The organism is Enterococcus sp. AZ140 (assembly GCF_051714405.1).
Classification (GTDB): domain Bacteria; phylum Bacillota; class Bacilli; order Lactobacillales; family Enterococcaceae; genus Enterococcus_B; species Enterococcus_B pernyi.
On record NZ_JBIORU010000001.1, the window covers coordinates 2,368,942 to 2,599,627 of the forward strand.

At 38.5% G+C, this 230,686-nt stretch carries 198 protein-coding genes, 2 tRNA genes, 2 pseudogenes, 1 riboswitch and 2 other annotated features (2 of these 205 running past the window's edge); of the genes and pseudogenes, 37 read left to right on the forward strand and 165 right to left on the reverse strand.

Going from position 1 to position 230,686, the window contains the following annotated elements:
• The 9 genes from IGJ39_RS10875 to IGJ39_RS10915 form a co-directional block, all read right to left on the reverse strand.
• A protein-coding gene (locus IGJ39_RS10875; protein WP_019722469.1) for a DUF871 domain-containing protein crosses the window boundary here: on the reverse strand, positions 1-1,075 show its 5' portion. Its footprint begins 14 nt before the window's first position; 1,075 of the gene's 1,089 nt are visible here — the first part of the coding sequence; its start codon is at positions 1,073-1,075; its stop codon lies beyond the left edge, outside the window.
• Between the two features lie 24 nt (positions 1,076-1,099).
• Entirely contained in the window at positions 1,100-2,434 is a 1,335-nt protein-coding gene (locus IGJ39_RS10880; protein ID WP_438764679.1) for a PTS sugar transporter subunit IIC, read from the reverse strand.
• Positions 2,435-2,711: 277 nt separating this feature from the next.
• Entirely contained in the window at positions 2,712-3,413 is a 702-nt protein-coding gene (locus IGJ39_RS10885; RefSeq protein WP_010734698.1) for a GntR family transcriptional regulator, read from the reverse strand.
• 289 nt (positions 3,414-3,702) lie between these two features.
• Entirely contained in the window at positions 3,703-5,148 is a 1,446-nt protein-coding gene (locus tag IGJ39_RS10890) for a glycoside hydrolase family 1 protein (RefSeq protein ID WP_104775898.1), read from the reverse strand.
• A 16-nt stretch (positions 5,149-5,164) separates the two neighbouring features.
• Complete coding sequence (locus IGJ39_RS10895; RefSeq protein ID WP_065096503.1) at positions 5,165-7,036, reverse strand: beta-glucoside-specific PTS transporter subunit IIABC; 1,872 nt, start codon at positions 7,034-7,036, stop codon at positions 5,165-5,167.
• A gap of 118 nt (positions 7,037-7,154) precedes the next feature.
• Entirely contained in the window at positions 7,155-8,003 is an 849-nt protein-coding gene (gene licT / locus IGJ39_RS10900) for a BglG family transcription antiterminator LicT (protein WP_065096502.1), read from the reverse strand.
• Between the two features lie 356 nt (positions 8,004-8,359).
• Positions 8,360-9,073, reverse strand: a complete 714-nt coding sequence (locus tag IGJ39_RS10905; protein ID WP_019722475.1) for a class A sortase — start codon at positions 9,071-9,073, stop codon at positions 8,360-8,362.
• A gap of 28 nt (positions 9,074-9,101) precedes the next feature.
• Positions 9,102-9,434 (reverse strand): nucleotide pyrophosphohydrolase, encoded by a 333-nt coding sequence (locus IGJ39_RS10910; RefSeq protein WP_010734693.1) that lies wholly within the window; start codon positions 9,432-9,434, stop codon positions 9,102-9,104.
• A gap of 301 nt (positions 9,435-9,735) precedes the next feature.
• On the reverse strand, positions 9,736-10,929 hold the full coding sequence (locus IGJ39_RS10915) for an MFS transporter (RefSeq protein WP_019722476.1): 1,194 nt from the start codon (positions 10,927-10,929) through the stop codon (positions 9,736-9,738).
• Positions 10,930-11,169: 240 nt separating this feature from the next.
• Between IGJ39_RS10915 and IGJ39_RS10920 the strand changes: the two genes are divergently transcribed.
• Positions 11,170-11,859, forward strand: a complete 690-nt coding sequence (locus IGJ39_RS10920; protein ID WP_019722477.1) for an N-acetylmannosamine-6-phosphate 2-epimerase — start codon at positions 11,170-11,172, stop codon at positions 11,857-11,859.
• Between the two features lie 303 nt (positions 11,860-12,162).
• On the opposite strand, the gene IGJ39_RS10925 is transcribed toward IGJ39_RS10920, so the two are convergent.
• From IGJ39_RS10925 to IGJ39_RS10950, 6 genes are all read right to left on the reverse strand, one after another.
• Complete coding sequence (locus tag IGJ39_RS10925; protein WP_019722478.1) at positions 12,163-12,999, reverse strand: PHP domain-containing protein; 837 nt, start codon at positions 12,997-12,999, stop codon at positions 12,163-12,165.
• 42 nt (positions 13,000-13,041) lie between these two features.
• On the reverse strand, positions 13,042-13,932 hold the full coding sequence (locus tag IGJ39_RS10930; RefSeq protein ID WP_019722479.1) for a PhnE/PtxC family ABC transporter permease: 891 nt from the start codon (positions 13,930-13,932) through the stop codon (positions 13,042-13,044).
• 1 nt (position 13,933) lies between these two features.
• Positions 13,934-14,731, reverse strand: a complete 798-nt coding sequence (locus tag IGJ39_RS10935; protein ID WP_019722480.1) for an ABC transporter permease subunit — start codon at positions 14,729-14,731, stop codon at positions 13,934-13,936.
• An 11-nt stretch (positions 14,732-14,742) separates the two neighbouring features.
• Positions 14,743-15,495, reverse strand: a complete 753-nt coding sequence (phnC, locus tag IGJ39_RS10940; RefSeq protein ID WP_019722481.1) for a phosphonate ABC transporter ATP-binding protein — start codon at positions 15,493-15,495, stop codon at positions 14,743-14,745.
• Between the two features lie 12 nt (positions 15,496-15,507).
• Positions 15,508-16,536, reverse strand: a complete 1,029-nt coding sequence (locus tag IGJ39_RS10945; RefSeq protein WP_029593942.1) for a phosphate/phosphite/phosphonate ABC transporter substrate-binding protein — start codon at positions 16,534-16,536, stop codon at positions 15,508-15,510.
• A gap of 349 nt (positions 16,537-16,885) precedes the next feature.
• Positions 16,886-17,770, reverse strand: a complete 885-nt coding sequence (locus tag IGJ39_RS10950) for a diacylglycerol/lipid kinase family protein (protein WP_195339347.1) — start codon at positions 17,768-17,770, stop codon at positions 16,886-16,888.
• Positions 17,771-18,332: 562 nt separating this feature from the next.
• On the opposite strand from IGJ39_RS10950, the gene IGJ39_RS10955 reads away from it, so the two are divergent.
• Positions 18,333-19,526: an ATP-binding protein gene (locus IGJ39_RS10955; protein ID WP_019724496.1), complete on the forward strand. Its 1,194-nt coding sequence runs from the start codon at positions 18,333-18,335 to the stop codon at positions 19,524-19,526.
• A 182-nt stretch (positions 19,527-19,708) separates the two neighbouring features.
• On the opposite strand, the gene IGJ39_RS10960 is transcribed toward IGJ39_RS10955, so the two are convergent.
• The 9 genes from IGJ39_RS10960 to IGJ39_RS11000 all read right to left on the reverse strand — a co-directional run bounded on the left by IGJ39_RS10960 (position 19,709) and on the right by IGJ39_RS11000 (position 36,471).
• Entirely contained in the window at positions 19,709-21,205 is a 1,497-nt protein-coding gene (locus IGJ39_RS10960; RefSeq protein ID WP_438764685.1) for a peptidoglycan DD-metalloendopeptidase family protein, read from the reverse strand.
• A 473-nt stretch (positions 21,206-21,678) separates the two neighbouring features.
• The gene (locus IGJ39_RS10965; RefSeq protein ID WP_438764687.1) at positions 21,679-27,357 is read right to left on the reverse strand and encodes an isopeptide-forming domain-containing fimbrial protein; all 5,679 of its coding nucleotides are present in this window, start codon (positions 27,355-27,357) and stop codon (positions 21,679-21,681) included.
• An 875-nt stretch (positions 27,358-28,232) separates the two neighbouring features.
• On the reverse strand, positions 28,233-29,951 hold the full coding sequence (locus tag IGJ39_RS10970) for a phospho-sugar mutase (protein WP_438764689.1): 1,719 nt from the start codon (positions 29,949-29,951) through the stop codon (positions 28,233-28,235).
• Positions 29,948-31,015 (reverse strand): BtaManbiosPhlase, encoded by a 1,068-nt coding sequence (locus tag IGJ39_RS10975; protein WP_438764691.1) that lies wholly within the window; start codon positions 31,013-31,015, stop codon positions 29,948-29,950. The genes IGJ39_RS10970 and IGJ39_RS10975 overlap by 4 nt, the downstream gene beginning before the upstream one ends.
• A gap of 12 nt (positions 31,016-31,027) precedes the next feature.
• Positions 31,028-31,933 (reverse strand): DUF1861 family protein, encoded by a 906-nt coding sequence (locus IGJ39_RS10980; protein ID WP_438764693.1) that lies wholly within the window; start codon positions 31,931-31,933, stop codon positions 31,028-31,030.
• A gap of 2 nt (positions 31,934-31,935) precedes the next feature.
• Positions 31,936-33,441 (reverse strand): alpha-amylase family glycosyl hydrolase, encoded by a 1,506-nt coding sequence (locus IGJ39_RS10985; RefSeq protein ID WP_438764695.1) that lies wholly within the window; start codon positions 33,439-33,441, stop codon positions 31,936-31,938.
• A gap of 12 nt (positions 33,442-33,453) precedes the next feature.
• Positions 33,454-34,290 carry a carbohydrate ABC transporter permease gene (locus tag IGJ39_RS10990; protein WP_065097085.1) on the reverse strand — a complete coding sequence of 279 codons (837 nt, stop codon included), beginning with the start codon at positions 34,288-34,290 and terminating at the stop codon, positions 33,454-33,456.
• Positions 34,277-35,152, reverse strand: coding sequence for a carbohydrate ABC transporter permease (locus IGJ39_RS10995; protein WP_065097084.1), 876 nt, complete (start codon positions 35,150-35,152; stop codon positions 34,277-34,279). The genes IGJ39_RS10990 and IGJ39_RS10995 overlap by 14 nt, the downstream gene beginning before the upstream one ends.
• A complete protein-coding gene (locus tag IGJ39_RS11000; protein ID WP_438764698.1) occupies positions 35,152-36,471 on the reverse strand; it encodes an ABC transporter substrate-binding protein in 1,320 nt (439 codons plus the stop codon). Before IGJ39_RS11000 ends, IGJ39_RS10995 begins: the two co-directional genes overlap by 1 nt.
• 182 nt (positions 36,472-36,653) lie before the next feature.
• On the opposite strand from IGJ39_RS11000, the gene IGJ39_RS11005 reads away from it, so the two are divergent.
• Entirely contained in the window at positions 36,654-37,646 is a 993-nt protein-coding gene (locus IGJ39_RS11005) for a LacI family DNA-binding transcriptional regulator (protein ID WP_438764700.1), read from the forward strand.
• Between the two features lie 110 nt (positions 37,647-37,756).
• Here the strand turns inward: IGJ39_RS11005 and IGJ39_RS11010 are convergent, their stop codons facing one another.
• From IGJ39_RS11010 to IGJ39_RS11045, 8 genes are all read right to left on the reverse strand, one after another.
• Complete coding sequence (locus IGJ39_RS11010) at positions 37,757-40,018, reverse strand: DGQHR domain-containing protein (RefSeq protein ID WP_065097081.1); 2,262 nt, start codon at positions 40,016-40,018, stop codon at positions 37,757-37,759.
• A gap of 2 nt (positions 40,019-40,020) precedes the next feature.
• Positions 40,021-40,848 (reverse strand): DNA adenine methylase, encoded by an 828-nt coding sequence (locus IGJ39_RS11015; protein ID WP_065097080.1) that lies wholly within the window; start codon positions 40,846-40,848, stop codon positions 40,021-40,023.
• 335 nt (positions 40,849-41,183) lie between these two features.
• A complete protein-coding gene (locus tag IGJ39_RS11020) occupies positions 41,184-41,966 on the reverse strand; it encodes an ABC transporter ATP-binding protein (RefSeq protein WP_438764703.1) in 783 nt (260 codons plus the stop codon).
• 13 nt (positions 41,967-41,979) lie between these two features.
• Positions 41,980-42,504, reverse strand: a complete 525-nt coding sequence (locus IGJ39_RS11025) for an ATP:cob(I)alamin adenosyltransferase (RefSeq protein ID WP_065097078.1) — start codon at positions 42,502-42,504, stop codon at positions 41,980-41,982.
• A gap of 12 nt (positions 42,505-42,516) precedes the next feature.
• Positions 42,517-43,515, reverse strand: coding sequence for a FecCD family ABC transporter permease (locus tag IGJ39_RS11030; protein WP_065097091.1), 999 nt, complete (start codon positions 43,513-43,515; stop codon positions 42,517-42,519).
• Entirely contained in the window at positions 43,508-44,476 is a 969-nt protein-coding gene (locus IGJ39_RS11035) for an ABC transporter substrate-binding protein (protein ID WP_438765036.1), read from the reverse strand. Before IGJ39_RS11035 ends, IGJ39_RS11030 begins: the two co-directional genes overlap by 8 nt.
• 189 nt (positions 44,477-44,665) lie before the next feature.
• Positions 44,666-44,826: riboswitch (cobalamin riboswitch) on the reverse strand.
• 441 nt (positions 44,827-45,267) lie between these two features.
• Complete coding sequence (locus IGJ39_RS11040; RefSeq protein ID WP_086335062.1) at positions 45,268-46,161, reverse strand: hypothetical protein; 894 nt, start codon at positions 46,159-46,161, stop codon at positions 45,268-45,270.
• On the reverse strand, positions 46,158-47,720 hold the full coding sequence (locus IGJ39_RS11045) for a hypothetical protein (RefSeq protein ID WP_438764706.1): 1,563 nt from the start codon (positions 47,718-47,720) through the stop codon (positions 46,158-46,160). The genes IGJ39_RS11040 and IGJ39_RS11045 overlap by 4 nt, the downstream gene beginning before the upstream one ends.
• A 461-nt stretch (positions 47,721-48,181) precedes the next feature.
• Here IGJ39_RS11045 and IGJ39_RS11050 point away from each other — a divergent pair, with 461 nt between their 5' ends.
• Positions 48,182-48,817 carry a VanZ family protein gene (locus IGJ39_RS11050; RefSeq protein WP_438764708.1) on the forward strand — a complete coding sequence of 212 codons (636 nt, stop codon included), beginning with the start codon at positions 48,182-48,184 and terminating at the stop codon, positions 48,815-48,817.
• A gap of 94 nt (positions 48,818-48,911) precedes the next feature.
• On the opposite strand, the gene IGJ39_RS11055 is transcribed toward IGJ39_RS11050, so the two are convergent.
• The 23 genes from IGJ39_RS11055 to IGJ39_RS11165 form a co-directional block, all read right to left on the reverse strand.
• Positions 48,912-50,324, reverse strand: a complete 1,413-nt coding sequence (locus IGJ39_RS11055; protein ID WP_438764710.1) for a family 1 glycosylhydrolase — start codon at positions 50,322-50,324, stop codon at positions 48,912-48,914.
• 11 nt (positions 50,325-50,335) lie between these two features.
• The gene (locus IGJ39_RS11060) at positions 50,336-52,171 is read right to left on the reverse strand and encodes a beta-glucoside-specific PTS transporter subunit IIABC (protein ID WP_438764712.1); all 1,836 of its coding nucleotides are present in this window, start codon (positions 52,169-52,171) and stop codon (positions 50,336-50,338) included.
• Positions 52,161-53,012 carry a PRD domain-containing protein gene (locus tag IGJ39_RS11065; RefSeq protein WP_438764714.1) on the reverse strand — a complete coding sequence of 284 codons (852 nt, stop codon included), beginning with the start codon at positions 53,010-53,012 and terminating at the stop codon, positions 52,161-52,163. The genes IGJ39_RS11060 and IGJ39_RS11065 overlap by 11 nt, the downstream gene beginning before the upstream one ends.
• Before the next feature lie 616 nt (positions 53,013-53,628).
• Positions 53,629-54,249: a bis(5'-nucleosyl)-tetraphosphatase (symmetrical) YqeK gene (gene yqeK / locus IGJ39_RS11070; RefSeq protein WP_438764716.1), complete on the reverse strand. Its 621-nt coding sequence runs from the start codon at positions 54,247-54,249 to the stop codon at positions 53,629-53,631.
• A gap of 347 nt (positions 54,250-54,596) precedes the next feature.
• Complete coding sequence (locus IGJ39_RS11075; RefSeq protein WP_438764718.1) at positions 54,597-55,004, reverse strand: hypothetical protein; 408 nt, start codon at positions 55,002-55,004, stop codon at positions 54,597-54,599.
• Positions 55,005-55,244: 240 nt separating this feature from the next.
• On the reverse strand, positions 55,245-55,556 hold the full coding sequence (locus IGJ39_RS11080) for a hypothetical protein (protein ID WP_019723443.1): 312 nt from the start codon (positions 55,554-55,556) through the stop codon (positions 55,245-55,247).
• Positions 55,557-55,581: 25 nt separating this feature from the next.
• Entirely contained in the window at positions 55,582-56,991 is a 1,410-nt protein-coding gene (locus IGJ39_RS11085) for an EndoU domain-containing protein (protein WP_438764720.1), read from the reverse strand.
• Between the two features lie 1,728 nt (positions 56,992-58,719).
• Positions 58,720-59,592, reverse strand: coding sequence for a hypothetical protein (locus tag IGJ39_RS11090; protein WP_335883018.1), 873 nt, complete (start codon positions 59,590-59,592; stop codon positions 58,720-58,722).
• A 279-nt stretch (positions 59,593-59,871) separates the two neighbouring features.
• Positions 59,872-60,798, reverse strand: coding sequence for a hypothetical protein (locus IGJ39_RS11095; RefSeq protein WP_438764723.1), 927 nt, complete (start codon positions 60,796-60,798; stop codon positions 59,872-59,874).
• An 11-nt stretch (positions 60,799-60,809) separates the two neighbouring features.
• Entirely contained in the window at positions 60,810-61,427 is a 618-nt protein-coding gene (locus IGJ39_RS11100) for a hypothetical protein (protein WP_335883020.1), read from the reverse strand.
• Positions 61,417-61,908 carry a hypothetical protein gene (locus IGJ39_RS11105; RefSeq protein ID WP_335883021.1) on the reverse strand — a complete coding sequence of 164 codons (492 nt, stop codon included), beginning with the start codon at positions 61,906-61,908 and terminating at the stop codon, positions 61,417-61,419. The genes IGJ39_RS11100 and IGJ39_RS11105 overlap by 11 nt, the downstream gene beginning before the upstream one ends.
• A 152-nt stretch (positions 61,909-62,060) precedes the next feature.
• Positions 62,061-63,452 (reverse strand): Fe-S cluster assembly protein SufB, encoded by a 1,392-nt coding sequence (gene sufB / locus IGJ39_RS11110; protein ID WP_019723680.1) that lies wholly within the window; start codon positions 63,450-63,452, stop codon positions 62,061-62,063.
• A gap of 4 nt (positions 63,453-63,456) precedes the next feature.
• Positions 63,457-63,927 carry a Fe-S cluster assembly sulfur transfer protein SufU gene (gene sufU / locus IGJ39_RS11115; RefSeq protein ID WP_438764725.1) on the reverse strand — a complete coding sequence of 157 codons (471 nt, stop codon included), beginning with the start codon at positions 63,925-63,927 and terminating at the stop codon, positions 63,457-63,459.
• Positions 63,914-65,149 (reverse strand): cysteine desulfurase, encoded by a 1,236-nt coding sequence (locus IGJ39_RS11120; RefSeq protein WP_438764727.1) that lies wholly within the window; start codon positions 65,147-65,149, stop codon positions 63,914-63,916. The genes sufU and IGJ39_RS11120 overlap by 14 nt, the downstream gene beginning before the upstream one ends.
• On the reverse strand, positions 65,146-66,435 hold the full coding sequence (sufD, locus tag IGJ39_RS11125) for a Fe-S cluster assembly protein SufD (protein ID WP_438764729.1): 1,290 nt from the start codon (positions 66,433-66,435) through the stop codon (positions 65,146-65,148). Before sufD ends, IGJ39_RS11120 begins: the two co-directional genes overlap by 4 nt.
• Before the next feature lie 14 nt (positions 66,436-66,449).
• Entirely contained in the window at positions 66,450-67,223 is a 774-nt protein-coding gene (sufC, locus tag IGJ39_RS11130) for a Fe-S cluster assembly ATPase SufC (protein WP_019724376.1), read from the reverse strand.
• A 213-nt stretch (positions 67,224-67,436) separates the two neighbouring features.
• Positions 67,437-68,285, reverse strand: coding sequence for a MetQ/NlpA family ABC transporter substrate-binding protein (locus IGJ39_RS11135; protein ID WP_438764731.1), 849 nt, complete (start codon positions 68,283-68,285; stop codon positions 67,437-67,439).
• Between the two features lie 23 nt (positions 68,286-68,308).
• Positions 68,309-68,995, reverse strand: a complete 687-nt coding sequence (locus IGJ39_RS11140) for a methionine ABC transporter permease (protein WP_010734634.1) — start codon at positions 68,993-68,995, stop codon at positions 68,309-68,311.
• Positions 68,988-70,022, reverse strand: coding sequence for a methionine ABC transporter ATP-binding protein (locus IGJ39_RS11145; protein WP_019723782.1), 1,035 nt, complete (start codon positions 70,020-70,022; stop codon positions 68,988-68,990). The genes IGJ39_RS11140 and IGJ39_RS11145 overlap by 8 nt, the downstream gene beginning before the upstream one ends.
• Positions 70,023-70,089: 67 nt before the next feature.
• Positions 70,090-70,339 (reverse strand) — a binding site (T-box leader).
• 67 nt (positions 70,340-70,406) lie between these two features.
• Entirely contained in the window at positions 70,407-70,745 is a 339-nt protein-coding gene (locus IGJ39_RS11150; RefSeq protein WP_010734632.1) for a glycine cleavage system protein H, read from the reverse strand.
• A gap of 1 nt (position 70,746) precedes the next feature.
• Positions 70,747-71,103, reverse strand: a complete 357-nt coding sequence (locus IGJ39_RS11155) for an arsenate reductase family protein (protein WP_010734631.1) — start codon at positions 71,101-71,103, stop codon at positions 70,747-70,749.
• Between the two features lie 6 nt (positions 71,104-71,109).
• A complete protein-coding gene (locus IGJ39_RS11160) occupies positions 71,110-72,297 on the reverse strand; it encodes an FtsW/RodA/SpoVE family cell cycle protein (RefSeq protein ID WP_010734630.1) in 1,188 nt (395 codons plus the stop codon).
• Positions 72,298-72,484: 187 nt separating this feature from the next.
• The gene (locus tag IGJ39_RS11165) at positions 72,485-73,306 is read right to left on the reverse strand and encodes a LysR family transcriptional regulator (protein ID WP_438764734.1); all 822 of its coding nucleotides are present in this window, start codon (positions 73,304-73,306) and stop codon (positions 72,485-72,487) included.
• Between the two features lie 290 nt (positions 73,307-73,596).
• Here IGJ39_RS11165 and IGJ39_RS11170 point away from each other — a divergent pair, with 290 nt between their 5' ends.
• Both IGJ39_RS11170 and IGJ39_RS11175 read left to right on the forward strand, forming a co-directional pair.
• Positions 73,597-74,565, forward strand: coding sequence for a TDT family transporter (locus IGJ39_RS11170; RefSeq protein WP_019723785.1), 969 nt, complete (start codon positions 73,597-73,599; stop codon positions 74,563-74,565).
• Between the two features lie 121 nt (positions 74,566-74,686).
• Positions 74,687-75,730, forward strand: a complete 1,044-nt coding sequence (locus IGJ39_RS11175; protein ID WP_438764736.1) for a YeiH family protein — start codon at positions 74,687-74,689, stop codon at positions 75,728-75,730.
• Positions 75,731-75,817: 87 nt separating this feature from the next.
• Here IGJ39_RS11175 and IGJ39_RS11180 read toward each other — a convergent pair whose 3' ends face one another.
• Positions 75,818-76,282 (reverse strand): methylated-DNA--[protein]-cysteine S-methyltransferase, encoded by a 465-nt coding sequence (locus tag IGJ39_RS11180; protein ID WP_010734626.1) that lies wholly within the window; start codon positions 76,280-76,282, stop codon positions 75,818-75,820.
• A 205-nt stretch (positions 76,283-76,487) separates the two neighbouring features.
• Here IGJ39_RS11180 and IGJ39_RS11185 point away from each other — a divergent pair, with 205 nt between their 5' ends.
• Complete coding sequence (locus tag IGJ39_RS11185; protein ID WP_034686848.1) at positions 76,488-77,441, forward strand: glycosyltransferase family 2 protein; 954 nt, start codon at positions 76,488-76,490, stop codon at positions 77,439-77,441.
• A 910-nt stretch (positions 77,442-78,351) separates the two neighbouring features.
• Here IGJ39_RS11185 and IGJ39_RS11190 read toward each other — a convergent pair.
• From IGJ39_RS11190 to IGJ39_RS11220, 7 genes are all read right to left on the reverse strand, one after another.
• Entirely contained in the window at positions 78,352-78,894 is a 543-nt protein-coding gene (locus IGJ39_RS11190; RefSeq protein WP_438764738.1) for a hypothetical protein, read from the reverse strand.
• Between the two features lie 125 nt (positions 78,895-79,019).
• The gene (locus IGJ39_RS11195; RefSeq protein WP_438764740.1) at positions 79,020-80,015 is read right to left on the reverse strand and encodes a hypothetical protein; all 996 of its coding nucleotides are present in this window, start codon (positions 80,013-80,015) and stop codon (positions 79,020-79,022) included.
• Between the two features lie 666 nt (positions 80,016-80,681).
• Positions 80,682-82,082, reverse strand: coding sequence for a glycoside hydrolase family 43 protein (locus IGJ39_RS11200; protein WP_438764742.1), 1,401 nt, complete (start codon positions 82,080-82,082; stop codon positions 80,682-80,684).
• A 30-nt stretch (positions 82,083-82,112) separates the two neighbouring features.
• A complete protein-coding gene (locus tag IGJ39_RS11205) occupies positions 82,113-83,906 on the reverse strand; it encodes a glycoside hydrolase family 2 protein (protein WP_438764744.1) in 1,794 nt (597 codons plus the stop codon).
• Between the two features lie 20 nt (positions 83,907-83,926).
• Complete coding sequence (locus IGJ39_RS11210) at positions 83,927-84,760, reverse strand: carbohydrate ABC transporter permease (RefSeq protein ID WP_104871666.1); 834 nt, start codon at positions 84,758-84,760, stop codon at positions 83,927-83,929.
• 11 nt (positions 84,761-84,771) lie between these two features.
• Positions 84,772-85,647 carry a carbohydrate ABC transporter permease gene (locus tag IGJ39_RS11215; protein ID WP_108144236.1) on the reverse strand — a complete coding sequence of 292 codons (876 nt, stop codon included), beginning with the start codon at positions 85,645-85,647 and terminating at the stop codon, positions 84,772-84,774.
• Between the two features lie 158 nt (positions 85,648-85,805).
• Positions 85,806-87,047, reverse strand: coding sequence for an ABC transporter substrate-binding protein (locus IGJ39_RS11220; RefSeq protein ID WP_438764747.1), 1,242 nt, complete (start codon positions 87,045-87,047; stop codon positions 85,806-85,808).
• Positions 87,048-87,292: 245 nt separating this feature from the next.
• Here IGJ39_RS11220 and IGJ39_RS11225 point away from each other — a divergent pair, with 245 nt between their 5' ends.
• Positions 87,293-88,201 (forward strand): ArsR/SmtB family transcription factor, encoded by a 909-nt coding sequence (locus IGJ39_RS11225; RefSeq protein ID WP_010734611.1) that lies wholly within the window; start codon positions 87,293-87,295, stop codon positions 88,199-88,201.
• 579 nt (positions 88,202-88,780) lie between these two features.
• Here IGJ39_RS11225 and IGJ39_RS11230 read toward each other — a convergent pair.
• From IGJ39_RS11230 to IGJ39_RS11250, 5 genes are all read right to left on the reverse strand, one after another.
• Positions 88,781-89,941, reverse strand: coding sequence for a MalY/PatB family protein (locus IGJ39_RS11230; protein WP_438764749.1), 1,161 nt, complete (start codon positions 89,939-89,941; stop codon positions 88,781-88,783).
• Between the two features lie 19 nt (positions 89,942-89,960).
• Entirely contained in the window at positions 89,961-91,529 is a 1,569-nt protein-coding gene (malX, locus tag IGJ39_RS11235) for a maltose/glucose-specific PTS transporter subunit IIBC (protein ID WP_066025789.1), read from the reverse strand.
• A gap of 90 nt (positions 91,530-91,619) precedes the next feature.
• Positions 91,620-92,411 carry a MurR/RpiR family transcriptional regulator gene (locus IGJ39_RS11240; RefSeq protein WP_438764751.1) on the reverse strand — a complete coding sequence of 264 codons (792 nt, stop codon included), beginning with the start codon at positions 92,409-92,411 and terminating at the stop codon, positions 91,620-91,622.
• A 152-nt stretch (positions 92,412-92,563) separates the two neighbouring features.
• The gene (locus IGJ39_RS11245; RefSeq protein ID WP_438764753.1) at positions 92,564-93,274 is read right to left on the reverse strand and encodes a glucosamine-6-phosphate deaminase; all 711 of its coding nucleotides are present in this window, start codon (positions 93,272-93,274) and stop codon (positions 92,564-92,566) included.
• A 456-nt stretch (positions 93,275-93,730) separates the two neighbouring features.
• Positions 93,731-93,803, reverse strand: a tRNA-Thr gene (locus IGJ39_RS11250).
• Between the two features lie 120 nt (positions 93,804-93,923).
• Here IGJ39_RS11250 and IGJ39_RS11255 point away from each other — a divergent pair.
• Positions 93,924-94,166 (forward strand): hypothetical protein, encoded by a 243-nt coding sequence (locus IGJ39_RS11255; protein WP_019723878.1) that lies wholly within the window; start codon positions 93,924-93,926, stop codon positions 94,164-94,166.
• Between the two features lie 202 nt (positions 94,167-94,368).
• Here the strand turns inward: IGJ39_RS11255 and tnpA are convergent, their stop codons facing one another.
• The 8 genes from tnpA to IGJ39_RS11295 form a co-directional block, all read right to left on the reverse strand.
• Positions 94,369-94,824, reverse strand: coding sequence for an IS200/IS605 family transposase (gene tnpA / locus IGJ39_RS11260; protein WP_100917284.1), 456 nt, complete (start codon positions 94,822-94,824; stop codon positions 94,369-94,371).
• Positions 94,825-95,028: 204 nt separating this feature from the next.
• A complete protein-coding gene (upp, locus tag IGJ39_RS11265) occupies positions 95,029-95,658 on the reverse strand; it encodes a uracil phosphoribosyltransferase (RefSeq protein ID WP_010736621.1) in 630 nt (209 codons plus the stop codon).
• A gap of 216 nt (positions 95,659-95,874) precedes the next feature.
• Positions 95,875-96,816, reverse strand: coding sequence for an alpha/beta hydrolase (locus IGJ39_RS11270; protein ID WP_108144246.1), 942 nt, complete (start codon positions 96,814-96,816; stop codon positions 95,875-95,877).
• Between the two features lie 215 nt (positions 96,817-97,031).
• Positions 97,032-98,276 carry a serine hydroxymethyltransferase gene (glyA, locus tag IGJ39_RS11275; RefSeq protein WP_066025793.1) on the reverse strand — a complete coding sequence of 415 codons (1,245 nt, stop codon included), beginning with the start codon at positions 98,274-98,276 and terminating at the stop codon, positions 97,032-97,034.
• Positions 98,277-98,465: 189 nt separating this feature from the next.
• On the reverse strand, positions 98,466-99,491 hold the full coding sequence (locus tag IGJ39_RS11280) for an L-threonylcarbamoyladenylate synthase (RefSeq protein WP_438764756.1): 1,026 nt from the start codon (positions 99,489-99,491) through the stop codon (positions 98,466-98,468).
• 192 nt (positions 99,492-99,683) lie between these two features.
• Positions 99,684-100,520, reverse strand: a complete 837-nt coding sequence (gene prmC, locus IGJ39_RS11285; RefSeq protein ID WP_438764758.1) for a peptide chain release factor N(5)-glutamine methyltransferase — start codon at positions 100,518-100,520, stop codon at positions 99,684-99,686.
• Positions 100,513-101,586 (reverse strand): peptide chain release factor 1, encoded by a 1,074-nt coding sequence (prfA, locus tag IGJ39_RS11290; RefSeq protein ID WP_065097036.1) that lies wholly within the window; start codon positions 101,584-101,586, stop codon positions 100,513-100,515. The genes prmC and prfA overlap by 8 nt, the downstream gene beginning before the upstream one ends.
• 2 nt (positions 101,587-101,588) lie before the next feature.
• Positions 101,589-102,173, reverse strand: coding sequence for a thymidine kinase (locus IGJ39_RS11295; protein WP_010736627.1), 585 nt, complete (start codon positions 102,171-102,173; stop codon positions 101,589-101,591).
• Positions 102,174-102,351: 178 nt separating this feature from the next.
• Here IGJ39_RS11295 and IGJ39_RS11300 point away from each other — a divergent pair, with 178 nt between their 5' ends.
• Entirely contained in the window at positions 102,352-102,951 is a 600-nt protein-coding gene (locus IGJ39_RS11300) for a class I SAM-dependent methyltransferase (RefSeq protein ID WP_438764761.1), read from the forward strand.
• A gap of 123 nt (positions 102,952-103,074) precedes the next feature.
• On the opposite strand, the gene IGJ39_RS11305 is transcribed toward IGJ39_RS11300, so the two are convergent.
• The 4 genes from IGJ39_RS11305 to IGJ39_RS11320 form a co-directional block, all read right to left on the reverse strand.
• Positions 103,075-104,040 carry a peptidylprolyl isomerase gene (locus IGJ39_RS11305; protein WP_065097033.1) on the reverse strand — a complete coding sequence of 322 codons (966 nt, stop codon included), beginning with the start codon at positions 104,038-104,040 and terminating at the stop codon, positions 103,075-103,077.
• Positions 104,041-104,276: 236 nt separating this feature from the next.
• Entirely contained in the window at positions 104,277-104,846 is a 570-nt protein-coding gene (lepB, locus tag IGJ39_RS11310) for a signal peptidase I (protein WP_010736630.1), read from the reverse strand.
• Positions 104,847-105,052: 206 nt separating this feature from the next.
• Positions 105,053-105,832 carry a DUF6681 family protein gene (locus IGJ39_RS11315; RefSeq protein WP_086335124.1) on the reverse strand — a complete coding sequence of 260 codons (780 nt, stop codon included), beginning with the start codon at positions 105,830-105,832 and terminating at the stop codon, positions 105,053-105,055.
• A complete protein-coding gene (locus IGJ39_RS11320; RefSeq protein WP_065097032.1) occupies positions 105,829-106,302 on the reverse strand; it encodes a hypothetical protein in 474 nt (157 codons plus the stop codon). The genes IGJ39_RS11315 and IGJ39_RS11320 overlap by 4 nt, the downstream gene beginning before the upstream one ends.
• Positions 106,303-106,662: 360 nt before the next feature.
• Between IGJ39_RS11320 and IGJ39_RS11325 the strand changes: the two genes are divergently transcribed.
• From IGJ39_RS11325 to IGJ39_RS11335, 3 genes are all read left to right on the forward strand, one after another.
• Positions 106,663-108,063 (forward strand): TrkH family potassium uptake protein, encoded by a 1,401-nt coding sequence (locus IGJ39_RS11325; protein WP_065097031.1) that lies wholly within the window; start codon positions 106,663-106,665, stop codon positions 108,061-108,063.
• A gap of 199 nt (positions 108,064-108,262) precedes the next feature.
• Entirely contained in the window at positions 108,263-109,615 is a 1,353-nt protein-coding gene (locus tag IGJ39_RS11330; RefSeq protein ID WP_104775819.1) for a Mur ligase family protein, read from the forward strand.
• Positions 109,608-110,309 (forward strand): type 1 glutamine amidotransferase, encoded by a 702-nt coding sequence (locus IGJ39_RS11335; protein WP_142433790.1) that lies wholly within the window; start codon positions 109,608-109,610, stop codon positions 110,307-110,309. Before IGJ39_RS11330 ends, IGJ39_RS11335 begins: the two co-directional genes overlap by 8 nt.
• 86 nt (positions 110,310-110,395) lie before the next feature.
• Here IGJ39_RS11335 and IGJ39_RS11340 read toward each other — a convergent pair whose 3' ends face one another.
• From IGJ39_RS11340 to IGJ39_RS11455, 24 genes are all read right to left on the reverse strand, one after another.
• The gene (locus IGJ39_RS11340; protein ID WP_062806204.1) at positions 110,396-111,547 is read right to left on the reverse strand and encodes a mannitol-1-phosphate 5-dehydrogenase; all 1,152 of its coding nucleotides are present in this window, start codon (positions 111,545-111,547) and stop codon (positions 110,396-110,398) included.
• 13 nt (positions 111,548-111,560) lie between these two features.
• Positions 111,561-111,998: a PTS sugar transporter subunit IIA gene (locus tag IGJ39_RS11345; protein WP_019723779.1), complete on the reverse strand. Its 438-nt coding sequence runs from the start codon at positions 111,996-111,998 to the stop codon at positions 111,561-111,563.
• 12 nt (positions 111,999-112,010) lie between these two features.
• The gene (locus IGJ39_RS11350) at positions 112,011-113,783 is read right to left on the reverse strand and encodes a PTS mannitol-specific transporter subunit IIBC (RefSeq protein WP_065097028.1); all 1,773 of its coding nucleotides are present in this window, start codon (positions 113,781-113,783) and stop codon (positions 112,011-112,013) included.
• A 256-nt stretch (positions 113,784-114,039) separates the two neighbouring features.
• Positions 114,040-115,053, reverse strand: a complete 1,014-nt coding sequence (locus IGJ39_RS11355; RefSeq protein ID WP_438764765.1) for a hypothetical protein — start codon at positions 115,051-115,053, stop codon at positions 114,040-114,042.
• Between the two features lie 60 nt (positions 115,054-115,113).
• Entirely contained in the window at positions 115,114-115,641 is a 528-nt protein-coding gene (locus tag IGJ39_RS11360) for a hypothetical protein (RefSeq protein ID WP_438764767.1), read from the reverse strand.
• The gene (locus tag IGJ39_RS11365) at positions 115,638-117,563 is read right to left on the reverse strand and encodes a peptidoglycan amidohydrolase family protein (protein ID WP_438764769.1); all 1,926 of its coding nucleotides are present in this window, start codon (positions 117,561-117,563) and stop codon (positions 115,638-115,640) included. Before IGJ39_RS11365 ends, IGJ39_RS11360 begins: the two co-directional genes overlap by 4 nt.
• Positions 117,560-119,962 carry a VirB4-like conjugal transfer ATPase, CD1110 family gene (locus IGJ39_RS11370; RefSeq protein ID WP_438765038.1) on the reverse strand — a complete coding sequence of 801 codons (2,403 nt, stop codon included), beginning with the start codon at positions 119,960-119,962 and terminating at the stop codon, positions 117,560-117,562. The genes IGJ39_RS11365 and IGJ39_RS11370 overlap by 4 nt, the downstream gene beginning before the upstream one ends.
• Positions 119,946-120,329, reverse strand: coding sequence for a PrgI family protein (locus IGJ39_RS11375; RefSeq protein WP_161642999.1), 384 nt, complete (start codon positions 120,327-120,329; stop codon positions 119,946-119,948). The genes IGJ39_RS11370 and IGJ39_RS11375 overlap by 17 nt, the downstream gene beginning before the upstream one ends.
• 21 nt (positions 120,330-120,350) lie before the next feature.
• Entirely contained in the window at positions 120,351-121,184 is an 834-nt protein-coding gene (locus IGJ39_RS11380) for a hypothetical protein (RefSeq protein WP_010736644.1), read from the reverse strand.
• Between the two features lie 13 nt (positions 121,185-121,197).
• Positions 121,198-121,401, reverse strand: coding sequence for a hypothetical protein (locus tag IGJ39_RS11385; RefSeq protein WP_065097021.1), 204 nt, complete (start codon positions 121,399-121,401; stop codon positions 121,198-121,200).
• Between the two features lie 10 nt (positions 121,402-121,411).
• Positions 121,412-123,049, reverse strand: a complete 1,638-nt coding sequence (locus IGJ39_RS11390; protein WP_438764772.1) for an immunoglobulin-like domain-containing protein — start codon at positions 123,047-123,049, stop codon at positions 121,412-121,414.
• Positions 123,042-126,164, reverse strand: coding sequence for a SpaA isopeptide-forming pilin-related protein (locus IGJ39_RS11395; protein WP_410300936.1), 3,123 nt, complete (start codon positions 126,162-126,164; stop codon positions 123,042-123,044). Before IGJ39_RS11395 ends, IGJ39_RS11390 begins: the two co-directional genes overlap by 8 nt.
• Positions 126,165-126,380: 216 nt before the next feature.
• A complete protein-coding gene (locus IGJ39_RS11400) occupies positions 126,381-126,824 on the reverse strand; it encodes a PTS sugar transporter subunit IIA (protein WP_438764774.1) in 444 nt (147 codons plus the stop codon).
• Positions 126,825-126,837: 13 nt separating this feature from the next.
• Positions 126,838-128,868 (reverse strand): BglG family transcription antiterminator, encoded by a 2,031-nt coding sequence (locus tag IGJ39_RS11405; protein WP_438764776.1) that lies wholly within the window; start codon positions 128,866-128,868, stop codon positions 126,838-126,840.
• Position 128,869: 1 nt separating this feature from the next.
• The gene (locus IGJ39_RS11410) at positions 128,870-130,477 is read right to left on the reverse strand and encodes a PTS transporter subunit EIIC (protein WP_438765040.1); all 1,608 of its coding nucleotides are present in this window, start codon (positions 130,475-130,477) and stop codon (positions 128,870-128,872) included.
• Positions 130,478-130,721: 244 nt separating this feature from the next.
• Positions 130,722-131,609, reverse strand: coding sequence for a ribose/proton symporter RbsU (gene rbsU, locus IGJ39_RS11415; protein ID WP_010736651.1), 888 nt, complete (start codon positions 131,607-131,609; stop codon positions 130,722-130,724).
• Between the two features lie 17 nt (positions 131,610-131,626).
• Positions 131,627-132,022 (reverse strand): D-ribose pyranase, encoded by a 396-nt coding sequence (gene rbsD / locus IGJ39_RS11420; protein WP_010736652.1) that lies wholly within the window; start codon positions 132,020-132,022, stop codon positions 131,627-131,629.
• Between the two features lie 22 nt (positions 132,023-132,044).
• Positions 132,045-132,953, reverse strand: a complete 909-nt coding sequence (rbsK, locus tag IGJ39_RS11425) for a ribokinase (protein ID WP_410300934.1) — start codon at positions 132,951-132,953, stop codon at positions 132,045-132,047.
• Positions 132,954-133,362: 409 nt separating this feature from the next.
• Positions 133,363-134,316 (reverse strand): mannose-6-phosphate isomerase, class I, encoded by a 954-nt coding sequence (gene manA, locus IGJ39_RS11430; protein WP_066026541.1) that lies wholly within the window; start codon positions 134,314-134,316, stop codon positions 133,363-133,365.
• A gap of 45 nt (positions 134,317-134,361) precedes the next feature.
• Positions 134,362-135,381, reverse strand: a complete 1,020-nt coding sequence (locus tag IGJ39_RS11435; protein ID WP_065095914.1) for a serine hydrolase domain-containing protein — start codon at positions 135,379-135,381, stop codon at positions 134,362-134,364.
• A 194-nt stretch (positions 135,382-135,575) separates the two neighbouring features.
• The gene (locus IGJ39_RS11440; protein ID WP_019724004.1) at positions 135,576-136,430 is read right to left on the reverse strand and encodes a VOC family protein; all 855 of its coding nucleotides are present in this window, start codon (positions 136,428-136,430) and stop codon (positions 135,576-135,578) included.
• Between the two features lie 244 nt (positions 136,431-136,674).
• Entirely contained in the window at positions 136,675-138,552 is a 1,878-nt protein-coding gene (locus IGJ39_RS11445; RefSeq protein ID WP_065095915.1) for an ABC transporter ATP-binding protein, read from the reverse strand.
• Positions 138,549-140,276 (reverse strand): ABC transporter ATP-binding protein, encoded by a 1,728-nt coding sequence (locus IGJ39_RS11450; RefSeq protein WP_065095916.1) that lies wholly within the window; start codon positions 140,274-140,276, stop codon positions 138,549-138,551. Before IGJ39_RS11450 ends, IGJ39_RS11445 begins: the two co-directional genes overlap by 4 nt.
• Positions 140,277-140,291: 15 nt before the next feature.
• Positions 140,292-140,936, reverse strand: a complete 645-nt coding sequence (locus IGJ39_RS11455; protein ID WP_010736659.1) for a TetR/AcrR family transcriptional regulator — start codon at positions 140,934-140,936, stop codon at positions 140,292-140,294.
• A gap of 193 nt (positions 140,937-141,129) precedes the next feature.
• Here IGJ39_RS11455 and IGJ39_RS11460 point away from each other — a divergent pair, with 193 nt between their 5' ends.
• Together IGJ39_RS11460 and IGJ39_RS11465 are read left to right on the forward strand one after the other, a co-directional pair.
• Positions 141,130-141,438 carry a rhodanese-like domain-containing protein gene (locus IGJ39_RS11460; protein ID WP_438764781.1) on the forward strand — a complete coding sequence of 103 codons (309 nt, stop codon included), beginning with the start codon at positions 141,130-141,132 and terminating at the stop codon, positions 141,436-141,438.
• Between the two features lie 117 nt (positions 141,439-141,555).
• Positions 141,556-142,176 carry an NAD(P)H-dependent oxidoreductase gene (locus IGJ39_RS11465; RefSeq protein ID WP_034686954.1) on the forward strand — a complete coding sequence of 207 codons (621 nt, stop codon included), beginning with the start codon at positions 141,556-141,558 and terminating at the stop codon, positions 142,174-142,176.
• A 132-nt stretch (positions 142,177-142,308) separates the two neighbouring features.
• On the opposite strand, the gene IGJ39_RS11470 is transcribed toward IGJ39_RS11465, so the two are convergent.
• Entirely contained in the window at positions 142,309-142,605 is a 297-nt protein-coding gene (locus tag IGJ39_RS11470) for a bacteriocin immunity protein (protein ID WP_438764783.1), read from the reverse strand.
• A 175-nt stretch (positions 142,606-142,780) separates the two neighbouring features.
• Between IGJ39_RS11470 and IGJ39_RS11475 the strand changes: the two genes are divergently transcribed.
• Positions 142,781-142,948, forward strand: a complete 168-nt coding sequence (locus tag IGJ39_RS11475; RefSeq protein WP_438764785.1) for a hypothetical protein — start codon at positions 142,781-142,783, stop codon at positions 142,946-142,948.
• Between the two features lie 15 nt (positions 142,949-142,963).
• On the opposite strand, the gene IGJ39_RS11480 is transcribed toward IGJ39_RS11475, so the two are convergent.
• Positions 142,964-143,125: a hypothetical protein gene (locus IGJ39_RS11480; RefSeq protein ID WP_019724465.1), complete on the reverse strand. Its 162-nt coding sequence runs from the start codon at positions 143,123-143,125 to the stop codon at positions 142,964-142,966.
• Between the two features lie 11 nt (positions 143,126-143,136).
• Positions 143,137-144,156 (reverse strand): lactonase family protein, encoded by a 1,020-nt coding sequence (locus IGJ39_RS11485; protein WP_438764787.1) that lies wholly within the window; start codon positions 144,154-144,156, stop codon positions 143,137-143,139.
• Between the two features lie 136 nt (positions 144,157-144,292).
• Here IGJ39_RS11485 and IGJ39_RS11490 point away from each other — a divergent pair, with 136 nt between their 5' ends.
• Together IGJ39_RS11490 and IGJ39_RS11495 are read left to right on the forward strand one after the other, a co-directional pair.
• Positions 144,293-144,655, forward strand: a complete 363-nt coding sequence (locus IGJ39_RS11490; protein WP_023520301.1) for a PTS glucitol/sorbitol transporter subunit IIA — start codon at positions 144,293-144,295, stop codon at positions 144,653-144,655.
• Complete coding sequence (locus IGJ39_RS11495) at positions 144,655-145,812, forward strand: AI-2E family transporter (protein ID WP_065095918.1); 1,158 nt, start codon at positions 144,655-144,657, stop codon at positions 145,810-145,812. Before IGJ39_RS11490 ends, IGJ39_RS11495 begins: the two co-directional genes overlap by 1 nt.
• A 59-nt stretch (positions 145,813-145,871) precedes the next feature.
• Here the strand turns inward: IGJ39_RS11495 and IGJ39_RS11500 are convergent, their stop codons facing one another.
• The 9 genes from IGJ39_RS11500 to arfA form a co-directional block, all read right to left on the reverse strand.
• Entirely contained in the window at positions 145,872-146,303 is a 432-nt protein-coding gene (locus tag IGJ39_RS11500; protein ID WP_019723602.1) for a hypothetical protein, read from the reverse strand.
• Between the two features lie 95 nt (positions 146,304-146,398).
• Complete coding sequence (locus IGJ39_RS11505) at positions 146,399-148,255, reverse strand: LTA synthase family protein (protein ID WP_019723601.1); 1,857 nt, start codon at positions 148,253-148,255, stop codon at positions 146,399-146,401.
• 265 nt (positions 148,256-148,520) lie between these two features.
• On the reverse strand, positions 148,521-149,486 hold the full coding sequence (locus IGJ39_RS11510; protein WP_019723600.1) for a glycoside hydrolase family 43 protein: 966 nt from the start codon (positions 149,484-149,486) through the stop codon (positions 148,521-148,523).
• Positions 149,483-151,015 (reverse strand): alpha-N-arabinofuranosidase, encoded by a 1,533-nt coding sequence (locus IGJ39_RS11515; protein ID WP_019723599.1) that lies wholly within the window; start codon positions 151,013-151,015, stop codon positions 149,483-149,485. Before IGJ39_RS11515 ends, IGJ39_RS11510 begins: the two co-directional genes overlap by 4 nt.
• On the reverse strand, positions 151,012-151,587 hold the full coding sequence (locus tag IGJ39_RS11520; RefSeq protein WP_019723598.1) for a DUF624 domain-containing protein: 576 nt from the start codon (positions 151,585-151,587) through the stop codon (positions 151,012-151,014). Before IGJ39_RS11520 ends, IGJ39_RS11515 begins: the two co-directional genes overlap by 4 nt.
• A gap of 4 nt (positions 151,588-151,591) precedes the next feature.
• Positions 151,592-152,455 carry a carbohydrate ABC transporter permease gene (locus IGJ39_RS11525; RefSeq protein WP_019723597.1) on the reverse strand — a complete coding sequence of 288 codons (864 nt, stop codon included), beginning with the start codon at positions 152,453-152,455 and terminating at the stop codon, positions 151,592-151,594.
• A 14-nt stretch (positions 152,456-152,469) separates the two neighbouring features.
• Positions 152,470-153,366: a carbohydrate ABC transporter permease gene (locus IGJ39_RS11530; RefSeq protein WP_010736673.1), complete on the reverse strand. Its 897-nt coding sequence runs from the start codon at positions 153,364-153,366 to the stop codon at positions 152,470-152,472.
• Positions 153,367-153,580: 214 nt separating this feature from the next.
• Positions 153,581-154,852 (reverse strand): ABC transporter substrate-binding protein, encoded by a 1,272-nt coding sequence (locus IGJ39_RS11535; RefSeq protein ID WP_066026453.1) that lies wholly within the window; start codon positions 154,850-154,852, stop codon positions 153,581-153,583.
• Positions 154,853-154,865: 13 nt separating this feature from the next.
• Positions 154,866-156,371 carry an arabinosylfuranosidase ArfA gene (gene arfA, locus IGJ39_RS11540; RefSeq protein ID WP_195339014.1) on the reverse strand — a complete coding sequence of 502 codons (1,506 nt, stop codon included), beginning with the start codon at positions 156,369-156,371 and terminating at the stop codon, positions 154,866-154,868.
• Positions 156,372-156,574: 203 nt separating this feature from the next.
• On the opposite strand from arfA, the gene IGJ39_RS11545 reads away from it, so the two are divergent.
• Both IGJ39_RS11545 and IGJ39_RS11550 read left to right on the forward strand, forming a co-directional pair.
• Complete coding sequence (locus tag IGJ39_RS11545) at positions 156,575-157,465, forward strand: ArsR/SmtB family transcription factor (RefSeq protein WP_019723205.1); 891 nt, start codon at positions 156,575-156,577, stop codon at positions 157,463-157,465.
• Positions 157,466-157,641: 176 nt separating this feature from the next.
• Entirely contained in the window at positions 157,642-157,980 is a 339-nt protein-coding gene (locus IGJ39_RS11550) for a RidA family protein (protein ID WP_019723204.1), read from the forward strand.
• Positions 157,981-158,250: 270 nt separating this feature from the next.
• Here the strand turns inward: IGJ39_RS11550 and nadE are convergent, their stop codons facing one another.
• The 3 genes from nadE to IGJ39_RS11565 form a co-directional block, all read right to left on the reverse strand.
• Entirely contained in the window at positions 158,251-159,078 is an 828-nt protein-coding gene (gene nadE, locus IGJ39_RS11555; protein WP_019723203.1) for an ammonia-dependent NAD(+) synthetase, read from the reverse strand.
• Between the two features lie 12 nt (positions 159,079-159,090).
• Positions 159,091-160,563 (reverse strand): nicotinate phosphoribosyltransferase, encoded by a 1,473-nt coding sequence (locus IGJ39_RS11560; protein ID WP_010736679.1) that lies wholly within the window; start codon positions 160,561-160,563, stop codon positions 159,091-159,093.
• A gap of 703 nt (positions 160,564-161,266) precedes the next feature.
• Positions 161,267-161,626 (reverse strand): DUF1827 family protein, encoded by a 360-nt coding sequence (locus IGJ39_RS11565; protein ID WP_019723202.1) that lies wholly within the window; start codon positions 161,624-161,626, stop codon positions 161,267-161,269.
• A gap of 191 nt (positions 161,627-161,817) precedes the next feature.
• Between IGJ39_RS11565 and IGJ39_RS11570 the strand changes: the two genes are divergently transcribed.
• Positions 161,818-162,570 carry a MerR family transcriptional regulator gene (locus tag IGJ39_RS11570; RefSeq protein ID WP_019723201.1) on the forward strand — a complete coding sequence of 251 codons (753 nt, stop codon included), beginning with the start codon at positions 161,818-161,820 and terminating at the stop codon, positions 162,568-162,570.
• A gap of 43 nt (positions 162,571-162,613) precedes the next feature.
• Here the strand turns inward: IGJ39_RS11570 and IGJ39_RS11575 are convergent, their stop codons facing one another.
• The 5 genes from IGJ39_RS11575 to groES form a co-directional block, all read right to left on the reverse strand.
• Entirely contained in the window at positions 162,614-163,537 is a 924-nt protein-coding gene (locus IGJ39_RS11575) for a LacI family DNA-binding transcriptional regulator (RefSeq protein WP_019723200.1), read from the reverse strand.
• Between the two features lie 16 nt (positions 163,538-163,553).
• On the reverse strand, positions 163,554-163,826 hold the full coding sequence (locus IGJ39_RS11580) for a hypothetical protein (RefSeq protein WP_010736683.1): 273 nt from the start codon (positions 163,824-163,826) through the stop codon (positions 163,554-163,556).
• 72 nt (positions 163,827-163,898) lie between these two features.
• The gene (locus tag IGJ39_RS11585) at positions 163,899-165,305 is read right to left on the reverse strand and encodes a PTS sugar transporter subunit IIC (RefSeq protein ID WP_019723199.1); all 1,407 of its coding nucleotides are present in this window, start codon (positions 165,303-165,305) and stop codon (positions 163,899-163,901) included.
• 329 nt (positions 165,306-165,634) lie between these two features.
• Entirely contained in the window at positions 165,635-167,260 is a 1,626-nt protein-coding gene (gene groL / locus IGJ39_RS11590) for a chaperonin GroEL (RefSeq protein WP_010736685.1), read from the reverse strand.
• Positions 167,261-167,296: 36 nt separating this feature from the next.
• Positions 167,297-167,581, reverse strand: a complete 285-nt coding sequence (gene groES / locus IGJ39_RS11595; protein WP_019723198.1) for a co-chaperone GroES — start codon at positions 167,579-167,581, stop codon at positions 167,297-167,299.
• An 821-nt stretch (positions 167,582-168,402) separates the two neighbouring features.
• Here groES and IGJ39_RS11600 point away from each other — a divergent pair.
• On the forward strand, positions 168,403-169,065 hold the full coding sequence (locus tag IGJ39_RS11600; protein ID WP_019723595.1) for a CPBP family intramembrane glutamic endopeptidase: 663 nt from the start codon (positions 168,403-168,405) through the stop codon (positions 169,063-169,065).
• Between the two features lie 245 nt (positions 169,066-169,310).
• Positions 169,311-170,606, forward strand: a complete 1,296-nt coding sequence (locus IGJ39_RS11605; RefSeq protein WP_438764378.1) for an ISL3 family transposase — start codon at positions 169,311-169,313, stop codon at positions 170,604-170,606.
• 153 nt (positions 170,607-170,759) lie between these two features.
• Here the strand turns inward: IGJ39_RS11605 and IGJ39_RS11610 are convergent, their stop codons facing one another.
• The 9 genes from IGJ39_RS11610 to IGJ39_RS11650 form a co-directional block, all read right to left on the reverse strand.
• Positions 170,760-171,569 (reverse strand): MBL fold metallo-hydrolase, encoded by an 810-nt coding sequence (locus IGJ39_RS11610; RefSeq protein ID WP_010736688.1) that lies wholly within the window; start codon positions 171,567-171,569, stop codon positions 170,760-170,762.
• 54 nt (positions 171,570-171,623) lie between these two features.
• Positions 171,624-172,496 carry a two-component system regulatory protein YycI gene (locus IGJ39_RS11615; RefSeq protein WP_010736689.1) on the reverse strand — a complete coding sequence of 291 codons (873 nt, stop codon included), beginning with the start codon at positions 172,494-172,496 and terminating at the stop codon, positions 171,624-171,626.
• Positions 172,497-172,498: 2 nt separating this feature from the next.
• Complete coding sequence (locus IGJ39_RS11620) at positions 172,499-173,806, reverse strand: YycH family regulatory protein (RefSeq protein WP_019723594.1); 1,308 nt, start codon at positions 173,804-173,806, stop codon at positions 172,499-172,501.
• Positions 173,803-175,644, reverse strand: coding sequence for a cell wall metabolism sensor histidine kinase WalK (walK, locus tag IGJ39_RS11625; protein ID WP_010736691.1), 1,842 nt, complete (start codon positions 175,642-175,644; stop codon positions 173,803-173,805). Before walK ends, IGJ39_RS11620 begins: the two co-directional genes overlap by 4 nt.
• Before the next feature lie 4 nt (positions 175,645-175,648).
• Positions 175,649-176,353: a response regulator YycF gene (gene yycF / locus IGJ39_RS11630; RefSeq protein WP_019723593.1), complete on the reverse strand. Its 705-nt coding sequence runs from the start codon at positions 176,351-176,353 to the stop codon at positions 175,649-175,651.
• Positions 176,354-176,653: 300 nt separating this feature from the next.
• The gene (locus IGJ39_RS11635) at positions 176,654-177,661 is read right to left on the reverse strand and encodes a DUF1002 domain-containing protein (protein WP_019723592.1); all 1,008 of its coding nucleotides are present in this window, start codon (positions 177,659-177,661) and stop codon (positions 176,654-176,656) included.
• 250 nt (positions 177,662-177,911) lie between these two features.
• Positions 177,912-178,982, reverse strand: a complete 1,071-nt coding sequence (locus tag IGJ39_RS11640; protein WP_019723591.1) for a baeRF3 domain-containing protein — start codon at positions 178,980-178,982, stop codon at positions 177,912-177,914.
• A gap of 362 nt (positions 178,983-179,344) precedes the next feature.
• Entirely contained in the window at positions 179,345-180,202 is an 858-nt protein-coding gene (locus IGJ39_RS11645; RefSeq protein WP_010736695.1) for a DegV family protein, read from the reverse strand.
• Positions 180,192-180,767 carry a DUF1836 domain-containing protein gene (locus tag IGJ39_RS11650; protein ID WP_010736696.1) on the reverse strand — a complete coding sequence of 192 codons (576 nt, stop codon included), beginning with the start codon at positions 180,765-180,767 and terminating at the stop codon, positions 180,192-180,194. The genes IGJ39_RS11645 and IGJ39_RS11650 overlap by 11 nt, the downstream gene beginning before the upstream one ends.
• 382 nt (positions 180,768-181,149) lie before the next feature.
• Between IGJ39_RS11650 and IGJ39_RS11655 the strand changes: the two genes are divergently transcribed.
• Positions 181,150-181,222, forward strand: a tRNA-Lys gene (locus IGJ39_RS11655).
• Between the two features lie 181 nt (positions 181,223-181,403).
• On the opposite strand, the gene IGJ39_RS11660 is transcribed toward IGJ39_RS11655, so the two are convergent.
• Positions 181,404-182,597, reverse strand: a complete 1,194-nt coding sequence (locus IGJ39_RS11660) for an MFS transporter (RefSeq protein ID WP_019723086.1) — start codon at positions 182,595-182,597, stop codon at positions 181,404-181,406.
• A gap of 528 nt (positions 182,598-183,125) precedes the next feature.
• Here IGJ39_RS11660 and IGJ39_RS11665 point away from each other — a divergent pair.
• Positions 183,126-183,350 (forward strand): hypothetical protein, encoded by a 225-nt coding sequence (locus IGJ39_RS11665; protein WP_019723088.1) that lies wholly within the window; start codon positions 183,126-183,128, stop codon positions 183,348-183,350.
• A gap of 41 nt (positions 183,351-183,391) precedes the next feature.
• Here the strand turns inward: IGJ39_RS11665 and IGJ39_RS11670 are convergent.
• The 5 genes and pseudogenes from IGJ39_RS11670 to IGJ39_RS11690 all read right to left on the reverse strand — a co-directional run.
• Positions 183,392-183,758: pseudogene (locus IGJ39_RS11670) on the reverse strand (HAD hydrolase family protein); the annotation flags it as partial.
• A 54-nt stretch (positions 183,759-183,812) separates the two neighbouring features.
• Positions 183,813-185,543, reverse strand: a complete 1,731-nt coding sequence (locus IGJ39_RS11675; RefSeq protein WP_010734322.1) for an ABC transporter permease/substrate binding protein — start codon at positions 185,541-185,543, stop codon at positions 183,813-183,815.
• Positions 185,536-186,729 (reverse strand): quaternary amine ABC transporter ATP-binding protein, encoded by a 1,194-nt coding sequence (locus IGJ39_RS11680; protein WP_019723090.1) that lies wholly within the window; start codon positions 186,727-186,729, stop codon positions 185,536-185,538. Before IGJ39_RS11680 ends, IGJ39_RS11675 begins: the two co-directional genes overlap by 8 nt.
• Before the next feature lie 196 nt (positions 186,730-186,925).
• Complete coding sequence (locus IGJ39_RS11685) at positions 186,926-187,561, reverse strand: GntR family transcriptional regulator (RefSeq protein WP_010734320.1); 636 nt, start codon at positions 187,559-187,561, stop codon at positions 186,926-186,928.
• A gap of 235 nt (positions 187,562-187,796) precedes the next feature.
• Positions 187,797-188,615 (reverse strand): GH25 family lysozyme, encoded by an 819-nt coding sequence (locus tag IGJ39_RS11690; protein ID WP_019723091.1) that lies wholly within the window; start codon positions 188,613-188,615, stop codon positions 187,797-187,799.
• 649 nt (positions 188,616-189,264) lie between these two features.
• Here IGJ39_RS11690 and nrdH point away from each other — a divergent pair.
• The 3 genes from nrdH to nrdF all read left to right on the forward strand — a co-directional run bounded on the left by nrdH (position 189,265) and on the right by nrdF (position 192,846).
• Positions 189,265-189,489 carry a glutaredoxin-like protein NrdH gene (gene nrdH, locus IGJ39_RS11695; protein ID WP_019723093.1) on the forward strand — a complete coding sequence of 75 codons (225 nt, stop codon included), beginning with the start codon at positions 189,265-189,267 and terminating at the stop codon, positions 189,487-189,489.
• 181 nt (positions 189,490-189,670) lie between these two features.
• On the forward strand, positions 189,671-191,830 hold the full coding sequence (gene nrdE / locus IGJ39_RS11700) for a class 1b ribonucleoside-diphosphate reductase subunit alpha (protein ID WP_019723094.1): 2,160 nt from the start codon (positions 189,671-189,673) through the stop codon (positions 191,828-191,830).
• A 50-nt stretch (positions 191,831-191,880) separates the two neighbouring features.
• Positions 191,881-192,846 carry a class 1b ribonucleoside-diphosphate reductase subunit beta gene (gene nrdF / locus IGJ39_RS11705; RefSeq protein WP_010734316.1) on the forward strand — a complete coding sequence of 322 codons (966 nt, stop codon included), beginning with the start codon at positions 191,881-191,883 and terminating at the stop codon, positions 192,844-192,846.
• A gap of 75 nt (positions 192,847-192,921) precedes the next feature.
• Here nrdF and IGJ39_RS11710 read toward each other — a convergent pair whose 3' ends face one another.
• The 3 genes from IGJ39_RS11710 to IGJ39_RS11720 are packed head-to-tail and all read right to left on the reverse strand — an operon-like array spanning position 192,922 to position 196,444.
• Positions 192,922-193,956 carry an NAD(P)H-dependent amine dehydrogenase family protein gene (locus tag IGJ39_RS11710; RefSeq protein WP_195339017.1) on the reverse strand — a complete coding sequence of 345 codons (1,035 nt, stop codon included), beginning with the start codon at positions 193,954-193,956 and terminating at the stop codon, positions 192,922-192,924.
• 28 nt (positions 193,957-193,984) lie between these two features.
• On the reverse strand, positions 193,985-195,085 hold the full coding sequence (ald, locus tag IGJ39_RS11715) for an alanine dehydrogenase (protein ID WP_019724174.1): 1,101 nt from the start codon (positions 195,083-195,085) through the stop codon (positions 193,985-193,987).
• 18 nt (positions 195,086-195,103) lie between these two features.
• On the reverse strand, positions 195,104-196,444 hold the full coding sequence (locus tag IGJ39_RS11720) for an aminotransferase class III-fold pyridoxal phosphate-dependent enzyme (protein ID WP_019724175.1): 1,341 nt from the start codon (positions 196,442-196,444) through the stop codon (positions 195,104-195,106).
• 285 nt (positions 196,445-196,729) lie between these two features.
• Between IGJ39_RS11720 and IGJ39_RS11725 the strand changes: the two genes are divergently transcribed.
• Together IGJ39_RS11725 and IGJ39_RS11730 are read left to right on the forward strand one after the other, a co-directional pair.
• The gene (locus IGJ39_RS11725; RefSeq protein WP_438764797.1) at positions 196,730-197,758 is read left to right on the forward strand and encodes an AEC family transporter; all 1,029 of its coding nucleotides are present in this window, start codon (positions 196,730-196,732) and stop codon (positions 197,756-197,758) included.
• A 39-nt stretch (positions 197,759-197,797) separates the two neighbouring features.
• Positions 197,798-198,805: an NAD(P)-dependent oxidoreductase gene (locus IGJ39_RS11730; RefSeq protein ID WP_195273320.1), complete on the forward strand. Its 1,008-nt coding sequence runs from the start codon at positions 197,798-197,800 to the stop codon at positions 198,803-198,805.
• 321 nt (positions 198,806-199,126) lie between these two features.
• Here the strand turns inward: IGJ39_RS11730 and IGJ39_RS11735 are convergent, their stop codons facing one another.
• Positions 199,127-199,759: an NAD(P)H-binding protein gene (locus tag IGJ39_RS11735; protein ID WP_019722282.1), complete on the reverse strand. Its 633-nt coding sequence runs from the start codon at positions 199,757-199,759 to the stop codon at positions 199,127-199,129.
• A 172-nt stretch (positions 199,760-199,931) separates the two neighbouring features.
• On the opposite strand from IGJ39_RS11735, the gene IGJ39_RS11740 reads away from it, so the two are divergent.
• Positions 199,932-200,840: a cation transporter gene (locus tag IGJ39_RS11740; RefSeq protein ID WP_019722283.1), complete on the forward strand. Its 909-nt coding sequence runs from the start codon at positions 199,932-199,934 to the stop codon at positions 200,838-200,840.
• 110 nt (positions 200,841-200,950) lie between these two features.
• Here IGJ39_RS11740 and IGJ39_RS11745 read toward each other — a convergent pair whose 3' ends face one another.
• The 4 genes from IGJ39_RS11745 to IGJ39_RS11760 form a co-directional block, all read right to left on the reverse strand.
• Positions 200,951-203,968 carry a polysaccharide lyase 8 family protein gene (locus IGJ39_RS11745; protein ID WP_019722284.1) on the reverse strand — a complete coding sequence of 1,006 codons (3,018 nt, stop codon included), beginning with the start codon at positions 203,966-203,968 and terminating at the stop codon, positions 200,951-200,953.
• Between the two features lie 137 nt (positions 203,969-204,105).
• Positions 204,106-204,906, reverse strand: a complete 801-nt coding sequence (locus tag IGJ39_RS11750) for a PTS system mannose/fructose/sorbose family transporter subunit IID (RefSeq protein WP_029593929.1) — start codon at positions 204,904-204,906, stop codon at positions 204,106-204,108.
• Complete coding sequence (locus tag IGJ39_RS11755) at positions 204,899-205,696, reverse strand: PTS mannose/fructose/sorbose/N-acetylgalactosamine transporter subunit IIC (RefSeq protein WP_010734299.1); 798 nt, start codon at positions 205,694-205,696, stop codon at positions 204,899-204,901. Before IGJ39_RS11755 ends, IGJ39_RS11750 begins: the two co-directional genes overlap by 8 nt.
• 17 nt (positions 205,697-205,713) lie before the next feature.
• On the reverse strand, positions 205,714-206,637 hold the full coding sequence (locus IGJ39_RS11760) for a PTS mannose/fructose/sorbose transporter subunit IIAB (protein ID WP_019722286.1): 924 nt from the start codon (positions 206,635-206,637) through the stop codon (positions 205,714-205,716).
• A 217-nt stretch (positions 206,638-206,854) separates the two neighbouring features.
• Between IGJ39_RS11760 and IGJ39_RS11765 the strand changes: the two genes are divergently transcribed.
• The 3 genes from IGJ39_RS11765 (at position 206,855) to IGJ39_RS11775 (ending at position 210,792) form a co-directional block, all read left to right on the forward strand.
• Positions 206,855-207,562: a GntR family transcriptional regulator gene (locus IGJ39_RS11765; protein ID WP_029593931.1), complete on the forward strand. Its 708-nt coding sequence runs from the start codon at positions 206,855-206,857 to the stop codon at positions 207,560-207,562.
• Between the two features lie 266 nt (positions 207,563-207,828).
• The gene (locus IGJ39_RS11770) at positions 207,829-208,992 is read left to right on the forward strand and encodes a glycoside hydrolase family 88 protein (protein WP_019722288.1); all 1,164 of its coding nucleotides are present in this window, start codon (positions 207,829-207,831) and stop codon (positions 208,990-208,992) included.
• A gap of 12 nt (positions 208,993-209,004) precedes the next feature.
• On the forward strand, positions 209,005-210,792 hold the full coding sequence (locus IGJ39_RS11775; RefSeq protein WP_019722289.1) for a glycoside hydrolase family 35 protein: 1,788 nt from the start codon (positions 209,005-209,007) through the stop codon (positions 210,790-210,792).
• Between the two features lie 63 nt (positions 210,793-210,855).
• Here IGJ39_RS11775 and IGJ39_RS11780 read toward each other — a convergent pair whose 3' ends face one another.
• The 9 genes from IGJ39_RS11780 to IGJ39_RS11820 form a co-directional block, all read right to left on the reverse strand.
• Entirely contained in the window at positions 210,856-211,992 is a 1,137-nt protein-coding gene (locus IGJ39_RS11780; protein ID WP_019722290.1) for an AI-2E family transporter, read from the reverse strand.
• Positions 211,993-212,099: 107 nt separating this feature from the next.
• Positions 212,100-212,813 carry an MgtC/SapB family protein gene (locus IGJ39_RS11785; protein ID WP_019722291.1) on the reverse strand — a complete coding sequence of 238 codons (714 nt, stop codon included), beginning with the start codon at positions 212,811-212,813 and terminating at the stop codon, positions 212,100-212,102.
• Positions 212,814-212,953: 140 nt separating this feature from the next.
• On the reverse strand, positions 212,954-213,655 hold the full coding sequence (gene nagB, locus IGJ39_RS11790; RefSeq protein ID WP_019722292.1) for a glucosamine-6-phosphate deaminase: 702 nt from the start codon (positions 213,653-213,655) through the stop codon (positions 212,954-212,956).
• Between the two features lie 192 nt (positions 213,656-213,847).
• Positions 213,848-214,366: a hypothetical protein gene (locus IGJ39_RS11795; RefSeq protein WP_019722293.1), complete on the reverse strand. Its 519-nt coding sequence runs from the start codon at positions 214,364-214,366 to the stop codon at positions 213,848-213,850.
• A 212-nt stretch (positions 214,367-214,578) separates the two neighbouring features.
• Positions 214,579-215,778: an MFS transporter gene (locus tag IGJ39_RS11800; protein ID WP_019722294.1), complete on the reverse strand. Its 1,200-nt coding sequence runs from the start codon at positions 215,776-215,778 to the stop codon at positions 214,579-214,581.
• Positions 215,779-215,858: 80 nt separating this feature from the next.
• Positions 215,859-216,536, reverse strand: coding sequence for a TVP38/TMEM64 family protein (locus tag IGJ39_RS11805; RefSeq protein ID WP_019722295.1), 678 nt, complete (start codon positions 216,534-216,536; stop codon positions 215,859-215,861).
• Positions 216,537-217,151: 615 nt separating this feature from the next.
• A complete protein-coding gene (locus IGJ39_RS11810) occupies positions 217,152-217,502 on the reverse strand; it encodes a hypothetical protein (protein ID WP_019722297.1) in 351 nt (116 codons plus the stop codon).
• A 123-nt stretch (positions 217,503-217,625) separates the two neighbouring features.
• Complete coding sequence (locus IGJ39_RS11815) at positions 217,626-217,820, reverse strand: hypothetical protein (RefSeq protein WP_019722298.1); 195 nt, start codon at positions 217,818-217,820, stop codon at positions 217,626-217,628.
• A 240-nt stretch (positions 217,821-218,060) separates the two neighbouring features.
• A complete protein-coding gene (locus IGJ39_RS11820; protein ID WP_019722299.1) occupies positions 218,061-218,684 on the reverse strand; it encodes an AlbA family DNA-binding domain-containing protein in 624 nt (207 codons plus the stop codon).
• 634 nt (positions 218,685-219,318) lie between these two features.
• Between IGJ39_RS11820 and IGJ39_RS11825 the strand changes: the two genes are divergently transcribed.
• A complete protein-coding gene (locus IGJ39_RS11825) occupies positions 219,319-219,576 on the forward strand; it encodes a hypothetical protein (protein WP_019722300.1) in 258 nt (85 codons plus the stop codon).
• 1 nt (position 219,577) lies between these two features.
• Here IGJ39_RS11825 and IGJ39_RS11830 read toward each other — a convergent pair.
• From IGJ39_RS11830 to rplK, 5 genes and pseudogenes are all read right to left on the reverse strand, one after another.
• Positions 219,578-221,060: pseudogene (locus IGJ39_RS11830) on the reverse strand (IS1182 family transposase).
• Positions 221,061-221,467: 407 nt separating this feature from the next.
• Complete coding sequence (gene rplL / locus IGJ39_RS11835; RefSeq protein ID WP_010734285.1) at positions 221,468-221,836, reverse strand: 50S ribosomal protein L7/L12; 369 nt, start codon at positions 221,834-221,836, stop codon at positions 221,468-221,470.
• A 58-nt stretch (positions 221,837-221,894) separates the two neighbouring features.
• Positions 221,895-222,398, reverse strand: coding sequence for a 50S ribosomal protein L10 (rplJ, locus tag IGJ39_RS11840; RefSeq protein ID WP_010734284.1), 504 nt, complete (start codon positions 222,396-222,398; stop codon positions 221,895-221,897).
• 170 nt (positions 222,399-222,568) lie between these two features.
• Positions 222,569-222,694: a sequence feature (ribosomal protein L10 leader region), on the reverse strand.
• Between the two features lie 79 nt (positions 222,695-222,773).
• Entirely contained in the window at positions 222,774-223,463 is a 690-nt protein-coding gene (rplA, locus tag IGJ39_RS11845) for a 50S ribosomal protein L1 (RefSeq protein ID WP_010734283.1), read from the reverse strand.
• A 101-nt stretch (positions 223,464-223,564) separates the two neighbouring features.
• Positions 223,565-223,987: a 50S ribosomal protein L11 gene (rplK, locus tag IGJ39_RS11850; protein ID WP_010734282.1), complete on the reverse strand. Its 423-nt coding sequence runs from the start codon at positions 223,985-223,987 to the stop codon at positions 223,565-223,567.
• Positions 223,988-224,307: 320 nt separating this feature from the next.
• Between rplK and sdaAB the strand changes: the two genes are divergently transcribed.
• Positions 224,308-224,976 (forward strand): L-serine ammonia-lyase, iron-sulfur-dependent subunit beta, encoded by a 669-nt coding sequence (sdaAB, locus tag IGJ39_RS11855; RefSeq protein ID WP_010734281.1) that lies wholly within the window; start codon positions 224,308-224,310, stop codon positions 224,974-224,976.
• Between the two features lie 15 nt (positions 224,977-224,991).
• The gene (gene sdaAA / locus IGJ39_RS11860) at positions 224,992-225,864 is read left to right on the forward strand and encodes an L-serine ammonia-lyase, iron-sulfur-dependent, subunit alpha (protein ID WP_195273325.1); all 873 of its coding nucleotides are present in this window, start codon (positions 224,992-224,994) and stop codon (positions 225,862-225,864) included.
• A gap of 114 nt (positions 225,865-225,978) precedes the next feature.
• On the opposite strand, the gene IGJ39_RS11865 is transcribed toward sdaAA, so the two are convergent.
• From IGJ39_RS11865 to IGJ39_RS11880, 4 genes are all read right to left on the reverse strand, one after another.
• A complete protein-coding gene (locus tag IGJ39_RS11865; RefSeq protein ID WP_195273326.1) occupies positions 225,979-227,289 on the reverse strand; it encodes an amidohydrolase in 1,311 nt (436 codons plus the stop codon).
• Positions 227,286-229,010, reverse strand: a complete 1,725-nt coding sequence (locus tag IGJ39_RS11870) for an adenine deaminase C-terminal domain-containing protein (protein WP_438764805.1) — start codon at positions 229,008-229,010, stop codon at positions 227,286-227,288. Before IGJ39_RS11870 ends, IGJ39_RS11865 begins: the two co-directional genes overlap by 4 nt.
• 109 nt (positions 229,011-229,119) lie before the next feature.
• Complete coding sequence (locus IGJ39_RS11875; protein WP_438764807.1) at positions 229,120-230,181, reverse strand: ABC transporter substrate-binding protein; 1,062 nt, start codon at positions 230,179-230,181, stop codon at positions 229,120-229,122.
• Positions 230,182-230,203: 22 nt separating this feature from the next.
• A protein-coding gene (locus IGJ39_RS11880) for an ABC transporter ATP-binding protein (protein ID WP_104775730.1) crosses the window boundary here: on the reverse strand, positions 230,204-230,686 show its final stretch. Its footprint extends 558 nt past the window's final position; only the last 483 of its 1,041 coding nucleotides appear in the window; the start codon falls outside the window, past its right edge — the gene reads right to left on this strand; the stop codon is at positions 230,204-230,206.

Here is a 230,686-nt window from a genome sequence, read left to right on the forward strand (position 1 = left end):
ATTTGAATTTTGACCAAGGGTGGATGAAGGATAGTAGCAGTTGTTCATCCGCAACAATGGCACCTACTTTATTTTTTCTTGGATCTTGATGTGGCGTTAATACGATCTGTAACTCATTCTTATATTTCCCAAAGCGATCATTTCCAACGACGACATCTCCCACTTGAAACATCTCTTCATTGTCATGAGGAGGATTAGCATCTGCTTGATACGTTTTTCTTACTTCTGTTGAACGGATCACTTGCGACGTGATATCTCCTCTGCGAACATGTTGCTCGTTCAAAACAATTCCTCGTTCGACGTCACTGGTCTGGGGAAGAAAATCAATAGCGAAAACAGTCTGATACCGATCGACTGCTCCTAACGCTTGCAACTCTTCTTCTGAAGCATACGCATTGCCGATAATGACATCATCGATAAGATTAGTCGCAAATAAATGTTTAGCCGCTGGAACGACACCTAACTGTCGATGCATTTCCAATGTTGGTAAGCCATCGTTCACATCCCAAGGACCGATTGTTCCCGTTTGAGAGGTAATAAAAGCGGCAGTACGGATGCCTTGACGTTTAAACCGGCGACTGCATGTTTCAAAAAATTCATAAGGAAGTCCAGTACCTGCTTGAGGATAAAAATTATGACACCCGTATAAAAAAGGAGTATTCGCTTGATGGCTCAAAATATTTTCTAAATAGGCCACATCATTACTCATATTCAATTCAATTGCTAACTGGTAAGGATTGTAAGTCAGTAGTGCTTCTTTTCTACCATCAAAGCCTAAATCTAAACGAATCCCATCTGCACCTAGTTCATGAAAGAAACTCATGTCATCATATGAAATATTCAACTGTTCGAAAATCGATGGTGCGACATCTAAAATCGTTTCAAAGCCAAGTGATGCAGCATATTCGATCAATTGTTGAAATTTCTGTTTGACTTGTTCTGTTTCCTCAGTCACTTCTAACATGCTCATAAAAATTCGAGTAAATCCATATTTATGTGCCATTTCGAGATAGGCACGATCTTCTTGCGGATTGCTGTGATCAGGATAAAGAGAGATTCCTAGTGAACGTTTCATATTAACGCCTGCTTTCTTTTCTATTTACTCGTTCGTGATACCATCGGTGATCTGGACAGAGGCTTGTTCTGCTTGTTCTGCTTCTTTTTCCTGTGCCAGCTGTTGTTTCTCAAATACTTTGAAGAATGGATAATAGATCGCCAAAGTGATAAAGAAGTTGAACACGACTAAGACACCCGCAGCGACACTCCAATTGGTACTCATCCAAGCCGCAAATGGCGCTGGTATCGCGAAAGGCAACCGTGCGACCATCATTGGCACTAAACCACTTACCGTAAGGACATAAGAAATCGTTGTCGTTACTAAGGGTGCGACAATAAATGGGATGCCTAATACTGGGTTCATGACGATCGGTGCCCCAAAAATCATTGGTTCATTGATATTGAATAAACCGGGAAGGATCGATAGACGTCCTAAGCTTTTCAGATACTTGGATTTGGAAAACATGAACAGTACGACTAATGCAAGGGTCGTACCTGCCCCACCGATCCAGACAAACCATTGTAAAAATTGTTCTGTAAAGATATTTGGCATATCATGTGCATTGGTTCCTGCATTGAATGCGTCGATATTTTCAGCAATCGAGATATCCCAAAACGGACGAATCACCGGTCCCATGATAGCTGGTCCATGAATCCCTAATACCCAGAAGAAACAAATCAAGAAAACTGTAAGTAGTCCACCAAATAAACTATTCCCTGCTAACACGCCTTTAAGTGGCATCAACAATTGACTCAAGAAACCATTCAAGTCAAAGCCAAGCAAATGACGGATGACCCAAAAGAAAATCAAGATCACTGCTCCTGGGATCAATGCAACAAATGAATTCGTCACTTCTGGTGGTACACCATCTGGCATTTTTATCGTGATTTTCTTTTCAATAAAGAAACGATAGATCTCTACAGTCAAAATCGCTGTTACGATTGCCCCAAATAAAGAACCTGAACCAAGATTTGCAATATTGATATAGCGTCCAGCGGTTATCCCTTCAAGATCTTCCAACACTTGAGTTGGTGGCGCAGCTACGATCAGAAAGGACATCAAAGCTAAAATACCAGCAGTTAATGAATCTAAACGATAGCTCTTTGCTAATGAAGAGGCAATCCCAAATGTGGCATATAAAGCTAAGATCCCCACTGTATATCGAAATGGGATATCTAAAATTGCCCGATATGGTTCAATGACTGCTGCGACCGACGCAATCGGGATGTTCAATAATATCGTAAAAAATGAACCAACGATCGTTAATGGCATTGTCGCAATGATTCCTTTTCGAATCGCTGTCATGTGACGCTGTGTACCAATCCGATTCGCAACAGGCATGATTTTTTGTTCGATCAACCCTACAAATTTATCCATTTGTTACTCCCCCTTATTTAAACATTATAATGTTTAAATAAAAGATAACATATTAATGATATAATGTAAACATTTTCATTATAATATATGATTATTCTGACAAAAAGAGACTGAGACAACCAGCCTCTCCCACCTCCTGAAACCGACAAACGGCGGGAACAGAAGTAACCTCTTCGAGAAATAAGGCGCCATCCACAAAAATTTGAAGAACAATTTTCATGGATGACGCCTTATTTCTCGAGGCTACACACTTCTGCCCCGACCTCATTGCGATTGTCTATGTTTCGTAGTTGATATGATAAGGATGTAGATCCGTATGATAAATTGCCTCTGAATACTCGACCACTTCTCGATCTTCCGTCGTTGATCGACGTACACGCTTGATTCCGATTTCTGAAGTCGTCTTTAATAGTGCTTTTTCTTCATCTGTTAAAAACGTGGCAGAAAAGTCATCTGAAAAAGAGTCGATAATGTGATTATTCTGTGTGAGCAATCGGTACAAAGATTCTTTATCAAATTCTTTTTGTTTCATTTTATTCATGTCTTTTGGTAAATAGTGAACAAAATAGATATATGGTTGGTCATTTAAATAGTACAAACGCTTGAAGCATACCGCAGCTGAACCAAACATCGAATATAATGGATGATCTTTTTTGATACTGATTTTTTCTAAACCAATCGTTTCTTTGCGAACCTCATATTGGGAATCTTTTAAGATCTGAGTAAAACTTTCGGCTTTAGATAAACGATTGTAAGGACGATTGCTTAATACTGTCGTTCCCCGACCACTTTTCTTTTCGACATATTCATCTGTAGCTAATAACTCGATGGCTTTTCGCACAGTGATTTTACTCACTTGGAACAATTCTTCTAACTCATTTTCAGTTGGTAACATACTCCCCACCGGATACTTTCCTGAAAAAATATCCTCTTTGATCTTGTCTGCTACTTCTAAATATAATACACGCGTTCTTTTCATAGCTTCACCTTTCACCTTTATGTTAGTAAAAGAATAACATAAATAAACAAAAAAAAGAATAGAAATATTGATAATTGGTCTACCTATGTACAAATAATAAGCTTAGACATAACAAAACGTCTAAGCTTATTACCCTACTTTTTTCGTACCTTTGTTATATCCTTGTTTTAATAACATAATTGCCGATTATAAAAACAAGGAGAATTTTATCAGAAATTTCAAACAATCATTAAATTTGTAAGGACTTTTGTGGTGAAAGGCCTTTCTATAAAAATGGCCCAGTCGTTATTTATCCTAATTCTTCACCGTTCGTTTTAATGACTGCCTTGTACCAGTCAAAAGATTTTTTCTTGGTACGTGCTAACGTCCCATTTCCTTCATCATCAAGGTCGACATAAATAAATCCATAGCGTTTACTCATTTCCCCTGTAGATGCACTAACTAAATCGATACAGCCCCATGGTGTGTAGCCCATCAAATCGACCCCATCAGCAACTGCCTCAGCCATTGCTTCGATATGACGACGCAAGTAATCGATACGATAATCATCATTGATTGAGCCATCTTCTTCCACTTTATCGATCGCACCCAAGCCATTTTCAACAATAAACAGTGGTTTTTCATAGCGGTTATATAATTCATTCAACGCCACGCGCAATCCTTCTGGGTCGATTTGCCAGCCCCACTCACTTGCTTCAAGGAATGGATTCTTCACGCCGCCTAGTAGGTTTCCATTCGATGTATCGGCATCTGGATTGGTTTCATCGATAGCTGATGACATATAGTAACTAAACCCGATATAATCCACTGGATACTCTTTTAATAATTGGAAATCTTCTTCTGTTTGTTCTAGTTTTGCGGCGTCAACTCCATATTTCTTATACGTACGTGCTGTATAGGCTGGATATTCGCCACGAACTTGCACATCTGTACAGAAGAAGTTGAACTCTTGATTTTGGATCAATGTAGCCACTTGATTGATCGGATTTGCATCAATACTATAGGTCGTTGCATAAATGATCATACAGCCTACTTGGATATCCGAACGCAACTCATGTGCGATCTTCACCGCTTTACTGCTAGCGACAAACTGATTATGCCATGCTTGGAAAATATTTTGGTAGTCACTTGCGCCATTGCTTTTGACCAATCCTTGACTCAATGCTGGGAAATGGAAAGCTGAATTGATTTCATTGAATGTCATCCAATATTTCACTTTGCTGCTGTAACGTTCTAACACGGTGCGAGCAAAACGTTCATAAAACTCAATCAACTGACGATTTTTCCAACCACCGTATTCTTTTGCTAAATGTAATGGCATTTCATAATGAGAAATCGTAATGACTGGCTCGATATCATAGCTCAAGCACGTATCGATCAGTTCATCATAAAAAGCTAAGCCCGCTTCATTTGGTGTTTGCTCATCACCTTGAGGGAAAATTCGTGTCCAAGCAATGGAGAAACGATAACTTTTAAAGCCCATTTCTGCAAATAAAGCAATATCTTCTTTGAAGTGATCGTAATGTTCGATTCCACGATGATTCGGATAAAGGTATTTCTCCTCATCGATCGTCCAATCAAATTCTTCACTCCCGATGATTGCAAAACGTTGTTTACCACCAGGCATTGCATCGGCGACAGATAAGCCTTTCCCATCGCGGTCGAAAGCACCTTCTAATTGATTGGCGGCTGTTGCGCCACCCCATAAAAAGTCTTTTTTGAATCGTGCTGTCATGTTTGTTTTCCTCCTTTTATTTTACAATTGCCAGAAAATCTTCATTAGCAATAATTTCTTGTTGATCAAGTTCTAACACATCTGCAAAGTGATCGGTATTCGTTACGACCACAGGGGTGATCACGCTATAGCCTGCTGCTTTTATTTTCTCAATATCAAAGCGGACAAGCAAGTCCCCTGCTTTTACTTTGTCTCCTTGTTTGACAAATGTTGCAAATCCTTCACCATTCAATTCGACAGTATCCATCCCGATATGCATCAAAATCTCTACACCATCTGTGGTTGTCAAACCTACTGCATGACCTGTTGGGAAAATCGTCGTGATTTCGCCATCTGCCGGAGCAACTAATTCCCCCTTCTCAGGATCGATCGCAATCCCTTTTCCCATTGCCCCAGAAGAGAAGACTTTATCTGGTACTTCTGTCAGTGGTAAGACTTTTCCAGTCAATGGACTTTTCAAATTGTGACGTGCTGTGCTGATCGTATCCCCTGTGGTTGTTTCTGTTGCTTCTAATTTTTCATCTTGAACTTCTTCATCAAAACCAATCAAGTAAGTACCGACAAACCCAAGAACAAAAGCAACTGCTGTACCGATGATCGCCATAGTTACACTTGATTCAAGCGCTGGATCGGTACTAATAAATGTTGGGATGGTCAGTAAACTGATCAAACCACTAGAGAATGCTTTTACGCCAGCAAACCCGATGATTCCTCCACCGATCCCACCGGAAATGCAGGCAACGATAAATGGTTTTTTCAAAGGTAAAGTCACACCGTAAACAGTCGGTTCAGTGATTCCAAAGAACGAAGTGATCATTGAAGAGATCCCTAATGAGCGTAATTTTGAATCTTTCGTACGTAAAGCCACACCTAATGCTGCACCACCTTGTGCCAAAATTGCTGGTAAAAGCATTGGCATCAAAACATCAAAGCCATATTGTTCGATATTCAAGAAGATGATTGGCACAAAGCCCCAGTGCATCCCAAACATCACTAATACTTGCCACATGCTACCCATGATGACCCCAGCAACTAATGGACTAAAGCTATAAATCGAATTGAACAACCCACCTAAGGCATTACCGATAACGGTTCCAATTGGCCCTAATACTAAGAAAGTCAAAGGCACCATGACCAACAAGACGATCATTGGCACAAAAATCATTTGTAAAAATTGTGGAATAACTTTCTTCACAAGTGGCTCAAACTTACTTTGTACCCAAACCGCTAAGATGATTGGAATAACAGAAGAAGTATAGCCTGATTGAGATAAGATCACTGGAAGACCAAAGAAATCAACTGCAACACCTGATCCTGCTAATTGCGTGATTGTTGGATAAACTAATGCCATCGCGATTGCTACGGACAAAAATTGATTGGTCTTGAATTTCTTTGCGGCTGTAAAGGCCAACATCACTGGTAGGAAAGTAAAGACTCCATCTGCTGCTGCAAACAAGATTTGGTAAGTACCACTATCTGCTGCCAACCAACCGAGAACTGTCGCCAGTGATAAGAAACCTTTCAATATCCCAGCAGCTGCCATAGCACCTAAGAACGGGGTGAAAATACTTGAAATAATATCGATCAAGCGATTCAAAGGATTTTTACTTGTATCCTCACTTTCTGAACTTGCCCCTTCGCCCAAGCCTTGTTCATCCACAATTGCTTGATAGACATCAGACACATTACTGCCGATCACGACTTGGTATTGTCCGCCACTTTGAACGACTTGGATGACATCTGGATCATTTTTTAATTTCTGTGTGTCGGCAAGCGATTCATCTTTCAATTTGAAACGTAATCTTGTCGCACAATGTACTAAACTATTGACATTTTTTTCTCCACCTACGGCTTCCCAGACTCTCCGTCCTACTGCTTGATTATCCATATTCTTTCCTTCTTTCTTTTTGATAAAAATAAAAAACCTAGATTGAAAAAACGGTCACGTGATAAGACGTGTCCATATTTTCAATCTAGGTTTTGCCTGCTTGATCCAGTAACAATCCTTATGATTGGGTTTGTTTTTCAGTTACTACACGTTGGATGTGGATCGTCAGGTAGATTTGCTCTCCTGGCCCCATCTCTTTTTGTTGCGTTTGTACAAGATACTCATTGATCCGTTCCACACAGCGAAACGCTTTTGGATATTTTCCTTGGACAAGTTCATAAAGAAATTCATCTTTCTCGTCCGAAGTTTCATCTTTTAAGTATCGTTGTGTGAAAAATTGTAAATGTGTGATGATCCGTTGATAATTCAAGGAATCTTCGTCAAAGGCGATGCCGAAAAATTTACTGATGATACTTAGGATATCTCGCACCATTTTCGTTGCCGCCATCGTTACTTGCATGTCGCCATTTCCTTGTTCACTATTGACGAAATGAAAGGCTATGAAGCCTGCTTCGTCCGCTGGTAAGGTCACCCCAAGCTTTTCTTCAACAAGTTGAAGGGCTTGTTTGGCTGCTCGATATTCTTTAGGATAAAACTTTTTTGTTTCGAATAATAAAGGATTCGGTAATTCGATGTTTTCCTTTGCTCGACTGATCGCATAATGGATATGATCGGTCAGTGTCAAATAGATGTTTGGCGATAATTGGATGTTTAGTTGTTCTTCGGCGAGATCCACGATCTGCTTCACCAGCTCGACCTCTTCTAATGGGACATCTGCCATCAATTGTTGGAACTGATGCGTAGTAAAAGAATCTTTTAGCACAAATTCTTTTTGGATCGATTCTTCAGAGATCGTATCGCCTGATTTTTTTTGAAAAGCAAGACCTTTTCCCATGCAGATGATTTCTTCGCCTAATTCATTTTTTGAAATGACGACATTATTATTCAAGACTTTTTCTATGACCATCTACATCGACCTCCCAACTAAAAAATAAAAAAACCTAGAATCCGCCCGTAATTACTAGCTGAATTCTGGTTTTGCCTGCCGAACAGTAACAATCCATCGATTAACTATGTTTACTATACCACTATTACGTTTGTTATGCAACCCTTTTCATAGTATTTATTTTTTGAAAAAGAGAATAACTTTTAGCATCTTATAACACTGAATCCAATATACATGCGATTAGAATACCGAAAAAAGGATAAAAATGAACGAGTCATTTCTATCCTTTTTTCTCTATTGTAATGTTGCTGATCAGAATATGAAAAGTTTTGTTCTATCATACTACTCATATCAGGACGGCTTTTTCACAACCTCTTCTAAAACGTTCTCGTTGGCATGTCAAAGGCGTTTTTCATTTCTTGGGTGGCTTCTTTCATTGGTGTGATACTTTCGAGTTCTCCTTGGACGACTAGGCGTGTAATGGCATCCATATCACCACAAGTGATCAAAGTAATCAATTCTTTTCCTTCTTCGATGTTCAATAATTCTGTTGCTGAAGGGTCGACTTTTTCTTTGAATGTCGCTTTGTACGTGTAGACGTTTTCCAAATCGACGATATAGATTTTATCCCCTAAGTTTAGATTTTCTAACGGAGTAAAAAGTAATTCCGGATTGTTGGCACGATGACTTGCTAAGGCATAGTTGCCTTTCCCCATTTCTTGATCTGGGTCTAACGTTCCGGCACCGTACAATAAGTTTGCATTATCTAACCCTCTAAAAATCGGCAAATTGATCGAGACGGATGGGACGGCGATACTTCCAATGACTGGTAGATCTGGTCGATTCAATTGGGCTCTTAACACCGCTTCTGAACTCATTGATTCAACTGAATCAAAGTCAAAGTTTGCCTCTTTTTGATTATTTTTGACAATATCATCACGAGTCACATTAGAAATAGCGTACGCATCTCCTGTATTTTTAACAAAAAAATCTTTGATCTGTTCATTAAAGATCAAGGCTAATCCTACTAATAATAGTAGAAACAATAGGAAATTGACCAGCCACTTTTTGACTCTTCCTTTTTTTTTCATGTATCTTCCACCTTCCACGCTTATCTTCCTATGATAATTCTGTATATTTTTCTTTGTTGTTTTTACTTTTTTCTACTGGGTATTTCTGATTGTTTTTTTCTAATTTTTCTTCAATGATCGTATCGATATCTAAATTTAGATTGTCGGCCATCATATAAGAGTATATCAACACATCTGCTAGTTCTTCTTTGATTCGTTCAAGCTGAGTGGTGGTGACTTCTTCTGGTTGCTTCCATTGGAATAACTCTAATAATTCTGAGGCTTCTAAAGAAATCGAAATTGCTAAATCTTTTTCATTATGAAATTGCCGCCAATTGCGATCATCTCTAAATTGATTGATTTTTTCCATGCTTTTTTCCATTGATCTTCTCCTAATTTTAAATCAAGTTACATTAATCATACCATGTTTAGCGAAAAAATAGTTTAGACTTATTTTAATAATCTGTTCTATTTTTCAGAAAAAAGAAATATCTTATCGCCGGTTTTAAATCAAGGAAAAGGTTCATTTACGTCTCATCCACGCTAAGTTCGCCGTTTGGATTGGTTGGTCGGTGCTTTATGTAAAACTGGGGCTGTGACATTCGTCTTCTCCTACTTAGAACAAACGCTTCTGTCACAGCCTCGATTTAATCATATGTTAGAATATCGCTTTGATCCATTTACTATTGTTGTAAACTTGTTTTCAGATCTCTTACTCCTGATAAAGTCATCAAGACGAGTAAACTGATTAAATAAATTCCACTCAGAAATAGAATAACAGCCGTCAAACTATAATGGTCCATTAGAAAGCCGATCACGATCGATGAAAAACCGCCTACTGCTCGTCCTAGGTTCATGATAAAGTTATTCGCCGTGGCACGGATCTCTGTTGGATACAAACTACTGATGATCGCTCCGTAACCACCATACATTCCGTTGATGAAGTAACCTACGACTACTGCTGCTGCAACTAAACTCCATTGACTGTGTGCAAGTACGAGTAAAAAGACAGACAAAGAGGAACAAATCAGAAACAAGCCAAATGCGAGGGTTGGACCAACTTTATCCATGATGATCCCAAACGTCATCATCCCTAATGACATCCCCAAAATCGTGCTGATCATCCATAAAGAGGAACCCGAAACTGATAGACCTAATTGTGCTTGCATGATTGAAGGCAACCAATTCATCAAGCCGAAATAACCAGCAATCTGTACAGTAACCATCAGACTAAGACCTGTCGTTTGCCATGCCATGTGTTTCGTTTGGAACAAATGACTAAGCTTTGTCTTTTTCCCAGTTTCTTTTGTTTCTTCAAATGCCTCTGGTTCTTTTAGCCCTCTTCGAATAAACAAAACCATCAAGACCGGCAAGACACCGATGACATAAAGCATTTTCCAGCCAAACAAAGGAATGATCACTGCTGCTAAGATGGCGGCCAAAGCTGCACCAACTTGTGCGCCGATTGCAGCGACAGAAGATGCACGACCAATTTGTTTCTTTGAAAAGCTTTCAGAAATCAAAGACATACATGCACCGTATTCCCCGCCAGCGCCGATTCCTGCGATAAAACGAAACAGATAAACAAGATAAATATTCGAAGCAAAATACATGAGTAAAGAAGCAATCGAGAACAAAATGACGGTTTGTGAAAACACTTTGACTCGCCCATATTTATCCGCCATCAATCCAAAAAAAATACCTCCAACGAGCATCCCTAAATTAGTGATCGTTGCAATCAACCCTGCTTGCGTTCCACTAATATTAAAAGTTGCGATCATTGAAGATAATGAAAAAGCTAAAAACATAATATCCATATTTTCTAAAGCAATACCCGCCGATGTTGATAATAATACCTTTCGTTGATACTTCGTCATTTTTCTTCCCCTTTTCTTTAAATCACCCTAAATTGTTAAAATCATATCCAAAATCCAAGAAAAAATCAAGAACTTTTTCAGTATATGCGAAAAAATTTTGATCCTTCTTTTGTAAAAGAATGATTTTTCCAATGGAAGGTGCTGTGAATAAAGCCCTTTCTCTTTACACTCATGAAAGCGGATGCTATATTTCTTGGTAGAAATGGCTTACTATTGTTTTCAGATTGGAGTTTTTGACAAATGGACAAACAAGAATTTTTAGAACAGATCAGTCATGGATTGATTGTTTCTTGCCAAGCATTACCTGGCGAAGTTTTTTATTCAGAAGAAGGTGGCTTGATGCCTTATTTTGCACTAGCTGCAAAGAAAGCTGGCGCAGTCGGTATTCGGGCAAATTCAGTCAGAGATATTTTAGAGATCAAAGAAAAAGTTGATTTACCGATGATCGGTATCATCAAACGGGATTATCCACCTGAAAAACCGTTTATCACTGCAACGATGAAAGAAGTGGATGAATTAGTCGCCACTGGCGTAGAAGTGATTGCACTTGATTGTACCCTGCGTAAACGACACGATGGCTTATCGATCAACGCATTCATTGAACAAATCAAAACGAAATATCCTCATCAATTATTCATGGCAGATATTGCGACCTTTGAAGAAGGAATCAATGCTTATAAAGCCGGGATTGATTTTGTCGGGACGACATTAAGCGGCTATACCGAAGAAAGTGAAGAAACAGAAGGGCCTGATGTGCAGTTGATCAAACGCCTTCTTGAAGCAGATGTGTGCGTGATTGCAGAAGGAAAGATCCACACGCCCCAACAAGCCAAGGAAATCCAAGCGTTAGGTGTAGCTGGTATCGTGGTTGGCGGCGCCATTACCCGCCCACAAGAGATCACGCAACGATTTGTTGCTGCGTTAGATTGACAACACTTGAAAACAAAAAACCACTGTCTTGAAGTAACGGTTCACACTGATCAGGGAATGGGACATTCGTTCACCTCCCCCACCTATAACCGAATAAACGGCGGGAATAGAAGTACCCTCTTATTATTAAAGTGCCCCTTCTTGAACTCCGTTTATTCCATTCTAGACAATAATGGCGTACTAGATACTTTTTACCTACACAAAAAACGGTCTTCCAAAACATGCAAGGATGATCGCACAAATGGAAAGACCGTTTTTTCAGCCGGGGGGCTAAATAAAATATAGGATAAAAAAGAAAAAAATTTAGTTGGCTTTCATATGTGCATCGAGTAATAACTCGTCAGGAAATTCACGAACATTAGCCATGGCACACTCACCAAAATAATCTGGTCCGTTCTTCCCTTTAAAATCAGATCCTCCAAAACAGTGGATATTGAAACGATCAACTAATTCCTGTACTTTTCGTTGATCTTTCAAACTATGTTCTGGATGATATTTTTCGATACCATCAATACCAAACGAAGCCAGCTCAGGGATCAACTCGAAACTGTCGAGCTTTCCTGGGTGGGCAACGACGGCCATCCCGCCGCCGAGCTTGATTGCTTGGATCACTTCGTAGACATCGATCATTTCTGCCTCTTCTTGACCAAAATCATTATATTTGAATAATTTACGGTAAAGATGTCCATCAATCGATGTATCGTAGCCTGCTTTGATCAACGCAGACATGATGTGTTGTTTGTAAAGAGCGGTCGCCTGTTTCGCAAACTGTCTTACTTGCTCTTCTTTGATACGAAATCCTTCAGTTTGGATACGTCTCAACTGACGTAAGGTATTTCTTGTTCGCGCCGCACGCAACGGTTCACACAACTGTTCGATATACTGATAATTCAGTAAATTATACCCCAAGATATGTACCTGTTGCCGGCGTTTGAAATCATAAGCGGTCACTTCGATGCCTTCAATAAAATTGATTGGGGAAGGAGCGAAGACCTGTCTTATGTGAGCTAATCCCGCCGAGGTATCTTGATCTACGACGGACAGGATATTCATGTGATGCTTCAATGCTAATTTGAGTAGTTCTTCTGGTGAACTGCTACCATCTGAAAAGTAACTATGGACATGCAAATCTGCTTTCACTCGACGTTCTCCTCTCCTTTTTTCCAGTCAATTTCATCTCAATCAAGCGTGAATGATATATTTTTTTCGTAGTCTGATCGCCACGACTTCTAAGATCGCAACTACTGCTAAAATCATATACACTAATACGCCGATCTCATGAAAATCAAAATAAAAACTACTTGTCATCGCAAGTTGGAACCCTAAACCACCCGCTCCTGCGGCGGCACCTACGGCAATCGCATTGGTAAAGTTGATCTCAAAACGGATAAACAACCAAGAAAGCAAAGCGGTCATACAAGAAGGTAAAATTGCTTGGAACACCACCTGCCACCAACTTGCCCCACACGCACGCAATGCTTCGATCACACCAGAGTCGATTTCTTCAATACTCTCAGAAAAGACTTTCGTTAGATAAGCAATCGTATGGAAAGACATCCCAATGATTGCCGCATTGGCGCCTAAACCGATCAAAATCGAGAAAATCATGACCCATAAGATCGTCGGCACCGCCCGAATGAAGGACATCACTGTTCGGATCGCGTTTGATAGGCCTGAATGGCTGATATTTCTTGCTGTGAACAAGGCCATAAAGAAGGCTGTCACACCTCCAAGCAATGTGGTGATCACCGCTAAACCTACCGTCATACCTAGAGCTTGAAGCAATGTCTCAAAAGAAAAACGTCCAGAGAGTCTTGGCTGGAGAAAAATCCGTTGCAAGTCTGTAAAAAATTGTCTCGTCGCATCCAGCAATACGACATCTCCGTAATCCATCGTGAACAAGGTGTAAATCGATACACTGGTCAGTAAAATAAACAAGACCCAAGGGACGATCCGATAGGTTTTCCACACGCGAATACGGATTTTCTTTTTAGCATTTCTTCTGATTTTTGTCGGTTGGGCTAAGACGGTTTCTGTCACCGCTAATTCAAGTTCACTTTGTCGTTGGACCATATCAATGAATCATCCTCCTAATTTTATTGGACGAAAGTTCCAGTGCGATCACGATGATGACGATCGTCAAGATGACCATTCCTGCCATATCGTAACGAAATTTCTTATAATAGAGGTCAAACAGAAAACCGATCCCCGTTCCGGTCAATATGCCGACTAATGTTGCATCACGGATGTTGTTTTCGATCATGAACAAGATCCAACTGATCAGCTGACCAAAGACCATCGGTAAGACGCCTTGAAAAATGATCGCAAAGTAAGAAGCACCAGTCGCCGTCATCGCTTCTGTGATACTTCCTGCCACTTCATCGATCGTTTCCATAAACGAGCGCGTCAAGTAACCGTACGTTGTAAAAGTGATGGCTAAATAGCCAGTAAATTCATTTTGTTTGAAACTCAACAGTAGGACCATTGCCCAAACCACGATCGGGATATTTCTAAAAAAACTAGCAAAGACCCGCGCCACTGTTTTTGTTCCCTTGTTCAGACCAGTTGTCTCTGAACCAATGATTGCCGTGATCAATGAAAATACTGTGGCAGTCATCGTTGCTGTGATCGACAACAAAACCGTCTCAAGTAATTTAGATAAGATCAATGGCAAGGATTGGATCGAATTTTCCGTTGGGATAAAATTGGTGAACAACCAAACAAAACTCTGGGGAATCGCCGCAACAGCTGCACCAAATTGAAAGCCAACAAATTGTGAAAAGGCAACGTACACGACAACAAAGCTAAAGAGTGTCACAAATAAAAACTGCTTCTTTTTACGAAAGAGATCTTGATTCAGTGTTTTATCCATCCAAGCCCTCCCTATACTAACAATTCATCAGACTGATAAATCTGATTGATTTGATTTGTTGTCAGTTCATCTGGGTTCCCAGAGAACACGACATTGCCACTGTTTACGCCGATGATCCGATCGGAATAATCGATCGCAACCTCTACTTGGTGAAGATTCACTAGACAAGCAATATCTAATTCTTTCGTCACTTGCCGTAAGTAATCCATAACGACTTTCGAAGATTTGGGGTCTAAGGATGCAATCGGTTCGTCACATAAGATCAACGCAGGACGTTGCATCAACGCTCGAGCAATCCCGACACGTTGTTTTTGTCCACCACTCAATTCATCACAACGTGTATAAGCAAACTCTGATAATCCGACTTTTTCTAACAAATCGAAGGCTTCCTGTTTTTCCTCTTCATTGTAGACACCAATCGAGCCTTTCACGGCAGACTTGTATCCAAGTCTACCGTGAAGGACATTCTCAACAGCTGTGAGGCGACTGACTAAATTATAATGCTGGAAAATCATACCGATTCTTCTTCTTTTTAAGCGCAAAGACTTCTTCTTTAGACGTTGCATGTCCTCATCTTCAAAGAAGACAGCCCCTTCATTGGCAGAAATCAACTGATTGATACAACGTAGAATCGTGGATTTTCCTGCGCCAGATGGTCCGATGATCGAAACAAATTCTCCTTTTTCTAGTTGAAAGGAAATGTCCTTTAACGCTTGTTTCCCGTTACTATAGGTTTTTGAAATCGAGTCTACTTGTAATAGCATGGCTCGTCCTTTCTACTTCGAGCGAAGTGGGTCATAGAAACTATCAGTGACTTCTACAAATTGTTCATCGGCTTCTTTCTGATATAGACCCACAGATTCTGAGTCTTTTGGTGAAAAGATCGCTTCATTATTCGTCACTTCTTCACTCATCATGGCTTGAGTGATTTTATCGACTGTTTCTTCATCCAGATTATCTCTGTTGACAACAAATGGTCCATTTAACACTGGAATCGAATGGATCACACGCACTTTTTCGCCTCTGACTGTATCAAATGGTGCCTCTGCATCGGCTTTTACTTGGTAAACGACACCAGCTTTGTTTTCTTCCCCCTCCACGACATCAAAATATTGAGCCATGTTCATAAATGCTGCTGCATCCGCATCTCCCTTAAGCAAGTTGACGGCAGAGCCTTGATGAGAACCTCCGAAAAGTACTTTGTTGAAGAAATCGCCATCGATGATCAATTCATCCGAACTACCAAGTCCAAACTGATCAACGATTGCTTGACTTGGTACTCTAAACCCAGAAGTCGAAGAATTAGAGACAAAGGAAAACGTTTTGCCTTCGATCGGTGCCAACGTATAGCCATCACCCTCTTGATATTCTGCTGTATCTTCTTCATTGACGACAATAAAACTGTAATAAACAGCATCTTCCAGAGTGCCACTTGCACCCGAATTTGTTAAAATCGCTTGAACATTTTCGTTTTTTCTATTTGCTTCAATATAACCATCAGGCCCCATATACGCCAAATCTACTTGTCCGTTGGCAATGGATTCGATCACGATATTATAGTCCGTACTTATGACGATTTCGACATCTCTGCCTGTTGCTTCTGATACGATCGATTGGATTTCATTTCTTGATTGTTCAAATTCACTTGCTGATTCATTGGGATAAAAAGCAATCTTGATTGGCTCAGAAGAATGTTGACTTTCGCCATCCGCTTGAGCATTAGAATTACACCCAGCTAATAAAAATAAGCCGGTCATGAAAAACATCGCACTAATAAGTTTCAATCGTCTTTTATTCCAAAACATGTGTGGTAAGCTCCCTTGTTTTTTATTTGGTACATCTTTCATTTTATGGACTCAATGTAAATTTCTAATGGACTTCGCGATAGGAGTAGATGAAGATTGTAAATCATTTGTAAAACAAGGATTCTTTTCTTTGATCAACCAACACCTTGGTACATCCGCGTCTTTTTTTGAAATAAATGAAAACCATAAAAAATCCTCTTAACAAATTCATCCAATGTTTACAAAAAAACGCAAAAAATAAAGGGTGACTCGGTTGATTTGTTTCCTCACCGAGTCACCCTTTTCTATTTTTATCTTTCATATTCGTGATTTTAGGCAGTTGGTCTAGTTGATTTTACTTAAGTTGATTCTAACAATAAACGGATAGATGAGACGGTAATACTTCGATCGTTACTGGAAGTTTTGTTCCTTCATCTCCATCGATATTTGTTGCCAGTTCTTCTTCGTCCACTAAAGAAATCACTAGTTTTTCTGCGGTCTGATACGCAAGATTCTCTGTTGTCGCATCGACCCCTTTGATCAAATCAGGCACTGCTTTTAAGGTATCAAAAAATGAGCGGTCTTTTAAATATACAAAATGAAGCTTGCCATCATTGATTTCTGCCTCTGGTAAGAGTGTCTCAAAACCACCAACCGAGTTCGTCAAACCGATCAACAGTGTACTACTTTCGATTTCTTCCTCTACGCCATCAGCTTCCACCCGGAACGTATAGGATTGGGTATTCGTCAGTTGTTTGAAGCCAGAAATAAAATAAGCCATCTTTCCTAGTTTGGTTTTCTTTTCAGGATCAACGTCATTGATCGCTTCTGGAATCGTTCCAATGGCAACGACGTTCATAAAGTATTGATCATTGATTTTCCCGATATCTAACGGTTTCGTGTGTTCGATCGAGAATTGTTGGATGGCTTCCTCTGGATCAATCGGTATATTCAACGCTCGTGCTAGATCATTGACCGTTCCTAAAGGGAAGAAGCCAAAATTTGGTCGTTCCTCTTGCTCTGCGAGACCGCTGATTGCCTCATTGACTGTTCCATCACCGCCCATCGCAAAGACACTATCGACTTTTTCCAACGCCCCTTCACGAGCAAAATTTGTTGCATCGCCACTTTTTTCAGTGTGCAAGACTTGGACTTCCTCAAAAATGGTACGCAATTTATTTTCTGCCATTTCTTCATATTCTTTTGCTTTTTCTCCTCCAGAACTAGGGTTAACGATCAACAACGCTTTTTTCATACGATTTCTTCCTTTCTAGTTTGTTCTTTCTCTTACGATAACATAAAACAAGAAAATTCTAAGGAATGATGCTATGGGGATAGCACGAACAAAAACTATTCCAGAAATGTAACAAAATTTTTAAAACTGCATGGAATTATTTACTATTATAGGAATATCTCCTACTTTAAGTATGTCACATGAATTCTCCACTATTTTCTCTCTATTAAAATGATTCTCCTCATTTACCTCTCCTCCATAAAAAAAGCCTAAAAAAGCAGAAAAAGCTCTACTTTTTTAGGCGTCATTGCCGTATTTGTCTGCACACATCGTTGTGTGCTTCTTTTCACCAGTGTAATCGCTTCTCTCAAGTTTGTCAAAATAAATCTTGCTCTATAATAACGAAAAACAATGAAAAATCTATTGTATCATGTACATAAATTTGAAGTTAACTTCTAACTTACGATAAAAAAACATTTTTTTGAAGTTAACTTCAAATTTATTGAAAATAATGATTTTTTTGAAGTTAACTTCAAATATGGTATACTTACACCAACAATAGGATATTGGAGGAGGGATAACTTTGTTTCAACGACCTGATTATTTAAATCAATTGATTGATTTACAGAACACTGATTTCATCAAAATCATTACTGGCGTTAGACGGTCTGGTAAATCTGTGTTACTTATGCTCTACCAACGCTATTTATTGGAACAGGATGTGGAACCAAATCATATTATTTATATCAATTTTGAATCATTCAATTATCAAGTAGTCACAGATGCAGAGAAGTTTAGGGACGTGTTAGCACCATTGATTCCTCAAGATGAAGAAAAAGTATATTTTTTATTCGATGAGATCCAGCTTGTCGATGGATGGCAACGTGTCGTTAATGGCATAAAAACTAGCTTTAATTGTGAGTTAGTCATCACTGGTTCAAATGCGAATATGTTATCTGGAGAACTTGCTACATTACTTAGTGGCCGTTACATCGAGATTCCTATATATCCCTTATCCTTCGATGAGTTTTTAACTGTTAAGGACATTGCAAAAGACTCTCGGTTTGTTGATCAAGCTTATCAAGAATATGAAAAATACGGAGGTTTCCCCAGTGTAGTCTTGGCAGATGAAAGAATCAAAGATACGATTTTATCAGGGATCTTTGATACGATCGTCCTGAACGATGTTGCCTTGCGTGCCGGTGTAAAAGATGCAACAGTGTTAAAAGCACTGATTCGTTTTTTATCAGACAATGTTGGACAACTCGTCAATGCGTCAAGAATTGCGAACACATTAAAAAGTGAAGGAATCACAACAAGCACGCATACCATCAATCGCTACTTAGATCTATTAGAACATGGTTATCTCTTTTATCGCGCGCAACAGTATGATATTAGAGGCCGAGAATATTTAAGAACGAATGGAAAATATTTCATTATCGATTCTGGACTTCGCAGAAACGCGGTAGGAAGAAAAGACGGTAATTATAGTAATCGTCTAGAAAATATTGTTTACGTCGAGTTGCTAAGACGAGGTTATTTAGTAGATGTTGGCCGTCTGGACAATCAGGAAATCGATTTTGTTGCAAAAAAACTAGATGAAACACTCTATATCCAAGTGACTTATGAGCTTCCCAACAATAATCGTGAAACTGACAATTTACTTCATATCAAAGATAATCATAAAAAGATAGTGATTACCGGTAAATATTATGAAATAAATCAAGTAGATGGTATTCCCATTAAATACATCGTGGATTGGTTACTTGATAAATAAATGCTTTTCAAGTAAGTGATAACTGGTTCAATCCGATTCTCACCTACTCTTATCCTGTAACTGTATATTTGAAACTAAAAAGAAAAACATATTAAAATCTGTACACTAGAACATCCGATTGGATGCTTCTAGGTACAGATTTTAATATGTTTATTCAGCTATTCTTTGTCTCGATAGGAAGCTTACTCTGCAAACAAAACAGTTGCTGGATCAATCAATTGCGCTTGAGATAAGCTGTTGTCACGACTGATCTCAAAATGCAGATGACTGCCTGTACTATTTCCGGTAGAACCGACAAACCCAATGATTTGTCCTTGTTCAACTTCATCGCCAACTTTCACGATGTATTCTTGTTGGTGAGCATAAAGTGCTGTCGTACCATCTTCATGTTCAATTGCTACATAGTTCCCCCATGAAGGATGGAATTCTGCTTTGATCACAGTACCTGCTTTACTAGCATAGATTGGCTCCCCTTGAGGTGCTGCAAAATCTAATCCACGGTGGAATTCACCGCCACGAGGACCAAATGGGCTAGAAATCGTATAATTTCTTAATGGCACGATATATCCTTCTTTGTTCACTTCAGGTCCGGCAACTTCTTTGTCATATTGTTCTAAATCATAAGTTTCGATCAGACCATTCAGTTTTTCGTTATATCTTGTATCCGTTGCGTAACGACCTGTTAAAAATTCAGTTGCTTCTTTATAAGTTTCTGCGTTAGATTTCCATGCACCTGAATAGAACTCGCTATTTCCAGTCAAGCCTTCAGTCATTAATTTAGCATAGTCTTCAAGACTTTCTTCATAGTTGGCATATTTTCTGAATGTAGCTTGGATCGTATATAATGTACCATCACTAGCATCTTCTTGTGTGGCAAATGTCACGCCATTGCCCTCGTGTGTACCTTTGATCCCAAAAAGATTGTAGTTAGGTGATTGTGCCAACTGGCTTTGTCCACTAGCTGATTCTAAAATCGCTTGGGCGATCATCACTGATGCGTATAAGTCATTTTCTTGCCCGATTTTTCGAGAAGATTCACCGATTTTGCGAATGAAACTTTCAACTGATTCATCTTTTTCAAAATGGATCGATCCTTCATCCGTTTCTTGACTTGATGGTACAAGATCTTGGATCGGTGTTGTTGCAGAAGGTTGACGTACCTCTTGAGCAACTGGTGCCGCAGGTGCAGGCGTTGGTGCCACAGGTGCAGCAGGTGTTGTCACTGGAGGTGTTGGCTGACTTGGCTGTGGTGTAGGTTGTGTTTCTCCAGTAGAACCGCCAGTTGATGGTGGCGTTGGTTTTTGTGGCTGACTCGGCTCTGTCGGCTTCGTCGGTTCTGTTGGTTCTGTTGGTTTTGTTGGTTTTGTCGGCTCCGTTGGTTTTGTTTCCTCCGGTGTACTAGGTTCTGTCGGTTCTGAAGTATCAGGTGTGGTTGGTTCACTTGAATCACCAGTAGACGGTGGCGTTGATTCTTCTGTACCATCTGTTGTTGTATCTGTTGTGTTATCTTCACCTGTTGTATCAGACGAATCCGTCGTTGTTTCTGTTCGCGCTTCCGCTGTTACTGGTTGATCCGCAGAAAAAACTTGTTCATCTGCTAATACTTGTAAAGGCGTAGTTAGTAACATTTGTGAAAGAAATACAAATGAAACTAATTTATACGTAGACTTTTTTTTCAATTTTCTTACATCCTTTTCTTTAGTTATTTTTAAGATACATGTTAGTTATGAATTTTTTGTTAAAAAAATAATAATTTTTATAAAGTAATAACAATTATTTATCTCATATTTATGCTTCGATCCACTACTAATAACAAACGTTAAGTGAAAATATCTAGTGAACACTGAGATAATACGACAAACTTTTACTTTATTATAGTCCATTTTAACAGGAATAAGAAGGATTAAGCAGTCCATATTTTTTCATATTTTAGTGCAAATTTTGAACTTGACATTACTATTTCACCCTTTTTTAACAGAGTAGCATCGAACAATCTATAAAAAATAGTCCTCCAAATATTGCTATTCACTTATTTGGAGGACGGTTTCTGCTAAATTTGCTATCGAAAAAAGATAGAGTAACCAATCATCTGAATTAAGGTTGCTACAAATTAAAGACAGTTCAGTTATTCAGTTTTTTACGTTCTGACGAATCATTGTTTTCTTTTCTTGACTGCCACGACCATTACGATTACTACGAGGATACCACCTAGAGCAATCAGCGTATAAGAGATTTCTTCGCCTGTTTTAGGAAGAAATGACTTTCTTGCTTCCTTTTCCTTTGGAGCAGGTTTTCTAGGCTCTGGTCGGTTAGGCACTTCTTTTCCTGGTACAACTGGTACGTCTGGCTTATTCGGTTGATCTGGGTCTTCAGGAACCACTGGTACTTCCGGTTTATCGGGTGGTGTCACATGGTCATCCACTGTAGCAATATTCAAGATTTCTTTTCCTGATACAGCTTCTTCATTCACTTTCACTTTAAAAATGATCGAGCGGACTTTTGTATCATTGATTTTGCCATATTCGGCAGTGATCGTACCATCTTTGTAAGTTAAATTTGTCGGCTGTGGTTCGTCGCCTTCACTTGTCAAGCTACCTTCAATATACGTCAGACCTTTCGGTAACTTGTCGGTGACAGTCACTTGATTCAACACACCGTTTTCTACCGTATTGTGGAAACTGATACGGTACTCGATTGTTTCACCGATTTTTACTGTTTTCTGATTAACAGTTTTCTCACTTACCAGTTTACCATCTGGAACTTTTGGTTGATCTGGGTCTTCAGGAACCACTGGTACTTCTGGTTCGTCTGGCGGTGTCACATGATCATCCACTGTAGCAATGTTCATGATTTCTTTTCCTGATACGGCGTCTTTGTTCACTTTCACTTTAAAGATGATTGAGCGAGATTTTGTATCATTGATCTTGCCATATTCGGCAGTGATCGTACCATCTTTGTAGGTTAAACTTGTTGGTTCCGGTTGGTCTCCCTCGCTTGTCAGACTACCTTCGACATAGGTTAAGCCTTTAGGCAAGTTATCCGTCACTGTCACTTGGTTCAAGACACCATTCGTCACTTTATTGCGGAAAGTAATTCGGTATTCGAGTTCCTCACCGACTTTTGTTTTTTGCTTATTGACCGTTTTTGTACTTTCTAATTTTCCCGGTGTTTCTTCTGGGATCACGGGTACTTCTGGTTCATCTGGCGGATTGATATGATCATCGATGGTGGCTTTATTGACGATCGTTTCGCCGACTGTTGCTTCTTCGTTGACTTTCACTTTAAAGATAATTGAACGCACTTTTGTATCATTGATCTTGCCATATTCGGCAGTGATCGTACCATCTTTGTAGGTTAGACTTGTTGGTTCCGGTTGGTCTCCCTCGCTTGTCAGACTACCTTCGACATAGGTTAAGCCTTTAGGCAAGTTATCCGTCACTGTCACTTGGTTCAAGACACCATTCGTCACTTTATTGCGGAAAGTAATTCGGTATTCGAGTTCCTCACCGACTTTTGTTTTTTGCTTATTGACCGTTTTTGTACTTTCTAATGTTCCTGGTGTTTCTTCTGGGATCACGGGTACTTCTGGTTCGTCTGGCGGATTGATATGGTCATCGATGTTCGCTTTATTGACGATCGTTTCGCCGACTTTTGCTTCTTCGTTGACTTTGACTTTAAAGACAATCGAGCGTAATTTTGTGTCGCTGATCTTACCATATTCAGCGGTGATCGTACCATCTTTGTAGTCTAAACTTGTCGGTTGTGGGTCGTCGCCTTCGCTTTTCAGACTACCTTCCACATACGTCAAGCCTTTAGGCAAGTTATCCGTTACTGTCACTTGGTTCAAGACACCATTCGTCACTTTATTACGGAACGTGATACGGTATTCAATTTCTTCCCCAAGTTTTGGTGATTGATGATTCACTGTTTTCGTTGTTTCCAGTTCGCCCGGTGTTTCTTCTGGAGTTACTGGAATTTCTGGTTCATCTGGCGGATTGATATGATCATCGATGGTTGCTTTATTGACAATCGTTTCTCCGACTTTTGCTTCTTCGTTGACTTTGACTTTAAAGATGATCGAACGGACTTTTGTATCATTGATCTTGCCATATTCAGCGGTGATCGTACCGTCGTTGTAGTCTAAACTTGTCGGTTGGGGATCGTCACCTTCACTAGTTAAACTATCTTCTACATACGTCAAGCCCTTAGGCAAGTTGTCGGTGACCGTTACTTTTTTCAAGACACCATTTTGGATCTTGTTACGGAACGTGATCCGGTATTCGATTTCATCACCGATTCTTGGTGATTGATGATTCACTGTTTTTGTACTTTCTAATACTCCTGGTGTTTCTTCTGGTGTCACTGGTGTTTCCGGTTCATCTGGCGGATTCGTCCCATCATCGATGGTCGCTTTATTGACAATCGTTTCGCCGACCTTCGCTTCTTCATTGACTTTCACTTTAAACACGATCGTGCGAGTTTTCGTATCACTGATCTTGCCATATTCAGCGGTGATCGTATCGTCTTTGTAACTTAGATTGGTCGGTTGGGGATCATCCCCTTCGCTGCTCAAACTACCTTCCACATAGGTCAAACCTTTTGGCAAGGTATCTTTGATCGTTACTTGTTTCAAGACACCATTTGTGATCTTATTGCGGAAAGTGATACGATATTCGATCTCGTCTCCTAGTTTCGGTGATTGATCATTCACCGATTTATTGCTTTCCAATACTCCTGGTGTTTCTTCAGGTGTCACTGGCGTTTCCGGTTCATCTGGCGGATTCGTGCCATCATCAATGGTCGCTTTATTGACGATCGTTTCGCCAACTTTCGCTTCTTCATTGACTTTCACTTTAAAGACGATCGTGCGAGTTTTCGTATCGCTGATCTTGCCATATTCGGCCGTGATCGTGCCATCTTGAGCAATCAAAGTTGTCGGTTGTGGATCGTCCCCTTCGCTGCTCAGACTACCTTCCACATAGGTCAAACCTTTTGGCAAATTATCTGTTACTGTCACTTTGTTTAAAACGCCATTAGTGACTTTATTGCGGAAAGTGATACGATATTCAATTTCCTCACCAAGTTTTGGTGATTGGTGATTCACTGTTTTTGTACTTTCTAATTCTCCAGGTGTTTCAACAGGCGTCACAGGGACTTCGGGTTCAATCGGTGGGTTCACGCCATCGTCGACGATGGCTTGATTGATGATGGCTTGTCCTGCAACAGCGTCTTCATTGACACGGACTTTAAAAGAAATAGATCGTGTGGCTGTATCAGTGATTTTTGGATATACAGCAGTTACTTTTCCATTCACTACAGTCATTGACGTTGGTTTAGGATCATTGCCACTACTTGCGATACTATTTTCGACATACGTCAAGCCTTTAGGCAAGCTATCCGTGATCGTCACTTGATTCAGTACACCATTTTCTACCGTATTGTTAAAGTTGATCGTATAGTCGATTTCCTCACCGATTTTAGGCGATTGGTTATTGACCGTTTTCGTGCTTTCAATCTTTCCTGCTAACTCTTCTTTTTCTACTTTTACTTCAACCACATTCGATTGATTTTCAAGTGCTGTGTTAGTTGCTACATCTGTCCCTTGAACAGTTGCACGATTGGGGATCAATTGCTCGGCTATGGCTGTACCATTGATTTTCGCTTGGAATTCATACACTGTTTCAGCCGTCGTTCCTTTATAACTGCCTCCTGTTGTAGCATTTGCACCTTCACCGACACGAACCGTCATCGTCCGGTTAGCTGCTGTGTATTCTGCTTGATCATCGCCAGAAGCATCAGTTTTTTTCCCAGCATTGGGGCCACTCACGACTGATAAAGAGCCAGGAACATAATCCAAACGGCTATCTAAAACATCCTTAGACAACGTATTCACGGCTTCTGAATTTTCTTTTGTATTTTTCACATGCACCCGATAGGTGACTGTCTCTCCGATCTTGTACGTCTCTTTAGGATTCACGATTTCTTTATTGATCTCTAGCTCAGGAATCTCAGCATTCACAGAGAAACCGACAGCATTCGTGGAGAAGTCATCCCCCACACTAGTCGTTCGGAAACTGATTTGATTTTGGCCATTTTTGATCAGTCCTTCGGGTATAGAAAGACGATCGATATCGATATCTAAAAAGTTCGGATGTCCTGGATTGAATTGACCGGGATACTTGTCAACCATATGCTTATCATTATCCGACACTGTGGCATTCATGACATTTCCTACTGGATTGATTGTGTTGATGATATTGATATAGTCACCTGCGCTGTTTTTGATTTGCGCATTGTCACCAGTAAAAAATTTATCCCCTTGTACAGTGAACCAGGTGACAATAGGGTCTAGTTTTCCTTGTTTGGCTGTAATAAAGTCTTTCATGACAAACTCATTATTGGTATTCGCTTTATTTCCTCTAGCACCGTAGTATACATTGAATGCTCGAGAATGTTTTGCTTGATCTTTTGTTACGACGAATAGACTCCAACCACTGAAATTGTAGTATTGAGATTTCTGGTTTAGGGCTTTTGTCATAGGGATATCAGCTAAGGTATAGCCACCAGTTCCACTGCCATCGCCTTGAATAATCGATGTGACATCTGCATAATTCGAAAAGCCTGTATTGTTATAGCCAAAGTATTGTCCAGGATCAGTTTTATCTTGGTCAATTCGATGATAATACTGTGGGGCAACTCTTTGTGATGTGCCATTTGGCGTAGTAAATTTGACTGGGGCACTGATTTCTTCATCCGAAAGATTGGTGCCAAATGCAGGGCCTTTATAACGAGAAGAACTCCAAAATAACCCCGCCCAAGCAATCTCTTTCGCACCATCTAGATCAATATATGCGCGACTAGAATTATAAGTTGTCGGGTCGCCATCTACATCAGCAAATTCTAAAACAAAGTTATTGATCGCATAGCCACTGCTAGGCGCTTTAGTATTCAAAAAAATATTAGCCCGATACTCTTTTTCATCAAGTATTTTTAGATTAGTATTTCCTGTAGAAAAAAGCTCGCCTTTGTGCACGCTATTATAGATTGGTTTATCAAAGCCTCGTCCTGGTGTTGGCGCAATTCTAGGGCCTTGAGGCATAGCTGCCTGAGGTAATCCAGGATCGAGGTCCTCTGCTTCTTCACTTGTTGACTGTGATTCTTCTGTTTGTGTTTCTTCTGTTTGCACAGTCGATTCTCTTTCTGCCGTTGTTTCTTTGGTTGGCTCTTTGATTGGTTGACTGGGTATCGATGATTCTTGTTGTGCGGTAGATTCTTGTATAGGTGATGAGGTAGTGCTAGTTGGTGCAAGTTCTTTTTTGGGAAAGTTGAGCTTGAGCTCACCTAATTTGTTTTCTGATTCTTTGATCACAACTGCTAATTGATCCACGGATCGATTCGTTTGTTCCCCGGTGATGGAAAGTTTTCTTGTTTCATTTGGTTGAAGGGTAGCAATTCGTAATTGGGTTCCTTCTGCTTTTTCCATCTTTTCAAACGAAACGATTGGATCGGTTGATTCGACTAACTTCTGATTATTTTTTAGTGTTTGCTCATCAAATTTAACAGGTGTATCGTTTTCATTTTTTTGATGGATGATCAACTGATTGATGGGTGCCTCACTTTTGTTCGTCACTTCATACGTCACATCCACTAATTGCTGGTTCTCCGTATTCGCTTCAGCATCTGCTTTGATCGATAAACTTTGAGAGTCGAATACATTCTCATTCGGTGGTGCCACCCCTTCTGCAAACACACTCGTAACAGGCAACAGATTCGCTACCAACAACATAACAACAGCTAAATAATTGAATGGAACTCTATACACTTTTTTCATTTTTAAAATAACCTCCTTCACCTCACTATATAATCGTTGTTTCAATAACACAAAGAAAACGGGTTGGCAGATGAGTGTTTTCTCATATATAAAATTACACGACTTATATATACGCCTATAATACGAGTATTTTAGTGAAAAAAAGAAAAAAATCAATAACTAAGATGCTATTTTATTGTCTAAAAAAGGAAATTTCTTCCTATATATATGTATAAAAAAATTAGTAATAAAACTGCCTATTAAGCGAATCATTTCCCGTTGATACCAATTTTTTTTAGTAAAAGAAAGTGTGCAATGATTTACGTCAGGAAAGAAAAAGTCAGAAATTCCAAAATATAAAATGATTGAAAATGCCTATTTTAAAGGTAGAATGTTGTAATCCCTCCTATTTAACCACCCGAATCTGCAATTCATCTACCTCATAACGTTATGAATAAAACGATAGATTGTTATGTCAATCAAAACTAAGAATTAGATGCGCGTTGCTTTTAGACAAATCGAATCATCTGTCTAGCTGAAGTTATTATATACGTTATTAATAATATAATTATCCACAAACCGCCCCCATCTGTATTACTATTCAAAAAATTGTTTATATCATTGAATACAAAAGATAAAAAAACAAATATATACATATTTATTTCGGATTTATAATAACAAACAAAAAAAAGAAAAGGCAATAAATGTCTAGTCATTAGATAACATTTTATAATCAATAAGAAAACTTTTCCCTTCTCTAATTATCCATTAATTTTATATATGTTAGGTTTCTATACTAACAACGTTATGTTTAAATATTTTAAGTCACTTAATTCTTTCTACAAAAAACCAAGCAACTCTTCCGTTCAGAAGTCTAGCTTGGCTTTTCGTATTGTTTATAAATGATCCAATAGTTCCTGAAATCCCTTCTGCAAGCGAAGCAATTTCGCTTGTGCAGAAGGTTGAGATTTATCCTTCACTGAATAATAAATCTTAAACTTCGGTTCTGTACCTGATGGTCGTAGACAGAACCATGAACCATCTGTGAATATATACTTCAAGACATTGGAAGTGGGTAGGTCAATCGTAGATGATTGTTGATTTGGCGTCGTTCTTAGTGAAGTAGCGTAATCTTCTGTACAGGAAAGGACAAACTCTCCTAAATGCGAAAATGATTGTTCTCTCAGACGATCCAGTCGTTGGTTCATTTGGATGATTCCATCTTTCCCAGAAAAAATCTGCGTTTCCAAATGTTCTTCATAGTAGCCGTATTCTTCATAAAGTTCATGTAAGCGATCAATCAAATCCTGCCCTGATAAATGGCGATCTAACGTAGCTTCCGCTAATAATACCGCCGCTTGGATCGCATCTTTGTCTCTAACAAAAGGGGCAATCAGATAGCCATAACTTTCTTCGTACCCAAACAAAAAATCTTTCCCTTTTCGTTCTTCTGCTTGTTGGATTTGTTCCCCGATAAATTTGAACCCAGTCAACGTATTTCTTGTTTCGATCCCATGTGCTTGAGCAATTCTTGTACCTAGTTCCGATGTGACGATTGTTTTCGCTATAAAGTAATTTGTCAGCGCTTGTTGGGTTTGTTGTTTGCTTCGAATCAAGTAGTCCAGCAATAGGGCGCCGATTTGATTCCCTGTAAGAAATACTGGTTCTCCGTTTTTCAAAACCACGACACCTAAACGATCTGCATCTGGGTCCGTTGCTAATATCAACTGTGCCTCCTGTTTCTTTGCTTCTGTTAATGCCAGCGCAAAAGCGTCTTTATCTTCTGGATTAGGTGAAGCTACTGTTGAAAAATCTGGATCAGGCAACGCTTGCTCTTTTATGACGTGGAAATTAGCAAATCCTAGTTGCTCAAATGCTTTTTGCATAAGAATATTTCCAGCTCCATGTAACGGCGTATAGATCATGTTAAGCTGTGAGCCAAAGCGTCGGATGTTTTCTTTATTTTGAATGACTGCCGTCAACTGTTCTAAATAAAGAGTGTCGACTTCTTCGCCAAAAAGATGAATCAGCTGAGCCTCTCTATAAACAGACAACGCGTCTGCTTCAATCGACAACTCATTTGGTCCATGCGCTAAAAGTTCTGTCAGTCTCTCTGCTGTTTCTAAAGTGATCTGCCCACCGTCTGGTCCATAAACTTTAAATCCGTTGTATTCTTTTGGATTGTGACTAGCCGTGATCATCACTCCGGCACACGCTTGATAATGGCGAACAAGAAACGACAATTGCGGTGTTGGACGTAAACAGTCGGATAAATAAACCTTGACTCCTTGACTGGCTAATACTCGCGCCGTCCATTCAGCGAATTCTTTTGAGCAATGCCGGTTATCAAATGCGATCACTACGCCTTGTTGGCTGGCATTTTTTTCACGAATATAAGTAGCTAAACCAAAAGCAACTCGTTTGATCGTATAACTGTTCAGCCGATTCGTACCGACTCCGAGTTCCCCGCGCATCCCACCTGTGCCAAAGGACAAATACTGATAAAAGCGATCTTCGATTTCTTGTGGGTCAGAAAGAGCCGTTAATTGCTCTTTCATCATTTCTTCTAAAGATATTTCATTTAGCCATTCTTGATATTTTTGTTGCCAGCTCATGGGCGTTCTTCTTTCATTTGATCTAAAATTTCATTGATCGAAAGGGTACAGCCAGCCATTGATGTATCCGCTACACCGTAATACATCGTCAACTGATCCCCATCAAGTAATCCCCCACAGCCAAAGACAACATCCCCAAAGAAACCATTCTTTTCATAATCCGCTTCTGGCTCCATGATTGGCTGATGACTGCGCGCGATCACTTTGGTTGGATCTTCTAAATCTAAAAGTGCGGCACCCATACAATAGCGATGTTCTGCGGTCGCGCCATGATAGATGATCAACCAACCTTGATCCGTTTTGATAGGCACTAGCCCGCCACCAATCCGACCGCTATCCCATGTATTTTCTCGAACACCTAACAAATGATGGTGATTTCCCCAACTCACTAAATCTGGCGAAGAAGCAAGCCAAATATCATAATTTCCGATACTTTTTAGCGATGGTCGATGCAACGCGTAGTACTTCCCATTGATTTGTTCTGGAAAAATCAACACATCTTTATTTTCTGGCGCAAATATGTTGCCTAGATCTTCATAGGACTTGAAATCCTTCGTTGAAACTAAAGAATCACAAACACCCATCGGTGAGACAGAACTAAAATTGACGTAGTAGGTATCGCCAATTTGCGTACAACGCGCATCTTCTATGCCGTACGTTTGGTATTCATTAAACGGATACAAAAACGCATCTTCGTCAATCGTAAAATGATGTCCGTCTTTACTTCGAGCAATCCGAATATAAGACAAAGAAGTCAAATATTCAAAGCGATCTAATTGATCTTTTTTACGGATCATTCGTGGATCTTCAAAATCATAACTTTCATCCTCACGATCAAAAGATAAGATTTCCATCGTTTGCGTGGCTGGATCATAAACTGGCGCTTTGATCACCTTTGGATCTTCTGAGATCGGTCGCTCTGCGATTCTCAATAAGAGTAAGACTTCCCCTTGATAGTACGCAACTCCCCCATTAAACGCACCAATCACTTCATATCCGTCGTGTAACGGTTTGATATCTTCTGGTGTAATCAATGGATTTTCATTAAAACGGTCTATTTTCATCTTTATTTACCTCTACTTAAATGGATTTTCGATTTTTAATTTTTGTGCGCCTGCATCACTGATCCCGGCATATAAAACACCATGCTCAGAAGACAGGTCCAAGCCTCCGCTAAAGACCACATCCACAAGATCCGGTCGTTTCGTCGGCCCTTTAGCAAAATCTTTTCTTTCCGCAAGGATGCGCACATCCTTCATTGCATGGTTTCTGCGATCAAATGAAAAACGCATCGCATAATAATGGCGATCACCTTGCTCATCAAAATTCGCAATATGACCTAAAACCCAAATCACTCCATCAATCTCAAAAATTTCATTGGCGCCGCCCCATTCTTCCTCAGAAAATTGGTTTGCTAATAATGGCGCTTCCTCGATTTTTTGGATCGATAAATCAGCCAAATGATCGATCACACAAGCGCCAATCTTACCACGACCGCCTTTTTCTCCTTGTGGACGTGTCATGAGCAAGATTTCACCAGTGGACAATTGCTTCAACCGTAAGTCTTTCATTCCCCATGGACCTTCAAATAAGTGGTGGGCAGTTGCTGCATCTTCTAAGTGATAAAAAATAGTCCGCCATTGTGCCTGACCTTCTGGCAAGAAAACAACCTCCACACCACCTAAAATCACTTGCCCATCAATCACCGTATAAAAAGGGTCTTGTAGCGGCAATTCGATGCCATCAGAAATCTTTGCCCATGTATTTTTAGCTGTTTCTCTAAACAAGTGAACAGTTGAATCCTCGCTCTCTCTAGCTTCTACACGCCCAGCTAGCACCACTTCTCCTGCTAACTCAAATGGAGCGGTAATGTTGTAGACATCCTTCGTCCCCACACCAGTAAATGTCAAAAATTCCGCTTTTTTCATTTGCTCAGGTTTACTTTTTCGATAATCTTCAATTAAGTTTTTTATTTCGATCATTGCTATTCCTTTCCAATCCAACAGCTTTTTGGTGGTACTCGTACCCATTGACGATCCTCGCTCCGCACACCTTTGCCAAAAATCGTTTGAACTTTTTCTGAGATATTCTGTTTTACAGACGAATCACTAAAATTCAACACCACAGATAAATGCTCAACTTGATAACGGATACAGTCATTTTCCAACTGAATATTCGTTACTACTTGAAACGGCCCCTCCGCTTTACGCAACCGAATCAATTCTTGATAGACAGAAGAAATCAATTCTCCTTCTGGATTTATCGGGCTCGTCCCGATCCATCCAGGTCGTTGACTTTCTCCCCAAGGAATCATCCCCCGGGAACGGTCGCGATTCACTTCATTGGCGGCCGAAAGTGCCTGTCGTGTTTCCACAAAGAGGCAATGTTCATGGTATTTATTCTTCGCTTGGATGTCGCGAATCTCTGAAAGATGAGTCGGATAAAAATCACTTACCCCTTGCTCTTCTCCTTGAAATAAGAAAGGCACACCACGATTGATCAACATAAAGACAGACAACAATTCATACGTCCCACGATCTTCTTGTGCCAACCGGTTCCACGAACGACTCATATCGTGACTATTAAAGAATAAGGTTGGAAGATGTTTACGTGCATTCATCTCTTGAAATTCGTGGGTCAACATCGTTAGATCCAACGTTTCAATACTTCCTAAATTAAAGTTGAACGCCGTATCGAATCCTGCTTCTTCCACATAACTTGAAATCAGCGATAACTGATCCGAACTGATCTCAGCCACTGTAAAAATATTCGAATCGACTGTTTTGAGCCATTGATTCATTTCTTTAAGAACTGGCATCACTCCAGGCTGATTGACATCATAAAGATGCACCTGTTTCCCCTCTTCATCCCTAGGATTATCTGTAAAAGTATCACTCACCGTTAGATTATTGATCACATCAAAACGAAACCCATCCACACCCATGTCCAGCCAAAAAGACAAGACATCATAGATCGCCTGCTTCACTTCAGGATTCTGCCAGTTCAGATCCGCCTGTTCTTCTGCAAAACTGTGATAATAATACTGATTGGTTCGGTGATCCAGCTTCCAAGCACTGCCACCAAAAAAGCTTTCCCAATTATTCGACTGGTCTCGCCAAATATACCAATCACGTTTTGCACTCGCTTGGCTCGCACTGGATTCAATAAACCACGGATGTGCCGTTGACGTATGATTCAAAACCACATCAATAATGACTTTTATCGATAATGCATGTGCTTCTTCCAAAAGTGAGCGAAAGTTTTCCAAAGTCCCATATTGCGGATCAACCGCACAATAATCCGAAACATCATACCCATTATCGACTCTTGGCGAAGGATAAAATGGCGTGAGCCATAAGGCATCGATGCCACATTCTTTGAGGTAAGGCAACTTTTCTCTAACACCATCGATATCGCCAATCCCGTCGCCATTACTATCTGCAAAAGAAGCGAGATAGATTTCATAAAAAACTGCATTTTTCCACCACATTGTTCTGTCCTCTTACTTCAATGTAAATTGCATACCATCTTGGAATCGTTTGGAGAAAATCAAAAATAAAACAATCAATGGTAAAGTCAACAATACTGACGCCGCATACATCGGTCCTGGAAACGTGCCATAGGGGCCGAACATTTGCGAAATCAAGACATTCAACGTCACTGTACTATCACTTTTCGATACGATCATATCCCACAATAAATTCGTCCAACGATCCGTAAACAAGAACAAGAAAATCACCGTCGTAATCGATTTAGACATCGGCAAAACGACTTTGAACAAGACTTGCATCTCCGTTGCACCATCTAGCTTCGCCGCTTCAATCAATGTATTGGGAATCGCTTTGAAAAAGTTCGTATACATAAAAATCGCCCATAAACTGATTGCTGTAGGAATGATCATTCCTGCATATGAATCCAGTAACCCCACTCTCGTTACCATTAAAAACTGCGGGATCAGTAAAATGATTGCTGGGAAAAACATTTGGAAAAGAATAAAATTGTTTACTAATTTTTTCCCTTTAAACTCGATCTTTGCCAACGCATAACCGACCATCAAAGCAAACAACATCATTAAAACAGTTGCTACCGTCGCCACGATCGTTGTATTGACAAAAGCCCCCAACCACGGAACATCCGCAGAAGTCGGTGAACCTCCGAAAAGCCACGTCCAAGAACGTAAACTAAAATTTGTCGGGATAATGCGACGATCCACTTGATCCCAAACTGCAAAAGAATGCATGACTAAGTACACAAAAGGAAACGTCATGATCAGCATTACGAGGGTCGTTACAAGATAAAGAATCGTATTTTTGCCTTTTGTCCGTTTATGACCAACCATTTTTCTCCCCCCATTTTTCTAATAGTTTACGAATCACACCAATCGAAGCAAACGTCACCACAGAAGCCATTAACGCGACTGCTGAAGCATACCCCGAGCGAAGATTGACAAACGCTTGATTATAGATCTCCATTTGCCACGTATTCGTAGCAAAATTCGGCCCGCCACCAGTCAATTGATACACTTCCGTAAAGATCCCAAAACTAATCCCCACAGCAAGCACCGTCACCGTGAAAAACGCAGGATAAAGCATCGGAAACGTGATCTTCCAAAAACGCGTCCACGCACTTGCCCCATCGATCGCCGCTGCCTCATACACTTCTTTATTGATATTTCCCAAACCAGAAATCAAGATCAACCCATAATAGCCAGACATCTTCCAAGCAATCATCAGTGAAACGATAAAAATCGACGTCTGAGGATTCCCCAACCAATCAATATCCCAGCCCATTCTCGTACGTAAAAACGTATTAAAAGGGCCATTGTACGAAAGCAAACCTTTCACGATCAATGAGGTCACGACCCCACTGGAAAGATAAGGTAAAAAGAAGGCAACCATATACAAGCCTTTAAACTTAGGCAAACTATTCACTAACAACGCAATCGTCATCGATAAAATCAAAGCCATCGGAACAAAGACCAGTAGAAATTTATAGGTCACCACAAATGCTGCTCGAATCGCCGGACTATGAAACGCATCAATAAAATTTTTGAAACCAACAAATTCAACCGTTGGTGAAATCATATTCCAACTTGTCAGCGCTAACCAAAACGACCATAAAAGCGGTAACAAAAAGAAGATGACAGTAAAAATCAGGTATGGGCTGGTAAATAACCAGCCCAACTTTGTATTTTTGTTCATTACTGAAGCGCCCCTTCAACCGCTGATTTGGCATCTGCTGTTGCAGTTTTCGCATCCTTTTCTCCACGAATCACTGGTACCCACGCTTGTTCACCAAACGCTTGTTGAATCTCATTGAATTTTTCATTATCCATTGCCGGTACAGCAAATGGAACATTTTCTGCATATACTTTCATCGCTGGATTCTCTTCAAAGTATGCAGCAAAAATTTCATTTTCTTTCGCATCGTCTCTCGCAGGGATCAATGACGTCATTTCTAGTAACTTCATGTCATGTTCATCATCTAAATAAACAAATTCTAAGAACGCCATCGCTGCTGCCTGTTCTTCTTCAGTTGCTTGCGCGTACATCACGATCCCTTTCGCATCTGCGTAAGTCGAAACTTCTTTCACATCTGCTAAGGCATCAGGCACAACAGGTGTCGTCACTGTGTAGTTTTCACCAAACGTCAACTCAGGATATTTTTCGTCCCAATTTGGGAATGTCCATGGACCAAGATCAGTCATGATACTATCCCCATTTTCAAATGGATCAGTCGCTTCACCTGTTCGCAAAACATTCGCATCTGCTAATTGACTCATCAACTCAAATACATCCGTCATTGCAGCCTCATCCACAGAAAACTTCTCATTTTCTACAAAACTGCCACCTTCACTCGCCGCATTGTACAACGGGAAGAAATCAAACCAACGCATCCAAGCTGTTGGGTCAGACAAGTCTCTTTTCGCCCATAATGCTTTATCTGTTTCCTGAACCTTTTCTACAACCTCTAACAATTCAGAATATGTTTTGGGAACCTCCGAAAAGCCAAGTTCTTCTAGTAAATCGATTCGCCAACCAAATAAAATCGGGTTTGAATACACTGGTAATACATATTGACTATCGTCAGAAAATTTCCAGCTTTCAATCGTTTGATCCATGTGTCTTGCTTCCACGATCGAATCAAATCCACTTTGTTGATTCAATGGTAAAATCGCTTCACTAGCCGCCAATTGTGCCGCAAAACTACGGTTCACATTTTCAGACAACGTCGGTGCCGTATTCGATGCAATCGCACTTTGGATCGTCGCTTCAGAAGATGGACTTTCTTTCATTTGAGTCACTTCGACTGTGATATCGTCATTTTGTGCTTCGAATTCTGTCGCCATTTCTTGCCAATAGCTCAATTGCGTCGGATTAGGTGCCGCCCAAAAAGTGATTTTCGTTTTCCCATCATCTGAGCCAGAATCCCCACTCGTTGATTGATTGCCACAGCCCGCAAGTAAAACAGTTCCTGCTAATACAGTCGTAAGTCCCAAAAATATTTTCTTCATCTTCATGAATCTTCCTCCTTGGTTTGTAAACGGTTTCTTATAACTGCGACAATCATACCATCCGTAATTACGTTTGTCAACATTACGTAATTAACATTACAAAGTTACGTTTGTAATCTTTTTAGGTGATTATTATAGATGTACTATGTTATAATCAATATAAACATTACGAGAAATTAGGTGAACTTATGAAAAAAGCTTCGATGCAAGACATCGCTGATGCACTAGGAATCTCTAAAAATTCCGTTTCGCAAGCACTACGAAACAAACCAGGCGTCAGCCAACAAACCAAACAACTAGTAAAAAATAAAGCCGACGAACTAGGCTATCGTTACCAAACCGTCACAGAAGACACCACCATGAGCTTTCTTTTGATGGCAACTGAATTTGCCTTTTCCCAAACAAGTTTCTTCGGCGAAATCGTGAAAAGCGCAGAATCTGCCGCACAACGCGCACATATCAAATTAGACACGTATACCTTAACCGATGAAACACTACAACAAATGATCCTGCCAGAACACATCAATGAATATGACGGTATTTTAGTACTTTCTCATAGTAACAATGACTACATAAAACAAGTGATTGCTACAGGAATCCCCGTTACTTTGATCGATCATCACGATCCAGAATTACTCGCGGATGCCATTTTGTCCAAAAATACCGACGGCACGTTCCAAGCCATTTCATTACTCATTGCGAATGGCATGAAACGAATCGGCTTCATCGGCGACACCACCTTTTCGCCAAGCTACCTCGAACGCCACCGGGGCTACCATCGCGCCTTGGCAGAACACGGCATCTCACAAGAGCCAGAAATCGAGATCACCGAAATCGAGGAATCCCAAGGTGCTTTGTTCAGTCGCCTAAAAAGCATCGAGCAAATGCCCGATGCTTGGTTTTGTGTCAATTCCGGATTAGCCTTCATGCTCAACAGCTATCTCCAATCCGCTGGCTATACGATACCAGATGACATCAGTATCATTTGTTTTGACGAAACAGAATTCACACGCATGGCGATCCCACGATTGACCAACGTTGCCACCAACTTGGAATTCATGGGGAAACTCGCCATCCGAACCTTGTTACACCGCATCAATCATCCAGACGAACCGATCATCCATCAACAGATCGTACCGGAGTTGAATATTTGGGGGTCGGTGAGGATAGTGGATAAATGAAGGAACCGCTGGACAGCTAGAGGGAAAGGGGCTGTTCAGCGGGTTTTTGTGGTTTTACGAAAGATAAATAATATAAACATTTAATTTTATAGCTCAGATAGAATAAAAAACTAATTGTTTATATTATCTTGTAATAACCATGTATGAATTTTTTCTAAAAATTGAAACTCTTCCTCAGTGACTGAGTACTGATGAAACTGCTCATTTCTAATTCTAGATATTTTCTCCATCCATTTGGTTTTATCTGTTTTTTTTCCAGATTTCTTCTTATCTTCTGGCAAAGTGTAATCTTTTTCAAAAATATTTTGCCAGTTATTTAGAACAATTTCTCTATAATTAATAAAATTAAGACAGTCCCAAGGCGAAACCTCCTCTCCAGATTTCTTGTCGTAATTTTTTTCTACTGCAAGAGAATTTGCATCCTGATAGACTTTCTTTGGTAATCCTTTTTTAAACCAGACATCACCAAATTCATTCTGAAGCTTTGTTTTGCAATCTCCCTTTATATATAATTCTATATCCCGTATCATATTATAGGAAGCATCATTATATCTCATATCATTTTCTTCCCAGTATTTATCCATCCCTTCAGGACAAAAACTTTCACATCTTTTACTTATTTCCTTCTGTAGTGTTCGCCAGTATTTGATCTTTCCTCCCCCACCGTAATTTTTTTTTATTTTTTTTCTCTCATCTAGAGTAACTGAATTATAATAATCGATTAAATAGTCTAAATAGTCGAACACCAAGTTAAGATTTTCTTTTCTTTGAATCTGATTTAAATTTATAAGGTTTCTCGTCATTAAATCATTAGTTATATCATCAATAATACGTATCAAACTATATATTCCAGGGTTAGTTACAATAAACATCTTATCTTTCTCAGTCGTTTCCCATTTATCTCCAACTTGAGATTTTACGTACCATAAACACTCCTTTAAGTAATTAAAAACTATGGCTAAAGTTTCTTTATTATTCTCTTTATCCAAAGTACCAATACTGATTAATTCATTGTTTCTACTGTATTCTCCAAAAAAAGAACAATCATCTAATGCATTTTTTATAGAATCAATGGTGATTGAACAATAGTCTGTCCTTGAATTTTCGCCAACTATAATCCGTTCATACAAAGAAGAGCTTCTATCATCACCTAGCCTATGGGCAATCACCAATTTTAATGCTGTTTTTCTTTCATTTAAAGAGTCAGATTCCCAAAGAAGATCAGAATTCAGAGTATTCCTTAGATTTTTAGACACTGATTTCTGATTTTCATTTATATCCATAAATAGCTTAATTTGTTCTTTTCTATTAAGGTTTTCAAATGCCACAACAGGAATTGAATTAGACTCTGAAAAAGTCAGATTAGAATAGCCATATAATCTATGTTGACCATCAATAATATATGCAGATCGATATAACTGCGGAAGATGTAATATCCCTATTTTTGATATTGCTTCTTCAACTTGATTCCCAGCCATATCAAATCTTAGTTTTTTCCCATCTGTATCTAAATTGATTATCAATGAATTGGGAAAGAAACCACCCTCAGAAATAAATTCTCTAATTGCCTTGATTCGTTCCTTTTTTATCAGTCTCTGATAAGTAGGCATCATGTCATTGTTGGCATTATTCCTATGTAAAACATATGCAATTTTCAACAACTTCTCCGGCTCAATTGAAAAAGAATAGTACTTATGTCCGCCCATTCTTCCTTCTATAGCCGGTATTTTATTGTCCATGCTTTGTATTTTTTGACCAGAGAAAAGAAGACCTAGGAATTGATATCTCGATGCTCTGCCTAAGTGAGTAGATAGACCTTTATAATATAAAAAAGTTTCTTCATTAAAATGAGTTATTCCATATTTTTCCATAAAATAATTATCTTGATCTGGTGCCATATAATATTGTGTGGCAAAAATAAATGCATATTTTTTCTTTTTTTCTGGAAACTTTCCTCTACCCCACTTAATTAAGGAGGACTTATGCTCATTAATTTTCTTTATCTCGTTTAATAAACTTTTATCGTTCTGTTTTTTATCACTAAAATTAGTAAAAATAAATAATAGAGTTTCATCATCAGAAGACACTATATCTACCTCTAACCCATCAATATTTATTGGAGTTTTACTGATTGCATTGAATCCCATATCGTAAAATAGTAACCATAACTTATTAATAAACAACTCATGTTCAAGCTTACTTTTTTTTAAACGAGATGTTTTTTTGAAATTCCTATCAATAACCCATCCTTCCTCCACGAAAGATGCTACATCAGATAGTGGTACACTTTTAGTATAAAACTCTCTTTTTCTTTCTCTTTTTTCGACTAATAATTGTTCCTTTGTTAATATCGAGAAATCTTTTCCAGTCATGCTCAACTCTCCTTTATATTAGTAAAGACATACTCCTTGATCTTGCCTCTATTTGCATTTTTACCACCGATCAAGCTTGCTCTTGTCAGAGGATATGTAAGATCATCTTTATTATTAAATATTTCATACACTTTCTCATGAGCAGCGTTCGTTAGAATATAATAAGCTTCTTTCTTTTTTATCAAATTGATCAATTCGTTTAACCGATATTGATCTTCTAAAGAAAATAACTTTTGGTTGTAACTAATAAATCCATTATGATTATGTGAAACTGTATACGGTGGGTCCAGTATAACTAAATCATTTTTTTGAATCTTATTACTAATGGACATAAAATCATTAGTTTCCAAAATTGCTCCATTCAAAAGTTTACTAACTCTTAAAATATTATCTTCTTCAATTATGTAATTAGCTCTGTAACCATACGGTACATTATATCCGCCATCTCTATTCACTCGGTATATTCCATTAAAAGATGTTTTATTTAAGTAAATAAACTTCGCAGCAGATAAAATTTCATCATTAAAATTTTGTTCTCTCATTTTATAATAAAAATCTTTTGTGTTCTCATATTTTTTCAATTCCTCTATTACAGCGTTTGGTTCGTTTCTTATTACACAATAAGTATTCATTAATTCCTCATTCAAATCAGATAAAAAAATTTGTTTTTTTGGTTGAATGGCCAGAAAAATGGAAGCGCCTCCTAAAAAAGGTTCGAAGTAGTTATTAAAATGCAAATCTCCGACAATTGTATCCAAGTGTTTTTTCAGCCAGCTTTTTCCTCCGGCCCATCTCAAAAATGGTTTAACATTATGTATTTCTGAATTCATAAACTTCTCCTTTATATATCAATAAAAAAACAATCAATACATCATATTATAATATAATAATACCATATTATTGGATTTTTAAAACTAATAATATATATAGATAAATACTTATAAGAAGGGTTTATATCGTCAAACAATAATTGAATAACGAACATTAAAATCCAGGAGTAACAAAGAAAATAAATAACTAACAACCAAAAATATAAATAAAGTTATTTCAATAATGAGTATACTCAAATAAATACAAAGTTTGATCTATTATAATCGTTATATAAAACAAGAAATCCTGAGATTTATTACAATTAATCTCAGGATTTCTATAATTATTTAGTAATTTACAATAACCCTTCCCCCAACTTCTCCCAAATCTCGCTCTGCTCCTTAAAATGCTTCACTAAATCCACATCAAAGATATCTTTGAGTAGTTTCCTTGAAGCTGTTTCCAAAAATGGGCCCTGCTTGATGACTTGGCCTGCTTTCATGAACAAGACTTGGTCGCTTAAAGAAAGGGCTAAGCGGATATCGTGGAAGACTCCAATGATTGTTTTGTCTTGGTTCTTGCCCCAGTCTTTTAAATAGCCGATGAGTTCGAGCTGGTGTTTGATGTCTAGATGATTATTGGGTTCGTCTAGTAATAAGATATCTGGGTCTTGGGCTAATACTTTGGCTAGAAAGACACGTTGCTTTTGGCCACCGGAAAGTTGATTGACGGGGTGGTCTTTCAATTCCAACAAATTTGTTAGCGTCAGACACTCCATGACTTTTTCTCGATCTTCTGCTGTGGTGACCGACCATAGTCCTTGTTTGATGTGCGTATAGCGGCCCATCATGACGGTTTCATAGACGGTGTAATCAAAAGCAATAGTTGAAAACTGGCTAAGTAAGGCGACTTTTCGTGCGGCTTCTTTACGCTTCATTGTACGGACTTCTTTTCCATCGATCGTGATCGATCCTTCGTAGGAAAGGATGCCTGCAATTGATTTTAATACGGTTGTCTTGCCACAGCCGTTAGGTCCTAAGATACATAGGTTCTCACCTTTGTTCAGCTCGAAGGAGACTTCTTTGATGATTTTTACTGAGCCATAGCCAGCTGTGACTTGCGATAGCTTCAAGGTCATCACTTTTCCTCCTTTAGCGGTAATTTCTGCTGACAAAAGGAATTTCTGCTACGTCGTCTTCTCGGTTGAATTTCAGCGCAACCATGAAGAAATAACCCGACAATAAATTGAAAAAGTCTAGCAAACCTGAATCGACTTTTTTCCCTTGATAAAGATGGCGGTACAACAAACGAACGATTACTTTACAATCGACACGCAAGATATGAGCCAACGCACCTCGTTCACTTCCTTGAGGTAAGAAGAATGGTCCGCTTTGGTTTGTTCTTTCCGCATTCAATTCATCGACACGACTCTTTAACCAGTCGATTTCTTCTTGCGTGATCGTCATTTTTGTACGTACGCACGCATTGGCATGGTAAACCAATTCACCGATTTTCTCTAACTCTTCGTAAAAAGGAGAATCTTCACCCTTTGCGCGTAATAGCCCGATTTCTGAAGATAAACGATCGGTGTGTAATTCATAATCGCAGCGTAAATCATCTGCATCGTCTGCTAAAAATGGATAAGCCTCATAAGGGCTTCGATAAATATCTTTCATAGTTGTAAACACTCACTTTCGTTTGAAATAAACATAGGCAAAAAAGGGCGCACCAATCAATGCTGTGACAGCGCCTATTGGTATTTCTTGGGGAGATAATAGCGTTCGAGAAATCGTATCGCCGACGACCATCATACTGCCACCTAACAGTGCTGCTCCTGGAATGACCCAACGATGGCTAGCACCGAAATAGCGACGGATAACGTGAGGGGCAATCAAATCAACAAATCCGATCACACCGACAAATGAAACCGCACTTCCTGCAAGTAAAGCCGCAAGAACCATCACCCATAGCTTGATCGTTCGAACATCTACACCAGAGATTAACGCCTCTTCTTCGCCTAAAGATAACACATCTAAACTCCTAGCAGAGAACCAAAGAGCGATTGTTCCAATCAGTAAAATGGGTAAAAAGATTTGGATTTTTGCCCAAGTGCTTCCTGAAAAGCTCCCCATTTGCCAGAAAACTAACTGCTGTAAATGATCTTTGAACAATGCCGTGACGATCGTCAACATCGCGCCCACAAATAAGGTCATGACCATCCCCACTAAAATAACTGTTTGGTTCGATAATTGCTGATCCAATCTTTGACTCATCATCAAGACAATAAACACAGTTGCCAAGCCAAAAATAAAGCCTGTCAGAGGTAATGTAAAATTTGGGAACAACGGTAAAGTGATCCCTGAAACAATGATCAACGCAGCGCCAAGTGATGCCCCTGATGACACACCTAGCGTATAAGCGGAAGCCAACGGATTACCTAATAAGGATTGCATGACCGTTCCACTCACAGCCAACGCAGCTCCTACAAGAAACGCCAAAACCACTCTCGGCAGGCGAACCTGCCAAAGAATGGTGACGATCGTTGCATCTAGCTGTTTATCTCCTCTTGAAAATAATGCTTGGATCAAGGTATCAAAAGGAATGGACACACTTCCGATTTTGATCCCAAAGAATACTACGATGATACTCAAGACAACTGCTAACAGCAACCGACTTTGTTTATTCATTTTCCAACGATTTGTATTCATCAGGGTAGATTGCTAAAGCCATTTCTTTTAAAGCTTTTGTCATGTGATGATTAGGTAAAGAACTCGCAGCGTTATCGATGTAGTATACCGCTTCATTTTTCACCGCTGGCACGTCTTTCCAACTTTCACGATCCAAGATTTCTTGCACTGCATCATCCAAGTAATTCACGTTTGTCAAAATCACGTCTGGCTTGCTAGCAATCGCAGCTTCTTCTGTTACTGGAATCCAGCTTTCTTGATCCGCAAATACATTTTCTGCACCGACAAGTTCGATCATTTCATTCAAGTAAACGCCTTGACCAAAGCTATAAATTTCAGGTAATGCACTAATTTCAAATAATACTTTTTTCTTATCTGTAATCGTTTCACCAATTTCTTTGATCTCATCGATCTCTTTGTTCATTGTATCGACTAATTCTTGTCCTTTTTCATGCTCTTTTAAAGTGTCAGCGATAAATTGGACATCTAAAGCAATATCTTCAATAGTATTACTTGTTGGAATATTTACAACAGTAATTCCTGCATCTTTTACTTGTGACCAAACGTTTTCAGAACCATGCAGACTAATATCTGAAACATAGATCACTTGTGGGTTCAATGAAATCAATGTTTCTGCATCCACAGCCATCATATCGATTTGTGGCAACTCATCGATATCTTTCGTCATTGCTGGGCTTTGTGTGTCAACAGCTACTAATTGATCTTTACGTCCTAGATCATCGATCACTTGTGTAACTGAAGGTACTAGAGAAACCATCTTATCCACTTCTTCAGGAATCTCGATTTCTTCACCGCCACGATCTTTTGTCGGCAAAGCAACTTCTGAAGCTGTCGTTGTTTCTGCTGTTCCGCTTGTTTGATCATTATTATTTGAACAAGCACTTAAACCAAAGACTACGCTCACTCCCAACACAGCAACTAATTTCGATAATTTTTTCATCATCTATTCCCACTTTCCTTGACTCATTTTTACTTTTCCCAGTGATCACTTTGTTTACGATAGCCCTTTCATTTCCATACCCTTATCAAGCAAACTCTTTTAAAAGTAATAAAAAACTGCCTTTCCTTTTACAGGAGAAGACAGTTTGATCCATCGCACAACAAAACGCTTGATCTTTCTCCTACAAAAGAACATCATTGCCGTTAGACCGGTCTCCTGACTTGGCTTCTTTTTACTCCCAACCCTTCCAGAATGCTCTGTGGTCCTATTGGTTTCATCCCCCTTACAGTAGGTAGGTCTGTAGAGGACTTTCACCTCTTTCCCTGACATCTAATCGGCTATTTATTTTTAAATTTACTTTTATTCAATCATTTATCTTTTGGAAATTTTTAGCTATACCAACAAAAGTATCTCCGCCAATACTTTAACATATGGATTTCATAAAAGATATACGAAAATCAAGCGAAAAGAGCTACAAAACACCTTACTTTCAACAAAAATATATTATTTTCTGTTTTTTAAAATGCCATTCATTTATATTATAAAAAACTGATGACACTGTAACATTCGTTGATTTATCTAACGTTTTTTATTTTAATAAAACAAAGCTCTTGATAGGCATTCCTATCATGTAAGTGTAAGGTAAAAGGACAAGAATTTGTTAAAAAACATGCAAAAATTTCATATGTTATTCATTAGAATAAGAAAAGATTTATCAGATTAAGGCTATTTATTTTAATATTCAATCCAAAATTTACATTTAGATAGACGTTGAGATCAAAGATTTTGGGTTAGTTCTTCTCTTTTATTTCTTTGGCTGTTCCTTTGATATACTTGTTGAAATACTTCTCTCCGTACCATTCTAACTGCCCTTTCCCTTCCCACTCACGATACTCTTCTTGAAACTTATTTTTATAGTATCCATACAATAAATACGGAAAGGAAATATGCACCTCTGCTGCAGTAAAACTGATATTTACAATCATCCACATTATTACGGTACTTGAAATAGTAGTAATATCCGAGGAATCATTTAGTCCACTAGGAAAAATAAAATTTAAAAGTAGTATTATTGCCCAAAAGATTCCACCAAGTTTATAGCTAAAGGTGACTATTCTTTCAATAAATTTTGAAAATTGATTTTTTGATTCGTGGCTACCGAATAATTGTTTAGCAAGACCATACAATTTTTTCTCAAAAATGATATAACCACTTAAAATCTGTAACAAAATTAAAATAAGTATGCCAAAAATCGTAAGTGGTTCGATAAAGAATGTAATGAAGAACAAATTTATGCTTAGCATCAGCCAAATCATGTAGATGTTTAAATTAATAAAAATAAAGTAAAATCTCGTTCCATCATTCATCTTAGTGATCATAAAAATACTAATTATTGAAAATATCAACAAACCAAACCAAAAAATAGGCATTGAAACAAAATTAACTTTTGGTTCCTTAAATAATTGATGTAACACTTCATTTTCCATCCAAGAATTAATTAAGTAGTAAAATCCGTAGATAAGTAAAATCATAAGTATATAAATAATTAATTGAAATAGAGGATGAAGGTTTCTTTTCTCTTGCTCTTGTATCTTAATACCAGCATACAAATCTTTAACAAAACGATCATCTTCTAAATGTAAACTTTCCTCAAAAGTAGCTGAAAAAAATCTTTTGATATTCATTGTGCTACTCCTCTATAACTAGGTATATATACAGAATTCATTTTTTTACCAAAAGGTTTTCCAGAAGCACTAACATTCCAGTTTGTACTTCTTAACTTTAAATTATCCAACTCTAATTTATTGTTACTTTTTTTATTATCTTCTTTTTGATAAACTGAATTCTTCCATTTATCATATCTGTCGGGCCATATTGACTGTACAATTGAATTTCCTAAACCAAAAAGCCCTCCAACAACACAGCCTACAAAAGCGCCAGTAGCATTACCTGCTCCTGGTACAATAGTCCCCACAACCCCACCGATTTTAGCGCCTATAGTCATCCCCTCCAACGGTCCTATACTTTTAACCATATCAATCCCTCCGCCCTTTACTGCTTTTCCTACACTACCTGTTTTTCCATACTCATTTACTGCACTTGAAACAAATGTCACACCTAATTGTGCATAAGTAGCTACTTGGCCTGCCGTTCCTATTCCTTTGGCGATACCCCATTTTTTAGCTCCTTGTATCAAGTGGGAGTTCTTCAAGCCTTCGCTGACGTAGGTTTTTACGGGCGAGGTAAACTTAGTAAAATTTTGATAGGCCTTACCTATCGTATCGATTTTAGGAATCCATTTTCCTTGAGCAACAGTTTTACCTAACATTTCGTATTTTGTAAGAAAACTAAATAATCTAGTTTTCATACCCGAAGGTAGATAATTGGTAAGCATCCAAAATTCATCGTTGGATGCCAGCTTGTTTACTAATGCATCAGGATAATTTCTGAGCAACATTTCAAGTCGTTTGATTGCATCGGTTTTCCCATCTTTTAGAGGTTGAACTAATTTTTCAATCTCCGCATACAGTTCTAAGAAGGCATTAGTTGAAGATTCTTCCAGCAATGTCTGTCCGTTTGGTTTGTACTTCTCAAACCAACTTCCATCCACCCCTTTCGGCAATGTATAACTTCCATCTGCCTTTACGGTAGTTTGATTCAGGACTAAGACACTTTGCATGGCGAGTTTTAATTCCAGTAGACTGTTGTTAAACAGTCCACTGGTTTGAGAGTTAAAGGTATTGAGTTTTTGCTGTTTGCGTTGCAACTTGTAGATGTCTTCTTGTAAGCTGTCTGACATTCTCATCAGGTTGCGATGGAAGTCGGTCAGCATTTCTGTGATGCCTGGTAAGATGCTTATATTAGCGATGTGTCTGATCGTCTGCGCATGGTTTTCAATCGATTGTTTAGCAAATGATTTAGCCCGAATCTGTCCGCTTAAATTCTCTTCGTCCAAGTATCCTTCACTAGAAACGATTTGATGCGCGGCGGAGTAAAGATTCAGATCTGATTGAATTCCTTGTACCGCATTGTTTACCCGATTGACTGTAGGAATGATCAATTCAGAAAACAGTCCTTTACCGGCTTGATAAGCTGATCCGGAGAGTGTTTTTCCGTCAACTGCTTGAACAATTTGTTGGCTACCTGTTCGTAATTGGTCGATCGTTGTACGAGCAAGTGATAAATTAGTGGTCATATTACTTATTAAGTTAGAAGATTCGGTGGCTGAATAGATTAATCCCATAATTTTTGTCCTTTCAATTAGATAAGTGATGGCTGTCTATTATTAATGTAATACTTGATAGTATTTTCTCTCTGTACTTCTATTTATTTACCCCCATCTACTTCATTCATTATTACTATACGTAATTTTTTCCTATTTAAATTAAAATCGTTTGGATAAGAATCATCTACGTCGTATACGAACACTTTCAGTCTTATACGCACACGAAAACAGCCCTAAGATACTGGCATTCAATAAGTATCTAGGGCTATATTTTGCTAGTTATTCATTTTTATCAATCTTTTCTACGTGTCACAATTATTATTTAGTACCAACTGTCTTCATCTTGTATCATTTACCAGTTTATCAGTATACTCATATGACTCCTAAAATAAGTCTACAGGCTGATGGCTAACATCTCCTTCTATGAGATGATTATACAGACTAAATAATCATTAACTTAAGGAAAGAAGGCGGAAAATATGACGCAACAAATCGGGTTCTGGGAATCCATAGTAGATATCTTGACTTTAAAACCAGTATTCTTGATAGGTCTACTGATTTTGGCAAGTTTTTTATTCTGGCTCACTAGAGAAAATAAAAATCCCTCTAAATTGATAAGCATTCTATCAGCACTTTTACTATTTTATTATATGAGTTTTACATTCTTCAATGTGTTCGGTGTTCCTACGCTTCGTGAGTTGAATAGAATCAGTGGATTTGGTGAGAGTATTTTCAATCCGAATATCAATCTTATCCCTTTTATAGATGGAATAAATGCAGGTTATATTCTTAATATTCTTTGCTTTATACCCATCGGGTTCTTGTGTCCGTTAATTAGCAACAAGTATAGAAAATTCAGTTATTCTCTTTTACTTGGATTTGGTACCTCATTGCTGATTGAAATAAGCCAACTATTTACGGTAGCTAGAGCAACAGACATTGACGATTTAATTTCAAATGTACTAGGAATGATTCTAGGTTATTTTCTGATTGAGGTCATCTTAAGAATGATCAATCATTCGTCAAACAAAATCCTTGATAAAAAGTATGACTTTCCATGGACGATTCCTGTATTGGTCGTTTTTATTGCTTTTTTTAATACATTTTTTAGTTAATGCTTAAAGCTTAATATCTTAGAAACAATTCCTCTATAAAAAAGATAAGAACCCCAAAAATTGTTCTTCCAATTTTTGGGGTTCTTGCTTTTTATCATGCTATTCCGTTTGTTTCAATCACTCTTTTATACCAGTCAAACGATTTCTTTTTGTATCTGTTGCCGGTGCCTTTTCCTTCATCATCCAAGTCAACATAGATAAATCCATACCGTTTCGACATTTCGCCGGTAGAAGCGCTAACTAGGTCGATTGGTCCCCAAGAGAGATAACCGAGACATTCGACATAATCTTCGGTGATTGCCTTTTTCATTTCTGAAATGTGGAGGTTAAGATAATCGATACGGTAGTCATCATTAATGATATTCCCAGGTTCTAACACATCTTCAGCGCCTAGCCCATTTTCAGTGATCATTAGCGGCAATTGGTATCTTCTGTACAACCAGTTCATTGTATAGCGTAAGCCAACAGAATCTATGGCCCAGCCCCAGTCAGAAAGTTCCAGATACGGATTTTGGATGCCTCCAAAGAACGCTTCATTCTCTTTTTGTTCATTCGGAGTGACACTGGACATATAATAATTCAAACCAATATAGTCGATCGTTCCTTGTTGAAAATCTTTCGCATCCGTTTCTTGTTGCTCGATCATGATGCCTTGTGCTGAAAATTCCTTCAATTTGTATTGTGGAAATTTGCCACGACACATCACATCCATTTGATACAATTCTTTTTCGTTTTCCAACAAGTTGTTTAACATCGTTTCTGGTTTACAAGTTTCCGGATATTGCGGATTGATACCGAAGACACACCCAATTTTGAACTCGGGATTGATTTGATGGCCCAACTTAACGACTTTCGCGCTAGCAAGTGCTGTATTGTACGCAATTTGTGCAATCGCTTGTTTCGGATTTTCGAGTTCTTCAAATTTAAGACCAGAAATGTAGTACGTAAAAAATTCCGCAGCTTTTGAGTTCGGGTCTAAATGATTGATTTCATTGAATGTTGCCCAATAAGTTACTTTACCATTCAGACGTTCAAACAATGTTTCAGCATACTTTTCAAATAAATCGACTAGTTTGCGACTCGTCCAACCTTGGTATTTTATAATCAAGTTAGCTGGTAATTCAAAATGAAAGAACGTGATGATCGGCTCAATCCCATGTGCGAGCAATGTATCTACTACTTTTTCATAAAAGATCAAGCCTTGTTCATTTGGTTCTGGATCATCACCGTTTGGAAAAATCCGTGTCCAATCGATCGAGATCCTTAGTGCTGTAAAACCCATTTCCGCAAATAGTTTGATATCCTCTTTATAGCGATGATAAAAATCAATCCCCGTATGAGAAGGATAGACGAATCCTTCCTTCAGTTCTTTGTGGATTTCTCGTGGAGTGTCCCGAGTCCCTTTCGTGACGAGATCCATATTGGAAATTCCTTTTCCCCCTTGATCCCATCCACCTTCACTTTGATGGGCTGCAATACTACCGCCCCATAAAAAATCTGTTTTCATCCTTTTGCCTCCTAAATAATCACTGCTAAAACTTGATTCGTACTGTCATCAGCCAAGGGTACGACATCTAAAAAGTCTGCGCTATTCGTGACAACAACCATCACTGTTGGATCAAAACCAGCTGCTTGGATGGCAGAAAAATCAACTGTTGCCAACACATCGCCAGTCTTTACCTGATCGCCGACTTTTACATAACTAGTAAATCCTTTTCCTTCAAGGTTCACTGTATCGACGCCCACATGAATCAATACTTCTACTCCATCTTCTGTCTTGATTCCATACGCATGTTTTGTGGGGAAAACTACGGTGACTTCTCCTGCGATCGGTGCAAAAATCTCGCCACTTTCTTCATCTGGAATCACTGCAAAACCCTTACCTAAAGCACCTGAAGCAAACGCACTGTCTGAAACTTGACTCAACTGGATGACCTCACCTGAACTAACATTTTCCAGTGCGATTTGACCAGTTTTCGTCAGGGATTTTTCTTTTTCAGTTGCTTTATCTTCTTGTGGCATCCCCAGCCCATAAGCAACAGCTCCAGCTAGAAGAAATGCTGTGACGCATGAAATGATCATCCAAACAAAGTTTGCTGTTCCACCAATCAAGAAAGCGGGTAATCCTGCTAATCCCCAAGCCATTGTCCATGCTTTGACACCCGCTAATCCTGCAATCAAACCGCCAATCCCACCACCAACGATTACCGCAATAAATGGTCGGCGATATTTTAAGAAGACCCCAAAAATAGCTGGTTCTGTGATTCCCATGACCGCTGAAAAACCAATCGTTCCAAATGTCGCTTTTTCTTTCTCTTTTTTCGACTTCAAGAAATAACCAATCATCGCTCCAGCAACGGCAATATCTGAAATCGTGGCAGCTCCAGTAATCACCGGATCATAGCCTAGTTCCGCAAAGAAAGTCAATCCGATTGGGAATAAGAAATTCGCAGCACCTAAGACGATCAAGAACGGTTGGAAAGCTGCATAGAGCATCACCACGATCCAATAACCAATGTTTTCAGACAACATCGTGAAGACCCAAGAGATCCCAGAACCGATCCACATACCAACTGGCCCAAAAACGGTTAAGAGAACAGGTAATACGATCATCAAGGAAACTGCTGGAACAAAAAACAGCTGAATCGCTTTCGGCACTACTTTTTCTAACTGAGTAGTCACAAATTTCAACAAGGCGATCGCTAATAAAATCGGAATGAATGTATGGGAATAATCAATCACAGGTAATTGATAACCAAACAAACTTAACCCTTCCGCACCAGTAATATTTGAAGACATTACAGTCGTCGCTAAAACAGTTGCGACATACGGATTGACGTTCAATCTTCTAGCTGATGAAAAAGCAAAAAAGATCGGTAAGAACGTAAAAATCGACGTTTGTAATGTCTGGAAAATTTGATACGTTGGACTTTCCGCCGAAACGATTCCCGTCAAAGAAAGCAAACTCAAAATCCCAGCAATCATTCCTGCCGCAATCAACACTTCGATAATTGAAGTCATTGATTCAGAAACCACTGATAGTACTGCTGTCGGGATTTTCTTCCATGATAATTTTTCTTTCTCCGAAGTAGCCTCACTCCCACCCCCTAAGCCTGTTAATGACATGAAATCATTATAGACTTCAGTGACATGCGTACCAATAATGACCTGATACGCCACGTCATTAGAGACGACGTCAATCACTCCGTCTAGTTCTTTTATTTCTTCTGTTTTTGCTAAGTCGCGATTATTTAGCGTCAAACGTAAACGTGTGACACAATGGGCCGCAGCTACAATATTTTCTTTTCCGCCAACTAATTCAATAATTGCTTTATTTAACTTTTCATATTTCATCTGTTTTTTCAATCCTTTCTGTTAATCGATTGATGTGCATCATCAAATACGTTTCTTCATTCATGGAAAGATCTGCTTTAAATTGATGCTTGATATAAATTTTGATTTTTTGGACCGCTTTGAAAGCCTCCGGATATAACTGACTGATTTGTTGATACAATAAAGAAATACTTCCTTCTGACAGTGCCAACTCACTTTTGATGATCCGTTGGATAAAGTATTGCAAATGTGTTGAAAACCTCATAAAGTTCGTCGAAGATTCATCGATTTTAAATGTATAGTGTTTTTCAATAATAGAGACAATATCACTCAATGTTTGCATTTCCAGTAACCGATCAGATTTCTTATTGTCCCAAAAGTTGATGAAATGCAAAGCGATAGAAGCCGCTTCGTCATTAGGAATAGTTAGATTTTTTTCTTTCTCGATCATCTGGAGACTCTCCAGTGCGAGATCAAAATGACGAGGATAAAACCGGCGAATATCCCAAATCAACGGACTTGCAATAAACTGGTTCTTTTCAGCTCGTTCTAAAAGAAACTCTAAATGATCCAGTAATGTTAGGGTTAAATAATCACTCACTTTGATGCCAAGTTTCCCCTCTGCATTTTCAATGATCCGACTAATCAAAAGAATGTCATTTGAATCCGACTTTGAAAGTAAGTAGCTAAAATGCTCCAACATTTCATAAGAATCCAAAATATACATTTTTTCGATCTCGTCTTCTGAAACCTGTTGGCCTTTTTTCTTACGAAAGCCAATTCCCTTGGAAACAATAAAGACCTCATGTCCGCCCTTCTTGATCAATGCCACATTGTTGTTGATTATCTGTATTATTTTCACTTGCCCTATTCTCCTTTCCTAAAAAAAAGAACTCAAAAAAGATTTAAGGGACTGTGCCTTAAAATCTTTTTTGAGTTCTGCCTGCATTGCAGTAACATACTCGCATTTAATACTGCCGCGTATTAAATGGGTTCTTCTTTTTATTGATGATATATAATTAATGATAAATGTGTTTTACGGAAATGTCAACGCTTTCTTTGTTGGTGCATAACAAAAAGGAATGAGTAACAGCCGATTTTTTCTATTACATCATTGGTTGTTTCATCCATCTATTATTTGATTTATTTCATAAAACAACTGCAGCAAGTCCTCATTTATAAGAACTTTCGTCAGGATTTTGCTCTTTTTTTATGACAAGCTGATACTCAACTGTAATAGTAAAAAAAAGAGAGTACTACATTCAAAGTACTCTTTTCGCTTCAGCATTTCTCACTGTTCTTTTGAAAAGTAGATGGTTTTCTCCTTTTTCTTTTTTCTTCACTATCTTCCAAAGAAAAAACAGATTTTTGGATTTTTTATGTTTCTTTTAAAGTTCTTTGGATTTGTAAAGATTTGTTTTCTTCAGATAAATCAACACTATTTAAAATTTCACTGTCATGATAAAAGTTTGGTAAATTTATAAATTCTGGCATATATCTCTCCCGTCCTCTCTTTCACTAACTGCCTTAGACAATGATTCATGTGCTTCTTTTAGCCATGGATGAACAACTTTGACGCCTTGATCTAATAGATATTTAATATAATACAATGCAGCACTTTCTAAAGAACATTCAAGTGCTGATAATAAACCGTCTAGATACGGAGGAATTCCATCTTGATCCCAACTTATTTTATCTGCCACGAACACAACTAAGTCTAGTTGAGAATACCTCCCCCTTAAAGTTGTATGACACTCAATTGCAGATAATATCTCATTGTCAGTGATATCAAAAATCTTTTCTGCCATTCTTTTTGAAATCTTCTGGTGAATGATCATTGGAAATACCAACTCTTCTTGATTTAGTTCTATCCCCATTTCTTTTGCTATAGTAATTCTACGATTGTTTGGATAAATTGCGGATATATCGTGTAAATAACCCGCTATTTTGACTTTTTCGCCATTGATATTGTAATTTACAGCAAGCTTCTCCGCACAATCGCCGACTGCTGTACAATGTTCATAGGTTTTTATATGGTCATGTTCTTCAAGAAAACGATAAACATCATTTCTTAATGCCAAACTATTCACTATTGTCATTTTTTCCTCCATTTACTTACTATGTGTATTTTCAAATGAATTATTTACTACTTATGGTTATTAAAAAAATCGAGCCTTACATAGAAAAAATATACATAGAGAATTAGATATTTTATACTCTACTTTTAAATATATTCATAATTTTTCTTCTGATTTAACAATTATCTCGGTCTTGCCTAAATACTGAATTTCTTTGCCAAAGATTTGTTTTATGTAATTTAATTCCACTTCATCACTTTTCTTGATAAGTGTGTAATAACTTCATAGGTAGAAAAAGAAACGATAAATTTGAATCGCTTCTTTTCAGTATTGGATTTGGATCTTAAAATAAAATTGTATATATCCTTTTATTTATTTTGTTGTAAAAAGGCTTCTAAAATACGCTTTACCGGTAAACTGGCATTTTTTAATAAACTTTCTGCTTTTTTTATTGTCGCTACATTGGAAATAATCATGGCTTTATATGGTTCTTTATCGAATGAGCGCAACGAATCTAAAGCATATTCAGCAACCTCAGCATTATCATTTACTAGCTCTAACAACAAGTTGAAGCCATTCATACCAGTATCCTCTTCAATAGAATAAGCTAGTCTAATTTTATATCTATCATTCTTTGTTTTTACAGATTGCATTAACGCTCTCCAATCGCTCTCGGTAAAATTTCCTAGTAATTCTTCAGCATAGATACAGCCATCATCATACCAAGAATCCTCTGAACTATCTTCAGATAATATTTTATCTAACTCATCATACATATTTTAACACTCCTTATTTACTAAATCCTATAGCAGGAGGTCCATTAACTGTTCCAGTAGGATAAGCACTAATTATTTTAGCTCCTTGTTTTATTACATCAATTTTGACGCCACCAACAATACTTCTATGCCCTGTTGCACCATCACTAGCTAACTAGCTTGCTATTACCAATAGTCTTTGAACTTTCAATGATTTTCGTATCAATGCAGCTCTCTGGAAATGCTGTACTGGTTTTTATTTTAATTTTTTATGTAACTTTCAGCATCAGAAATAAAAAAGGTTAGCTTCAAATCAGGATATTTTTTATCAAGTTCCCTTAAACAAGAGATGAATCTTTTACTTTGTAATTTTTCAGAAACATCAGCAAAAACTGAGCTAATCAATAATAAGTCTTCCTTAGAACAATTTTTCAAATAATTGATTGTTTTATCTTCACTCATAGATAGTATAGTGGTTAATTCTGTCCAACTTTTTTCAAGTCCAAAGTCATCTTCTTCATGTAAACTTCTTCGTTCTTCTAAGTTTTTATTTATTTGATTAAATATATCCATAATTTTTTCTCCTTTAAATAATTATTTATGGTTGTTTCGTGCCATCTGGAAAAATGGTTCCAATATCCCCATCCGTTTTTATTACACCTACTCGTACACCATTATAGTCCCCAAAAATAACATCCCCATTTTGAGCACCCACAAAATTTGATTGGTTAGCAATATGCTGTGCTGCACGTTCTATCTCTTTATTTGTCCAATTTTCAGGAAACCAAGATTGACCTGTGCCTATACGTTTCGACGGTGTCTTGTGGTGTGGTACATTTCCAGCTCTGACACCATTAGAGTAAGTTTTTTCAATATTAACTTCAAACCCATTTTCCTTTAGAAAGTCAATGTTAGCTTGGCCATGTCCCCCACCCTTCATTTTGGAAACTTTTCCTGTGGAAGGATTAACAGTAAAATCTCCGACATCAGCATGTTTCAAACTTTGTTCCGGAATTTCAAGTTTAGAGACTGTAGCTCCTCCCTCTTTCTCACTAAACGACTTTTTCTTGATACTCCCAACATCATCCATGCCATCTAATCTCGAAGCACCTTTATTTCCATAATATGCGCCCATCACTGTATCGCCAATATTTGTAAGCGTTCCTGACCAAGCAGCATATTTGAATTTATTCGCTTCTTCTTGGCTGATTTTCTTTCCTGTGTAGGGGTTGATTCCTATACTAGCACAAGCGAGTGTTTTGCGATTGATCTCTTCTAGACTATCTGTTTCTTTGATTAACTCAATCTCTTGATCACCTGATTCAAGAACTAAAAACACATCTTTTTTTATTTTCTCAAAATAACTTTTATTCGTACCTTTTGGTAATGCGTACGAACCATCACTTTTGATTGTCGTATTATTTAATATCAATACACCTTGCATCGCTAACTCTAACTCATCTAAACTATTAGCAAATAAACCGCTTGTTTGTGTATTGAAATCCTGTAGTTTTCTTAGTTGATTTTGTAAATGATCGATATCTTCTTGAAAGCTATCAGTCATTCGCTGCAAATCTCTTTCAACATTCAACAATGTATCTAGCACACTTGCAATCGGATTCAGTCTTGTTTGTAATTGGACATAAAATAAGATCTGGTCTAGTGAATTTTTCATTGTACGTGTAACTTGAACCTGTTGATTTAACTTGGTTTCATCCAATTCGCCTTCACTTGCTACTATTTTATCGGCATTTTGGTATTTTTTCAATTCTTGTTCAATCTGTTCAATGGCATTTGTTGTGCGGGTAATCGTTGGAATGATCAAGTCCGCAAACAAGCCTTTGCCTGCTGTATACGCCGCACCAGATAATTGCTTACCATCTACTGCTGAGATAACTTTTTGACTACCCGATTTTAATTGACTAACTGTTTCTTTGCCACTTTCTAAATTACTTTTAAGCGCAGACATAAAGTCCGAAGATTCACTACTAACATAAATCAATCCCATGAGAGGTTTCTCCTCTGCACCTGTAATTCTTCCCGTTCTATTTCTAATTTCTGTATGGCTTTATTATATGTATGATTTAATTCCTCATCGGCTTGCCTTAACTGGCGTTGAAAAATATGCTGTTTTGTTTCATTATTTTTATGTAACCACTGTGTCGAGGGATAGCCCTGTTGTACTCCTTCATGGTTTAACTCAGCTAATTGACGAAAACCTCTTTGAAGTACATCTTGTAACTAAAGTAGTTTTTCTTCCAATACACGTTTTTCATTCGATAACTTTTCTTGATGTTGTTCCACTTTGACAATTTCTTGTTGATTCTTTAGCATTTCATCATTCATTTTCTTACCTCCATTCCATCTCATAAATTCGATTTGAACCTAACTAGAAGTAATGAGTTTTACCGCTTTAAAGACCATTTCGCTACTTCCAAGATATAAATCGGATCACTATCGATCTTTGTAGAGAAAGCGCATTCTACTTAAAGCTTACCAAATATATAAATCGGAAAACTAAAAATTTCATAAAATGTTGTTTTGGTATCATAATCGTGCAAATCGTTGTAATTGTTCTTTTAAATATAAAAAAATGCAAAAGAAAAAGGCTTACGCCCTTTACCAAAAAACTATGCGGAGTGTCTCTCTCTACGCCATGCGATTGCAATGTTGTTCAGTCACACATTCTGCAATACCGTACCAGGCGGAGCGACCGCTGGCATATTGCAGCTTTACGAGATGTGGTCAGGCATGACAGCCTACAAATTCCACAGGGGCATTCGGTATATTTTGATTATGATTAGTATCAACATATACCGCCTTCTGCTACTCTCACGCGTTTCTTGTCTTATAGATTATTTCTAATCACTTCACGGCGAAGGACTTCTTTGGATGTTTCCATCAGTGTGAAATGCCAATCCCTTAGCAAATCTCTTCACGGAGAGGCTAAGTCTTATCAACTTAGCTTTCTATTGTCGTCCCGACAAGTTCGCTACCTTACATTTGGTCACACTTTGCACACGTTCTTTGCGTTCCAATGCTTTTACACTGGCTTTCCTCTTGTTACCAAGAATACTCACTTGATACGTAACAGTATCCCATTACGACATCAACAACGACTTATTCCCAAACGTTCCTTGACGAGTTGCTTAAACTCTTATACACAAGGTTCTGCATTAGTTTTTTGATAAAAAGAATAAACCTTTTAATATTTTCAGAAAAATTATTATCTTATATATTTAACTGACATCAACGATATCAATCTTTCTCAACTTTATCATAAGTTGACAAAAATTTCGTTCCTTAAATTTATAAAAACGAAAAAAAGTGGAACGATTATCAGATGTTTTCTGATGATTGTCCCACAGACCCTTCCAACGAAGGGGGGGTTCTACAAGTTTTAACAGTTTCTAAATGCTGATATATAAACATCTGTCGTTTTGGACGGTACTCCGAAATTCTGGTAACCTTTCGGGATTAGTGCTAGTTGGGATGTTAGTTTGATATAAACTTGCTCAAAAATCACCGTTAACTCTCTTGGCTAATTATAAAATTATCAGAAAACAAACAATTTTAAAACTTAATCAGAAAATCAAAATTAAATTAACACTTAAACATATCAGCACTTTATTCTACCTTACCTAATATATTTGTAGCAAATTCACTTGTTATTACATAAAATAATCATCAAAAAAATATTTAAACGAATAATGATTGTCTTCTACCGTATTATACTCTAATCGAAATATCCAGTGGTATCTATATCCAACCAATTTTCCTCCACCACATCAATATCTACTATATTATCTAATTTTGAAAACAAGTTCCCTGTAAAAGGAAAACTATGACTAAATTCGAGACTATCACCTCGTTTCACATCACTATTGGAACCAATTTGAAAATCTACTTCAACATTCCCTAAAATTTCAATATATAGATATTCATTATCAAATTCACAAGTTATGGTATCTATACTGGGATTAGGAGAATAATAGTGCGTTGCAATTTCATCAAGTTTATTTACATAGTTATTTACGAAAAAAACTTCTACTTCATGCTTTATTGATTCTGCTATATGTTCTTGCAAAGATTGGTTTATTTGCTTTACTAATAATAGATAGCTCAAAAACTCTTGAAGTAATCTTAACGAACTTTTTTTTGCTTCATTCCAAGTAAAATCTAAACTTTTTTCATTAAAATGGGTATACTTGTTTAGTTGTTTTTGCTGTTTAGTCAGTTTTTCTATCTCAATATCAACATCAATTTCTAATTCAGCTAAAAGTTCATGAAACTCAATTGGCGTATTACCTAAAATAGAGTATTTATATTTCTGATTAGTTGTAACTCCCGAAGTCGCTTTTTCAGGCTTTTCATACCACCAAGCTTGTTTGATCATTTGTTTATTAGATATCCTATCTACAAATATATTAAGCATTTCTCTAATATTTAAACTAAAATTTGAATAGTGTAGCGGATTATATATTTGACCAAGTGAGAGCATGCTCGATTTTAAAATTCTTATTTCAAAATCACTTAACAGTTCTGTCTTTGAAATATTCTTTATCTCTTGATAATGTTCAAATAGTTCATTTGAACTTTTTACATTCATGTTTTCCCCATCCTGTCCATTTCCAAAATTAATTTTTATTTTCCAACAAAACCAAGAATGCTATTTCTAAATTACTATAAAACTTCTAATATTTCTAGGCTTGATTCCAAACTAAAATCCTTTTAAATCAGCAAATTCTAATTCTAACAACTAAATATCCATTATATCCCTACTAAATTCGCTCGTAACCCCTCTTCTTGGACTATCCAATGATTTTATTCTGGATAGCCCAAGAAGAGGGGTTAGCTAAAGAAAAAAAATCGATTATTTGTGAGTAAATTATTTTTTTTTCAGTAATTCTGTAATATTTCTTTTAATAGTTTTTCCTATTTCATTAAAAAATGCCCGCTCTTTTTTCTCACTCCAATTAGCCCTTGGGGGTGTCTGTTCATCTGAAAAAATTTTTATTAGATTAGGTATAAGCTCTATGAATGATCTTAAAAGTATTCTTGATTTGACAATTTTTTCAATTCCAAACATATAGGGTCCTTCATAATCAGTTATAGACACATCTATGAAACTTTCTTCTCCTAAAGTAATATCATAAAAATGGTCGTCCTCTTTAATTTCTAAATTTACCTTCGATATATTTTGATTTTCAAATAAAAATAAAAGAGTTGTCAACATATTCAAAATTCTTTTCCCAGTTCCTTGGATTGTGTTTATTTTGTCTTCTGTTTTCCCCATAAAGCCTGTTAAACTTTTTAGGTACAGGTTAGAATTCACGCCTAATGGTAAGCTAGGATTTTCAATTAAATTATACACTAACCAAATAAAAAGATCTGACTTAATACCACCTATAGTTTCTGCTTTAATTTCATGCTTCCCCTCATAACCGTGCAATTTCCTTAATACAGACAAAGTAAGCGGTGCATATCCTCTATTAACTATATATTTAACTTTATTTTTATGACTATAAATTATTATCTCATAATCTTCAATTTTAATTCTCTTTTCTCTGTTACTATTACTTTTTTCACTATTTCTAACTCTTTCAAATTGAAACTCTAAAAAATTATACTCTACAGTTTCATTATCAAGTTGTATACTTTCATTTTTCGGAAAAGCTTTTGTTATTCTGAAAGTTAAATTACTATTATCAAATGGATCTATGCTAGGTTTAAGCCATTCAGAATAAGACATTATATGATCTATTAAGCTATTTATATCTCTATTTATCGTATTTTGCCACTTTGAATATACCATATTGACACCCCTTAATTTTGTTTCAATTCTAATTTATTCTTTTTAATACTAACAAAACCTAACCAGATTGGTTTTTCTATAACAAGGTAATCTTTATCACCCTTATTGTATTCTTCCAAAACTAGACTTAATTTAATTGTTCGGACACTTGAAACTTCCTTCTTATATCTGGATATTATTTTATTTATATCTAACACGTAATTTGAACCGTCTGGGGCAATAGAAATAAAACTTCTACTTGAATTCTCATGTAACTGAATCATATAAGATTCAGGGCATATCAAAGTAATACTCTTGTAAGTTTTCCTGACCTTACCTTTGGCTTCTATTTTCATTTCTATATCCATGCTTCTTTCTAAATCTGATTCAGAAAAAACAATCTTATTAGTCTCTTGATTCGGGTAACTAATATTTATGTCAATATGCAGTAAGCGATTGTTGACGAAATTAAACACTAATGCAAATATCACACTAAAAATAAAATTATAAAAACCAATATCTAATGATGCTAAAACTTTTTGATCCGCTATATTTAAAAAAATAGTTGCAAGCGGAAATTTATATGCACATATACATGAACCTACCATTAATAATAAGACTTTAACTTGTTTTAACACTTCACTCCCCATTAAAATACCTCATTAAAACTGGAACAATGAAACTATTAAATAATTCTTCATTTCCGAAATATATACCATTTGATAATATTGTTGCATTATCGTAGTTTCCGCCTCGACCTACAATTTTTATTTCACGAATATCTATAGACTCATTATCATAACACCAAGATAATTCATCTATTAATTTTACAATATTTGAGTAATCATTTCTCATAGAAAGAATTATCTTATTAATACTCTCTTGTATTTCCAAATCGTCTTCGCTTCCTATTTTTAGAGCTGCTACTAAATATTCTTTATTATTTATCGCAGTTTCTTTTATTAGCTCTATCATAACTTCAGAGTTAAACAAAACTTGCCGGCTATTTTCCTGCTTTAATTTTTTTATCAGTTGCGAATATGAAATCTTGTTTGTATCATAAGAAATTAATTGAAAAGAGTAACAATTATTTTGGAAATGTTTAAATATTTTTTTATTTACTACACTCATATTCCATACCCCATTTCTTATATCAGAATAATTATATCAAGCATAGCGACACAATACTAATACTATTTGACTTTTGTTGTTGCTTTCCTCACGCCCAAACAAATAAAGCCAGAAACACCTTCGAATAGGCATTTCTAGCTTAATCAATTCACTTACCCCACAGACCCTTCCATCTCATAACTAATCAACCGATTCAACTCTACCGCATATTCCATCGGTAGTTCTTTCGTGAATGGTTCGACGAAGCCCATGACGATCATTTCTGTGGCTTCGGATTCGGTCAAGCCGCGGCTCATGAGGTAGTAGAGTTGTTCTTCTGAGATTTTGGAGACTTTTGCTTCGTGTTCTAACGAGACTTGGCTGTTGTGGATCTCGTTGAATGGGATGGTATCAGATTTGGACCATTCGTCCATGATGATGGTATCGCATTCGATGTGAGAGATCGAGCCGGCACTGTCTTTTGCAAAGGTGACTTGGCCTCGGTAGTTTACTTCGCCGCCGTCTTTTGAAATTGATTTTGAGACGATCGAGCTTGAAGTGTTTGGTGCATTGTGGATCATTTTTGCGCCTGTGTCTTGGATTTGGTTGGCTCCGGCAAATGCAATGGATAGCATGGTGCCTCGTGCGCCTCGTCCGTCTAAGTAGACACTTGGGTATTTCATGGTTGTTTTGGCTCCTAAGTTGCCGTCGATCCATTCAACGGTTGCACCTTCGTAGGCTTTTGCTCGTTTGGTTACAAGGTTATAAACGTTGTCGGACCAGTTTTGGATCGTTGTATAGCGGCAGTAACCGTCTTTACGGGTAAAGATTTCCACGATGGCTGCGTGTAGGCTGTTGGTTGAATAGGTTGGTGCAGTACAGCCTTCGACATAGTGGATGCTGGCGCCTTCGTCCACGATGATCAACGTACGTTCGAATTGGCCCGTGTTTTCGGCGTTGATTCGGAAGTAGGTTTGTAATGGGACATCGACTTTGACGCCTTTTGGTACATAGATAAACGTACCTCCAGACCAAACGGCTGAGTTTAGTGCGGCTAGTTTATTGTCTGTTGGTGGCACGAGTTTTGAAAAGTATTCTTTGAATAGTTCAGGATACTCTTTTAGTGCAGAATCTGTATCGGTAAAGACGATGCCGAGTTTTTCGAATTCGTCTTTCATGTTGTGGTATACGACTTCTGATTCGTATTGGGCAGAAGCGCCGGCTAAGTACGCACGTTCGGCTTCTGGAATACCGATTCGTTCAAAGGTTTCTTTGATTTTTTCTGGTACGTCATCCCAATCACGGGCAGGTCGATCACTTGGTTTTTGGTAGTATTTGATGGCATTGAAATCTATATCAGATAAGTCTGGTCCCCAGTCTTGCATGGGCATTTTGTTGAATGCTTCTAGGGATTTCAAACGGAACTCTAACATCCATTCTGGTTCTTCTTTGATTCGTGACATTTCCCGAACGACTTCTTCAGTCAAGCCTTCTCCTGTACTAAAAACGGGTTCCACGTCGTCGTGGAAGCCAAATTTATATTCTTCTAATTCTGGTACGCCCATTTGCTCACTCCTTTTCCTTGTGCTCATGATGGACGGTTGCAGTACCGTCTTCTTCCATTGCTTTGCCTAGTGCTTTCCAGGCAAGCGTTGCGCATTTGATGCGCGCGGGGAATTTTGCGACACCACTTAACATGGCAGCGTCCCCTAGTGGTTCAAGCTCTGCGACTTCTTTTCCTTGGACAAGTAGTAAAAAGTCGTCCGTCAATTGCTCTGCTTCTGCAATTGTTTTGCCGATGACAGCATCGGTCATCATTGAGGCACTGGCTGTACTGATAGAGCAACCACTGCCGTCAAAGGCGATATTGTTGATTTTTCCGTCTTTGATCTCGACTTGTAATTCAATGACATCCCCACAGGTGGGATTATTCATTTCAATCTTATTCGTTGATTCCGTCAACGTGCCACGATGATGTGGATGTGATGAGTGGTCCAAGATCACGTGACGGTAAAGATTGTCTAACTTAGATAGTGCCATGTTGGAAAAACTCCTTTGTTGCGAGAATTGCTTGGACGAAACGATCGGCATCTGCTTTTGTGTTATAAACGTAAAAGCTGGCACGAGCTGTCGCAGCAACCCCTAGATACTTCAATAATGGTTGGGCACAATGATGACCGGCACGAACGGCGACGCCTTCCATATCAAGAGCAGTCGCTACATCATGGGGATGTAGGTTCTCTAAGTTGAAGGAAATCACACCTGTACGTTGGGTCGGGTCTTTTGGTCCATAGATCGTCAAGCCTTCGATTGCTTGGAGTTTTGGTAAGACATAACCAACAAGTTCTTCTTCATATTGATGAATGCCTGCTAGACCAATGGATTCAAGATAATCAATGGCAGCGCCGAGTGCGATCACACCGGCAATGTTTGGTGTACCTGCTTCGAATTTCCAGGGAAGTTCTTTCCATGTGCTGTCTTGTAGGCCAACAAAGTCGATCATTTCTCCACCGAATTCAACGGGTTCCATTTGTTCCAACCATTTCCGTTTTCCATATAATACACCTGTTCCGGTCGTTGCGCACATCTTATGTCCGCTAAAGGCAAAGAAATCACAATCTAGGGATTGGACATCGATTTTGATGTGTGGAGCAGATTGTGCACCGTCCACCACTAAAATCCCGCCTTTTTCATGAACGATCGTCGCCAGCTCTTGGATCGGATTGATGACACCTAATACATTAGAGGCATGGGCGACCGATACGATCTTCGTTTTTTCTGTGATGATCGATGCAGCATGCTCTAGATCAAGAAAGCCTTCTTCGGTCAATTCGATATATTTCAAAATAGCGCCAGTTCGTTTTGCCAACTGTTGCCAAGGGATGATGTTCGAATGATGCTCCATATAAGAGATCACGATTTCATCACCAGCTTTAACAAAGGCATCGCCATAGCTTTGTGCTACCCAGTTCAAACTTGTGGTCGTTCCACGAGTGAAAAGGATCTCAGCGGTCTCCTGGGCATTCAAAAAACGACGAACTTTTTCTCTGGCAGCTTCATAATCATGGGTTGCTCGTTCGGCTAACGTATGCACGCCTCGATGAACGTTGGCATTGTTTGCGGAATAATAATGCGTCATAGTCGCTAACACTTGTTTTGGTTTTTGCGTAGTCGCTGCATTGTCTAAATACACCAGGGGTTCGTCATTGACTTCCTGAAATAAGATCGGGAAATCTTGACGGATTTGTTCTGGAGAAATCATACATTTAACTTCCCTTCAATAACTGCCACTAGTTCTTTGCGAACCGCTTCTACTGGGATCGCAGTTAAGACAGACCCTAAGAAGCCACGGATGACTAAACGTTCTGCTTCTTCTTTTCGTAAGCCTCGACTCATCAAATAATACATTTCTTCCGGATCGACGCGACCAACACTTGCGGCGTGACCTGCTGTAACTTCGTGTTCATCGATTAATAGGATCGGATTGGCATCGCCTCGTGCTTTATCTGAAAGCATCAAGACACGGCTTTCTTGTTGGGCATCGGCGCCTTTGGCTTTTTTCAAGATGTGTCCGATACCGTTGAATGTCAACGTACCACGTTCGCGGATCACGCCATGTTGCAAGATATGTCCGATTGTGTGTGGGGCTTTATTTGTTACGCGTGTATCGATTCCTTGCGTTTGTTTTCCTGAACTGATTGCAACGATCTTGACTTCCGCATGTCCGCCTTCACCGACTAGATCTGAATCAAAATCAGCGACGATATTCCCATCGTTCATCACTCCGATTGCCCAATCCACAAAAGCATCCCGTAAGATATGTCCACGACGGTTCATATATGCTGTGACATTTTCGCCTAATTGATCGACTGCTGCGTATTTGACTTTGGCACCGGCTTTGGCGATGACTTCCACAATGATATTCCCAGAGACTTTCTGTAATTCTTCTCCAGTTGTTTGGAATCGTTCCAAGTAAGAAAATTCACTGTGTTCATCTGCGACGATCAAGACGTGTTTAAAGAAGTGTTGCGAAAATGCTCCTTCTTGGATAAACAGGGATTCGATCGGTTCTTTAATAACTACGTTTTTTGGTACATATAAGAACAAGCCACTATTCATGAATGCGGCATGAAGCGCAGTCAATTGGTCTTCATCCATTTCAACAGCTTTCGTCATGTAATATTCTTGGATTAATTCAGGGTATTCTTGCATTGCAGTAAATAGATCTGTAAAGATCACTCCTTGTTCTGCAAGTTCTGCGGATAATTGCTCAAAGACAGTCAAAGTGCCTTGTTGCACGACTAATGGATTGTCTTTCATCGCATCAAATGCCGCAACATTCCCAGATTCAGGTGTCTGATCAGTCAACTCATTGATTGAAAACAATGGCCAACGGTGGAATTTCACACGTTCGATATGGGGCAATGGTAGTTCATCTGCTTTTTTCAGCGCCTCTTGACGAAGCGTCGTCATCCATTCCGGTTCACCTTTACTGAATGAAAAATCTGTAACAGCGTCAAGATGATCGAGCCATTTAATGTCTTTCATAGATGTGCTCCTCCTTACGCTTCTTCTTCTTTGTAGTCGATTCCTAATTCTTTACTGATGCCTGCATATCCTTCGGCTTCTAGGCGTTTTGCTAGATCTGCACTGCCAGTCATCACGACACGACCTTCCATCATGATGTGGACTACGTCAGGTGTGATGTAGTTTAACAAACGTTGGTAGTGAGTGATGATCAAGGCACCAAAGTTGTCGCCACGCATTTCGTTCACGCCTTTTGCCACGACTTTCAGTGCATCGATATCTAAACCAGAATCGATTTCATCTAAAATCGCAAAAGTTGGTTCTAACATCAAGAGTTGTAAGATCTCATTTCGTTTTTTCTCTCCACCAGAAAAGCCTTCGTTCAAATAACGTTCAGCCATTTCTTCTGGCATATTCAAAAGTCCCATCTTTTCATCTAACTTTTTCAAGAATGACATGACAGAAATCTTGTCGTCTTCCGGACGTGTCGCATTGATCGCTGCACGCATAAATTCGGCATTCGTGATCCCTGGAATCTCACTTGGGTATTGCATGGCTAAAAACAGACCTAAACGTGCACGTTCATCTACTTCTAGCTCTAACACATTTTGCCCATCAAAAAGGATTTCTCCTTCAGTTACTTCGTAATTCGGATTTCCCATAATTGCAGCAGACAAGGTCGATTTACCCGTTCCGTTTGGTCCCATGATGGCATGGATTTCTCCTGTTTTCATTGTTAAATTCACGCCTTTAAGGATTTTCTTGTCCTCAATCGACACATGTAGGTTTTTTATTTCTAAGACAGACATGTAGTTCCCCTCCATATTCTGATTCGTTCTCACTTATTTTAGACTAATTGAGAATGAATCGCAACGCCTCAACCAGTTAAAAATGTTATAATTTTGATTTATTGCAAATAAAACATCATTTTCAATTGATAATCTTTATAAACTGAATAAAATAATTTCTGTTCGTTTTTTCTCAAAAAAAAGTCCGGGAATGATTCCCAGACTTTACAGGTTTTATTTTGCATCCGCATCGACAGATTTTACGGAGCCTTCCCATTGTTCTTCGATCCATTGACGAACATCTTCTTGATGTAAGACTTCGATCAATTTTTTGATCTTGTCGCTGTCTTCGTCACCTTTACGTGTCGCAATGATGTTGACATATGGTGAGTTATCTTTTTCTAGTAATACTGCATCTTCTAATGGATTCAATCCAGCGCCGTAAGCAAAGTTGGCGTTGATAGCTACTAGATCGCCTTCGTCATTTTGGTAAGTAGAGGCCAATAATGCTGGATCGATCGTGTGATTGAATTTCAAGTTTTTAGGATTTTCATCGATATCATCAAATGTGGCTGTTTCTAAATCAACACCGTCTTTGACTGTGACTAAGCCAGCGTCTTTCAAGATCGTGATGATCCGTCCCCAGTCAGATTCTGAGTTTGATGTGATGATCGTTGCGCCATCTTCTAACTCAGAAATATCTTTGATTTTTTGTGAGTACAAGCCCATTGGTTCGATGTGGACAGCACCGGCATTGACAAAATCATAGCCTTTTTCGTCGATTTCTTTGTTCAAGTAAGGGATGTGTTGGAAATAGTTCGCATCAATGTCGCCTTCTGATAATGCCTGGTTTGGCAAGACATAGTCGTCAAATTTGACGATCTCTAAATCAATGCCTTCGTCTTTCAAAAGCGGCTTCACCTGTTCTAAGATTTCCGCATGTGGTGTTGGTGATGCGCCGATTTTCAAGGTTGTATCGTCTGATGCGTTTGATGAGTCACTACTGCTTCCGCCGTTTCCACATGCGGCTAATCCAACTGTCAGTAAAAGCGTTGCTGCAAATCCAAAAATTTTCTTTTTCATATCCTATATCCTCCTATTTCCTACTATCTTTTATCTGTTTTCTTCGTTAAGAAATCCCCGATTCCTTGAACAATAAATACAATGACTAAAATAATCAAGGTAGCGACAAAAGTCACTGTTAAATTACCACGTTGGTAGCCTTCTTGCCAAGCCAAGCCACCTAGACCGCCGGCACCGATTGCTCCTGCCATGGCAGTAAAACCGATCATCGAGATCGTCGTTACAGTCAAACCTGAGATCAAAGCTGGAACACTTTCAGGGATCAAGACTTTCCAAATGATTTCCCAATAGCTCGCCCCCATCGCATCTGCGGCTTCTAAGACCCCAGGGCTGACTTCGCGAAACGCGATTTCTACAAGTCGAGCGTAAAAAGGAGCAGCGGACAATACGAGAGCTGGAATCGCTGCTTGTGCGCCTAACATCGTTCCCACGATTGCTTTGGTAAAGGGAATGATCAAGACCATCAAGATCATGAATGGTGTCGATCGGAAAATATTACTAATGATCGAAACGATGCCGTAAATGATCCGCGCATACGGTTTGTTTTTGCGACCGATCGAGTAAAGAATCAAACCAAGGATCAAACCGATGATGGTTACTAAGACCATGGAGATCAACGTCATGTATAACGTGTCCATGATGGCTTGTTGCATTGTCTCCATGTTGATTTGGCTGAAATCAAGGTAGGTTTCTGTGAAGCTTTTATCCATGATGGATCACCTCCACTCCGACGCCTTGCTCTTTGATGAAGTTTTCTGCTTGGTCCAATTCGTTTTCCTCTCCGATCATCAAGGTAGTCAGCGAACCAAACGAGCCTTCTTTGGTTTGCTTGATTTTCCCATATACGACATTGATATCGACATTGTAACGACGAATGGCTTGAGAAATCACTGGTTCGTTGGCATTCGTTTCGTTGAAGGTCAATGTCACTAAGCGACCGTCTGGATTTTCTTTGATCAACTCTGCCAATAATTCAGTGGATTCAGCTTCTGGTTCGATGTCTTGTTGGACGAAACGTTTCGTGACTTCTTGTTGTGGATTGCGAAAAACGGTCAACGCATCGCCTTCTTCTACGACTTGACCACGTTCCATCACCGCTACTTTGTTACAGATTTTACGAATAACGTTCATTTCATGAGTGATCAAAACAATCGTCAAGTTCAATTTTTTGTTGATTGCCAATAATAGATCTAAGACCTCTTCTGTCGTTTGTGGGTCCAATGCACTTGTCGCTTCATCGCAAAGGAGGATTTCTGGCTCATTGGCTAACGCACGGGCAATCCCGACTCTTTGCTTTTGTCCACCAGATAATTGGGACGGATAAGCTTGTCCTCGTCCTTCTAAACCGACTAAACGGAGCAATTCTTCTGCTCTTTCTTTCCGTTGTTGTTTCGGTACACCGGCTAATTCCAAAGGTAGTTGGATATTTTCTAGTACGGTACGTGACCACAATAGATTGAAATGTTGAAAAATCATACCGATTTTTTTTCGAAAAACGCGTAATTCTTTATTTTTTAATTTAGTAATGTCTTGGTCGTTGACAATTACTTGACCATCTGTAGGTAATTCCAAGCCGTTCAACAAACGAACTAACGTACTCTTACCCGCACCGGAATAACCGACGATGCCGTAAATGTCGCCTTGTTCCACTTGTAGTGAAACGTCGTTGATAGCGTGGATCGTCCCATGTTTCCCGCCAAATGTTTTCTTGACATTCGTCAATTGGATCAATGACATATCGTTCACATCTTTCTTTACTTATTTTCTCTTAGACAACAAAAAAACTTTCGTCCTTTGCGTTTAGCAAAAGGACGAAAGTTTAGACTTCCGTGTGACCACCTTGATTCGCTGCTATTTCACAATAACAACCTCGTTCAGTACTTGACGCTAGTCTCATACTGCTGTGCTATAACGGGCACTCCCGTAGTCAGTTTGCTTGCGCTCACTCACTCTGCTCTAAGACCATCTTCCATCTCATTTCCGTTACCCTTTCACAGCAAACCGGGCTCTCTTGAAACATCTGTGACATGTACTCTTCTTATCAAAGCTTTCAATATGATTGTTTATGATTATAGCAGTTACAAGAATCAGTGTCAAACGTTTATTTGAACATCGTGTTTCTTAAAGTGCGTCGAATTCTGCTGCATCGACATCTTTAAAACTCAATAACCACGCAGTCATTTCATCTTCATCGTTCAAAACAGCGATATTCTCACTGATTTTTTCATTCACAGATGAGACTGTCCCAGATAATGGACTTGCAAATTCAGTGACTGCTTTTTCTGCTTCTACTTCAACTAGTGCATCGCCTGCTTGATACGCTTTACCGATTTTTGGTAAGTTGGCAAACGTGATCTCACCTAGATCTTCTTGCGCTTCTTTTGTCAAACCTACACAGTATTCTTTTCCATTAAATAAAATCCAAAGGTTATCTTTCTTCTTTAAGTGTTTCCCAGCCATTTTAATTGAATGCTCCTTCGTATATTTTTTCATTAAAACCGATTGTGACCAGTTGATTGTCTTTGACGATCAATGGTCGTTTGATCAACATGCCGTCCGTAGATAACAGCTGACTTGCTTCTGTGAGGGATAATTCATCGATTTGATCTTTTAGACCAAGTTCACGATATTTCATCCCGCTTGTATTAAAGACACGGCGAAGCGGCACATCTGAATGCTTCAACCATGATTCGATCGTTTCTGCCGTAGGCGTATCTTTGACCATATCGACCGCTTGATACGTTACTTGATGATTGTCGAGCCAAGCCTTGGCTTTTCGACAAGTGGAACACTTTGGGTACTCATAAAAAGTAAACAACTTGCGTTACCTCCTAGAATTTTTTACCGGTGCTTCATTTTGATAACGCATAGATAAGATCAATCCGATCCCAATCATATTCCCTAAGATCGATGAACCCCCTTGACTGATAAACGGCAATGGAATCCCAGTTAATGGAAGTAAGCCGATATTTGCGCCAATGTTTTCAAAGACATGGAATAAGAGCATCATAATCAATCCACTTGCGATATAGGCATAAAACTCATTGTTTGTATCGAAGCAGACACGTATCATACGATAAATCAATACAAAATACAAGAAAATGACAAATGCGCCACCAATAAAGCCAAAATTCTCGCCAATGACAGTGAATATCATATCCGATTCTCGGACTGGCACGTAAATGTTGCTGACGTTAAAGCCTTTTCCGAACATCCCACCTGTTCCGATTGCTAAAATCCCTTGGGCGGGTTGGAAGCTAAAGCCCGACGTATCATGAAATGGATCGAGCCAAGAATCGATTCGGGCAAATTGGTAAGATTTGAACCCAACAGTATATAGGAATTCTCTTCCTGATTCTGTGGTCACAAGGAAAATCGTTCCGGCACCCACAATAAATGCTAAAGCAAAGATCGGGCCAATGATTTTCCAAGAAATCCCTGACATCAAAAAGACGCCACCAAAGATCGCCAGAAAGACGAGCATCGTCCCAAAGTCTTTTTGCGCCATGACTAACGCAATCACAGGAATCGAAATGATCAACATCTTTGCAATCAGCCAAAAATCAGATTTGATTGTTCGAACTTTGACTTGCGTATTGTGCTTCGTTACGATCAACGCCAGCATCAAAATATAAGCGATCTTCATCAGCTCGGCTGGTTGAAATGTGACACTTCCAAAGCGGAACCAGTTTTTTGAACCGGTACTTGCCGCCAGATTCTGGTCGTAAAATCGTAAGAGCAACCCCATAACAAGCAATCCTAGTCCATAGAGATAAGGTGTCAATTTCCAGATCCATTTTGAATTGATCCGCATGACGATTGCAATCGCTACTGCTCCCACAAGGTACCAAATGATCTGCATCCCGACACCTCTTGTTACAGAAGGACCGTTTGGATCATGTGTCAATGCAACATATAAGGATAAAATCCCAATCAAACATAATAAAAATACTGGTAGAATGACTCCGTAATCGATGCGGTTATCATTCGAAGTTTTTATTTTTTTTTCCATTTTTCATCCCTTTTCCTAAAAACCATACTGCCCTATATTATAGCTGTCTCCTTCTATAAATGAAAGCCAAAGCAAATGAGATTTGCGAAAAATTAATCTTATTCATTTCTCTTTATCCTTTCTTAAGATAAAAACGAAAAAAACGCTTATTCAAGGGAGAAGTTCTATTGATTCTGTCTGATATTTTTCACTTTTTCTTTTCCTTTTTATAGAAATCCAAGATCTCATTTCCTACTTCTAATAACCGTTCAGAGGTCAAATGGGTCCGTTGGATCAAATAGAACTGACGAGATTCAGCTAAAGGTTCAACGTGTATCCCTTTTGGTACTGCTCGTTCGGATAATATGGATCGTCCGATTCCTTCTTTCAACATCGCCACAATGACCTCATTACTTTTTACAAGCATTTTCTTTCCTTGGATATTCTTTTCTTCAAAATAACGTTGCGTGTAATGGAACACACCTGAAGAAGATTCCCTGACTAGCCATAGCTCACTCTTAGGATCACCTGCAACGACCAACGCATCTTCAAGTAAAGAAAAGCGTTGTACGCCGGTTGTTTCTAAAGGTTTTTCGATAAAACCAAAATCAGCTTCATGTTTTGCCACTTGCTCCAAACTCTCATGAGAATTCGCAAAAGCAATCGAAAACTTGATTTTAGGAAAACGCACGATCAACTCTTTCATCAATTGAGGCAATAAATACACAGCAAATGTATGGGAAGCGACGATCCGGCACACTTCTTCTTCATTTTTTTCATCCGCTAATTGTTGTTGTGTTGTTTCCCATTCTTCCAATAAAACCAATGTTCGTTCATAAAGTAAATCCGCTTGCTTTGTTGGCTTCATCTCTTGTCGTCCATTGCGTTGGAAAAGTTCCACCCCAAGATCCCGCTCCAATTGTTTGATTTGATTGGACACCGCAGGTTGAGACAAATAGAGTAATTCAGCGGTTCGCGAAAAATTTCTTGTTTCATAAACGACACGAAAGGTTGTTAATAACTTAAACATCTAACCACTTCCATTATCTTTTTTTATAGTAACTATAATAACTATTTGATTTAAATATATCAAAAAGACTCTATAATGAAAAGTGTAAGGAACAGGTTGTGGACCTTCAGTTACACACACCTCACAACCTTCCAGACAGCTTACTGCAACGATAAGGAGAAGCATCCATGCGATTTGTTTTTTCCCATTGAAAAACTTTACTATTCTTCGTAACAAGCAGTTTTCATCGTTGGCTACTTATCGTTGCAACGAGTCTGTCCTTTATTATCAATAAAAAAGGAGAGTAATGTATGAAGCATTTCTTGAAGATTGTTCCGATCCCGATTTGTGGGTTGATCCTTGGATTGACTTCTTTAGGGAATCTTTTAAAAGACTATCATTTGACACATTTAGGAAATTTTGTAGGCGCGATCGGTATGCTTTTGATGCTGTTGATCATCGGCAAACTGATCCTTTTATTTGAACACACGAAGCAACATCTATATGATCCAATCGTCGCTTCCGTCTCGCCGACCTTTACGATGTCTTTGATGGTCATCTGTACGTATTTTGTTTCTTTCAAATCAATTGCGCCAATCGTCAAATTGATTTGGTTAGCCGCAGTGATCTTCCAAATCATCTTGGTTCTGTACTTTAATTACCATCATGTAGTTAAAGCAGACTTGTCAATAGAAGCAATTTTTCCAAGCTGGTTTATCGTGTATGTTGGTTTTGGTGTCATCACAGTAACTGCTGGAAACTTTTCTCCGATCCTTGGAAAGATTTTCTTCTGGCTTTCGTTAGCTTGTTATGTAGTACTACTACCAATCATCATCCATCGAATTTTCTTTGTCAAAAATATGGCGCAACCAACCTTGCCATTGATTGCGATTCTTGCAGCACCTGGTTCTTTGTGCCTGACAGGGTACTTAAAAAACTTTGAAGACCCAAATTTGGCTTTAGTCATGACGTTGTTCCTTGTTTCGCAAGTACTTTACTTTATCGTTTTAGCCATGTTACCACGTCTGTTATTGCTTGATTTTTATCCAAGCTTTGCAGCCTTTACTTTCCCATTGGTGATCTCTGCTACAGCAATCTCTACTGCCACTGCTTATTTCCATCAATTAGGGTTTGCTACAGGGATCTTAGATGGATTGAAAGTCATCGAGTGTTTGATTGCCTGTGGCATGATCGCTTACGTCTTAGGACACTATGCCATCTACTTGATTAAAGAACACAGTCAACATAAACATCACCTTTCAAAGGGATTGATAGAATAGACTTCACCTTCTGTCTTTTTCACTTAGTAAAAAGGCAGAAGTTTTTTTGTATTCACGAGGAAACAATTAAATGATACTATATTTTAGATAAGCTTTTTCTTACACGAAAGGAAAGAATCAAATGAATGCTTTATTTACTTATATAAAAACGCTGAAAAAATTTGGTGGCCGAAAAATCTTACCCGGACTACTACTCGCCTTTTCCGTCGCAGTCATTAGTCGGCTACTGGGACCCTTTGTCCCACAACTCGGTGCAGGAACGATTGCGATTTTACTTGGCATCGTCTTAGGAAACACCTTGTTTAAGCAACCTGAACTTGCGGTGGGTACCAAATTTGCCGAAAGTAAACTATTAGAATGTTCCGTTTTCTTGCTTGGTGCAACTGTGACGATCCAAACGATTGCACAGATTGGTATCAAAGGCGTAACTTTCGTGTTACTCCAAATGACTGTCACGATTCTTGGTGCCTATTTCATCGGGAAAAAACTATTGTTCAGCGATACATTTTCCTTGATGATGGCAGGTGGAAACGCCATTTGCGGTTCTTCAGCCATTGCTTCGATTGCTCCAGTGATCCATGCAGATGAAGAAGAAAAGGGCCAAGTCATTACCTTGGTCAATCTTTTAGGAACAGTGATGATGTTGACACTTCCCTTTTTAGGTCTCCAACTATTTGGTGATCAACTGATCGAAAAAAGTGCGCTTATAGGTGGTACTTTACAATCCGTTGGACAAGTGGTTGCTGGAGCAAGTCTATTAGATGCTTCAGTCGTGCAATTTGCAATGCTGTTTAAAATCATGCGGATCATGATGCTTGTGATCGTGGTATTCCTCTTTGAAAAATTTATGACAAAAAAACAGCCGGCCCTCTCGTCTACGTATACGCCAAAAAACCACAAACGAAAAATGCCACTTCCTTGGTACGTTTTAGGCTTCTTGATCGTGTGTTTAATCAACAGCTTCTTCACCATTCCCCATGTGATCGATCAAAGCGCTAGTTTTATTAGTGGTTGGTTTGAGGTCACTGCATTAGCCGCGATTGGCTTACGTTTGGATTTTGCAAAGTTCATGAAAGAAGGAAAACGATTCTTGACGTATGGATTGACTGTAGGACTTTTACAAACGATCATGGCTTTATTCTTTATTTGGTTGATCAAACTATAAGTAAAAATAAGCACCAACACCTCGGAAAGATTTTCTATTTCGAGGTGTTGGTGCTTATTTATCTGTGCTGTTATCTGGTAGTACAGCCTAATGAGCTAAAATATTTTCAAGCACTAATAGTTGCCGTTTGATCACTAACCCATTTTCAGCTTTCCCCATATACCCAGTCAATTGTCCATTTTGCCCAATCACTCGGTGACAAGGAATAACGATTGGCAGAGGATTCAAACGATTGGCTTGCCCAATCGCACGAGCTGCCTTTGGTTGCCCGATTGCCTGTGCCACTTGTTTATATGTGCGACTTTGTCCATAAGGGATTCTTGTGAGCACTCGCCAAACCTTTTGTTGAAAGGCTGTTCCTCTTTGGAAAGATAAAGGTACATCGAAAACGTGTCTTTCACCTGAAAAATACTCTTCCAGCTGTTGTTTTGCCAAGGATAAAATCTGAGCATTTGCTTCTTCATTTTCAGAAATTCGTTCAAAAGAGACAGCTGTTAATCCTTTTTGATCGGCATCAAGCCATAAAGGACCGATTGGTGTTTCAATTTTCATTTTTGTCCGCCTTCCTCATCACTTATTTTATTTATCATCTATGATTCTTAGAAAAAAATCAACCTAAAAGTTTATTTAATGACATAGAGATGGTACACTGTATACGGCCCTTATAATAAAGATAATCATCTTATATCATTGTTATTTAAACATACTTTTATTTATACTAGTTATAGGAGAAAACATGCTTGAAAGGAACGAAAACATGAAAATATCAATTGTTATCCCTTGTTTTAATGAAGAAAAAACTGTCCCACTTTTTTTTGATGAAGTCGAAAAATTTCGTGGCGATTACGAGTTCGAGTATCTTTTTATCGATGATGGGTCCAGTGATGGTACCTTGGCTGCCATCAAAAAATTAGCGAATGTACATGAATCCGTTCGTTTTGTCGCTTTTTCACGAAATTTCGGAAAAGAAGCCGCACTATATGCCGGCCTGCAAGCCTCTACAGGAGACCTTGTCACTGTCATGGACGTCGATTTACAAGATCCGCCTGAATTATTACCAGTGATGATCGATAAAGTCATCAACTCCGATATCGATTGTATCGGTACACGCCGTTCTACTCGTGAAGGTGAACCAGCTATCCGTAGTTTCTTTGCGAAGAAATTTTACCAATTGATCAATAAAATCAGTGATACTGAAATGGTTGACGGTGCAAGAGATTATCGCATGATGACTCGCCAAATGGTGGATGCGGTCTTAGAATTAGCGGAATACAATCGCTTTTCAAAAGGACTATTCAGTTGGGTAGGATTCAAAACAGAGTATCTCTCATTTGAAAATCGCGAACGCGTTGCCGGTGAAACGTCTTGGTCATTTTGGAAATTATTCAACTATTCAATTGATGGGATCGTCAATTTTTCTGACACGCCATTGAACATCGCCTCATTTGTTGGCGCATTATCATGTATCGGTTCAGGAATCGCCATCTTATTTATTATTTTACGTGCGTTATTATTTGGTGATCCAACATCCGGCTGGCCTTCACTCGTCTCAATCGTCCTATTCATCGGCGGAATCCAACTCCTTTGTCTTGGCATCATTGGGAAATATATCGGAAAAATCTTCCTAGAAACGAAAAAACGCCCAGTCTATATCGTTCGAGAAACAGAAAAACAAAAAGCCCACCAAATTGGTGAGCAAACAGATAAATAAGCAATGAATAAAGCTATCCTTTAAAATTAGAGGGTAGCTTTTTCTTTATGATAGCCAGTTAAAATAACTCTCATTATAAAAAGTTGTTTTAACTGATTGCGTTTTATCTATCCATTCATTGCGTATACTTATAGATGATAATGTTTCTAATTGTTAATTATATCTGATAGCATTTTTAAACTACATAAATACTAAAGGGGGCAATACCATGTATCATTACTTAGACATACTTAACTTCGGTATTCTAGGTCTTATGTTAATCTCACTTGTATCTTTGATATTAATCAGTAATCGAATAGAATTATTTAAACAATACATATATTCAAAAAAAATTTTCTCTGCAGCTTCTGATGAAACAGAAATATATATTCGTATGTTAAAAAAAAATAATCAATACATTTTTTTGACTTCAATTTTATTTATCCTTTCAAATGTGCTAGTTTCAAAGAACATCTTGAATCTTTCTACCTTTTTTTTAATTTCAGGAATCTTCTTCTTGTTGTTGAGTTTAACTACATGTTTCTACTCTAAAGAGAGCATTAGCCAAGGATATCTGGTTATAGCTAAAAATAAATCATATTTGATATACTACTTTAAGAATCAAAAACAGCAAAACATCATTTTATCTTGGCAAAATAAAATGATTTCTTCACTTTATCTCACTTTATTCTTTTATATGTTACTCTTGATCTCAACTTTACTGATGAAAACAATCTAGTGATATTTCTTTTATTGATGGTTCTAGCGTTTTTTTACGATAGATATCATTTTTTATAGCATATCAAACGTAAACTTAGAATAAAAATTATATTTGGTCCTTATACCAATTTTTTTCTCATAGTTCCTTTGTACTTTGACCCTAACCAATAAGTATAAACGATTGAGGCTTATACCCATAAAAAACAGTTGCTTATGGGATTATTTTTTTCATAGGATACATAATGACTTGATGCTCTTTCACTTCCTCGCTGAATAAAAACAATTTATCTGCTTCGATCCTATACTTATGATCTTTAATCACATTCGCATAGTTCACACTTGCTGGATCTGGCTCTAAATAGAAGTTATCTTGAGTAACAGAATATATTCCAGCATACTCTATCTGCCCAGACAGGTTGATTCGCTGTACTTCACCTGATTCATTGAAGATCAAGATACCTCCACCTTCTAGTTTCCAAGAATACTTGATCAAGAGATCTTGTAACTGGTCGTGGGAGATATCGCTTTTTATTTTTAATTTCTGATATGCTTCATCGAGTTTTCCCGGACCAGGAAAGGCTTTTTTATATTCCTCGAATGTCAAATGGTCTGAATCAGTTATTTCCTGTAAAGAAGTACTTTCTATTGTTTCCTCCATACTGTCTCTTGTTTGCGATTGCCCTGTACTTGATTCGTTACTACAACCAGTAATTAGTAATACAAACAACAAGATAGATACTATCCGTTTCTTCATTCTAGTTTATTCACTCTCCTATCTTTCAAAAAAAATAAAAAGGATTACCACATGATTTGTTGAACATACGCGAATAATTGGTATGGCCACCATTTCATAAAAGTATCAGACTTGACTATCGCTACTCACATATCTTTCTTCCCGTAAAATATAGATGCATTTGAAATCCAATTGAAGCCTTCATTAGTGACTGTTCCTTGACCGGTTAAATGGTCATTATCAAGAACAAATAAATCAATCAGTGGTTGCTCAGCTAAATTAGGTTTTTTTACACTAATTAAAGTTCCATCTCCGGAATATTGTTTTTCTATTGGAAATTTGTATTCATCTAAATTATCTTTTTTTATTTCCTCTATGTTTCTGATCGTTACTTCTGAATCAAAGTCGATCGTATCTACGATCAAATAATTGGTCATGATAGAATCAGCGAAACCTTCAAGCTTAAGAATAATTCCTGTTTCTTCATCGATCCATGCTTTAAAAGTTTGAGCATTTACTTTTGACCCAAATTCCTCTGGGTACTCTCCTTCAAGCAAAATAGCGTCCCTTCCCAGTAGCTTTTCTGTCTGAATGATTTCCCAATGATTATAGAGAGAAAAAAGTTGGGCACCATAAAGTTGTGAAAAGACAGCATCTGCTGACATAGATAGCGGTAAAACAGAATCTCGTTGATTCAAAACCGTTTCTCCTAAACCATTTTTTGTTAATCGGCTTTCAATTGATTTCCCCTTATTGGCTCGATCAATATCAACATTATATTGACTTACAAAGTAATCGTTTTCTTTAAAATTTACATCAACTAAATTTTTATTCTTAGACTTATCATAGATGATTGCTTTTTGCTCACCTGTTGTTTCATTTTCAAATACCTCAACGAATTCTTCATCCAAAATCCCTTTAGAAAAGTCCATTTTTGCTTGTACTTGATACTCCCTGTCAGATAAATCCCCATATTTTTCCCGAAAGGATATACTTACCTTATCGTAAAAATCGACTGAATTAACTACCTTATTAGCAATTTCCCTTTCTTGATCGCTCAATGGATTGATTTCTTGTGCAGAGACGGCATCACCTAATGTTACTATTCCAAACACCCCAACGAAAAATAGAATTTTTTTCATTTTGATTTCTCCTTAATCTAGACTTATAATGCGTTGCCTAGCATGTTTATATTTTTTATTTCAGAGGATAGCTTCACCAATAGAATAGAGTATCCAAATGCAATCTAGCTTGTTATTGGGCATATTTATATAAATATAAATATGTGATGTTAGTTATTTAAAATTTATCTGTTCTCCGTTCATTTTCGCTCATTTATTTTACTTTTATGTAAACACCCTACCTAGTACCAGTATAAAAAAATAATGGCTTTTGATACTGCTATAGAAATTTCTCGTTCATATTAACTAAATCAAAAAATGCCAATGGTTTTCGAAGTTTTTATCACTTTAACTTGCGAATCATGATACGCCACAGGAAAGGCTTGTTAATGAAATGAAAAAGAGCTCACTTCTGTTTCTGTCATTTATTCGGCTTTAAGGTGAAAGACAAAAGTTAATTTTGCTTTTGTTTCAGATCAACCAATCATTCTAAGATTTCTCTTTACATCGTTTGACAAAGAATTCAACTTATTTATACAACTAATGTAAAAAAGACTATAAACAAAACTCTAGCTTTAAGAGTTTGTCTACAGCCTAAGACTCATGATAGATCATATAAAGACAAACTAGTATGAACCAAATGAGTGGCACCAATCGTTGTTAGTTGGAAGAATTCCTCAATATTCTTTATTTTACGATTTCTAAACGATCAATACTCAGGGTATCAACCCCAATTTCGGACGAAATCATGATTTCCTGCTCTCCCTTTGGTAATTTCATACGGACTTGTAGCGGTTGGTAATATTCGGAAGGATACACATCCACCAACTGACTTGCTTGTTTCGTTTCGATCTTGATCCGGATCGGTTCATTCATGATAAGAGGATCGTTCGTTTTGACATAGACAATCACTAGAGATTCAGTTGCTTTCTCGATCTGCGGGGTAAAAATAATTTTGTCAGTAATTGACTCAAATCCTTGTACGATTTTCTTAGAGAGTGCCGCATCATCCTCGACAATCGCTAAATCACCTTCAAGCAACGCACGACTGGCGGGTAATCTCATCCGATTCGGCTCAGCTTTTGGCAACGATTGAACGCGCCATTCATCCAAGGGCGGTTCCAGCAGGATCTTATCCTCTTGATCCCAACCAAACTTTTGCAAGCGGATCGAACGTTCCCAACCGGAATGATCCCATCGAGCAGCGTGATAAATCATCCAGTCTTCAGAGCCATCTTTTGATTTAGCAAATCCATTATGCCCGGGTCCATAGACAGTGTTTGTCTGTTGGAAAATTGGCTCTGGTTTCTTTTGCCAATTGGCTTTTTCTAGCGGATCATCAGCTACATCTAGGGTCATAAGACCTAGCGCGTAATCGTTGTCCCAGCTCCCACTCGCAGAGTATACCAAATTGACTGTCTTATCTTTGATGATCACTTGAGGGGCTTCATTGATCAATGGCGTTTGACGCATTTCCCATTCATATTCTGGTTTTGAAATAAGCCGTTTTTCACCAACTACTTCCGTAGGAGAAACCATCTCCGCTAAATAAAGATTTTGAGCAATATTTTCATATCCTTCCCAACCAGACCAAAGAAAATAGCGTTTGTCACTTATCTCTAAGACGGTGCCATCAATCGCAAATTTATCATCCATCCCTTTGATCTCTTCCAATTGCCACTCCCCCATGTATGGGTCTGTTTGATGATTAACTAACGCAAACATTCGGTGAGTTTCTGAAGGGCGATTCGCTGCAAAATACATCACCCAACGGTCATCTAAGTAATGGAGCTCAGGTGCCCAGATGCTTTCAAATTCTTCTGGCATTTCCCAGATGATCTTTTTTTCACCGGTTGCCACGAGAGAGAGGTTTTCAGCACGCCATAGCGTTAAATTATTCCCAGTCGTTTTGGTATAATAAAAGTAAGACTCCGTTTGCAAGATCCAAGGATCCGCTCCATCATTATCGATAATAGAAGTAAAATCGGACACTTCTTCCCCCGTGTCAGTTCCAGCCCCACAACCTGTTATCACAAACGCAGCAAACAGGACACTTACACTACTGAGCCAAGCCACTGATCTTCCCATAGGGCATCGCCCCTTTCCACAACAATCGGATTATTCCACCTGCGTTGGATGGAACTGATCATTGATTTCTTTAATAGCAGCTAAATCAACTTTCGGTTGTCGGTCATAAGTCAGTAACCCATTGATTTCTTGCTCGACATCTGTCAATTGGGTATAGCAATAACCCCAAAGCCCAACAGAATCATAAACAGCCGTCATTATCCGCTGATAATCCTTCAAGAAATCTTGTTTATTCTCCACTGAGGTATAACCCCAACCTGGTTGCCCAGAAACATCAAAGCCAATACCGCCAAACTCGGTTAATAAAATAGGCTGATCCTGATAAGAAAATCCTCCAGCGAAAATTGGCCATGGTGTTGATACTCGATTCACCAATTTTTCTCTCGTGCTGAGACTGTCTTTAAAGTACAGATATTTTTGTCGTTCGGATTCTTGTCCATGAGCATAATTATGGATCGCACAAATATCTGTCTCCGTCATCGCCCAACCATCATTTGAAATAACCAATCGTTGCTGGTCTAGTGAATGGATAAAGTGATACATTGCTTGAGAAAAATGCTGTTGTTGGCGATCAAAAGAGATTTTTGGTACGCCCCAGCTCTCGTTGATCGGTACCCAAGTGACGATCGAAGGATGGCTATAGTCACGACTAATGATCTCTGCCCACTCCTGCATCAAGCGCGTCACAGAAAGGTCGGTATAAATCGCCGGTGCTGCACACTCGCCCCAAACCAGAAATCCCAATTTATCTGCCCAGTATAAAAAGCGCGGATCTTCTGTTTTTTGGTGTTTACGACAACCGTTAAAACCCATTTCTTTTGCTAATAAGATATCTTGTTTAAATGCCTCATCCGTAGGGGCAGTCAACAAGCCATTAGGCCAATAGCCTTGATCGAGAACCAACTTCTGATAGTAAGGTTTGTTATTTAAGTAGATCATGCCATTTTCTGTCTGTATTTTACGCATACCAAAATAACTTTTTAATTGATCGATCGCATTTCCCGCTTCTGTAAGAGTAAATTCCACATCGAATAATTGCGGATTTTCGGGCGTCCAAGACCAGCCCTCATGATGAAAATTGGTCCGAAAAATTTGTTGTTGAAAAATATCGACTGCAAAACTTAACTTAGAAGTCACAAACTCTGCAGCCCCACTGATGACTAAAGCACCTTTAAAATAGATTTGATACTCTAACACTAATTGTGGCTTTAACTGATTCAATTCAACATCGATCATCACGGCGCCAGCATCAAAATCACTAGTAAATTTCACTTGTTGCAAGTGGGTCGCAGCAACTACTTCTAGCCAGACCGGCTGCCAGATCCCCGTTGAGTTTGTGTACCAGATCCCTGCTGATTCTTCTTCCCAAAATTGTTTACCACGTGGGATGCTTTCATCAAAATGTGGATCGAATGCTCGTACACTTAGTATCTGTTCTTCTCCCGCCACAAGAGCATCCGTAATGTCGATATCAAAAGAGGTATGCCCTCCGCAATGATTTTTCACATGATGTCCATTGACAAATACATCTGCCTCATAGTCCACTGCACCAAAATGCAAAAGGACACGGCTTTTTTCAGGAACCTGTACATTGAAGGTCCGATAATACCATACAACATCATGAACTTCTCTCTGATCAATGCCACTTAATGCACTTTGATAGACAAAAGGAACATTGATCTTGTAAGCATAATTTGCTTCATTTGTGTACCACTTTTCTTTCAAGCCAAGATTTTGGTCATCAAAGGCAAATTGCCATTCACCATTTAGGCTTAACCAATTCCCTCTCTCAAATTGCGGTCTCGGGTATTCTTCTCTAATCATATTTCCTCCAAAAAAACAAATTATTTTATACCACTTTGCAACGACATCGACGCCATAAAGCTCTTTTGCGCCACCAAATACAATAAAAAGGTAGGGATCAACGCCAAGATTGCACCAGCAGTTCCAATTCCTGGATAGGTCATGTATTGACCTTGCAGCAATTGCAGCCCCGGTGTGATCGGTAATTTATCAATATCGTTGATCACGATCGATGGCCACAAGAAGTCATTCCATGAGCCAGTAAAACTAAACAACGCAACCACAGTCAATACAGGTTTGATCAGCGGTAAAATGATATAATAAAAAATTTGAAACTCGTTTGCCCCATCAATCACAGCCGATTCATCCAATTCTTTGGGAATTCCTAAAATGAACTGTCGAACGAGGAAAATGTTATAAACACCTGCTGCTCCAGGTACGATGACTGCTAGAAATGTATTTGTCCATCCTAGAGTATCAACGATTTTGAAGTTCGGGATCAAATTGACCACCCCGGGAAACATCATGGTTCCTAACAATAAAGCAAAAATAAAATCTCTTCCCTTAAAAGTGAGTCGTGTATAGCCATAGGCCGCAAACGAGACGATCACCATAACTAATAGGGTATGTGAAGTTGAAATAATCATGGAATTCACAAACCAGCGGAACACAGGAGAAGAATCATTGCCGTGTAACAAGCTCAAAAAGTTAGCAAGTGTCCAATCTTGTGGAATCAAACTGAACCCAACCTTTTGAATCTCTGCCTCTGATTTAAATGAGGTGAAAATTGCCCATATCAAAGGAAAGATCCAAATGACGCACACGATCGCTAGCAAAATAAAGGCAATCCTTTTCCCTAGTTTGTTTTCTCGCATCCTCTTCCCTCCTATCTTTCCATTTTTTTGATGACCAGAAATTGCACAATCGAAACTGCCATGATCACAAAACCTAGTAGAATGGCCATCGCTGAAGAAACGCCCGCAACCGAGGTGCTACTACCAAAGGCATTTTCTTGGATATACATCATCAACACGCGAGTGGAATTATTGGGTCCGCCTCCCGTCAACATTAGTGGCTGACCATAGATATTAAACTGAGCGATGGTCGTCATGACCGTTGTAAAGATGAGTTGGTTGCGAATACTAGGTAAAGAAATACGGAAAAATTTAGTAACACTATTCGCACCATCTAATTCCGCTGCTTCTAACTGTTCTTTTGAGACCCCATTTAATGCAGCCACATAAATAATCAGATTCCCACCTAATGTCCACCAAATCGTCACGATCAAAATAGCGATCCAAGCCCATGGTTGAGTGCCCACAAAATTGATATCGATGCCGAATACTTCTTTGATTGGTCCAAATGATTTACTCAAAAGAAAGCCCCAAATGATCATGACCGCAGAGATTGCAAATAATGTGGGCAAATAAAGAATCGATTGAAAAAAACGCATCAATTTTGGTTTAGTAGACAACGCAACTGCTAACAATAAAGGAATCGCGATACATAGTGGGACTGAGATTGCCGCAAAAAACAGGGTATTTTTCATTCCATTAAAAAATTGCGTATGATATAACGAGTCTTGATCAAATAAAATCGTTTTAAAATTATCAAATCCGATAAAAATCGGCGTACTGAACAAATCCCATTCAGTAAAAGAAACATAAATCCCAATAACTGCAGGAACTAAAAAGAATAAAAGAAAAAGGAGCATATGCGGACCAATAAAAACGACTGGCCAGGCATTTAATCTTTTTTTCATCAATACACATCCTTCTCTGTATTTCTAGTCAACCCTTCAACAAGAAACGACTGTGACAGCAATTTAGCCTACCCGTCAGAATTCCTAGCCCATAAAAAAACCGACTGAATTCTTTTTACGGTCATCCTTCCTTCTGCCACAGTCTCCAAGTGAGAATATTATTTCATCTTTTCTTCTACGACTTTTTGGATCTCACCAAAAGTTGTTTGGATATCTGCTTTTCCTGTGATCATATCCCATGAACGATTATCATATTCACTAAAGATATAAGACAAGCCATCAAGCGTATTGACAGAAATTGCCGCTTGTCCTTTTTCTGTTTTCAACAAGAATGATTGTGGCATCTCCACATATTCTTCATTGTCTAGCATTGCTAAAGAAGTTGGATTTGCGCCTGATTTGACCCACTCTAGTTGGTTTGCTTGTAACCAAGTGAGAAAGTCGATCATACCACTTTTCTTTTCATCCGAACGTTCTTGGCTCGTTTTAAGCATCGCAAACTGATCGACGCCTGAACCTTGAACGATATGTCCAGCATCCCATTGCGGCGTAAATGTCTGACCCCAAGTGAAGTCACTTATTCCTTCCATATTGCTTAGCATCCATGTTCCTTCTGGAAGAAAAATCAGCTGTTGGTTTGCAAAAAGTTTGTTTGCATCTTCGCCATCCGGGACCATATAGCCCGCATCATATAGCGTTTTAAACTCTTGGACGGCATTGTAAGAAATATCATTATCGATAGTGATGTTTCCTTGTGCATCTTGCCATTCTCCACCCATTTGCTGGTAAAGATTAGAATAATTCTGCATGCCCCATGTATAGCCAAAACTATAAATACCATCTGCTTTTGCTTTTTCCCCAGCCTGTCTGATTTCTTCATATGTCACTACGCCATCATCTAATGCTCCTGGAACATATTTATCCACCAAATCTTGGTTGTAATACATCACCCACGAACCCATCGTTGCTGGAATCCCGTATTGACTATCCTCCACCACACCAGTGTCCCATGCAGCTTCTACATAATTTCCACGTGTCAATTCAGTTCCTTCGATCATGTCATCCCAAGTCTCAAGCATCTCTTGGTTCTTATACGTGGGTAAAGCTTCCGATGCGATCAATGCTAAATCTGGGACGCCTTTGCCAGATTTTCCAGCAGTCGTCAACTTCGAAGTAAAGGTGTCACCTTGCATACTAACTAACTTTACTTTAAAGTCTGGATTTGTTTTATTGTATTGATCAACCGTTTTTTGGATTTTTTCACCGTCCGGTCCCGTCGTCGAAGACCAAAGCAAAATTTCCGAATCATTACTTGAACTACTACTTCCACCACAAGCAGCTAACAACACAGTACATAGTAAGCTTGTTCCAACTAAAACAATTAATTTTCTTACTTTCAATTTCCACACTCCTTTATTTAACTAAAAAGTAAAATGATACCTAATTATCAATAAACATAATTGTTAGACCATCGTCTATCAATGTTTACACCGTAAAGTTACTATAAAAATAAAGCGCTGTCAATATTATTTTAACAAGCTTATTACGGTAAATTCCATCATTTTACAATTTTGTAAATCCAAAAGCATGTGATATAATTAATCCATCTTTTCATTAAACTAATTAGTATAACGAGGTGATAGCTATGGAATTGGATTTAACGAAAGCATCTTTACCGATCTACGAAGCACTCGCAAATGAAACTCGCTTAGCGATTTTAAGAGAATTAGGAGATAGTAAGAAAAGCATCAGTGAAATTGGGCAAAAATTAGCGATCAGCAATGCTTTGATGACAAAGCACATCCGAAAACTTGAACAAGCACAGTTGATCAAAACAGAAAAAGGATCGGGGCAAGACTGGAAGAAAAAATACTTATCTCTAAAAACTGATTTCATCAATATCAATTTCCCGGCAAAAGTGTTTCCACAAATGAATTTAACCTCCCAATCAGTGAAAATAGGCCACTTTACCGATTTTGAAGCTAAGCCTTCCTGCGGTATGGCGACGAAAGATCGATTGATTGGCGCATTAGACGACCCTAAGTCTTTTCTTGACCAAGATCGTGTTGATGCGAGTATCATCTGGCTAAATAATGGGTTTCTAGAATACAAAATTCCAAATCCTTTGAAAACTGGTGAAAAAATCGAGTTACTGGAGATCAGCATGGAAATCGCTTCTGAGTTCCCAATTTCTAATAACTATTGGCCAAGTGATCTTTCATTTTACTTAAACAACCACTGCATTGGTAAATACACCATTCCAGGGAACTTTTCAGATGTTAGAGGTTCCTTGACTCCGAAATGGTGGATCGATGAATTTAGTCAATATGGATTACTTAAGCATTTACGCATCAATCGCTATGACACTTCCCTCGACGGAGAGAAATTAACAGATCACAACCTTAATGAAATCGACTTAGATCATAGTGACTTCTTCACCTTTAAAATTGCTGCGCCTGCTACTGCTGAAAATGCTGGTGGTTTGACTATCTTCGGCGATCGCTGGGGGAACTATCCTCAAGATTTATTGTTTAATTTTTACGTATCTGAATGACCTATTTTTTCTTTATCCAACAAAAAAAGGACTCAGCAAAGGGATCAGAACTGACCTAATAAGCCGAGATAAAATAAAAAAAGTACCTACTTATTAAATGCCTATTAACGAAGAAACGTGTCTGGGACATTATTCCTCTTGCACCACCTAAACCGAATAAACGGTTAATTAAAAGAATGGACTTCTTTCAGAAGAATGTAGATGATCTCTCCTAGCCAATTCTATTGCTTGAAACGACCAATGCTTGGCAAGCCTTTCAAATATTCCACTCATTTTATGTTCTTTTAAGAACAGAAACAGGACTTCTTGTTTGGGTTCAAGAAGTCCTGAATTTTTTTATAAATCTAGCTCCTCTTTTAGGTAACGACTTCTTTGTTCTAGTTTCTTTATTTCATAATGGATGCCAAAAAGTGCGCTCCTTTTTTTAGAAAACGCACTTTCTCCGTATTTTTTCAACTTCTTGAATCTATAGATATAAGCTATTCCCGTGAACTTCTTAACATAAGCCAGATACTCGTTTACCTTTAACTTTTTATCTCGTTTATTATACTAAGTTCCATTTATTTGTTAATATCCTATCTACCCCAAACTCTCCGTCAATCGCCGCAATCCTTCTTCCAATTTCTTCCGTGGACATCCCACATTCAAACGTAAAAAATTGCGACTGGTTTCTCCATACACTTCGCCAGACATGATTGCAACCTTGCCTCGTTCGATCATGCGTTGTTGAAGCTGTTCCATACTGAATGGTACTTGCGAACAATCGAGCCACATCAAGTAGGTGGCTTCGCTTTTTGTTACGATGATTTCTGGATGATGTTGTTTAAGGTACGCAGTGACAAAAGCAATATTATCATCAATGTACTGATTGAGTTCACTGACCCAGTTGCTTTCTTTTTCATACGCCGAAATCGTAGCAACTAATCCAAAAACACTCGTGGAACCGAGGCCATCAGCTTCTTTCATCTGTTGCAAAAACCGCTGCCGCAAGGACGAATCTGGAATCAATCCGTAAGAAAAAATCAATCCAGGAAAATTAAATGTTTTACTTCCTGAAGTAACGACAGCGACATTTTTTTGGATCAATTCCGTCAGTGGTCGATGCTGTTGCCCTTTTCTTAGAATATCCATGTGGATCTCATCCGAAATAATGAACACCTCGTTTTTTTGGGCAAGCTCGATGATGTTTACTAATTCTTTTTTGGTCCACACTCTACCTGTTGGATTGTGGGGACTACACAATAACAAAATTTTATTCTCCGGTTGCTCAAATTGGCGCCTCAAGTCCTCAAAATCCAATTGATAGGCACCTTCTTGATAAATCAATTCATTGCTTACCAGTTTGCGTCCATTCCCAGCAATCAGTTTATAAAAGGCATCATAAGCAGGCGTTTGGATAATCACACCTTCTCCCGATTCACTTAATAAACAAATCAGTTGCTTGATGCTATAGATGACGGAAGGACTGTAAACTAACCAGTCTTCGTCGATCTGGTGTCCAAAACGTTCTTTGTACCAGTGAGTGACTGCTGATTTGAAATCCGTGTGATTCCAACGAGTATAGCCAAAAATTGGATGTCTTAACCTTTCTTGGAGCGCAGCTTCGACGCCTGTTGGTACTTTAAAATCTGTATCAGAAATCGTAAATGGCAAGAGATCACTTTTACCAAAGCGATCTTCAATATAATCCCATTGCGTACAATATGTCCCTTTACGATCGATTTGTTCATTGAAAGACATCTTCTACACTCTCCCGATTTCAGAACGACAAGATGTCATCCAGTTGATTTCTAACAGTCGTCACTTTTGTTCCTATAATGACTTGAACATTCGTATCATCCAAATGGACCACGCCTAATGCACCTAATTTTTTCAGTCGGTCATCATCAACGATCGATCCGTCATTCACTACTAACCTTAGACGCGTGATGCAATTATCTAAAGAAGTGATATTTTCAGCACCGCCTAAAGCAGCCAAGATTCCTCGTGCATCAACTGTACCTTTTCCTTTATATGTTACTTCTTCGTCTGTATATTCTGTCTCAGCAGTCATTTCTTCACGTCCAGGGGTCTTTAAGTTTTTGCGTAAAATCACCGTTTTAAATGTAAAGTAATAGATACCAAACCAACAGGCACCCACAAGTAAAACCAACCACCATTTAGTATAAGTCCCTTGCATGACCCCGAAAATAATAAAATCTAAGATACCGCCATCGGTATTCCCGATCGTTACGCCCAACAAACTCATGACCATAAATCCGGCACCAGTCATCAACACATGGAATCCCCATAAGAGAGGACTGACAAATAAGAAGAGAAATTCGATTGGTTCAGTGATCCCTGTTACAAAAGTCGCAATCACACCTGAAATCAATAATCCTTTGATTTTTGCACGATTCTCTGGCTTTGCGGTTTGATATATCGCTAAAGCCGCTGCGGGAAGACCAAACATGAATGTCGGCATTTTACCTTGTGAAAGAAAAGCAGTGGCGCTAGGTGAAATCGCCAATCCTTGTTGCAATTCATTATAAAAAATATTTAGTGCGCCAAAGACTTCTTGCCCATTGATGACCTGACTTCCTCCAGCTTCTGTAAACCGGATCATCGATACTAAAATATGATGTAAGCCAAATGGCAATAAGAGCCGTTCTCCAGAACCGAATAAGAATGGCCCAAATGCACCAGAACGTTGGATCAAATTTCCGATTCCAGTGATCAACATGGCAAAAAGTGGCCAAACCATCGGAATCAACACGCCAACAATTGCTAAAGTTACTGAAGTAATGATGGGTACAAAACGTGTCCCTGAAAAGAAGGCAAAACTATCTGGTAATTGGAATTGATAAAATCGCGTATGGAGCTGATAAACGATCAGCCCGACAATGATCCCTCCCAGAACACCCATAGATAATGTTTGGATACCAAAAACCATTTCTTGACCAGCTTCACGTAATTGTTCACTTGCTGCCAGTTGATTCGTTTCTTGCAAATAAAAATTGATCGATAATTGCATCACTACATACCCAACAAATCCTGAAAAAGCAGCCACGCCTTTTTCTTTACGTGCTAAGCCTAAAGGTATCGCCATGGCAAACATCACTGGTAAATAGCTAAAAGCAAAGCCACCAATCGTCGACATAAAGCGAAACATCACTTGTAACCAAGCAGCACCTAAAAATGGAAAAGCAGTAATTGCTGATTCAGCGGAGAACGCACTCCCAATCCCTAAGAACAATCCCATGAAAGCTAACAGTGCGACTGGTAACATGAACGTTTTGCCTAACCCTTGAAAAATCTCCATCCAACTTGCTTTCTTCCCTTTTTGCATCCCTGTTCCCCCTTACTCTATTTCTTACCCTTAAAATGTAAGCGATGACAAAGGCGGTTGCAATACTTTCTGTCCATGTAGAATGGGCATTCATAAATTAGAATCTCCATTCTGAGAAATGACTTGTTTCGCATAATGGATCATCAAAATATCTAACAAGATATCCATTGAAACTCTTGGACTCAAATCAATATTCTGATGATAGATCGTCAACATTTCTGCAATAAATGCGACCGTCGACAATTCTTCTAAAGAACTTGTCGGTTGACCAATAAAAGACAGCAGAGGAACATTTCGCTCCTTTAGTCGTTTAGCATAATCGAGCATTCCTAATGTTTCCCCACTATGACTAATAAAAATAGCAAGATCTCCTTCTCCTAGTTGTTTACTCACTGCTAGCAATTCGTCCCAATCGGTTGAATGCCCCACATTTTTACCAAGAAAATGCAATTTTCGATTCAGGGAAACAGCCACCGGGATACTTTGACCTACAGCAAACAGTTCAATACGTTGTGCTTCTTTAATCATATTGACTGCGCGATCGATTTGTTTCGGCTCGATTTTTTCTAACGTCTCTGTAAACTGACGAAGGATTTCATTGATCAATGGTTTGAATTCATCCGACACATCAGTGGAATCACTCGTTTCTTCTAACGACCGATAACTTTTGAGCGCAAACTTAAATTCTTGAAATCCTTTGAAGCCGAGTTTTTTCGCCATTCGAGTGATGGTCGATTGGCTGGTAAATGTTTCACTCGCTAATTCTTCGGCTGTCATGGAGGAAACTTTTCTTGATTGATGCAAACAATAATCTAAGATATTTTTTTCCACTTGATTTAATTCAGAAAATTTATATTGGATTCTCTTATAGAATTGATTCATCTCTTTCTCCTATTCTGGCAGTTTTTCGCCCATTCACATTCCGTTTTCCTATTATTGTACCCAAGAAAACAATAAAAAACGAGTGTTCATTAATAAACTAGAAATAAAAAATCCACTAAATCTAAAAAAAGATTTTCGTGGATTCTTATCTATTATTTTAGTAATTTTGCAGCTGCTTCATCTAAAATCACTGTGATATCGGGATGAGTCATCAAGATCGATGCAGGAATCTGCTCTGTTACTGGTCCTTCGATCACTTGTTTGATGATCTCTGCTTTATGCTCCCCGTTAACGATCAATACTAACTGTTTCGCTGCCATGACCGTCTTTGGCCCAAATGTCACAAAGTAATCACCAGGTTCTTCTCCCAGATGTTCTTTTAACGATTTATACATCTGATCTCCTGGAATGACTGGAATGCTATAAGTCTCCTTACTAAAGTCCGTATATCCAGGCATATTTCCACAAAAATGACCATCTTCCCCAAGCCCCATCAAAACTAGATCCAAGCCACCCGCTTGCGCCATTCGTTTATCCACATCTTGATAATTATCAATAGTCAGTTCATGGATATTCTCAGTAGCGACCCTGATAGGATCATAAAGGGCTTCTTTCAGTCCTGACATAGTCAGACCATACTGCTTGTCCTTTAATGCCACTTCATCAAAATTATAATAATGGATCATCGATGTATCCATCTGTAATTTACTAAGCGTCTCCACTAAAATCTCATAGGCCATCTTAGGCGAATTTCCTGTTGTCAAAGACAAATTCACTCGTTTTTTCTTCAACATTTTTCCCAGGACGATCCCCGCTGTCACTTCACTAAGCGTTTCATAATCTTTTGCAATCACTAAATCCATTGCTGTCCACTTCCTTTCACTCATTTAGTTAAAGTGTAACAGTGTCAGGATGTTTTTGATAGCGTTTTCTTATATGTGAAAAAAATTTCGAAATATAAACACTAGTTACTTTTCAAACTTCCTTAGTAATTTCAATGATTTCTCTTCCTTATAACACAAAAGAGTCTATCAAATAAATGACAGACTCTTTTGGTTAGGCGCACAGCAGCTCTTCTTTATGATTATCTAAATTTTATCACTAAAAAAATGACTGTCAACAAATTGTCGTGTATTCATAATTTTAACCTAATTGCAAAAAAGTAAAGATTGTAAGTGATTATTTTCAATCCTAGTCCAATATCTACTTGTTAATTATTTTTCCGTTTTTCAAAATCTCTGCCCACGAACTCCAAAAAAGCAAAAAAAATACCGTCAATATCTCGATATAAACCTTGATATGACGGCGTTTATCTAGTATGCCAGCTATAGGGATCGAACCTACGACCTACGCGTTACGAGTGCGTTGCTCTACCAACTGAGCTAAGCTGGCGTTTCCAAATGAAATTATAGTCGTTATGTTAGAAAATGTAAAGAGTAATCTGGAAGTTTTTTCTGCTTTCATGATTTTTTTCAACAAATGTGCTATAATTATAAATGAAAGGCAGGTTTTATGAAAATGGCAACTTTTGGAAAATTTGAAACAAAGGTCGAACCGTCAGAATTTGGAGAAAAATTTACCACTGATACACATGTTACCTTTATGATTCACGGAAAAACGCAAACCGGAACGATTTCCAAGCAATTGAAAAACTCTGCTGTTGTTGCAATTGATGAAACTAATGAGAATGCCGATTTGATGACCCAAAGTAAAGGCGTCGTCATTATCAATTACAAAGATATGAGTAAGATTTAGTTTTTTCAACCATCCATCAAGTGGATGGTTTTTATTTTGCCTGAATGAAATCATAACCACCCTTCAAAAGGGTGGTTTGCTCTAGGGCTATAAGCCCTTAACACCGGCCAGCGCCTAAAGACGCTGGCTTTCTCATTTCATGTTCAAGCCATATTGCCTTTGTCACTTTTGCCTACCTTTAAAAAGGTGTTTGTTCTACTCTTTAACCCTTAAAAGGGTCTTCATATTCTCGAACGCTCAATTTATCTAGCGCTATATCATGTTTCTCCTGTTCTTGAATGTATTTCCTTATGGTCGCTTCATTCAATCCCACAGTGCTTACATAATATCCTTCTGCCCAAAAATGTCGATTACCAAATTTATATTTTAAATTTGCATGCTTATCAAAAATCATCAATGCACTCTTTCCTTTAAGATAACCCATAAAACTTGACACACTGATTTTTGGCGGGATACTCAATAACAGATGGACGTGATCTGGCATCATATGTCCCTCCAAGATTTCTACTCCCTTGTACTTACATAGTCGTTTGATAATTTCTTGAATACTTGCTCGATATTGATTATAGATGATTTTTCTTCTATACTTTGGTGTGAATACAATGTGGTATTTGCACAACCACTTTGTATGGGCTAAACTATTTGCTTTATTAGCCATTTCTTTTCCCTTCCTTTCGTTATCAATATGACCTGAACAATCATATTTTAACGATAGGAAGGGCTTTTTGGTAGAACCTTTTATTCCCCACCCGCATAGCAGGTGGTTTTCTGTTTCACTCGCTTTGCGAGCTCAACTTGGTCTAAAGACAACAATAAAAAAAATCTGGGAAGATCCCAGATTTTTTTGTATAGCTGATTTTTCCTATTTAGTACCAAATAAACGGTCGCCAGCATCGCCTAGACCAGGAACGATATAGCCTTTGTCGTTTAATTTTTCATCTAATGAAGCAGTATAGATATCAATATCTGGATGTGCTTCTTGTAAGGCTTTAACACCTTCTGGAGCTGCAACAAGGCAAACAAATTTAATGTTTGAAGCGCCACGTGCTTTCAGAGCATCGATCGCCATGATCGCTGAGCCACCTGTCGCTAACATTGGATCAACTACGAATAATTGACGTGCGTCGATATCTTCCGGTAATTTAACGAAATACTCGTGCGGTGCCAATGTTTCTTCATCTCTGTATAATCCGATGTGGCCGACTTTAGCTGCTGGGATCAATTCTAAGATTCCGTCAACCATTCCAATACCTGCGCGCAAGATTGGGATAATGGCTACTTTTTTACCAGACAATGTTTTTTGTGTTGTTTCTGTGATCGGTGTTTCGATGACAATGTCTTCAAGTGGCATATCACGTGATACTTCATATGCCATCAGCATAGCGATTTCATCAACAACCTCACGGAAAACTTTTGTACCACAATTTTTGTCGCGAATAATCGTTAATTTGTGTTGGATCAATGGATGGTCGATTACTTGAAATTTGCCCATTTTTTTGTCTCCTTTTTCTCTCGTTTCTTTTTAATTGTAAAACAAAATCACTGACTTGACTAGTCTAACCCGTCATTTTCCTAAAGAAAATCAAAGAAATAAAAAAACAAAGCGGTGTTCTTTTTAAAATCAGCAAAAAATAACAAAAACGCCTGAAAATCAGACGTTTTTTGTTATTTTTCTACTTTATTGATGGATAAAGATGACAAAAAACAACTAGTTTTTTAGCCATTCTGTGGAAAGAGTCATTGCTGCTCGTGTCGCATTGGTTTGGTCCATCGCATTTACCATGACGAAATCATGGATGATCCCTTGGAAACGTACTTGCGTAACTTCCACACCAGCTTCACGAAGTTTTCTAGCATATGCTTCTCCTTCATCTCTTAACACGTCTGCTTCACCAGTCAAGACCATTGCAGGGGGTAAACCTGTCAATTCTTCTTCACTTGCACGCAAAGGTGAGGCAGTGATTTCTGCTCGTTTCTTTTCATCTGTCGTATACTGATCCCAGAACCATTGCATCCCTTCTTTTGTTAAGAAGTAATTCTCTGCAAATTGGTTATAAGAATCTGTATCGAAATTTGCATCAGTTACAGGATAATATAGTAATTGTTTTTTGATTGGTAATCCTTGACGTTGCTTTGTAAGAATCGTCATCACCGTTGCCATGTTCCCACCTACGGAATCCCCTGCGACTGTCAAGTTCTCAAGATCCAAGCCTTTCGACTCAGAAAGCTCCGCAAGTTTTTGCAAAATCGCGTAGTTTTGCTCGATGGCAGTAGGATATTTTGCTTCTGGCGAACGACTATACTCAGGAAAAATCACGATCGAATTTGTACGAACAGCCAATTCCCGAATCAATTTGTCATGTGTTTTGGCACTGCCAAATACCCAACCAGCACCATGTATATAAAAAATGACAGGTAATTTTTCTACATTTCCTTCAGGACGGATAAAACGCACATTGATTTGTCCCCAATCATTGGTATCCATTTTCAAATCCTCGATATCCACAGGTAATTTTTCCACAGAAGAACTTTGAACTTCTTCTAGAAGATCACGCCCTTCTTCCGGAGGTAATTCATAGATACGCGGGTGCGGTGCATTAGCATCACTAAACTCAATTGCTTCTTTTTCTAATGAAATTCGATCAGTCATACGGATTCCTCCCTAAATTGAATGCAACAAATAAAATTACACCTCATATACTAGAGAGCAACCAGACAAAAGTCAAAAAATCAGATTGAAAGAGGTTGTGAAAGAAGCGCTTTGACCTGAGCAGTAAGACAGAAAAAAGGTGAGCCAATCGAACATCTGCATGTTTGATCGACTCTCCTTTTCTGATTTCTAACATCTTTATTGTTTGATACGATTTATTTTTTATATAAAGGGAATTTTTCTGTTAATTCACGGACGCCTGCACGCACTTCTTCTAATTGAGCTTCGTCATCTTTTGCTTGTAGGGCTTTGACGATCAGTTCAGCGACTTTTGCTGCATCTTCTTCACGGAAGCCACGGGTCGTGATTGCTGGTGTCCCGATACGGATACCGCTTGTTTTGAATGGGCTTAGTGTTTCAAAAGGAATCGAGTTTTTATTGACGGTGATATGAACACTGTCCAAAATCGCTTCTGCTTCTTTTCCGTTCAATTCTAAGTCACGTACATCGATCAAAATCAAATGGTTATCTGTGGCACCTGAAATCACTCGGGTACCAATCGATTGATTGAATACTTTTGCCATGGCTTTTGCATTGGCAATGACTTGTTCGCTATATTCCTTAAATTCAGGAGTCAATGCTTCTTTAAATGCAGCAGCTTTTCCGGCAATCACATGCTCCAAGGGGCCACCTTGGATGCCTGGGAAGACTGCGCTATTGATTTTTTTCGCCAGCTCTTCATTGTTCGTTAAGATCATCCCACCACGAGGTCCTCGTAATGTTTTGTGAGTAGTAGTTGTTGTGATATCGGCATAAGGGATTGGGCTTGGATGGACACCCGCTGCAACTAAACCAGCAATGTGTGCCATATCGACCATCAATTTTGCCCCAACTTCGTCTGCGATTTCTCTGAATTTTGCAAAGTCGATCGTCCGACCATAGGCACTTGCTCCTGCTACGATCAATTTTGGTTGATGTTTTCTCGCTAAGATGCGTACGACATTATAATCAATGACTTCTGTTGACGGATCTACACCATAAGCAACGAAGTGATACGTTTTTCCACTAAAATTGACTGGAGAGCCATGTGTCAAATGTCCGCCAGCAGAAAGATCCATTCCTAAGATCGTATCCCCCGGTTCAACTAACGCAAGATATGCAGCTGTATTGGCTTGTGATCCAGAGTGTGGTTGAACATTGACAAAATCGGCACCAAATAATTCTTTGGCACGATCGATCGCCAGATTTTCAACGATATCCACAAATTCACACCCACCATAATAGCGACGTCCTGGATACCCTTCTGCGTACTTATTCGTTAAAATACTTCCTTGTGCCGCCATCACAGCTTCAGAGACAAAGTTTTCAGAAGCGATCAGCTCCAGATTGTTTTCTTGTCTTTCCTCTTCTTTTGCGATTGCTGCCCATAAATCAGGGTCAAACGTTTTGTAGTCTACCACAAACAACAACTCCTTATTTATTTATGTGTCAACTTCTTTAAATTTCAAATGATTGTTCAGTTTATTTGTCTTTTTTTGATGTTGACCAAACATTACTAGCTAAGAATACGAACATTATTTCTTAAATAGCTATTTTAGTTTGTTTCCTAGATTGTATCACAGAATGATTTTGCAGCAATCACTTCTGGATCATTTTTTATAATAATTTTGTCCTGCGGCTTTTTTCAAGCGATTCATATACGCAATGCCTAGACCTTCTTCAGGTGCGACTTGCACTAAAATCAAATCAAGCGCTAACCGCTCATCATCTAAGCCACGTAATCCTGCAAATAGTCCTTTTGTGGCAGCTTCTATCGAATCATCGTAATACATGTAAATTGCTGCGACATCCTTACGTACCTGATCAGCAATTGTTGGTCCAGCTAAAACACCGGTACGTAGTTTTTGCTCTTTTGTCCAGATGATCGCCTCTGGCCAATCCGTTTTTTCGACCATCAGTACTCGAGTATCAGGTGAGTAATGTTTGTATTTCATCCCCGGAGATTTCGGTGTTTCAGATTCTTTGACCAAATGGCGGTCTGTCGCCACTGGACTTTCAATGACAGCTTCTAGTTGCTCTTTCGTGATTGCTCCTGGTCGTAAGATCATCGGCGGTGCAGATGGGTCACTCAAATCAAGTACCGTTGATTCTACACCGATCCTCGTCGCCCCATCGTCAATGATTCCTGTGATTTTTCCATTTAGATCATGAAAGACATGGTCTGCTGTTGTTGGACTTGGTTTACCTGAAGTGTTGGCACTTGGCCCGACAAGTGGTACACCTGCTAATTGGATTAATTCTAACGTTTTCTTGTTATCTGGCATGCGAAAAGCAGCTGTGGATAAACCACCAGTGACAATCCCTGGTAAACTACCTTTTTTGATGTGAAAAATCAAAGTCAGTGGCCCTGGCCAGAAGTTTTTCACAATTTGTTCTGTTAATGGGTGAAAGTTGTCCACATACTCTTTTACTTGTTCGAAGGAGGCGACATGGACAATCAATGGGTTGTCTTGTGGTCGACCTTTCACTGTAAAGACTTGTTTGACAGCCTCCGGTAAAAGGGCATTAGCTCCTAATCCATAGACAGTTTCCGTTGGAAAAGCCACTAGATTTCCTACTGCTAATTCCTTCGCAGCTTCATTCAATTGTGTTTCATCATATTTAATTGTTTCCACAGTCTATCCACATCCTCTTTTTTCAAAATCCTTGGTTTATTCCGTTTCTTTCAGTAGTTATACACAATTTGTTGATAACTAGTTTGTCAATAGTGGATAAGTATGTTGATAACTAAAATATTCGTTTTCATCCTTATCAAATCAGTGTTTTTTTATTATAAAAAAACAGAAAAAAATTTTTTCATCCACAAACTAATTGGTAACAAAAATCATCCGATCATTGCCTGCCATATCTTTTTTGATCAGTACTTTTTTTGTGGGAAAGGCTTGCTCCATGATTGCTTTGACAGCTGCCCCTTGTTGGAAACCGATCTCTAAAAAAAGTTGTCCATCGCTAGCTAGTAGTTGCGAAGCTTCCTTTGCGATTTTCTGATAGATCGCTAAACCATCTTCTTCAGCAAACAATGCCATCTTTGGTTCGTAAGTTCGTACGCTTTGATCCATCACCGACCATTCTGCTCGACTGATATAAGGGGGATTAGAAATAATTACATCAAAAGTTTGATCCATGACAGGTTCCAACGTATCGCCATGATAAAAGTTGATCGTCGTTTGTTCATGTTCTGCATTTTCCTTAGCGACAGCTAGTGCTTCTAAAGATAAATCAATTGCTGAGACCCGCCAATTTTTTCTAGCGGCTTTCAAGCTGATGGCGATTGCCCCTGTTCCTGTACCAATATCCACGACATTTAATGTTTCTTCGCTTGTTTCTGCCAAACATAGTGCGACTAATTCTTCGGTTTCTGGCCGAGGAATCAAGGTTGCTTCCGTGACTTTCAAGCGGTGATCAAAAAATTCAGCATAACCTAATAAATAATGGGGCGGATAATGTTGTACTAGTCGTTGCATATCTGCATCGATCATGGCTTGATCCTCGGTTGTGATTGGTTCATTCATTCGCATGAGCCAATCCAGTTTCGTCCACTGCTTTCGTTCAAGAAAGACAAACTGGATATTATACCCTTCTACTCCTTGTTCTTCTAAAAAAGAAGAAGCCCGTGTGAGGACTTCTCGATAGGTTTTATCCATTTTGCATCTCTTCCAACTTAGATGTTTGGTCGTACACGATCAATGCGTCGACGATCTCATCTAGTTTTCCAGCTAGAATCTGGTCCAATTTTTGGATCGTCAAGCCAATACGGTGGTCGGTCACGCGATTTTGAGGGAAGTTATATGTGCGGATACGCTCTGAACGATCTCCCGTCCCTACCGCAGATTTACGGTTCGCATCATATTCGCTTTGTGCTTCTTGTTGGATCTTGTCATAGACACGCGCACGTAAGACTTTCATCGCTTTCTCACGGTTTTTCAATTGTGAACGTTCATCTTGCATCGCCACCACGATTCCAGTTGGTAAGTGAGTCAAACGTACCGCAGATGCTGTCTTATTGACATGCTGTCCGCCGGCTCCAGATGCATGGTAGATATCGACACGGATATCTTTGTCAGCCAGATCGATTTCCACTTCTTCTGCTTCAGGCATGACAACGACGGTTGCCGTTGATGTATGGATACGCCCTTGAGATTCTGTTGAAGGGACACGTTGAACTCGATGTGCGCCACTTTCATATTTTAATTTCGAGTAGACATTTTCACCTGAGATCATCATGATGACTTCTTTATAGCCACCAATCCCTGTCACACTTGCTTCCAAAACTTCTGTCTTCCAGCCTTGACCCTCTGCATATCGTTGATACATTGAGAAAAGATCCCCTGCAAATAGTGCAGCTTCGTCGCCACCAGCGGCTCCGCGAATCTCCATGATAATGTTTTTGTCATCGTTTGGATCTTTTGGAAGTAACAAAATCTTGATTTTTTCTTCTAGTTCTTCTTTTTCTTTTTTCAAATCAGCTAATTCTTCTTTAGCCATCTCTGCCATTTCGTCGTCTAACTTTTCACCGAGTAATTCTTCTGTATCTTTGATCCCTTGAACAACTTCCTTGTAGCGACGATAAACTTCGACCGTTTCACGTGTATTTGCTTCTTCTTTTGAAAGCTGCATGAAACGTTTCGTATCTGAAATCACTTCTGGGTCACTCAGTAGTTCCCCAAGCTCTTCGTAACGGTCTTCGATTGATTGTAATTGATCGTACATGCTTAATCTCCTTCTGTGATCATCAATGGATGAAAATAGTGTTTTCGACATACGGGATAATAGGCTTCATTGCCACCAATTTGGACTTGATCTCCTTCGTACACCGGTGTTCCGTCTATATAATGTAAATTCATCATTGCTTTTTTATGGCAGAACCAACAGATCGTTTTCATTTCTTCGATTTTGTCTGCATAAAGCAATAAATATTTCGATCCTTCAAATAATTCATTTCTAAAATCATTTTTTAATCCGAACGCCATCACCGGAATATTGAGTTCATCAACGATTCTCGTGAATGCTAAGACATGTTCTTTTGTTAAGAACTGCGCTTCATCGATCAATACACAGAATGGTGGATGTTCCATCTGCTGGATGACTTCAAATACATCGGTCGTTTCAAAAATGGGAATTGCTTCACGTTTCAGCCCGATTCGGCTTGAAACTACGCCAACGCCATCTCTTGTATCGATTCCGCTGGTCATCAAAACAACCGGTTTGTTTTGTTCTTCATAATTATGTGCGACTTTTAAAATCTCGATTGTCTTGCCGCTGTTCATTGCGCCGTACTTAAAAAATAGTTGTGCCATGTCCTCATTCACCTTCCAGTTTGTTCCTATGGTATTATACTTGATTTTCAATCATTTTTACAGTGAGAATTTTCGAAGCGAGATTTCCCTAGTGTAAATGTTGGTATTTTCGTTATAAATCAATCAACTACCCGCACTTCTTTTGGTATAATCGAATGAAAAATAAAGGAGGGCACTTATGTCCGAAATATTCCACCAAATGGCGAACCATTATGACACCCCCGAACGAATCCAATTAGCTGCTACGATTCGTTCAGCTGTTGAAAAAGAATTTTCTGCACAGACTCATGACCAGAAATTGATCGATTACGGTGGGGGAACTGGTCTTGTCACGTTACCCTTTGCCTCACGTTTTAAAGAAGTGATCATTATAGATTCAGCCGCAGGAATGCTAGCGATGGCTGATAAAAAAATCAAAGAGGCAAAACAAGCAAATGTACGAACAATTGAATTGGATGCTACAAAGGATTTGCCAGCAGAGAAAGCCGACATCATCTTACTATCTTTAGTCTTGTTGCATATTCCAGAAACGAAAGTCATTTTAAAACAACTTTCGCAAATGCTTCATCCAAGCGGAAAACTTTATATCGTTGACTTCGATAAGAACGAAAAGATCCAACATCCAAAAGTCCATAATGGTTTTGACCACGAGGAGCTAAGAGAACAATTGAAGCTTGCTGGCTTTAAACCACGCTCAATCGAAACATTCCATCACGGAAAAAACTTGTTCATGAAACAAGATGCTTCTTTGTTTTTGGCTATAGCAATCAAAAAATAAGCATTTTCTATTTCTATAAAAAAACCTTTCATAAATACGCAAAACCCGAAAATAAAAAAATTATTCTCGGGTTTTTGATTATTTTAATTGAGTTCGTATTTGTTTAGTTCTTCCACTGATCAATTAGTTTGAACTATCTGTCGAAGTACTTGTCGAAGCTTCAGTTGAAGCATCGGTCGAACTTTCGCTTGTGGATGGTTCCGTCATCAAGCCACTTAATACGTTTTTGAAATCTTCATCTTTGATTTTTACATTTGCTTTTTTCAATTCATTACGCACAGCTTCTTGTTGGAATGTTGGATCTGCTATTTTTGTCTCTGTTGCTATTTTTTCTAATTCATCTTTATATTTCGACATATCATTGCCTTTTTCTTGTTGTTTGACCATTTTCACAAGATAATATTCCGTGGCGTTCGTAGAGGAATTAGTCGCTGTGATAACATCAGATACTTCCTCATTTTTAAGCTTGAACGCTGCTTGTTTGACTTCTGCTGGCACACTTGTAGATTGCGAGTCAAAGGTGATTTCTCCACCCTTTTCTTTTGTCGCTTCATCGGTCGATTTTTCTTTGGCGATTTTAGCAAAGTCGCCCCCTTCATCGAGTGACTTTTTGATTTCCTTGGCTTCATCTTCGCTACTTACTTTGATCAATTGTGCCTCTACTTCTGGATGGAAGTTTTCCCACGCTGTTTTAAGATCTTCATCCGTCAATTCAACATTCGCTCGTAAACCTGCTTTGTAAGCTAACCCTCTTTTTATTTCTTCTTTATAAGATTCAGTTGTATAGCCCGCTAATTTCAATTGCGAATCAAAAGAATCACCGAGTGCTTCTTTGCTAGCGTTGTATTCTTTATCTACATCTTCAGCCGTAATTTTGTCGCCGTAATTTTCTTCAAAAATCTGGAAGATGATCAAATCTTGGACAGCGGTCTCCGCGCCCTTGATTTTTTTCAAGTGGTCCACTAGTTCCTGCTCTGAGATGGTACCGCCTTTATACGTCACTGCAGCTTGATCTGACGGATTTGTTGAACATGCAGAAAACAAAACCAGTCCTGATGATACAGCTAATATTGAGATGAATTTTTTCATGCTGTCACTCCTATATATTTTAATAGTTATTTATATCTATGTGTCTTTCACTTTAGCCTTACTTTATGAACAAACTTTGAAAATAACGTGATTTTATAAAAAAATTATACTTGATCACTTGTTGTTGTAGTTTATATAACAAAAAAACCTCGAACATTCCAAACGAATGTTGAGGTTTTTTCAGGGTATATCTTTACTGTTTAGAGTTATATCGCTATCGCATTACGTATCATCGATTAAATGATATTGATCTTATTCAACGGCCAATAACGGAAAACGACTTTGCCTTGGATCAAGTCTTCATCGACTAAACCAAACATGCGGCTGTCTTTTGAGATCAAACGATTGTCGCCCAGTACCAAGTATTGTCCTTCCGGAACAGTGAATTCAAAATCACTGGTGAACGTTTCAGCATTTTCAGCTTGCGATTGGAAGGCTGAATTATAAGAATATTCCTCTTGTAGTTTGTCTTCTGAAAATTCTTTTTTATACTCATCTAAGTAGGGTTCATCTTGCTTTTCCCCATTGATGTATAGTTGATCATCTTCCATTTTCACAGTATCGCCTGGCATCCCAATGATTCGTTTGACGATCATCCGTTCTTCATCCCCAGGTTCTTTTGTTGTAATGATATCCCAGCGGTCAAAATCTGAGATTTTAGATGAGATCAAACGTTGCCCATCATGTAACGAAGGGTCCATGGAATGACCACTCACTGTGACTGGTGTGAATACATAGACTCTTGCCAAAATGATGGCGGCTAAAACAACGATCAAGATTCCCCAATTTTTCAAAAAGTTTTTCACTTTATACCTCCTATTAACCAGACATTTTTATGTTATTTTTTATTTATTTGTTAGCTATTCTTTATTTTACATTTTTTATCAATTAAAAGAAAGAATAAGTGTCGGATCGTGTTGGGAATAATCCGTTTTTTTTTAGAAATGTTTTTTTGAACTTCATGTATCTTTCATATTAGAGCAAAATAAATACTCGATGGAGAAGATTTATCCTATACTTTTGATTTTTTTCTTCGTTGGCTTCGACTGTATGTCACTTCACCTTCTTGTTCTTTTGGTTGATTTTTTTTGATGATCAACTTCAAACGATAGGGTTCATGGTATCTAAGACCATCTTTGACAAAATCACCGCCTGCAAGGAATAAGCCTACGGGTTCAATATGATCTTCTGGCGAGTCGACCTTGATCGTTCCTACTTTTTCCATGCTGGAATAATTACGGCCGATACTTAATTGATAAGTTTTGTCGGAGATTTTTTTCACATAATAGTACGGATAAAGTGTATTTCGATCAATCAAGAACCCATCCATTCGACCAAGTTCATTGACTTTTATTTCACCTTTTTCAATTAAATAGCGCATATTCTCTGCTAGTTTCAATTGGTAGTCTTCATCGAATAGAACATTGGCTTTTTCTGTATTGACTTTGTCGATATTTCCGTTGTTCCCGCGAACTGTTTCTCCTTCAATATTGAATGCTTCATCAGGTAGATATTTTACGATCACTTGGGTCACATCGGCTTTTGAATTTTTATCAAAAAAGTAATAAAACACATTTAGAACAGTGAAATATAAAAGAACTAAAAAGCCTAATCCATATAAAAAGAACTGCAAATAGTTTTGATTTTGCCATAATCCATAAACAATCCGTAAAAGGTAAACGGTCGGAATCACACTTAATATAGTATAGCCTCGGTTCAAATATTTAGGACTGATATCTAAATATCCTAAAAACTTGTGTATCCCATTGATGATATCTAATATAAATGTCATTCTTCATCACCTGCCTGTTGATTATACATCTGTGTTTCAGCGGATTGCTCTGTAGGTGTATTATTTTCATTTAGATTGCCTTCACTTGGCGTAGAAGTACTTGGCGTTGTATTAGGCGTCGTACTGCTTGGTGTAGTGGCACTTGGCGTCGTACTTGAACCGCTATCGTCCCCTTGATTTTGACTAGTCGAATCGGTCGTATATCCTGTATTTCCTTCATCCACGGAACTTTCTGGTATTGAGTTTTGGTTGTATGTAGAATTGGTTGTGTCTTGTTCTACAGTCGTCGGTGTTGTTTCTACCGTGTCATTCGTTTGCCCTGTTCCTTCATTGGTAGAAGTCGTCGTAGTCTCTGTGGAACGACTTGGTGCACGATAGCTAGAACTATTAACAATGCCTGTTGTGGTAGCAACAATCGTCGAAATCGTCAATACAGCGATTGGCTTTAATATAGGTGCTACTTTTCGCATATTCTCTCATCCTTTTCCTTGTTGCCGCTTGAAGTCTTGATCCGTTTGGCAAAAATTGATTTTTCTCACACGTATTCTTTAGTTTTACCATAAATTTCTTGTTTTTTTCTTATTTTTTCATGAAACTTTTGTGTAGATTTACTCGAATGTTGTTTTAGTCGTAATCAGACAGTCTATGACTGGTTGATACACTTCATTTTATCATGGATCTCCCTCCAAGTTCTTTCGTAAAGTCATCTTTATTATAAGACACTTTTCCAATAACTAAAATCCTAGTAAATTTTAGTTTTATTATTTCTTTGTGTATTTATTTTATTGTCGGTATACTGGAAGAAACATCTAACAAGGAGGATCGAATTTGTGCAATTGAATCTTTTTTTCCGGAAATGGCGAAGGCGTAGTGCAAGATATGCTTCTAGTCACTTTTCTTCTATTCAAATTATTGTATTTTATTATATTTTAATGACTATGATTTCTTTGGGCTTGTTTTACATCCCATTTTTCCGAAATCCGGGTAGTCATGCTTCATTTATTGACATGCTTTTTATGGCTATTAGTACGATCAGTGTCACTGGTCTTTCGACATTTGACATCCACTCGATTTTTAATAACAATGGCATTATTTTACTCGAAGTGTTGTTTCAAGTGGGTGGTTTAGGGATCATGATGATCTCAACGGCATTTATTATCTTTTCTAAGCGACGGATCACCTTACGTCAAAGACAATTGATCATGACAGATATGAACCAACCACGTTTATCTGGTATCGTTCGTTTGATTCGGATCACTTTTGTCATATTGCTCTGGTTCCAATTGCTATTTGGTGCCTTGTTCTCCGTTTATTTTTATATTCGCGGCTATTTCGATCATTGGCACGAAGCCGTTTTTCATGGATTTTATCAAGCTATTTCCGCGGTCACAAATTCGGGATTCGATATTACTGGTGAGTCGATCAAGCCATTTGAACATGACTATCCTTTTTTATTTATGATCATGTTCCTGATTTTCATTGGTGGAATCGGTTTTCCGGTATTGATGGAGTTTCGAGAATGGCGCTTGTATCGAAAAACGAAAGCCAAGATTCCTTTTCGGTTCTCTTTGTTTACCAAACTAGCCGTCCTCGCTTTTGTCATTTTATTTGTCAGCGGGACTGTCTTGATTTTTTTACTTGAAAAAAATCACTTGTTCAAAGATCTCCATCCTAGTGTCCAGTGGATCAATTCAATGTTTTATTCTATGACAACTCGTAATGCGGGTTTACAGATCCATGATCTAGGAGATTTTCAAATCACCACCTTGATCGTCTTTTCCTTATTGATGTTCATTGGTTGTAGTCCCAGTTCTGTCGGCGGGGGTATACGGACCACGACTGTGGCGATCATTGGCCTTTATCTTTATTCGTTTTTGAAAAGTGAAGATAACATTAATATTTTTGGTCGTCGAATTGATGAAGATGATGTCCGAAAATCAGTGGTCGTTTTTATGCTCTCCTTAGGGATGTGCTTCTTCTGTATTCTTTTTTTATCTGCCACGGAGAAACAACCGCTGATCTCAATCATCGTGGAAGTGACTTCTGCTTTTGGTACAACGGGGTTATCGCTAGGAATTACCGGTGATCTATCAACAGTCGGTAAAATCACGATCGGTGCGTTGATGTTTATTGGACGTATCGGGATGTTGTATACATTAATGTTATTTGTGCCAAAAGAAACACGAGATTTAGGTTATGAATATCCTACAGAGAAAATCATTATCGGGTAAACAAGTCTATGGTTCCCTTAAAAAAACGATATGTAAGAAGCCAGGAAGCGATAGTTATTCGTTTTCTCGCTTCTTTCTTTTTTGTTTTGCGAACAGTATAAACTTTTGTAAAATAAGACAAAGCAATTTAACCTTTTTTTCAACATATGGTATGATTAGTTGAATTTATTTGTAATTATGACGTTTTGGAGGTTACATAATGGGAATACGCAGTCAATTTGCGATTGCAGTTGGTAAAACCGCACAATGGGGACTAAAAACCTTTTTTAAAGGAGGATCAAGTTTACCTGGTAAACTTGCTTTGTCGATCGATCCTCATATTTTAGATACATTAGCAAAAGACTATCAAGTCGTCGTCGTAACTGGAACAAATGGAAAAACATTGACGACCGCTTTGACCGTCAATATCTTACGACAACAATTTGATGAAGTCTTGACGAACCCTACTGGCGCCAACATGGTCCAAGGAATCGTTTCGACTTTTTTACAAGCAAAAGCCGGAAAAGGGCAAAAGAAATTTGCGGTGTTAGAAATCGATGAAGCCAGTCTAAGTAGAGTGACTGAATACATCAAACCTGAGCTATTTTTATTTACAAACATTTTCCGTGACCAAATGGACCGTTACGGTGAAATCTATACCACTTATAAAATGATCGTGGACGGTGCCGCAAAATCGCCAGATGCTACGATCATCAGTAATGGCGATTCACCGATCTTCAATTCAGTTGAGACGGTCAACCCTAGAAAATATTATGGATTTGATCACGAAGAAGACCATGAGCAGATGGCGCATTACAATACAGATGGCGTGTTGTGTCCGAAATGTCATCACATCTTGCACTACAAAATGATCACTTATGCAAACTTAGGTAAATACTATTGTCCAAATTGTGACTTTAAACGTCCAGAACTGGATTATCGTTTGACAGAAATGAAACGAATGGACAATAAATCAGCTGATTTCGTCATTGATGGCAATGAATATGGCATCGAAGTTGGTGGCATGTACAATGTCTATAATGCTTTAGCAGCTACTGCAGTGGCTGAATATTATGGTGTCGTTCCTGAGAAAATCAGACAAGGTTTAGGATATGACGAAAAAGTATTTGGTCGTCAAGAAGTCATCGAGATCGATGGCAAGTCCTGTACCTTAGTCCTAGTCAAAAATCCTGTAGGGATCAACCAAGTCATCGACATGATGGGCCATGCGCCGTATCCATTTTCACTAGTTGCCCTATTGAATGCGAACTACGCAGATGGAATCGATGTGAGTTGGATCTGGGACGGAGAATTTGAACGCTTTGCAGATATGGAGATCCCCGCTGTGATTGCTGGTGGTGATCGCCACACAGATATGGCACTACGCTTGAAAGTAGCGGGTATCGCCGAAGATAAATTGACACAATCAAAAGAATTGACTGAAGTCATTCAGAAAATCAAACAACTACCGACGGATCATGTCTATATTTTAGCGACCTATACAGCTGTCCTACAATTACGAAAAGAATTAGCGAGTCAAGGCTTTATCAAAGGAGGCATGAATCGTGGCTAACTACGAATTACGCATTGCCCATCTCTATGGGAATCTGATGAATACTTATGGTGACAATGGCAATCTCTTGATGCTCCAATATATCGCCAAAAAAATGGGTGTCACTTCTCATACTGAGATCGTCAGCATCCATGAACCCTTTGAGGCAGATAAATATGACTTAGTTTTCTTTGGAGGTGGTCAAGATTTTGAACAAATGATCATTTCAAAAGACATTCAAGAAAAGAAAGAATCATTGACTCATTATATTGAAAATGATGGTGTCGTACTTGCGATTTGTGGCGGTTACCAACTACTTGGTCATTATTATATGGGTGCAAACGGTGAAAAAATCCAAGGAATCGGTGCATTGGATCATTACACCTTAAGCCAAGAGAATAATCGCTTCATCGGTGACATCGTGATCCACAACGAAGAGTTCAACGAAACCTATTATGGATTTGAAAATCATAATGGTCGCACATTTCTTGGCGAAGGCGAACGCCCACTTGGAAAAATCGTCAAAGGTCAAGGAAACAATGGGGAAGATCAATCCGAAGGTGTCATTTACCGCAACGTTTACGGCTCCTATTTCCATGGCCCGATCCTAGCACGTAATGAACATTTAGCGGAGCGTCTCGTTCGCTTAGCATTAGAGAAACGTTATGGAAAAGAACTTGATCTACCAACAGTTGCCGCAGCTCCAATCAAGTAAACAGCGAAAAACCTCTAAAAATATCTAAGATATTTTTAGAGGTTTTTTTACAATCCACTTGTTTATTCCATTGATTGCATCAAGAATCAAGCTACTTGTTTCGCATAACGCATCACATTTTGCTTGATGTTACTGATGGTTGTCGGATCATGGATACCTGTGACTTCTTGGATCAACTGATCCATATTTTCTCGCACTTTCATCTCTTGCAGTTCACGACTTTGCTCATCTTCAGGATCATAGTAGTTGAAAATGATCCCCATCGTGGCTGTCAAATGTGGACAAGTCAAATTGTATTCTTGCAATTCCCGAACCGGACGAGTAAAGCGTTCTTGATAGCCTAACTTCCGTAACGGCGTTCGAGCTACCCGAGTGATGGCATCTGAGATGTATTTATTTTGGAAACGTTGGATGATTTTCTCAATATAGGCTTCATGTTGTTTATTATCAAAGCCCCATTTTGCTTCCAGTAAACTTCCTGTTTCTTGTAGTACTGATTTTAGTTGGGCAACGACTAATGAATCTTGCATTGCCTCATCGATCGTTGCATATCCCAATAATGCACCGGTGTAAGCTACAGTCGCATGTCCTGTGTTCACACTAAATAGTTTTCGTTCAATATATGGTTCCAAATCTTTGACGTATAGTACGCCATTTAACGAAATCTCTTTATTTTTTCGTTGCGTATCATCAATGACCCATTCTTTAAAAGGTTCCACTTGCACAAACAAAGGATCTTCATGTTGTTGCATCGGCACGATGCGATCCACTGCTGCATTCGGAAATCCGATGGACTGATCTGCAAAGTGGGTATCTGACAGATATTTATAGACTTCCATTTTTAGATGCTCAGAGCCACCAATCATATTTTCACAAGCGATGATGTCTAGCGGTTGCTGATTGCCCTCTTGTTCTCTTTGCTCGATCCCTTTTGCAATCAGTTCAGCAATGAATGGTAAAATATTGGGACCGATCGCTGTGGTCACAAGATCTGCTTGTGCTATTTCTTTGATCACTTGTTCAGGCTGTTTTTGGTTGTTCAATCCGCGAACGCGTTCAACGACAAGTTGTTTTTTCGATTCGTCAGCTAGTTCGATCGTATACCGTCTTTTTTCATTTAATGAATCGATGATCTGTTCGTTGACATCAACAAAAGTGATGTCAAACCCATTCTCAGCTAAAACTTCTCCAATAAATCCTCTGCCGATATTTCCGGCACCAAAGTGTACTGCTCTCATTCGTCTTCTCTCCTTAGGCAATTGCTAGATTGTGTGTGACTTCTTCTTTACTCAGTGCATCTGCTAACTGGACAACATTGTCCATGTCGCTACAATAAAGAGCGATTTGTTGCACTAATTGCAAATGTTCTTCTCCTACGCCAGCGATACCAAACAAGACTGTCGCAATCTTCTCTTCTTGTTCAGTCCCGAAATTGACACCATCTGGCACTTGGATCACACAGATCCCTGATTTTTTTACGAATGCTTTGGCTTCATCTGTTCCATGAGGGATTGCGATAAAATTCCCCATATAAACGGATAACATCGCATCACGTTCCACCATTGCGTCAATGTAGGGTTCTTCGACACAACCGGCTTCCACTAATTTTCTTCCACAGTATCGGATGGCCTCTTCCTTTGTGGCAAAAGCCTTATTCAACTCGATCATATCAAATGCTAATTCAGACATCTTGCTTCCTCCTTATGCTACTTTTTTCAAATAGTGAGCAATCGTTTCATATTTTTGTGGACTGACCATCGTCGCCACTGAAAAATGAAGTGAATGCGGTGCCACTGAACGTGCTTCCTCAGACAAGGATTCTCTTGAAACGATCAGTGTATTCGGTTGCTCCGTCAACTCATCAATATTGATTTTTTTCAGAGGGATCTCCAATTGGTTTTTCTTCAAAATATCTTTCAATAAGGACAATCCCATTGTCGCTGATCCTGCACGATCGTCATGAACAAGTAAAATCTCTTTGATATCTTTTAATTCAGATAAATCCAAATCATCTGTTGGAGTAGTAGAGAGTGGTTGGCTTGGCTGTGTTTCTTCCTTACTTCCTAATGCTTGGATGATTTCATCATACTTTGGTGAATTTAAGAAGTTTTCTACTGCAACAAAATGAGCATGTGGCGCTTTTTGTTTTGCTCGTTCCTGCAACTCAACTTGAGTCACGATCAATACGTCTGCTTCATCAGATAATTGACTAATGGCTTGATTCGTCACGAGTTGAGGTAAGTGATGCTCTTGGACTTTTTTTCTTAACAAGGAAGCACCCATCGCACTTGACCCCATTCCAGCATCACAGGCAAAAATGATTTTTTTGATCGCTGATAAAGCTGGTTGTCCCTGACTAGTAGTTCCAGTTCCTTTCGCTTGTTGTTTCGCTTGACGAGTCGCTTCCACTGATTTTTCAAAATCTTCACTTGTTTCTTTCGCATCAGCTTTTAGAATGACTGCAGAGATCCCGAAAGAAACGGCTGTTGCAGCGACGATCCCTAAAATAACTGGTAAGTAAGCACTCAATGGTGCCATTGCTAAAATGGCAATGATCGAACCCGGTGAAGCTGGCGCACGTAAGCCTGCATCCATCAATTGGAAAACGAAACTACCCGTCATCCCACCAAAAATCACTGATAAGAATAATAACGGTTTCATCATTACGTATGGGAAATAGATTTCATGGATTCCACCTAAGAAATGGATGATCATTGCACCCGGTGCAGATGATTTTGCCGCGCCTTTGCCAAATAGTGTGAAAGCTAACAATACACCTAGACCTGGTCCAGGATTGGCTTCCAACAAGAACAGGATCGATTGACCGGCTGTAGCCACTTGTTCTGTTCCTAAAGGAGTCAAAATGCCATGGTTGATTGCATTATTCAAAAACAAAATTTTCGCTGGTTCGATAAAAATACTCGTCAATGGAATCAAATTTGCATTTAAAATTGCTTCAACGCCTGTTGCCATTGCTTGCGTCAGTGTATCCACCACTGGACCAATTGCAGAAAAGCCGATCAATGCTAACGCAAAACCGATCAATCCTGCAGAAAAATTGTTGACCAACATCTCAAACCCTGATTTGATATGTTTTTGAAACACTTGATCGAATTTCTTGATGGCAAAGCCACCTAATGGACCCATGATCATGGCACCTAACATCATCGGAATATCTGTCCCAACGATCACACCCATCGTCGCAATTGCTCCAACGACTGAACCACGATCACCACCGATGACTTTCCCTCCGGTGTAGCCGATCAATAAAGGAATTAAATACGTCAACATTGGGCCGACCATCGTAGCAAACGCTTCGTTTGGTAAATAGCCATCTGGAATAAATAATGCTGTCAAAACACCCCAAGCAATCAACGCACCGATATTCGGCATCACCATACTAGATAAGGTACTTCCTAACTTTTGTACTTTTGCTTTGAATGAAATTTTATTTTTTGGTATCGTCTCTTCCACTTCAATCGCTCCTTTATCTCTTTCTTTAATCAAATTGTATCCGCTTACCATTTAGATAAATAGTCGGATTTTGTCACAATCATTTGTGCCAAAACATGGAGTGATCCAACTGAGTGATTTGATGAAAGACTTCTGGTACCAATTAGAGACGCTGAAACAATTATTTTCTTCATTTAAGGGAGCATTTTATCTGTAGATACCTACGAAAAGGCACATCCTCGTAATCTTTTGGACTCTTTTTTGAAAAGTGAGTTTTTTATTCCATTGACTCTCCTAATCGAGCCAACCGTTCTTCCCAAAGCGCTAGATTTCCAGACATATCGGCTGACGCCTCATAGAACGTAATGAAATCTAAGATAATCGTTCCTTGCTCTATGTATGCCGCCATCACCACTTTTAATTCTTCCGTTTGGATTTGTTCAAATGCTTCTTTCGCTTTGTTCATTTCTTTTTCTTTCAACCAATCAAGACTTTTTTCAAAATAAAACTGATCCAGTGCTAACGTGATCTCCGGATGTTTTAAGTGGCGATTCAAGACAACGGCTTCTTGTACTTGTTCCAGCTTCAAATAAGCAATCGCTAACTTGACTTGGCGCTTTTCCGTCAATTGTTCCACGTGGGTCGCAATTACTTTTTTCCAATCGTTTTGATAAAAAGCCAGATCAAAGGTGGCATTTCCTGTTGGCTTTTGCTCATTCAACTTCTCTACCCAAGAAAATTCCTGTTCTTCTACTAAGTGATCGATCAATTGCTGATACAAAGCAGGATACGCTTCAGCTGCTTCTTCATATGCGCCTGCTTCTACTAATGACTGCCATGAACTTTTTTGATTTTCTTCGGTTGTCGCTTGCTCATTATTCGTTCTTTGTTCGATCCACATGTTGCCTTGAACCACAGCAAAAACGATTACTCCACTAAGAAGTAATCGCTTGATGATTTTTTTCCAATCGATTTGTAACAACTGATTTTTTTTCAGCGTGTTGCTTGAATGAGGGAGCTGACTCTTCTCTTTTGTACTGGCTATTTCTTGCTCCAAGTGTTGACTTAAGATCTCTTCAATCTCCTCTGTCAAAGGAAATTGAAGCACTTTTTCTATCATCATTTCTCCCTTACGATCATAAATACGTATGCGACATTGTCCTTGTGTGTTTGCCAGCAAGACTCGTCGATTTTCAGTTTCTAAATCTTCCAAAGCCTGAAACAAATCCATCTGAGTCTCTTTTACTTGTAAGTGATGGATCTGATCGATGATTACAGTTTCTTTCGCCATACGTTGTCACTCCCCTCATTCATTTTTGTTGCGTCCATTTGTAAGGTCTTCCTTACTCAATCATTGTATTTCCATAAAAGAAGACAGCTGTTCGAGATCATCCAAGACATAGCGATGATTTTTAGTGTCATAGAGATAAGTCAGTTTGACACCCTCACGATGGCGAATATCTTTTTTTACAACTCCGCCTTCTTCATTCAATAAAGACGTCGTAAAATCAACCAAACAGAGGACTTCAACCATTTCCTCGTTCGTTTGTTTAAAATAATGCTCGCTTTTGAGCCAGCGACTGAAGCCAAAACGCTGTGGACTATGCGTTTTTTTACCTTGTTCTGTTTTTACTTTATCTTTCATCTTGTTAGAAAGAGCATCAACATATGCAGAGTAATTGTCGCCGACTGTTTCAAACGTATAATAAGCTTGTAAAAATTCTCTGACTTGTGCTTCCGAAAGTTGTCTGGCTTTCTTTTCAGAGGCTTGTCTTTTTTCTTGTGAACGAAAGACAAGTGACCTACCCACACTAAAAGTCATGCTACCAAACAGAAAGAAAGCTAGAATGAGACAAAGGAAGCGGGATTTTGCATTCATTTGTTTTCTCCCAACAATCGATAGAAATAAACAGGCGCCAGCTGGAGATCACCTGCATAGCCTTCAAATGGAGTGATGACGATATCGCCTTCTTGACCATACCCTCGTGCAGTAGCAGGTGTGCAATGAAGGATCGTTTTACCACCATCATCTAAAAATAGCCCTGTATGGCCGTAACTACCTAAAGAGTGTCCTTTCTTCCCCCACACAAACAAGTCACCGGCTCTGACATCTTCTCGACTGATTGGCATCAGGAAAGTCCCTTCCAAAGAATACAATGTCTCAGTGCTACCTAGTGGCACAGGCAAGCCAACACTTCTCATCGCCCACAGAACAAAAGAAGAGCAATCATGATAAGGAAAGGTGCCTCGTTCAAAGCCTTGTGAGTACTGAACGTTTTGACGATACAATGTTCTGGCTTGTGTCAACACCTCTTGACCCACTGTGTGATTCGATTGCCAGAGTAAGCTCATCTCTTTACTGCCACCAAGTTGTACAAATAATTCTTTGATCGCCGGTACCCAGTATTGGTTTAATCCCAGGGGATCATTACTTGCACCTACAGGACAATACACACTTCCGAGTTGCTCGACTGTCAGCAGTCTTTGGTTCACGATCAATTGGTTTAGTGTTCGAGCGGTGGCGGCAATCCCTTCTTCAAGTGTGGCGTAGGAAAGCAACTCATTTTCTCGCATCAAGCCACCTGGATTGTTCTTTTCTCGAATCCCTTCGCTCGTCCCCCAAGCAGTTTCGTGGATCATGATGGCTGCTAGAACAATGGGGGAGATATTATTCTTTTTAGCTTCTTGGATAATCGTTTCTGCATGATCACTAAATGCGTGACAATGTAGTAGAATCACTTCTCGAAATTTCTGTTCATTGAATGTAACGTCCGTTTCAATGAGATCAAGCTGTGTCTCATTGTTATCGACTACATTGGGGAGATAAAAAGCTGGATTGACGATTTCACCTTTTTTCTGGTAAGACAGATGCAGTTCCTCTTGTTTTACTCGCCCGATCTCTGTACCCACCGATACCATCTGTCCTTCAGTAGCTGTTAGATCTACATCATGATAAGTAATGGTTTGATCGTTCATTGTGATGGTTACGTTCTCTCGGTCTCTTGTAATTTCTCCAGCGATCACAGCGACTATGCTTTCTTTCGGTTCTGTCTGGATGATCAGTCCTTCAAGTAAGCTTTTTTCTTGATTTGTTACGTAATAACCAAAGCGTTGTTTTATGCGTAAAGAGTCTGTTTCTTTCAATGGATTGCTTAATTCAGTCAAACTTGCATAAAGACCAATTTCTGCTAACAGCTGTCTGCGTTCTTTCCACTCCGGCGTCCAAGTGATCACTTGCGACAATGGCTGTGATATTAATTTGATTTGTCTCCCGTCACTGTCTACTTGCCACATCTGTTCATGCAATTCTTGGATCGTTTCTTTGAGAACATCTGGATTTCCTAATTGGTCATCGCCATAAGCCATATCTAAATAAATCAGCACCTCTTCAATGTCAGTCCTGATCACGATTTCATTTGCAGCCACTACTCGTTCATTTACTAGAATCGAACTCTTAGTTGAGTTTAATTCTAGTGTCAATTCCGCATCCAATTCGGTCAAATATTTCCAGACCTTCGTCAATTCAAGCTCATTGATTTTGATCGTGGCAGACGAAACGAATCCGATCATACTGAAAAAGAGAAAAAATATGAGAATGCTAACACCAACAAGTAGGTAAAGGCTGACTTTGCTACTGATCGAAGTTTTATTTCCAAGTAAAGAGAAATCAACTATTTTTGTCTGATATTCAAGCATGACTCTGCGAGGATCTATCGTTTTTCTACGCAGAAAATGTCTGTTACTCCTTCGTTTATTTCGTGATTTCACGGTCTCTTCAATGCTTACATCGTTTTTTTTCATGGCGATACATCCTGTCGTAATCTGTGGCGTTCAACAGGATCAGTAGTGATCAACTCATAAAGTTTTGTTGTTGGATCAACAGTGTTGGAAAAAGGGACAATGGCGTTGCCTGCCCGTATCAATCCTGCGCCTTTGATTGGATTGAGTAATTGTCTTTGTTGCTGATACGAAAGATTGAATAAGGAAGACAGCTCATCTAAATCACTTTTCGCTTGTTTCAACATAATGATAAATTCCGTATTACTTAACATTCGGCGTGCTTTATCTGATAATAATAAGGTTTCGACATTTTGGGTAATACCAGTGGCAATCGCACCCCATTTTCGGATTCGACTCCAGAGTTCAAAAAAATAATTTTCACAGTAAGGATCATTTAACAGGAGTTGCATTTCATCAATATAGATCCAAGTAGTGATGCCTCTGTCTCGATTGCGAACGACCCGATTCCACACTTGTTCCAAAACAACCATCATCCCAAAAGTTTTCAATTGATTCCCTAGTTGTTTCGTATTGTAAATCACAAAACGTTTATTTAAAGAAACATTAGTTGGTTTAGAAAACATTGAAAGTGAACCATCAATATATAACTCTAAGTCTAACGCCAATGTCTGCGCCTCTTTTTCCGGTTGTTCTTTTAAAAGCGGAAACCAATCTTCCGCCAATGTCGGCGCTGATTTTTCTGAGCTTTTTTGAAAATTGAAATACGTCAATCGCGTGACACGATCAATGATCGATCGTTGTGCTGAATTTAAACCAGTTGGACCACCGATCAAGGCTTCACAAGCGGTCAAGAGAAAGTCAGATTTCAATTTTACTGGATCTGCCTCTCCTCTCAAGTCTTCTGAAATATCTAATAAGTTGATGAAGGTATTGGTATTAGGGGCGATATTGATGATTTGAGCATCAAAATCATTGCCGATGATCGTATCTTCATCTTCCGGATCAATCGAAATGACTTCATCTTCGGTATTTTTAAGTAACGTCGTGATTTCTTCATATTTTTTGGCTACACCTTTGCCTGAACCAGAGCTACCTAAAATCATGCCACTCGGCGTGTTTAGTTGCTTACGATCGATCCTTACACTATTTTTGGTCATTTCATTTTTCCCGTAATATTTGCCATCTATATGATTAAGATCTTGCGCTGAAAATGGAATAAAAATCGCTGTACTTTCTGTCGTCAACGTCCGTTGTTGTTCGATCCAATTTTTTCCTAAAGGTAAGACCGAATTGAATCCTTCATCTTGTAGATAGTCTAATGCATTGAAATGACAACGATTTTTACGCCCCACATGTTGGACTTGTTCCGCAATATCAGCAAGTTTTTCTTTAGTCTGAGATCGGAAATAAACGAGGAAGGTAACAAAATATAATTTTTGACCGGTTTTGACTAGATCGTCTAATAAAGCTTCGGCTTCCTTGATACTATTGGTCAATTCATACGGAATACTTGAATAAGGATCATAGCCTTTTTGTGTCGCTTTTCTTTCAGCAGTTGTTTTGTCCCCTTCCATATAAGCTTTTTTAATTTGAACCAACTGATTTGCTTTTTCAGAATCCACTGGTTCAATGTGGATCGATAAACACAACTCTTCGCCAATATCCATTAATTCTAAGATCAATCTATCTGAAAGTTTGGTGGGGTAATCTTTCAAATATAGGACTTGGGCATACTCTGAGCCAATTTCGATATAGTCTTTTGCTTTAAAGCTGAAACTTGCAGGGGTAACAACTGCTTTTGTCGACAAACGGCTATAAACTAAATCTGTATAATTGAACTGGAACCATTCATTAGGTTTGATCAATTCATGGAGCAGTTGCAACCGTTCTTTGCCAGAAAGTGTTTGACTACTTGATTCGATTTCCGAAAGACTATGACTAAGTTGTTGTTCGATACGCGTCAAGGAATGCTTGGCTTGGTCATAATCAGTGGCATGCGTGCTGAAGGTCAATAAATTTTGTTTGCTAAAATTCGTTCCTCCTTCTGTCATGGTTCGCCGCAGCATTTCATTCAATTCTCGACGGTAAATGTCCTGTCTCTCCCCTGTTTCTTTATAGAACAATTGCTTTTCAAGTTCCTTTTGTTCCATTCGCTTTTTTTTCAAGGTAATCGTTAGATGCGTTCGGTCATCACAACTATCTAGTAAGGTACAATACCCTTGAAAAATAGCTTGTTGATCTTCTACAGGTGCAATTTGGTAATTGACATCTGAAAACTGGATACTTTTTGAATAATATCCGGAAGTAAGTTCACAAATTCCACTTTCATACATTTTTTCATAACGAATCTTCCTTTGTGCATGTTTGGCTGGTGCTGATTTTCGTTCTTTTTTTCCTCTTTTTTTCTTTTGCTTGTGTAATAGTTTGGTTAAGGAAGACTTTTTAATTCCCTTGTTCACTTCGATATTTCTCTGTTTTACTGATTTTCCTCGTTGAAATCCCTTCATGATCTTCCTCCAAACGAGCATTTTGATATGGATAGTGCTTTGTTGCGATAAGATGGCGCCAACGGATAAGGAGATATTTTTCTAAAGGTAACTGATTTTTTTTGATCCAACCCACCGATAAAATCGGACTAGTAAAAAACATCAATACAATTCCTAGATCATCAATTGAATAGCCCCAAATAAAATGATTAAGTAGGCCGACCGGTAAAATCACGATCAAAGCCAATGCAATAACGATAACCTGCCTTAAAGAGAAGCCAAAAAAGATCTTCTCTTGATACTCTTTGATTTCTTTTCTGATCACGACTTCAATTGCCATTTTTCACACTCCTTTTCAAACTCAGGCCGCAACGATAATCGCTTTCGACCATTTCATGGTGTAAAACAAACACATAGATAGCGCCAAGCAATTACCGACGATCGCACTGATCACTGCAATCATCCCCTGCGTCTCATCAAATGAAAAAATAGTACTCACTAGTAGTGGGTAGATATTCAACACGATAAAAAGCAATACACCTTGTAAAGATGCCGCACCAAATAGTTTTAAAAAATTCTTTCCGACATGCCCGATTTCTGTATTCACTAAAGCGACAATCGGTAAAGGTGAGATACTTAAATAAAGATACATTTCTAAAAAACGTAAAAAGATCAGCACTTGAGCAAGGACGCTAACAATGATCGATAAAATCAAGGGAACGAGTAAGATCATCAACAACACCATTTTTTCAAAAAAACCTAGCTGATCGATCTGCTCCATCACGTTGAAGATATCCATTGTCTGATCCGTCACACCTCGAATCTCCAATTGATTGATTCCTTGACTAACAAAAATGCCTACATCCATAATGGCATTGAGGAAAACCATCAAGTGGCGTAAAAGCAGTACGGTCAATCCGATTTTGATAAACAATGGCAAAAAAAGATCCAGTCCACCAAACTCTGACTGCTTGCCATATAGTCGATGTGCGAGTTGTTGAAATTCGATCAACAATAGAAAACCTAATAGGGAATAAGCAATAGGTTTGACGACACTTTCCATGATCGTCACACTGTAACGATAGATTTCCGGCAGATAATGTTCGAGGTTTTGTAAAAGACTATTTTTATGATTCGTCGATAAACTTAATTGTTCTGCAATCGTTTGTAGCAAAAATTCGATCGCACCGTCCATTCTTTTTCGCTCCTCACATTGAAATATTCGTGATCCACGCACCAGCAGCTAAAATCACTGCTCCGCCTACGATTTGAAAAATGGCATGTTGCATGCCTGGTCCATTATGTTCCTTGATAGCAACGCCTAATTGGATGATGCCCCAGACAGTCAGTAAACTGCCTGCGGTAATGATTCCATTAGAAAATAGTGCCATTGCTTGATTGAAATAATCCATTCTCTTCTCCTTATTCGCTTAGTATCTCTGGCATTTCTGGATTCTTTTCTACTACGCTGACATGAAAAGACACTCGCGTTTCTGTAAACGAATCTTTGATCGACAAATAAACAGGATAGCTTCCAGGTGTGTCCCAAGTGATTTCTTCTATGACTTCAACATCTGCTATGCTTAATTTCTCTTCACGATCAGTCACAGAGATTCCTGCTAATAAATCTAATTTCTCTTCGCCTACAAGGAATCTCTTATCCTCTATCCCAGAAAATACAGGGGGCTCATTGACTACGTGGACGCTCCCAAAAGTTCGAGTGATTTTTCCATGTGTATCTTGGACCTGAAGAGGAAAACGATAGATACCTAATCGTGAAGTGTCGATTTTCTGCCAAAATGGCACATCGATCATCACTTGTAATTGATCCACCGAATCTTCACGATCTCCAAGAATCAGTGTTGCCAAATAACTTTCTTTATTCCATTCACTAAAAACAGGGAGCGTCATATGCGTATTTGTGACTGTGGGCGCTTCATTCGTCAATTGAATATGGACGGTGCGCTCAATTGCTCTTTTGCCATAACGATCCACCACATTCGCGATTCTTATAGAGTAGTTTCCCGGTACCTGAGGATCAAAATCAGATGCCAAGATATTTTCCGAAGTAAGATTGATCGCGCCATCTTCTTGATCACTTGCTGAGAAATAATCCAATAAAGAGAATGACTGATTGACAGGAAAGACGAGCTGATTGGGACCAACGATCATTGGAGCTTCATTCGTGATCGTCACATTGGTTGTCAAACTGGTACTTGCACCAAATTGATCTGTGACAGAATAAATGACTTCATAACTTCCTTCTTTTTCTGTTTGGAGTGTCGTTTCTACTTGGATTTCTGCGGTCAATTCACCATCTTCTTCATCGTAAGCAGAAACCCCTGCTAATAAATCAATACTCGAACCGATCGCTATGTGTTGACTTTTCTTTTCCTTTTGAATGATTGGCGAGTGATTAAAAAGAAAAGTCACAGTCGCAACACTCACGTTTCCTTTTGAATCAATTGCTGAAATCTGCATGGTTTGATAACCCGTTTGGTTCGGATCGATGAGCGTATAATGGATCTGCGGATTGGGATCGCTCCCTTGAACGAAAGTAAAATAAGCAAATGGATCAATCGCTGTTCCTCTAGGTAAAATGTGCAATGGCTCATTGACACGAACGATAGGCCCTTGCCACTGCTCCAATGCCTCTGGAGTGACAGGTATATTAGGAGTAAGTGTTTGCTCGAATTCTCTCAACTGATGCGTTTGTTTGCTTCTTACAACTGTGCTTTCCACGATTTGTGGTACTGTTGTTGTTTCAAGATAAGCGATCCTTAGTCGCTTTGTTTCATCTCTGATCGTGGCTTCAGAGAGTTCATTCATGGGTCTTCTGAATTGCGAAGCAAACTCAAACAACTGAGCAGAGTTATCCTCTTTTTTTAGATCGCTTGACTCTGATCCTTTCACTCTGATTTCTTGATTCGTTCTACTTTCTGTGGAGACAGCTGTTTGCGGAACTTCTGTTTCTCTTGGTTTGCAGCCGCTGACGAACAAAACAACTGAACAACTGAATATGAACAAGCCAAATCTCATGTATTTTTTCCTTTTAGTCATTCAAACCACCCTTTTTTTGTTGATAGATCAAAAGACCACTCACTCCTAGAAATAAACTACCTAACCCTACTAGAGAAACAGAAGTACGACTATTTGTTTTAGGTAAATCACGAGTATTTTCCTGCTTTTTCGTTTCTTCTTTTTTCTCGATTTTTGGTGTATTGAAATGAACGGTCTGTTCTTTATTGGTCAAATCATCTTCACGTGCTACCTCATTTTCTTGCTCAGACTCGTAGTATAAAATGTGAGTGGCAGTCAACTGCTCCTTGTCTTTTAGCGTATTGGCTTTCAGCTCAAGAAAAACTTCAAATTGATCTTCTTTACTCTTGGCTGTGTAGGTTGAGATTGCTTCGTTGATGAGTTCTCCGGTCTCACCTTTTCGGTACTGCGTCACTACTGTATACGTATGACCGACTTCAATGGCTGCTCCTTTGATCCAGACTACGTCTTTCAATTGATTGTCTTTGGTTGGATCAAGCTCCTTACTTCCGTCGATTGCTGTGAACAAACTCGTCAATGCTAATTTTTCGCGTTCGTTATAGGCTTCTAATACGATCAACTCACCATCTTTTTCAACAGTTACTGAAAAATCTAAAGGTTCTTCTAAAGGTAAATACCCTTCCAATGGTTTTCCTTCAATAAATTGATAGGTCCCATAGGGCAAATCGCTTACTTCGATTTTTCCCTCATCATCCGTGAGATATTCTTCAATAAATTGAAGGATATCCCCGCCATTTTCTGCTTTTTCTACCTGATATAAGCCAAATGGTACTTGCACCAAAGGTTGTTCATTCAAGCGATCTCGTTTGATCAATTCAATGGATTGTCTTGCTAAACGGTTAGGGACTTCTAAGCGAATCAATGCACTATGATTTTCCGCTGTTACACTGAAAATCAATGGTTCTTCTAACGGGAGATAGCCTTCTGGCGCTTTGACTTCATGAAGCTCATAACGATCCACACCCCAAGGTAAGCTTTGCGTTGTTACGAGTTCTCCTTTTGGATTCGTTTCAAAAATCTCAGTTTTTTCTGTATCATTCGGACGCGTCATTGCTACAAATGCCCCTTGTCCATCATTCGCCCAAGTATCAAAAATCTTGAATTGTGCGCCAGCATAGGGAATTTGTTGTCCTGTTTCTTGATCGATCTTGATGAGATGTACGCGTGATTCGATGATTTCATCTTCTAATAAAAAGAAATGGGTATAGCCTTCCTCACTGATCGTCACTTCAAATGGTTCAATGATCAAATAGCCATCCGTTCCTTTAGTTTCAGCGATCGTATACGTGTCATAGGGTAAATCGATAAATTTAAAGTAGCCGTTTTTTTCAGTGACTTGGACATATTCTTTTCCTGTGGTATGAGCGGTGGCTGTTAGTTCGATTCCTTCGAGTGGTGGTTTATGATTCGTTTGATTGGATGTTAATGCGTGTAAAATTTCGAAGATAGAAGTGGGGATAAGAGGTTTTGAACCAAATTTATATCCTTCGACATGACCCTTGATGACGCGATCAGTGACTGTTTTGCTATGAACAGCCACCGTTTCATTTTGTCCTGCGTAAGTCAAATGTATAGGATAGATAGTCGGATCTAAGTTATAACCTTTCGGTGGAACGGTCTCTTGTAAATAATAGGTTCCTAGTTTTAACCCTTTTAGCTCAGCTGATGCACTTCCATTAACCTCTTCCATCGTCAATTCCGCCACTGTTTCTCCGTCTTTGTCCGTTAATTTATAGACAGCTCCGACCAATTGGGCACCTCCTTGAGGCTGATTGCCTGTTTCTGCATCTTCTTTGATGACCATCAAATTAGCTGTCTGTTCTTGATTAGCTAATGTGATACTCGTCAATTCATTCACTTTGACAGTGACAGTCTGGGGCGTTGGATTTAAAACGTAGCCTTCTGGCGCTTTGATTTCTTGGATCGTAACGATCGTATCGACCAACAAATCATGCCATGTAGCAATTCCCTCGGCATCTGTCGTCAATTCTTTTTGCTGTCCTTCTGAAGTTGTGAAACGAAAAACAGCTCCGGCTAATGGTTGTTTCGTTTGTTGATCGACTTTTCGGATAGCTGCATGGCCATATTTTTGTACGCGAAGCTGAAAGGAAGTTCTTGTAAGCTGCGGCACTCTGCCTACCACCATATTTTGTGTATAAGGATGTTGGTACACGACGATTGCTCCTTGATAACTACTAGGGATATGATAATCAAATGCGATCTCGCTTGTTTCTGGTGCCTCTTTAGTCGCAGTAACTGTTACTTGATTCCCTTGCTTTTCAATGGTGACTCCATTGATTGATTGCACGGGAGATGAAGCATAATTTGAAAATGCTCCGGACGTATCGGTGAATGTTTGGCTTTCGCCGACTTTTACATTCATAATATGTCCATGAAAACTAGGTTGGGTATAGAACCGTTCCACTTGTTCCATCACTGTTCGTTTGAATGTTTGATAATCACTCATGGTCAAAACGCCGGAGATATTGATAGGTGTGATCCCTTGTTGCTCCCAAGCAAGTAGTTGAGTCATCAACTCTTTTTCCATCGTGTAAGTTGTCGCAATGACGCCATAGTACTTGATCAAAGAGATTTTCTTTAATAATTCTGTATTCTGGATACTTGAAGTGTAGCCATTATTTTCACCGACATTGAGAGCCACTCCCTGCTCCAAACATAGAGCAATCTCACCATTCACTCGTTTTCCATACCACCCGTATTCTCTGCCACCGTTTGATAGCTGGATATCAATATTAGGGATATGGATCGCTGGATCAACAACGACACTTTCATTGGCAAATGGGTCAAGCAATCTTGGCGAGCGTTCATGAATCGCCTCTTCGATATAATTCGTAGAGCCTATGGTGGTCAATTTTCCGTTCGGTCCTTGGATCAGTTGGTGGTCTTTCTTGAAGTTTTCCCAAGTGTCTTCTTGTGCGGTTGGTTGTAAGCTCGTGCGTGTCATATAGTTGGGGAAAGATGCAGTGATTGGTTGATAGGAGGGAACACCAGTCAACGTTTCTGCTGAGACTGGTATGCCTTTTACTTGAGTCATCATGGAAAATAAAATGATGAGCGGTAAAATCAAGAATAGCAAGTTAGAGTATCTCCTCATTTTTTAACTCCTTTCATTTGATAAAGTGGTCGCTTGATCTTGTAAAGTGAGAAAGTTGATTCAATCACACAGCTGTTGCTTATTGAAATCAAGTAAGAAATCTCACCACGTTTCGGAGCACCTCCTTCACTATATAATTACGATTTTGGCGAGATTCTCCCAAAAAAATCGAAAAAAAAAAGACCAATCAAATGATTGGTCGTCGCGTATTTTACGTCAAAATTCCTCAGCTTGTTTTAAAATCTGTTGGATTTCCTCTACTGTTTGTGCATCACTCAATGCCATTACTTGATCGACATCGGAACAAAAGAATGCAAGTTCTTGTAAACTTGTTAATTGTTGGTTTTCTCTCATGATCACAGCAAACAAAATCGTTGCGATCTTTTTTTCACCATTTATCCCGAAATCAACCCCATCAGGCACTTGGAACAAAAAAATACCTTCTTTAACAATCTGTTCATCTTGTACTTTTCCATGAGGGAGTGCCACAAAATTGCCGATATAGACACTTGTTGCTTCTTGACGGGCAATCATCGCATCGATATATCCCTTTTGGATGACTCCCTTTTCCAGTAACTGCTCGCCAATCGTCTGGAGCGCGTCTTCCCAACTACTAAACTGTTGGTTCAGCCAAATGTGTTCCGTTGGGATTTCAAGCATCTCTATCCCCCCTTTATTTTTTAATTTCGTCGATCAAAATTTTAGATAATAACTGATAAATGATTGCTTCATTACCTGAACGAAAAATCTCTGTATTCAAATCGTTCATGATCAATGCGCCGCTGATTTTTCCAAGTAATTTCCCTGTGGCTTCGTCAATCGGGGACGGTGCTAACATCACAAGCATTCTTGATAAATCGACTTTTGTTTTATCCATTCCTTCAATTTCTAATACCTGTTTCAATTGAAAGATACAAAATAATGGTGCAGTCATCTCAGAACTAGACGTATGGAACAGCCCCATGTTGGTATGAGGTAATCCGATTGGCGCTTGTTGATATCTTTTCATTAAACGCTGATAGACTTTTTCTTTATCTTGGACCAACCCTGTAGGTAAATAGTCGAAAATATCCTTCAACGTAGCTTCTACTGTTTCTGGATTGTCTAATTCTTGAATGAAGAAGTGCTGAAGTAATCGATTGATTTTGCTCATCATCAACACCGTTTCTTCATAAGTATCTTCGATAACAGAAGGTTGATCAGCTAACCGGATATGTTCCGTTCGATGGGCTGTCAAACGAGCAAATTCTGCTTTTAATTGTTTGATTTCTTCCTCAAGAAGTAATGGTGAAACTAATAGATATTTCCCCTCATAGCCACTCAAGATCGAAGTAGAAATGACGAGATCATACTCTTCTTCTAAATTTATTTTCTTTAGATCAGCAATTCGATAAAAATGGATATGTTGAACAAATGGGAAGTACCTCTTTAGTTTTAACTCAAGCATACTTGTCGAAGCTAATCCACTAGGGGAAAAACCAGCGATTTTGATCGTGCTGTCCTTTGGTGTTTTTTCTAACGAGTTCGCAAAGTGGAGAACCATATAAGCAATTTCTTCTTCGGATAGTTTCTTTTCTTGAAAAATCTGCTCGATTCCTTGACGGATGGCTTGAGCAATCTCTTGATACTGAACCATGATTTTTTCTAAAATCGGATTAGTCAATTGTTCTTCTTGAAGTACCGCTCGAGAAAATACTCCTGATAAATGGGTCAACAACATTTTGTAGAGTGTTTCATCTTGATAGAATGGATTATTGGTCACTTCACTCACCACTTGGATCAATTGTTTCACAAGATAAGCGAGTTGGGTATCAAATGTTTCTTCAAAAAAATCCTGATCAAAGGAATTCGAGAAATCATTTAATAGACTAGCAAAAAAGACGATCTCATTGACTGGATAAAGTTGTTGCGTTTCCTTAGCGATTTTAGAAAATAAAGCTTTGGCGATACGTAATAACTCTTTGTTCACTAGTCCAGTGTAGGTTTCATTCGTCAGCACGTGATTTTTTTTGACACGATCGATCGTGATGCTGAGTATCAAAACTAAATGTTCCAGTTTCCGGTCACTTAATTCTTTTTTTTGCTGGATCAATTCTTCTCGTACCACTTGACGCGCCAGTAATAAACTATCTGTCGTGATAAATTGAAAAAAGAAATTCGTTGTCGTATCAAATTCCAACAAGTGAAATATTTCATACGCATTGATCTCCAACTCTAAGATATTTGCGATCAGCAATCTGCGGTATTTTTCCGGCCCAGTGATTTCATAGCCACGGTTACGAGTGATCGACAATGGCAGTTGTTTCATACTGGTTTCGAGTTGCTTGATATCAGCATAAAAAGTCGTGTTACTAATCAAATACTTTTCTAAAAAATAACTTAAAGACAATGGTTCTTTCGTGAGTAACAGCTCTAATAAAATTGCATGTTGCCTTTCAGTTGTCGATAATTCCATCTCTTTTTCGTTCAGTAGTTGGCGCAGTTGTGTCATTGTTTCAGGTGTCGCTTCAATCATAAATGATCCGCGGGTTATTTTTTTCAGCGAAGCATTTACTTCCTTGAGCGATCGTTCTAATTGCTCCAACTCGCGGTATACAGTCCGTTTGCTGACACGTAAAACATTGACCATTTTTTGTATAGAAACGGGTGCTGGACTATTGATGAGTTCTGTCAATAATTCTTTTTCCCTTGGTGACAAATACATCTTAGTCCACTTCCTTTACTAATGATAGATAGGCTTTGGTACTGACAAAATGATCAATGATCAACAAATGCTCCACTTGTTGTTCCAGTTGATACGCCTTTGCCATTCTTTCATTCGCAAGATATACCACTTCTTTTTCGGGTACTAGGTCTTCAACGGCTGTTTTTTCTACAGATAGATCGACCTGATATTCCTTGGCTAGCTTCATTAAAATCGTCATCCCCATCGTTTGTGAGCCTCGGCGATTTCCTTGGTATAAAAACACAACTCTGGTTCTAGGTTGTTTAACTTCTTGTTGCTTTTTGATTTGAGGTTCTTTGTTTATTTCATGAAGTTGCTGCTTGATCAATGGTAGATACGACTCAACTTCTAAAAAATGTTCAACAGCAATGATCTGACTCTCTTTGGCTTTTTCTTGTGCTAAAGATTGAAAGGCACTTTGTACGATCACCAATTGTTTCTGATGATTCTTCAGACTATAAATAGAGGTATAGCTTATAGGTATATCTATCCCTTGCGCATGCAGTTTTTTCTTCAAAATGGCTGCGCCCATTGCACTAGAACCCATCCCGGCATCGCAAGCAAAGATGATTTGGTTGACCGCTTCATGATTCATCAGTTGGCTCCTTTCTGGGAGGATCGATTCCACAGGTTTCGTTTTTCTCAATAACAGTATGGCACAAATAAACGTAGCAAGCGCACTGAGAATAATACCTAAAATGACACCTGCTAATTGTGAAGGGGGTGTATTCCCTAAAATAATCACCAATGAACCTGGTGAAACCGGAGCATTCAACCCACTAGCAAACAGTTGGAACACAAACGTTCCTGTGGCTCCTCCAATCATAACGGCAAAAAAAAGCGCAGGTTGCATCAAGACAAAAGGAAAATAAATCTCATGGATTCCTCCGACAGCTTGGATCATCAATGCTCCACCTGCTTTGACACTTTTTTCTCGATCAGCAGCAAACAAGAACGCACTTAAAATCCCTATTCCTGGCCCAGGATTGGCTTCCATCAAAAATAAGATCGAATGCCCCGCATGTTGTGTCATCTCCATTCCTAAAGGTGTCAAGATGCCGTGATTGATGACATTATTCAAAAATAAGACCTTTAACGGTTCCAACACTAAACTGACCACTGGTAACAGATGTTGTTCAATGAGCCAATAAACAAAGCGTCCAACATAAGACAAACTACCTTCAACAATTGGTTGGATGACCAGTATGCCTAACAGACAGACAACCCCACCGATTAGACCGATCATCAAGTTATTCAGCAACATCTCATAGCCAGGTTTGATTTTCGGCGTCAACCAACGATCCACCCAGTGAAAAATACCTCCCGTGATCAAACCGATGATCATCGCTCCGAATAGTTGTGGAAGATCAGAAACTACTATCATACCGATGACAGCAATCCCACCTGCTACAGCTGCTTTTTGATCAAAAATCTTTGCTCCAGAGTAACTGATCAAAATAGGCAATAACAGATAAATCAGCCAATCACTGACATGTGCAAGCGTTTGATGCAAATCACCTGATACGATATTTGATACAATCGATAACAAACCCCAAGCAATAAAAATACTTAGATTTGGCATGATCATTTGTTTGAAATAATGTAGTAATTGACGAAACCAGGTTAATTTCGCCACTGCATCAGCAGGAAGCGCATTCAAATTCTCCCCCACGTTGATCACCTGCCCTTTCTACTTCAGCAGACTGCGCTTATGCTTTTTTTCAGATAGCTCTATTCTAACAGTTTCCGTTATCTATTTTCCACAAAAAAAATTGGGCAAGTAACCGCAGTTACTTCCCAATTTTTTAAAATAACGCTTCTAACAAAATATCTTATATCAAAACAGTCATCGTTGCGGCAGCTAAGATAAGGACCAAGCCAATGATCGTGACCGTCATTTCTTTTTTCGTTTTCTTTTGTCCTAAGAACCAGATACCAGTCAAGGTTGCTAGAACAACAGAAGTTTGCGATAAGATGAAGCCCGTTGCCAAACCATTCATATTTGGTTGTGCAGAAATCAAATAGGTCAATGCAGCAAAGGCAAAAAAGAAGCCAGAAAAAATTTGTTTATAAGAAACAACTTCCGTAAATGCTGATTTTTCATGCCCTTTCATACTTAATACAGCGGTGTAGATGATCGCCACTAAGACCATCCCCATTGCTTGTGGCAAGAAAGCGTGCATTCCGTCGATGGTTGTTGCTTGAGGTGCTGCGGAATATGCCCAATACCCAATCTCTCCGACTGCTAATAATAAAACCGCTTTTTTCAGTAAACTGCTATTTTCTTTGGTTTTTTTCTCAGTCCAAACAGTCATCCATGCGCCTAAAATAATCAAGATCAATGCTAATCCACCAAGAATCTTCGCTGTCGTTCCTGGCCAATTGCCTAGCGCAAAAACACCCCATAATGAAGCCCCAAGTAATTGAAAAGCTGTGGTGATAGGCATTGCACGTGACGAGCCAATCAGTGTGAAGGATTGAAAAGTAATGATTTGAGCAGTCGCCCAGCCCACACCGGAAAGAATAGAAAAGACAAGATCCATTCCAGATGGCAGTGCTATGCCATTGATCAGGGCAAAAATAAGTGCGAATATCAAAGTTCCTATTGTTGATCCTAAAATCTGGTTCACAGGACGTCCACCGATCTTCGAAGCAATCGTTGGATAAAGTCCCCAACCTAGTAATGGTCCTAATCCGATCAATAATGCTGTTGCATTCATTTATTACATCTCCTTTTTTAGAATACGACGCCACTTTCTAACAAGATATTCGCATAAGGAGTCATCTCACCTGTACGAATAAATGCGTGACAATTGTTTAACTCAGTTTTCATTTCACTATGCGGAATAAACGTGATCGGTGTCTCCGGCATTTCTTTTTGGATTTCTAAAAGAATGTCAGGATTCTCTTTTTTGATTTCCTCTGCTAGATAAATACGTTGCACCTCTAATTCTGACAACACATTGCGTAAAACTTCCATAAAGCTAGGAACCCCTTGCGTAACTGCTAAATCGATTTTTTCAGTGGTCATAGGTACAGGCATTCCTGCATCTCCAATACTCAATTTATCAAAATGTCCCATTTGTGCTATCACTCGTGAGATATCAGAATTGATTACTTTCGTTTTTTTCATTATTTGTTCATCCTTTCCTCAATCAGATTAATTCATGTTTATACGGAATAGAAGGCTGTGCACCAAAACGTTGAACAGTCACAGAAGAGGCTTTATTGCCATAACGGATCGCTTCTTCTAGGTTGCTGAAGTCTTTGGCTAATACACTGCTCATCGCACCAATAAAGGTATCGCCAGCAGCCGTTGTATCCACTGCATGCACTTTAAAAGCTGGTACGATCCCACTAGCGCCGTCAGCAATATCATAATAAGCGCCTTTACTTCCGATCGTGATGATCACCGCTTCAATACCTAATCCATGAAAGACTTGTGCCGCCTCTTTTAGACTTTTTTCATCGGTAATAGTAATGCCTGTTAAGATCTCCGTTTCTGTTTCATTTGGAATGATCATATCCGTTACTGCTAATAACTCGTCAGGAACATTTTCTAGCGCCGGTGCCGGATTCAAGATCGTTTTCACGCCAGTTTCTCGAGCGATTTTGAATGCTTCGATCGTCGGTTCTATAGCGCTTTCAAACTGAGCAATAATAAAATCACTTTTTTGGATGATTGTTTTATTTTCTTGTACTTGTGCTACGGTAAACGCATTGTTTGCACCAGCATGGATCATGATACTATTTTCACCTTGGTCATCAACAATGATATACGCTTGTCCAGTCGCTTGATTTTCTAATGTCGCTACACCAGATAAATCAATTTCTTCTTGTTCAAGTAATTCTGTCATCGTTTTTCCTGCTTCGTCTTTACCCACGCCACCAATAAAGTAAGTTTTTGCCTCCGAACGTCTAGCAGCAACCGCTTGGTTGGCTCCTTTTCCTCCACCAGCTGAAAAAGTTTCTTTCGTATGGATCGTTTCTCCAGGTTTTGGCATATAAGTCACACGGATGGTTCGATCTAAATTGATACTTCCGATAACTGTAACAGTATTCATCGTTTTCCTCTCCTTTAACAAGAAAATCATTTTAACGTTCTATTAAAACGTTTTAACTCTACGAGAAGAATATAACATATTTTGTAAGTGATTTCAACAAGCAACTTTTCATCGATAAAACTAACTGTAATTGGTACCTTCTTTGTTCTTATATCACTGAGGTCGGGAAAGAAGTGTTCAGCCTCGAGAAATAAGGCGCCATCCACGAAAATTGTTTTTCAAATTTTTGTGGATGGCGCCTTATTTCCGATGAGGTTACTTCTGTTCCCGCCGTTTATTCGGTTTTAGGTGGTACAAGAGGACTAATGTCCCAGACACAAAAAAAAGCGCCAACCAAAAATAGCAAGTCCATTTTCGGTTGGTACGCTTTATTGTTATCGCTGAACCTAGCAACGACAGTTTTATCTTATTATTTTTTTCCTGGCTCAGAAGCGATGATCGAAAGTTCTCCTTGAACTTTCCACTCCGTGATATCGCTTGGTAAGATCGCACTTGTTCCTTTTTCTAGTGAGTAGGTTTGGTTACCTATCACCAATTCTCCCGCACCATCAATAACTGTCATCAATGTATACGGTGCTTGTTTTTTAAAGGATGTGATCCCTTTGATGTCCCACTCGTAGACGTTGAAAAATTCTGTTTCTACGTAAGTGACGATCGAAGAGTTCCCTTGACGGATCTCTTTGATCTGTAATTCAGGAGCTTTTGCTGGTACTGTTGTTACGTCGACTGATTGTTGGATGTGTAATTCCCGAGTGTTTCCTTGCTCGTCTTTGCGATCATAATCATAAACACGATAAGTTGTGTCTGAACTTTGTTGTGTTTCTAAAATCATGATCCCTTTCCCAATTGCATGGATCGTTCCACTTGGTACGTAGAAAAAATCACCTTTTTTGACAGGAACTTTTTTCAATAAGTCATCCCAGCGACTATCTTGGATCATTTCGGCTAATTCTTCACGTGTTTTTGCATGATGACCATAGATGATCTCTGCACCTGGTTCGGCATCAATGATGTACCAGCACTCTGTTTTTCCTAGCTCTCCTTCATGTGCCATACCATAAGCATCATCTGGATGAACTTGAACAGATAGATCATCTTCTGCATCTAAGATTTTGATCAATAACGGAAAAACTGGTTCTGTTGGATGGCCGAATAATTCTTTATGTTCTTTCCATAGATCATCTAGTTTCCAGCCTTTGAATGGGCCATTTTCAACGACACTCACGCCATGAGGATGCGCACTGATCGCCCAATCTTCCCCAATTTTATCATTTGGGATATCAAAGCCAAAAACAGTACGTAAGCGACTGCCTCCCCAGATTTTTTCTTGAAAAACAGGTTTTAAAAATAATGGTTCTTGCATACGTCAAACTCCTCTCAATTTTCAATTGCTATTATAGCATTATTTTCAGTGTAACGCTTTCTCTTGTAAATAAATTTCAATGATTTCATCCCGACATTTTAGATATTCTTCACGATGATCGTTTGGATGCAGGCGATTGGATAGAAAAATGAACGCTTCTTGATCGATTGGGTCGATCAATAGAAATGTCCCTGTATAGCCTGTATGGAATAGTAATGGATGGCCATCCTTTTTATCTTGTTTTAAATCCCATCCGAGTGAGCGACCACCTTTACCAGTTGGCGTATGATCAGCCAATAAGGAACGGATGGTTGCCTCTTCCAAAAAATGACCAGAATCTAACTTTCCGTATTGAAGATACATCCGGACAAACTTCTCACAATCCGCAAGATCAATAAATAGACCAGCATTACCTGCATGTTCTGCTAACACTCGTGCTTTTGGATCATGGGTCAAGCCATGGATCACCTCACCAGAAGGAAGTTGTTCAGTTGGAACGATCCGTTCTGAAGGACGTGGTAAGAATAAGCTATTCATCATTCCTAACGGTGCTAGTACTTGCTCTTCAAAAAGCTCGACTGCCTCTTCTTGGAAAACCTCCTCTAGCATCAATCCTAAGAGAATCGTGCCTGCATCCGTATAGCGAACTTCGATTCCCAATTGATCGCCTGGTTGAAGTTTCAAATAAGCTTCAATCAACTCTGTTTGTGATAGACGATCTCGATCAGGAATAAATGTCTGGATGTCTGAGGTATGTGTCAACAAATGGCGAATCGTGATCGTTTGATTCTCAAAAGCCGGCAAGTACGTATGCAAAGGTTCATCTAAATCCACTTTCCCGTCTTCGATCAATCGCAAGACAAGGCTTGTCGTTGCAATCACTTTTGTCAGGGAGGCTGCATCAAAGAGCAGATCTTCTGTCATTGGTCTAATCGTTGGAACGATCTGCGCATCACCTGCGATCACTTTTTCAATCTGATCCCCTTTCATAAAAGCAGCGACGACCCCTGGATAATATCCCTCATTCATTTTTTTTAGTATATATTCTTTCGTTTTAGCGTACATAGTTTCTCCTTATTCATCTATGGATATGCTTGTTTGCTCCCCAAGCATAATTCTTTCTTCCATAAGAATCAATTGTTTTTCTCATTTATCCCAGTATTTAGTGGCTGACATAAAAAAGCAGGAAACTTTCAGCATCAGCTGAATTTTTCCTGCTTTTTCCAACGGTCGAGCAATCGACTGATCCTAGCCACTGTTCATTGGATAACATTAGTTGCTTTTGTTTCGTCCACGAACCACCATTCGATGCCAATTGCATCATACAAAGTCAAAACTTTTTGTTTTTTGTCAATGTAAAAATCGATCGTTTCTGTGTTCAAATGTGCAATCAGACGTTGCATACTCTCTGGGTCAACAACAAATTTCAAAAAGTCTAATCCTAAGATTTCATCCGTCGGTAAGGCAATCACTGGACTCTCAGCTTGAGTCAGTCCTACATGAAAATCACCTTTATTCAAGATAAATTCTTTTTCTTCCTCTTTATGCACAGTCAGACCTAAAAGCTCTGATAAAAATTCTCGTTCCTTTTCCATATCTAGTACATTTAGGTGGACTTTTTGGAAATAAGTACCAGCAGATAATTTCTTAAAGCGTTCATTTGATTGTCTTAATAGTGCTTCTTGGTCTAATTGTTCCGCCGCTTGTTCTTGTGAAGTATGAGTCTCTTCATGATAGATCTCTAACATATTGCCTTCAGGATCTTTCAATAAAATACCGATTCTGCCATCACTTTCCAGTGCTTCTTCGATCGTTTGATTCGTTTGGCGAATGCGATACAGCACATCTGCCATTTCTTCTAATGTTGGAATGATCAAAGAAAAACGATTGAGCTTTTTGATTTCCCCAAAGTGATCATTTGCTCGTGGACTTTCCTCTAATAATAACATCTCGCTGTCATTTTCTACTGTACCGAAAATCGCTAATTCATTTTCTTCTCTCTTTAAATCGAAACCAATCGTGTCTCTATAAAACTCGATCATTTTATCACGGTCTTTTACACGTATCGCAATACTTTTCAAATAAGTAGTAGACCCCAAATCAAAAACTTTCATAATTTCTTGCTCCCCTCTACGTTAAGCTTTATTTTAACGATGCTTCTCTTTTCTTTCAAGCAATATCTTATTTTTTGTTGAATTAATTCTCAGATTATCTTATTTTTTAGCTAATTATCAGAATGGGAAGGGAAAATCATTCTATATGTAAGAAAAGCGGCGAATCTTTGATAAAACTTTTTTATCTTTTTAAACGCCGCTTTCCCATAATCCTATAAAGATTATTATAACTTATTTTATCTTATTATGAAGCTTCTTCTGTAAACTGACTATTATACAGATCAGCATAGAACCCATCTTTTTCCATGAGTGTATGATGGTTTCCTGTTTCAACGATCGATCCTTGGTTCATCACGATAATATTATCCGCATCACGAATCGTTGATAATCGATGCGCAACTACAAAACTTGTACGATTTTTCAATAAACGGTTCATCGCTTTTTGAATCAAAATCTCCGTACGAGTATCGACACTTGAGGTTGCTTCATCCAAGATCAAGACATCTGGATTTGCTAAGAATGCTCGGGCAATCGTAATCAATTGACGTTGACCTTGTGAGATATTGCTTGCATCTTCATTTAAGATCGTATCATACCCGTCAGGTAATTTGCGGACAAATTCATCGACATGGGCAGCTTTCGCAGCTTCGATCACTTGTTCATCCGTTGCATCATCATTTCCATACTTGATATTGTCATAGATCGTTCCAGTAAATAACCATGTATCTTGTAGTACCATTGAAAATTGCGCACGTAATACATCACGAGAAACATCTCTCGTATCGACACCGTCATACCGAATGCTTCCTCCTGAAACATCATAAAAACGTTCCAATAGATTGATCAAAGTCGTTTTACCAGCCCCAGTCGGACCAACAATAGCGACCATTTCACCTGGCTTCACATCCAAATTGAAATCTTTCATCAATAAGTGATCTGGCGTATAACCAAACTGCACATTTTCAAAACGAACTTTGTACGGTGTATTTTCTTCGACTGGTAAACCAGATTTTTCATTTGTCATCTCTTCTTCGTCCAGGACTTCAAAGACACGTTCAGCCGAAGCTACTGTTGATTGGATCGTATTCATCAAGCTTGCCAATTGTGTGATCGGTTGAGAAAATTGTGTCGTATATTGCAAGAATGCTTGTACATCCCCTAATGCCATATTCCCATTGGCTACTTTGATCCCACCAAGCACAGCCACAAAGACGTACCCTAGATTTTTGACGAAATTCATCAATGGCATGATGATCGCAGAAATAAACTGTGCTTTCCAACCAGAGGCATATAAATTTTGGTTTTCAATCTCAAAAACTGCTTGGTCTTTTGCTGTATGGTTGAACGTTTGGACGATCGTATGTCCAGCATAGGTTTCTTCGACTTGGTTGTTCAATAATCCTAAACTCTTTTGTTGATCCGCAAAGAACACTTGTGATTTCGGTGCAATGATCATCACGATGATCAAGCTCAATGGAATCATCAACAACGCCACTAATGTCAGTTGCCAGCTGATGGATAGCATCATAACGATGACCCCGATCAGTGTGACCGCACTTGTGACAAATTGAGTCAAGTTTTGTTGTAACGTGCTGGCGATATTATCCATATCATTGATTGCTCGAGACATGATATCCCCATTCGTATGTGTATCATAATAAGAGATCGGCACACGATTCATTTTTGTCTCTAAATCATGTCTTAACTCATATACCGTACGTTGCGATACGCGAGTCATAATGAACTGTTGCAAGAAGTTGAACACCGCAGAAATCAAGTACATGACAATCACTGTCGCAATGATTTGACCAATTTTGTCAAAATCGATTGGGAATTTCGTGACTTGTTGCCCTTCTTGCATTTGTCTTGCGCCAAGCATCACACCGTTAAAAATTTCTGTGGTTGCTTTCCCTAATACTTTTGGTGTCTGGATTTGGAAGACGACAGCTGCAATCGCTAAGACAAATACAGCAATGATCGCTACTAAACGCTTAGACATATAGCCGAATAACCGGCGAACAGTGCCCCAAAAGTTTTTTGGTTTTTCTCCTTTAGCTCCAATGTTACGTCCTGGTCCCCCACCCATTGGTCCTTGAGGAGGTCGATTGTTTCCTTTACTCATGCTAAATCCTCCTCTCTCAATTGTGAGTTGACGATTTCCTTGTATGTTTCATTTGTTGCTAGTAATTCTTTATGCGTTCCTTTTCCAACAAGTTTTCCTTCATCTAATACTAAGATCGTATCTGCATCCATGACGGTACTTACTCGTTGCGCCACTAAAACGGTGATACTTTCTGTCATATTTTCTTTTAGTGCTTGACGGAGTTTCGCATCTGTTTTAAAGTCTAGTGCTGAGAATGAATCATCAAAGACATAGATGTCGGCTTCTTTTACTAAGGCACGCGCAATGGCTAATCGCTGTCTTTGTCCACCAGAGAAATTTCCGCCGCCTTGTTCGACATGACTATCTAACCCATCTTCCATTTCAGAAACAAAGTCTTTTGCTTGGGCGATCTCTAATGCTTTCCAAATCATCTCATCTGTTGCGTCTTCTTTCCCATATTGCATATTCTCACGAATCGTTCCAGAAAAAAGGACAGCTTTTTGGGGAACAAATCCCATCAATTCACGCAAGTTATATTGCGTCATATCAGTGATGCTCGTTCCATTGATCGCGATCTCACCCGATTCAATATCATACAAACGTGGGATCAGATTCACTAAAGTCGTTTTTCCTGAACCTGTACCACCAATGATAGCTACGATATCGCCGGATGACGCTTCAAAGTTGATATCTTCCAACGCTAGTTTTTCTGCGCCGTGGTAACGGTAATTCACCTGTTTGAATGACAAACTTGCGTCTTTTCCAGCTAAAGCAACCGTTTCTGGTTGTTCTGGATCAACGATACCCGCGTCTTCTTCTAATACTTCATTGATCCGATCAGCCGAAGCTTGGGCACGAGGAACCATGATAAAGATTGCTGATAGCATCATGAAACTAATCAAAATTTGCATCGCATAAGTCATGAAGGCAATCAGATTTCCGACCTCTAATGTCATATCCGCTATGTAGTGCCCACCAAACCATGTGATCGCTACGTTCGTCCCACTCATGATCAACGTCATCAATGGCATCATCAATGCAACAATCGTGTTGACTTTGATTGCCGTATTTGTATAATCCTTATTCGCTAAATCAAAACGATTTTCTTCAAAACGTGTTTTGTCAAACGCTCTGATGACACGTACACCGGTTAATCCTTCACGAAAAACAAGGTTTAAGCGGTCTGTTTTCTTTTGCATGCTCTTGAATAGTGGAACAGCAAAATACATAATACCACCGATCAAAATGATCATGACAGGAATCACGACTAAGAAAATTCTTGTCAGTTGATGGTCCTTTTGATAAGCAAGGATACTTGCCCCAACAAGAGTGATCGGTGCATTGATCATCATCCGTAAAAACATTTGCATCACCAATTGGATCTGCGTCACATCATTCGTTGTACGAGTGATCAATGAAGCTGTTCCATACTTGTCAAATTTGTCTTTCGTCAAATTTTCGGCTTTTTGATAGACTTCTGTTCGTAATTGTTTTCCTAACTTTTGAGATTCTCGTGTAGCAAAAAACGTATTGGCAATGGCGGCTAAAATACTGATCAAAGAAAATCCGATCATGACAAATCCCGTCTGCCAAATATAGTCGACGTCACCTTTTGCTACGCCTTTGTCAATAATATTAGATGTTAACGTTGGCAAATACAGATCTGCTAACACTTGAATAATCATAAAGACCGTTGCAGCAATTGCTGAGGTCAATGAAATTCGTTTGACAATTTTTAGCATTCGTTCCCCTTCTTTCTATTTATAAGCGCCATCTTTTATCCATGACAGTTTTAGATTGAATTCTGCAATGGCTTGTTCAACAGAATACTCCTCAGAGGTTGAAAATGATTTATAGGCATGAGCAATCGTTGTAAATAGTGTACTCATGACTAACTGAAACAATAATTCCATTTCATGGTCATCTTTTACTCTAAGATTGGAACGATCAATCAAACCAATCAACTCTTTGGACGCTTTTTTATGATTTTTATGTGGTGATGGACGATGTCCTTGTGGATGCGGCACGACTTTTCGTGAGGCACGATAATCCATATGCATAAAAAGATGTTTATAAAACGCGGCATTTTCACCTTCTAGAATATCTCGAATCATTTTCCCAAAATAAAGTTCAAAACCGATAAATAAGTCTCCATTCGATTCTTTGATTAGTTGGATCATATTTTTTGTACTATCGCTACGAACGGTTTCAAAATAATAAAAATAAAGATCTTCTTTATCTTCAAAATATTGATAAAAACTACCTCTAGAGATCCCCGCAAGTTTCACGATTTGTGCAATTGAAGCTTCATTCAATGGTACTCTTGAAAATTCGACCCTGGCAGCTTCTAAAAGTCTTTGCTGTTTTTCTTCAGGTAGATGAAAAAAAGTCTGTGTCGGCATCGTTGATTCCTCCCCACATAAAAATGACACACTGTCATATGACACCTTGTCATTATAACACCATCTGATTGTTTTGCAAGTCATTTACATTTTTTTTCATAATTATTAAAAAAAGAATAAATCGAGAAAAAAGATTTGTTTCTTCTATTCTATACATCTAAAATAGGATCATTATATAAAAAGGATGAACGCCATGATCAAATCAATAACCGTCCACGAACTCTATTTCGTCTATCAAAAGAAGGATGTTGTAATTCTAGATGTCCGAAAAACGAATGAGTATATAAAAAAACACCTAAGTCATTCGATATCCATCCCTATTACCAGTTTGCCAGCCCAATTAAATAATCTCGATACAAAAAAACAGTACTACATTGTCGGAGCATCTAACCAGTCAGCACAAGAAATCACTAGTTACCTAATAGAAAACGGATTGCAAGCAACTTATGTGATCGACAACATGAAGTTATTTGAAAGTCGTGAATTAACTAGTCCTCTTTGATCGTACTGGAAAATAACTTACTTTTTATCAGTAAAAATACTTGATAGCCTTTTCTGTTTCAAGTAAACTGGTATTGTTAGCAGTAAAGTTAACAATTACGACTAAAGGAGAGAGATTATGGCATCAGTATTAGTAATCAAAGGACATCCACTAACTGCACAAGAATCACGTTCAGTTAACGCATTAACTAGTTTTTTAACTAGCTACAAAGAAAATCATCCAAACGACGAGGTAACTGTTTTAGACCTTTATCGTGATGATATCCCAGAAATTGATGAAGAATTGCTTTCTGGATGGGAAGCGCTTCGTGCAGGTGCAGATTTCTCTAGTCTATCTGAAAACCAACAACAAAAAATTGCTCGTTTCAACGAATTGACAGAGCAATTCCTAGCAGCAGATAAAATCGTTATTGCCAATGCTTTATGGAATTTAAACATTCCTACAAAATTAAAAGCTTGGTTTGATACAGTCAATGTTGCTGGTAAAACTTTCAAGTATACTGAAAATGGTCCTGTTGGCTTAGTTACTGGTAAAAAAGCACTACACATCCAATCAAATGGCGGAATCTACAATGGACAAGATTTTGCTTCTCAATATGTAAAAGCAATCTTGAACTTTGTCGGCATCGAACAAGTCGACCAATTATTTATCGAGGGGATCGACTATACACCTGATCGTGCAGAAGAATTGATGCAAGCTGCCTTAGATAAAGCAACTGCATTCGGTAAAGACTTCTAGTCGCTATTAGATAAATCTTTCTCTAAAAATGTTGAGAAAAGAAAAAAGGATTTCACTAAACATTCATTGCGAATGTTCGTGAAATCCTTTTTTATTTGTTGCAAAGTGGCTGATTTGCGACGCTAAAATTCATTAATAACCATATCTAATACTAGAAATAGCCATCAGTTCACGTAGCTTTTCGGATTGATGCTCGTTGAGAGAGGCGCCATCTTTTTTCAATGCATTAGATATATCTAAGTTCATACGGCTTAGAATGAACGGCACTGATGCTCCATCATTTTGTAATTTTTCTAGATAAGCGTATAAAACCTCTCTAAGCGATTCATTTCCAAGGTCTAACGCTAAATCAGCTATCAATTCATTAATGATTATTTCTGCTGTTTTGCGTCGATCGTTTCCACCAGAAAACCATCTTAGATGACTCATTTACGGTTGCTCCTTATCTTAATTTTTCAAGGAATATTACTACGCAAAATAAACTTTGGTTGAAATCAGATGTTATTAAAAGAAAGGAAGTAGGACATTAGTCCTCTCCCACCACCTAAAACCGAATAAACGGCGGGAGCAGAAGTAACCTCTTCGGAAATAAGGCGCCATTTGAATGGACGATTTAATAGATAGGATAAGCCCCAGTTTAAAAGTAGCGACAAAAGAAACGCACCAAAAATTATTTTCAACTCTTTCATACATCCCCCATTTTTATCCAGCTAAACAGCTTTGGCATGCTAGCGTGTTGGTTCAAGATAAGATAGAAATCAATTTACTCTAGGCTATATTTCCTTCTTTAATTCTCAACATTACGAACATAGTCATCAAAATACTGGATCAAATCATTTTTGATCTTTTGGTATTCTTCTTCACTATACTCTTTGTCTTCTATTTTTCCTTGAAAAAACGGAATCTCTAATTCTTCACGTAAACGGTCTAATACTTCTTCTTTATTCATGTCACTACTCCTTAATCAAAGTAAACACAAACACACTCAGGTGCATAGATGTCTTTTTGGATCAATGTCAATTCTCCAGTTGTAGCATCACGTTTGTACAAGGTAAGATTATCCGTATTCTGGTTGGCACATACCACGTAATCATTTTCTGGATCTAAGGCGAAATCTCTTGGGAAATCTCCTTCAGTTGAGATCGTCTGTACATGTTCTAAATGTGAACCTTCTTCATTCACAGCGAATACAGCAATCGAATTATGTCCCCGATTTGATGCGTAGACAAAACGTCCATCGTTTGAAATACGGATGGCAGCCCCACCATTTTCTTCGGTGAATCCTTCAGGCAATGTGCTGATTTTTTGCACTTCTTTGAATTCGCCTGTTGTTTCATCATAGGAAAGAACACGAACTGTACTATCTAACTCACCAAATAAATAGGCGAATTGATTATTAGGATGAAAAACTAAATGACGTGGGCCGGTTCCTGGCTCTACTTCTAATACAGCTTTTACAGCTAATTTCCCATTTTCATCTACATCATATGTGTACACACGATCAGTTCCTAAATCACAGACAGCTAATCGTTGGTCAGGTGTTAAGTCTGTGTAATGGACATGGGCATGATCTTGGTTTTTGTGTGGACCAGTCGGTTCTTGATGAAAGACTGCGTCTGTCGCCTCTAAACTACCGTCTTCAGTGATACGATAAACGTTGACTTCTCCTTTATGATAATTTGCGCCATAAACCAGTTGGCGTTGCTCATCGACTGTCACGTAACACAAAGGTGCGCCGGCTTCTGTTACCGCATTCAAAAAATTGTATGAATGATCGTATGCACCGACTCCACCTAACCCATCGACACTTGTTACTGTGTAAAGATTACCTGCATCGCTTTTTGCCACATACGTTGGGCTATTTTCTTTTGTCACTAACGTTAGATTCTCTAAAGTGCCTTTATCTGTATCTAATTCGATTTGATAAATCCCTTCACTTTTTCGTCTTGTATATGTTCCTAGAATGATTTTTTTTATCATTTTGATCCTCCTCAAATTAAGAATTCTAATTTATTCTATCATACATCCATTCATGTCGTTAATCAAAGAGAATATGTTATACTGTTTTTGTAACCATAGAATCATTGATTTTTTAGGAGTAAAGGAGAGAAATGAGATGACTCAAGCAACGATAACAGAAATTGGCACGTCAGCAATCAATTCAGAGGAACCTATGCTGATTTTATTCGATCAGTCGGCAACATCCGCGTTGCGTGACTATACGATCATTCAAGAATTTAGTACAAAAGAGAATTTTTCACTTAATCAAGGTGATCAAATTTCTTTTGATCATCAAGAATATACCATCGAACATGTTGGTCCGTTGGCCAATGAAAACTTAACAACGGTTGGTCATGTGACTCTGGTTTTTGAACAACCGCCAGCAGGTGACAGAATCGTCAATGGAATCTATTTGTCCCCTTATCAACTACCAGAAATCACTGTCGGCACGACCATCGACTATAAGCAGGTGAACTAATGGAAGAGGATAAAAAAAGAAAAATCAAACCTGTTTCATGGTTTTGGCGTTGGTTTTTGAATAATCAAGTAGTCACGGCTTTATTAGTCGTTCTTTTGGTCTTACTGATCGTTTTCTTATTTACGAAAGTCTCTTATCTTTTTGAGCCCATTTGGCAGTTTCTAGCGATCGTTGGTTTACCGATCATTCTATCTGGTATTCTGTATTACCTGATGAATCCTGTTGTAGACTATCTTGAAAAGAGAAAAGTCCCAAGGCTCTACAGCATCATCGGTTTATTTATACTAGTAGTCGCTTTAATCGTCTGGGGAAGTGTAGTGATCATCCCGAAAATCCAAGAACAAACCGTCAGCTTTGTCAGCAATTTTCCACAATACGTCGAGACTATCGATGACAAATTAACCGAGATTTTTCGTGATCCACTATTCAGTCAATTTAGAGAGCAACTGGAAAATACAGGCGATCAGTTTATGAATTCTGCTGGCGATATTTTACAGAATCTATCAAAAAGCACCGTTCAAAGCTTAGGGAGTTTTGTTGGCGCTGTAGCTACGATCGTTGTTGCCGTATTGACGATGCCGTTTATTTTATTTTATCTGTTGAAAGATGGAAAACAATTAGCACCTTATTTGGTCAAGTTCTTACCCACTCGTATGAGAGTGCCTACGTTAAAAGTCTTAGGTGAGATGAACAGCCAAGTCTCTTCTTATATTCGTGGACAGCTGACTGTGGCTTTCGCAGTTGCGGTGATGTTCATGATCGGATTTGCAATCATCGGGTTAGATTATGCTGTCACTTTAGGAATCATTGCCGGTTTCTTGAACTTGATCCCTTACTTAGGTTCATTTTTAGCGATGATCCCTGCGGTATTTTTAGCCATCGTTGCAGGACCAATCATGTTGGTCAAAGTATTGATCGTTTTCGCCTTAGAGCAAACCATCGAAGGCCGTTTGATCTCGCCACTTGTACTTGGCAATCAGTTGTCGATCCATCCAGTGACGATTTTACTTGTCCTATTAACATCCGGAAAATTATTTGGTGTGGTCGGTGTGATTTTAGGGATACCTGTCTATGCCGCAGCGAAAGTATTGATTTCTCACATTTTTGAATGGTACACTACGATTTCTTCCCTTTATGAAGAAAAGCAACAAGAATAAATGAAAAGCCGAGATGATCGAGAATAGGAACCCTATTTTCAGTCGTCTCGGCTTTTTGATTATTTCATCAATAAGTTAGTCATTTTTTGGATCGCTGCGGAAATATCATCTGTCGCTTGGTCTTGTTTTGCTTCTGACGCATCGAATTGTTCAGCATCGATGCCTTTTTCTGGTTGAATACTTTGAGTCATTTCTTCACAACCAGCTACATAATTTTTGTAGGCTTTTTCAAAGTTCTTATGGATACCCATTACTTTGGCTGGTGGACGCAACGTACTGATTTTCTTTAGCATATTGCGATATTTTTCAGTACCTTGGTCAAATAGCTCAACCGTCTCAACAAGCTCGGCTTGCGTTAGTTCAGCTGTTTTCTTTTGATCGATTGCTTCTCTGATTTTTTCATATTTTGGGTGCATCGTTTCGCCGATTGCTTCTGTTTCTTTCACGATTTTATCGACTGTCTGCACGTAATAACCGAGATTCGGTAACATAGGTTTTCCTACTTTCTTCTTTTTCTTTCTCTATTTTACCTGTTTATTCTAGTAGAAAACAAGTCATTACATCAATAAAATGTTATTTTTATCGTTTATTTTTCATAAAATCCTGCATCCAAACTATATTGTTCTCCTGAAACTAGATCATATTGGATCAAGCGATACGCCTCGTATACTTCCTCTTGCGCCTGATTCAACTGAGCTTCTTTTCCCCATTGGCCATTTTGAAAATACAGTTCTCGTTCGAACGCGGGAATAGCCGACTCCATTTCAAGCAGTAATTGATAAAAACCAGTGGTCTTTTGATTCGTTTGTTCTAAAAGATTCGCTGCAAAATAAAAAGGGCTAGTGACAGCATCATTGGTTTCACGTTTCTCTAACTCACCTGCTGTATCGAACATGAGAAACTCTGTCTGATGTAAGGCTTGTTTCTCATTTTTATTTTTGATCTCGTCCGAATAGATCCCCGGTAAATGATCTCCCCAAAAAACGACTAGCGTTCTTCTTGGCGTATCTTTCAGCGCTTCAGTGAATGCTTTCAATGCTTGACTACTATAAGCAATATCTTGTAAATAGTTGTCGAGTGTATCCGTTCCATTGTTATCTTCTGTTGTAGCAGAAAAATCCAATTGCGAATACTTCCCTGCATAAGGCATATGGGTCTGCATCGTGACTAGATGGACAAACTGAGGCGTTTCCTCATCTTTTAATAAGTCTAAAATTTCTTTATAGGCAGACTCATCTGAAATATATGGATTATTATCAATGGTATCGGTGTAAGTCATATTTCCCTCGCTGATAAACGAATCAAACCCTAGCGTCTGATAGACATCTTCACGTTTATACATCGATGTATTATAAGGATGGATCGCCGTTGTTCGATAGTTTTGTGCATTAAGTGTGGAAACAAGCGATGGTAATTGATCCAGCTTTGGAACGAGCATCGTATATGGTGTGGTCATTTGACCATTGAATAGTGCCATGGATAGACCCGTTAAGGCTTCAAACTCAATATTTGCTGTTCCACCACCATAATTTTGCGAAAGCATTCGGCCACTATAGGTTTGATTTGCCACTTCACGATAGTCAGCTAAGGGATCACCGGTCACCGTGACACCATTTAGATGACTTGGATCAGAAAAGCTTTCACTCATCACATAAATGATATTTGGCTGCTCATCACTTGCCGTTTGATTTTTTTTGTCTGCGATTGCTTGATATTTTTCAGTGATTTCATTGATTTTTTCTTTTGAATAACCTTCTGGCCGTTCCATCGGTTCAACTTTTAGATTGTACAAAAAGCCACCAATGAATCCTGTATTATAATAATTCATTTTTTGACTATAAGGAATCCACAAAGCCGTTTGATTATAAGCTTTACGCAACAAATTATTGGGATTATTGAAGTTACTGAAATAACCCATCATTGCAACGGTCATGACTAAAGTCAAGATACGATAGATTTGGAATGTTCGATCTTTTTTGAAACTACGGACAATTGCCCAGACCACTCCACCAAAGGCAAGGATCGCTAGTAGCATCAACCCAATAAAAATCGGTGTTCCGGTCATGTCTTTGAGTAAATTGAACTCTGTGATCATCTTTAAGTCATCTGGATAGATTGGTTCTTGACGATAGCTCATTTTCAAGTAATTCGCAAAACCTAATATTCCGATACTTACGAGATAAAAAAGCAGACCAAATAAGTAAGAACCCGCGAAAGCGACCATAAATAAAAAGACAGTAAGTAATACGAAACAAGCAAGTAAAAATTTTTCTGTGTGCCATGAAAAAGCAAATTTCAAGGCTAAATCAACTGAAAGATTATTCTGGCACCATTGTAAATACAAATTACTTATAAGTATCACTAAGACTGTTACTACCCCCAGAGTAGTGATTCGTAGAATTTTTTGTTGTTTGGTTGAAAGCTTATCTAAATGTTTGTTCAAGAGAGCGCTCCTTCACTTTTTCTAAACTACTTTAACGCCTATTTTATTCTAGTCGCTCCACAAATGAAAGTAAAGTTCAAAAAACAAGTAGTCTGAACGACCAATTTTATAAAAAAATAAATAGAAAACAAAAGGAATGAAACTGTGTCTTAGTCTCTCCAGCTCGCAAAGAATAAGTGGTAATAGCCACAATTTTGAACAACAAATTGTGGCTATTACCGCTTATTTCTTGAAGGGCTTTATGTCACTTTGATTGAAATGATGCTCAAATATCAGCCGAATACGCAACTGGTTCACCAAAAACTGGGAATCCCTCTATGTCCCACGAAAATACTTGTGCGTTGGCATGACGATTGGGATTGTTCAGAGGATCGATTCCTTCATTTTTTTCTGGTCGTGCATGGTAAACTAAGACATCTTCTTTGCCATCTTCTGAGAGAGTAAAGGAGTTATGTCCTGGTCCAAACTGCTTATTTTTCTCCGAAGAGACAAAGACAGGTTCAGGATTTTTATGCCAAGAATAACCGTCAAGTAGATCCGCTGACTCTTCTGCCCACAGCAAACCCATCGCATAATTTTCATCCGTGGCACTCCCTGAGTAAGTGATGAATATTTTCCCGTTACGAACCAGTACGGCTGGTCCTTCATTGACTGCAAATCCTTGCTTTTCCCAAGAAAATTCTGGGATGGCTAATAATAGTTGTTTTCCGGTCAGTGTCCAAGGATTTGCCATTTCTGATAAATAGAGATTGGAGTTTCCCGGAATACGCGGGTCTAATTGCGCCCAAACATAATACAACTTTCCTTGATGTGTAAAAGTCGTGCCGTCTAAACTAAACGTGTCTGTAGCCGTGATGATTTGCCCTTTTTCTTCCCAATCAGTATTCATTGGATCAATGGACGTGTTTTCAAGAACGAACATCCGATGGTGATGATCCCGATCACGAATCTCTGCATGATCACTGGCTGCAAAATAGATATACCACTTTCCTTGGATATAATGGATTTCTGGTGCCCAGATCAACTGACTCATGGGTCCAGTTTTAGGTGCATGCCAAACCAGTAACTTTTCTGCATGCTTCAAGCCATCGATCGTTTTCGCACGTCTTAATTCGATGGACTGATAACCAGGTAGAGAACCCGTAAAATAATAGTAGCCGTCCGTATGTTTGTAGATCCAAGGATCGGCTCGTTCAAGGACGATTGGATTAGCATAAGTTGTTTTTTTCATAAAGGTTCCTCACATTTTTTTAGTCTGATGACATTCCAAGAATATGCTTCAAGCACCATATGGATCTTGTTCTTTTCATTTACATCGATTACTTGTTCTATCGGCTGGATCGTATTCGGAGCGTCTTTCGTATTTTTATCTAGTAAATGATCACTTTTTACGACTAGTTGGACTGCTTTAGTCTCCAGCTCAAAATCATGCGTTGTCGTAATGGACACTTTCTCTTCTGTGCGATTCACTAGAAACAGTACGATTTCTTGCTCATTTTCGACAACTACGCTATCAATGATCGGCACTTCTTTTCCAGTATCACAGTCATAAGTGGGACAAAACGTTTGTTGATCTAATACAGTGCCTTTCGCATATTTTGCCAGATGTTGCATCACATAATAGGTCGGATTTACCCATGCGATCCCATTTTTCTCTGTTAGGATAAGCGGGATGGTATTGACTAAAAGCGATTGGCAAGCAATTTTGACACGATCTGCATGCCGTAAAATCGCAAGACCTAACGTGCCGAACAGTAATGTATCTTCCATGGTGAACTGGCACCAATCGATTGGTGACCCCTCTTGGAATTTTTGATAGGTTTGTTCTGGTTGGCTATGAACATTCCATTCATCAAAAGCTAAGTACATCGTCTTGTCACTGCGTAGATAGCCTTTCACATAGTCACACGTCGCAATGATCTCTTCGATTTGTCGATCAAACCGTTCCGCTTTAGCTAAGTAAGTTTTGGTATCTGCTCGCTCATTTTTTGGAGGTTTAGTCAAATCTTCTTCGTCATATTTATCGATGTAATTATGCAAAGCGATATAATCTACGTTTTCATATGCTTCTTCTAAGGCGATTCGGTCCCATTCAGGATAAGACGCTAAGCGTGGCGTCGAACTACCGACTAAAATCGTTTCGATCGATTCATCGACTAATTTCATCGCTTTGGCAGATTCATTGGCTAACCTGCCATACTCATAGGCACTTTTTGCGCCAATTTGCCAAGGGCCGTCTAACTCATTTCCTAAGCACCAAAGTTTCACGTTAAAAGGTTGCTCTTGTCCGTTTTGTTTGCGTAACTCACTCCAAGAGGTTCCTTCAGGAAAATTACAATACTCTACTAGATTACGCGCATCATCGATTCCTTTTGTGCCTAGATTCACCGTCATGATTGGCTCAGCTTCTACCATGTCTAACCATTTGAAAAATTCATGTAGCCCGAATGTATTTGGTTCGATTCCTTGCCATGCAAGATCGATTTTTTTTGGACGCTCGGTGACTGGACCAATCGTATCTTGCCAGTCATATCCTGAAGTGAAATTCCCTCCAGGATAACGGATCACCCCTAAAGACAGTTCTTTTACATAAGAAAGCACGTCCTGTCGAAAGCCATTCTTATCCGCGGTCGGATGTCCTGGTTCAAATATTCCGTTATACACGACACTTCCCATATGTTCAACAAAAGAACCGAAGAGTCGTGGACTGATAGCTCCTTTAGAAAATCCTTGACGTACCTTTAATTCAACTTTTTTCATTGCCACACTCCTTTCCTATTTATGTTTCCCACTAAATGATTGATCAACCACCAAACCCCACCTGCTAATACAAAAATAATCGGCGGAAACATAAACACAAGCACAAGAAAAACTAATAATATGCCACAACATACAAGATTCTTCAAAAAGTTGGTCAACACCCACAACGTACTTTCTTGAAAAAGTTCCTTTCCGGAAAGAGCGTCATTTTGGGCAAGAGAACTACACCAAGAAAGTAAAAACATCGTAAAAACCAACATTGTTACATACCCACAAATCACTAACCAAATAGCAGATTCTTGCAAAATAAGATTCATCGCAAAATAACTGACGACGGTCACGCCACTCATCGCTAATTGAAGGAAAAACTTACGCTTAAAGCCTTGCAAAAAGGAATAGCAAACATGCCCTGATTCGCCATTTTTCCATTTATTCAATGCTGTAAAGACCCCTGTTGTGGCTGGTACTACTGTGACTAAAGGTAAAGAAACGACGACCCATAAAATCCCTAATAAGATATGATCGGAAATCTGGATCAATTGACCATACCATTTTGTTTCGACTAATTTCATCTTCTCACTCTTTCATGCCAGACATTGCAGTTCCTTGTACAAAGTATTTTTGAGCAAAAATATAAATGATCAACAATGGCAACATCGAAATAACTGTTCCTGCCATCACCGGTCCATAAAACGAAATATTTTGTCCGGTGAATAAAGCTAATCCTGCAGGTAACGTCCGCATTTTCGAACTTGTTGTCAAAATCAGTGGATACAATAGATCATTCCAACTGTTCATCAACGTAAAGATTGCCAGTGATAGAAGTGTTGGCTTACTCAAAGGCAACATGATCTTCAAGAAAATCTTGAACTCACCTAATCCGTCAATACGTGCGGCTTCTTCCAATGAATCTGGTAAAGTCACAAAAAACGACCGCATCATAAATATCCCAAAAGCAGTAGTCATCCGAGGAATGATCAATCCGGCATACGTATCTAGCATGCCTAAAAAATTTGCTTGGATGAACAGTGGGATCATGAAGACTTGAAAAGGGATCATCATCGTTAACAAAACAAAATAAAACAACACAGATTTCCCTTTGAAGCGCATCCGAGCAAACGCATATCCTGCAAGAGAATCAAAGAAAACAGAAGTGATCACTGTCCCGCCTGCAAAGATTACTGTGTTTTTGATGTAATCTAACAACGGGATCGTCGTCCAAACCTTGATATAATTTTCTAAGGTATATTCATCTGCAAAAATTCTCGGGGGAAAAGAAATAATATCTTTTTCATATTTGAACGAGGAAATGATCAACCATAGAAAAGGAAAAGCGATAATCAATAATACGAGTAACATTCCTATGACACGTAGCCATTTCTTTCCATCAAACTTTTTCCGACGATCCGTTGAAACTGCTGTATAACTTTCCGAAAGCATATTATTACTCCCCCCTATTTCATTTGTTTTTCTTTTCTTGACATATACAAATTGGTCGAAATTGCCAGCACAGCTACGATCACAAACAATACTGAAGATAATGCGGAAGCATAGCCTAACTCATATGGAGCGGTGAATCCGCGACTATAAATGTATTGGACAGCTGTTTCCGTTTTGAATTGTGGTCCGCCGTTCGTTGCCACATATACTTGGTCAAACACTTGCATGGAACCAATCAGATTGGTCAAGATACAAAAACCAAGAGATGGGACGATCTGCGGTAACGTGATATTAAAGAATTGTTGACGATTGGTTGCTCCATCCATTTGCGCTGATTCGTAAAGCGAAGGGGAGATTCCTTGAATCGCAGTGATCAGGATCGTCATCGTGACACCGAAATTTTTCCAAACCGTCATCAGCGCAACTGTTGGCATTGCTAATGTTGGATCACGGAAAAATTGTGGAATCGGCAAACCTACTTGTGAGAAAAGGTAAGGGATAGCCCCAACGTTTGGGTCAAGCAACATTGAAAAGATGATTGCAATGGATGTTAAGGAACAAATAACAGGAATATAAAAAGTTGAGCGACAAAAGCGATTGAAACGAGTATTCTTTGACAAGATCACCGCAGCTAATAAACCAACGATAATCTGTGTTGGTGTTTCAAGTAAGGTAAAATACAACGTATGGAAAAGTGAATTGACCGCACGTTCATCCCCAAAGATCCGCAAAAAGTTATCCATGCCTACGAACTCTCTTGAAGTAAAAAAGATGTTCAAATCAGTAAAACTGATCGCAAATGTACCAATCAGTGGCACCACTGTGAATAACAGTAGAATCAAAAAGGATGGCACTAAAAACAAATAAGCCGCTCGATCCGGTCGGTTCCAGTATCTGGTGAATGCTTTCATTTCGTCTATTTCCCCTCTTTCTTATTCGATGGATTCCTTGATGAACAGTTCAAGCGATGAAAAATCAGCCCAAGAAAGGAAAGAAGTTTTTCTTGAAAAAGGAAAGCGAAAGCAATAAATATGTTTTTGCAATTTATAGTACTTTCGCCTTATCTTCTACGAGATTCCTTCTATTTCTTTCATTGTTTTGATTTCATTGTGAACTGTTACTCGATTATTCCTTCAATAGATCATTGATCTGATCATCTGCATCATTCATGAGTTGCTCTGGATCTTCACCAGCCAACAATTTTTCGATCAATGGATTGATGATATCATTATTGATTGCTGCGATTTTCGTGAATCCTGGTAGATAAGGTTCAGCATATTCCATTTGTTTGGATAGTTCCGATACGATAGGATCATTCTTCACTTCTTCATCTTCTGCGACAGATGATAAATAGGCAGGGAAGCCATTTTCAATACTCCATTTTTTACCGATTTCACTTGTGTTCCAGTATTTTAGGAATTCATAGATTGCCTCTTTTTTGTCACTATCTGTACTTGCTGGGATGGCATAACCAACACCATCTAAAATCGCTGTTTTTTCACCGTCCGTACTTGCTTGCGGTAATGTCGTTACACCATAATCGATTTCGTTTGCTTTCAAGCCGTTATTCAACCACGGTCCGTTGATGATGATCGATAATTGCCCAGCGTTCATCAAGTTATCCATCTCTGCTCCTGAAATCGATTCTGGTCCTGCTTTATCGACATGGATCATTTTTTGGATGGCTGTTAGTGTTTCAAGATTTTCTGGTGAAGCGAACTCAGATTTTGTATAATCATCGCTGACAAGTTTTCCTCCATTTGCCTTCATCCAGTTATAAAGTGGCGCAGTACCGTCTTTATTGAAGACAAAACCTGAGACATTTTTACTACTATCGGTCAGTTGCGGAGCCATCTCTGTTAATTCTGTCCAAGTAGTTGGTGGTGTTGTTTCATCCAAGCCAGCTTGTTTGAATAATTCTTTGTTCCAATACATATACATCCCTTGTACTTGCATCGGAATAAAATATTGCTGATCATCCACCATTCCTAGATCTACCGCAGTATCTTTGAAATCTCCTTTATCCACACCGTCGTAGTCCCAGAAATCATCTACAGGCTGCACAGCCCCATTCTCCACATATTGAGCAAAATCAGCATAGTTCAGTGCAACAAAATCTGGCGCTTTTCTTGAAGAAATAGCCGTTGGTAATTTTTCATTCAAATTAGCCCATGTCATCACATCCATCTCAATCGTGATGTTTTTGTCATTATTCTTATTAAAATCGTTGACGATCTCTTGTAAGATTTCCCCGTCAGAAGCTGTAAACCCATTCCAAAAAGAGAGTGTGACTTCTCCGTCATTTTTACTTTGAGAAGAAGCACCACCGCCACAAGCACCTAATATTCCAGTCGCAGCTAACAACAATGAACCAATAATCAATTTTTTTCCTCGCATCTCTATCTCCTCCTTATTTGTTCGGGGTCAAGCTTGTACGGATCACATTCCAAGATAACGGTTTCAATTTGCAATTCAACTGATTTTCTTTATGTTCGTAGGCTTTTGAAGACACAGGTTTGATTTGCTCATTTCCTGCTTGATTGACCGCTTTGATTTCATAGCCAGACATCTCTGAAAACTCGATGACTTCCTCAATCTTTAAGTCAGAAAATTGTAGATCTAAACTCATCTCTTCTTCTCCACGATTCACTGCAAAGATCACCAACTCATTTTTTTCTTCATTCAGCACCGCGATACTTTCTAAATATGGAACTGTATCAAATTCACTCGTTGCATACGTATCGACAGTGATTTCAGGTCGTAAAGCAATACCTTGTCCTAAAGTCGCGACTTGCATAAATGGATAATAGATTGTTTGACGCCATGCTTCACCGTCTTCTTCTGTCATGATCGGCGCAATCACGTTGACTAGCTGCGCCAGACAAGCAATTTTTACTCGATCAGAATGTTTTAACAAAGTGATCAATAAACAGCCCAATACTAAAGCATCCTCAAAATTATAGTGATCTTCTAATAAAGGTGGGGCAACTTGCCATGGCTTGACTGTTTGATCATGTTCTGTCGAATGATACCAAATATTCCATTCATCAAAAGATAGATTGATTTGTTTCTTGCTGTGTTTTTTCGCCTTGATTGCATCACACATCGCAACAACACCAGAGATGAACTGATCCATATCGACTGAACGAGCTAAATAATTTTTCAAATCATTGGTGTGATTGCCATAATACTGATGCAATGAAAGATAATCGATTTGTTCATAGGCTTGATCCAATACAGTCAATTCCCACCCACCGAATGTCGGCATTTGACTATTCGAGCTGCCACATAAAACGACTTCGATCGATTCATCGACAAGTTTCATTGCTTTTGCTGTTTCTTCTGCCAGCCGTCCGTACTCCGCTGCTGTCTTATGACCGATTTGCCAAGGACCATCCATTTCATTGCCTAAACACCACGTCTTGATTGCAAAAGGTTCGGTTTGTCCATTTGCTATTCTTTGCTCACTCCAATAAGTACCACTAGGATAATTGCAATATTCTACTAGATTTCTTGCAGCATCTAAGCCACGTGTTCCAAGATTGACCGCCATATTGATCTCAGCGCCCACTTCTTGACACCACGCAGCAAATTCATGCACACCCACTTGATTTGTTTCTAAAGATCGCCAAGCAAGGTCTAATCTTTTCGGCCGCTCCGCTATAGGCCCCACGCTATCTTCCCAATTGAACCCAGAAACAAAATTCCCACCTGGATACCGGATCAATGGTACCGATAATTCTTTGACTAGCTCCATAACGTCTTGGCGAAATCCCTTATCATTTGCAGTCGGATGATCCGGTTGATAGATCCCTCCATACACTGCACGTCCCATATGTTCAATAAACGAGCCATACAAACGACGATCGATTTCCCCTATCTTTTGCACACGACTAACTGACATTACAGCTTCCATAAGTCCCCTCCTTTAATTTATACATGAATCATATCTTTCTTTGAAAGCGTTGTCAATAATAATATTATTAAATATAAAAACATTTTTACATTATAATTAACTTAAATATTAATTACATATATTAGTTTAATGATATTAACCTATAAATTAATATTTATGTTAATATATAGTTAAACAAAAACCTAAATAAGAGGTGAAAAATCATGCAACTCCAAATCAATGAAGAATCATTACCTGTTTATGAAGCTTTAGCTAGTAAAACAAGGATAAAAATCATCCAGTTACTTTCAAAAAACAAAATGAATATCAAAGAGCTTGCCCAAGCACTCGGTATCAGTAGTGCGATTACAACAATGCATGTAAAAAAACTTGAAGAAGCAAATATCATCAAATCTGAAAAAATAGGCCAAAAAAAAATTTCCAGCTTACGTGTCGATAAAATCAACATCACGTTTCCAGAAAAAATCTTCAATGCCTTTGATACGAAAGAAACATCGATCCCTATCGGTCATTATACCCGCTATTCGATCGAGCCGACATGCGGTCTGGCAACGATCCATGATTTTATCGGCAAAGTCGATGAACCACGTTACTTTGCCGATCCACGACGAATGGATGCACGGATTCTGTGGTTTACAAGCGGATTTGTTGAATATCAAACACCAAACTTTTTAAACGAAGAAGATACTTTGGAAATGTTGGAATTGTCCGTTGAACTGTCTTCCGAGTTTCCCTTTTCGAACGACAATTGGCCATCGGATATCACTTTCAGCCTGAACGGTGTGGAATTAGGGAACTGGACAAGCCCAGGAGATTTCGCAGACATTCGTGGAAAACATACCCCAGACTGGTATCCAGATAATCTAAACCAATACGGACTATTGAAAACGATCCGTATCACTAAACATTTGACCAATATCAACGGCGAACCATTATCTGAAATCACGATCAATGACATCCCAAGAAACGAAGACGTCTGGACCTTCCGCATCGAAGTCAAAGAAGACGCCAAAAACGTCGGTGGCTGCACCCTATTCGGCAAAGGCTTCGGCAACTACGACCAAGATATCAAGATGAAGGTGTATTATAGTTAAGGTTGTGAAAAAAGCGGTTTGACCTGAGCAGTAAGATGGGAAATCAGAAAATAGCTTCCTATATTTTTTGATTTTTCAGCTTAATGTTGAAGGTCAGCTTTTTGAACACCGTTTATCTAGGTTGTGAAAGAAGCGTTCATCACTGCATAATAATATCAATGAAAAGGAGTAATTTTATGGCTATCTATTCAAATAGTGTTATGACAGATTCACCTTTATTATTTATTTCCGGACAGACACCTCAAAAAGAGGAGTACATTCCCGATGGTATCAATGAGCAAATACAAATCGTTGTTGAAAAAATAAATTCCATCATTATGGATAACGAAGCGAGTACCCAAAATATTGTCAAAATGAACGTGTATTTAACTGATGCTTCCTTTTTAGGATCACTTAGGACGACACTTATAAAACTATATGGAGAAAATAAACCAGCAATGACAGTAGTAATAGTAGCCGGATTGATTGATCCAAGATTCAAAGTAGAAATAGATGCTATTGTCGCTATCAAATGATTTTCTTAAGGAACATCGATTTGTTTCAGACTGTCAAAGAGTGCCCATTAATTATAGCCGATCCTATTTTGTTTCTTTCCATGCTGACTCTTCCAATGTGGACAACTTGTTTTTTAAGCCTTCTTTTCTATGAGAATGAAGCACAGCAATAAAAATCTTCACCTTAGAAATACACTGGAGAGCAAAAAACGAATACAAACAAAAATAAACCGTTAATCCCTTGATCAACAAAGGATTAACGGTTTATTTGATTCGTTTATTTCACTTTATTTATTTCCAAAAATCATCAAAGATCGAAATTGGCAAATGACGTTTATGCTGTGTTTTATTCCACCATTGCTCGATTTTTTGTTGTGCATCGACTGGAATGTCTTTCCCTTCCAAATAGTCGTCGATCTCATCATATGTGACACCTAATGCGACTTCATCAGCAATCATCGGCTTGCCTTCTTCAAGGTCAGCTGTTGGCACTTTGGTATAGAGATGTTCTGGCGCGTCTAAAGCCTTCAACAATGCTTTTCCTTGGCGTTTATTCAAGCGGAACAATGGCAAAATATCTGCCCCACCGTCACCATATTTCGTAAAGAAGCCAGTAATATTTTCAGCTGCGTGGTCGGTACCGATCACAGCCCCTGCACGTTGTCCTGCAACCGCATATTGTGTGATCATTCGTTGGCGCGCTTTGATATTTCCTTTATTGAAATCACTGATTTCTACACCTGCTTCAATCAACGCTTGCGTTTGCGCATCGACTGCAGGTTTGATATTGACACGTAATTGGACGTCTGGTTGGATAAAGTCTAACGCCGCTTTGGCATCTTCTTCATCTGCCTGTTCTCCATATGGCAAACGTACACCGATGAACTGGTAACTGTCATCTTTCGTTTCTTCCCGCATTTCTTCCATTGCCAATTGTGCTAAACGTCCGGCTAAAGTAGAATCTTGTCCTCCACTGATACCTAAAACCAAGGTTTTTAAGAAGGGATTCTTTTTCAAATATTCTTTCATGAAATCGATACTCACACGAATTTCATTTTGAGGATCGATGACTGATTTCACGCCTAATTCTTCGATGATTGCTTGTTGTAAATGATTCATCTTCCATTCCTCCTATAGTTCACTCGTTAATTGTGTGACGCTTTTTTTCATTCGTTCCATGATTGCCATCTTATGATTCCAGCAATCTGTTGATAGATCCACAGGATATTTTTGCGGATTCAAATCACGTTTGTATTCTTCCCAAAGAGAATCTAAGTTTCCTCTGGTATACTCTTTGATTTCTTCTAATGTCGGTAAGTCATAGACTCTCGTTCCTTCAACAAAAATATCTTGTAAAATTGGCCGAGCTGTAAAATCACGAACAGTTTTATTGATAAAGGTATGTGTCGGGTGGAACATGAAGATCTCTTCTTCTTGTCGAGGATCTTCGTCCCATAGTGTCACATAATCGCCTTCTGATTTCCCATCAAAGTTACGAGTGATACGCCATACTTGTTTTTTACCTGGTGTAGTAACTTTTTCTGCATTGCTAGACAATTTGATCGTATCGATCATTTCACCTTGTTCATTTTCGATGGATACCAGTTTGAAGACTGCACCTAAAGCCGGTTGGTCATAGGCGGTGATCAACTTTGTTCCCACGCCCCAAACATCGATTTTTGCTTTTTGCATTTTTAAGTTTAAAATCGTCGCTTCATCTAAATCATTTGAGGCATAGATTTTTGCTTCTGTAAAACCAGCGGAATCTAATTGTTCTCTGACCCGTTTCGAAATATACGCCATATCACCACTATCGATACGTACGCCTTGGAAATTGATCTTGTTGCCAAGTTCTTTTGCCACACGGATCGCACTAGGAACACCCGATTTCAAGGTATCGTAAGTATCCACTAGAAAAACACAATCTTTATGTGTCTTTGCATATGCCATAAATGCTTCATAGTCATTCCCATAACTTTGAACAAGAGAATGAGCGTGAGTACCGCTTGCCGGAATCCCGAAAATTTTCCCTGCACGAACATTGCTCGTTGCATCTGCTCCACCAATATAAGCAGCACGAGTACCCCAAACCGCAGCATCCAATTCTTGCGCACGGCGTGTACCAAACTCCAATAATGGATCGTCACCGATCACCGATTTGATACGAGCCGCTTTCGTCGCGATCAACGTTTGAAAGTTCACCATATTCAATAAGGCTGTTTCTACTAATTGACAATGGGCTAATGGGCCTTCCACTTGGATCAATGGCTCATTCGCAAAAACAAGTTCTCCTTCACGAGCGGAACGGACAGTCGCTTTGAATTTGAATTCACGTAAATACGTCAAAAAGCCTTCCGGATAAACAGCCATCTCGCGAAGATACGCAATATCTGTATCAGTAAATGTCAAGTTTTCTAAATAATCCACTAATCGTTCTAACCCTGCAAAAACAGCATAACCATGATTGAATGGCATCTCGCGGAAGTAACATTCAAAAACTGCATGTTTATCTGCTCTATCTAGTTCCCAGTAAGTCTGCATCATGTTGATCTGGTAAAGATCCGTATGTAGCGTCAAACTGTCATCTGAGTAAGTTGTCGTCATCTTTTTTATTGCTCCTCTTAGCCAATTTTCATTTCTTATCCATTATAACAAAAAAATACCCTAGTAAAAGAAATCTTGTTTTATTTTGTACAAAGTAAAGAAATAAGATAGGAGGTTGTGAGAAAAGCGTTTTGACCTGAGCAGTAAGATGAGAAATCAGAAAATAGTTTTTCATATTTTTTGATTTTTCAGCTTAATGTTGAAGGTCAGCTTTTTGAACACCGTTTATCGAGGTTGTGAAAGAAGCGGTCAACACTGAGTAATAAGACAGGAAAATCAAAAATGGCTTTTTCATTTTGAATTTTCTTGGCTTATTATTGAAGTGTTGCTACTTGAACACCGTTTATCGAGGTTGTGAAAGAAGCGGTCAACACTGAGTAATAAGACAGGAAAATCAAAAATGGCTTTTTCATTTTGAATTTTCTTGGCTTATTATTGAAGTGTTGCTACTTGAACACCGTTTATCGAGGTTGTGAAAGAAGCGCTCAGCACTGAGTAATAAGACAGGGAAATCGAAAATGGCTTTCTCATTTTTTATTTCCCTATCTTATTATTGAAGTATTGCTTCTTGAACACCGTTTATCTAAGTTGTAAAAAAGCCCCTAAATCCCAAAAATCAAACTATCTTGGAATTTAGGCGCTTTACTTCCTATCGCTTATTCAATTTTGGATCGTCTATAGCTTTCTTGCTGTATTGATCAAGTTAAGCAATGGTTGCAATGGCTTGTTCTACAATGACGATATCCTTATTCGGCCGCTTGAACTGAACACCCGCTTCTTCAAATTCTTGCTTGACACCTACATGGATATTGACCGCTGATCGTTCTGTTTTCAACACTTTTTTGATTGCATAATCAATTTCCTGTTTAGTGATTTTCTTTTTTGTATTGATCATCACTAATTGGACTTGATTATAGGTATCAATCAACAAAATCTGTGTACGATCTAAAGAAAATAGTTTATAAAATCGAATAGCAGAATTTCTAAAAAAGAAATCAACGATTTTTGGATAAAAAGTTTTGATATTCAAGTTGCTCGTAATCGGGGTTTCAATCAGTTTCATACTTTTCCTCTTTTCTTAATTTTTTTACTCAATAAAATAAATCGCTTTCATAAAGACGATAAAAAAACAATTTGATTTCCCTCTCTTCGTTTAATAGTATAACATATAATCAATTAGATAAAAAAGATGATTTTTCACTTGACCTTCTCGTTACGTCAAGGATTATGCTAGTTTTGTCAGGAGGGAAAACAATGGAATACACAATTAAGAAAATGGCACAGCTCTCAGGAGTAAGTAGTCGTACACTACGTTTTTACGATGAAATTGATTTACTCAAACCCAAACGGATCAATTCAGCTGGTTATCGTATCTATGGTTCTCAAGAAATCGATCGTCTACAACAAATTTTATTTTATCGATCCTTAGATTTTCCACTGAACCAAATTCGCGAATTATTAGATGATCCTACCTTTGATCATCAACATGCACTCATCGAACATCAGAGAAAACTACTAGAGAAACGAGCAGAAATTGATACTCTCCTGGCAACCGTCCAACAAACATTAGCACAATTCAAAGGAGGAAAAAAGATGACTGACCAAGAAAAATTTGAAGGATTTAAAAAACAAAAAATAACTGAAAATGAAGAAAACTATGGCACAGAGATCCGTGAAAAATACGGAGAAGAAACCATCGATAAAGCAAACGAGCAATGGAAAAATCTGTCTCAAGAAAAATATCAAGAGATGCAAGAAGTAGAGCAACAATTGCTAACGAACTTAACGTCTTATCTGTCTGATCCATCAAATCAGGCACTTGCAAAAGAAATTTTTGATACACATAAAAAATGGCTATTATTTAGTTGGCCCACGTATCAAGCAGAAGCCCACAAAGGATTAGGTATGCTGTATATCTCAGATGAACGTTTTACTGAATACTATGATTCTCGCTGTGGTAAAGGCGCCGCTGTAGCATTGAATGAGATCATTCAAGCTCATGCATAAATAAATAAAGACAAATCCACAAAAAGGATTTGTCTTTTTTATTTCACGGACGTTGAATAAAAGTATACGGAATCTTTACTTGTTCGACTGTATCATTCAAAAACAAACGAAAAGCGGTTTCACCACATTGTTTCAGATGGTGATCAATTGTTGAAAAATTTAATATTTCACTGATCAGCATATTTTCCCTACCAACGATTGGTATTTTTTGTTTTTTGTAGCTTTGCAGGATTCCCGCTGCTACTGTGTCTGAATTCGTGAAAATGCCATCAATTCCTCGTTCCTTAAAAAATTTCCCAGCCAATCTCCCATGTTCGGTATCAATACACTGCCAATAGACATCAGCTTCATTAAATTCAGGAAAAATCTCTTTACACAGTTTTAATGTGATTTTCGAATTGTAACTCATTCGACCGGTTCTTCCTAAGGTGACACCTAAACGTTTGACACCTTGATCTTTTAAAAAGGATAAGCCATCAGTAATCGATTGTTTGCGATCAATATAGACACTCGTTACTTCCAAGTCTTCGATCTTTTCGCAAAAGACGATAGGGCCATAGCGTTGATAATCAAGCAACAACTCTAAGGGATTTGCTCTTGATGTAATGATCAATCCGTCAAATGCTTTCGCCGCAAACTCTTCTAAATATTGTTGTTCCCGTTTTATTTGGTAGTTTGTTGGCAACAACGTCACTTTATAGCCCTCACTAAAAGCGACTTCAATGATTCCACTGAGCAACTGATCAAAATATGGGTGATTTGTGTAAGGTAAAATGACACCAATATTTTTATTTTTTCCAGAACTTAGTTGTCTGGCATTGGCATTCGGTACATAATTTAATTCTTTGATCACTTTCAAGATCTCTGTTCGTTTCGCTTCATCGACATAAGGATGTTGATTGATGACACGGGATACCGTCGAAACAGAATATCCTGTTCGTTTGGCTATATCTCGGATGTTTGCCATGACTACTGTTCGCCACCTATACAAAAAGATTTTCTTGTAGATAGTCTACCACAGCAGGTCCACATTCGAAAAATTGATACAATGTTCCTTGGTCATAGAAACTGATTCGTTGACCACCCCAATAATTATCCTTGGTCAAACCAGAAATATCTGCTAAATTGATTTTTTTGATCACCGATCGATTAAGGCCTTGAAAACTAGACAACACGAGCATGGAATCTTTAAACTCAACAAATGCGTAAAAACATTGATTCTTGGTGCCTTGCGTTGCTTTGATATAGGTATTCATAAGAAGCCCTCCTTTATTTATGCCTTGAGTATACGGTATGAAACGCGTCTCATAGCAAGGAGTTTGCTTCTTTTATTCTTCTGGTTCACCTAGATTAGGATCTAAACGGTTTGCAGCCAAGATAAATGGTGCCCAAATCAAAGCAGCGACTAAGAGATTGACGATCGTCAAGACAATGGCACGCCAGTCACCTGCGGTTGCTAAGAACCCACTGATAATCGTTGGCATGACCCAAATCACATTTACCACCACTGGGCGAACAAGGCCTGCCATTGTCGCAAAGTAAGCAATGGTTGCCGTTACAAGTGGTGCGACGATGAATGGGATCATCAACAATGGATTCAATACGACTGGTAGACCAAACATCACTGGTTCATTGATATTGAACAAACCAGGAGCAATCCCCAGCTTACCGACTGTTTTATAATCGGCACGTTTTGATAAAAATAAAATCATGACGATCAATACCAACGTTACACCAGCACCACCAGGCCATACGAATGCTTCAAATGAACCTGCTACCCATTTGAAGGGGATTGGTTCATTATTTTGAAAAGCATTAGTATTTTCGACCATCGCTGTACCATAAAGCGTCTGTAACACTGGTGACATGATGTTTGTACCATGTAATCCAAAGAACCAAAGCACATGAACAAGTAACACGATAATAAATACTGCACCATATCCTTGCGATAAATTCATCAAAGGTTTTTGAATCGCTTCAGAGATCCAGTCAATCAATGGTACTCCTGCTGTTTGTCGGAAGATATAATTTATCGTTCCCACAACATATAAAGAAACAACTGCAGGAATGATTGCGGCAAAAGCACGTGCAACTGCTGGTGGCACTGATTCTGGCATTCTGATAATAATTTTTTTACGCATCAATAGTGCAAAAATGATAACAGAAATAAAACCAAAGATCATAGCTGTAAAAAGACCAGAACCGCCCATGTATTTCCCAAAGTTGAAATAACCCCATGCGCCCATCGAAAGCGTCTGTCCACCATCAGTACCATCAGCAATCACGCCGCCTGCGGTAGTGATCATGTCCATAGCATCTTGTGACAATTTTTCTGGCAACGTCAAAACAGCTGTGGCAGCATCAGGTAATCCAATAATAAATGCAACTAAAGATACAATACTTCCTGATACAGGGTCCACTTCATATGCCTTTGCCAAATTTGCGCCTAGTGACAATGCGAATACGACTGCCATAATCGCTAGCGTCCCATTCCAAATCAGGCCATTGACACCAATTACTGGTGTAAAGAAAGTCGTAATGGCATTCCCTTCACCTAGATACGTGTTAGGAAAATCACGCATAAACGCATTCAATAGCACCGCAATTGCCCCAGCCATCGTTGCCGGCATGGTTCCAATAAACGCATCACGTAAAGCAACCAGATGCTTTTCCGAACCAATCTTCGTGGCAACTGGCAAAATATATCTCTCCATCCATTCCATCAATTTATTCATTTTCATCCTCCTACAATTCGATCTTCCATCATTATGAATGCGTATACATTATAATGATATCATAAATATAGCATAACTTTGTGAACTTCGCTAGCGAAAGAGTGAAAGAAATGTTAAAGGAAATAAATTTTCTATCATAGATTAAATCGATGAAATAATAATACAACGATTTGATGATTGACTTGTCAATTTAGTGACTTGCCTATTTTTTATTTACAATATAAATGCACAATCTCATTACGTCACACTCGATTTTACCCTATTTATGCTTTTTTCTAAGAAGACAAAAAAAAGAAGAACCTTGAGTGAACAAGGTTCTTCTGGAGTTATTACATCATGCCGCCCATCATTGATGGATCCATAGCTGGTGCAGCAGGTGCTGCTGGTTCTGGTTTATCTGCCACAACTGCTTCAGTTGTTAATAGTAACGCAGAAACAGATGCTGCATTTTGTAATGCTGAACGAGTTACTTTTGTTGGGTCAACGATTCCGGCTTCCACCATGTTTACCCATTCACCAGTTGCTGCATTGAATCCTGTTCCTAAATCAACATTTTTCAATTTATCGACAATAACTGATCCTTCATAACCAGCATTTTCAGCAATTTGGCGAATTGGTTCTTCTAATGCACGAGTAACGATCTTGATACCTGTTGCTACGTCGCCTTCTGCTTCGATCATCGCTACTTTGTTGATCACGTTCACTAATGCTGTACCACCACCAGAGACCATGCCTTCTTCAACAGCAGCACGAGTAGCGTTCAACGCATCTTCAATACGTAGTTTCAATTCTTTTAATTCTGTTTCAGTTGCTGCTCCGACTTTTACGACTGCTACTCCGCCGGCAAGTTTCGCTAAGCGTTCTTGTAATTTTTCACGGTCAAAGTCTGAAGTTGTTTCAGCGATTTGGTTTTTGATCAATTGAACACGTGCATCAATCGCTGTTTTATCGCCTGAACCTTCAACGATCGTTGTGTTGTCTTTATCCACAACAACTTTTGAAGCATTTCCTAAGTTTTCGATTGTTGCATCTTTCAATTCTAATCCTAGGTCATCTGTGATCACTGTACCACCAGTCAAGACAGCAATATCTTCTAACATTGCTTTACGACGGTCGCCGAAACCTGGTGCTTTTACAGCAACAACATTGAATGTTCCACGGATTTTATTCAATACCAATGTTGGTAATGCTTCGCCATCCACGTCATCAGCAATAATCAATAAAGGACGTGATTGTTGTAAGATTTGTTCTAATAAAGGTAAGATATCTTGGATATTTGAAATTTTCTTGTCAGTGATCAACAAGTATGGATTTTCCAAAACAGCTTCCATTTTGTCGTTGTCTGTTACCATATATTGTGATAAGTAACCACGGTCAAATTGCATACCTTCTACGACATCTAATTCTGTTTCGATTCCTTTAGATTCTTCAATTGTGATGACACCGTCATTGCCGACTTTTTCCATTGCATCCGCAATCAAACGGCCCACTTGTTCTGAACCAGAAGAAACAGCCGCAACTTGTGCAATAGCCTCTTTTGAGTCAACAACAGTTGAGATGTTGTGTAATTCTTCCACTGCTGTTTTAGTGGCTAATTCGATCCCACGACGAATACCTAATGGGTTAGCACCAGCTGTGACGTTTTTCAAACCTTCACGGACAATTGCTTGAGTCAATACAGTCGCTGTCGTTGTACCGTCTCCAGCGATATCATTTGTTTTAGATGCAACTTCTGAAACTAATTTTGCACCCATGTTTTCAAAATGATCTTCTAATTCGATTTCTTTTGCAATCGTCACACCGTCATTTGTGATCAATGGAGAACCATATGATTTTTCTAAAACAACATTACGGCCTTTTGGTCCTAATGTCACTTTTACTGTATCTGCTAATTTATCTACACCACGTAACATTGCTGCACGTGCATCTTCTGCAAATTTCAATTCTTTTGCCATTTTTTCGTCACCTCATCAATTATTTTTGTTTTGTACTTACTCAACAATCGCCATGATATCTTTTCCAGAGACGATCAAATATTCTGTTCCTTCAAATTTCACTTCTGTACCGGCATATTTTTCAAACATTACTTGGTCGCCTACTTTAATAGCTGCAGGAACTTTTTCGCCGTTTTCTAGCAAACGTCCCTCACCCACTGCTACAACTGTTCCAGTTTGAGGTTTCTCTTTCGCTGATGAAGCTAAAACGATTCCTCCAACAGTTTTTTCTTCTTCTTGCGCGACTTCAATGATGACGCGATCACCTAATGGTTTTAACACGATAAATCCCTCCGATAACTCTTTTTTTGAATCTATTAGCACTCTATCACATCGAGTGCTAACCTACATTTTTAATAATACTCATTCTCCTATTCTTTTGCAAGCTTTTTAAATCATAGAAAAAAATTTTTTAAAGAAGGTTGTGAAAAAGCCGATCAGCTCCAAGTATTAAGGCAAAATTTGAGAAAATAGCTTCTCATATTTTTTCAAGTTTTGACTTAATATTGAAGGAGCTGGCTTTTGAACACCGTTTATCATAGGTTGTGAAAGAAGCGTCTTGACCTGAGCAGTAAGATGGAAAATCAGAAAATAGCTCCTCATATTTTTTGATTTTTCAGCTTAATGTTGAAGGTCAGCTTTGCGAACACCGTTTATCAAGGTTGTGAAAGAAGCGCTTTGACCTGAGCAGTAAGATGGAAAATCAGAAAATAGCTCCTCATATTTTTTGATTTTCTAGCTTAATGTTGAAGGTCAGCTTCTTGAACACCGTTTATCTAGGTTGTGAAAGAAGCGCTCAGCACTGAGTAATAAGACAAGAAAATCAAAAATGGCTTTTTCATTTTGGATTTTTTTGACTTATTATTGAAGTGTTGCTTCTTGAACACCGTTTATTAGGTTGTGAAAAAGCCGATCAATACTAACTGATCAGAGAAACATCTTGATATGGTATAATGAACAATGGATAGTGTTTAGTAACACAGAAGTTGATTAAGCTACTAAGTTTCTTCACTTAACGTTCAACGAAAGGTTGCTTTTCCTATATTATTAGAGCAAGAAAGAAAGTTATACTTGGCTTTTCACTTAGCTCAAGGAGGTTTCATATGTCATTAAAAAAATACAGCTTTTTTAGCATTTTTTGTTACGGTCTAGTATTTGTTTCACCTTTGCTTTTGACATCGGTTGGACTTGTCAATTCAACATCGGGTTTGATCAATGCAACAACGATCACCTATATTTTAGGTGCAGTGATTCTATGGTTCTTGTACTACAAGCATAAAGAACCGATTGGTATCGAAGCAAAAGTACCTGTCGCTTCTCGCTCAAAAATCTTCCTATATGGAATCATCGGCATCTTTATCGCTCTGATTTTACAAAGTATTGCGGTTATGATCGAGAGTTTCTTTTTTGGAGAAGTCTCTCCATCTGAAAATACGCAAAATATTATCCAACTGATTTTAGATACTCCTGCTTTTATTATTGCTACAACTATTGCCGGACCAATCATGGAAGAATTTGTATTTCGTCGGAGTATTCTTGGCATCGTTGGTCACTATACCAACTTTTGGGTAGGTGCAAGTGTTAGTTCCTTGCTCTTTGCATTAGCACACAATGATGGGCATTTACTCGTCTACTTCTTTTTAGGATTTTTCTTTAGTTTACTATACCGATCCACTGGGCGGATCTGGGCACCAATGATCACCCATATTGGTATGAACACTCTAGTTGTCATTGTACAATTGGCATTGCAACAAGGGTTACTGTAATATAATAAAAAAAGCCTGTGACTTTCATCATCAGGCACTCCCTATAATAAAATAAATAGCATTCAGGAGGTAACTCCTTACGAAATAAGCGGTAAAGCCCAAAAATTCCGGCTCTATAATTTATGGGACTGATGAATCAAAATTGATTCTTCAGTCCCATTTTCATTTTAGGTATTAAAAAACATATCGTTCTCTAGTATGATTAAATCACCACAAAATAAACAACTGAGAGGACGATATGCTATATGAATGATTCTATCAAAAAAATGCTAAGATTAATAGATAAAGATTTGATGATTACTGAGATCTCTTACGAGATCTTTCATAAGGAAAAGACATTGGTCATTAATGCCATTCTCTCACCTGATCCTTGTGCCTGTAGAAGTTGTGGTTCTACTGTGGTAGATGGAAATGGGAAAGCAATTGTGGTGAAAAATGGGAAGAAAGAAATCATTGTCCGCTTTGAACAATACAATCATATGCCAATGGTTATGCGCTTAAAAAAGCAACGCTATACCTGTAAAAACTGTCGAACCCATTGGACTGCTCAAAGCTATTTTGTACGCCCAAGACATTCAATTGCGGATCATGTCAGATATAAAATTGCTTCTTTACTGACTGAAAAAGTCTCTTTATCTTTTATTGCGAAAAGCTGTCAGGTATCTTTGACTACCGTTATTCGTACATTGAAAGAGTTTAAAAGCTATTTACCAAAGCCCACTAAGAGGATTCTCCCCAAAGTATTGATGGTTGATGAATTTCGTTCGCACACTTCCATAGAAGATAAAATGAGCTTTATTTGCGCAGATGGAGAAACAGGTAATTTAATTGATATCTTACCTACTCGTAAATTACCTCGATTAACAAACTATTTCTTGGGCTGCACCAATCCAGAAGAAGTAAAATTCTTAGTCACAGACATGAACGCCGCCTACTTCCAGCTCACCAAACGCGTTCTGCCAAATGCGAAAGTAGTGATTGATCGGTTCCATATTGTCAAACACATGAATCAAGCTTTCAATGAGTTGCGTATCCGTGAAATGAATGAACTGCGTAAAGCAGGACAGAAAAGCCATGCAGAAAAACTGAAAAAGAACTGGCGCTTTCTGCTAAAAAATCGTGCAAACATTAATCACTATGAGTATAAAACATGGAAAAGTTTCCGAGCACCTAAATACCCATTTCTTACTGAAGCAATGATGATTGATCGATTGCTTAGATTTTCTAAGCCCCTAAAGGAGGCATATCCCTTTTTCCATGAATTAGTTGAAGCTTTTCGAGACAAAGACCCTGACTTGTTTTTCTCCTTATTGGCAGAACTTCCCGAAACGTTAGATGACGGCTTTCGTGAGAAACTTCAAAACCTACTGACCTACGAAGAAGGCATCGCCAATGCGATGATTTATCCTTACTCCAATGGAAAAATAGAAGCAAAGAATACCCACATAAAAACGATGAAACGAGTATCCTACGGATTTAGATCATTTGAGAACATGAAAATTAGAATCTTTTTGACCAATCAATTAATCAAAGTTAGATAACAAAAAATCTGAGCCAGAATGTGGTTCATTCTGACCCAGATTTAATTTTTCGCAACTCATCAGTCCTTATTGACAAAGAGCCAAAATTCCTTCAAATTTTCGGACTTTACCGCTTATTTTTATGAGCCGATCACTTCCGTCACAACTGATTGATCAAATTGAAAATAATTCTGTCGCAGCATCCGGGTCAGTGTCGTACACATTGAAATCATATCCCACACCTAGATCTTTTTCCTTAAGAATATTTTCCATAGTCAAATGGGCCAATTCTTTCATATTGTTTTCTTTACTTAAATGGCCTAAATAGATTCGTTTTGTACGATCGCCAATTACATCAGTCATCACTAACGCACCATCTTCATTCGATAAATGACCACGATCGCCTAAAATACGTTGTTTCAAATTCCAAGGATAAGGCCCCATACGCAACATCTCTAGATCATGATTGCTTTCCATCAAGTACCCATCAGCATTTTCAATGATCCCTCGCATATGATCACTACAATAACCTGTATCCGTCAGCATGACAAATGAACGATTCTCTTTGTGGAAACGATAAAACTGTGGTGCAGCTGCATCATGAGAAACACCAAAACTCTCGATATCTAAATCGCCAAATGTTTGGACTTTCCCCATCTGAAATAAATGTTTTTGTTCAATTGGGACATTTCCGATCATCGGAGCCATTGCTTCCCATGTTTTTTCATTTGCATAGATATCTAAATGGTACTTACGCGCCAAAACACCGACCCCATGAATGTGATCTCGATGTTCATGTGTCACAAGAATACCGTCTAATTGATCGGGCGTCCGACCGATTTGTGCCATTAAGGAAGTAATTTTTTTCCCACTCAGTCCTGCATCTACCAGAAGTCGCTTTTTGTCACTCTCGATATATAATGAGTTTCCTGAACTCCCACTTGCAAGGATACTGATTTTAAAAGCTGTATTTCCTTCAGCCATTTTACTACTACTTCCCTTCTTACTTTGTAAACTTTTTTCATTATACCTACTTTTTTAATGATCTTCCACCTTTGGGATCGAATTATTTGTAATAATCGTATTACTAAATGCATTGACCGTTTCGATCTGATAAGTCTTATCCGGCGTTTCAATTGCGACATACCACACCGGTACATACACATTTTTCTCTCGTACTTTCAAAATACGAGAGTAAGCCAGCTGACGCCAAAGGATATTCGATCCTCGAGAGATTTTATTATTTACATACAATGTATTAATAGCTTCTTCTTCCGTATGCAATTCTGTTTTTTCTCGCAACTGTTCAATATTCGTTAAATGGGTTTGAGTATACTTCAAAATGCGATACTCATCTCCCTTTTTTTCGAGGGAGAAAATAAGTTTAGCTGTATCATCATAGAATGGCAATCCTTCATACGTTTGGCTCGCTGTGATTTCAGGAGAATCACCTTCTAACACAGAGAAATTTTTCATATAGATATACTCATTACCAAATAAAACATCTTCCTCGTTATCCAAAAAATCATTGAGTGAACTTGCTATGCGATTTGGATCAAGGACTTTGCTTTCAGATTCAGAGTCCGATAACGTTTTAGTCAATATATTATCATTGATCGAAACTCCACTCTCTAATAAACCACGTCGATTATTATCTTGGCGATACTTGAACAACGTTTGACTCAGTTCCGTTTCTTCCGCACTTAAATAGTAGCCTTGCTTACTTTCAGAAGAGAAATCACCCGTATAAGTAATATCATCATTTGCTAACCGTTTTTTGATCGATTCTGTCTGATCTGAGCGTATTACCGTATGCTCTTGGTTGATCGATTCATGATAACTACTAAATAAAAAAACATTCAATCCTAGAAAGGCGACGAAGAAAATCCATTCAATTTTTTTGAAATCCATAGTTACTCCGCCTCCTTCTCAGGTAGTTTGGTCAATAATTCATTTGCAGAATACCATTCTCCTTGATATTTCACATACCACTCTGGGAATAGATCAACCACCCGATTCGTTTCTTCGATGTTTTGCCATGTATAGCCAACAATAATCAACTCGATTTTCGTTTCTTCTGCCCCATTATCTACTAATTCCTGATATACATCGTCGGTGCTAGGCAACTCGACTTCTTCATCTGAAGGAATCGGGACTTGGATGGTATTTAAACTCGTTTGGATACTTACTTGATTATTGACTTGCTCATTACCGATTTCGATTCCAACTTTTCCTTTACTGCCTGAACCAAATACGGGAAATCCTTCTACAAAAATACGATAATCGATTGTATTCTTATTACGATCAAAATATCGAACATTGCCTAACGCGCCACCTAGTTTGCTGACATAAGGAAAACTGTCCGTAAAAATATTGTTTGGTTCATCAATCGTCGGTAAATCTCCTCTAAAATCGACGATCTGATTTTCTGAATGGATCGTCATTGTTTCATTGCCATCATAAAAAATCAATTCCGTACTTTCATCATTGTTTTTAACCGCATCTGGCTGGGAAAAAAAAGCATTCCGAAAGACGGTGTATGGTTGCTGAGATAAGATATAACTGTATTTTTTTAGTTTCATTGGTTCTTTGATACTGTGCTGTGTTTCAATACTTTCTGGCGTTCTGAATACAGGTGTCCAGTTGACATCTGAAGAATTCAAATCATGTTCTATTTCTTTCCAATCCATCGATAGACTGGCTTCGTAAATCGTCCGCTGATCATAATCAATAAAACTAACTTTTTCGTCTTTTAGATCAAATTGGACACTCGTAAAATAGACATCTTCATTTTGGACTGAACCTAGATCAATATTCAAACCAAATGCTTTCACATAGCCACTGAGTAGATAAGGTGCGTTATAAGAGAATTCGATTCCTTCATTGAGAGACTTCTTTTGATTGAACTTCTCTTGGTCTGCTTCCACGACTTCTGTCAGCTTGCCAAAACGAGCACCTTCGATCAACCCATGTATTTGAGAAATCAGGTTCTCACTATTCGTTTCTTTCACTGTATCTGTTTGAAACCATGTGAGGTGTAAAGGCAAATAAATTTCTGATGCTTTACGATAGCTTTGTGATTCAATCACTTGTGAATTGCTCTCTTCTAAGTTGATTGAAGTTTTCCCTGCTGGACTCAACCAAATTGCATAAGAGAAGTACAGGCTTAATGCAACCATCAAGATCAAACCAATTCGTATAAATTTTTCAGAAATCTTCATTCCCACCATTCCTCCTCATACGGTTCATAAGGTAAAGAAATATAGAAGGTTGAACCTTGTCCCTCCTTACTTTCTGCCCAGATTGCGCCACGATGTGCTTTCACTACTTCGCGAGAGATTGCTAAGCCTAATCCTGTTCCACCTTGCGCTCTAGCTCTTGCTTTGTCCACTCGATAAAAACGTTCAAATACACGATTCAAATCTTTTTTAGGGATACCTAGCCCTTGGTCTGTAATACTTAAAATCACATTGTTATGTGTTTCAAGCAACCGGCAGGTGATTGCTCCCCCATCGGGTGAATATTTGATTGCATTGTTCATGATATTGTCAATAACTTGAATAATTTTATCTGTGTCGATCTCGACCCACAGATCTCGTTGCGTAAATTCTCGACGGATCGTATAATTTTTTTCTTGATTACCAACCATCATATCAAAACGATCTAACACAAAATTAACGAGTTCATTAAAATTGACATATTCTAATTGTAATTGAGTATTCCCCGTATCCATGCGAGATAGATTCAGTAGATCATTGATCATGCGGATCATACGATCGGTCTCATCTAAGGTCACTTTTAAAAAGTTCGGTGCGACTTCTTCGTCCTTCCAAGCACCCTCACTCAGTGCTTCGATATAACTACGCATACTTGTTAAAGGCGTACGCAACTCATGGGAAACGTTCGATACGAACTCACGACGTTCCCGTTCTGTTTTCTCTTGTTCCGTTACATCATGTAAAACTGCAACCAACCCACTGATAAAGCCAGATTCTCGACGGATCATCGAAAAATCGACGCGTAAAATCATCTGGTCAGCTTCTCTCGCTCCAGTGGATCGATCTAAAATCATTTCATTCGGATCTTCTAACAGTTTTCGTAACGTATATTCTTCTTCAATTGCTAAAAGAGTCAAGATTGACTGTCCGATTGCTTCTTCTTTTTTCAAGTCTAATAATGAGACAGCCATATCATTGATCGTAATGATCTTCCCACGACGATCGGTTGCAATAACACCATCTGTCATATGTGACAAGACGCTATCTAACCGATTTCGTTCAGCTTCCATCGTATCCTGCGCTTCCTCGATCCGTTCTGCTAGTTGGTTGAACGTTTCAGCCAACTGACCTAATTCATCTTGACCATGGACCTTTACTTTACGGCTATAATCACCACGCGCAATGCGGATCGCTTGCTCACGCATCTCACCGATCGGTTGCGTAATGGAACGTGCGACCAGAACAGACACAACCATTGAGATAAATGCAGCAATTAACGAAGCCGTAAAGAAAATCAGTGCTGTATTATTGATTTCTGAATATTTTTGTTCGATATCACTTTTGACGTAAAGAGCCCCGATGACGGCGTCGCCGGTCGGGGACAAAATCGGTTGAATATTGATATTTACTCGTTTTCCGTCATCATCTAATGCGACATATCGTTTGGTTGTAAAATCATTCATATCGACGTAATCATTCTTTTTGCCGACTGAACCTTGTTCGCTTACCTCTGTCGTTGCTCGAATGATGCCTTTTTCATCCACGACACGGATCTCAATGATATCACTTGAAGCACTGGTCTCAATAAAACGCTTGATATTCCCATTGACATCATCGATAGTCGCACTTTCATTGCCTTTCCCATTCAGTTCTGGACTGATCGTTGTCGCTAATGTTTCGACTGTTTGGTTCATATCTTTGATAAAGGTATTGATCGTTGAACGTTCCAATCCTCTAATAAAATATGCACCTATAATTTCAATTGAGATCAGTAAAATCAAAATAAATGTAATCGCTATTTTGAAGTTTACTGATCGAAAAAAACGGACTTTTCCTTTCATCCAATTACTCCTGTTCTTGATTACGCAAGTAATACCCTACGCCTCGGCGTGTAACTAAATAGCTAGGATGACTTGGATTATCCTCGATTTTTTCACGCAAACGACGAACGGTCACGTCTACTGTACGAACATCACCAAAATAATCATAGCCCCAAACGGTTTGTAACAAATGTTCCCGTGTCATGACTTGACCAATGTGTTTTGCTAAATAAAAGAGCAGTTCAAACTCACGGTGAGTCAATTCAATCGTTTCGCCACGTTTCGTCACCATATACGCATCGGGATGGATCGTTAAGTCCCCAATGATCAGTTCAGAAGGTGTGACTTCTTCCACTTCTTTGGTAGCAGAAGCGCCACGTCGAAGATTTGCTTTCACACGTGCCACTAATTCACGATTAGAGAACGGTTTGGTCACATAATCATCTGCTCCCAGTTCCAAGCCTAACACTTTATCGATTTCAGAATCCTTAGCTGTCACCATGATGATCGGCATATCAAACGTTTTTCGTACTTCACGAGCCACTTCTAAGCCATCCATTTTTGGTAACATCAAATCTAGTAAAATCAAATCAGGTTCCACTTCGGCTACTTTTGCTAAAGCTTCTTCCCCATCATATGCTGTATAGACGTCATAGCCTTCTTTTGCTAAGTTAAATTTGACGATATCCGAAATCGGTTTTTCGTCGTCGACAACTAGTATTTTTTTCATAAAGAGCCACCTCTTAGTTAGTATTGTCATTCTGTTCTATTATACCGCATTTCTTATCAGGTTTCATCTTTCTAAAAAAATAGGAGGTTATTGATAAAAATTGCATGATTGAACAAGCGGATTCAGATTCCTACACCCCCCACGAATCTCACTTGTCGCTTATCAAAGTATGCAATTAGATGATTATAAAAATAAACCGCTAACTCGGAAAAGTTATAGCGGTTTATTCTTGCTTCATTGACTAAAGATCCGTATAGGGTAGCTCAAATCAAATATTTCATACATAAAAAACTATTTCGATTATTGAGAGTCACCAGAAAACATGCCAGTGATCGAATCCCATATGCCACTAAAGAACCCTTTGATATTTTCCCAAAGCCCTTTTGATTTTTCTTGAATTTGCTTGCTTGCCTCAGTCAAGTCTAATTCCTTCACGAAGTCTTCAAAAATATTTTTATCTTTCATTTCACTCATCAACGAAGTTATTTCTGTGACTTGATCGCTTGTCATTACATCTTCTAGTCCATTATCCTTCAGAGCTTTTTCTACTGTCGTTTGAATATCCGCTTGTGTCAGCTCTTTGCCATCAGCAGTCTTAGCTGCTAACTCTTCTTTCGCTTGCTCCTGAGCTTTATTTAATGCTTCATCGGAATAGCCATCTTTGTCTTTGTTTTCTTCTGTGATAGAGGATAACACATCCATTTCATTTTGAGCGACTGATACTCTATCCTGATTAATGATGCCCCCCGACTCTTCCACGATTTTATACACACCAGCTAAAGCACCTGAACCATCGATTGGTACTGCGGATGCGACCGTCAATTTTGCATCGGTGATCCCAGCTGTTAACGCTGCATTTTGATACTGAGCAGCAGTGATCCGTGTGATATTTTCTGGTGTTGCGATATCAACAGTGATCCCTTCGCCTTCAGCGAGCGTCTGCATGCGGACAGAACTATAGACTGCCCAATCTGTGGTAAAGCCACCGTCAGGGATATAGGACATCAAGTCTGTACCGGACGTTTTATAGATCGGTGTTTCTCCTTTGATCCCTAATTTATCTAATGTATAAGTTTCTTGTTCTTTCGTTAACGCATTACCGATTGCTACTGCATTGATCTGTAATCGTTCACTAGAGCTGGTTGTCGTTGTTGAATCGGAAGAATCCGTAGCAACTGTCGAGTCGACCGTTCCTGAAATTGGGACAATACTTTGCGTTGTTGCTGTCTCGTCTGCTAATACGATTGGTGTTGCTAGTAAAACTTGGCTTGAGACCAAGAGAGTGGCAATAAGTTTTGTTTTCTTCATACATAACCTCCATGTAGCTGTTTTCTGTTTTAAACATTGTACTATAAGGTCTATAAGATAACCTACGCCTCAAGGCTGATTTGAAAAGAATCTTATACTATCTTTTAAGATTACGAGTGTTTTCTTAGCTATTCCAAACTTTTTAGACTTTATCTTTCATCAAAAAGCCCAACCTCCGAATGTATCCGAGTGTTGGGCTATCTCCTTATTCTTCTAAGTTTCCTAGTTTCCCATTTGTATGAATCGATTTTTAATAGCGTAATTGTAATAGGATCGGCGATTGATTTTCTAATACTTCTGTTTCGGCAAAGATAACTTCTCCTCCGTAACGCATGACTTCATAAATGATTTCATTGACGATATCTTCGACGTAGCCTTCGTCACTCGGTGAGATATCTACTAATTTGACTTGATGATCTCTAATCACCGCCTCTTGATAGTAAGCGTGATCCACAATCAATTTTTGCCCTTTTCCTTTAATTACTTGTCTGTAGATGTTGGCTACATCACGCTCTATACGCCCTTGGTTTTCCATTCCTACTATAGTGTGTAGTATCGTCTCTTTTTGATGACGAATGTATTCGTGAATCACCTGATTTGCTTGCTCTCCTATTGCCAACTCATTTGCGCCACTATCAACTGTAAAGTTCCCATAGATTTCTCCAACAATCCGTTCATCTTTATGTGAAATCTGTTTATATGTCGCAATATTTTCTGTTGTTCCAGCTAAAATGATTGGGTGTGGATGACGATTCAAATAAGGTTGTAACTCAGAATCAATCCATTTGAAGAACTCTTTTTTGTAATTCGTTTGAACACTTCCCATTGAATTCAATACGCGGTCTTTTGTCCAGTAGCCTTTATTCCTGATTGGGAAATGTGCGTCTTTCACTTCTTGTATCAGCGTATCATCTACATATTCTAGTAGACGTGAACAATCCATCCCAATCGTTAACACATAATAATGGTTCATTTTACTTTCACTTCGTAAGATTTCTTTTGTATGGAAATACGCATCAATAACAAATTGACTCTCCAACACAAATGGTACTTCGATTTGTTCATTGACGCTTGGCGAAATAAAATAGACAATGCTTCCTCTTTTATGCGTAGGTTGAAAGTCTTTTAACACTTGATCGATTTTACGAATCATTGTTTTCGCCGCTGTTCCTTCCCTTTCTTCCAACTCTAAAATAATCTGTTTTACTAGATTTTTTAACACTAGTTTATATTTTTCAGCACTTTTTTCGTCATTTGGCATCCCTAACATGATCGTTACCGCTGGATTTTCTCTGTGGGCACTTAATTCTAAATAATTCATTTTTAAACTCCTTCTTTCTACCTAAAAATAAACTGGCATAGTGATCAATCGATATGATCCGCATTTCTATGCCTACTTTAATGATATTGGTTAGAGCGATTCTAAGGTCAACCTAATTTTTTATACCAAATCAAAAATGCCGGAATAGTGTTTTTTCTTCTCCAAAAACTCTTGAAGCATGTTCCATTAAATTCAAAAATTAAATTTCCCCATAAAAAATCCCGCCCCAGAGAAGTCAGACGAATATCTAACTTCTAAAGAGCGGAATTCTATTTGCGATTCTTTTAGTGTCCACTATTTTTTCTAATTATTTTAGATAAAAAATAATGCTGTTCTTTGATGATCACTTCGCTTCGATCATATTATGGTTCAAGTATTTGCACACCGATCCCTAATAAACCTGGGCCAGTATGGACAACCAATGCCGGTGAGATTTGTCCAAAATAAATCTCTTGGACATTAGGGAATTCACGTTCAAAACGAGCCTTCATTTCAATTGCTTCTTCTTCCGCCGCACCATGTGCGACTGCCAAGTTGAAGACTTTTGCATCCCCGACAGCTTCTTTCACATAGGACATTGTCTTGTCTAAACTTTTCTTTCTGCCTCGTGCTTTACCTACTGTATAATAGATGCCCTCTTCATTACAAGAGATGATAGGATTCAATTTTAAGGCATTTCCTAAAATTGAGGCAACTAGACCGATACGTCCGCCTTTTTGCAGGTATTCAAGTGTTGCTACATTGAAAAAGACTTTCGTTCGTTCAGCTAATGCAACTAATTCATCGATCAGCGTGTCCCATTCCATGCCATCTTCGATCCATTTTGCGGCTTGGATTGCTGTAAAACCGGCGCCAATACCAATATTTTTAGTATCTAATACATGTGTTTGGATTCCTTCTTGTTCTTGTGCGACAAGACGAACCACATTATTCGTTCCGCTCAAACCACTTGAAATAGTGATTGCTAGAACTTTATCATAGCCATCATTTTTGATTTGATCAAAAATCTTAGTGATTGATTCTCCATCAGGTAACGAGGTACCCGGAATTTCCTCAGGTAAACGCTTATAAATCTCTTCAGGAGTAATATCGACTTTATCTGTATATTCTCTATCTTTATAAATGATTTTCAAAGGGATCACATAAATATTGTACATATCGATGATTTCTTGTGGCACATCTGTTCCTGAGTCTACTAAAATCGCAATCTTATTCTTCATTTTCTTTCTCCTTTTTTGCCTCTTGTAAATATTCGCTTTCTAAACTGATCGTTTTTTCTGCTAGTAGCTTCATTGCAAAAGAAATCGTCGCTGAACGTACAGCAACATATTCTAATGGAAGTTCTTGATTCAATAATTGTTCATGTTGTTTTCCTTGGGCTAATTGACTGACCATTCGTATCGCATTTTCTTGTTCATCACAAAAAAGATTGTATGCTTCACGGATGCCCACTGTTTTTCCTTGAAACAAAATTCCTTCTTTGATTTCAGGAATCGTCAATACTTGTTTAAGCGTTGTGATAGCAATCAGAAATGCCACATGTTGTTTGTTGTATCGCTTTTTGATTGGCGCCGGTACTAAACCTAGTTTCACATAATTATTAACCATTGAAGAAGTTAACAAAGGATGTTTTTCTCCTTGGATAACTGGTGATAAATGACGATCTACTAGTGTCTTGACTTGATCCATGTATAGCTCCAAGTCTGGAAGTTCTTCCCAATGTGGTAAACGAAACGTTTCGATACTGACAGCCCAATCAATTAATTGCTGGCGCATTTTTTCCATTATGAAAGCTCCTTTAATGTTCTCATTAATATCTTATCAAAGTTTTCAAAAACATTCAATCTAGTTACTCAAACTAGATAAATTAATAACAAAATCAAACATCGATAACAAGCGTTTAAACGATGCTTGTTGTAGATTCTTCTGGGAATAAAAAAAGACCCGCCATTTTCATGGCGGGAAAAGGAGTAAAAAAATGAAAAAGTGTTATGGGTTGTTCTTTTGCAAGAACTTTGTTGGTTGGGATACATTTATCATAACGGTCATTTATGAATAAACTATGAATGAATTTCTAGGAAGTAGTAAAGTTTTCGTAGATTTTTTATTGTACGTGCCTTGCATTTTAAAATGCTTAGTGCTACTATAATAAAGTACTTTTTCATATGGGCCGTTAGCTCAGTTGGTAGAGCAGCTGACTCTTAATCAGCGGGTCGCGGGTTCGAGCCCCTCACGGCCCATTGGGTGCCAAACCCACGTCACCAGTACACTCTTGGCTACTTCAGTAGTTTGGAAAAGAGTGTGCGTGGTGGCATTTTTTTGTGCTCGGAAAACTTCAAGCCTTCAAAAGTACTAACAAAATAGGCCAATAGCTATTGATTATAATCATTCGTGTCTTCTTTTACGAACCCTCCAACAGTGTCAGATCATTTCTTTTCTCTTTTTTCCTTTTAAATGATTTATATAAATCAATAGAAGCCCTACAGCTATAAATGCTGAACTAACAAGAAACATATTTTGTAAGGATAACGACCTCATTAATATTTTATTGATTAATAAAATGCTAATCACACCAATCTCTGTTACAAAAGAAATCGTTGCTAAAATAGAAGATTTTTTTTCTTCATAAGTGATGATCTCGCTTTCCAGCGTAAGTATCGAGCTACTAACAATTCCAATACATACCTCAACAAGAGCAAAAAGCATGATAGAAAGCCAACGGTTTTCAAGAATACCCATTCCAAACAAGGAGAATGATAAGATGTACAGTGTACCAATCAGTATCCTATTATTTGATTTAATACTTTTCGTTAATTGTGAATAGATCTCACTTCCCAAGACGACAGAAATCATACTTAATGTGAATACTGTGGATAGGTTGAAATTCAAACGATTAACATAAAAGATCGACCAATAAACTAAAACAAATTGTGTTGCCCCTTCAAAACATAGCGAAATAAATATCGCGTATAAAACATTTTTCTTGAGTAAAAAAGAAATATCTATGGATTTAGGTTTACGTTTTTTATGTATTCTGGGATTTAAATTAGAAAAATCATTATATTTGATCCAGCCATAAATAAATAGCGGATAGCAAAGCAAGCCCATAATAGAGAAATACAAAGGAAATTGATTATCGATTTGAAAAAGCGAAGTACCGATGTTCCCTCCCGCTAGAGTTGCAATATTTTGCAATGCCGTTCTTCTCCCCATTACTTTCTTCTCAAGTCTGATATTGAAATGATTCTCCAAGTCATTTGTATATGCTAGTACTGCCCCTGAGTTCATAGCTAATCCTATACCATAAAGAAATTCAGCTAATGAAAATCCAATAAGATCGTTTGAAAATAAAATAATACAAAAACTAGATGCAATCACTACTGAAGAAATAATAATGATTTTTACTCTTCCAATTTTATCTGCCAAATATCCTGCTGGTAATAAACCCAGTAAAATCCCTATATTTTGAAAACTCTTTATAAGACTGATATTGTTATCTATCACACCAAAATTTGAGTAATAGAGAGAAAAAATCCCTGACATTGAGCTTCTAAACAGGGTAAAAAACAGCGTGAAAACAATGAATGTAATGGCTATTCTCTTTTTATTCTCCATGCGTCAACTCTCCATATTCATGCTCACTAGCACACCGATAACTAAACTCGCCATTATAGTAAGGGATAGATTTAAGTAGTCACTGGATTGATTTAAATAAACTTCACTATCATTTATGTCTTCCATACCACAAGCTCCTTTCAATTTTAAACAAAAAACCGGCCTAATATTAGCCAGATGTCATCTCCTAAAATTAGATAAACATCAAACAATGTGAGAAAACCTTTTGGATCTGTCGTTTGTTCTTTGAAACTGCCCCCTTTCTTCGTGATCTATCCAATCAATTAACTATGGCAGCATCTCAAATTGAATAAATACATTATAACGTAAGATTTTATATATTTTGCAGCTTTCTTCCAACACTTTTATTTTTATAGCTGAACAAAAATCTTTATCCGCTAACAGGTGGTCATATCTGTCAGTAGTGATACAATGATTGTATCTACCCTATTTTCTCAATTTACCTCTTATCGGTTGATTTAGTAAAATTTGTATATTTTAATGAGTACATAGCAAAGGAGCAATTTTATGAATTGGTTTGAACAATATAAACAAGACTTTGGGTTTAAAAGCAACTACCAATTGAGTAAGAAAACTGGGATCACCGCTAGTAGCTTTACACGTCTAAATCAATCAGATGACTGGAACAGTGTAAAATTTGGCACAATGATCTTATTAGCTCATGCAGCTGATTTATCACTTGATGGATTCGTTGATTATTTACAGACAAAAAAAGAGTCTTCTGCCAATTAAATGGTTGAAGGCTCTTTCTCTGACATCAACTCACTGGGTTTTCATGCTTGTAAAGCAATCATTTTTTTGATGGTATGGAGCACCGCATCTTCATCATTCGACTTTGTCACAAATTGTGCAACTTCTTTGATTTGCTCAAAGGCATTGCTCATCGCAAAGCTGTAAGCGGTACATTCTAATAATTCGACATCATTTAGACCATCGCCAAATACCATGGTTTCTTCTGGTGTGACGTGGAGGATTCTTTGCAATTCTGCCACTGTTGTTCCTTTATGGACATTAAGATTTGAGATATCGTTCCAAGCGGCTTCTGAAGCAACGATATAGGCTTGTTTTTTAAATTTTTCCAATTGTTTGACATGTTCAAAACAGTTTTTTTTGCGGATCAAACACGGTGATTTCAAAAAAAATGACTTTACCGAAACAGTTTTTGTTTCAGTAAAGTCGATTTTTTTTATTTATTTAATTTTTCCAACTAGCAACTTTTTCTTGGTTCTTATCGATCCATTCTCTTGCTGCTTGTTGTGGGTCTTTGCCGTTGTTGATTTCCAACATGACTTCTTCCATGTCTTTTTCTGTCCAGTTGAATTTATCCAACACAGCATATGCTTCTGGTTGATCTTCTTTTAAGCCTTGGCGGACGATGGTGTGGATTTCTTCCGCATCTCCCATCGCATTTTTTGGATCTTCTAGATATTTCAAGTCATACTTCGCAAACATCCAGTGTGGCGTCCAACCAGTAAAGACGATTGGTTCTTGATTTTTGATTGCTTGTCCTAATGCAACCGTCATTGCACCTGAAGAAGAAGTCTCAACTGTCCACCCCTCCAGATTTGGATATTGGGCAATCGTATTTTCTGCAGCATTCACCACACCTGCACCAGGTTCGATACCGGTGATTTTTTTGCCTGCTTCATCGGTTAGATCCGCAATCGAGTTAACATCCATGTATGCTGGAACAGCTAATCCGACTTTGGCACCTTTCAAGTTTGCACCTAGATCATCGACTTGATCTTTGTATTGTTCATATTGAGAACCATGAGTTTTAGGTAACCAAGCAGCCACCATCCCATCTGATTCTCCTTTTGCAACGGATTCCCACATGATCGAATTATCAAGAGGCGTCACTTTCACATCATAGCCCATCTCTTTTAAGACTTCTGCTACGACATTTGTTGAAGCAACTTCTGTATCCCATTCCACATAAGAAAGATTGATCGTGTTTGTTTCTTTTGTTGAAGAACTAAAACTTCCTACACCGATCGCACCTAATAAAACAACGACTACTGCACCAATGATCACTCCTTGGCGCTTTTTATTTTTTTGTTTCGCAGTACCTGCTGCTTTTTGATCATTTGGTTGATTCAAGTGTTGCGTAAAACGGTCAATGATAATGGCTAAGATCACCAATGCTACCCCATTGACAAAACCATTTCCGACTTGTGCACGTTGTAAAGCAGAAAGGACACCACGACCTAAACCAGGCGCTCCGATCATTGAGGCAATCACGACCATTGAAAGAGAAAGCATAGTTGTCTGATTGATCCCTGCCATGATCGTTCCTTTTGCTAGTGGTAATTCAAGTTTCACTAGTTTTTGCCAACTCGTACTACCAAATGAATCAGACGCTTCTACTAACTCTTTCGGTACTTGGCGAATACCTAGGTTCGTAAAGCGAACAGTTGGTGGTAAGGCAAAAATCACTGAGGCAAACACCCCTGGAACCATACCAATTCCGAAAAAGGCAACTGCTGGAATCAAATAAACAAAACCAGGCATTGTTTGCATAAAGTCAAGGATCGGTTTAATGATTCCTTGCGCTTTATCATTTTTCGCCATGAGAATACCAAGAGGTACACCAATGATGATCGAGATCACACTAGATAGTAAAACCAATGTGACAGTATTCATCAAATCTGTCCATAGCCCTTGATTATAAATGAACCATAAGCCAATCAACGTAAATAATGTCAATCCGGGACGTTTTTTTGAAATAAAGAACGCTGCAACTGCCATTAAAAGAATAAATAGTGGTGCTGGTATCACTAATAAAAGATTCGTGATAGCTGTCATCACTGCTTGACCAATCGTTTGAAGGAATGAGAACAGTCCTGCGAACGTTGTTGTCAACCAATCAGTGATCGTTTCGACCCAGTCAGCGACGGGTATTTGATAGTTCAATAGATTATTCATGTTCGCTCACCTCACTTGTTGCTGCTAATGCTTCGATTACGCTACCTCGGATAATAACACCTTTTAATTTCCCGTTATCAACCACGGCTAATGGAGTCGGCGAATCATAAATAATATTGAAGATATCACTAACTAACATATCTTTACCGATCACGGTAACATTTTCATCAAGGAAATCGATCAATGGACGTTTTTGACGTCTTGCTTCTAATGCTTGATCTGCTGTAATGATCCCTTTTAAGTTACGTTTTCTATCAACAGCCATCAACATGCTGACTTCTTCATTACGCATACGTGTCAACGCAACGTTTGGACCATCTGATTCGATGTTTGTTGTTAGTGCAGGAACCATGATGTTTTGCGCCGTCAAGACTTTCGAGCGATCGACTTCTTCAACGAATTCTCTCACGTAATCATTGGCTGGATTAGTCAAGATTTCTTCCCCAGTACCGATTTGCATGATTTCTCCGTCTTTCATCAATGCAATGCGATCCCCGATACGCAATGCTTCATTTAAATCATGTGTGATAAAGATGATCGTTTTTTGCACATTGGATTGTAGTTCCAATAACTCATCTTGCATTTCACGACGAATCAATGGATCAAGTGCTGAGAAAGCTTCATCCATCAATAGGATCTCTGGATCATTTGCCAATGCTCGGGCTAACCCTACACGTTGTTGCATCCCACCAGATAATTGACTAGGATACTGGTCCTTAAAGGATAGCAAGCTTGAATTTTCTAACGCTTTTTCTGCTTTTGCTTGACGTTCTTCTTTAGGGACGCCACGAACTTCAAGACCGTATTCTGTATTTTCTAAAATCGTTCGATGTGGGAATAGACCGAAGTTTTGGAAAACCATATTGATTTTGTGTCGGCGAACTTCACGAAGCTCCTCTTTGCTGAGTGTGGAGATGTCTTCTCCATCAATCAAGATATTGCCAGATGTTGGTTCAATCAAACGATTCAATAGACGGATCAAGGTTGATTTCCCACTCCCCGAAAGTCCCATGATCACGAAGATCTCACCTTCTTGTACATCAAAACTCGCTTCATATACACCGACAGTTGCGCCGGTTTTTTGTAAAATCTCTGTTTTCGATTGGTGCTTTTTCATCATTTCCAAAGCAGTTTGTGTTCGTTTACCAAATATTTTCGTTAAGTTTTTGACTTCTACTTTTACCAAACAAATTCTCCTTTGTATGTAAATTCATTTTTCTTTCTGAAAAAAGTGACCACACTACGATAACACCATGTAGTCACTTTGTCAAAATTCAAGCATCTCTATTCTTAGTGAAACTATACAAAAAAATGGTCAATCCCTTATCAGTATAGGGATTGACCAAAATTAGAATTAAATGAGATTTTTCTTATCCGTTCGTTCACTGCCCATCTGGATAAAAAAAGTTTGTCATTCGTTGCAGCGTATACTCGTTCCCAATAAAGTGGACAGTATCCCCCGCTGAAAATTTAGCATACGGACCAGGCGAGACCAACAGTTCTTGATCGTGGGAAATTGCAATCACTGTTGCACCAGTGGCTTGCCAAATGTTCAATTCGCTGATGGATTGGTTTAAGTGAGCCGCTTCCTCTGTCAAAGCAAGTTCAAAAGGCAGAAGTGGGTTCATCTTATGTATTCGTTTCGTTTGACTCACCAGTTGATCCAATAGTTGTGAAAAATGGTTCAATTCTTCTTGTTGTTTTTTCACGCTTTCCATGATTTCTGCTTTTGTTTCTTGGATCGATTGCACATCTTGGTATTGTAAAAGGAAATCCTTTGCTTTTTCTTTAGATGCTACAAACGCACCACTGCCATGACGGACTTCCATGATCCCCAGATCGACCAAAACATTGATTGCTTTACGAGTCGTCTCTGGCGAAGCGTTATACGTGCTTGCTAAAGTGGATCTTGCATGGATCTTCTCGCCGATTTGATAACGATTTTCTACGATTCGTTCAGCCAAATCAACAGCGATCTGTTGATAACGTGGGCGAACCAGTTTGGTTTTTTCACTCATTTTATTCTTCCTCTTTCATCTACTTGTCAGCTAACATCTTACTATGGACGCTTCAAAGAAGCAAAAGTAAACTGGTTTTATTTTTTTCTTCTATACAAGAAATCCGGTAGTTATCAGTTGATTTCTCAAACTAAACAGTTCGTATCACTCACTTCGAGAATAAAGCGACAACCACGAAAATCAAAAAATTTTCGTGGTTGTCTTTTTGTTTCTTGCGCTAAAAAACAAATTTCATTTAACTTGTAAATTTTTTCAAATAGTCACTACTTACATCAAAATGACGGCTAGGAAATTCTGGGAAATAAAGATCACTTGCCCACTGCCAAGCTGCTGTATCTGTATGCAAAGGATTTTTATCAGAGGGATCGTAGGGCCACTGTGCAACCCAACAATTTTCTTTTCCTAGACGTGTCATATCCAATTTGTTTTCGGTGAACCAAGAAGCACTCGAATAGTGGACGACGTTTTGATAGCCTCCCTGTTGGATCGCTTTTTGGAAAACCAATGCATTATCTGTCACTTTGTCCACGTTCATCTTTGGATTTTCGCTATCGTTGACAACAACAGTTGACGATGGCAGGTTCAACTCTTTCATATAATCCAATAAAAACTGAGCTTCCCCTTTTGTGTCAGCTTCTTCATTGAACCACGCATAATGATAGACACTTACTTTTAGGCCTGCCGCAACGGCTGAAGCAATCTGTTCAGGAGCAAGCGGATTTTTATACGAGTCTCCTTCAGTCAATTTTATGACTACCCCTTTAATGCCGTAGTTTTTCATCGTTTGAAATTCTTCACTCGATATCTTGCCATTATTGGAAGATATGTCAATAAAATCTTTAGCTGGTCTGCCTGGTTCTGCAGCGGAGATTCCTGAATCGTCTGTCAGACTTCGAGTGAATGACTCTGAGAATTGGCTGCTGCTACCTAACACATGTTGATTTTTTTCAGTAATCGTAGGTTTGATTGGAATCGAAGTTGCCTGTGCTGTTCCTCCAACGTAAACTAGTAAAGTAAAACAAATAACACCTACCCATTTGACCATTGTACGCATCTTGGATCGCTTCCTTTTATTGAATTTTCAAAGCATCAACAAGACGTCCTGTTGGCTCTATTTAAACAAAAATCTAGGAATAAAAAAACAGATAACATGACAATTAACCAATTTTTAAACATAACATCGTTATTAAAAATTAAAAAAATATTGTTAGTTCAATTTTTACAACATTTATCATCTTACTACTATATATAGTGAGTACTCTTTTGACTTTTGCTATTTTGATTCGAGTTTCTCTTTTCGATGATCCTTAGACACTTCATGATCATTTTTCGTTTTGTGAAAAAATTTCTATCTCTAAAATGTATAAATACCTTTTTCTTCTGGTTTTGATCTGCATTTATTTCTCTTCTTTTTTCCATCATTTTGCATACCTTTTTCGTTTGTGATTTTTCGATCGAACATTCATTTATTGGCAAGCAAAGGTTAAAAAAATATTTTTTAACGGAGTTTTCCACAAGCATTTCTGTATTAATACAAGCGAATCTGCACGAGATACTTGTTTTCATTGTTTTTCAAAAACCACAAAACATAGTATTCCACAATTTCCACAACACAAGATGTAGTGTTTGTTGATTGACTTTTTTACTAATAGATTTATACTATTGATTATAGAGAAAACACACGAGCAAGGAGGCAAATAATAATGAACGTAAAAATCTTTTCAAAAAATAATTGTATGCAATGTAAAATGGTGAAACGCTTTTTAGCTGAAAATAAAATCGAGTTTGAAGAAGTAAATATCGACGAGCAACCTGAAGCAATCTCATGGTTAAAAGACCAAGGATTCCAAAGTGTTCCGGTCATCACTTCAGACGCAGCGACTGTCATTGGTTTCAGACCAGATCAACTACGTCACTTAGCTAGCTAAGAATCATTCAAACAGTTGTCAAATAGATCGAGGATTTACTTGATCCTCTGCCACCATGGATTTGATGGACTTACGGATATTGTCCGTAACCTCCCCAAATCCTTTTTTACAGCAATGAACACCACTATATCTTGTGGTCAAACACGTATCATCAAAATCAAAAAGAAGGTTGGGCGTATGTATGAGTCTTAAAAATCTAAAAGATGTCAGCTACTTTAAGCTGAACAATGAAATCAATCGACCAGTCAACGGGCAAATCCCTTTAAATAAAGATAAAGAAGCTTTAGCTGCTTTTTTTGAAGAAAATGTCAAACCAAATACGATGACGTTTCCAACAGTGATCGACAAAATCCAGTATTTGATCGACAACCAATATTTAGAAGCAGAGTTCATTCAATTATATAGTAGTGAATTTATTGAAAAACTTTATCAATTCCTATTCGAACAAAACTTTACATTTAAATCATTCATGGCAGCCTATAAGTTCTACTCTCAATATGCGTTAAAAACAAATGATGGTTCTGCCTACTTGGAATCTTATGAAGATCGTGTCGCATTCAATGCGTTGTACTTTGCGAATGGCGACGAAGAACTAGCCTTAGCTTTAGCTGATGAAATGATCCACCAACGTTATCAACCAGCAACCCCTTCATTTTTGAATGCTGGACGTAAACGTCGTGGTGAACTTGTTTCTTGTTTCTTGACTCAAGTAACGGATGATATGAATTCGATCGGTCGTTCGATTAACTCTGCCTTACAACTTTCACGAATCGGTGGTGGTGTTGGGATCACACTTTCTAACTTACGTGAAGCCGGAGCGCCGATCAAAGGATACGAAGGCGCAGCTAGCGGTGTTGTTCCAGTCATGAAATTGTTTGAAGATAGCTTTAGTTATTCGAACCAATTAGGACAACGTCAAGGTGCGGGTGTCGTTTATTTAAACGTCTTCCACCCAGACATCATGATGTTCCTTTCAGCAAAAAAAGAAAATGCAGACGAAAAGATTCGCGTGAAGACTTTATCACTTGGTGTGATCGTCCCAGATAAATTCTATGAATTAGCACGTAAAAACCAAGAAATGTATCTATTCAGTCCTTATAGTGTGGAAAAAGAATATGGTGTGCCATTTTCTTACGTAGATATCACTGCGGAATATGACAATTTAGTCGCAAATCCAAATATCCGTAAACAAAAAATCAAAGCCCGTGATTTAGAAAACGAGATCTCTAAATTACAACAAGAGTCTGGTTATCCGTATATCATCAATATTGATACGGCAAATCGTGAAAATCCTGTAGACGGTAAAATCATCATGAGTAACTTATGTTCTGAGATTTTACAAGTACAGACACCTTCTGTCATCAACGGCAAGCAAGAATATGAAGAGTTAGGGACAGATATCTCATGTAACTTAGGTTCTACAAACATCGTCAATTTGATGGATAGCCCTGACTTTGGTCGTTCTGTCCGCACGATGACTCGTGCATTGACGTATATCACAGATGCTTCGGATATTGACGTGGTTCCACCGATCCAAAACGGAAACAAATTGAATCATACGATCGGACTTGGTGCCATGGGACTTCATACTTATTTTGCCAAAGAGCAAATGGAATATGGTTCCGAAGATTCACTTGATTTTACCAATGTTTATTTCATGTTGTTGAATTACTGGACACTTGTTGAAAGTAACAATATCGCACGTGAGAGAAAACAAGTCTTCCATAATTTTGAAAAATCAGCTTATGCAGACGGCACTTATTTTGATAAATATGTCACTGGCGAATTCCAACCAAAATCTGAACGAGTTGCTGCTTTGTTTGAAGGTATCTTTATTCCGACTGCCCAAGACTGGGAAAACTTGAAGCAAGCAATCATGAAAGATGGTTTGTATCACCAAAATCGTTTAGCTGTAGCGCCTAATGGTTCTATTTCTTATATCAACGATACTAGTGCAAGTATCCATCCGATCACTCGTATGATCGAAGAACGCCAAGAAAAGAAAATTGGGAAAATCTATTACCCAGCGCCTTATTTATCAAATGAAACAATTCCGTATTACACTTCTGCTTATGATATGGATATGCGTAAAGTGATCGATATTTATGCCACAGCACAAAAACATGTGGACCAAGGAATGAGTATGACGTTGTTTATGCGTTCAGAAATCCCAGAAGGTTTGTACGAATGGAAAGAAACGACAAAACAATCCACACGTGATCTAAATATTCTAAGACACTATGCTTTCCACAAAGGAATCAAATCGATTTATTATGTACGTACGTTTACAGACGATGCAGAAGAAATCGGCAGCAACCAATGTGAAAGCTGTGTAATCTAATTTCACTTAGTGATAGAACCGTTACTGGATTTTAATAAAGGAGCATTCTCATGTCAGAAACTTATTATGCAGCGATAAACTGGAATGAAATTGAAGATATCATTGATAAATCGACTTGGGAGAAATTAACTGAGCAATTTTGGTTAGACACACGTATCCCTTTGTCAAATGACTTAGACGACTGGCGTACGCTTTCCCAATTAGAAAAAGATACAGTTGGTCACGTATTTGGTGGATTGACTTTACTTGATACCGTTCAATCAGAAAGCGGGATGGATCAATTACGTAAAGATGTCCGCACGCCCCATGAAGAAGCGGTATTGAACAATATCCAATTTATGGAGTCTGTCCATGCGAAAAGTTACTCTTCGATCTTCAGTACATTGAATACGAAAAAAGAAATCGAAGAAATCTTTGAATGGACGAATACGAATCCTTATCTACAGAAAAAAGCGGAGCGTATCAATGAAATTTACAAAAACGGTACGCCGTTAGAGAAAAAAATTGCTAGTGTCTTTTTAGAAACCTTCTTATTTTACTCAGGATTCTATACACCACTTTATTATTTAGGAAATAATAAATTAGCCAATGTGGCAGAGATCATCAAGTTGATCATTCGTGACGAATCTGTCCATGGCACGTATATTGGCTATAAATTCCAACTAGGTTACAACGAATTACCTGAAGAAGAACAAGAAACATTGAAAGACTGGATGTATAATTTGTTATATGAATTATACGAAAACGAAGAGCGCTACACAGAAGAATTATATGATCCAATCGGTTGGACGGAAGAAGTCAAAACATTCTTACGCTACAATGCAAATAAAGCATTGATGAATCTAGGAATGGACCCACTATTCCCTGATACAGCAAATGATGTCAACCCAATCGTGATGAATGGGATCTCTACTGGTACAAGTAACCACGATTTCTTCTCTCAAGTCGGAAACGGCTACCTATTAGGTAACGTAGAAGCGATGAAAGATGAAGATTACTTGATTGGTTTAGACTAAACGAAAAAGAGCTTGGATATTGCATCCTCGCTCTTTTTTTGTTTCTCTTTAACCAACTGACAACCTTAGTTCTATCTATTTTTCATCTAAATAAAGATGTGCTGGATACGTCATATATTCGACAGGTTGCAATTGATCGATCGTGACATAGCCTGCGTTGGAATTGATCACCGTCGGTATCCGGTTGATCAACGTAGCGCACGTATGCTTTGGTGTATCTGGTTTGGTCACTTCAAATTGCATACTTGGCGTTCCTTCGATCGACCAAGTACATAAATCGCCTTCACCTGTCTGATAGACTTTTCCAGTACAACCGACTTCCACCACTGGACCTTGTACCGTTTCAATCGTTGCCACAGCAGACATGCCAATCGCTTCGCCTGCTTTGATCGTCCGTTCCATTGTTTTTGATGGAATATCTTTATCTAAAACGATTGGAACGTTCTTTTGAGCAATGCGTTTGATCGTCCAACCCATTTTGGCACAGATGGCTTCTGCGGTCATCCAAGAATAGGAAGGCAAATCGGTTGCATTGGCAATTTCTTTGTCAAATCTTGCTTGGTCATAGCCCACACCATGTGCTTCTGCTAACGCTTTTCCATAGTGTTCGATATCATAACTGACTTCCCCACTGATTTTTTGTACGTCATTCATGCCAGCAGCCAGCAGCGTTGGAAACAACACCCAGTAAATATCTTGCATTCCTGTTCCTGAAATCGTAACGTTGTTGGCTTTTGCGATTTTATCCAAACGATTGGTTTCTGCAACCGAAGTCGTCCAAGGATATAAAGTTTCTTCACTGATTGTTAAAACATTGACTTCATAGGTCAAGGGTATCTCTAAACTTGGCATGAAATCTTTGATATAACTAGCTATCGTGACTAATGCCACATCGGCATCACAGTTTTGAAATACTTCGTGGGGATCGTTAGAGATTTTCACTCCTAAAGCTTGGTCATATCCTAAATATAGCCCTAGATCCTGACCGATCGCCTCTGGACGATTGTCTACAGCTCCAACAATTTCAATATCTTTTGCCATGGCATATTTGATAATCTCTTTCGACATTTTTCCACAGCCGACTCGGACCATATGAATTTTTTTAGTCATTGTATTGCCTTCACTTTTTAGAAAATTTTTAAACGAGCTCACGAATATCGTCAACGGTTCGCTCAAAAACTTCCCCCACTTCAGGACAGGTCAGTTTTCCTTTATAGGTACTGATTCCTGGTAGGATCTCTGGATACGTTTGGATGACTTCTGTCAGTGATTGGGAGGCTAAGCCCTTGATATATCTCATCGTGACATTCGTTAAAGCTAACGTAGACGTTTGAGGAACTAAACCTGGCATATTCGCAACCGAGTAGTGGATCACTCCATGTTTAACGAAAGTCGGTTCTTCATGGGTGGTTGGCTGGCTCGTTTCAAAACAGCCGCCTTGGTCAATCGCAATATCCACCAAGATCGTTCCTTCTTTCATCTGTTTCACTAATTCTTCTGTGATAAGATGTGGGGCTTTTTTACCTGGTAATAAGACTGAACCAATCACGATATCGCTAGTCAACGCCATTTTCTCAATATTCGCTGGGCTTGAGTAGAGTGTTTTTACTTGTCCATTGAACATCTCTGACAATTCACGTAAGCGATCGATGTTGACATCTAAGATCGTCACATCTGCACCTAATCCATGCAAGTAATGTGCCGCACTCACTCCGGCGATCCCACCACCTAAAATAGTTGCCTGAACCGGTAAAACACCTGTTACACCTGAAATCAATTTTCCACTTTGCTTCGCTAAAATCTCCGCACCCAATAGACCGCCTAAACGGCCAGCGACTTCACTCATTGGTGCGAGTAATGGGAATGCTCCGTTTTTCGTAACCATTTCATAGGCAATCGCTGTTGTTCCAGACTTGATCAATGCTTCGGTCAATTCAAGATTTGCGGCTAGATGCAAGTACGTAAATAAAATCAAGTCTTCTCTAAAGTATTGATATTCTGATGCTAGTGGTTCTTTGACTTTCACGACGATTTCTGCCGACCAGACTGTCTCTGGATCAGCTTTGATTTGAGCGCCAGCTTCACGGTATTGACTATCTGTAAAGCCTGATCCTTCCCCTGCGTGTTCTTCTACATAAACGATATGACCTGCTGTTACTAACTCTTTGACTCCTGCGGGTGTCACGCCTACACGTTTCTCTGAATTTTTGATTTCTTTTGGTACACCAATGATTGTCATATTATATCCTCCTTTGAATTATTGTTGCTTTTGCCACTCCTCAAAGCCCATATGAATCGCATCGAATAGTTGATCTGCGTTTTCCTTTGAAAAGGTCAACGATGGTGAAATGATAATCGTTTGTAATTCATCACGTAGCAAGACGCCTGCATTGATGGCATAATCAGCCACGGCTTGTACATTCTTTGCTGTTTGTTCCACATCATATTTCCCTGTATTCTCAAAATCGATAGCGATCATCAAGCCTTTTCCACGAACATCACTAATGCAGTCATATGTTCCTTCAAGTCCTTTTAGACGTGCCAATAAATATGCACCGACTTCACGGGCATTTTCAACTAAGTTTTCTTCTTCCACAATACGTAAAGCTTCTAATGCTGCCACACAGCCGAGCGGATGTCCACCGTAAGTATGCCCATGGATAATGACATTAGCTCCATTGGTCGCTGATTCGATGCCTTCAACGATGCGTTTGTTAAAAACAGTAGCCCCTAGTGGAACATACCCAGAAGATAATCCTTTCGCTAGAACCATAGCATCTGGTTTGATGCCCCAGCCACGACTACCAAAAAGATGTCCTGAACGGCCAAAACCTGTCACCACTTCATCTGCAATCAATAAAATATCATAAGTGTCACAAACCTCCCTTAAAGCTGGCCAATAAGAAGTTGGTGGAACGATGATACCGCCAGCACCTTGGATCGGTTCAGCAATAAATGCAGCAATGTGATCTGCGCCAATCTGTTCAATCGTTTCAACTAGTTCAGCGATACAGTGTTTTGTTAATTCTTCTGGATCTTGGCAATTCCATTTATTTTTCTTCAAATGCGGGGAAGAGACACGTACACAATCTTGTAAACCTGGACCAATAAATTCCCGATAGATTGGGTTGCCACCTATCGACGTTCCACCATAATGCATCCCATGATAGGCTTTTTCCAATGACAGAAATACTTTCTTTGTCGGTTTACCTACTGCTTGCCAGTATTGTCTTGTGATTTTTAAAGCAGTATCTACTGAATCACTTCCTCCAGAAGTAAAGAATACTTTCGCCATCTCTTCTTCTTGCGTCATTTGAATGATTTTTTCTGCCAATTCATATGCCTGGGGATGGGCAATATTCGTAAACAATTGATAGTAAGATAATTTTTCCATTTGATCAGCAATTGCTCGGTTCATTTCAGGGCGATTATGACCAACGTTCATACACCATAATCCACCGACACCATCGAGTAATTTTCTCCCCGTATCATCATAGATAAAATTCCCATCTCCACGTTCGATAACGATTGTTTCCTCTTCACTTGCTCGAGTATCCGTCATCGGATGCCAAAAATACTTTTTCTTGCGATTGTTCATATTATTCTCTCCTTTATCTGCTTTCCTGTTTACATGTTAAGACTAAAGGGTAGAACAACTCTAAGGTCAATCTTTTTTTATTCTTTTAATAAAATCGCTTACATTAAAAAAAGTAAAAAATCACTTATATAGAAGAAAAAATACTTTTGTGATTTTATTTGTAAAGCATATTGACCTTATAACGATTCTAACCTCTAGGATGTAATTGAGGAGGAGTGGTACACATGCACAGCTGATTAAATAAACAAATTAAAACATTCACAAGAATTGAGGAGGAAAATTTAAATGTCACTATCAGAAACATTAAGCAATGTCATCAACATGGAAATTATCAGTGCGATCACTTCCACACTGTTTATTATATTATTAGGTTACTTTTTAAGAAAGCGTGAGGTTTTCTCATCAGATGTCGGAAAGACTTTGTCTAAGGTCGTCTTAACTGTCGCAATTCCTGCATTAGCTTTTAATTCGTTTATGCAGGACTTGAATGATGAAGTATTGAATCAAGGAATCAACATTTTGATTCTCGGAATCTTAGTCCACGTTTTCTTGATTTTTCTAAGTAAATTCTTCTTTTTTAGATATGCACCAAATAAAGAAGACACATTGCGTGTACTCTCTATTTTCGGGTCAACAACATTCTTCGGTATTCCTGTCGTCGGTGCAGTCTTTGGCGCAGAAGGGATTTTGTACGCATCGATTTTTAACATTGGTTATCGTATCTTTTTATACTCTTATGCTTATCTAAAAATGAGCGGATTGAAAATGGCACGCAAGAATATTAGAGAAATGATCTTGAACCCAATCGTATTGGCAACGTTTATCGGATTATTTATTTGGCTCTTCCAAGATAGCTTACCTCAAATTGCTCAGTCTAGTTCTGAATCTATTGCTTTTTTAAGAATCGATCAGACGTTGCCATGGCTATTTAAACCTTTGACGTTCCTCTCTAGTTTAGCCTCCCCACTCGCTTGGTTGGCAATCGGGATCACATTAGGCGATCTGCCATTCGGAAAAACCCTCAGCAGTCACACCTCTTGGTACTATTCATTCATCAAAATCATTGTCTTCCCACTTGTGATTTTACTTTCAATTTTACTGTTGAACGCAATGAATATTTTACCAGTGAATTCAGTTGGTCTAAGTACGATGATCATTATGATGGCTACTCCAGCTGCAACAGTTGCGGTTGCTTATGCCATCAATTTTGAAAAAGAAGCAGTACTTGCCTCTAACGCCTCTTTACTTTCTACACTCTTCTCGATCGTCTTAATCCCTATCTGGATCATCGTCTTAAACTTGATTGGAAATTAACCCACATTATATAATTAATTAACGAAAGGAAACTATACTATGAAAAATTTAAATGTTGTATGTTATGGTGTTCGCCCTGCTGAAAGATCTCTCTTTCAGCAGTTGAATGTCCACGGATTCAACTTGAAACTAGTAGAAGATTTATTAAATGAGACAAATTACGCAGAAGCAAAAGGAATGGATGCCATCATCGTTCGAGGAAATTGTTTAGCAAATCGCATGAATATCGAACGCTTTGCCCAATTCGGGATCAAGTTCCTCCTCACGCGTACAGTGGGGACAAATCATATTGATTTAATGGCAGCTCACGATCATGGAATGCAAGTCGCGTATGTACCATTTTATTCACCAAATGCAATCGCTGAATTATCTGTTACTTTAGCAATGATGCTTTTACGTAGAACAACTCATACAACGAATAAAACAGCTTCTTATAATTTTACGATTGATCGCTTTATGTTCAGTAAAGAAGTCCGAAACTGTACAGTTGGAATCGTTGGCGTGGGGAACATCGGACTAACAGAAGCAAAACTTTTCAAAGGATTAGGCGCAACGGTGATTGGGAATGATCTATATCCAAGTGAAGAAGCAAAAGCATTCATCGAATTTAAGTCGCTTGATGACTTACTGGCAGAAAGTGATATCGTCAGTATCCATATTCCTTACATCCCCGGTAAAAATGAACGTTTCATTAATAAAGATTTTATCGAAAAAATGAAGGATGATGCGATTTTGATCAACACTGCTAGAGGGGAATTACAGGATAATCAAGCAATCCTTGATGCGTTGACGAGCAAAAAACTATCTGGATTTGGTACAGATGTCTTGCCTAATGAAGCGCTGATTTTCAACAAAAATTTTGATGAAGATCCGTTATTGATCGATGCAACAGCTAAGGCGCTGATCGATATGTATCCGCGAGTGATCATTACTCCACATATTGGTTCGAACACCGACGAAGCAGTATCTAATATGATCGAAACAAGTTTTGACAATCTTTATAAAATGTTCAATCAATTGGACTGTGCCAACATGCTTTCTAGTTAGGCTGGAGCATTGACGTCAAAGAACTAGCGATCTGATATTGAGATAGAAGTGTTTCCCCTCAACAAACAAGGCGGCAACCATAAGAATTGCTCTTCCAATTTTTGTGGCTGTTGCCTTATTTTAAAAGAGACTACTTGATTCTCGCCGTTGACTCATTTCTATAATCACAGACAAAAGTGAATCTTACGTTTGTTTTAACTACTTTCCTTTCGATCATCACAAAAAATAGTAAGACAGAATCCCCAGAAAATCAAAGATACTTTCTGGGGGTCCTGCCTTATTTTTCAAAGCTGAAAACTTCTGTCAAACCTCAATTATTTTTTACTCGTGTATTTTTCCCTTTGCTGTTAATGCAATAGAGTCATACATATGAGTAGTTGGCTCGTTGATCAAAGTTGCTAGGTACTTCCCTACAGTTTGTCGGCTGATTTCACCAATGTAACTTTTTCCGTTTCTATTCTCGATACGAATATCCTCAACGATCTCTTTATCGGTTAACCAATTAGGGCGGATGATGGTAAAGTCTAGCTGACTGTTCTCAATCAAATCTGCTGCAATACGCTGATCCCCTAAATAAGTATCAGGATCGCGATAGTCGCCCAACTCTGCAACTTCTTCTTCGTCATTGAAGTCAACTTCACCGTAGATCCCAAGTGTTGCCATCCAATATACGCGTTTGATCTTATTCTGGTTCATCGCCTCGATCACATGTTTAGCTAAAGGCACCATATTGTAAGGACCTAAGCAAGAATAGACGATATCAATGCCTTTCATTGCATGAACCAAATCATCTAGATTCATCGCATCACCAATGATACTTCGCTCCTTATCAAAGACTTTATCCGGATTTCTCAAAAATAAAGTGACATTCACAGTAGGATCATTTTTTAAAAATTCATAGCTATATTTAGCAATTGGTGCTGATGCACCAAGAATCAATACGTTCTTTTTCAATCTATTTCCACCTCTAGTTTTGATTTTTTATTTGTACAACGCTCCTCCTTTGAGTAAGATGATTAAAGTATAAGGCTTAGAACGACTCTAACCGCAAGTAGTTATTCGCATCTTTTATTACAATTAATATGATTCTCAAAAAAGCATTTATTCCAGAAAGGATTTTAGTTATATGAAAAATACACAAAAAATAAAAAAATTATTAACCGCCTCCATCATTGCAGGAACCGTTTATGGTCTTTTAGCGCTACTTACGGGATTGATGATCAATTACAACGTCCTCTTGCTTGATGGTGTCTATACGATGGTCGGTGCGCTGATGTCTCTGATCGCATTATATATTGCTAAGTTTATCCAGACACAAGATTTTGAACGTTTTCCATTTGGAAAGGAATCACTGATGCCCTTGGTTGTTTTTATCCAATACAGTATCATCCTTTTGATTTCTTCCTATGGCCTGATTGAGTCTTTTTTCAGTTTGCTTTATGCAGATACCTACGTTGATTTAGCGATTGGTTTGCCTTTTTCTTTGTTTGGGACACTCTTTTGTTTTGTCTTTTATCTTTATTTGAAAAAAAATCCGATCAATCATTCCTTTTATAAGGTGGAGCTGGAACAATGGCGCTTCGGTTTTCTATTCAGTTTAGGAGTCGTGGTCTCGATCATCGTCTCTGGTGTACTAGCAAAAACGCCATATCTTGCAATCGCCCAACTGATCGACCCTGTGATTTCCATTGGAATCACCATTTTCTATATTTATCTATCGGTGACTGAAATCAAAAATGCCACATTAGAACTTACTTATGCACCCCCAAAATATGAATTGCGCGAAAAAATATTGTTAGTAGTTGATAAGCTCTTGCAAAATGTCGCTATCGAAACCTATGTCTTACGAATCGCAAAGGTAGGGGATCAAGTCATTCTTGAACTAGACATTGTGATTTTACCCGATAGTGAATTAGATAGTATCCGCGCGCAAGATCATCTAAGAGATAAACTCAACCGCAAAGTAACTGAAGGTTTCTCTGACTATTCTTTATGGTTGAATATCAACTTTATCGGTGATCTCAAGTGGGCTTAAGAAAGAGCGTACTTTATAAAAAAACAGAAGCTCCTCCAATACGAAAACGATTGGGAAGCTTCTGTTTTTTTCAATTGATCTGTGTTTAATTATGACTTAGAAAGGTAGATCTATTTAACAACAATCGTTTTACTTTCAAACTGTGCGAAGTCAATGGTGAATGTGTGCGTTTGACTATCATAGATGATCCCCTCAGTCATAGACACCACGTCAATAAAATCACTTGGTAAACTAAGCGTTACTGGTTCAGTTTGTTGCGTTGGATTGGCAATTGTATAAACTGTTTGTTCTGCCTTCGTTTGTTTTAGTAAAGAAATTGGTTTATTCGTTTTGATCCCTGCCATTTCTCCGCCTTGTTCTTGCCAAAAATTGATGCCTAAGTAACCAGAGGTTTTCACTTCGACTGCTTGGATTTCTTTGGTATTTTGCAAAATCGCAACTGGCTGTTTTGCTGCATAATCTGCTAATTCCGATTGAGTCGTGCCGGGCAACATCACGTAGGCATATTCGGCATCTTTTGGTTGCTGTCCATGGTTGATTGAGAAGGTGCGGTAGTCACCTGCATATTGTGTATCACTAGGAAATGCTTCATTGATTTCTCGATAAGTACCTGTACGTGTCTCACTGATCACATCGACTGTTTCCTTTTGTGGGAAATAATAACCGATCGACGCATGTTGATGATCTGATTCTAGCAATAACCAAGAGGTCTCCTTCGTTTGTTGTGACTGATCAATCATTCCTGTATCCGAAAGTACTTGATACGTATACGAATCATTTAATAAACGATTATCGACAATTGTTTCGATTGAGGCAGTTGTATCTCCTGTAATACCAGCACCTAAAGCAATGATTTGCCCATCCAATGTAAACCATGACTTCTTCCCTTGTACATTCATCGGTAAAGTCGTTCCATTATTCTTTGTTCCTTCTTTGTTAAGAGCCATCCCTACTACACCTTGATCTCCAGCAGCGGCACCGCCTACCCATGTTTCATTTGAAGTCACTGTAGTAAATGCTGAAACTTCATCTGCTAAAGGAACTGTATCAATGGTCGTACCAGGTAAACGATAAGGATCGACTGTTGGCCAATAACTCGGACCGAATTGGACTTGGTCATCATTGTAAAGATAAATCATCCCGTCAGACGTATGCCAGCCTCGTTGATTTTCCAGATTTCCTGCTTCAAATGAAGAGATTCGCTTCGAATACATGCTTAATCCTAAATGGTAATTCTCTGTTCGTTGGACAAATCGATCCATTGCATGGTACATCTTTGTTCCGATGAACGGTAGTTGCTTACCCATCACCGTGGTATTAGCCAATAGCTCCGTTGTCATCATCAAATCATTGTAATCTCTCGTATTTGTCAAATAATAGTCAGGATTAGACAGCATCCAATATTTCACTGCTTCCTTTAATGCTTTTTGCTGTGTTTCAGGTGCAAATTTCGCCACGATCATTAAATTATACATCGTTGTTGATCCGTAACCCGTTTTTGTCGCAGCGGGCGTTCGAGAAATGGAGCGTCCATTGACTAAAGGCAACATTTCACCTTGATACACTAATGGGATAAATGCCGATTGTACGTTATCAACAAAGGACTTTATTTGATCAGCTGTCAACGTATAGCGAGATTCTTTGACGATCGATAAAATTTGGCCTACGCCTTTGACTAGTACATTCCCATAAGAGCCTGTATAAGGGATCGTTTCATGCTGGATAAATGAACCGTCTTGATAAAATCCATCTCCATGGGTCACCAATTTAAAGACATCTGTGATACTCTCAACTGCTTGTGTCACTTTCGCTGGATCATTTTGTAAGAGCCCTAGTCCTAAAACAGTTTGCGCTAAATCTATGCGATTCGCACCAGTGGTTGAAAAATTTGGTATAAAATCAAGCGCGACAAAAGTTCCTTGTGGTTTTGTGTAGAGTTGTTTAAATGGATCGGGTACATATTTACTCAACACTGTCGTATACTCTTGAAGTTTCTCCTCTGGCACGTCTTCATCCAGTACCATCAAAATCGCCACAAATTTTTGAGCTACTCCGATTTGCCAATCCCACCAATTGCCATGATACTTTGTTCCATCATAGCCTTTTTTTGTGATCATAAAATCTAACCCACTTTGAATCGCTTGACTGATGACTTCATCTTGATAAAAACTTGTCCCATTCGTTCCATATGCTAACGCTAGTTTTTGCAACTTTGTAAATTGCGTGGTTAAATCTGCCGAAGTGGTATTCCCAGATTCTAATGGCCACAGATACGTGCGGTCAGGATCTTGATCCATTGTATTGTAAAGTCTTTCTGCTTCATCAGAAAGAGCGTTTACATAATTGGCAATCGCTGGATTAGCTAAATCGGTCGTTGTTGACACAAGTTGATCTTTCCAGTTTGCTTTCATTGTTTGAAATTCTTCTGTCGGTTCTTCCACTTGCAGACTATTGACCGCTCCACTACGCATGGAATAAATAGTTAATTTACTCTCATTCCCAAATAACCGAATCCCTGAATAACCTGACCAGTCCCCATTGATCGTTGTCCCATCAGAATAAAGAACTTCTTGATTTTCATACAACAAACGGTCGTTCAAATATGCTTGGAACGATGTTCCTTCATATCTTAGTAACAATTTATAGGTTTGTCCTGAAATCAGTGTAGGACCTTTGATGGCTGTCAACCATTTCCCCCCAGGCTGCCCCAATTGCCATTCACCATTTCGCATATAGGCAAACGATTGCCAGTTCGATGTCGTCTGGTCATTTCCTCGAAAAACTAGTCCAAAATTGGTTTGTCCTTCATATAGAAACGTGTATTCTAAATCACCTGAGCTGCGGACACCTGCATCTAGTAATAACGACACAGACTCAAATTGTTGATTAACCTTCTGATTGGCGATCTGTAACCGATTCTCGTTGGTATGTTTATCTGCTTTTCCAACAATGTCTTGCCAAGTACCTAAATGCTGCGAAAAATCTGACTCATAGTTTCCTGATGTCGTACTTTTTTGTGTTTCAGTTTGTGTTTCTTCTGCACCGACTTGTTGACTGTACCCTAACCCAATACCAACGAATAAACTACACCCTAATGTCACCACTAATTTTGTTGACCAACGCTTCATTTTGTTCTCCTTTTTGATTATAGATATTTTTTGAACTAAAAAAATCTGCAAGAAAGGCGCATTCTTATTTCGAACGATTCTTTCTTGCAGATCGGATCACGACCTTGCGATCACTTCATTCATTTTTTATGAATCATTTAAGCTAAGATCCCGGCAGCACTTAATGCAATCGAAAGAATCAAAATGATCCAGATCACGCGAGTTGAATTCAATTTCTTCTGACCTAACATCCAGTAAGTCAATAAGACTAATAAAACCGGTACTAATGAAGGTAAGATCGCATCTAATGTATCTTGAACAACTAACTCCACCCCATTTTGTTTGTAAACGAAAGGAACCGTTGCTTTGATAACTGACGGAATCAAGGCACCAATAACTGTGATCCCTAAAACAGTTGCTGCGTTAGTGAATGCTGTTAGTTTATTTTTCAGAGTCGTAACTAATTTAACTCCTTGCTTATAGCCAAGTGGTAATAATGCTGCTCGTCCAAAAAGTAAAGCGATATTGGCAATGATCCAGATCACACAGCCAACGACTGATCCGCTTTGTGCCAATGTACCTGCGATTGAACCAAAAATCGTTCCCCAGATGACATGGAATAATGAATCGCCTACCCCTGCCAATGAACCCATCAACGCTGTTTTCAACGCGACAATCGTATCTTTTGCTTTGTAACCATCTTCTTCTTCAATTGCCACATCGATCCCCATGATCAAGTTCCCAAAAATCGCATTCGTATTGAAAAATTGATTGTGGGTATTCATCATATCTTGTAATTGTGATTTGTCTTCCCCATAGAATTTTTTCAGTACAGGTAAAATACCATAGAGATAACCGGTACTCATCATACGCTCATAGTTCCAATTCAATTGGCTACCAAGGATATAGCGCCAACTGATGACATTCAATTCTTTTTTCGTTAACTTTTGATTACTCATCGCCATCAAAACCTCCTTCAAGTGTTCCAGTGGTTGTCACTGTTTGAGCAGTTGCTTCTTTTTCGTTATCTCGTTTGAATACTAACAATGCAGCAATAACACCAACGATTGAAATACCAAGCATTGGTACTTGTAGATAGGCTGATAAGAAGAAACCTAAAAGTAAGTAAGGAATATACTGTTTTGCTGGTAAATAATGTAAAAGGATGGCCACACCGACAACTGGTAGTACGCCACCTGCTGTACGTAATCCATTCATCAACCATTCAGGTGTATTTTCTGTGATTGTTGAGACTGCTGCATCACCGACTAGTAACATCAATAAGATCGGAATTGCTCGAGAAAGCCCCCATAGGAATGAACCAGATAATACTAACCGTGGGATACTGTTGATACGCATATCTTCAATCGCACGATCTACACGGTGTAGCAAAAAGACATTACAGAAGCGAGCAACGACATCAAGCTGTAGCATCAGTAATGATACTGGTACAGCTAGACCGATCCCATATTCCGCGCCTTTACCAGAAATCACAGCAAACGCCGTTCCTAATACAGCGCCAGTAAAGAAGTCGGGTACAGATGCACCTCCAAAAGCCGCAATCCCTAAACGCATCAATTGAAGGGTTCCCCCTACCATCAAGCCAGTTTCTAAATCTCCCATGATCATCCCGGAGATCATTCCCGCAATGGCTGGTTGTGTCAACGTATTTGAAATAAGTGAATCATTGATTGCAATAAAAGCATAAACTGTAATAAGAATAATTTGATACATGGCTAAATGTTGCATGATTATTTCCTCCTAAATCACTTTCTTAGTTTTTCCATAAAATCGATGACTGGATCATTTGGTACCAGTTGAGCGGTCACTTTTATGTCTTTGGCTGCGATTGCTTCAAACACTGCTTCTTCTTCTTTCATGACCTTGATGCTTTTCGTGATTTCTCTCGCACCTTCTTTATGACTCATGTTTCCTACATTGATTGCAGCCAGCTCACCGCCCGCTTCTAAATACCGCAAGACATCTGTCGGATTTTTAAAAAGTAAAAAAATACGTTGCTTGCCATATTTGCCAGATTGAACATTTTTTGCCGCCGCAGCAATAGTTAAAACGGATAGCCGCATAGATGTAGGCGCTGCCATTCTTAATGAAGATTTTTGTAAAGAATCCATTGCTGCCTCATCATTGATTACGATGATCCGTTGTGTATTCAAACTTGTGGACCAAATTCCTGCAACTTGACCATGAATCAAGCGTTCATCAATCCTTACATTGACAATATTCGCTTTGCCTTTAAATTCCTTATATTGTGCTAGATCTCCCTCTACGGCTTGCGTTTCTTCCGCTTCTGTTGCGATCATCTTGTTTTTGACATCTACGATACCCCCGCGTGCCAAATCGATCAACGCCTCGATCGTTGCTTGTGGATTAAGGGTCGCTTCCATGACTAAAGGTAAAGACATCCCAGCAATAATTGTAACTTCTTCATCTTCTAAGTAATTTTTTAGCGCTGTGTTGCATGGTGTCCCACCTAGCAGATCTGCAATAATCAAGGTCGAACCGTTAAGGGCTTTCATTTTCTCAGTTAATTCATGTTCAAATTGCAAATTATCGCCATCTGGTCTTAAAGAAAGTGTATGAACATGTTCTTGCACGCCAACAATCATCTCTAAACTGGCTTTGACTCCATCGGCCATGCTACCATGACTGACCAATAAGATATTTCTCATCTCTCTTCCCCCTTAAATAAACATCTAAGCTACTTAACATGTTAGCTATTGATTACGTACACTATATCACATATCAACTCAAACGTAAACCTAACATCTTAACATATTATATTTTTTTCTTAAAAAATTTAGTTCCAAAATTAATCCATTGCCACAAACAAGTTAACATGTTATGGTAAGATTAATTGAATACCGCAAAAAAAGGAGGTCTCATGTGGTGATTCCCAAATATGAACAAATTAAGCAAGAATTATTAGCTGAAATCAAAAATCATTTATTTGTTCCTGGAGATAAGTTTTACTCAGAAGCAGATATCAAGAAAAAATATTCTGTCAGCTCGATCACAGCCGTTAAAGCATTGAATGAACTTACAACCGCTGGCTATCTCTATCGCGTCCAAGGAAAAGGGACCTTTGTTTCTAAATCAAAAGTCTCTCAATCAGTCAAATTCTCTGATATCGAATTACATTCATTAGATAAAGAAAAGGTCAAGGTCGTTTCGATAGAAGAAGCGCAAGAACCTGACATTTTAGAAGAACTTGGACTACCGAAAAATGGTTCTTATTATCGCATCAAACGAGTGCGGTATTTTGAGGATATCCCTTTCCTTGTGCATATCACTCATCTGCCAAAACGTTTGGTCAAGGAGCCTATTAGTAAAGACTTATCTCAATACTCCAGTATCTACGAGAGAGTGAGAAAAGATTTTGGGATCGATCTCTTCTCTCTTTCATCTGTTGAGACGAATGAAATCGTCTTTCCCGATGATCCAGAATTATTGAACTTGTTAAAGTTAAGCTTTCGCGAACCAGTCGTCAAACAAGTCAAGCATTCTTTCCTAGCTGACCGTAGCGTAGCCGAATATATCATCAGTTACAAACACTGGAAATATTTCAAAACAAAAATCGAAGTAGAAGCAGAATAAGTATAACGGTAATAGCCGTAATTTCGCATCCATTGAATGAAATAAGCAAAACCAGAAGGAATCCATCAGACCGTTCTTTGAACGTTTTGTGGATTCCTTCTTAACTATATATATCTATCCATGATCAGAGTTACCTACTTAAAAAATAAATAAGGTTATTTATTTTCCGATTTTTCTGTTTTTTTATTTTGCCATTCGCTTTTTCTGATTATTTAGGTTATACTAGTTTAAAGTTAATATGTTAACAAATTAAGAGGAGTGGTATGATGGGATTACAACAAACAAAAGATTCCCTTATTTCCATAAGCAAGTCTGTCGATAGCGCCTGGCTAGCGAAACAAATTGATTGGTGTTGCCAAAAAATCGAACATAATATGACACGCTACGGTCTAGATTTTCCGTCGGCTTGCGCAACAAATGGGATCTATCGGATCAAACCTAATGATGACTGGACGAATGGCTTTTGGACTGGCATGTTATGGTTGGCTTATGAATGGACTGGCAAAGAGAAATTTCTCGTACGCGCCATGGAAAATATCCATAGTTTCAAAGAGCGTTTAACCACACATCACGTATTAGATCATCATGATATTGGTTTCTTATATAGTTTATCTGCTGGTGCAGGCTATCGTTTGACCGACAGCTTATTATGCAAAGAAGAATTGCTTCAAGCCGCAGATGTCTTACTTGCACGTTTTCAAGAAAAAGGACAATTTATCCAAGCCTGGGGCGCGTATGGCGATCCAAAAGAGTATCGCTTGATCATCGATTCATTGATCAACTTACCTTTATTGTTCCAAGCTTCTGAGATTTCAGGTAATGATCATTATCGAGAAGTAGCAAAGAAACATTACGAAACAGTGTTACGTACCGTTGTTAGAGAAAACGCAACAACTTTCCATACGTATTATTTTGATCCTTCAACCGGCACACCAACTCACGGTGCCACACATCAGGGAAATAGCGATGCGTCGATTTGGGCACGTGGACAAAGTTGGGCTGTTCTTGGGATTCCTTTAAATGAAAGTTATTTAAGATCTTCGTCTTTACCTAAAAATTATGAAGCAATCGTTGATGTCTTTTTGACACATTTACCAGAAGACCTTGTTCCTTATTGGGATTTTGATTTCACAGATGAATATCCTTCTGACAAAGATAGTTCCGCCTTAGCGATCACCGCCTGTGGATTATTAGAAGCCGCAAAAATGGAAGCGTATCCTCAGTCTGAAGAATTAGCGAAAGGAATGCTCTACCAATTAGGCGAACATTACACATCCTTGTCCGAACCTGATAATGAAGGTCTACTACTACATGGCGTATATGCCCATGCAGAAGGTAAAGGAATCGATGAACCTAATCTTTGGGGCGATTATTTCTACCTAGAAGCTCTGATGCGTTTAGCAAAACCCTCGTGGAAAAAATATTGGTAAGGAGAAACCAACATGCAAACTTTTGAAATAAAAGAAGACTTTCTTTTAGATGGGCAACCGATCAAATTGATCAGTGGCGCCATTCACTATTTTCGTCTTCCTCAATCACAATGGGAAGATAGCTTATATAACTTGAAAGCATTGGGCGCAAATACTGTCGAAACCTATATTCCTTGGAATATCCATGAACCCAAAGAAGGCGAATTCAACTTCGAAGGAATGAATGATTTCACTGCTTTTGTTGCACTTGCTCAACAACTCGGACTAATGGTGATCCTACGTCCTTCTGTATACATTTGTGCAGAATGGGAGTTTGGCGGTCTACCCGCTTGGTTATTAAAAGAACCAGGTATTCGTTTGCGTTCGACGGATGAACGATTTATGACAAAAGTCAAAAAATACTATGATGCCTTACTGCCTAAGATCCTACCTTTGCAGATTTCAAACGGTGGCCCTGTTATCATGATCCAAATCGAGAATGAATATGGTTCTTATGGAATGGAAAAAGCGTATCTACGTGAAACGAAGCAACTACTAGAGAATGCCGGAATCACTGTTCCTCTATTTACTTCTGATGGTGCTTGGAATGAAGTATTGGATGCTGGAACGCTGATTGAAGATGATGTATTCGTCACTGGTAATTTTGGTAGTCATTCTAAAGAGAATAGTGCGGTCTTGCAAGCCTTTTTTGAGAAGCATGGGAAAAAATGGCCCTTGATGTGTATGGAATATTGGGATGGTTGGTTCAATCGCTGGGGCGAGCCGATCATCAAACGAGATGCTCAAGACCTAGCGAATGAAGTCAAAGATATGTTAAAAGTTGGTTCTTTGAATCTGTACATGTTCCATGGAGGCACCAATTTTGGTTTTTATAATGGCTGTTCTGCTCGTGGAAATACCGACTTACCGCAATTGACAAGCTATGACTACGATGCGTTGCTCACTGAAGCTGGTGAACCTACAGAAAAATATTATGCTGTCCAACAAGCAATCAAAGAAGTTTGCCCCGACGTATGGCAAGCAGAACCACGTACAAAACAATTAGACTCTCTTGGGAGTTACCCAATTGATACTAGCGTTTCTTTACTAAATACAAAAGAAACACTAGCAAAAGCGGTACCTACCGCATATCCTATGACGATGGAACAAGTCAGCAATGGATATGGCTATGTCTTATATTCCTTAGTGCTGAAAAACTATTACCATGAAAACAAAGTGCGGATCATCGAAGCAAGTGATCGAGTTTCCGTTTATGTGGACGAAACCTATCAATTGACGCAAGACCAAACAACGATCGGTGAAGAGTTCATGATCCAAGGAAAGACAGAAAGCGAAGAAATCCAATTAGATGTATTAGTAGAAAATCATGGAAGAGTCAATTATGGCTCAAAATTGAATAACCCGACCCAAACAAAAGGGATTCGTGGCGGAATCATGCAAGATATCCATTTCCATCAAGGCTATCTACATTATCCTTTGCCACTATCAGCCGAGCAACTTCAGCTGATCGACTATCAAGCTGGCAAAAATCCAGCTCACCCTTCGTTTTACCAGGTATCATTTGATGTAGCCGAGCCGGTAGATACGTATATCGATTGTTCCAACTATGGTAAAGGAGTGATTTTTGTCAATGGGATCAACCTTGGCCGCTATTGGAATCGTGGACCGATCTATTCACTTTATTGTCCAAAAGATTTCCTTAAAAAAGGGAAAAATGAAGTGGTGATTTTCGAAACAGAAGGCGTCGAGATCCACTCTTTAGATTTTCTCGCAGAACCGAAAGTTGAGCAAAGTGTTTGATAATGATAACTAAACAAAGACGAGGGTCATCATCTGATGACCCTCGTCTCTTTTCGTTGACAGTTATTCATGTTCTAATTCAATTTTCTTGGGTTGTTCTTCTGCTGGAACTTGTTCAAACTTCCGCAATAAATAAATCTTACGAATGTTCAATACTAATGTTTTGATCACCGCATACACAGGGATACAGATCAACATTCCCATGATCCCAGCAACACTTCCTGCACCGATCAATACTAAAATGATCGTTAGTGGATGAATGTTCATTGTTTTTCCGAAGAGTAATGGCTTGATCACATTGCCATCCAATTGTTGGATAACAAGAATAGATAACGCCATGTAGAGTGCTTGAAATGGCGAAATAAACAGTCCGACAATAATAGCTGGTACTGCACCAATAAAAGGGCCAACGTACGGTATGATATTCGTCACTCCGCAAACGACTGCCAGCAACAAACTATACGGCTGCTTGAAAATCGTCATTGCAATAAAACTCATCACGCCAATGATCACTGCATCCACGATCGTGCTACTGATATAAGCAGATAGTGTTTCATTCAACTCTCTGACCGTTTGGCGTAATTCTCCTCGAATTGCTTGAGGAAAGAAAGGCGATAACGCATCGATAAATTTATGTCCATCTTTGAACATAAATAATAAGATGAATGGGACAGTAAACAATAAAATAAAGAATTGCATCATAAAAGAAAGAATTCTTGAAACGCTCCCTGTCAGACTAACCAACAAGATATTGAACAAGTTGCTCAACGACAAATTGGCAGACGCAAACTGTTCTTCTAGATTCAATGAACGAAACTCTTCTCTTTGCATGATCTCAGTCAACCAACGACTTGTTTCGTCTGCATATGCAGGGATACTTCTGGTTAATTGCACTGCTTGATCAACCAATTGAGGCAAGATGTTCATGACGGTCAAAAAGACGATCACTAATAAAACGATCAATGTCAATAGATAGCCCAACACGCGTGGTACTCGATGTTTTTCTAAAAACAAGACAACTGGATTAAACATGTAATAGAAAAATCCAGCAATGATCAACGGCATAATGATTGCAGATGCCATTCTCAAAATCGGGTGAAACACATTTGGCATACGTAAAATAAAGAAAACGCCAATAATCGTTAAGACTAATTCCACTGTCCAAAACAACAATTTTGACTCTTTGAACCTTGAATACATAGATATCCTCCAAATTTCATGCTTACAGATACTCTTATTTTATCATTTATTCATCGGTAAAGCGCTATTTTTTCTTTTATTTCTTGTTATTTAAAAAAAGTGGTTACTCAGGTAGATAAACTAACCAGATGTAAGTTAGTAATATTTTTATACGTGGATAATTCTTCGATCACTTCTGCATACGTCAATCCTTTTGGTAAATCGATCGTATAAACATTCTTATAAATACGGTAATCATCCACAAATTTTACATCAAAATTGACATCCTCGATCGTAATGTTTCTTTTTTCAAAATAATCATTCAAGAAATCCTTGGTTTCTTTTCGATGAATAAATTGAATCACTAATTTTTTTGTTGTTGGTACATGGATGATGCGCTTCACTACAGTCAATGCAAACACAATACCGACGAAACTAATGAGTGCAATGGCATAAAAACCCATTCCGATTGCAATACCCAATCCTGCGATTGCCCAAAGTGATGCTGCGGTCGTTAACCCAGTCACTGATTGTTTCGTAACAATGATCGTACCTGCTCCTAAAAAGCCGACGCCACTGACAACTTGTGCGATCAAGCGAGCTTCATCTGAACGGAGGGTCCCAACTAATTCAGGATACTCTAATGCATTTCTCAACGCACCACTGGCAATTTCCACTTGGATCAAGGCAATAATACAAGCCCCCATACAAACCAAAATATGTGTACGCATCCCTGCTGGACGGTTTTTATATTGTCGCTCAAAACCAATTGCTCCGCCAAAAAGCAATGCGATACTCAATCGTATAATAATTTCTGGTATGGATAAAACCATATCCTCCATGAATATCCCCCCTCCTATCAAATATAGCACGACTAAAAAAAACAAACAAAATATAACTATTTTTTATGACCTAAAAAAAGCCACTGTGCCAGATCATCTGATAAAAACCAGATGATCTCCAGTGACTGAAATCTTTTCTATTATAATTTGCTTGCTGCTGCTTCATCAACAATGACTATCACGTCATCATGATTTTGCAAAGCACTTGCTGGCATATCTGTGGTAACAGGTCCGTTGATCATTCCTTTGATTGCTTCTGCTTTACTTTCGCCATAAGCCATCAAGACGATTTTTTTACCGTTTAGAATTGAGCCGATTCCCATAGAAACTGCTTTCGTTGGGACGTCTTCCACTTTATCAAAGAAACGTTTATTGGCATTGATTGTTGATTCAGTTAAATCAACAACACTTGTTTTCCCATCAAATGGAGCACCAGGCTCATTAAAACCGATGTGACCGTTTTGACCGATCCCTAAAATTTGGATATCGATTGGATGTTCTTCAATGATTTGGTCGTAGGATTGACAAGCTTGATCTAAATCAGCTGCTTTTCCATCAGGTACGAATGTTTCTTTAAATGGTTTCTTGTCAAATAATTCAACATTCATAAAATGGCGGTAGCTTTGATCATCTGAGCCACCTAGTCCAACATACTCATCCAAGTTAACAGAAGTCATGTTACTGAAATCCATGTCGCTTGAAGTCATTTCTTTATATAAAGTGATCGGCGTACTCCCTGTGGCTAAACCTAGAACTTTCGCACCATTTTCCATTCCATCTTTAATTATCTCAAAAGCTTTTTTTCCGCCTTCTTCAGCATTTTTCACACGAATGATTTCCATAACGATTACTCCTTTTGTTTTGGTATAGCCCAATTATAGCACCTTTATTTCAAAATGGCAATATCTGTATAGACCAAATATAAAAAAATCATTTATTAAGGTGTAACTATCATTATTCCGTTTACCAAAACAATCCCCTACAAATTTGAAAATAAATAATAGGTAAACAAAACATATCACAAAATTTCGTTCTTATGAGAATGATTCTAGCCTCTCTTGAAATTCTGATGAAAGGATATGGATTGAGGGTTTCTTTTTAATCTGTACAATGAGCTTTTTAGCGATCAAATATTGATTGATTTGTTTTAATTTAGGATAAGATATATTAAGGTGTTTTCTCAATTCAATATCTGTAATATATTCATTTACCTCATTATATAAATGACCTTGAATCAATACAAATAATACTTCAACCATATCTTTGTCTTTCAGATCCAATTGTTTAAGATTATTAATTGCATTATCTAGTTTGGCTTTTGCTATCTGTAGCTCTTCAATCACCTTAGTTTGTCCATCAATAATCAATTGATACATATTTTGTACAAACAGAGTCAAATCCGCTTTATTTCTCGGATTTGAAACTTCTTCGAATAACTTTCCATAAGCTTTTTTATCATGTGTGATTGCATTTGAAATTGTGATCCCAGTTAAAAGTAGAAAAAAAGTTAAATCTAGAGTTATACTCTTCCTCGAATTCGTTTCTATTTTCATAAAAAGTAATTTTTAATGGTATATAGCTCATTTTCACCACTTCTCCTTCACTCTATTTTAATAAAAAAACCATTTATTAAAATAGAATGCAATTTTTTCTTGATAACCAAGATATAAATCCATAATTATGCTATAACAAAATATACCAACTAAAAAGAACCTATCCTCTCCTTTAGTTGGTATACAAAATTTATATAGTTAATTAATTTATTCTAGCTTATTTTTCTTTTATCAGGATAAATAATTGCTTGAAAGATAAACGCGCACAATTGGAAAATCAGTCCCGTAACAGTCACACCTACCCAACCATAATGCTGCCACATCATTGAGCCTAATAAAGAGCCTGTTGCTCCACCGATAAAGTACATAAACATAAAAATCGTGTTGTTGCGGTTACTTGTTGCTTCGCCAAGACCTTGTACTCTGCTTTGATTCGCTACTTGCCCGAACTGGTTCCCAACATCTAATAAAATGATTGCAACTAATAGGACAGCAACATAGTCACCCGCAATGAATAAGGCTAGGAAACTGATTGTCTGCATCACTAAGCCCATGCCAACGATTCTTCTTTCTGAATAACTATCCGCCAAGCGGCCCACGATCGGCGCAGCTACTGCTCCCGACAAACCAAAGATTGCCAAGATCCCTGCTTCAAAAGTTCCCCAACCATAGGCTGGGCTACTGATATAAAAGATCAGCGTTGACCAAAAAAGCGAAAACGTTCCAAACATAAAAAAGCCATTGATTGCAGCTTCACGCAACAATCGTTGCTCTTTGACGAGTTTCGGTAAGCTTTTTAGTGAGGCAAGATAAGAGACTGTTGACTCTTTTTCCAACGTTCCTTGTGTTCTCGGTAATTTTAAATAGAGTAGCACAGTGAGCGCTCCAACTAGGCAAAGGGCAAATAGGTAAACACTACGCCAAGAAAACCAACTAGCAAGAAGTCCTGAAACAGTTCGAGAGAGCAAGATGCCCATTAGTAAACCACTCAATAAGATCCCCATGGTTTTTCCTCGCGCTGCTGGTCCTGCAAGTACGGCGCCGTAAGGAATAATGATTTGTGGAACAATCGATAGTAGACCAATCAAGAAAGAAGCAACTGCAAATAGAGCAAAGTTTGGTGCGAAAAAGGCTGCTAATAAGGATAGTGCAGATAATCCCGCCATGCGAATGATCAATTTAGGTCGATCGACGACATCCCCTAATGGAACTAAAAATAATAATCCTAATGCATAGCCTAACTGAGTCAGCATCGTCAACAAACCCACAGCACTCGTATTGACTGATAAATTTGCCGCTACTTTTGTGCCAATTGGTTGGATATAATACATATTTGCGACGACTACCCCACAGGTGATCGCTAATAATAAAATCAATGATTTCGAAAGCGGTGTTTGCTTATTCATTTCCATCGGATTCCCCCATTTCCTTTCTTAGTTTACAACTTCTTAGAATAATTGAAAACAGGGAGGCTCAAATAAAATAAATAAAGTTATTTAACTAAATGTTTTCTTCGATCTCGATAGATAATGACCACCAATACTGTTAAAACTAACACACTAGCGACCAAAACAAGTGCTTTTATATGTTCCCCATGAAACAATGCTTCTCCGCCACACGCATATAAAAGGGAAGATGGCACTACGCCGATAAGGATCGATAATAATAACTCACGAACCGAAAGATTTAAGGAGGTTGCGGCAAAGTTAACGACAGAAGACGGAATCACCGGTACCATATAGCCGATCATGACTCCTATTTTTGGATGCTTCATCCGACGTATTGCTTTGACCCAACGATTCTCTTTTTTACTATGATCCATAAAGGTTAAATGTTGCATCAAAACGATCGATAAGATATTTCCAAGTGCATTGCCTGTTACATTGATAACTGTTCCTAGAAATGGACCATAACTTAGGCCAACGACCACACCGATCACAGAAGTAGGAATACCTGGCACCGCACACATCAAACTGATCAATAACGTCAAAATAAACGCAGCAGATACTCCGTGTGAACGAATTTCTCGCATCCATTCTTTGCGACTTGCCCGTGGATCTAGCAATAAGTGGATATCTGGTCGATACTCTAAATAAAGTTGATAGCCAACAAACAAAATCAGCAGTAATCCTAAACCAATCAGTGTATTACGTATATATTGCTTTTTCATAGCGACTTCTTCTCCTCCTCAGACTTACTCACTGTTAGTGTATCATTAGATGAGGAAACAGAACAAACGTGATACTTAAAATACCAGACTTTCAATCACTATTATTCTAAACTTGCTGAAGACAATACAATTCGCTCAAAAAATACCGGAACTACTCATGTTAAAGTTTCGGTTCATAATCATGAATAGAAAAAGATTTAATTACTTTTATTTTGCAATAATTCACTGCTTTTAGTTTACCTTGGTGGCTTTAATATCTGGCTTTCTAATTTTTCATTTATTAATATTTCCTATTTCTTTCTACATCGTAAGAGGATTTTTCGATTCATCAGACTTTACTATCAGAAGATTTATTGTACATGAAGTCTATAGCTACGTTTAAATTCAATATTTGCCATTTTCATCACTGCTTTTATTGCTTCATCTGAAGAGTCGAATTCATACTTACTCTTTTCGAATCCATCTTCAACTATTGTATATCGTTCTTGATCATAACTGATAAGTAAATAGCGATCTTTTTTGAACGTAAGAATTTTTAACTTAAAACAATCCTTCGATTTAAATTTTCTTTTCAAAAATTGCTTTAATTGCTTTTTACAAATCATGTTCATTTTACTATGCCTCTACTTTCTTGATAGACTTAGTAATTCTGTGATTTTTATTGAATCGATGAATAAATTTGTTTACTTCTTTATCAAATAATTCTTTTTTTAACGTTCGACTAATATAAAAAACTTGTACCTTTTTATCCTCTATCATAAAAGCAATTCGGAAATTTTCTTTTCCTAAGCGGATTTTCATTTCATAAATTGATTGTTTTACAGGTGTATCAACAAGTTTGATTCGATAAAAGTTGTGTGTCAAGTACTCATTCACTTTATATAAGATTATTTCTTGATACCTTTTTGATTGATTCTCAGAAAATATATTCAGAATTTCTTTACTGACTTTAACTTCATATGTCATGCCTATCCCTTCTTACATATATTTTTAAAGTTTATCTATCCACACTTTCTCACTGATAACCTTTATGAAATTAAGTACGTGTTGTCCTTCTATTGCTTTGCCTGATTAAAGTTTCAATCATTGTCACTTTTCTATGATAGTGACATTTGCTTTTCCACAAGTTAATTCTTGTTCTAATATTGACTTTATTTGCAATGCACATTCTTTTGAAAATGGTTCAGCTTCTTCCCATGATCCTAATAATGGATAATTATGGCGTACTGTTTTAACATACTGTTTATTTTTTACTCCTCGCGTTTGGACTTCTACATAATACATAACTATACCTTCTTTGTTAAATTATTTATGTAAAGGCTACTCTTTCAAGCAGCTGAGAAAAAAGTGTCAGAAAACACAGAAGATCATGTACCACAACATAATTATAGTCTATAAAAACAAGGATTTTTATTCGTTTTAATTATATCTGCTATAAAAAATACCACCCGAAGGTGGATGGGAATGGCATTTAGTTGGGAGTTGGTTTGCGCGACGATTTTAGTATAAAAATTATTCAGAACATTAATTAAAAAACGGAAAATATCCCACAAGTGTCATTGAGGGAGATTTTACTTTACTAAGCTCTAAATATTTAGAATTATTCGTATTTTTATAAAGTAGATTTCTATATTCGTTCACTGTTTCAAGATTTAAATCGTCTATGTCATAGTTTTGCAACAGCTCACTATCAATATCATTCTGCGAGTCTACGATTAGATATTTAAATTGTGCATCATCTGCAATACGATCTCCATCGTCTGTTCTAATATATGTTTTACTTTTGTTATTGTTTATATAAACAGGTCTTCTTTCATACGATGCTTTGGGTACATTTATTTCTATAATAGATTTACCTGATACTTTGAATGTTTGAACATCTTCATTAGTAAGTAAATTAACACTAACTTTTTGTTTATCATGAATACAATTCCAAAATTCCGTAATAACTTTTTCTGGGTTGTCGACTCCAACTATTTGGTATTCTTTTTTGGATACTAGCTCTTCTATACCTAAAATTATAATTCCGCCATTAGTATTTGCAAACGCACTATAAGTTGACCATACATCATTCGATAGTTTAGTTTGAGACTTTTTAAACTCAAGTTGGAAATTTTCTCTTGGTTCTGTGAAGATTTCATCTTTCAATTCAATAAACTTAATTTTTTACACCCCCTGATCTTAATTCAAAAGCATTTCAAAAGTATTCTTCTTTGAAAAAAGTTGCTATTTCAACCTTTCCAAAATAAATATACTCAATAGTCTAGATAAATCAAAAGTATTTCAAAAGAATTGACAATATAAAAATTCGAGATATAATTTTAGGTTTAATATATTTTAATCTGAATATTATGCCCATCATTAGATAGAGAATAACTTTAATGAGAGGTTTTTTTGTATACTCTAGGACTCGAACCTACACCCCTTCTATTATGAGCTAAATACTCTATCTAACTAAGCTAAAGGTACAGGTTGTTACCACTAATTTATTTTTGAGTATGTAAATGAGAAATCGCGGCAACAAACTTGTTATCATAATAAAGGTACGTGTATGGACGGTTATGAAATTGATTATTTTGATATGATGACAAAAATATTTTGTTGAATAATTTTTACCTTCGTCACTAAGCATTAGTTCATATAAGCTATTCACATATAGTATTATGTACTTTTATTATGTTCTTCTCCTTTATGCAAATAAACATATACAGGGGTTTTATTTTGAAGAATTTTTGGCAACGTCCTATACTTGAATTATCAAATAAAAAGGACGTGAAGATAAATGTCAGATTTAGAACACAAAGAAGAAAAAACTTTAGACAAAATTGTTGCTACAGTCAATAAACTGGATAAAGAATTAAATGAACTTGATACGTTATCTGAAAATCCAGAAAAAAAACACAACCTAAAAAAATGGTTAGTTGAACGTAAGGCGATCCATGAAATCAAAAAAATTCTTCATGAAGCTGATAAATACGAAAAATATGATGAAAAAGAACTCGATAAAGAGTTTAAAGAAATTAATGATCTATTACAATAATCTATTTAAACGACTCAAAATGAGTCGTTTCAGATTGTAGACAAACCTTATGTAAAAATGAGGTTTGTCTTTTTTATATGTATGTTTTCAAGAATTAAAGAGAAATAGCTTTGTTTTTCTAAAGAAAAACACTCCTTTCTTGCTCTGCCTTTTTTGATTTTTACTAGTTTTTTCATATTTAGGCAGGCAAAAGTAAGCCCAATTTTCATGTGCATTTTTTCAATTCCTATTTGATTCGTATAACGTAATCCGTGAAATTCTTTTGCTGTACCAAAAATTCGTTCAATTGTTTCTTTTCTTTTTCTGTATAGGTCTTTAAAATTTCTTTGGTGACGTATTTCCTCACATCGTTCGATTGCTTTCGCCCAAATATGTCTGGTGATTACTTTTGTATGATTTTTTGAATTTGTACAAGTAGATAGAACAGGACAATTTTTACATTCTTCTGGATTACTTTTGTATTCTAAATATCCTTTTCGATTCGTTGTCGAATAAGTGAGGATCTTATCATTAGGACAGATATAACAATCATAATATTCATCGTAGGCATAGTCGTTCTTCTTGAAATAACCCGCTTTCGTCATGGGTCGCTTATAAGGGAAAACAGGCGTCAGCTTCTCTTCGAGAAGTAATTGAGCGATTGCTGGCGTTTTATACCCAGCATCCATAATCAATTTATCTAGAGTAAAAGCTCCTTTGAGCTTTTTAAATAAAGTAATAAACGTACGACTATCATGTAAGTTTCCTGGGTGGGTCGTATAGCCTAGTATCCAGCCATTTTTATCACATGCTACTTGTGCGCTATAAGCAAAAACTTCTTTATGCTCACCTTTATGAAACCAACCACTTTCGGGATCAGTCGTACTTGTTTTTTTCATAGCTATTTTAGTTTCTGCGTTTGTTTCTTTTAAGGGCTTTTTTAGGCGTTTTTCTCGATCTTTTTCAATTTCTTTTGTCAATTTTTCCGTATAAAAGAAGGCTTGATCCATCACTTCGACGGATTCTTTCTTGTTTCGATTCGCATGTGCTTTAATATGCGTCCCATCAATAAAAACTTCAGAGGTATAAACGATTCCTTCCATCATACATTGTGCTAAAATCTCATAAAAGATTTGTTCAAATGTAGTGGTTCCTTTGAACCGTCTCGTATAGTTTTTACCAAATGTAGAAAAATGAGGAACTGCATCTTCTAACCCTAACCCCAAAAACCATCGATAAGCGTTGTTCACTTCAATTTCTTTGATGGTTTGTCTCATGCTTTTAATACCAAAAAAATATTGAATCATCGGTAATTTAATTAGAAGAACGGGATCTAAGCTTGGCCGTCCTTGGGTTTCATCATATTTATCTTTTACCAAATCGTAAATAAAAGAAAAATCAATAAACTGATCCATTTGTCGTAATAAATGGTCTTGGGGAACTAAGTCTTCAAGAGCAAAAAAGCCCATCTGTGCACGCTTACTCATATCTTGTTTTGAGAGCATCGGGTTACACCTCCAATTCATAGTTTTATTTTAACGTATAAAAAAAGACAAAGCACTATAAATAAGTACTTTGTCTACAATCTGAAACGACTCAAAATGAGTCGTTTTTTTTATACAAAAACACTATCAGAAATCGTCTGGATAATAGTTGAGTTATAAGAAGAATGTACATGAACCGAAATACCTTTTATCTACTATCATCTATCGTCAACTATATCTAATATCGAATAAGTTTTAGCAATAGATTTGATAAACGCCTTTATTTTCTGCTCATGATCAGATGGTGTTTGTATTTTCACTTGTGTTGCTACGGTTTAGAACTAGAAATAAAAAGCATTTCAAAAAACAAAAAAAAAGGCTAAAAACCTTAATCAATAAGGTTTTTAGCCAATCAAAAATCAATAAAATTATTTAACTGTTACAGAAGCGCCAACTTCTTCAAGTTTAGCTTTTAATTCTTCAGCTTCTTCTTTAGAAACGCCTTCTTTAACTGGTGCAGGAGCGCCATCAACTACAGCTTTAGCTTCTTTCAAGCCTAAGCCAGTTGCTTCACGAACTGCTTTGATAACTTTAACTTTTTGGTCTCCAGCTGCAGTTAATTCTACAGTGAATTCAGTTTGTTCTTCAGCAGCAGCACCGCCACCAGCAGCAACTGCAGCTACAGGAGCAGCAGCAGATACGCCAAATTCTTCTTCAATAGCTTTAACTAGGTCGTTAAGTTCTAGGATAGTTGCTTCTTTTAACTCAGCAACGATGTTTTCAATGTTCAATGCCATTTTTGTTTCCTCCATTTTAAATGTTCTTTTTTTATTTATTGTTTATGCTATGCGGCGATTAAGCTGCATCTCCATCTTCTTTGTCTGCGACTGCTTTGACAGCGTAAGCCACGTTGCGGACTGGCGCTTGTAGTACAGATAGCAACATAGATAGAAGTCCTTCGCGGTTTGGCAATTTTGCCAATGCTGTGATTTCTTCCAATGTAGATACTTTACCTTCGATGATACCGCCTTTGATTTCTAATGCTTTTGCTTCTTTAGCAAATTCGTCCATGATTTTCGCTGGTGCTACTACATCTTCGTTACTGAATGCAACGGCTGTAGGGCCAGTGAAAACTTCGTCCATGCCTTCTAGGCCGGCTTTTTTCGCTGCACGTGAAAGGATTGAGTTTTTGATAACTTTCATTTCAACGTTAGCTTCACGAAGTTGTTTACGTAAGCGAGTTACTTCATCAACAGTTAATCCACGGTAGTCAACTACGACTACAGAAGCTGCTTCAGTAAATTTTGCACTTACTTCGTCAACGATTGCTGCTTTTTTTGCGATAATTGCTTCACTCATTTTTGAGTTTCACCTCCTGAATTTTGATGGAAGAGTTTTTTACGACTGAATCGTTTGTTCATCATCTAATCACTTCGTTCTTAGTGATTCTACTCGCTTGCGCTCGAAAGGAGACTCCTTTCGCTCAACTCAATGAGTATTGTTCATCATCTAATCTCTTCGTTCTTAGTGATTCACAACAAAAAACTCTATGCCACCGTAGACATAGAGGGACTATTGAATATATTCAATAAACGTCCTCGGTAGGAAATTAAGGCTAAGCCACCTACTGTCTTCGGTACAAGTTAATTATTAACCTCAACTAGCTTAGCACGCTAAACTAGTTGAGTCAAGAATTATTTTTCAGTTGGATCAATCAACGTCCTAATCGTTGGATTAGAAAGAAGCTTGGTCTACATGGATACCAGGTCCAAATGTTGTTGTTACAGTAATGTTTTTCATGTATTGACCTTTAGCTGCAGATGGTTTAGCTTTCACTAATACATCATGGATTGCAGCAAAGTTTTCAACTAATTTTTCGTTGTCGAAAGAAACTTTACCGATTGGTACGTGGATGTTTCCAGCTTTGTCAACGCGGTAAGTTACTTTACCAGCTTTTACTTCGTTGATTGCTTTTGTTACGTCCATTGTTACAGTACCAGTTTTAGGGTTTGGCATTAAGCCTTTAGGTCCTAATACACGTCCTAGACGACCAACAGTAGCCATCATGTCAGGTGTTGCAACAACTACGTCAAAGTCAAACCATCCGTTTTGGATTTTTTGAACCATGTCGTCGTCACCAACGAAGTCTGCACCAGCTGCTTCAGCTTCTTTTGCTTTGTCTCCTTTAGCAAATACTAAAACAGTTTGTGTTTTACCAGTTCCGTTTGGTAATACAACAGCTCCACGAATTTGTTGGTCTGCTTTTTTAGGGTCTACGTTTAGACGGTATGCAACTTCAACTGTTGCATCAAATTTTGCAATGTTTGTTTCTTTCGCTAATGCTACTGCTTCAGCGACAGAATAAACTTTACTTGAATCCACTTTTTTCAATGCTTCTTGCATTTTTTTGCTCTTTTTAGCCATTTTGGTTCCTCCTTGATTGTGGTTATAACGGTTGTACCTCCCACGTGTCCTATACCTTTCAATACAGGGCCAACTGAGAAGCTACTTTCTTAGGGTGCAGATTATTCTACAGTGATCCCCATGCTTCGTGCAGTTCCTTCAACCATGCGCATTGCTGCTTCAACGTTAGCTGCGTTTAGGTCTTCCATTTTTAATTCAGCGATTTCTTTTACTTGATCGCTAGAAACTTTAGCAACTTTATTTTTGTTTGGTTCACCTGAACCTTTTTCGATTTTCGCTGCTTTTTTCAATAATACTGCAGCTGGTGGTGTTTTTGTAACGAATGTGAATGAACGGTCTTCGTATACAGAAATCACAACTGGAATGATCAAACCTGCTTGATCAGCTGTACGAGCATTGAATTCTTTTGTGAATCCCATGATATTGATACCCGCTTGACCTAGTGCAGGACCTACTGGGGGAGCTGGAGTTGCTTTACCTGCAGGAATTTGCAATTTAACGATTTTTTCTACTTTCTTTGCCACGAGACATACCTCCTTAAGTCCGTGATGTGGTTAATTGGAGATGCATATTTCTCCTCCCACGTATTGTCAGTTGATCTTAAAATCAATTGACATATCATGTACATAACGAATGCACACTGATACAGTATAGCAAATTTTTCTCTTTTTTCAACAATTTTTTCTGATTATTTTCACCTTTATCCAAAAAAAAGCTAAATATCTGGTTAAAACGTAAAGAAATCTCTTTATAAATCGCTTATTTATGCTAAACTTACGCCTGTATGAACCTAATACATATTATGTATAATAAATAAGTTCTTCTATTCTAATGAGGTGAAATAATGAAAGATCTAAAATACAGAAGTGTATTTGATATTATTGGTCCTGTCATGATTGGACCGAGCAGTTCGCATACTGCTGGAGCAGCAAGAATCGGAAAGATCGTCCGTAGTATTTTTGGCGATCAACCAGATTCTGTTGACATCTACCTATATGAGTCTTTTGCCAAAACCTATCGTGGACATGGTACTGATATTGCCTTAGTTGGAGGATTATTAGGCATGGAACCTGATGATTCTCGTTTAGCAGATTCGTTAAGGTTGGCTCATGAAGCAGGTATGGAAGTATTATTCGTACCTAAAAGTGAAAAAGCCGATCATCCTAATTCCGTCAAAATGTTGTTGAAAAAAGGCAGTCGAAAGCTTTCGGTTACAGGCATCTCAATTGGTGGGGGCAACATCCAGATTTCTGAATTGAACGGCTTCAAGATTTCATTAAGCATGGGAACACCGACCTTGATCATCGTCCACCAAGACGTTCCTGGCATGATTGCTAAAGTCACCAATATTCTTTCAGAAACCAACACCAATATCGGTACAATGACAGTTACTCGTGAGTCAAAAGGCGAAAATGCCATTATGATCATGGAAGTGGACGATCCTCAAGTAGAAGATACCGTAAAAAAACTAAAACAGTTACCAAATATTGACAGTGTCAATTATTTCGAGTAAAGGAGCAGACGAGGTATGTTTTTATCAATTGAAGAATTAGTCCAACAAGCACAAGACTACCCTAGCGTTGCCGAATTAATGATCGCAGTTGAGATGGAGATGAGCGGTCGTTCTCGTGAGCAGATCATCAAGATCATGGAAAAGAATCTACTCGTGATGGAACAATCGATCGCAGAAGGAAATGCCGGCGTAACTTCTGTCACAGGAATTACTGGCGGCGATGCCAAAAAGATGGACAACTATCTTTCTCACGCCGATTTTCTTAGTGGCGAAACAATCTTGACCGCGGTTCGCAACGCCATTGCTGTGAACGAAGTCAATGCCAAAATGGGATTGATCTGTGCAACGCCTACTGCGGGCAGCGCAGGAGTGGTCCCTGGTGTCTTGATGGCCGTACGTGATCGTTTGCAATTATCCCATGAACAACAACTCGACTTCTTATTTACAGCAGGCGCTTTTGGCTTGGTCATTGCGAACAACGCATCGATCAGCGGGGCTGAAGGTGGTTGTCAGGCAGAAGTCGGATCGGCGAGTGCGATGGCTTCCGCTGCCTTGGTTTGCGCGAAAAACGGCACCGCTCATCAAGCCGCTCAAGCTGTGGCAATCACGCTTAAAAATATGATGGGTTTGATCTGCGATCCTGTCGCTGGCCTCGTCGAAGTCCCTTGCGTCAAAAGAAACGCTTTAGGTTCGTCACAAGCATTCATCTCTGCTGATATGGCTTTAGCTGGCATCGAAAGTGTGATCCCACCTGATGAAGTGGTCGCTGCCATGTATCAAGTTGGCAGACAGATGCCTTCGATCTTCAAAGAAACCGCAGAAGGCGGACTTGCAGTGACACCTACCGCGAAACGATTGACAAAAGAAATCTTAGAAAAACAAGTATAGTTATTTCTTATATAAAAAAGCTGAATCAGAAAATGCACAAAATTCATTATCACCAAAGACATGCCGAATAACCATGGTAGCAAATTCGTTGCCATAGTTATTCGGTTTATTTGTTTACATCCTCTGCTTTGCTTCAAACACAAATTGCCCCATTTGTTCATAGAGGTCAGCTTTGATTTGTTCAAAGTCATGATGGACTAACTGATGATCACGTACAAGCTGTCTGCCATCTACCCATACATGTGCTACATTGGAAGCATTCGCTGAATAAACTAAAGCAGAGTATGGATCAAAAATCGGAAACATATTCACAGACTGCGTCTCAACGATAATAAAATCTGCCTTGTTCCCTACAACAAGCTGACCAGTCTCTTTAAAATCTAACAACTCCGCCCCACCTCTAGTGGCTAAACGGACAATTTCCTTTGCTGGGAAAAGCGCACGATCTTTTTCAAAAGTTTTATGGAAATTGGCAAATAACTTCATTTGTGCAAAGAGATCCAAAGTATTGCCACTACTTGGACCGTCTGTACCTAACCCGACAGTTAAACCTGCAGAAAGCATAGCTTTAACTGGTGCTACACCTTTCGCTGATTTTGTGTTCGCACCGATGCAGTGAGCAATTCCGACTTGCTCTCTTGCTGTAGCGACTAAAGCAATATCCGCTTCTGTCATATGGATACAATGGGCCATGATCAACGGTCTGTTCATAAAACCTAAGTCTTTCAACAACTCGAATGGTGTTTGTTGATACTGCTTCGCTAATTCCTGCATTTCATAGTCCATTTCTGCCACATGTAAGGTGATCGGCACATCGAATCGTTCACTCAATTCAACTGTCCGCTTCAATCCTTCATACGTATTGGTATTCGGCGCATGAGGAGCCAACGCAGGCGTAATCAATGAATGGTCTTTCCACTTTGGCAAGAATGTCTCACAATAAGTCAAACCGCCAGAAGGCTCTTCATTATCACACACAGGCATATCAATGATCGTTTCACCAAGGATTGCACGAATCTTAAACTGATCACATACTTGCGCGACTTGATCTTCAAAATAATACATGTCACAAAAACCAGTCACACCACTAAGCAACATCTCACTGATTGCATAGGCTGTACTCGCTGCCACTAGCTCTGGGGTCATGAACGCTTCTAATGGAAATAAGAACCGACGTAATCGATCTGGTACATCGTCTCCTAAAGATCGAAAAGGAATCATCCCAGCATGGGTATGTGTATTCACAAAACCTGGCAACAAGATGCCGCCTGCTCCATCGATGACTTCCTCCGCAGAAGCTATCCCTTCCTGCCATTCTCCTATCTCAATGATACGATTTTCTTCAATCCGTACATACCCGTTTTTGTATTCAGTCAGTTGATCATCCATCGTTAGAACGTGGACATTTTTTATCAATGTACTCATAACAAAACACCATCACTTGGAAAAACCAGCGGATAAAATTCCTGTGTTTTCGTATTCATCATTCCTTTATCTGTCATTTTGATCGCAGGTGAAACTGGTAGTGACAAAGTAGAAAACGACATGATCTCATTCATGTTTTTATAGCCTAGATTTTGCATTTCTCTACGCACAGTTTTTAAATCTTGGCCTAACTCTTCAATGGGTGCTTGTGAAACGATCCCACCAATCGGTAACGGACAAGTTGCTGTTAACTTGCCAGCATTTACCACCACATAGCCACCCTGCAATTCCAACAATTTTTGCTGAGCCAGCAGAATGTCTTGGCAATTATTCCCCATCACCATCACGTTATGATGATCATGCGCCCAAGTCGTCGCAATACTTCCTGGTTTCGAAATAGGTTCTTCCATCAAAGCATACGCCACATTGCCGTTCTTCCCATAGCGTTCCATCACAAGCAATAAGGCGCAATCCGAATTTTCCCAATCGAGATACCCATCTTTCACTGGAATGTTCTTCGTGATCCGTTCCGTAAACGTTCCAACCTCATGCTTACGAATAACATTACAACGAACGCTTGGCAAATTCGTTTTGACTGGCAACCGTAGATCATCTAAAGAAAGCTTTTTACAATGGACCGTTTGACTGTATGAAGCAGGAAATTGTTCGATTTTTTCTGGATAAGTGATCGCCTCACCTTGCCTGTAGACCTCTTTGCCCGATTTAAAGACCGCAGAAATAGCGAATGTGGATAAATCATCTAACAAAATAAAATCAGCCATCCTTCCAGGTCCAATCAATCCCCGATCATTCAAGCCCATTCTACGTGCAGGCGTATAAGTCGTCATATAGATTGCTTGTTCGACTGGCAGCCCCGCCTCAACTGCTTTTTTCAAATTTTCATTTAAATGCCCAGTGAGTAAATCATCTGCCATCACATCGTCTGTGATGATACAAGCATAGTCATAATACTCATTTTCCGTGATCACCGCCATATTTTCCGGTGTGATCGACTTGTTTTGGAATTGGATGAACATGCCATTTTCAATTTTTTCTGCTAAGGATTCCGGAAACTGATGCGTATGATCAGAAGAAATCCCGCTATACATAAATGCTGCCAATTCTTCTTCGTAAATTTTAGGACAATGTCCTTCCAACGGCATCGTGGGGCGTTTTTCTTTACATAGATCAATGATTTGACGAATCAGCGAAGTTGGTTCATGGGCAATACCGTGGAAATTCATTGCTTCGCCTAAACAAATCACTTTTGGATTGTCTAACAACTTTTCTGTTTCAGCTAACCCAATGATGCCACCGGTAGTTTCTAGTTCAGGTGTAGTGGAAGGAACGGACGATGGGATCGCATGGAAAATATCTAATTCCGTTTCTGCAGCCATAAATTCAGTCAATCCCTCAAGACCAAAAACATTTGCCATCTCATGCGCATCCGCAATCACTGTAGTCACACCAAATGGTAAAACGGCCTTTGAAAAAATACTTGGCGTAGTCATTGAACTCTCAATGTGCATGTGGCTGTCAATCAAGCCAGGAATCATGTATTTCCCTCGACCATCAATTTCTTGAAGGATCTCCAAGTGACTCAGATCCTTTGTTGTGATGTAATAAAATTTTTCACCGCTGACTGTGACATGTTTCTTCTCAAAACATTGTTTGGCTGTGTTGTACACTTGAGCATCTCTAATCAGTAAGTCAATCTTCACATTTTTCCCTCACTTTTATTGTCCTTAGACAAGAATAGGGGGCTGTGCGCTTCCGACACAACCACCCCAATGTTTATTTTTTCAATGATTTCCCGTTATAGGAAAATGTTTATTGGTTGATCAAACGATTCCAACGGTCGATCCAGTCAGTCATTTGACTATTCACGAAATCAAAGTCGATGTTTTTTGCTCGGTCAGCAACTGCACCATAAGTCATATTACCAGCTTCTTCTTCACTTAATTCCACTTTATCATTCGTCGGTGCTTCATTTAATGAAAGTGCCTTTGTTTTTTGTGATTCTTCGCTAATTCTATAGTTGATGAATGAGTAAGCCAATTCTTTGTTCGCTGCTTCTTTTGGAATATTGATCGTATTGTAGTTCGCATATGTGCCACTCTCAGGGACCACGTATTCGATCGTGTCAGAATCCCCTTTGACGATATCATAAGCAAAATCCATCACGATCGCTGCTTCAATTTCTCCTGCTTGGAACATATTTGCTAAGTCAGAAGATCTTGCATAAGTCTTAACGATATTTGGTTTCAATTCTTCTAAGGCTTCAAATGCTGCCTCGCCATTGTCATCTTCAATCGCTACACCCGCATGATCACTTGCAATATACATCATCAAAGGTCCGGCAGTCGTCGTGATTTCCGGGATCGAGATTTTTCCTTCTAATGCTGAATCCCAAAGATCTGACCAGCTAGTAATTTCTTTTCCAACTTTTTCTCTGTCGTAAACGATACCTACACTGTTTACGGCAATCGGAACACCTGCACCACTATCAAAGACTTCCTTCGCTCCTTCAGTTAAGTCCGCTAAATTCGGGATTTTTGATTCATCTAGTTTTTCAAATAATTCTTGAGAAGCCCCATCCGCTGAGTTCGCTTGCGCTAACTCAATCACGTCGATTCCTCTAGGATTACTGATTAATTTGTTGAAGCGATCGCCACTGTTACCTAGATCCATAGTGATCTTCGCATCGAATTCTTTTTCAAAAGGATCCATCACATCGCTTTTCACGATATCTTCGCTTAAACCAAATGTTGATACAACTAGATTTTTTGACTCTTTCGCTTCGGAAGAATTAGTTTCAGATCCTCCACCGCAAGCTGTCAATACAAACATACTTGCTAAAACTACTGAACTTACTAGAAAGCCTTTTTTCACTGATTTTTCCCCTTTTCTCTACTTATTTATCTTCCAAAAGAACGATTTTATCTTTTGGGAAATGCAGGTTGATTTGATCTCCTGCTTGGTAAATTTGTTTATCCGTACCGTTTACTAAGAACTTACCTAAATCCGTTGTCACTTCATACTGGTAACTTTTCCCTAAAAATGTTCTGACTTTCACTTCACCTTTTACAACGTTATGTGTCGCATCAGAGGCAATCTCGATATCTTCAGGACGGATCGTCGCTACTAATCGCTCTGCTATCGGTTGCTCATAAGGTGTCTCAATGACATTCCCAGCGGCTTGATAGCGGATGCCTTCGATTTGTTCAACTGGAAAGAAATTTTCAAAACCAATAAAATGTGCAACAAAACGAGTTTTTGGATGTCGGTAGATTGTTTCCGGTGTATCATATTGCTCGATGACACCATTATTCATGACCGCGACTTTATCCGAGATCGAGAAGCATTCTTCTTGATCGTGGGTCACAAAAACTGTTGT

What these genes read in the sequence shown, in the direction of transcription:
- IGJ39_RS10880 (WP_438764679.1), bottom strand. Translation starts at nt 2,434, where the DNA reads ATGGATAAATTTGTAGGGTTGATCGAACAAAAAATCATGCCTGTTGCG.
- IGJ39_RS10885 (WP_010734698.1), bottom strand. Translation starts at nt 3,413, where the DNA reads ATGAAAAGAACGCGTGTATTATATTTAGAAGTAGCAGACAAGATCAAA.
- IGJ39_RS10890 (WP_104775898.1), bottom strand. Translation starts at nt 5,148, where the DNA reads ATGACAGCACGATTCAAAAAAGACTTTTTATGGGGTGGCGCAACAGCC.
- IGJ39_RS10895 (WP_065096503.1), bottom strand. Translation starts at nt 7,036, where the DNA reads ATGGATAATCAAGCAGTAGGACGGAGAGTCTGGGAAGCCGTAGGTGGA.
- licT (WP_065096502.1), bottom strand. Translation starts at nt 8,003, where the DNA reads ATGGTCATAGAAAAAGTCTTGAATAATAATGTCGTCATTTCAAAAAAT.
- IGJ39_RS10905 (WP_019722475.1), bottom strand. Translation starts at nt 9,073, where the DNA reads ATGAAAAAAAAAGGAAGAGTCAAAAAGTGGCTGGTCAATTTCCTATTG.
- IGJ39_RS10910 (WP_010734693.1), bottom strand. Translation starts at nt 9,434, where the DNA reads ATGGAAAAAAGCATGGAAAAAATCAATCAATTTAGAGATGATCGCAAT.
- IGJ39_RS10915 (WP_019722476.1), bottom strand. Translation starts at nt 10,929, where the DNA reads ATGACGAAGTATCAACGAAAGGTATTATTATCAACATCGGCGGGTATT.
- IGJ39_RS10920 (WP_019722477.1), top strand. Translation starts at nt 11,170, where the DNA reads ATGGACAAACAAGAATTTTTAGAACAGATCAGTCATGGATTGATTGTT.
- IGJ39_RS10930 (WP_019722479.1), bottom strand. Translation starts at nt 13,932, where the DNA reads ATGGTCCAACGACAAAGTGAACTTGAATTAGCGGTGACAGAAACCGTC.
- IGJ39_RS10935 (WP_019722480.1), bottom strand. Translation starts at nt 14,731, where the DNA reads ATGGATAAAACACTGAATCAAGATCTCTTTCGTAAAAAGAAGCAGTTT.
- phnC (WP_019722481.1), bottom strand. Translation starts at nt 15,495, where the DNA reads ATGCTATTACAAGTAGACTCGATTTCAAAAACCTATAGTAACGGGAAA.
- IGJ39_RS10945 (WP_029593942.1), bottom strand. Translation starts at nt 16,536, where the DNA reads ATGTTTTGGAATAAAAGACGATTGAAACTTATTAGTGCGATGTTTTTC.
- IGJ39_RS10950 (WP_195339347.1), bottom strand. Translation starts at nt 17,770, where the DNA reads ATGAAAAAAGCGTTGTTGATCGTTAACCCTAGTTCTGGAGGAGAAAAA.
- IGJ39_RS10965 (WP_438764687.1), bottom strand. Translation starts at nt 27,357, where the DNA reads ATGAAAAAAGTGTATAGAGTTCCATTCAATTATTTAGCTGTTGTTATG.
- IGJ39_RS10970 (WP_438764689.1), bottom strand. Translation starts at nt 29,951, where the DNA reads ATGAGCTGGCAACAAAAATATCAAGAATGGCTAAATGAAATATCTTTA.
- IGJ39_RS10975 (WP_438764691.1), bottom strand. Translation starts at nt 31,015, where the DNA reads ATGAAAATAGACCGTTTTAATGAAAATCCATTGATTACACCAGAAGAT.
- IGJ39_RS10980 (WP_438764693.1), bottom strand. Translation starts at nt 31,933, where the DNA reads ATGATCGAAATAAAAAACTTAATTGAAGATTATCGAAAAAGTAAACCT.
- IGJ39_RS10985 (WP_438764695.1), bottom strand. Translation starts at nt 33,441, where the DNA reads ATGTGGTGGAAAAATGCAGTTTTTTATGAAATCTATCTCGCTTCTTTT.
- IGJ39_RS10990 (WP_065097085.1), bottom strand. Translation starts at nt 34,290, where the DNA reads ATGGTTGGTCATAAACGGACAAAAGGCAAAAATACGATTCTTTATCTT.
- IGJ39_RS10995 (WP_065097084.1), bottom strand. Translation starts at nt 35,152, where the DNA reads ATGAACAAAAATACAAAGTTGGGCTGGTTATTTACCAGCCCATACCTG.
- IGJ39_RS11000 (WP_438764698.1), bottom strand. Translation starts at nt 36,471, where the DNA reads ATGAAGATGAAGAAAATATTTTTGGGACTTACGACTGTATTAGCAGGA.
- IGJ39_RS11005 (WP_438764700.1), top strand. Translation starts at nt 36,654, where the DNA reads ATGAAAAAAGCTTCGATGCAAGACATCGCTGATGCACTAGGAATCTCT.
- IGJ39_RS11010 (WP_065097081.1), bottom strand. Translation starts at nt 40,018, where the DNA reads ATGACTGGAAAAGATTTCTCGATATTAACAAAGGAACAATTATTAGTC.
- IGJ39_RS11015 (WP_065097080.1), bottom strand. Translation starts at nt 40,848, where the DNA reads ATGAATTCAGAAATACATAATGTTAAACCATTTTTGAGATGGGCCGGA.
- IGJ39_RS11020 (WP_438764703.1), bottom strand. Translation starts at nt 41,966, where the DNA reads ATGACCTTGAAGCTATCGCAAGTCACAGCTGGCTATGGCTCAGTAAAA.
- IGJ39_RS11025 (WP_065097078.1), bottom strand. Translation starts at nt 42,504, where the DNA reads ATGAAAGATATTTATCGAAGCCCTTATGAGGCTTATCCATTTTTAGCA.
- IGJ39_RS11030 (WP_065097091.1), bottom strand. Translation starts at nt 43,515, where the DNA reads ATGAATAAACAAAGTCGGTTGCTGTTAGCAGTTGTCTTGAGTATCATC.
- IGJ39_RS11035 (WP_438765036.1), bottom strand. Translation starts at nt 44,476, where the DNA reads ATGAAAAAATTATCGAAATTAGTTGCTGTGTTGGGAGTGAGCGTAGTC.
- IGJ39_RS11040 (WP_086335062.1), bottom strand. Translation starts at nt 46,161, where the DNA reads ATGAATATCAAAAGATTTTTTTCAGCTACTTTTGAGGAAAGTTTACAT.
- IGJ39_RS11045 (WP_438764706.1), bottom strand. Translation starts at nt 47,720, where the DNA reads ATGGGATTAATCTATTCAGCCACCGAATCTTCTAACTTAATAAGTAAT.
- IGJ39_RS11050 (WP_438764708.1), top strand. Translation starts at nt 48,182, where the DNA reads ATGACGCAACAAATCGGGTTCTGGGAATCCATAGTAGATATCTTGACT.
- IGJ39_RS11055 (WP_438764710.1), bottom strand. Translation starts at nt 50,324, where the DNA reads ATGAAAACAGATTTTTTATGGGGCGGTAGTATTGCAGCCCATCAAAGT.
- IGJ39_RS11060 (WP_438764712.1), bottom strand. Translation starts at nt 52,171, where the DNA reads ATGAAATATGAAAAGTTAAATAAAGCAATTATTGAATTAGTTGGCGGA.
- yqeK (WP_438764716.1), bottom strand. Translation starts at nt 54,249, where the DNA reads ATGACAATAGTGAATAGTTTGGCATTAAGAAATGATGTTTATCGTTTT.
- IGJ39_RS11075 (WP_438764718.1), bottom strand. Translation starts at nt 55,004, where the DNA reads ATGTATGATGAGTTAGATAAAATATTATCTGAAGATAGTTCAGAGGAT.
- IGJ39_RS11080 (WP_019723443.1), bottom strand. Translation starts at nt 55,556, where the DNA reads ATGGATATATTTAATCAAATAAATAAAAACTTAGAAGAACGAAGAAGT.
- IGJ39_RS11085 (WP_438764720.1), bottom strand. Translation starts at nt 56,991, where the DNA reads ATGGGATTGATTTATGTTAGTAGTGAATCTTCGGACTTTATGTCTGCG.
- IGJ39_RS11090 (WP_335883018.1), bottom strand. Translation starts at nt 59,592, where the DNA reads ATGAATGTAAAAAGTTCAAATGAACTATTTGAACATTATCAAGAGATA.
- IGJ39_RS11095 (WP_438764723.1), bottom strand. Translation starts at nt 60,798, where the DNA reads ATGGTATATTCAAAGTGGCAAAATACGATAAATAGAGATATAAATAGC.
- IGJ39_RS11100 (WP_335883020.1), bottom strand. Translation starts at nt 61,427, where the DNA reads ATGGGGAGTGAAGTGTTAAAACAAGTTAAAGTCTTATTATTAATGGTA.
- IGJ39_RS11105 (WP_335883021.1), bottom strand. Translation starts at nt 61,908, where the DNA reads ATGAGTGTAGTAAATAAAAAAATATTTAAACATTTCCAAAATAATTGT.
- sufB (WP_019723680.1), bottom strand. Translation starts at nt 63,452, where the DNA reads ATGGGCGTACCAGAATTAGAAGAATATAAATTTGGCTTCCACGACGAC.
- sufU (WP_438764725.1), bottom strand. Translation starts at nt 63,927, where the DNA reads ATGGCACTATCTAAGTTAGACAATCTTTACCGTCACGTGATCTTGGAC.
- IGJ39_RS11120 (WP_438764727.1), bottom strand. Translation starts at nt 65,149, where the DNA reads ATGATTTCTCCAGAACAAATCCGTCAAGATTTCCCGATCTTATTTCAG.
- sufD (WP_438764729.1), bottom strand. Translation starts at nt 66,435, where the DNA reads ATGAAAGACATTAAATGGCTCGATCATCTTGACGCTGTTACAGATTTT.
- sufC (WP_019724376.1), bottom strand. Translation starts at nt 67,223, where the DNA reads ATGTCTGTCTTAGAAATAAAAAACCTACATGTGTCGATTGAGGACAAG.
- IGJ39_RS11135 (WP_438764731.1), bottom strand. Translation starts at nt 68,285, where the DNA reads ATGAAAAAGAAAATTTTTGGATTTGCAGCAACGCTTTTACTGACAGTT.
- IGJ39_RS11140 (WP_010734634.1), bottom strand. Translation starts at nt 68,995, where the DNA reads ATGGATAAAAGCTTCACAGAAACCTACCTTGATTTCAGCCAAATCAAC.
- IGJ39_RS11145 (WP_019723782.1), bottom strand. Translation starts at nt 70,022, where the DNA reads ATGTCATTGATCCAATTGACGAATGTCAAGAAAACATTTGGCGGGAAA.
- IGJ39_RS11150 (WP_010734632.1), bottom strand. Translation starts at nt 70,745, where the DNA reads ATGGCTGGGAAACACTTAAAGAAGAAAGATAACCTTTGGATTTTATTT.
- IGJ39_RS11160 (WP_010734630.1), bottom strand. Translation starts at nt 72,297, where the DNA reads ATGGAAAAAAAAATAAAAACTTCGAATGATAACCGCATCGATTACGGA.
- IGJ39_RS11165 (WP_438764734.1), bottom strand. Translation starts at nt 73,306, where the DNA reads ATGTTTAAGTTATTAACAACCTTTCGTGTCGTTTATGAAACAAGAAAT.
- IGJ39_RS11170 (WP_019723785.1), top strand. Translation starts at nt 73,597, where the DNA reads ATGAAGCATTTCTTGAAGATTGTTCCGATCCCGATTTGTGGGTTGATC.
- IGJ39_RS11175 (WP_438764736.1), top strand. Translation starts at nt 74,687, where the DNA reads ATGAATGCTTTATTTACTTATATAAAAACGCTGAAAAAATTTGGTGGC.
- IGJ39_RS11180 (WP_010734626.1), bottom strand. Translation starts at nt 76,282, where the DNA reads ATGAAAATTGAAACACCAATCGGTCCTTTATGGCTTGATGCCGATCAA.
- IGJ39_RS11185 (WP_034686848.1), top strand. Translation starts at nt 76,488, where the DNA reads ATGAAAATATCAATTGTTATCCCTTGTTTTAATGAAGAAAAAACTGTC.
- IGJ39_RS11190 (WP_438764738.1), bottom strand. Translation starts at nt 78,894, where the DNA reads ATGAAGAAACGGATAGTATCTATCTTGTTGTTTGTATTACTAATTACT.
- IGJ39_RS11195 (WP_438764740.1), bottom strand. Translation starts at nt 80,015, where the DNA reads ATGAAAAAAATTCTATTTTTCGTTGGGGTGTTTGGAATAGTAACATTA.
- IGJ39_RS11200 (WP_438764742.1), bottom strand. Translation starts at nt 82,082, where the DNA reads ATGGGAAGATCAGTGGCTTGGCTCAGTAGTGTAAGTGTCCTGTTTGCT.
- IGJ39_RS11205 (WP_438764744.1), bottom strand. Translation starts at nt 83,906, where the DNA reads ATGATTAGAGAAGAATACCCGAGACCGCAATTTGAGAGAGGGAATTGG.
- IGJ39_RS11210 (WP_104871666.1), bottom strand. Translation starts at nt 84,760, where the DNA reads ATGCGAGAAAACAAACTAGGGAAAAGGATTGCCTTTATTTTGCTAGCG.
- IGJ39_RS11215 (WP_108144236.1), bottom strand. Translation starts at nt 85,647, where the DNA reads ATGAAAAAAAGATTAAATGCCTGGCCAGTCGTTTTTATTGGTCCGCAT.
- IGJ39_RS11225 (WP_010734611.1), top strand. Translation starts at nt 87,293, where the DNA reads ATGGAATTGGATTTAACGAAAGCATCTTTACCGATCTACGAAGCACTC.
- IGJ39_RS11230 (WP_438764749.1), bottom strand. Translation starts at nt 89,941, where the DNA reads ATGTCTTTCAATGAACAAATCGATCGTAAAGGGACATATTGTACGCAA.
- malX (WP_066025789.1), bottom strand. Translation starts at nt 91,529, where the DNA reads ATGCAAAAAGGGAAGAAAGCAAGTTGGATGGAGATTTTTCAAGGGTTA.
- IGJ39_RS11240 (WP_438764751.1), bottom strand. Translation starts at nt 92,411, where the DNA reads ATGAATCAATTCTATAAGAGAATCCAATATAAATTTTCTGAATTAAAT.
- IGJ39_RS11245 (WP_438764753.1), bottom strand. Translation starts at nt 93,274, where the DNA reads ATGGATTTAGTGATTGCAAAAGATTATGAAACGCTTAGTGAAGTGACA.
- IGJ39_RS11255 (WP_019723878.1), top strand. Translation starts at nt 93,924, where the DNA reads ATGAAAATGGCAACTTTTGGAAAATTTGAAACAAAGGTCGAACCGTCA.
- tnpA (WP_100917284.1), bottom strand. Translation starts at nt 94,824, where the DNA reads ATGGCTAATAAAGCAAATAGTTTAGCCCATACAAAGTGGTTGTGCAAA.
- upp (WP_010736621.1), bottom strand. Translation starts at nt 95,658, where the DNA reads ATGGGCAAATTTCAAGTAATCGACCATCCATTGATCCAACACAAATTA.
- IGJ39_RS11270 (WP_108144246.1), bottom strand. Translation starts at nt 96,816, where the DNA reads ATGACTGATCGAATTTCATTAGAAAAAGAAGCAATTGAGTTTAGTGAT.
- prmC (WP_438764758.1), bottom strand. Translation starts at nt 100,520, where the DNA reads ATGGATAAAACCTATCGAGAAGTCCTCACACGGGCTTCTTCTTTTTTA.
- prfA (WP_065097036.1), bottom strand. Translation starts at nt 101,586, where the DNA reads ATGTACGATCAATTACAATCAATCGAAGACCGTTACGAAGAGCTTGGG.
- IGJ39_RS11295 (WP_010736627.1), bottom strand. Translation starts at nt 102,173, where the DNA reads ATGGCACAACTATTTTTTAAGTACGGCGCAATGAACAGCGGCAAGACA.
- IGJ39_RS11300 (WP_438764761.1), top strand. Translation starts at nt 102,352, where the DNA reads ATGTCCGAAATATTCCACCAAATGGCGAACCATTATGACACCCCCGAA.
- IGJ39_RS11305 (WP_065097033.1), bottom strand. Translation starts at nt 104,040, where the DNA reads ATGAAAAAATTCATCTCAATATTAGCTGTATCATCAGGACTGGTTTTG.
- IGJ39_RS11315 (WP_086335124.1), bottom strand. Translation starts at nt 105,832, where the DNA reads ATGACATTTATATTAGATATCATCAATGGGATACACAAGTTTTTAGGA.
- IGJ39_RS11320 (WP_065097032.1), bottom strand. Translation starts at nt 106,302, where the DNA reads ATGCGAAAAGTAGCACCTATATTAAAGCCAATCGCTGTATTGACGATT.
- IGJ39_RS11330 (WP_104775819.1), top strand. Translation starts at nt 108,263, where the DNA reads ATGGGAATACGCAGTCAATTTGCGATTGCAGTTGGTAAAACCGCACAA.
- IGJ39_RS11340 (WP_062806204.1), bottom strand. Translation starts at nt 111,547, where the DNA reads ATGAGAGCAGTACACTTTGGTGCCGGAAATATCGGCAGAGGATTTATT.
- IGJ39_RS11345 (WP_019723779.1), bottom strand. Translation starts at nt 111,998, where the DNA reads ATGTCTGAATTAGCATTTGATATGATCGAGTTGAATAAGGCTTTTGCC.
- IGJ39_RS11355 (WP_438764765.1), bottom strand. Translation starts at nt 115,053, where the DNA reads ATGGCGAAAGAAACTGTAATCATCGATCAGATCCATCACTTACAAGTA.
- IGJ39_RS11360 (WP_438764767.1), bottom strand. Translation starts at nt 115,641, where the DNA reads ATGAATGCAAAATCCCGCTTCCTTTGTCTCATTCTAGCTTTCTTTCTG.
- IGJ39_RS11365 (WP_438764769.1), bottom strand. Translation starts at nt 117,563, where the DNA reads ATGAAAAAAAACGATGTAAGCATTGAAGAGACCGTGAAATCACGAAAT.
- IGJ39_RS11375 (WP_161642999.1), bottom strand. Translation starts at nt 120,329, where the DNA reads ATGGCAATTGAAGTCGTGATCAGAAAAGAAATCAAAGAGTATCAAGAG.
- IGJ39_RS11380 (WP_010736644.1), bottom strand. Translation starts at nt 121,184, where the DNA reads ATGGACGGTGCGATCGAATTTTTGCTACAAACGATTGCAGAACAATTA.
- IGJ39_RS11385 (WP_065097021.1), bottom strand. Translation starts at nt 121,401, where the DNA reads ATGGATTATTTCAATCAAGCAATGGCACTATTTTCTAATGGAATCATT.
- IGJ39_RS11390 (WP_438764772.1), bottom strand. Translation starts at nt 123,049, where the DNA reads ATGACTAAAAGGAAAAAATACATGAGATTTGGCTTGTTCATATTCAGT.
- IGJ39_RS11395 (WP_410300936.1), bottom strand. Translation starts at nt 126,164, where the DNA reads ATGAGGAGATACTCTAACTTGCTATTCTTGATTTTACCGCTCATCATT.
- IGJ39_RS11400 (WP_438764774.1), bottom strand. Translation starts at nt 126,824, where the DNA reads ATGCTTGAAATCCCAACGGAACACATTTGGCTGAACCAACAGTTTAGT.
- IGJ39_RS11405 (WP_438764776.1), bottom strand. Translation starts at nt 128,868, where the DNA reads ATGTATTTGTCACCAAGGGAAAAAGAATTATTGACAGAACTCATCAAT.
- IGJ39_RS11410 (WP_438765040.1), bottom strand. Translation starts at nt 130,477, where the DNA reads ATGATCATGCCAAATCTAAGTATTTTTATTGCTTGGGGTTTGTTATCG.
- rbsU (WP_010736651.1), bottom strand. Translation starts at nt 131,609, where the DNA reads ATGAATGCAACAGCATTATTGATCGGATTAGGACCATTACTAGGTTGG.
- rbsD (WP_010736652.1), bottom strand. Translation starts at nt 132,022, where the DNA reads ATGAAAAAAACGAAAGTAATCAATTCTGATATCTCACGAGTGATAGCA.
- rbsK (WP_410300934.1), bottom strand. Translation starts at nt 132,953, where the DNA reads ATGAATACTGTTACAGTTATCGGAAGTATCAATTTAGATCGAACCATC.
- manA (WP_066026541.1), bottom strand. Translation starts at nt 134,316, where the DNA reads ATGCAAGAACCATTATTTTTAAAACCTGTTTTTCAAGAAAAAATCTGG.
- IGJ39_RS11435 (WP_065095914.1), bottom strand. Translation starts at nt 135,381, where the DNA reads ATGTACGCTAAAACGAAAGAATATATACTAAAAAAAATGAATGAGGGA.
- IGJ39_RS11440 (WP_019724004.1), bottom strand. Translation starts at nt 136,430, where the DNA reads ATGAAAGTTTTTGATTTGGGGTCTACTACTTATTTGAAAAGTATTGCG.
- IGJ39_RS11445 (WP_065095915.1), bottom strand. Translation starts at nt 138,552, where the DNA reads ATGAGTAAAGGAAACAATCGACCTCCTCAAGGACCAATGGGTGGGGGA.
- IGJ39_RS11450 (WP_065095916.1), bottom strand. Translation starts at nt 140,276, where the DNA reads ATGCTAAAAATTGTCAAACGAATTTCATTGACCTCAGCAATTGCTGCA.
- IGJ39_RS11455 (WP_010736659.1), bottom strand. Translation starts at nt 140,936, where the DNA reads ATGCCGACACAGACTTTTTTTCATCTACCTGAAGAAAAACAGCAAAGA.
- IGJ39_RS11460 (WP_438764781.1), top strand. Translation starts at nt 141,130, where the DNA reads ATGATCAAATCAATAACCGTCCACGAACTCTATTTCGTCTATCAAAAG.
- IGJ39_RS11465 (WP_034686954.1), top strand. Translation starts at nt 141,556, where the DNA reads ATGGCATCAGTATTAGTAATCAAAGGACATCCACTAACTGCACAAGAA.
- IGJ39_RS11470 (WP_438764783.1), bottom strand. Translation starts at nt 142,605, where the DNA reads ATGAGTCATCTAAGATGGTTTTCTGGTGGAAACGATCGACGCAAAACA.
- IGJ39_RS11475 (WP_438764785.1), top strand. Translation starts at nt 142,781, where the DNA reads ATGGACGATTTAATAGATAGGATAAGCCCCAGTTTAAAAGTAGCGACA.
- IGJ39_RS11480 (WP_019724465.1), bottom strand. Translation starts at nt 143,125, where the DNA reads ATGAATAAAGAAGAAGTATTAGACCGTTTACGTGAAGAATTAGAGATT.
- IGJ39_RS11485 (WP_438764787.1), bottom strand. Translation starts at nt 144,156, where the DNA reads ATGATAAAAAAAATCATTCTAGGAACATATACAAGACGAAAAAGTGAA.
- IGJ39_RS11490 (WP_023520301.1), top strand. Translation starts at nt 144,293, where the DNA reads ATGACTCAAGCAACGATAACAGAAATTGGCACGTCAGCAATCAATTCA.
- IGJ39_RS11495 (WP_065095918.1), top strand. Translation starts at nt 144,655, where the DNA reads ATGGAAGAGGATAAAAAAAGAAAAATCAAACCTGTTTCATGGTTTTGG.
- IGJ39_RS11500 (WP_019723602.1), bottom strand. Translation starts at nt 146,303, where the DNA reads ATGTTACCGAATCTCGGTTATTACGTGCAGACAGTCGATAAAATCGTG.
- IGJ39_RS11510 (WP_019723600.1), bottom strand. Translation starts at nt 149,486, where the DNA reads ATGAAAAAAACAACTTATGCTAATCCAATCGTCCTTGAACGAGCCGAT.
- IGJ39_RS11515 (WP_019723599.1), bottom strand. Translation starts at nt 151,015, where the DNA reads ATGAAAAAAGTTGAATTAAAGGTACGTCAAGGATTTTCTAAAGGAGCT.
- IGJ39_RS11520 (WP_019723598.1), bottom strand. Translation starts at nt 151,587, where the DNA reads ATGAAATTAGTCGAAACAAAATGGTATGGTCAATTGATCCAGATTTCC.
- IGJ39_RS11525 (WP_019723597.1), bottom strand. Translation starts at nt 152,455, where the DNA reads ATGCTTTCGGAAAGTTATACAGCAGTTTCAACGGATCGTCGGAAAAAG.
- IGJ39_RS11530 (WP_010736673.1), bottom strand. Translation starts at nt 153,366, where the DNA reads ATGAAAGCATTCACCAGATACTGGAACCGACCGGATCGAGCGGCTTAT.
- IGJ39_RS11535 (WP_066026453.1), bottom strand. Translation starts at nt 154,852, where the DNA reads ATGCGAGGAAAAAAATTGATTATTGGTTCATTGTTGTTAGCTGCGACT.
- arfA (WP_195339014.1), bottom strand. Translation starts at nt 156,371, where the DNA reads ATGGAAGCTGTAATGTCAGTTAGTCGTGTGCAAAAGATAGGGGAAATC.
- IGJ39_RS11545 (WP_019723205.1), top strand. Translation starts at nt 156,575, where the DNA reads ATGCAACTCCAAATCAATGAAGAATCATTACCTGTTTATGAAGCTTTA.
- IGJ39_RS11550 (WP_019723204.1), top strand. Translation starts at nt 157,642, where the DNA reads ATGGCTATCTATTCAAATAGTGTTATGACAGATTCACCTTTATTATTT.
- nadE (WP_019723203.1), bottom strand. Translation starts at nt 159,078, where the DNA reads ATGAATCATTTACAACAAGCAATCATCGAAGAATTAGGCGTGAAATCA.
- IGJ39_RS11560 (WP_010736679.1), bottom strand. Translation starts at nt 160,563, where the DNA reads ATGACGACAACTTACTCAGATGACAGTTTGACGCTACATACGGATCTT.
- IGJ39_RS11565 (WP_019723202.1), bottom strand. Translation starts at nt 161,626, where the DNA reads ATGAAACTGATTGAAACCCCGATTACGAGCAACTTGAATATCAAAACT.
- IGJ39_RS11570 (WP_019723201.1), top strand. Translation starts at nt 161,818, where the DNA reads ATGGAATACACAATTAAGAAAATGGCACAGCTCTCAGGAGTAAGTAGT.
- IGJ39_RS11575 (WP_019723200.1), bottom strand. Translation starts at nt 163,537, where the DNA reads ATGGCAAACATCCGAGATATAGCCAAACGAACAGGATATTCTGTTTCG.
- IGJ39_RS11580 (WP_010736683.1), bottom strand. Translation starts at nt 163,826, where the DNA reads ATGAATACCTATATCAAAGCAACGCAAGGCACCAAGAATCAATGTTTT.
- IGJ39_RS11585 (WP_019723199.1), bottom strand. Translation starts at nt 165,305, where the DNA reads ATGAATAAATTGATGGAATGGATGGAGAGATATATTTTGCCAGTTGCC.
- groL (WP_010736685.1), bottom strand. Translation starts at nt 167,260, where the DNA reads ATGGCAAAAGAATTGAAATTTGCAGAAGATGCACGTGCAGCAATGTTA.
- IGJ39_RS11600 (WP_019723595.1), top strand. Translation starts at nt 168,403, where the DNA reads ATGTCATTAAAAAAATACAGCTTTTTTAGCATTTTTTGTTACGGTCTA.
- IGJ39_RS11605 (WP_438764378.1), top strand. Translation starts at nt 169,311, where the DNA reads ATGAATGATTCTATCAAAAAAATGCTAAGATTAATAGATAAAGATTTG.
- IGJ39_RS11610 (WP_010736688.1), bottom strand. Translation starts at nt 171,569, where the DNA reads ATGGCTGAAGGAAATACAGCTTTTAAAATCAGTATCCTTGCAAGTGGG.
- IGJ39_RS11615 (WP_010736689.1), bottom strand. Translation starts at nt 172,496, where the DNA reads ATGGATTTCAAAAAAATTGAATGGATTTTCTTCGTCGCCTTTCTAGGA.
- IGJ39_RS11620 (WP_019723594.1), bottom strand. Translation starts at nt 173,806, where the DNA reads ATGAAGATTTCTGAAAAATTTATACGAATTGGTTTGATCTTGATGGTT.
- walK (WP_010736691.1), bottom strand. Translation starts at nt 175,644, where the DNA reads ATGAAAGGAAAAGTCCGTTTTTTTCGATCAGTAAACTTCAAAATAGCG.
- yycF (WP_019723593.1), bottom strand. Translation starts at nt 176,353, where the DNA reads ATGAAAAAAATACTAGTTGTCGACGACGAAAAACCGATTTCGGATATC.
- IGJ39_RS11635 (WP_019723592.1), bottom strand. Translation starts at nt 177,661, where the DNA reads ATGAAGAAAACAAAACTTATTGCCACTCTCTTGGTCTCAAGCCAAGTT.
- IGJ39_RS11640 (WP_019723591.1), bottom strand. Translation starts at nt 178,982, where the DNA reads ATGAATTATTTAGAATTAAGTGCCCACAGAGAAAATCCAGCGGTAACG.
- IGJ39_RS11645 (WP_010736695.1), bottom strand. Translation starts at nt 180,202, where the DNA reads ATGAAGAATAAGATTGCGATTTTAGTAGACTCAGGAACAGATGTGCCA.
- IGJ39_RS11650 (WP_010736696.1), bottom strand. Translation starts at nt 180,767, where the DNA reads ATGGAAAAAATGCGCCAGCAATTAATTGATTGGGCTGTCAGTATCGAA.
- IGJ39_RS11660 (WP_019723086.1), bottom strand. Translation starts at nt 182,597, where the DNA reads ATGGAGAATAAAAAGAGAATAGCCATTACATTCATTGTTTTCACGCTG.
- IGJ39_RS11665 (WP_019723088.1), top strand. Translation starts at nt 183,126, where the DNA reads ATGAATTGGTTTGAACAATATAAACAAGACTTTGGGTTTAAAAGCAAC.
- IGJ39_RS11675 (WP_010734322.1), bottom strand. Translation starts at nt 185,543, where the DNA reads ATGAATAATCTATTGAACTATCAAATACCCGTCGCTGACTGGGTCGAA.
- IGJ39_RS11685 (WP_010734320.1), bottom strand. Translation starts at nt 187,561, where the DNA reads ATGAGTGAAAAAACCAAACTGGTTCGCCCACGTTATCAACAGATCGCT.
- IGJ39_RS11690 (WP_019723091.1), bottom strand. Translation starts at nt 188,615, where the DNA reads ATGCGTACAATGGTCAAATGGGTAGGTGTTATTTGTTTTACTTTACTA.
- nrdH (WP_019723093.1), top strand. Translation starts at nt 189,265, where the DNA reads ATGAACGTAAAAATCTTTTCAAAAAATAATTGTATGCAATGTAAAATG.
- nrdE (WP_019723094.1), top strand. Translation starts at nt 189,671, where the DNA reads ATGAGTCTTAAAAATCTAAAAGATGTCAGCTACTTTAAGCTGAACAAT.
- nrdF (WP_010734316.1), top strand. Translation starts at nt 191,881, where the DNA reads ATGTCAGAAACTTATTATGCAGCGATAAACTGGAATGAAATTGAAGAT.
- IGJ39_RS11710 (WP_195339017.1), bottom strand. Translation starts at nt 193,956, where the DNA reads ATGACTAAAAAAATTCATATGGTCCGAGTCGGCTGTGGAAAAATGTCG.
- ald (WP_019724174.1), bottom strand. Translation starts at nt 195,085, where the DNA reads ATGACAATCATTGGTGTACCAAAAGAAATCAAAAATTCAGAGAAACGT.
- IGJ39_RS11720 (WP_019724175.1), bottom strand. Translation starts at nt 196,444, where the DNA reads ATGAACAATCGCAAGAAAAAGTATTTTTGGCATCCGATGACGGATACT.
- IGJ39_RS11725 (WP_438764797.1), top strand. Translation starts at nt 196,730, where the DNA reads ATGTCACTATCAGAAACATTAAGCAATGTCATCAACATGGAAATTATC.
- IGJ39_RS11730 (WP_195273320.1), top strand. Translation starts at nt 197,798, where the DNA reads ATGAAAAATTTAAATGTTGTATGTTATGGTGTTCGCCCTGCTGAAAGA.
- IGJ39_RS11740 (WP_019722283.1), top strand. Translation starts at nt 199,932, where the DNA reads ATGAAAAATACACAAAAAATAAAAAAATTATTAACCGCCTCCATCATT.
- IGJ39_RS11745 (WP_019722284.1), bottom strand. Translation starts at nt 203,968, where the DNA reads ATGAAGCGTTGGTCAACAAAATTAGTGGTGACATTAGGGTGTAGTTTA.
- IGJ39_RS11750 (WP_029593929.1), bottom strand. Translation starts at nt 204,906, where the DNA reads ATGAGTAATCAAAAGTTAACGAAAAAAGAATTGAATGTCATCAGTTGG.
- IGJ39_RS11755 (WP_010734299.1), bottom strand. Translation starts at nt 205,696, where the DNA reads ATGCAACATTTAGCCATGTATCAAATTATTCTTATTACAGTTTATGCT.
- IGJ39_RS11760 (WP_019722286.1), bottom strand. Translation starts at nt 206,637, where the DNA reads ATGAGAAATATCTTATTGGTCAGTCATGGTAGCATGGCCGATGGAGTC.
- IGJ39_RS11770 (WP_019722288.1), top strand. Translation starts at nt 207,829, where the DNA reads ATGGGATTACAACAAACAAAAGATTCCCTTATTTCCATAAGCAAGTCT.
- IGJ39_RS11775 (WP_019722289.1), top strand. Translation starts at nt 209,005, where the DNA reads ATGCAAACTTTTGAAATAAAAGAAGACTTTCTTTTAGATGGGCAACCG.
- IGJ39_RS11780 (WP_019722290.1), bottom strand. Translation starts at nt 211,992, where the DNA reads ATGTATTCAAGGTTCAAAGAGTCAAAATTGTTGTTTTGGACAGTGGAA.
- IGJ39_RS11785 (WP_019722291.1), bottom strand. Translation starts at nt 212,813, where the DNA reads ATGGAGGATATGGTTTTATCCATACCAGAAATTATTATACGATTGAGT.
- nagB (WP_019722292.1), bottom strand. Translation starts at nt 213,655, where the DNA reads ATGGAAATCATTCGTGTGAAAAATGCTGAAGAAGGCGGAAAAAAAGCT.
- IGJ39_RS11795 (WP_019722293.1), bottom strand. Translation starts at nt 214,366, where the DNA reads ATGAAAATAGAAACGAATTCGAGGAAGAGTATAACTCTAGATTTAACT.
- IGJ39_RS11800 (WP_019722294.1), bottom strand. Translation starts at nt 215,778, where the DNA reads ATGGAAATGAATAAGCAAACACCGCTTTCGAAATCATTGATTTTATTA.
- IGJ39_RS11805 (WP_019722295.1), bottom strand. Translation starts at nt 216,536, where the DNA reads ATGAAAAAGCAATATATACGTAATACACTGATTGGTTTAGGATTACTG.
- IGJ39_RS11810 (WP_019722297.1), bottom strand. Translation starts at nt 217,502, where the DNA reads ATGACATATGAAGTTAAAGTCAGTAAAGAAATTCTGAATATATTTTCT.
- IGJ39_RS11815 (WP_019722298.1), bottom strand. Translation starts at nt 217,820, where the DNA reads ATGTATTATGTAGAAGTCCAAACGCGAGGAGTAAAAAATAAACAGTAT.
- IGJ39_RS11825 (WP_019722300.1), top strand. Translation starts at nt 219,319, where the DNA reads ATGTCAGATTTAGAACACAAAGAAGAAAAAACTTTAGACAAAATTGTT.
- rplL (WP_010734285.1), bottom strand. Translation starts at nt 221,836, where the DNA reads ATGGCATTGAACATTGAAAACATCGTTGCTGAGTTAAAAGAAGCAACT.
- rplJ (WP_010734284.1), bottom strand. Translation starts at nt 222,398, where the DNA reads ATGAGTGAAGCAATTATCGCAAAAAAAGCAGCAATCGTTGACGAAGTA.
- rplA (WP_010734283.1), bottom strand. Translation starts at nt 223,463, where the DNA reads ATGGCTAAAAAGAGCAAAAAAATGCAAGAAGCATTGAAAAAAGTGGAT.
- sdaAB (WP_010734281.1), top strand. Translation starts at nt 224,308, where the DNA reads ATGAAAGATCTAAAATACAGAAGTGTATTTGATATTATTGGTCCTGTC.
- sdaAA (WP_195273325.1), top strand. Translation starts at nt 224,992, where the DNA reads ATGTTTTTATCAATTGAAGAATTAGTCCAACAAGCACAAGACTACCCT.
- IGJ39_RS11865 (WP_195273326.1), bottom strand. Translation starts at nt 227,289, where the DNA reads ATGAGTACATTGATAAAAAATGTCCACGTTCTAACGATGGATGATCAA.